This is a genomic window from Aeromonas sp. OTU364 (assembly GCF_038440395.1).
Lineage (GTDB): Bacteria > Pseudomonadota > Gammaproteobacteria > Enterobacterales > Aeromonadaceae > Aeromonas.
The window spans coordinates 57,672-288,357 of sequence record NZ_JASATR010000003.1; the positions used below are offsets into that span (position 1 = coordinate 57,672).

The following is a 230,686-nucleotide window of genomic DNA, read 5'->3' on the forward strand; positions in this document are numbered from 1 at the left end:
CCCTGGTGGCCCTGGTGCCCCTGATGCTCACCTCTGTGCTGTGCGAGGCGCTGATGGTAGCCATGGGCATAGGCGTCAAGGTGGCGACCCTGCCGGTGATTGCGCTGGGGGTCGGCATAGGGGTGGACTACGCCCTCTACCTGCTGAGCGTGCAGCTGCACCATCAGCGCCAGGGCATGTCGCTGGTGGACGCCTATCGTCAGGCCGTGGCCTTCACCGGCCGGGTGGTGGGGCTGGTGGGCATCACCCTGGCCGCTGGCGTGGTGGCCTGGGTCTGGTCCCCCATCAAGTTCCAGGCCGACATGGGCATACTGCTCACCTTCATGTTCCTGTGGAACATGCTGGGGGCCCTGATAGGGGTGCCGGCGCTCTCCTGCTTCCTGCTTTCCGGGACCAAGGCGGTGCCAGCCCAGGTGCGGCAGGAGGGGGATGCCAGGGAGGGGGCCAAGCCCTGCCGGACCCCGGTGGGGGCCGACGTCAGCTAACCAGCGCCGTGACACAGGAAAAAGAGAAGGGAGGCGCTATGCCTCCCTTCTCTCGTCTGGCGTCTGGCGGATGGCGCCGGCCCTCAGCCGTAGGCGAGGCCGGCGGGGGCGGGCTGGGCCACCTTGGGCAGGCCCTTGTGGCGGGAGCGCCAGGTGGCCGGCGGCATGCCGAACTGGGCGCTGAACCAGCGGGTGAAGGAGCTTGGCATGGAGTAGCCCAGCATGTCGGCGATGTGGCCCAGCGAATAGCCGGAGTTTTGCAGGTAGCGCATCACCAGATCCCGGCGAACGTCGTTGACCAGCTCGCTGAAGGTGGCGCCGCTCTCCTCCAGATGGCGCTGCAGGGTGCGCACGTTCATCCCCAGGGTGCGGGCTATCTGCTCTATGGTGGCGCGCCCCATGGGCAGCAGCAGGTAGATGGCCTTGCGCACGTCCGTCATCAGGGATTGCTGGGTCTCCACCAGCAGGGTATCGAGGTACTGGCGGGCATGACGGGCCATGGCCTGGTTGGCCAGGGGGTTCGGAATGTCCAGATCGGCGGCCTGGCAGACGATGCCGTTGAACTCGCTGCCAAACTCCAGCTTGCAGCCGAACAGCCGCTTGTGGATGGAGAGATCCGCCGGTGCATCATGGGTGAAGTTGACGCTGATGGGATGCCAGTTGGCGCCGACCCCGACCTGGGCCGCACAGAAGCGATACATGACGCCGACCGCGAGCTCGGTGGCCTGGCGCGACGGCATGGGGGCGTCGGTGATGATCTCCTCGCGAATGATCACCGCCTTGCCCGCCTCCTCGATGAAGATGGCCAGGGCATTATTGAACAGGTGTATGTACTGCACTATGACCTGCAAGGCCTCGCGCAGGTTGGGCTGGTAGCTCAGCAGCAGGCTGACCTCGCCAAAGTCCGACAGCTGGCGATGCTCCGCCATGCGCAGACCCAGGCTCTGGCAGTTCCCGGTGCGGGCGGACAGCTCGAGCAGGTTGACTATGGTGGCGACGGGGATGCGCTGATTGGGCACATCCAGAATGGAGGCGCTGAGGCCGGCCTGCGACAGCAGGTTGGGGGTATTGAGGCCCAGCTGGCGGGCGACATCGAGATAGTTGGTGAGGGTGGCGGCTCTGGCAAGGAGGGTCATGATGCAATTCCCATGGCGACAGCTCATCTGCTGGTTGCTTGTTGTTAACTGGTTTTTATCATTTCGTTTACAAGTTGGAAAGTGCTTATTAACTGATCTATTAGTCGCAGGTGCCATGTGATGACCCTGCGTGCCAGCCCAATTCATTACCTTTCGAGTCCGGTTCTATGCAGCCCGGTGGCGCTTACACCATCAGGCTCCTGTCATATAAAGACAACTCCATGGCATCCAAGGTAAAGCAGCCGGGGGGCTGGCACCTTACTGTGGTCCTGATGTCGTCCGGCCGTCGCCGGAGCGCCTGAACAGGGGAAGAGAGATGAAGACATTTCAGCCCGAGGCCACAGTACTGATGGTGCCCGGCCTGCGTGAGCACGTGGCGGATCACTGGCAGACCCTGCTCGCCGAGCGGCTTGAGAAGGTGGTGACAGTGCCACCGTTGACCTCGGACAAGCTGAGCTGCCAGGCCAGGGTCGAGGCCATAGCGCAGGCGCTGGCGCGCATCCAGGGCCCGGTGATCCTGGTGGCCCACAGCGCCGGGGTGCTGATGCTGGCTCACTGGGTGGCGCAGCAGGGCGCGGCCCTGCATCGTCACTCCATCCGGGGCGCCCTGCTGGTGACGCCGCCGGATCTGGACGCCAGCTGGCCATCCCATTACCCGAGCCCACAAGCCATGCAGGCCGGAGGCTGGCACCCACTGCCCCGCATGAAGATGCCGTTCCCGAGCCTGGTGGTGATGAGCCAAAACGATCCCCTGGCGAGCCCGGCGGCGGTGCGGGCCCTGGCCCAGGAGTGGGGGAGCGAGCTGGTGGATGCCGGGACCGTGGGACACCTCAACCCGGCGAGCGGATTTGGCCCCTGGCCCCATGCCGAGGCCTTGCTGCGGCGTCTCGATGCCCGCTAACCCAGATGGCGAGGGGAGAGAGGCTCCCCTGCGCCCAGACACGAATCGGAAGGAGTCCGTATGGTGAAGACAAGGATCATACCGCCAGCCCAGGGAGCCCATGCCTATCCCTTGCTGATCAAGAGCCTGCTGTTATCCGGGGTGCGTCAGCACCCGGGCCGGGAGATAGTCTATGCAGATCGGCTGCGCTATGACTATCGCACCCTCAACCAGCGCATCCACCGGCTCGCCAACCTGCTGACGGCCTCGGGCATAGGGCCGGGGGACACGGTCGCCCTGCTGGACTGGGACAGCCACCGCTCCCTCGAATGCTTCTTCGCCGTGCCCATGATAGGCGCCGTGCTGCACACGGTGAACGTGCGCCTCTCGCCGGAGCAGATCGCCTTCACCATGCACCACGCCGAGGATCATCTGGTGCTGGTTCATGACGACTTCCTGCCCATGATGGAGAGCATCCAGGAGAGGTTGCCCACGGTGCGCGGCTATATCCGGCTGACCGATGGGGAGCTGCCGTCTACCGCACTGCCCCTGCTCGGGGAGTACGAGACGCTTTTGGCCGGGGCGCAGAGTCACTTCGATTTTCCCGACTTTGACGAGCATTCGGTGGCGACCCTGTTCTACACCACGGGCACCACAGGGGATCCCAAGGGGGTCTATTTCAGCCACCGCCAGCTGGTGCTGCATACCCTCAACGAACTGGGCACCCTGGCGGCCCATGCGGGCCAGTCGCTGCTCTGCTCAGACGATGTCTACATGCCCATCACCCCCATGTTCCACGTCCATGCCTGGGGCGTCCCCTATGTGGCGACCATGCTGGGGGTGAAGCAGGTCTATCCGGGGCGCTACGAGCCGGACAAGCTGGTGCGGCTCTACCGCGACGAGGGGGTGAGCTTCTCCCACTGCGTGCCGACCATCTTGCAGATGATCCTCGACTGCGAGGAGGCAGCAAAGACCTCCCTTGCGGGCTGGAAGATGCTGCTGGGGGGCAGTGCGCTGCCGCTCGGGCTGGCGACCCAGGCCCACCGACAGGGGATACTGGTGCACGCCGGTTACGGCATGTCGGAGACCTGCCCGCTGTTGTGCGTGGTGCACCTCGCTCCCGAGGAGCTGGCGCTGCCCATGGCCCAGCAACTGCCGCTGCGGATCCGCACCGGCAAGCCCATCGGCCTGGTGGACTTGCGCATCATCGACGAGCAGGGCCGGGCGCTGGCCCATGATGGCCAGACCATGGGAGAGATAGTGGTGCGTGCTCCCTGGCTGGCCCAGGGCTACCTGAAAGAGCCGGGCAAGGGGGCCGAGCTCTGGGAGGGGGGCTGGCTGCACACGGGGGACATGGCCTCCATCACCCCGGACGGCACTGTGGAGATCAGGGATCGCATCAAGGATGTGATCAAGACAGGGGGCGAGTGGATAAGCTCGCTGGCGCTGGAGAGCCTCATCAGCGCCCACGCCGACGTTCATGCGGTGGCCGTGATAGGGGTGCCGGACGAGCAGTGGGGGGAGCGGCCCCTGGCCCTGGTGGTCGGCAAGGAGGGGTCGCATCTGGATGCACAGGCCATCAAGGCCCACCTGCAGGGGTTCGTCGACAGCGGTCGCATCAATCGCTGGGCCATTCCGCGCCAGATCCACATAGTGCAGGAGATCCCCAGGACCAGTGTCGGCAAGGTGAACAAGAAGCTGATCCGGGAACGTGAATGCCGTCCGGCGGCGGAAAACTGAGGGCGCCATCATGGATCCAGAGGACGGTCTCTCAGTCATCCCCACTGCCTGAGGGGCCGCGTTGGCCTGGCTGCCATGGCTTGACTACGCTAACTGAGTTATCAAACAAGAGGCGTGCGCCATGAACAGAACCCAGATTCATCTCGTTGATGAAGAGGTGGATTTTCCGTCCAGTGAACAGTTGGTCTCCACCACGGATCTTCAGGGGGTCATTACTTATGCCAATGACCACTTCTGCCGGGTGGCGGGATACAGCAGGGCAGAGATGATAGGCCAGCACCACAACATGGTGCGCCATCCTGACATGCCCAAGGCGGCCTTCGCCGATCTCTGGGGCAAGCTGAAGCAGGGCAAGCCCTGGCGCGGCATGGTGAAGAACCGCTGCAAGGATGGTCGCTACTACTGGGTGGATGCCTATGTCACCCCCATCTTCGAGCAGGGGCGGATAAGCGGCTACCAGTCAGTGCGCAGCCGCGCCGAGCCCGGGATGAAGGCCGTCGCCGCCCGCACCTACGCCAGGCTGAAGGCGGTGGAGCGGGGGGAGCGCAAGGGGGGCCTGCGTCTGCGCCCCGTGCGCCACGGGGTGGCCATCGCCGGGCTGCTGCTGATGCTGGCGGCGGGCGCCTATCTGACGGGGCCCCTGGGGGCCCTGTTCATGCTGCTGCCGCTCTTGTGGCTCGGCCTCCTCTATCGCCATACCCTCATCACCACCCCCCGTTACCTGAGCCAGCTGGCCGAAGAGTACGACAGCCTGACCCGGCTCATCTACTCGGGGGATGAACCCAGCGCCATCGCCGACTTCCACATCAAGCTGCTGCAGGCCAGGATCCGCACCGTGCTCGGGCGGGTGGACGACGCCACCCTCTCCCTGCAGGATCTGGCGGTCCATCTCAAGACCGCCTCCAGCGAGGCGAGCGCCGACATCGCCGAGCAGGACATCCAGACCCAGCAGGTGGCGACCGCCATCACAGAGATGGCGGCGACGGCCCACGAGATAGCCCGCAACATCCAGGAGACGGACAACCAGATTGCCCAGGCCAAGGTGCATTGCCAGCATACCGACCAGCAGCTGGAGGATACCCAGCACAGGGTCACCGAGCTGGCCACCCAGGCCGAGCATGCCTTCACGGCGGCGGTGGCGCTGGCGGAGGAGTCGGACCGCATCGGGATCCTGATGAGCGAGATCCAGGGGATAGCGGATCAGACCAATCTGCTGGCCCTCAACGCCGCCATAGAGGCGGCCCGGGCGGGAGAGCAGGGGCGCGGCTTCGCCGTGGTGGCGGACGAGGTGCGCACCCTCTCAACCCGGACCCACAAGGCGACCGAGCAGATCCAGGGCAGCATAGGGCAGATCCAGCGCACCCTGAATGGCTGGAAGGGGATGATGCAGCAGAACCTGGAGCAGACCCAGTCCTGCGTGACCCTGACCCGGCAGGGTTCACAGAGCCTGCACCAGGTGCTGGCCGAGATAGAGCGGGTGGTGGATCTGTCGACCCAGATCTCGGCGGCGGCGGAGGAGCAGCAGGCGGTGGTGGAGGACATCAGCCGAAACGTCAACGTCATCTCCCAGCACTCCCACGCCAACAGCAACAAGATGCACGACATGGATGCCTCGAGCGACATCCTGCTCACCAAGGCGCGCCAGCTCAAGTCCCTGGGGCAGACCTTCGGCTGACGGCTGCCTCGAGTAGGCACAGGATGACAAAAGGCCACCTTAGGGTGGCCTTCTTGCATGGGCGCTGCGGCGGAGTGGGTTAGGCCGCCGTCAGCTCGTCTGCTCCGCCAGCGCAATGAAGCCGCCGCTCTTGTCGCAATACATGGCCCTGTCCGCCTGGATCAGCCACTGCTCCGGGCTCCAGCCCCGCTGGTAGTGGCTGACCCCTATGCTAATCCCCACCTGCATGGCCTGGCCATTGACCACGAAGGGGGCCTGCATGGCGTGCCGGATCACCTCGGCCACATCCTGCGCCTGGGCGCTGCTGTAGCCGGGCAGCAGCAGGATGAATTCATCCCCCGCCAGCCGGGCAAAATAGCACTGGTGGCCGATGGCGTCATGGAGCCGGTTGGCCAGTTGGCAGAGGATGGCATCCCCCTGGCTGTGGCCGAAGTTGTCATTGATGCGCTTGAAGTCATCGAGATCGCAAAACAGCAGGCAGCCGGGATCCTCGAGTTGAACTTGCTCCTTCAGCTGCTCCATCAGGCTCAGGCGATTGGGCAGGCCGGTGAGGGGATCGAGACGGGCCAGCTGCAGTATCTCCTGCTCGCGCAACTTGCGCAGGGTCACCTCCCGATTGAGCCGCTTGTTGCTGACAAGCAGATAGAGGGAGAGCAGCAGGATGAGGGCACCGACCCCCAGGCTCAGCAAGAACCAGGGGCGCCAGAAGATCCACTGCGCGGAGGGGGCCTGATAGAGCAAGCGGGTCAGCGGCACGGCCCTCGGAACCAGGCCTATCTCGACCAGCTGCTGCATGATGTGGGCGAAGCGATCCGGATTCATATACCCGATCTCCACATAGAGTGGCTGTATCATCTCCTTGCTCATCTGCAGCTCGTACTCCATGTGGGCCTGACTGCGGTTGACGTCATACTCCTTGCGCAGCAGGTCGATGGCCTCCGCCGGATGGGCGAGGGCATAGCGCCACCCCTTGAGGCTGGCGGCCCTGAACTTTGCCACCCGCTCCGGGTTGACGCTCTCCTCGTTCTGGGTGGTGAACAGGATGTCGCTGTAAAAATCGATGCCGTAGTTGCGCGGATTGATGACGGAGACCGAGATGCCGCGCTCCTCCAGATAGAAGGGCTCGTTGCTGAGATAGGCGTTGAAGATGTCGATCTTGCCCGCGATCAGATCGTCTATGTTGACCGAGGTGGGCACAGGGATGAGCTGGCGTTCGTGCAGCCCCTGATAGTAGAGGGTGGCGAGCAGTTCGGCATCCTGATGGCCGGGGAACATCATGATCCGTTTGCCACGCATGTCCGCAACGGTGAGAATGCCGCTGTCGCGACGGGCCAGAAAGATGGAGGGGGAGTGCTGATAGACGCTGGCGAGGGCCAGCAGGGGTTCGCCATTGGCGTAGCTGGTGAGCACCTCTGTGTTGCCGACGCCAAAGTCGGCGCGCCCGCTGAGCACTTCCTGGACCGGGCTTATCCCCTTGCCGCCTGGCCTTATCTCGACATCCAGCCCGGCATCGGCATAGTACCCCTTCGCCTTGGCCATGTGATAGCCCACGAACTGGGGTTGATGCAGCCAGCGCAACTGCAAGACGACCCGATCCGGAGGCTCGTGGGGACGGTCACTTGCCAGGACAGGGGAAGCGTAACTGGCGCCAAGCAGTAGCAGCCAAAACAAGTATCTCTTCATCCGTGCGATTCTTGTGCTGAGGGTCCATGGGATGGCCAGCAGGCCCGCATTCAACTTGTTAACAAATCACATTCTAAAGGGTTATAGATGTACCGGATACAGTTGCAGCACAAAGATTTCATGGTGATCAACAAGGGCCCTGGCCTTGGCATGCACGACGAGGGCGGTGAGCCCGGGCTCGTCAATCGGGTCAAGATGGATACCGGCCTCGAACTCTATCCGGTCCATCGCCTCGACAAGATGACCTCGGGACTGGTGCTGCTGGCCCGCACCCCGGAGGCGAACCGCGCACTCAGCATGGCCTTCGCCGCCCGGGAGGTGGGCAAGCAGTATCTGGCCCTCTCCGATCGCAAGCCGAAGAAGAAGCAGGGGTGGATCAAGGGGGACATGGAGAAAGGGCGTGGCGGCAGCTGGATGCTGGCCCGCACCCAGGATAACCCTGCCATCAGCTGGTTCGATTCTGTCTCGGTGCGGGAGGGGCTGCGGCTCTATCGCATCAAGCCCCGGACCGGCAAGACCCACCAGATCCGGGTTGCCTTGAAAAGCGTGGGGGCCCCCATCCTCGGGGACGAGCGCTACGGTGGCACGGCCGCCGATCGCGGCTATCTGCACGCCTGGCGCCTGCAGTTTACCCTGGCAGGGGAGGAGTTCGACCTCGTCTGCCCGCCGGATGAGGGGGCGCTGTTCCTCCTGCCCGAGCTGCACACCGCCATCGCGGGATTGGGCGAATGACCCGCTCCCGCGCGGCGCCCGGCTCGGGCTGGATCTTGGCCGACTTTGACGACACCCTGGCGCCCGGGGACAGTCACGCCGGCCTGCTGCGCTTCATCCTGCGCCGGCGCCGCTGGCCACTGCTGCTGCTGCCGGTGATCGCACTGGGTGGCCTGGTGTATCTGGTGCCCAGCCTGCGGCGTCAGGGGATCTCGCTTATCTGGTGGGCCATCACCCTGGGGCTCTCGCCGCCGGGCTGGCGCCAGCTGGTGCGGGCCTATTGCCACACCCGGCCCGGGCTGTTTCGGGAGGCCCGCTCCCTGCTGATGGCCGAAAGGGCGCGCTGCTGGGTCATCTCCGCCAGCCCCCGGGCCCTGGTCCGAGCCCAGCTCCATCGACAGCTGCCAAGGCTTCCCCATCGCATCACAGGCTCGCGGATGGGCTATTGCCTTGGCGGCCTGGTGCCGCGTTTTTATTGCCACGGCCGGCACAAGATCCTGCCCGAGATCCGCGCCCTCAGGGTGACGCTGGCCTTGAGTGACAGCCTGCACGACTTGCCGCTGCTGGCGCTGGGGCAGCAGGCCTGGCTCATCAACCCCGACGTCCGCCGGCTGCAACAGGCCAGGGTCAGCCTGCCCCATCTCGAGGTGAAAAACTGGCGGCTGTAAGGCAAAGCTGACAGCCCGGCGGTGCGCCGTGGGGCTGTCTGCAAGGCCCAGACTGCAATGTCACAATCTATTTACATCTTTTGGCGCTGACCCTCGCCAAACTATCTGAAACCCGCCTCTTCTCTTCTGCTCCGCCCCTGCCTCTAATGAAACAAGTTGTTAACAACGCCGTCCGGGCTGCCTGTCGAGCCTTCCCGGCGTGACCCGTTTCGTTATCAGTCCATCGCAAGGAGCGCATCATGACGACCTCTTCTTCCCCTTCTCGCACCATCAATCCCCTCGGCACCGATGGATTCGAATTCGTCGAGTACACGGCCCCGGATCTCAAGGGCATTGCCGCCCTCAAGGCGCTGTTCGTCTCCCTGGGTTTTGCCGAGGTGGCCAGGCACAAGCACAAGCAGTGCTGGCTCTACCGCCAGGGGGACATCAATTTCGTGGTCAACGCCGAGCCTCACTCCCAGGCGGAGCAGTTCGCCAGCCTGCACGGGCCCAGCGTCTGCGGCATGGCATTTCGGGTGGCGGATGCGGGCCGTGCCCAGCAGTACGCCATCGCCAAGGGGGCCAAGCCCTTCGTCGGCAAGATAGGGCCCATGGAGCTCAACATCCCCGCCATCTACGGCATCGGCGAGAGCACCCTCTCCTTTGTCGACCGCTACGGCGAGCAGGGCTCCATCTACGACGTGGACTTCGTCTTCTACCCCGACTGGCAGGCGCGCATGGCCGAGGTGGATGCGGGGCTCTACGAGATCGATCACCTGACCCACAACGTCCATCGCGGCAACATGGACGTCTGGTCCAACTTCTACGAGCGGATCGGCAACTTCCGGGAAATTCGCTACTTCGACATCGAAGGCAAGCTGACCGGCCTGCATTCCCGCGCCATGACGGCCCCCTGCGGCAAAATTCGCATCCCCATCAACGAGTCCTCCGACGACAAGTCCCAGATAGAGGAGTACCTGCGCCAGTACAAGGGGGAGGGGATACAGCACATAGCCCTCGCTTCAAGCGACATCTACCAGACCATCCGCACCCTGCGTGGTCGCGGCACCGGCTTTATGCCGACTCCGGACACCTACTACGAGAAGGTGAACAGCCGGGTGGAGGGGCATCAGGAGGATCTGGAGGCGCTCAAGGCACTGCGCATCCTGATCGACGGCTCGCCGACGAAAGATGGGATCCTGCTGCAGATCTTCACCGACACCGTCATAGGCCCGGTGTTCTTCGAGATCATCCAGCGCAAGGGCAACGAGGGGTTCGGCGAGGGCAACTTCCAGGCACTGTTCGAATCCATTGAACTGGATCAGATCCGTCGTGGGGTGCTGAGCGGGGCCGAGCAGGGCGAGAGAAAGGGAGAGCCGAGCGATGCGTAACCATATGGGCGATCGCCCGCCGGTATCTATGTCATGGGAGGCACACAGCCATGCGTAACTGGATAAGTTTCCCCCACCGGGAGGGGACCCACTCCCGCCAGGCCCACGCCGACCTGCCCGAGCACGCCATCTACGAGCGCGAGCTCGGGCGCTCCGGCTTCTTCGGCCCCGCCACCCACATGCACCACAAGCATGCCCCCACCGACTGGAGCCACTGGGAGGGGCCGCTGCGGCCGCGGGCGTTCGACTTGAATGAGCTGCAGGAGGAGGTGAGTTCCCTCTCCCCCTGGGTGATGCCGGATATTCTGCACAATGCCCACTGCCGCTACCGGATGTGGCGCCTGACCGAGACAATGCCGTTTCTGGTGCGCAACGCCGACGGCGACGAGCTCTTGTTCATCCATGAGGGGGGCGGGGAGTTCTACTGCGACTACGGCCACCTGACCTTGCGGGATGGCGACTATGTGGTGATCCCCCGTGGCACCATGTGGCGCATCGAGCCCACGGCGCCCCTCTTCATCCTGATGATAGAGGCGACCGAGGACAGCTATCAGCTGCCGGACAAGGGGCTGGTGGGCAACCACGCCATCTTCGATCCGGCGGCCCTTGACGTGCCCGCCATCAACGAGCGCTTCCTGGCCCAGCAGGACGAGGATCCCTGGTCGCTGCAGGTCAAGCGCCACGATCAGGTCTCTGTCATCACCTGGCCCTTCAACCCTCTGGATGCCCAGGGCTGGCACGGGGACTTGTGCGTGGTGCGCCTCAACTGGCGGGACATCCGCCCCCTGATGAGCCACCGCTACCATCTGCCGCCCTCGGCCCACTCCACCTTCGTGGCGAGCCGCTTCGTCATCTGCACCTTCGTGCCGCGCCCCATAGAGAGCGATCCCGGGGCCTTGCGGGTGCCCTTCTATCACAGCAACGACGATTTTGACGAGGTGCTCTTCTACCACGCCGGGGACTTCTTCAGCCGGGACAACATAGAGCGGGGCATGGTCACCTTCCACCCCGCCGGCTTCACTCACGGTCCCCATCCCAAGGCCTTTGCGGCGGGGCAGGCCCACGCCAAGACCTTCACCGACGAGGTGGCCGTGATGCTCGACACCCGGGATGCCCTGGGAGTCGGCCAGATCTGCGAGGGGATAGAGAATCCCCACTATGTGTCCAGCTGGCAGCGGCCAGACGGCACCCCCGGCAAATAAGGAATTCGATATGAAATTGGCAACCTTGAACAATGGCAAGCGCGATGGCGCCCTAGTGGTGGTCAGCCGGGATCTGACCCGGGCGGTGGCCGTGGCCGACATAGCCCCCACCCTGCAAGGGGCGCTGGACGAGTGGAGCGATCTCGCCCCCCGGCTGACCGCCGTCTATCAGGCCCTCAACGACGGCGCCTGCCCCGATGCCTTCCCCTTCGATGAGACGGCCTGTCTCTCCCCGCTGCCCCGCGCCTACCAGTGGGCCGACGGCAGCGCCTACGTCAACCACGTGGAGCTGGTGCGCAAGGCGCGCGGCGCCGAGATGCCCGAGAGTTTCTGGCACGATCCCCTGATGTACCAGGGGGGCTCCGACAGCTTCCTCGCCCCCCGCGGCCCCATCGTCATGGGGTCGGAGGAGTGGGGCATCGACTTTGAATCTGAGGTGGCCGTCATCACCGACGACGTGCCCATGGGCACCTGCGCGCAGAAGGCCGAGGAGCACGTCAAGCTGCTGATGCTGGTCAACGATGTGAGTCTGCGCAACCTCATTCCCGGGGAACTCGCCAAGGGCTTTGGCTTCTTCCAGTCCAAACCCTCCAGCAGCTTCTCGCCGGTGGCCATCACCCCGGACGAGCTCGGCGGCGACTGGCGGCAGGGCAAGGTGCATCTGCCCCTGGTGACCCAGCTCAACGGCGCCCTGTTCGGGGAGCCGGATGCAGGGCTGGACATGACCTTCAACTTCTTCGAGCTGATCGCCCACGCGGCCAGGACCAGACCCCTTGGCGCTGGCTGCATCATAGGCTCGGGCACCGTCTCCAACTACGACAGAAGCCGGGGATCCTCCTGCCTCGCCGAGCGGCGGATGCTGGAAATTATCGAGTCAGGTCAAGCCACTACACCCTTTCTTCGCTTTGGTGATACAGTGTCCATCGCGATGCAGGATCGCAACGGGATGAGTCTGTTTGGCACCATTTTGCAACGGGTCACGCAAGGGGGCGCCAGTCAGACGAGCTAGCAAGGCTTGGGCCGGCCAAGGTCGGCCAGGCGACAGGGCAGGTGGCGCACACCTGCCACCATAGGGACATAATATGCTGCAGTTGTTTGGATATTGGCGTTCATCGGCCAGCTTTCGCGTACGTCTGGTGCTGCAACTCAAGGGACTTGGTTATGAGCAGCACCCGGTCAATCTGAGACAGGGTGAGCAGAAAGAGAAGGCCTATCGCCGGGTCAATCCCCAGGGGCTTGTGCCTTTTCTCATCGACGGGGATGTGCAGCTGGGTCAGTCGGTGGCCATCATGGAGTACCTCGACGAGACCTATCCGGCCTACCCCCTGATGCCCTCCGCTCCCGAGGAGCGGGCCAGGGTGCGCCAGATAGTCAACATGATCGCCTGCGACACTCACCCCCTCAACAACCTGAGGGTGCTGAACTACCTGGAGCAGGAGCTGGGGCAGGGCAAGACGGCGCGCGATGCCTGGTATCGCCACTGGATTGACGAGACCTTCACCGCCCTGGAGCAGTTGTTGATGACCACCGCCGGCGTCTATTGCGTGGGCAACGAGGTGACCCTGGCGGACTGCATGCTGGTGCCCCAGGTCTATAACGCCCGCCGCTTCAACATGACGCTGGATGACTACCCCACCATCGCGCGCATCGTCGCCAACTGCGAGCAGTTGCAGGCCTTTATCAAGGCGGCCCCCGCCAATCAGCCGGATGCGCAAGCCTGACTCTTCCCCGTGATAAACAACAAACACCCCGCACCGTCAGGCGACAGTGCGGGGTGTTTGCATCATGGCCTGGGCTTGTCAGCTGCGAGCATCCTGGCGCTCAAAGTAGCCGATAAACTTGCCAAACCTGGCCTCATCGTAACTCTTCCCCTTCTCCAGCAATCCGGTATTGAAGGATTCGAGCAGCTTGCCTTTGGCATCCAGCACGTAGAAGTGGGGCACCCCCAGATACTCGGGATAGGCCTTGAGGAAGGGGGCGTTCTTGTTCTGCTCGCTGACGTTCACCTTGACCACCACGAAGGTCCGGTTGAACTGCTGTGCAAGCTCGGGCTCCCGGTCCAGGAAGCGGTTCATCTCCTGGCACCAGCTGCACCACTCGCCCCCTATCAGCAGCAGGACCTGCTTGTCCTCTTGTTGCGCCTTGGCGGTGGCGGCCAGCAGATCCTTGGCGGGATCCCGTGTCTCGTCATAACCCTGGCTGTAATCGGGCAAGCCCCTGGCCCAGAAGTGGTCGCCCGCGCGGGCGGCGCCGTTGAACAGCAGGGTGCCCAGCACCAGGGGCAGTAACAGTCGTTTCATCATCTCTTCCTTGTATTGTCGTTGTTGCTTCCAAGCCGGAACAATGTGACACGAGCGAGCCCCTTCGCCAAGCGGCAAGCAGAGAAGGGGAAGGCAAAAAAGCGGGAATGAAATGGCAGAAAACAACAAAGCCCCTCGAGAGGGGCCTTGTTGTTTGGTCGGGCTCTGTCCGCTTGCGGATCAGTAGCTCTGCTGGTGGACGTCCATCACGGCGCGGCCTGAGGGGTCGGCCATCTCCTTGAACTTGGCATCCCACTCGAGCGCAGTCGGGGTAGAGCAGGCGACCGACTTGCCGTAGGGCACGGTGCGGGCGGCGGACTCCAGCGGGAAGTGCTCGTCGAAGATGGCGCGGTAGAAGTAGGCCTCCTTGGTGAGCGGGGTGTTGATGGGGAAGCGGAATGCGGCCGCCTCGAACATCTGATCCGTCACTTCGGTCTCGACCATGGCTTTGAGGCTGTCAATCCAGGAGTAGCCCACGCCGTCGGAGAACTGCTCCTTCTGACGCCAGGCCACCTCGTGGGGCAGCAGCTCCTCGAAGGCTTCCCGCAGGATGTGCTTCTCGATCTTGCCGTTGCCGCACATCTTGTCGGCGGGCTGCAGGCGCATCGCCACGTCCATGAACTCCTTGTCTAGGAAGGGCACGCGGCCCTCCACACCCCAGGCGGCCATGGACTTGTTGGCCCGCAGGCAGTCATACAGATGCAGGGAGGCCAGCTTGCGCACGTTCTCCTCGTGGAACTCCCGGGCGTTGGGGGCCTTGTGGAAGTAGAGGTAGCCGCCGAACAGTTCGTCGGAGCCTTCCCCGGAGAGCACCATCTTGATGCCCATCGCCTTGATGTAGCGGGCCATCAGGTACATGGGGGTGGAGGCACGTATGGTGGTGACGTCATAGGTCTCGAGGTGATAGATGACGTCCCGCAGGGCATCCAGCCCTTCCTGCACGGTGAAGTGGATCTGGTGGTGTATGGTGCCGAGGTGATCGGCCACCTTGCGGGCGGCTGCGAGATCCGGCGAGCCTTCCAGGCCGACGGCGAAGGAGTGCAGCTGGGGCCACCAGGCTTCGCTCTTGCCATCGTCCTCTACCCGGCGGGCGGCATAGAGCTTGGTGATGGCGGAGATGACGGAGGAGTCGAGACCGCCGGAGAGCAGAACGCCGTAGGGCACGTCACACATCAGCTGGCGCTTGACCGCCGCTTCCAGGGCCGCTTTGAGCTCGGCCTTGTCGCTGACGTTGTGCTCGACCGGGGCATATTCCATCCAGTCGCGCCTGTACCACTGCTTGAGCTCGCCATCCTTGCTCCAGAGGTAATGTCCCGGCGGGAAGGTCTCGACGCTCTTGCACACCGGCACCAGGGCCTTCATCTCGGAGGCGACATAGAAGTTGCCGTGCTCGTCGCGGCCGGTATAGAGGGGGATGATCCCCATGTGGTCGCGGCCAATCAGGTAGGCATCCTGCTCGGCGTCATAGAGGATGAAGGCGAAGATGCCGTTGAGATCGTCCAGGAAGGCGGGGCCCTTCTCCTTGTAGAGGGCGAGCAGCACCTCGCAGTCGGAGTGGGTCTGGAACTTGAAGTCGACCTTGAGGTGCTTCTCGAGTTCCTTGTGGTTGTAGATCTCGCCGTTGACGGCCAATACGTGAGTGCGCTCGGGGTTGTAGAGCGGCTGGGCGCCATTGCCCGGATCGACGATGGCCAGGCGCTCGTGCACCAGGATGGCCTTGTCGGAGCTGTAGACGCCGGACCAGTCAGGCCCGCGGTGACGCAGTCGCTTGGACATCTCCAGGGCCGATTTGCGCAAGGTGGCGGAGTCGGTCTTGATGTCCAGAATGCCGAAAATAGAACACATTGGCGGTAATCCTCTTGATTTTTATATGAGCCCCCCACGTTCGGGCTCGAAATTCCATTTACATTCCTCGCCAATCACAATGCCTAGCGCAAAAACCTTTTGCAAGCGGGAAAACCGCACAAAATCATGCCGCCAACGTCAAGTCGGCGGGTGAGAATGGTGTCGACAACCAGGGGCTTGCTTGACGTGCGCGTCAGGTCGCGGCGGGTTCGAAGATCACATAGAGCTTGCGGCAGGCCACCAGGGTCTCCCACTCGCCGACGAAGCCCGCCGGGATGACGAACTGATCCCCCGGCTTGAGGTGCAACTCGCCCCCCTGGCCGTCGTGGATCCGCGCCTCGCCCTCCAGCAACTGGCAGTATTCGTGCTCTGTGTAGTGCACGGCCCAGCGCCCCGGCTCGCAGGCCCAGAAGCCCACGTGAAACTGCTGGCTGGGGTCCGAATAGTGGTTCCAGAGGGTCTGGCTCGGGCTGCCGGCCCGGATCCGCTCGGGGGCGGGCATCAGCGGGGTGGGGGAGACGGGGTGCTGGTCCAGCAGGATCCAGTCGTTCAGGCTCTTCATGGTGCGTCCTTGGGGTGGCGAGGGGAGCGTCCTGCTCCCGTTTAGTTTGTTTAACAATGTTGCGCTTACGTTAAACGATGTGCGCCACCTTGCCAAGGGGGGCCAAGGAAGGGGATCAGACGATATCGATGTCCACCACGGAGTCGAAGATGTGATTCGGTCTAAACGGCATGCGGTCGATGTCCGCCACCTTGCTCACCCCGGAGAGCACCAGCACCGTCTCGAGGCCGGCCTGGAAGCCCGCCAGTATGTCGGTGCGCAGGTTGTCGCCGATGATGATGGTGTCATCGGAGTGGGCCTCCATCCGGTTCAGGGCCGCGCGAATGATCCAGGCGCTCGGCTTGCCCACGTAGAACGGCTTCTTGCCGGTCATCCGCTCTATGGGGGCGCAGAGGGCGCCGCAGGCCGGGTGCATCATGGGGCCGTGGGTATCGGGGTTGGTGGCGATGAAGCGGGCCCCCTGATCCACGAACTTGGCCCCCAGCTGCATCATGGTCCAGTTGTAGTTGCGGGTCTCCCCCACCACCACGAAGTCGGGGTCTATGTCGGTGATGGTGAAGCCGGCCTTGTAGAGCTCGTGGGTCAGGGCCCCTTCGCCAATCACATAGGCCTTCTTGCCATCCTGGCGCTTGAGAAAGTCGGCGGTGCCCATGGCGGAGGTATAGAAGCACTCCTCCGGCACCTCGATCCCGGCGGAGCGGAAGCGGTTTTGCAGATCTTTCTGGGTCTGGGCCGGGTAGTTGGTGAGGAACAAGAGCTTGCTGCCCTGCTCCAGCAGGCGATGAACGAAACGGTCGGCGCCGGGCACCAGATCGTTGTTGTGCAGGATGACGCCGTCGATATCACAGATGACGCTTTTCTTCATGGAAACTCCTTGTAGGGGGAGGTGGTTGCCAACCTCGAATGTCTTCAATCACTTATGGCTTTTTTGTGCCGCCATTATAAGGCGCTTTGATGACAAGTCTCCCCCGGCGCGCCAGATGGGTGCACAATGACTGCAGAGGGAGGGCGCCGTCGGCGCCTGGACTTGCCTTAACCATCAGGCGCTGACGATGGAGCCGTCATCATGGAGAACTTTATTGCCGGCTTGCCCAAGCTGGAGTTGCACCTGCATATCGAGGGCACCCTGGAGCCCGAGCTGCTGTTTGCCCTTGGCCAGCGCAACGGGGTGACCCTACCCTGGCCCGACGTCGAGAGCCTGCGGGCCGCTTATGAGTTCGACTGTCTGCAATCCTTTCTCGATCTCTACTACCTGGGGGCCAGCGTGCTGGTCACCGAGCAGGACTTCTTCGACCTCACCTGGGCCTATCTGGAACGCTGCGCCGCCGACAAGGTGGTGCACGTGGAGATCTTCTTCGATCCCCAGACCCACAGTGCCCGCGGCATTCCCTTCGAGACGGTGCTCGGCGGCATAGAGCGGGCATTGCAGCAGGGGGAGCGGCAGCTTGGCATCAGCTGGCGACTCATCATGAGCTTCTTGCGCCACCTGAGCGAAGAGGATGCCTTCGCCACCCTGCGCGAGGCCGAGCCTTATCTGGCCCGGTTGCACGGGGTCGGCCTGGATTCGAGCGAGCTCGGCAATCCCCCCGGCAAGTTTGCCCGTGTCTTCGCCCGGGCGAGGGAGCTGGGACTGCCTGTGGTAGCCCATGCCGGGGAGGAGGGACCGGCGGCCTACATCTGGCAGACCATCCAGGAGCTGCAGGTCAGACGCATCGATCACGGGGTGCACTGCGCCGAGGATCCCGAGCTGGTGCGCTACCTGGCCGATACCCGGCTGCCGCTCACCGTCTGCCCCCTCTCCAACGTACGGCTCAGGGTGTTTGACACCATGGCGGATCACAACGTGCTGACCCTGCTGGAACAGGGGCTCTGCGTCACCATCAACTCCGACGATCCCGCCTATTTTGGCGGCTACATGGGGGCCAATTTCAGGGCCCTGGCCGACGGGCTCGGCGCCACGCGGGAGCAGCTCTGCCGCCTCTCCCTCAATGGGGTGGAGGCGAGCTGGCTGAGCCTGGCCGACAAGGTGAGGCTGACCCAGGAGATCAGGGGCTATGGTGCCTGCCACGGGGTGGCGCTCTACTAGCGCCGGACGTTCAACAACAACGCGCCCGCCGATAAGGGCGGGCGCGTGGCACCGAGGCTAGGCTGGTTGCCAGTCTCAGGCAGGCTGTGACGCTGTCTCGGCCTGATAGACGGGGTAGTCGATGAGCCCCTGCTCGCCGCCGCCAAACAGGGTGGCGGGATCATGGGGGGCAAAGGGATAGCCGTGACGCAGCCGGTTCGGCAAGTCGGGGTTGGCCACGAAGGGGCGACCGAAGCCAATCAGGTCGGCCCAGCCCGCCTGCAGCGCGGCTCTGGCCCGCTCGCCGTCATATTTTCCCGCATAGATGAGGGTGTTGGGGAAGGCGTCCCGCAGCCCCTGTTTGAAACCCTTCGCCATCAGGGGGGCATCGTCCCAGTCCGCCTCGGCGATATGCAGGTAGACGATGCCTATTTCCCCCAGCAGCTTCGCTGCAGCCAGATAGGTCTCCTGCGGGTTCGCATCCACTGTGCCGTTGAGGGTGGTGAGTGGCGCGAGGCGCACCCCAACCCGGTCAGATCCGATCTCGTCACTGACCGCTTGTGTCACCTCTTTCAGGAAGCGCAGCCGGTTCTCCAGGGATCCGCCGTAGTTGTCGGTGCGGGCGTTGGACTCGGAGTCGAGGAACTGGTTGATGAGGTAGCCGTTGGCGGCGTGCAGCTCGATGCCGTCAAAGCCGGCCTCCATGGCATTGCGGGCGGCCTGGCGGAACTGGCTCACCACGGCGTCGATGTCGGCCTGGGTCATGGCGCGGGGAGTGACCGTCTCCACAAAGCCCGGGGCGTCGCTGCCGTTGTCGACAAACACTTTCACCCCTTCGGCCTTGATGGCGGACGAGGAGATCGGTTGGGCGCCGCCGATGTTGTCCGGGTGGGTGACCCGGCCCACGTGCCAGAGCTGGGCAAACATGATGCCTCCCTTGGCGTGCACCGCATCGGTCACCTGCTTCCAGCCGGCCACCTGCTCGGCGCTGTGGATCCCCGGGGTCCAGGCATAGCCCTTGCCCAGGGGATCTATCTGGGTGCCCTCGCCGATGATGAGACCGGCGCCCGCGCGCTGGGCGTAGTAGGTGGCCATCATGGCGTTGGCCACGTCACCGGGCTGGCTGGCGCGGGAACGGGTCATGGGCGGCATGACGATGCGGTTGGAGAGGTGCAACTGGCCGAGGCGAAGGGGGCAGAACAGGGGATCGTGGTGCATGGTGAATTCCTCGTGTTGAGATGGAGGAGACTCTAGAGGGGATTGTCATTGTGAAAAAGAGGGGTAATTGCAGAAGAGAATTGCCATTGGCACAGCAATGGGCCTGAGGCCATGAAAAAGAGGGCCTGTTGGCCCTCTTTTGATGTCGCGGCAGATCAGGCGGCGCTGGCGCCTATCGGGGTGACCCGCACCCGCTCTATCCGGCGCTCGCTCACCGCCAGCACCTCGAAGCAGAGCTGGCCGAGGCGCAGTTGCTGGCCGCTGGTGGGCAGGCTGCCGAAGTGGGAGAGCAGCATGCCTGCCAGCGTCACGTACTCATCGCTCTCGCTCACCAGGCCGTCATGGCCCAGGGTCTGCTCTATCTGGTGGATGTTGGTGCTGCCGTTGATGAGCCAGCTCTCCCCCTCCTGGACGATGTCCGGGGTCTCATCCTCGTCCGGCAGCTCGCCGACGATGGCCTCCAGCAGATCGTGGTTGGTGACCAGCCCCTGGATGATGCCGAACTCGTCTGCCACCAGAATGAGGCTGCCCCTGGCCTGGCGCAGCTCCGCCAGCAGCCGGATCACGTTGATGGTCTGGGGCACTATGATGGGGTCATTCTGCCTGGCGAGCTCGGCCAGGGACTGCCCCTCGTTGAGGGCAAACAGCAGATCCCGCGCCTTCACCACCCCGATGATCTCGTCCAGCTCCCCGTCGCAGACCGGGAACAGGCTGTGGGGGGCCCGCTGCAGCAGGGCCCGGATCTCGTCCGGGGAGTCATTGACGTCGATCCACTCCATCTCGGCTCGGGGGGTCATGATGGTGCGGATGGAGCGCTCGGCCAGCGACAGCACCCCGGTCACCATGTAGCGCTCTTCTTCTCCGAAGCTGATGGGGCGGGGGGCCTCCAGCTCCTCTTCCTCATCCTGCTGCGGGTGCTGGTTGGCCCGGCTGCCCCCCATCAGTTTGAAGATGGCGGCCGTGGTGCGCTCGCGCAGGGGCTGCCTGGATTCGTGGCGCTGGGCACTGCGCTGGGCGAGCTGGTTGAAGAACTCGATGAGCACAGAGAAGCCGATGGCCGCATAGAGATAGCCCTTGGGAATGTGGAAGCCGAAGCCCTCCGCCACCAGGCTGAAGCCTATCATCAGCAGGAAGCTCAGGCAGAGCACCACCACGGTGGGATGGGCGTTGACGAAGCGGGTCAGGGGCTTGGAGGCGATCACCATCACCACCATGGCGATGGTCACGGCCGCCATCATGACGCCCAGGTGTTCCACCATGCCGACCGCAGTGATGATGGAGTCCAGGGAGAAGACGGCATCCAGCACCAGGATCTGGGCGATCACCACCCCGAATCCGGCATAGACACCGGCCGGGCCCTGCTCCTCCGGCTTGGCCTCCAGCCGCTCGTGCAGCTCTGAGGTGGCCTTGAACAGCAGGAAGAGGCCGCCCCCCATCAGAATGAGATCCCGCCCCGAGAAGGGGTGATCCCAGATGTGCAGTATGGGGGTGGTGAGCGTCACGAGCCAGGACATCACGCTCAGCAGGGCGAGGCGCATGATCAGGGCCAGGGAGAGGCCGATGAGCCGGGCCTTGTCCCGCTGGGCGGGGGGCAGCTTCTTCACCAGGATGGCGATGAAGACCAGGTTGTCGATCCCGAGCACTATCTCGAGGATGATCAGGGTGAACAGACCGACCCAGATAGACGGGTCCAGCAAGAATTCCATTAGGATGACCTCAATAAAAACAGACGCAGTGGATGTCGCTCACGGCAGGGGCCGTGACAGGGCAAGGCTGTTTTCAGAGGCGTTGGTTGAGCAGGTACAGATAGGTTTTGATGGGGAAAAACGAAGGGCTACTTCGGGGATTGTCCATGATGGGCAATAAAACCTCGGGTCAAAATTGAGCTCTGATGATAACGGCTATCACCGATTTGGCAAGCGCCGGGCGCACATAGAGATGAGCGACTACCGGGCACGGGGTGCCTGCGCTGCCGGGTCGGCCCATGGAAAGCCGCTCGCCATATGGAGGAAAAAGGCATAAGACGCAGGGGCTGTATATATCCGCGACTGGACAATGTGTAACAACCTATTTCAGGTGCCTATCATTTGGTGCTTGTTTTAATAAATGTCAGCTCATTTGGTTATATAAGAAAGCGGTCGGCCCTGCGGCTGTTTATGGTGTCGATGACAGGGGAGGTTATTTGAAGGGAGGCTGACGCCTCAATATAAAACCTCGAAGATGAAGACAGGGAAGTTGGCGCTTCAATATAAGGCGTTGAACATGAAGACAGGGAGGCATTGCCTCCCTGTCGGTCAATCCCCTCATGTCATGGGGATCGGATGTCGAGCGCAATGGACCCCGTCACTGGCCCGTGTAGGCAGCGCCCTGAACATGGCCCTTCTTGTCACTGAGGCAGGACCAGGGGGCATCGGCACCCGGCACCTTGATGGTGACGCCGACCCCGGCTTCGGAGTCCATGACGTCAGTCACCTGAAGCTGGGCCTGGGGCACGTTCGTCTTCTCGGAGACCGCCTTCAGACAGGCTTTCTCCGCAGGGCTGGCAGGGCTTGCCGAGGCCGCAGGGGCTGCTGACGTGGCTGCCGGGTGGCAGACGCCCGAGCCTTGCTTGCTGTTGTAGGAGACATCGTACTGGCCCCCGGTGTTGCTGATGGAGAGGGTGACTCCCGAGCCCTTGGCCTCATAGAAGTCATCGCTGAACTTCTTGAGCTTGGCCTCCTTGCCATTGATATAGACGGGGCCCCCCTCATCGCTGTGCATCTGGATCTGTCCCGGGCACTCGTAATTAAGCTGGGGAAGGGCAGCACTGGCGGTGCCCGCCATGGTCAATGCCAATACTGTGATCAACACCTTTTTCATGGGACTTACCTTAACTGTTTAACAAAGTGGAATAAGTGTATTTGTTTTTATTGTCCGGTGGATAACAACATCACTGTATTTCGGCGCGCAGTCTGCCGTTTGTCCTTGGCGAAAACAAATAGCTGGCCGACTTAATTTTAGCAACGAAATTTTCGTAACTTTTTGTGCCGTTGAAAATGGTTATCGATTCAAGGGACTCGGCAAACGGTTTTCCCTGTCAATGGTTTAAAGATTAAAAAAAGCAGAGAAATTACGGGCAGGAGAGGGGCGGCGAGAGTGACAGCAAGAGTGATGCAGGGGGAGGTGGCAGGCGGGTTGCCGGGGCCTTGCCTGGGGCCCTTGTCACGCGGGGCGACGGGGCCCCGCGTTGCATCAGGATGGCAAGCGCCGGATCAGAGCCAGCGTTTCTCGCGGGTGAAGCAGACCGAGAGCCAGGCATCCCCCAGGGTATCGCCGAGGCGGGACCAGAGCTCCTGGCGCAGGGCATCCTGGCGCTCTATGGGCCACTCCTGATCCGGGGCCACCAATATGTTCAATTCCAGATCGAAGCGGCGGCCGCTCTTGGCCAGATGGCTGTAGCACTCGATGCCATGGCGCAGGCGCAGGGCCTCGACTTCGCTGGCCACCAGCTGGGAGACATCCCCCTTGGGGGCGATTTTCAACACTTCCCGCAGGTTGCGGCCGAGCACCTTGATGGGGATCAGGGTGGCGCACAGGGCGAGCAGGGTGACCAGTACCGGGTCTATGTAGCGGTTGTACTGGCCGTAGCCGAGGGCGTCGAGGCCGATGGCGACCACGAAGCCGATGAGCAGGGTGGCGCTGAGCAGGGTGTCGACCAGCCACTCCTTGGAGTCGACCCGCACCAGTTCGGAGTCGATCCGCTCGGCGACGCCCGCCTCGATCCGGTAGATGATGGCGCAGAAGAAGGTGCAGACGGCGGCGTAGATGAGGGCGTGACCGAGGTCTATCTCCCGTCCCCCTTCGAGCAGGGAGGTGATGCCGCTATGAAGGGCGCCGAGGCAGAGCAGCAGTATGATGGTGCCGTTGATGACGTTGGTGATGGGCTCGAAGTGGGCGTAGCCATACTGGAAGCGCGCATCCGAGGGGCGGGTAACGAGATAGGCGGTGATGAGTCCGAGGCCCGTCATGCCCATGCTGAACAGGGTGAAGATGCCATCGAGCATGATGGCGTTGGAACCGACGAAGAGGCCGTAGCCGATCCCGAAGATGGCGAAGCTGATGCAGCCGAACAGTGACAGGGTCAGGGCCTGTTTCTCGGTGCGAACCAGCGTACTGATAACATGGCTGTAATGAGCCATAAAAGTCCTCCTTTCAAATGGTGAAGATTGAACGCGCAAGCGGTTTTCTAGCTGATATACTGCCCGCTCACATGTGAGCGGACTGGTTCGGGCGCCCGCAAAGAGGCAGCCCCGAACGGTCGTTGTCGCCGGAATACCGGCATCAAGCAAAGGATGGGAACAAGGATTCATGATCCCGAGACTCGATTACCAGGACAGTTTGTCACCTACAACCCTGCAGTTTCTTGAGTTGCTGGCGCGATCAGCATTTCGTGGTGATATCGAAAAGTCTTATGCAAGCCGGTTGGCGATGGCGACGGATAACAGCGTCTATCAGGTAGTACCTCAGGCGGTTCTCTATCCGCGCAGCGCGGACGATATTGCAGTGATGCTCAGGCTGGCTCAGGGGCCGGAGTACGCCACCTTGAGTTTCTTCCCTCGCGGCGGCGGTACCGGCACCAATGGCCAGTCCCTGGGCGGCGGCATTATCGTCGATCTCTCGCGCCATATGAACCAGATCCTGGAAATTAATCTGGAGCAGGGCTGGGTGCGCGCCCAGGCCGGGGTGGTGAAGGATCAGCTCAACGCCTACCTCAAACCCCACGGCTACTTCTTCTCGCCGGATCTCTCCACCTCCAACCGCGCCACCCTGGGGGGCATGGTCAACACCGATGCCTCGGGGCAGGGGTCCCTGGTCTACGGCAAGACCTCGGATCACGTGCTGGGGCTCAAGGCCGTGCTGGAGAACGGCGACATCATGGCGACCGAGCCGGTGAACGGCCAGCGCCTGGCAGACAAGCTGGCCCTCGAGAGCCGCGAGGGGGAGATCTACCGCACCCTCTATCGCATCGGCAAGGAGAGGCGCGCCGACATCGAAGCCACCTTCCCCAAGCTCAACCGCTTTTTGACCGGTTACGATCTCAAGCACCTCTATCAGCCGGAGAGCGACACCCTGGATGTAAGCCGGGTGCTGTGCGGATCTGAAGGGTCGCTGGGCTTCATCACCGAGGCCCGCCTCAACATCACCCCCATTCCGCGCTACCGCACCCTGGTCAACGTCAAGTACGACAGCTTCCCCTCCGCCCTGCGCAATGCCCCCTTTATGGTGCAGGCCCATGCCCTGTCGGTGGAGACCGTGGACTCCCGAGTGCTGGGGCTGGCCCGCGCCGACATCATCTGGCACTCGGTGAAGGATCTCATCCAGGATGTGCCCGGCAAGGATCTGCAGGGGCTCAACATCGTCGAGTTTGCGGACACCGACGAAGCCGAGCACCAGGCCAAGGTGGCCGAGCTGTGCCGGCGTATCGACGGCCTGCTGGCCAGGGGGGAGGCGGGCATCATCGGCTATCAGGTGTGCGACCACCTGCCGAGCATCGAGACCATCTACGGCATGCGCAAGAAGTCGGTGGGGCTGCTCGGCAACGCCGCGGGGCGCAAGAAGCCGGTGGCCTTTACCGAAGACACCGCCGTGCCGCCTGAGTCACTCGCGGACTTTATCATGGAGTTTCGTGCCCTGCTGGATGGCCACGGCCTCGACTACGGCATGTTCGGCCACGTCGATGCCGGGGTGCTGCACGTGCGACCTGCATTGGATTTGTGCGATCCCGAGCAGGAGGTGCTGCTGCGGCGCATCTCGGATCAGGTGGTGGCCCTCACCGCCAAATATGGCGGCCTGATGTGGGGGGAGCATGGCAAGGGCTTTCGCTCCGAATACAGCCCCGCCTTCTTCGGCGAGCTGTGGGAGGAGCTGCAGCGGGTCAAGGGGGCCTTCGATCCGGCCAACCGCATCAACCCGGGCAAGATCTGCATCCCTTATGGCAGCGGTGCCGAACTGGTGTCGGTGGACGGGCCCAAGCGCGGCAAGTTTGACCGCCAGATCCCCATTGCGGTGCGCGAAAGCTACACCCGCGCCATGGATTGCAACGGCAACGGCCTCTGCTTCACCTTCGAGACCGACTCCCCCATGTGTCCCTCGGTCAAGATAAGCCGCGATCGCCGCCACTCCCCCAAGGGGCGGGCCGGGCTGATGCGCGAATGGCTGCGCCAGCTGGCGGAGCAGGGCTTCGATCCCCTGGCCGAAGAAGTTGCGCTGCAAAGCGGCGGTCTGCGCTTCAAGGCCATCGTCGACAAGTTTCGCAACACCCTGGCCCGCGCTCGCGGCCAGTACGACTTCTCCCACGAGGTGATGGAGGCGATGGAGGGGTGCCTGGCCTGCAAGGCGTGCACCAGCCAGTGCCCCATCAAGGTGGACGTGCCGAGCTTCCGTGCCCGCTTCATGCAGCTCTACCACAGCCGCTATCTGCGCGGCCCCAAGGATTACTTCGTCGGCACCGTCGAAGCTTACGCGCCCCTGCTTGCCAAGGCCCCCAAGCTGGTCAACTTCTTCCTGGAGAAAGAGTGGGCCCAGAAGGCGACCGAGAAGAGCATCGGCATGGTGGATGTGCCGCTTCTGAGCGTGCCCACCCTGGCCGAGGAGCTGCGCGATCACAAGGCCCGCTACTTCGATCTGCCGGGCCTCGAGGCCATGAGCCCCGAGCAGCGCCAAAAAGTGGTGCTCATCGTGCAGGATCCCTTCACCAGCTATTACGACGCCCCCGTGGTGCGCGACTTGGTGAGACTCGCCAGCGAGCTGGGCTATCAGCCCTATCTGCTGCCCTTCAAGCCCAACGGCAAGCCGCAACACGTGAAGGGCTTCCTGCGCGCCTTCGCCCGCACCGCGGCCAACAGTGCCCAGTTCCTCAACAAGATCGCGGCCTTGGGCATCCCCATGGTCGGGGTGGATCCCTCCCTGGTGCTCTGCTATCGCGACGAGTATGTGAAGGCGCTCGGCCCCGCCCGCGGCGACTTCCAGGTGCTGCTGCCCCAGGAGTGGCTGCTCTCTCTTCCGGCCCCGCAAGTCAGGGCCGCAGCGAAAGAGCCGGGAGAGGCGGAGCCCTGGTATCTGTTTGCCCACTGCACCGAGAAGACAGCAAAGCCCTCGACCCACGGCGACTGGGGTACCCTGTTTGGCCGCTTCGGCGCCAAGTTGCAGCCGGTGTCTGTGGGTTGCTGCGGCATGGCGGGCACCTATGGCCACGACGCCAAGCAGGTGGACAACTCCAAGGGGATCTACTCCTTAAGCTGGGCTGAGCCTCTGGCACGCCTGCCCAAGGATCGCTGTCTGGCTACCGGCTATTCGTGCCGCAGCCAGGTCAAGCGGATGGAGGGGGAGAAACTCAAGCATCCGCTGCAGGCGCTGCTGGAACTGCTCTGATGCTGCGCTTCCCCAAGCGGTTTCGGGTGCCACAAGCCTATCGGCACCCGAGCTTTCTGCTGCTGCCTGCCAGCCCGAGCCAGGCCGTGGTGGAGTTCGTCGCCATGCTGCGCGAGCGGGAGCAGCTCCATCAGCTGTTTCGCCCCGATGACGTCTGGCCCTCGGCCCAGTTCAGCCTGAGCCAGCACGAGGCCGATCTGGAGTGGCAGCGCTCGGAGTTTATCGCCAAGCGCTCCTTCGCCTATGGCCTCTGGAGCCCGGAGCGGGAGCCCGAGTTCTGGGGCGGGGTCTACCTCTACCCCTCGGTGCTGCCTGAGGTGGAGGTGGAGCTCTTCTTCTGGAAGGTGGCCGAGGCTCCTCTCGATGACGCCATGCTGGAGGCCGAGCTGCGCGCCTGGCTGGGCAAGGTGTGGCACTGGCATCACCCGCGCCTGCCGGGGCGTGAGCTGCCCTGGGCCGAATGGCCCGGGGTGACCTACCCCTGGTGACGCAAGGTACTTGTCAAGATGCCCCGGTTCGGGGCATCTTTTTTCTTCGTCTTTTTTGCCGGCACTGATCGTGTCCAACTCATTGATCACATAAGGAGTCTGCTCGCCATGAGTCAAGAGAACGCCCCCATCTGGCGCAAACCCATGAGCCTCGAAGGGCTCAACGCCAGCTCCCGCAACACCCTGATGGCCCACCTTGGCATCCTCTATACCGCCTTTGGGCCCGACTGGCTCGAGGCCAGCATGCCGGTGGATCACCGCACCCATCAGCCGCTCGGCATGCTGCACGGCGGCGCCTCCGTGGTGCTGGCGGAGACGCTGGGGTCGCTGGCGGCCAACATGGCGGTGGGGGCGGAGAGCTACTGCGTGGGACTGGAGGTCAATGCCAACCACCTGCGCGCCAAACGGGAAGGGGTGGTGACGGGGCGTTGCTCGCCACTGCATCTGGGGGCCACGACCCAGGTGTGGCAGATTGAAATTCGGGACGAACGTGAGCGTTTATTGTGCACCAGCAGACTGACCATGGCGGTGCTCAAACACAAGCGGGACAAGGACTCCGGCGAGGAGTGATCTGCAATAACGCACCATGGGTGCAAAATAAGCAAGCCATAGTCGCGAGATCCCTCTATAATTGCCAACGTCTTGAGAGGCTTATCACATTTTTCAAGACAGCAGAACAAAGTGGCGCTATAATCGCCGCCTTTTTGCTATTCCGCGGTGTTAGCCGCCTGCCTTAATCTGGAAGAATCTATGTCTGATACCGAACAACTGCCCCTTTTTAGTGAGCTTGGACTGGCCGCGCCTGTATTGAAAGCGCTGCAGGACGTGGGCTATGAGCGCCCGTCACCGATCCAGGCCGCAGCAATTCCCCACCTGATGGCGGGACACGATCTGCTGGGGCAGGCGCAAACCGGTACAGGGAAGACCGCTGCTTTTGCCTTGCCTCTGTTGTCTCGTCTGGAAGCTGGTAACCGTAACACTCAGATTTTGGTGCTGGCACCGACCCGTGAGCTGGCGCTGCAAGTTGCCGAGGCGTGCCAACGTTACGCCAAGCACATGCCTGACTTCCATGTCCTGCCCATCTACGGTGGCTCCTCTTACGAAACCCAGACCCGCGCCCTGCGCCGTGGTGCCCAGGTGGTCGTCGGTACCCCTGGTCGCGTGATGGATCTGATCCGTCGCAAGAACCTGGACCTATCCGGCCTGAAAGCCCTGGTACTGGACGAAGCCGATGAAATGCTGCGTATGGGCTTCATCGACGACGTGGACTGGATCATGGAACAGTGCCCGGCCACCCGTCAGGTTGCCCTGTTCTCTGCCACCATGCCGGACCAGATCCGTCGTGTTGCCCAGAAGCACCTGAAGCAGCCCAAAGAGATCAAGATCATCACCAAGACGTCCACTGCACCGACCATCCGCCAGCGCTACTGGCAGGTAACCGGTCTGCACAAGCTGGACGCCATGACCCGTCTGCTGGAAGTCGAACCGTACGAAGCCGTACTGGTCTTCGTGCGCACCAAGAACGCCGCCGAAGAGCTGGCCAGCAAACTGGCCGCCCGTGGTCACGCCTGTGAAGCCCTGCACGGTGACATCCCGCAGAAGCTGCGTGAGCGTACCGTCGACAAGCTGCGTCAAGGCCAGCTGGACATCCTGATCGCCACCGACGTCGTCGCCCGTGGTCTGGACGTCGAGCGCATCACCCACGTGGTGAACTACGACATTCCGTACGATACCGAATCCTATGTTCACCGTATCGGCCGTACCGGCCGTGCCGGTCGCAAGGGCGAGGCCATCCTGTTCGTGGCTCCCCGCGAGCGCCGCATGCTGCGCGCCATCGAGCACGCCACTCGTCAGGCCATCGAGCCGATGAAGATGCCGAGCACCGAGGACATCAACCAGCACCGCATGACCAAGTTCAAGGAGCGCATCCGGGAAACCATGATGGGCGAAGAGCTTGAGATCTACGTGAACCTGGTGAACGAGCTGATCGAAGAAGATTCTGCCGATCCGCTGGAGCTGGCTGCCGCCCTGGCCAAGCTGGTACAGGGTGACCAACCGCTGCTGCTGGATGACTCCATCCCTGAGCCGGCAAGCGATCGTGCTGGCCGTGAGTTCGAGCGCCGTGACTTCGGTGATCGTGCTCCCCGTGATTTCGGCGACCGTGGCGATCGTCCTGCCCGTCGCATGCCGTCCCTGGAGCCGCGCCCGCTGAAAGACAATCCTGACGTGGAGATGGAGCGTTACCGCGTAGACGTGGGTGCCCATCACGGCGTCAAGCCGGGCCAGATCGTGGGCGCCATCGCCAACGAAGCGAACATCGAGAGCCGTTTCATCGGCAACATCGACATCGCCGATGACTTCTCCACCGTCGACCTGCCGAAAGGCATGACAGCCGACGTGCTGGAAGTGATCAAGAAGGCCCGTGTCTGCCAGCGTCCGCTGCAGATCACCCGCTACACCGAGGTGCCGGCCGGCAGCAACACTGCCCCCCGTCCGCCCCGCAGCGATCGTCCCTTCAACAAGGATCGCCGCCCCAGCGGTGACCGTCCGTTCAACAAGAGCGGGGAGCGCCGTGAAGGTGGCTTCAACAAGGATCGTAAGTTCGGTGGCAACAAGCGCCGCGACAGCTGAGTCCAGATCTGATTGATGAAAGGCCGCTCCATGAGCGGCCTTTTTTTGTGCGCCTCGTTTGGACAAGAGTGCGGGCAAACGGATCCCGCAAGACACCGGACAGGATGGCAAGAGGCCATCCCTGGGCCATGTCGGACAGGGCAGGGGTGCGGCCGAGGGGGCGGGATGCTACCTTGTGCCACTGGATGCCGACGGTGCAAGGTGAGACGCCGCCGGCAGTGACGGGCAGGGGAGAGACGGATGGATAGATTGGGGGTGATGGAGGTCTTCGTGCTGGCGGTGGAGACCGGCTCCTTCTCGGCGGTGGGGCGTCGGCTGGGGCTGGGTCAACCCACTGTCTCCAAGCTGATTGCCCAGCTGGAGGAGCGTCTTGGCAGCCGCCTGCTGCTGCGCTCGACCCGTGGCCTGGCCCCCACCGAGGCGGGGGAGGCCTATTATCGGCGCGCCAGGGAGATATTGGCGCAGGTCAACGAGGCCGACGCCAGGGTGCAGCAGTGCCGGGCCGGCCTGAGCGGTCGCCTGCGGGTAAGCGCCCCCGTCACCTTCGCCCGCCTGCACATCATCCCGCACCTGTCGGATTTTCTCGGGGATCACCCTGGGCTGGATCTCGAGATCCTGCTGGATGATGGCAACGTCGATCTCATCTCGGCCGGCATCGATGTCGCCTTGCGGCTCGGGGAGCAGGCGGATTCGGCGCTGGTGGCACGCCGTCTCTCCCGCTGCGAGATGCGGGTGCTGGGCACTCCGGCCTACTTCGCGGCCAGGGGGATGCCCGCCTCCCCCCAGGGGTTGCAGGATCACGATCTGGTGCTCTACAGCCCCAAGCCCGGCATGGGGCAGCAGTGGCTGTTTTGCCGGGGAGACGAACGGATTGCGGTGCGAGGGCGGGGACGGCTGACGGTCTCGGCCGCCGAGGGGATGCGGGCCGCCGTGCTGGCGGGACTTGGGCTCGGCATCGCCTCCGAGTGGATGTTCGCCCCCGAGCTTGCCCGGGGGGAGGTGGTGGTGGCGCTGCCGGAGTGGCGATTGCCGACGCTGGAGCTCTGGACCCTGCTGCCGGCAGGTCGCGAACTCAGCGCCAAGGCGCGCACCTTCCTGACCTTCGTGGCCGGGCTGCCCGGCGTGAAGCAGGGGCCGGAGCATGCCGGGGTGGAATAGGTGTTATGGCGGTGTGCCTGCTAGTGCCGCCCCGTGTCCATGGGTAGTCTGTGCTCATCCAGCCCGTGGCTGCACGGGGTTCATTCATCTATGAGGATGGCATCATGAGTTCATCAGTCTCCACCGACCGGGCCGCCATGGCGAGCCGCACCCCAAGCCCCGCCCTTGTCTTTGCCATGGCCCTCTCCTGTGGACTGGCGGTCGCCAACATCTATTACAACCAGCCCATGCTGGCGGTGATGGCACAGGATTTTCCCGGTCAACCCGCCATCCCCCTGATCGCCATGCTGACCCAGCTCGGTTATGCGGCCGGCCTGTTGTTGCTGGTGCCGCTCGGGGATGTGGTCGAGCGTCGCTGGCTCGTCCTTGGGCAGTTCGTGCTGATTGCGCTGGCCTCCACGATGGCGGCCATGGCCACGGAGGCGACCATGTTGATGCTGGCCACCGTCCTGCTCGGGATAGGCGCCACGGCAGCCCAGCAGATAGTGCCGGTGGCGGCCACCCTGGCCGATCCCGCCAGGCGAGGGGCCGTGGTCGGCAGCGTGATGAGCGGCTTGCTCGGCGGCATCCTGCTCAGCCGTACGCTGGCAGGCCTGGTCACCGCCTATGGCAGCTGGCGGGCCATGTTCTGGTGCGGGGTGCCACTGGCCCTGCTGGGGGGGCTGCTGATGGCCAGGATGATCCCGCTGGGATTGCCCCGCTCCACCCTGAGCTATCCTCGCCTGCTGGCCTCTCTCATCGACTTGTGGCGCGAAGAGCCTGCCTTGCGCCGCGCCACCTTGACCCAGGCTTTGCTGTTTGCCTCCTTCAGTGCCTTCTGGACTGTGCTGGCCTTCTACCTCGCCGATCCCGCCTATGGGCTCGGTGCCGAGGTCGCCGGTCTGTTCGGGGTGATCGGCGTGGCGGGTGTGGTGGCTGCCCCGCTGGCGGGACGAATGGCCGACAGGCGGGGGGCGAGATCCGTGGTGCTGGTGAGTGCCCTGCTGGTGGTGCTGGCCTGGATCCTGTTCGAGACATGGCTCTCTCTGGTCGGGCTGGCGCTCGGGGTCATCTTGCTGGATCTGGGGGTACAGAGTGCGCTCGTCGCCCATCAGCAGCTCATCTATGGCCTGAGAGCCGAGGCGAGGGGACGGATCAATACCCTCTTCATGACGGGCATGTTCCTGGGAGGGACGCTCGGCTCAAGCCTGGCCATGCTGGCCTGGCAGCAGGGGGGCTGGGTCGATGTGGGCTGGGCGGGCCTCGCGCTGGCTCTGACGGCCTGCTTGGCCGCCCTCGCCGGGAAGCGGAGTCTGCAACCGGCCTCCTGAGACGAGTGCCAGAGACAAAAAAGGCGACCCTGGGGTCGCCTTTCGTCTGCCTGCGTGGCGCCTTGTCAGAGCACCATGGCGGCTATCCAGCCGAAGATAATGAGCGGGATGTTGTAGTGGATGAAGGTAGGCACCACGCTGTCCCAGATGTGGTCGTGCTGGCCATCGGCGTTGAGGCCAGAGGTGGGGCCCAGGGTCGAGTCGGAGGCGGGGGAGCCCGCATCCCCCAGCGCACCCGCGGTCCCCACCAGGGCGATGGTCGCCATGGGGGAGAAACCGAGGTGGATGCACAGGGGCACATAGATGGTGGCGATGATGGGCACGGTGGAGAAGGAGGAGCCTATCCCCATGGTGATGAGCAGGCCCACCAGCAGCATCAGGAAGGCGGCCAGCCCCTTGTGGCCAGCCATCATGCCGGAGACGGACTGCACCAGGCTCTCCACCCCGTGGGTCTCCTTCATCACGGCGGCGAAGCCGGCGGCGGAGATCATGATGAAGCCGATGAGGGACATCATGCGCACGCCCTGGGTGAAGGCGTCCTGGCTCTCGCGAAACTTGATGACGCCACCGCAGGTGAAGATGATGAAACCGGCGAGGGCCCCCAGCACTATGCTGTTGGTCATCAGCTGCAGGCCGAGTGCCACGGCGATGGCCAGCAGGGCGACCCAGATGTGGCTGAGGTTCAGTTCGACGGTTTCCGGCTCGGCGGCCAGGATCTTCTCCAGATCATACTGGCGCGGCTTGCGATAGCTGAAGAAGACAGCCACCAGCAGCCCGACGAACATGCCGAGCACCGGAATGGCCATCGCCAGCGGCAGCTGGCTGAACTCGACCGCCACCCCGTTGTCGATCAGGTTCTTGGCCAGGATGTTGTTAAGGAAGATGCCACCAAAGCCCACCGGCAGCAGCATGTAGGTCGCGGTCAGGCCGAAGGTGATGACGCAGGCCACCTGGCGGCGATCGATCTGCATCTGGGCCATGACGTGCAACAGCGGCGGGATCAGGATGGGAATGAAGGCGATGTGGACCGGGATCAGGTTCTGGGAGGAGATGGATACCCCCAGTACCGAGGTGAGCAGCAGGCTCTTGACCCAGAGGATGCGGGACGAACTGGCATCCTTGCCGAGCTGGCTGATCACCTTGCGGGCCAGCAGGTCGGTGATCCCGGAGCGGGAGATGGCCACCGCGAAGGCCCCCAGCATGGCGTAGGAGAGGGCGATTTCGGCGCCGCCACCCAGTCCGCCGGTGAAGGTGCTGAGGGTCTGTTCGAGGGAGAGGCCGCCGAGCAGGCCGCCGACGATGGCGCCGATGGCGAGAGAGACCACCACATTGATCCGCAGCAGGCTGAGCACCAGCATCAGCGCCACCGCGATAACAACAGGATTCATTTGATTTCCTTATAGATTGTGTTGCTGTCTGTCGGGGGAAAGTCAGCTAGTTTGCGAAAAACGTGACAAATGTCGAGAAAAAAAACGGCAAAATGGCCTCTTCACGGTATTCCAGCCGAGCTGAATCAGTTCTGTCGGGATGGCGTGCTGAAAACGGTGCTAGATGACCCTGTTTGTGCCGTTCTGGTCAAACCAGCTGCCTGGCGACGGCTCCGACCTCATAGAAAGAGGCTGCCAAGGCAGCCTCTTTCTCATTCCCCAATGGCACTGCCGGGGTTGTCATCGGCGGGCATCTCCTCCGGATTGGCCAGGGGCCAACCCCCCAGGCTCTTCCAGCGGTTGACGATATGACAGAACAGCTCTGTGGTGCGCTCGGTGTCATAGAGGGCGGAGTGGGCCTCTTTGTTGTCAAAGGGGATGTTCGCGCTCTGGCAGGCCTTGGCCAGCACCGTCTGCCCCAGGGCCAGGCCCGAGAGGGCTGCGGTGTCGAAGGTGGCGAAGGGGTGGAACGGATTGCGCTTGAGACCGGCCCGCTCGGCGGCAGCCATCACGAAGCCGTGATCGAAGGTGGCGTTGTGGGCCACTATGATGGCCCGGCCGCAGTCGCTCTCCTTCATACCCTTGCGCACCCCCTTGAAGATCTCGGTGAGCGCTTCCTTCTCGTCCACGGCGCCGCGCAGTGGATTGAAGGGGTCTATGCCGGTGAACTCCAGGGCGGCCTTCTCCAGATTGGCCCCTTCGAATGGCGCCACATGAAAATGGAAGATCTGATCGGGCATGAGCCAGCCCTGCTCATCCATCTTGAGGGTATAGGCGGCGATCTCCAGCAGGGCATCGGTCTTGGCATTGAATCCGGCGGTTTCAACATCGATGACGACGGGGTAAAAGCCACGAAAACGGCCCTTGAGGGTGTGAACGGCGTCGGTCATGGTATCTCGGTCGGCGTGAAAGGAGGCGGCATTATGGCAAAAAAGCCGGCCCTTGTCCCTCCTGGGCCGCCATGCGCAGGCCAACTGGTTCTATTAAAAGCAGTTGCGCTTATAATTGGCCACTTCAACCATGGAGGGGCGAGGCGATGAAGAAGCTGGGATTGGCGCACAAGATGTTGCTGGTGGTCTGTCTGCCACTGTTGGCCCTGCTGTTTTTTTCCGGTCGATACGTCTATGAGCGTTATCGGGCCGAGCAGGAGATGAGTCAGGCAGAGGCTGCGCTCGGGGTGGTGCGGGAGGCGGCGCAGCTCGCCCATGAGCTGCAAAGGGAGCGTGGCATGTCGGCCGGCTTCCTCGGTTCTGGCGGCAACAAGTTCCGTGATGCCCTGCCTGCCCAGCGCAAGGTGGTCGACACCCTGCTGGTGCGTTTTCATCAGGATCCTGCCTTGCTGGCATTGACAGAGGTGCAGCAGGCGTTGACCGGGCTCACCGCCATGCGTGAGCGGGTTGGTGCCCTGGGGGTCGAGGTGGCGGAGCAGGTCGGCTTTTACACCCGTCTCATCACCCAGTTGCTGGCGGTGGTGGATCAGGTCAGCATTCGCAGTCAGGATGCCACCATAGCGCTGCAGACCAGTGCCTACGCCGCCTTCTTGCAGAGCAAGGAACGCATGGGGCTGGAGCGGGCGACCCTGAGCAATGTGTTCGCGCGAGGCAGTTTCACCCCGGCGCTGTTGCAGCAGTACATCTCCCTCCTCGCCGCCCAGAATACCTATCTCGAGCGTTTCCAGGCGTTAGCCAGCCCCTCGCAACGTCAGCTGCTGGCCGACAGTCTGGCCTCTCCCGTGGTGGCCAAGGTAGCCGACATCGAAAAACTGGCGCTGGAGAAGGCGGCCAGCGGCGGCTTTGGGGTGGATGCCGAAGCCTGGTTTGCCTTGAGTACCGACAAGATAAGCCTGCTCAAGGAGAGCGAGGATCGCCTCTATCAACAGTTGTACGATCGGGTTGAGCAGATGCGGGCCAGGAGTGCCAGCGACTTCTGGTGGGCCGCCCTCGGCGTACTCTTGTGCGTGGCCCTGACCAGTGCCGTCTGCTGGCGGGTGGTGCGCGACCTGCATCAGGGCTTCATGGCGCTGCATCAGACCTTCAAACGGCTGGTGCAGGAGAACGACCTGACGGTGCGGGTCAACTGGCGATCCGGTGATGAACTGGGAGCATTGGCACAGGATCTGAACCGCTTCCTCGAACATCTGGAAGGCCTGTTGCTGGCGGTGCGCCGCTCCTGCGACGTGCTGGCGCGCAGCGCCGCCGCCTCGGCAGAGGTGATAGCACAGGTCAACGCCGGTGTGGTCAAGGGGGTTGGCCAGGTGGATCTGGTCGCCACCGCCGCGACCGAGATGGCCTCGACGGTGGCGGAGATTGCCCGCAACGCCACCCAGACTTCGCAGGCGACCCAGCAGGCCATCGGACGTGCCCATCAGGGGGACAGGGAGGTAGATCAGACTATAGACGCCATCCAGCTGGTGGCGGGCACCCTGGTCGATACCCAGCAGCTGGTGGACAACCTGCATCGTGAGACGGAGTCGGTCGGCGAGGCGCTCAGCCTCATCAAGCAGATCTCGGACAGAACCAATCTGCTGGCCCTCAACGCCGCCATCGAGGCGGCCCGCGCCGGCGAATCCGGTCGCGGTTTTGCGGTGGTGGCGGAGGAGGTGAGGGCGCTGGCCTCGCGCACCCAGCAGGCGGCGGATGACATTGCGGGTATGCTGGCCCGTCTGCGCCAGGGCGCCAGTCAGGCGGTGACGGCCATGCACCTGGGCACCGAACAGGCGGGGCTGAGTGTGACCGAAGCCAAACGGGCCGGCAGCGAGCTGACCGATATCGTCAAGGAGGTGCGCAAGGTGAACGACATGACCGCCCAGGTGGCGACCGCCACCGAGGAGCAACGTTATGTGACCGACGATATCCAGCACAACGTGCTGACCATTCGGGAGGTCTATGAGGCCCACCGCCTGCACTCGGAGACCCTGCAACAAAACAGTGTCGAGCTGGATCAGCTGGCCCAGGATCTGACGGCCCGCATCGCCAGCTTCAAACTGATGGAGCGCCCCGCTCCCCATTGAGGTTTTGCCCTAAAGCTTGGCTTGCCGCTGCCGATAGTTAATCCGAGATCGTGTGGAGGGCAAGCCGTTGAATGCTTGGGTGTTAGGGTTGATCAGCATATCCGTGAGTATGCAGTTGCAGGCGGGAGTGACCGAGTTCGGTGCCGGTCTGGATCAATCCGTCTGGCGGTTGACCTCGGATACTCAGGTGGAGTGCCGTCTCGAACACCCCATACCCCGCTGGGGCACGGGTGCCTTCGTCAGCCGGGCCGGTCGCAAGATCAACCTGGACTTCGAGCTGAAGGGGCAGCGGCCGCAGGCCAGGACCCAGACGGTGAGCCTCGGGATCATGCCCCCCAGCTGGCGTCCCGGTGTCTCCGGACGCCAGATAAGCCAGCTGCAGTTCTATCAGCAGTTCGACGGCCTGGTGGCGGGGCAAACCGCCTGGACCATGCTGGACGAGCTGGAGGGGGGGCGCATGCCCACCTTCCAGTACAGAGACTGGTATCGCCAGGACAGGCCGGTGCGGGTGTCGCTCTCCTCGGTCAACTTCAGGGTCAAATACCAGGCCTTCATGGATTGCCTGAGCGGCCTCTTGCCCTACAGCTTCAACGACATCGCCTTCAGCGTGCTCTCCTATGACAAGAACAGCGATCAGCTGTCGCCTGCCTCCAGGCGGCGACTGGCGCTGATCGGCGACTACGTGAAGGCGGACAAGAGCATAGACGTGGTGGTGATCGACGCCTACAGCGACAGCTACGGCGGTCGCTGGCCGAATCAGAAGCTCTCCGAGAAGCGGGCAGATGCCATCAAGCAGGTGTTTGTGGATCTCGGCATCGAGGAGGGCAAGATCTCGGTGGAGGGGCACGGCGAGAAACAGCACGTGGCCTCCAACGAGACGGACGCTGGCCGAGCCAAGAACCGGCGGGTCGTGATCAACATGGGGCGTAACGGCACCATCTAAAGTGAATAACCGTGCACCGCTAGCCTGCTCATCTGGAATGGGGCAGGGGCAGGTTCCACGCTGCAGCGGCTGACTTTCCGGATCATCGAGATAAAAAAATGCCAGTCGGCTGGGCCGACTGGCATTTTTTTCAAGGGTTTGCGACTTACCTGGCCAGCTTATTTAGCCAAAGAGTCCGGCAGGTTTTCGCGGATCTTGCCGAGCATCTCTTTCAGGACGCGCGGGTTGGCAACCACCATGTTGCCGGAGTTCTCGTAGTTGTGACCACCCACGAAGTCGGTAACGATGGCACCGGCTTCCTTGGCCAGCAGCTCACCGGCGGCCGTTTCCCAGGGCTTCAGGCCGATTTCCCAGAAACCATCGATGCGACCAGCGGCCACATAGGCCAGATCCAGGGCGGGGCAGCCGGCACGGCGGATATCGGCACATTCGATGAACATGCTCTGGAACATCTTCAGGTACGGCTCGATGTGGTGCTTCTGCTTGAACGGGAAACCGGTGGCCAGTACGGTGCCAGCCATCTCTTTGGCCTTGCCGACACGGATACGGTAGCCGTTCAGCTGGGCGCCGTTGCCACGGGTGCTGGTAAACAGCTCGTCACGAATGGGATCGTAAACGACGGCTTGTTCGGTCTTGCCCTTGACGCGCAGGGCGATGGAGACGGCAAAGTGCGGAATGCCCTTGACCAGGTTGGTCGTGCCATCCAGTGGGTCGATGATCCATTGGTAATCCGGATTGGTACCGGCAATCTCACCAGACTCTTCAGCCACGATGCTGTGTTCCGGGTAAGACTTCTTGATGGTGTGAATGATTGCCGCTTCGGCTTCACGGTCAACGTTGGTCACGAAGTCGTGGCTGCCTTTTTGGATAGCCTCGATGTTCTCGGGCTGGGAGAAGGCTTTTACTACAACTTGACCGGCGTTGCGCGCAGCGCGCACGGCGATATTCAGCATCGGATGCATAGGTTCACCACTGGATGTTAAAGAACGGGGGATAAAAGGACGCGGTATCTTACCAAGATATTCTGGAATAGCAACCATGGTACCCGCATTCGGTCATGGTGGGGGCTGGCAGATCTGACGGCTCCAATAAAGGCCTGTTATCGGCTAGTCTTATCGCGACAGCCGGCTAACAGGCTGTGGTGAGCATAGGGACATGAGCCATGAATCTGTCATTAGTCAGTCAAAAACCGTCGGCAGCGACGACATTGGGTGTGCTGGCCGCACTGCGTGCCGCCAGTGGAGAGGGGGATTACTTCACCGAGGTGAGGGTGGCACAACCGGATAGTTGGCAACCGTCGAAGGAGGAGGCGGCCATCTTGCTGCTGGAAGAGGATGATGCGGCATGGCCGGAGCCGGTCTGGCCCGCCAGCGGCGCTGCCCTGGGATTGCCCGTGCTGCCCTTGCTGGTTCACCGACAATATGACAGCCCTCCCCAGGGGCCGGATGTCAGGGACCCGCGCTTTTACTTCGTCTCCAATGGCATAGTGCTGGATGAAACTGAACTCGCGGATCCCGCCTGCAGCCTGGTACTGCAGAGCAAATTAGAGTCCTATTTCCCGCTTCTCTCCCGCCTCATCCTGCTGCGTCAGCGTCAACCCGTGGTGCTGTGCAGCTAACCGCTCCCCCCTCTATTCGGGCTGTTCAAGCGGCGCAATATTTGTCATAACAGACCGATATTGCGCCGTTTGGCTTTTGCTCCTCATGGGAATGGGAAGCGGCCCGCTGTGTTCCCGACAACGGAGGCGAGATGACGGTCTATGAGTTGAACCGTGCCCCCAACGCCCGCCGGGTCAGGATGTTTCTGGCGGAGAAGGGCACAGTGGGGGAGGAGTGCAAGCAGCAGGCCCTGGTCTGGTTTGCCAGGCTCGATGCCCGCCTTGCCGAGCTGCCCTATGTGGCAGGAGATCGCTTCACCATCGCCGACATCCTGGCGCTGTGCACCATCGGCTTTGGCAAGGTCGTCGCTCTTCGCATCGCCCCGCACCAGCATCACTTGCAGGCCTGGCATGAGCGGGTGAGTGCCCGTCCCAGCGCTCAGGCCTGATCATTATGTTTGAACGACCAAGGAGTCCAAGATGATAGAGTTGTACACTGCCGCCACGCCCAATGGGTTCAAGGTGTCGATCGCCCTCGAGGAGCTGGGGTTGCCTTACAGGGTGATCCCGCTGGATTTCTCGACCATGGAGCAGAAGAAGCCCGAGTTTCTGGCCATCAACCCCAATGGCCGCATTCCGGCCATCGTCGATCGGGATAACGGTGACTTCGCCGTGTTCGAATCTGGCGCCATCCTTATCTATCTGGCGGAAAGAACCGGCAAGCTGCTGCCGCAGGATCCCAAGCGCCGCTCCCAGGCCATCCAGTGGCTGATGTTCCAGATGGGTGGCGTCGGCCCCATGATGGGGCAGGCCAACGTCTTCTACCGCTACTTCCCCGAGAAGATCCCGGCGGCCATAGAGCGCTACCAGAAGGAGGGGCGCCGTCTGTTCGAGGTGCTCGACGGCCACCTGGCGCACCATGAGTACCTGGCCGACGAGTACAGCATCGCCGACATTGCCACCTGGCCCTGGGTGCGGATCCATGACTGGAGCGGCATCTCCATCGAGGGCCTGCCCCATCTGCAGGCCTGGATGGCGCGCATGGAGGCCAAACCCGCCTGCCAGAAGGGCATCACCATTCCGCCCCGCAACGAGAGCCCCGAGGATCAGGTCAAGCGGGCACAGCAGATGGTGACCCGCTAGGATGATGACGATGGCCCGATGACGGGCCATCGCTTTTTATGATTGCCGCCCCATTGTCCGCCTGCTGGGCCGCTCATCTGTTCCCCCTTTCCCGCTGTAAATAAGCCATCTATCAAAAATGAAAAGTCATTCATTCTGATTAATTGTTATGTTATAACGCCAGATCTTGGTTGGTAATCATTATCGTTTGGATGGAAAGGATGACAAAAATACACGCCCGTTGGGGATGGTGCGCCCTGGTGTTGATGGCCGGGATGAATGTTGCTCACGGCAAGCCGCTGGCCATGGTGGGGCCCTGGGAGATCCACAGTGTCGACCCTGCCAGCAACGGGGTTTTCTTTACCCGCATGCAGGTGGCGGAGACCCTGGTCGAGGTCGACAGCCAGGGCAATCTGCAGCCCGGGCTCGCGAGCCAGTGGTCTCACTCCGAGGATGGCCTGCAATGGCGATTCACCCTGCGCCCCGGGGCCCGCTTCCACGATGGCAGCGAGGTGAGCGCCGAGCAGGTCGCCTTTGCCCTGCAGCAGGCATGGCGCAAGCCCGGTGTCATGACCAGCGCCCCCATCGCGTCCATCGAGGCCCATGAGGGGGCCCTGCTGGTCACCCTCACCGGCCCCTTCGCGCCCCTGGCCGCCGTGCTGGCGCACCCCAGCACCCAGATCCTGGCGAAGGGGGCCTATGATGCCAAGGGGGAGGTGACCCAGGTCATCGGCTCAGGCCCCTATCGCATCACCCGGTTGCAGCAGCCCCAGCGAGTCGAGACCGAGCGCTTCGATGGCTGGCAGGGCCCCCAGCCTGCCATCTCGCAGGTGAGCTACCTGACGGTGGGCCGCGCCGAGAGCCGCACCCTGATGGCCGAGAGCGGTCAGGCCGACATCGCCTGGGGGCTGGATCCGGTCAGCATCCGCCGCTTGCAGCAGGCGCCCCGGGTCTCCATCGTCTCCGTTACCCTGCCGCGCACCATACAGCTCAAGCTCAATGGGGCCGATCCTCTTCTGAAGGATCCGGCGGTGCGCCGTGCCCTCAGCCTCGCCATCGATCGCCGTGGCATGGCGGCGGCCCTGCTGCGGGATCCCGAGATGGCGGCGACCCAGCTCTTCCCTCCCACCCTGGGGGAGTGGCATCAACCCGGGCTGACCCCGCTCGCCTATGACGTCAAGGCGGCTCAGGCGGCCTTGGCGGCGGCAGGCTGGCTGTTGGGGGCGGATGGCGTGCTGCACAAGGGGGAGGCGCGTTTCGCCCTGACCCTGCGCACCTTCCCGGATCGCCCGGAATTGCCCCTGCTGGCCACGGCACTGCAGGCGCAGTGGAAGGCGGTGGGGGTGGACCTCAAGGTGGCGGTGGGCAACTCGAGCGAGATCCCGGCCGGTCATCAGGATGGCTCGCTCCAGCTCGGCCTCTATGCCCGCAACTATGCCCTGGTGCCGGATCCCCTGGTCACCCTGCTGGGGGATCTGGCCCCCGCCGGTGCCGACTGGGGGGTGATGAACTGGCAATCCCAAGCCATGGAGCAAACACTGGCCCGCCTTGACAAGGAGACCCTGCCCGCGGGGGAGGCCGCGGCACTGCGCCGTGACATCGCCACCACCCTGCAGCAGGAGTTGCCCCTCCTGCCCATCGCCTGGTATCGCCAGAGCGCGGCGGTCAGCCGTGAGCTGAAGGGCTTTGAGCTGGATCCCCAGGAGCGCAGCTACCGTCTGGACAAGCTGACATGGAGTGCACAATGACAGCGGCGCCCTTCTCTGCCGTCATGGGAATACTGGGCCAGCGGCTGGTGCAGGCGCTGATGGTGGCCCTGCTGGTGGCCGGGCTCTGTTTTCTGATGGTGCAATCCCTGCCTGGGGACATCGCCTTTCGCATCGCCGCGGGCCGCTACGGCTATGACTATGTCACCGCCGAGGCCGCCAACGCGGTGCGAAGCGAGCTGGGGCTGGCCGGCTCGGCCCTCTCCCGCTTCGGTGACTGGCTGGGGGCCCTGCTGCAGGGGGATCTTGGCAGCTCCCTGGTGACGGGCGCACCTGTGGCCAGCGAGGTGGGCCACCACCTGGGGGCCACCCTGTCCCTGGCGGTGGCCGCCGTGGTCCTGGCTCTGTTGCTGGCGCTGCCGCTCGGCAGCCTGAGCGCCCTGCGTCCGGGGGGATGGTGCGATCGCCTGACCCTGGGCTGGAGCGTGCTGATGCGCGCGCTGCCTCCCTTCCTGCTCGGCCTGGTGCTCATGGTGCTGCTCTCGGTGGAGCTGGGCTGGGTCAGCGCCGCCGGTCACGGGGAGGGGAGCAACCTGCTGTTGCCCGCCCTCACCCTGGGGCTGGGGCTTTCGGGTGTGCTCTCCCGGGTGGTGCGCGAGAGCGTGCTCACCGTGGTGCAGTCCGGTTATTACTGCTTCGCCCTCACCAAGGGGCTCTCGCCTGCCCGGGTCTTCAGGCGTCACGGCCTGCGCAATACCGGGGTCAGCGTCATCGCCTACACAGGGGTTCAGCTGGTGCTGCTCATCGAAGGGGTCGTGGTGGTCGAGAGCCTGTTCGCCTGGCCCGGCATCGGCCATGCCCTGGTGCATGCCATCTTCTGGCGCGATATCCCCATGGTGCAGGGAACCGTGCTGGTGCTGGCGGCGCTCTTCGTGCTGCTCAATACCCTGACGGATCTGCTCTGCCTCGCCATCGATCCCCGCGGTCCCAAGGAGTCCTGATCATGTCTTTCTCTGTCAAGGCGGGAGCAAGCCTGCTCCTGCTGGTGGTGCTGTTCGCCCTGCTGGGCCCCGTGTTCTGGCCCGATCCCGCCGCCCAGGATCTGGTGCAGTTCCTGGCCGATCCCTCCTGGCAGGAGCCGCTCGGGCGGGATCAGATGGGCCGCAGCCTGATGGCGCGGCTCGCGGCGGCGACCCGGCTCTCCCTGCTGCTGGGGATGTTGTGCGTCCTGACGGCTGCCCTGCTGGGGTCGCTGCTGGGCTGGCTCTCAGCCTGGCGCGGCGGCTGGGTCGACGGCCTGCTGCGCAGCCTGGCCGACGGCGTGCTGGCCCTGCCGAGTCTGCTGCTGGTACTGCTCTTCTCCGCCATGGCCCAGGGGGGCTTCGCCATCCTCTATCTCGGGTTGGCCATGGCCCAGTGGGTGGAGTACTACCGGGTGGTGCGGGCCCGCAGCCGGGCGCTGCTCGCCTCGCCCCAGGTGGAGGCGTCCCGGCTGCTGGGCTTTGGCAACGCCCACATCCTGCGGCGCCACCTCTGGCCCGAGCTGGCCCCCCAGCTGTTGACCATGATGGCCTTTGGCCTCGCGGGGGCCGTCCTGACCCTCTCGACCCTGGGCTTCGTCGGGGTGGGCATCCAGCCACCCACCCCTGAGCTTGGCCTGATGATGACGGAGGCGCTGCCCCACTATCAGGAGGCGCCCCGCCTGCTGCTGGCCCCCATACTGGTGATGGGAGTGATGCTGCTGGCCCTGGTGCTGCTCAATCAGAAGGGCACACTTCATCCTGGATCCGCACAAGGAGTCACCCCATGACGACCATTCATATCAAGGGCCTGCAGGTGGATGACGGCCGACAGACCCTGCTGCAGGCGCTGGATCTCACCCTGCTCCCCGGCAGCGCCTTGACCCTGATAGGGGAGAGCGGCTCGGGCAAATCCCTGCTGGCCCATGCCCTGATGGGGACCCTGCCTGCCCCCCTTCGCGGCCGGGGTGAGATGGCGATGGGCGGCCTGTGCCACAGCCTGGCGGACCCCCAGGCCCTGCGCGCCCTCTGGGGGCGGGAGCTGGCCATGTTGCCCCAGGAGCCGGTGCTGGCGCTGGACCCCACCATGGGGCTGCTGCCCCAGGTGGAGGAGGGCTGGCTGGCGGGCGGCAAGGAGGCGCGCTCACGGGCGCGGGACGCCCTCGAGCGGCTCGGGCTTGCCGGGCGGGAGCGTCACTTTCCGCACCAGCTCTCCGGGGGCATGGCCCAACGCGCTGCCTTTGCCGCCGCCACCCTGGGGCAGGCGCGCCTGCTCATCGCCGACGAGCCCACCAAGGGGCTCGACAGCCGGGCCAGTGCCAGGCTGCAGACATTGCTGCAGGGCTATCTGACCGAGGGGCGCCACCTGCTGACCATCACCCATGATCTCTCCCTGGCCCGGGCGCTGGGGGGCTGGGTGCTGGTGGTCAAGGGGGGTGAGATAGTGGAGCAGGGGCCCGCCGAGCAGGTGCTGCAGGCGCCTTCCCATGCCTACACCCGCGCCCTGCTGGCGGCGGAGCCCTCGGCCTGGCCCGAGGCCGTGCATCCCCCGACCGGCGACTGGCTGCTCAGGGGGGAGGGGCTCGCCATGGGTTACGGGGATCAGACCCTGTTCGAGGGGCTCGACCTGCCACTGGCCCGGGGGGAGCGGCTCGCCATCATGGCGCCGAGCGGTGCGGGCAAGAGCACCCTCGGCAATGTGCTGCTGGGGTTGCAGCACCCGCTGCGAGGGCGGGTGCTGCGCCAGGGGGGCATAGCCCCCCACCGCTGGCAGAAGCTCTATCAGGATCCGGTGCAGGCCTTCGCCAGCCGGGTGCGTCTCGCCACCCAGTTTGACGATCTGCAGCGCCTGCACCGGCTGCCCCGCCAGCCTCTCACCGACTATCTGGCGAAGCTCGGCCTCGATGAGCGGCTGCTGAGCCGGCTGCCGAGCCAGGTCTCCGGGGGGGAGCTGCAACGGCTGTCCCTGATCCGGGCCCTGCTGCTGCGCCCGGTGCTGCTGTTTGCCGACGAGCCCAGTTCCCGGCTCGATCCCCTGAGCCAGCAGCAGACCGTCACCTGCCTGCTGGCGGAGCTGGCGGAGATAGGCTGCGCCCTGCTGCTGGTGACCCATGACGAGGCGCTGGCGGGCAAGGTGGCCGGGCGCTGCCTGCGACTGGGGGCGGCGGGCACCGCCGAGCACGGGCTGGCGCCCGCCGGGTTGGGGCGGGTGGGCTAAGGGGAGCGGGGCGCCTGGGCACAGGCGTCCCGCTCCCCTTCGATGTCAGTTCGACGGGGCCGCAGGCCCCGTCACATTAGAAAAACTTGGGAAAGAAGATTATAAAGATTCGTTCGTTTTTTGTGACATGAATCACTAAGATCACCGCAAGCCAAAGAGCGTCCTGCTCCTGGCGGGTGCGGGTCCTCCGCCTTGCGTTTCACCTTTGATTGACCCTGTTTATTGGATCCCCTCTGCGGTTCTCTGCCAGAGGCGGGCAGCTTTTCGATGATTTTTCGGGACTGAGATATGTATCGGCACAGTTTTTATCCGCTGTTTTTCCTGACCATTCTGATGGTCGCCGTGGGCCAGATGACCCAGACCCTCTATGTGCCCTCCATTCCCATGATGGCGGGGGACTTTCATGTGGCCTCCGGTCAGTTGCAGGCGGTGATGGCCTGCTACCTGATCCCGTACGGCCTCTCCCAGTTCGTCTACGGTCCGCTGTCTGATCGCATCGGCCGCCGCCCCGTGCTGCTCATCGGCATGATGGTGTTTCTGGTGGGTACCCTGACCATTCAGCTGATCCCGCACTTTGCCGCCCTGCTGGCCGGCAGCTTCATCCAGGGACTGGGCACGGGGGCCGGTGGCGCCATGAGCCGGACCGTGATGCGGGATCGCTACAGCGGCGCCGAGCTCAACCGCGCCAACAGCCTGGTGAGCATGGGGGTGATCTTCTCCCCCCTGCTGGCCCCCGTGCTGGGGGGCTGGCTGACCGAGCTGTTCAACTGGCGCGCCGGCTACTGGTTCCTGTTCGGCTTCGGTGCCCTGACCACCCTGGCCCTGCTGGCCTGGTTTGGCGAGACCCTGCCGGCGAGCGCCCGTGAGCAACCACTGCGGGTCGGCGCCGCCTACCGCCACGTGCTCGGCAACCCGCGCTTTCAGGGCAACCTGCTCTGCCTGATGGCGACCTTCGCGGGACTCGCGGTATTCGAAGCGGCGGCCGGGGTGCTGCTCGGCGACGTGCTCAAGCTGAGCGCCCGCACGGTGAGCGTGCTGTTCGTGCTGCCGCTGCCCGGCTACCTGTTCGGCGCCTGGCTCTCGGCCCGCCTGAGCTTTCGCCTGAGCCAGGGCAAGCTGATGCGCCTTGGCATCGCCTTCCTGGGGCTGGGGGCCCTCATCATTCTGGTGCCCGGCCTGTTCGGGGTGGTGAGTGCGGCCTCCCTGGTCGGGGGCGCGGCTGTCTACTTCATCGGCAGCGGCATCCTCTACCCGACCGCCACCTCCTGCGCCATCGAGCCCTTCCCGGGTCAGGCGGGCACCGCCGGGGCCATTCTGGGGGGCATGCAGAACCTGGGGGCCGGTGTGGTCACCCTGCTGGCCGCCAGCTTCCCGATGGAAGGGCAGGTGACCCTGGGGGCCATCATGGTGGTGATGGTGCTGATCGTGGCCCTGAGCTTCCTCTGGCTGCGCCACCATGGCTCCCCCCACGAGCAGATGGCCGTCTGAGGCAGCCAACTCAGGTGAAGAGCCCGCCCTCGTCGGCGGGCTTTTTGTTGTCCGGTGCCTGGGGAGGGCCGCCCGCGGCCTTGCGCCATGGCGGGTCAGGAGAGCGGCAGCCAGCGTCCGTCGGCGGCGTGGCTGGCCAGACTGGTCTCGATGAAGCGCATGCCCGCCACCCCGTCCTCCACCGTGGTGAGCGCCAGGCTCTCGGGGGGCGGGGCCTCCCCGGCCGCCAGGGCGTGGATCTGCAAGGCCGCGTCCGTGTAGAGCTGGGCGAAGGCCTCCAGATAACCCTCGGGATGACCGGCGGGTACCCGGCTGGCATGGGTCGCCGCCGGGCTTGCCACCCGGCCTCGGGTCAGCCGCTGGCTGGCCCCGCCAAGGGGGGTCAGCCAGAGTTCATTCGGTACCTCCTGGCGGAAGATCAGGCCGGCCTTGTCGCCATAGAGGCGGATCTGCAGCCGGTTCTCCTCGCCGCTGGCGACCTGGCTGGCATTGAGTGATCCACGCATCCCCTGGGGGTAGCGCAGCCAGACCTGAAGATGATCGTCCACCCGCCGCCCCGGCACGAAGCTGTGCAGCAGGGCGGCGAGCTCATTTGGCAACTGCCCGGTGATGAAGGCCGCCAGCTGGTAGGCATGGGTGCCGATGTCGCCGAGGCAGCCGGCCCGGCCGGCACGGGTCGGATCGGCCCGCCAGTCCGCCTGCTTGTTCTGACCCGGGGGGATGGGGTTGGCGAGCCAGTCCTGCAGGTATTCGACCTGCACATAGCGCAGCTCCCCCAGCTCGCCGGCGGCGACCAGCTCGCGGGCGTGGCGCACCATGGGGTAGCCGGAGTAGGTGTGGGTCAGGGCAAACAGCCGCCGCCGCTGGCGGGCGAGCCGGGCGAGTTCTTCCCCCTCGGCCAGGGTCAGTGCCAGCGGCTTGTCGCAGATAACGTGGATGCCGGCTTCGAGAAAGGCGCGCGCCACCGGGGCGTGCAGGTGGTTGGGGGTGGTGATGGCCACCACCTCTATGCCGTCGGGTCTGGCCGCCTCGGCCTGGGCCATCCTGGCGTAATCCTGGTAGGCGCGGGCCGGATCCAGCCCGAGGGCGAGGGCGCTTGAGCGGGCGTTGGCGGGGTCGGCGGAGAGGGCGGCGGCGAGCAGCTCATAGTGATCGTCCATGCGGGCCGCCAGTCGATGCACGGCGCCGATGAAGGCCCCCTGGCCGCCGCCGACCATGCCCAGACGCAGTCGTCTCTTCATTTTTTCTCTCCCATCTTGCCGCCCGGATGACCACTCAAGCTATCGCCGAGGCCTAGCAGGCTTCTGACCGTCTCCCGCGCCAGGCCGCTGCCCGCGAAGTCATCGAAGGGGCGCTCGGCGACCCGGATCAGGTGGCGGCGGATGAAGTCGGCCCCCTCGGCGGCGCCATCCTCCGGGTGCTTGAGGGCGCACTCCCACTCCAGCACGGCCCAGCCGGGGTAGTCGTACTGGGCGAGCTTGCTGAAGATGGCGCCAAAGTCTATCTGGCCATCTCCCAGGGAGCGAAAGCGCCCCGCCCGCCCGAGCCAGGGGGCGTAACCCCCATAGACTCCCTGGCGCCCCGAGGGCCTGAATTCCGCATCCTTCACGTGGAAGGCGCGCACCCGCTCGTGATAGAGGTCGAGGAAGGCGAGGTAATCGAGCTGCTGCAACAGCATGTGGCTGGGGTCGTAGAGCACGTTGACCCGAGGGTGGTCGCCGGTCGCCTCGAGGAAGCGCTCCAGCGTGGCGCCATCGAACAGATCCTCCCCCGGGTGCAGCTCGTAGCAGACGTCCACCCCGGCCTCGTCAAAGGCATCGAGCAGGGGGAGCCAGCGGCGGGCGAGTTCGGCGAAGGCCTCCTCGATGAGCCCGGCGGGCCGCTGGGGCCAGGGGTAGAGATAGGGCCAGGCGAGGGCGCCGGAGAAGGTGACGTGGGCGCTGAGGCCAAGCCTTCGAGAGGCGAGGGCGGCCGCCCTGAGCTGCTCGCCGGCCCACTGGGTGCGGGCGGCAGGCTTGCCGCGCAGCGCCGGGGGGGCGAAGCCGTCGAACAGGGCGTCATAGGCGGGATGGACCGCCAGCAGCTGACCCTGCAGATGGGTGGAGAGCTCTGTGATGACCAGCCCCCGCTCGGCCAGCAGGCCGCTTGTCTCGTCGCAATAGTCCTGGCTGGTCGCTGCCAGGGTCAGATCGAACAGGCGCGGATCCGTCGGCAACTGCAGGCCGCGAAAGCCGAGGCCGGCGGCCCAGTCCGCCAGGCCGGTGAGGGTATCAAATGGCGGCTTGTCCCCCATGAACTGGGCGAGGAAGATGGCCGGTCCCTTGATGGTCTTCATGGGCACTCCTGAATAAAGGCAGTTAACCCCCTCCCAGCCTCCTCCTTCACAAGGGGGAGGAGTAAAAACTCCCTCCCCTGCGAAGGGGAGGGTTGGGGTGGGGCCAGGGCTCCCGCGAAGGGGAGGCCGGGGTTCTCACATATGACAGCCTTAGAACGGTGAGTCGGGGAAGTAGAACTCCTTGGCCGTTTGGGGGGTGATCAGCACAGAGGGGATGATGGTGTTGGCCGGCAGGCGTTCACCCTTGAGGCGGGCCTCTGCGGTGAGCATGATGGCGTCGTACATGAACTTGGGGGAGTAGGAGACATTGGCCTGGATGCGGGGATCGCTGCCCTCCATCAGGGTCTTGATCGCCCCCTTGGCCCCGGCGCCACCAAACACCAGCTTGATGTCGGTACGCTTGGCCTGATCGATGGCCTTGATCACCCCCACCGCCATGTCGTCATCGGCGGCCCAGACGGCGTCGATATGCTTGAAGCGGGTCAGGAAGTCCTGCATCACCTTGAAGGCGTCATCCCGGTTCCAGTTGCCATATTTGGCGTCGAGGATCTTGATCTCCCCGTGCTGCTTCATCACGCCGCTGAAGGCGTCGAAGCGCTCGTTGTCCAGGGTGGTGGGAATACCGCGCAGGGCGACTATGTCTCCCTTGCCATTCAAGGTCTTGGCGATGAACTCGGCGGGCAGCTTGCCGAAGGCGGTGTTATCCCCGGCCACGTAGGCATCCTGGGCGCTGGTGTCCGTCAGCCCCCGGTCGACGACGGTGACATAGACCCCCTTCTGCTTGACCTGGGCCACCGGCTTGGTCAGGGAGGCTGACTCGAACGGGAAGATGACCAGCGTGTCTATCTTGTTGACCGTCAGCAGATCCTGCAGCTGGTTGGCCTGCTCCGGGGCATTGGCGGCGGTCTTGACGATCACCTTGAGATCGGGATGGGCCTTCTCCAGATCCTCCTTGGCCTTGTTGGCCCACCAGACGATGCCGGCGGTGAAGCTGTGGGTCGCGGTCGGGATGGAGACCCCCAGGGTCATCTTCTCGGCTGCCGAGGCGCTGCCGGCTGCGATCATCAGGGCGCAGGCGCCCAGGGCGTGTAGCATCTTGTTCATCTTGATAGCCTCTTGACTGTTGGGCTTGTGCCCGTTCCTTGTCTTTGGCGAGGGGAGACCCCGCCACTGGTGTCACTGCCGTTTCTTCGCTTTCGTCTTCCTGTCCACAACAGCCTCAACGCCTGTGTTGCATGAAGGCAACCATGATGATCACTATGCCCTGCACGGCGGCATTGAGGTAAACACTGATGATGCTGGTCAGATTGAGGATATTGCTGATGACCGACAGCAGGATGGCGCCCACAAGGGTGCCGAAGATGCGCCCCTCTCCCCCCCTGAGGGAGGTGCCCCCCACCACCACGGCGGCGATGGCCTCCAGCTCCCACAAGAGCCCAGTGGTGGGCGTGGCTGAGCCCAGGCGCGGCACATAGAGCAGGGTGGCGATGCCGACGCAGAGCCCGAGCAGCGCATAGGTGAGCAGCTTGACCCGATCGACCCGGATGGCGGCGTAGCGCGCCACCTGCTCGTTGGAGCCGATGGCCTGCACATGGCGGCCGAAGGCGGTGCGGTTGAGCAGCAGCCCTCCCGCCAGTGCCACCAGCAGCAGGACCCAGACCGGGATGGGCACCCCCAGCAGGCTGCCGTAATAGACGGGGCTGTAGCTATCGCCGAGGGCATCGTCCAGGGTCAGGGCGCCGCCGTCGGCCAGATAGGTCAGCACGGCCCGAAAGATGCCGAGGGTGCCCAGGGTGACGATGAAGGGTTCAATCCTGCCCCGGGTGATCAGCAGGCCGTGACAGGCGCCAAACAGCAGGCCGAGCAGCAGGGCCAGCCCGATGCCGAGCACGACCACCAGCAGGGGGGCATCCACCAGCACCCCGGCACCAAGCCGGTTCATGATGAGGATCATGGCCCCGGCGATCAGGGCGGCCATGGCGCCCACCGAGAGATCGATGCCGCCGGACATGATAACGAAGGTCATGCCCACCGCTATGATGCCGATGAAGGCGGTGCGGGTCAGCACGTTGAGCAGGTTGTCCAGGGTGGCGAAGTCGGGGTTGAGCAGGGCGCCGAGCAGGCACAGCAGGATCAGCCCGAGCAGCGGGCCACTCCCCGATAGCAGGGAGAGCAACCGCTCTTTGCGGCTGTCAGTGGGTACCGGTTGCATAGGCGATCAACTCCTCTTCGGTCAGATGATGGGCGGGCAGCACCGCCTGGAGGCGGCCGGCCCGCAGCACGGCGACTCTGTGGCACAGGCCGATCAGCTCGACCAGCTCGCTCGAGATGACGATGACGGCGCGCCCCTCGGCGGCCAGTCGCTGGATCAGGAAATAGATGTCACGCTTGGCGCCCACATCCACCCCCCGGGTGGGCTCGTCGAGGACGATGACCCTGGGGTCCGGGTGCAGGAACTTGGCGAGGGCCAGCTTTTGCTGATTGCCCCCCGACATCATGCGGGCCCGGGCCGAGTGGGCGCCGGCCTTGATGCCGAAATCATGGATGGCCCGGGTGAGGGCCGCCTGCTCGGCCCCCTTGTCCAGCCAGGGGTGGGCGTAGCGCGCCAGCGTCATCAGGGTGAGGTTCTCGGCCAGCCCGAGCTGCAGGTGCAGCCCCTTGCCCTTGCGATCCTCCGGCAGATAGGTGAGCCCCTGGCGCATGGCGGCGAGCGGACTGTCGATGCGCACGGCCTTGCCCGCCAGCTGGATGCGACCCCCCTTGCGCTCGCGCAAGCCGAGGATGGCCTCGAAGGCCTCGGTGCGACCGGCCCCCACCAGTCCGGCGAAGCCATAGATCTCGCCGCTGCGCACCTCGAAATCGAGGTCGGCCACCCAGCCGGGGACGCAGAGTCCGTTCACCGCGAGGGCTATCTCTGCGCCCTCCGGCGGTGGCAGCCTGGGGGGGAACATGTCCGACATCTCGCGTCCCACCATGAGGTTGGCCATCTGCTGGCGGGTGAAGGCCGCCGTCTCCCCCCGGCTGACGAAGCGACCATCGCGCATGACCACCACCTCGTCGGTGATCTGCTTGACCTCGTCCAGCTTGTGGGAGATGTAGATGATGGTGGTGCCCTGGGCCCTGAGCCTGGCGATGAGGGCGAACAGCCGCGCCGTCTCCCCCGGGGTCAGGGTGGCGGTCGGCTCATCCATGATCAGCAGGCGGGCCTGCCGTGACAGCGCCTTGGCGATCTCCACCAGCTGCTTCTCCGCCACGATAAGCTGCCGTACCTTGGTGGAAGGGGCGCGTTGCAGCCCGACCTGCTCCAGATAGTGCTGCGCCCGGGTCGCCATGGTGCGCTCGTCCAGCAGGCCGCCCCTGGTCAGTTCATGGCCGAGGAAGAGGTTCTGGGTCAGGGTCAGGTGCTCGGCCAGGTTGAGTTCTTGATGAATGAGCACGATCCCCGCCTGCTCCGCCTCGCGGGAGGAGTGCCAGCTGCGCGCCTCGCCATCGATGCGGATCACCCCGGCGCTGATGGGCTCGTACCCGGCGAGGATCTTCATCAGGGTGGACTTGCCCGCGCCATTCTCCCCCAGCAGGCCGTAGACCCGCCCCGGCGCCAGGCTGAAGTCGACCCCGTGCAGCACCCGGATGGGGCCGAAGTCCTTGCAGACGCCGCTAAATTCGACACCAAGACTCATCGTCTTCTCCTTTGTCTATCTCGCGCACTCTGCCGACGGGGGCTTGCATCAGGCGCTGGCTCTGCTGACGAGCCGATGGGGGAGCAGGCGCCCGATCAGCGGGGTGTCGGGGGCGTTCAGGCGCTGCAGCAGCAGTTGGGCGGCCTCGGCGCCGAGCTCCTCCATGGGTTGCGCCATGGTGGTGAGCGGTGGATTGAGCTGGGCGGCCATGGGTATGTCATCGAAGCCCATGATGGCGATGTCGTCCGGGATGCGCAGCCCCGCCTCCTGCAAGCGGTGCATCAGGCCGATGGCCAGCGCATCGGCGACGGCGAAGATGGCGGTGGGGCGCTGCGGGCAGTCGAGCAGCTGCTGCGCCGCCTCGGCCCCGGCCAGGAAGCTGAGGCTGGTGACCCGGATATTCCACTCATCCACCAGGGTTAGGCCGGCTTCTGCCAGGGCCTGGCGGACCCCGGCCTCTCGCTGGCGGGCGTAGAGGTAGGCGGGATCCGCGCCTATGAGCGCGATCTGGCGATGGCCCCGGCTCAGCAGATAGCGGATCGCCTCCGCCGCCGCCTCCTGATTATCTATGCCCACGTAGGGAACCGGCATGGCGGGGTCAAACTCGCAGCAGGCGACCCAGGGCAGCGCGTTGATCTCCTGGCTCAGTCCCTGCTGGATGGAGTCGGGATCCAGGCAGATGGCGCCGTCGGCTCTGTGGGTGCGCAGCAGCTCGAAGGCCGAGCGCTCCCGGCCCGGATCCGCGCCTGTGTCGCACAGCAGCATGAAGTAGCCGTGCTGGCGGGCCACCCTGTCGATGCCGCGCACTATCTCGATATAGAAGGGGTTGCCGAGGTCGGGCACCATGATGAGCAGCAGCCAGCTTCTGGCGGTGCGCAGGCTGTTGGCCAGCTGATTGACGCGATAGCCGAGCTCGTGGACGGCGCGGTTGACCTTGGCCTGGGTCTTGTCGGTGACCCCCTCCTGATGGTTCAGCACCCTGGATACGGTGGCGACCGACACCCCGGCCCGCGCCGCGACGGCGGCCATGGAGACGGGATTGACAGGGGCGGGGGCGCGGCTCATTCCAGGTTCCTGTGGTTGAAATGTAATCGATTACATTTTTAGGTGACGCAGGGACAGTTCGCAAGGTTGAAATAACAAAAAAATAACAAACGGCTATTGCATTGATATGGTAGGTATTTTTAATGGCGGTTTTGCTGGGGTGGGGGCAGGGCAGGGAGTGAGAATAAAAAAAGCCCGTCATATCAATGACGGGCTCTTGCACTAGGTACCCCGGAGATGCCGTTGCCGGTTTGGGCCCTTGAACCGTGAGTTCAAGGCGGAGTTCTAAACTGGCCGCAGGCTTCTCGGTCGGGCCGAGCATGCGCAATAGTCAGAAGATAGAACTCCTGTTGGGTATGATTATCGGCTCGGGGACTTGAACCGGCTGACGCACACCCCAGGGAATTTTAAAACGGGTCGCGATTAGGGCTTAAGGCCCTCATCGCTGGAATCACCATATTGTCCGTGCTCGATCAAGGCCGCTTCTATGGTGCGCTGCAGCATCTTGATCCGCTTGTCCATGGTCTCAGAGTATTGGTGGTTCTTCTCTTTTTCAAGGCAGAGCTCATGACAGAAATTGAGCGCCGCCATGATGGCAAGCTGTTCATTGCTGGAGACCTTGGAGCGTTGACGCAGCTCGATAAGCTTGTCACTCAGCTGGTCGGCGGCCTGGCGCAGGGCATCCTGTTGTCCCAAGGGACAGGATACCTTGTAGGGACGTCCCAAAATGACGATTTCTACGGCCTCTATGCTCATGCCTTCCTCAATACGGCGGGGCTGATTCCCGCCTTTATCCACGTGGACAACTGGGCGGGACTATATAGGGCAGATGCAGAAGTTTCAAGGCCTTGCTGGCTCTGGGAGGGGGAGAATGCTAGGATCTCGGCCATAATTTTTGCATATTTGCCTGAACTTTGAGCGGATCTTCGATGAGCAAAACGAACCCCCTGAAATACGCGGCCGTGGCCGACCTGATGGAGCAGCACGAGCTGATGGCGACGGCTGTCGAGGCCCATGGCGTGATCTGCGGCCTGGTGTGCGGTGGCGTGGTACTGGATGACAAGAGCTGGCTACCCCCTTTCAACGATCTGATCAACGATGGTTTCGGCCTGCCGGCGCCGGTGCGCCAGGTGATGACAGATCTCTATCAGGGTGTCATCGAGAGCCTGATGGCGCAAAAAGGGGTCGAGCTGCTGCTGCCAAGCGACGAGGCGCCGCTGGACGAGCGCATCGATGCCCTGGTGGACTGGTCCCAGGCCTTCCTGGCCGGTTTCGGCGTGGTGCAGCAGGAGCTCTCCAAGGCCTCCGAGGAGCTGCAGGAGATGATCCAGGACATCGCCAGCATCACCCAGGTCTCTGCGGAGTTCGATCAGGAGGATGACGAGAACGAAGCCTCCTTCCTGGTGCTCTACGAACACGTGCGCCTCGGGGTCATGATGGCGTTCGAGGAGTTTGGCAAGCGCCCGGATACCCCGAGCACCCCGCCGACCCTGCACTGAATCCCGCAAGAGTCCCCACTCGGACATAGAAAAGAGCGCCTGATGGCGCTCTTTTTACCTGACGGCTCCGGGCGGGGCAGGGGAGTGCCAGGCGCTCTCTTGCGGGCCAACTGACGGTGCCAAATCGGTTTTTTGCCCGTGGCCTCGCATCCCGCCCCCCGCCTTTGTGATAGCATTGGCCCACGTTTTTAGCCTATGCCCTCTTCTCATGTCTCATTCTGATCCGGTTCACGTCGACGTGGCTATCGTCGGCGGTGGTATGAGCGGCGCCGTGCTGGCCCTCTCCCTCGCCGCCCTGCAGGGGCCGAGCGGTACTCCCCTGAAGATCCTGCTGCTGGAGGCGAGCGCCCCCGAACTCAATGCCCATCCCGGCTTCGATGCCCGCGCCATCGCGCTGTCCGCCGGCACCTGCGAGGCGCTGGCCCGTCACGGGCTCTGGTCCCGTTTTGCTCCTCACTGCGCCCCCATCACCCATATCCATGTCTCGGATCGGGGCCACTGCGGCCAGACCCGGCTCACGGCGGCGCAGTTTGGTCTGCCCGCCCTCGGCCAGGTGATCGAACTCTCCGCCGCCGGCATAGCGCTGCAGCAGGGGATGGACGCCACCGCGAACATCAGGCTGTGCTGTCCGGCCCAGCTCTCCACCATAGCGCCGCAGGAGGAGGGGGTGACCCTGACCCTCGCCAGCGGCGAACGTTATCAGACCCGGCTGCTGGTGGCGGCCGATGGGGGCAACTCCTTCGTGCGCCAGCACTTCAAGCTGCCGGTCAGTCGCCATGACTATGAGCAGAGCGCCATCATCGCCACGGTCAAGACTGCCGAGGATCCCGCCGGTCGGGCCTTCGAGCGCTTCACCGAAGGGGGGCCGCTGGCGCTGCTGCCCATGCAGGAGGGGCTCTCCTCCCTGGTGTGGAGCGTCCCGCGGGACGAGGCGCAGGCCCTGATGGCGCTGGATGATGCCGCCTTCCTGGCCCGCCTGCAGCAGGCCTTTGGCTGGCGGCTCGGGCGCTTCGTGCGCACAGGGGCGCGCCACCTCTACCCCCTGGTACTGACGGTGGCCGACTATCCCCTGGCCCAGCGCACCGTGCTGGTGGGCAATGCCGCCCACCTGCTGCACCCCATCGCCGGCCAGGGCTTCAACCTCGGCATGCGCGACCTGGACCTGCTCACCCAGGCGGTGGCCCAGGCCCTCGCGGCCGGGGAGGACATCGGCAGTTTCGAGGTGCTGAGCGCTTACTGGCAGCGGCGCAAGGGGGATCAGGAGCAGACCATCTGGCTCACCTCCACCCTGGCCCAGCTCTTCTCCAACGGCCATGCCCCCCTGGTGGCTGGCCGCAATCTGGCACTCTCCCTGATGGAGCGACTGCCCTGGCTGCAGGCGCCGCTTGCCTCCCGTACCCTGGGGTTTGTCGCCGACCTGTGCCGTCAATGAGGTGTGCCCAGAAGAGGCCGCAGCGGACAACTTGATGCGGGGATGCCAGCGGGCGTCCCCCTGCTGATCCTGGCGATCAGCCACGAAAGGATAGAGATGATGCAGATGCAAAATGTGGATGTGGTGATTGTGGGGGGCGGCATGGTGGGCCTTGGGCTCGCCGCCGCCCTCAAGAGCAGCGCGCTCAAGGTCGCCATCGTCGAGGGGCAGTTGCCCGACCCCCAACTCGGGGAGGCACCGGACAACAGGGTCAGCGCCCTGAGCCTCGCCAGTCAGCGCATCCTGCAGGGGGTCGGCGCCTGGGACGGCATAGTGGCGCGCCGCCTGCAAGCCTACGACAGCATGGCGGTGTGGGAGCAGGACAGCTTCGGCCATATCGGCTTTGATGCCGCCAGCCTGCGCCAACCGGCACTCGGCCACATCGTCGAAAACCGGGTCATCCAGCTGGCGCTGCTCGATGCCATTGCGGGGGCGAGCAACATCAGCCTGCTCACCCCGGCCCGGGCCCAGAGCCTGCAAGTGAGCGAGGCGGGGGCCCTGTTGCTGCTGGAAGATGGCCGCGCCCTCTCGGCGCGTGTGGTGGTGGCCGCCGACGGTGCCCACTCCTGGGTGCGCCGTCAGGCGGACATCCCGCTCACCAGCTGGGACTACGGTCACCACGCCCTGGTGGCAACGGTGCGCTGTGCCGAGCCCCACGAGGCGGTGGCGCGCCAGATCTTCACCCCCGAAGGCCCGCTCGCCTTCCTGCCCCTGTGGGAGCCCAACCTCTGCTCCATCGTCTGGTCTGTGCCCGCCGCGCGGGCCGAGGCGCTGTGCGCCCTGGATGACGAAGGCTTCAGTCGCCAGCTCACCACCGCCTTCGATGGGCGCCTCGGGCTGTGCAAGGTGGAGGGGCCCCGCAGCGCCATCCCGCTCACCGCCCGCTACGCCCGGGACTTTGCCCGCGAGCGGCTGGTGCTGGTGGGGGATGCGGCCCACACCATACACCCACTGGCGGGGCAGGGGGTGAACCTCGGTCTGCTGGATGCGGCGGCCCTGGCCGAACAGATCCTCAAGAGCCAGAGCGCGGGGGCGGATATCGGCCTGTTGGCCAACCTGCGCGGCTATGAGCGCTGGCGCAAGAGCGAGGCCGCCCGCATGCTGGCGGCGATGGAAGGGCTCAAGCGGCTATTTGGTGGCAGCCACCCCCTCAAGAAGCTGGTGCGCGGGGTGGGATTGCGGGCCGTCGATGGCCTGGCGCCGCTCAAGCACAGCGTGATCCGGGCCGCCATGGGGTTGGAGGGTGAGCTGCCTGCCCTGGCCAAGGGTGAAAAAATCTAATCTTACTCCCGGGTTTTGACAATAAAACTAATCTGACAAGGCTGAATGCCCCTCCGGGGTGTCAGCCTTTAATGTTGGCGGGAAGCGAAACGTTTTTCTGTAAATTGTGACGTAACGGTAAAAATCAACATTAAATCTCGCGCATGCCGGGTTTGTACTGTTTTTATCACTGTTTTTGTCTTAGTGTCTGGTGTCAGTTTGTCGGTGCGGTATTAGTTTTTTTTGAGCGGCACCCAGGCGCTCTTGTCATATAATCCGCACCGTTCAAGGAATCACTCCTGCCCCACGGGTGGGAACGAGCACAGACCTTGTGGTCCGCCCTCCCGCTGTGCTGGGGAGCCGGAGCGGATTGCGAGCGTTGTCGCGAACGCTTAAGGAAACACAGCGATGATCCAGACTACTGTACTGCATCCCAAACACCTGGAAGCTGGCGCCAAGATGGTGGACTTCCACGGTTGGGAAATGCCCATCAACTACGGCTCCCAGCTGGAAGAGCACCACGCGGTGCGCAGCGATGCGGGCATGTTCGATGTCTCCCACATGACCATAGTCGACCTGACCGGCGAGCGGGTCAAAGCCTTCCTGCAACACCTGCTGGCCAACGACGTGGCCAAGCTCACCGTCCCCGGCAAGGCCCTCTACAGCGGCATGCTCAACACGGAAGGCGGCGTCATCGATGACCTCATCACCTATTATCTTGGCGATACGTTTTACCGCCTGGTGGTGAACTCCGCCACCCGCGAGAAGGATCTGGCCTGGATCCGCCACCACGCCATCGACTTTGCCGTGAGTGTGACCGAGCGCCCCGAGCTTGCCATGATCGCGGTGCAGGGCCCCCACGCCAAGGCCAAGGCGGCCAAGGTGTTTACCCCTGAGCAGAATGCGGCGGTCGAGGGCATGAAACCCTTCTTCGGCGTGCAGGCCGGGGATCTCTTCATCGCCACCACCGGCTACACAGGTGAAGACGGTTACGAGATAGTGGTGCCGCAAGAGAAGGCGTGCGATCTGTGGCAGGCCCTGCTGGACAACGGCGTGGCCCCTTGCGGCCTGGGTGCCCGTGATACCCTGCGCCTCGAAGCCGGCATGAATCTCTACGGCCAGGACATGGACGAGAGCATCAGTCCGCTCGCCGCCAACATGGCCTGGACCCTGGCTTTTGAGCCTGCCTCCCGCCAGTTTATCGGCCGCGCCGCCCTGGAGGCCCAGAAGGCCGCCGGCACTAGCCCTAAGCTGGTGGGTCTGGTGATGGAAGAGAAAGGGGTGCTGCGTGCCGGCATGCCGGTCACCTTCACCAGCGCGAGCGGTGAGCAGCGTGAAGGGGTGATCACCTCGGGCTCCTTCTCCCCCACCCTGGGTTACAGCATCGCCCTGGCGCGGGTGCCCCGCGACATCGGCCCTGAAGCCCAGGTCGAGATCCGCAAGAAGCTGGTCACAGTGAAGGTCACCAAGCCGGCCTTCGTGCGCAACGGCCAGCCCCTGGTGTAATGATTGATTGCGGCGAAGGGGTGTCCCTTCGCCGACCCATTTTTGTTGAAGCGATCCAAGAGCATAAAGGAAGCACAAATGAGCCATATCCCGAGCGAACTGAAATATGCCACCTCCCACGAGTGGGTTCGTGTTGAAGCCAACGGCGAAGCCGTGGTCGGTATCACCGAGCACGCCCAGGATCTGCTGGGAGACATGGTGTTCGTCGATCTGCCGGAAGTGGGCAAGCAGGTGAGTGCCGGCGAAGATTGCGCCGTGGCCGAGTCTGTCAAGGCCGCCTCCGACATCTACAGCCCGGTGAGCGGCGAGATCCTGGCCATCAACGAAGAGCTGGAAGGCAGCCCCGAGCTGGTCAACTCCGACCCCTACGGCGCTGGCTGGCTGTTCCGCATCAAGCTGGACGACGCGGGCGAGCTCGCCAACCTGCTGGATGCCGAAGGCTACCAGAACGTGGTGGACGAAGAGTAATGCCCCCGGGCCCTGCCAACACAGCAGGGCCCTCTTGTATGACTGCCATCCTGCGGCCATGGAGGTTGCAGGAAGGGCGCAGCCTTTGCGCCTTCGGGATGCCCTTGCCGCATTCCCCGTCTGCCTGCGGCGGACACAGAACATGAGTGGAGCCGGTTTCCGCCGGCTATCAGGAACATCAGGTCTTGGTTATCAGGACTTAATACCAGGAAATAGGGAAATGACCCAGTCACTGTTTGAACTCGAGCAAAAAACCGATTTCATCCGCCGTCACATCGGCCCGGGTGAGGAAGAAGTGCGGGCCCTGCTCGCCACCGTGGGGGCCGAGAGCCTGGACGATCTGATTGAGCAGACTGTCCCCGCCGCCATCCGTCGCCCGGGCCCGCTCGGCATCGGCGCTCCCATGACCGAAGTGGAGGCCCTGGCCAAGCTCAAGGGCTATGCCGCCAAGAACCAGATCGCCAAGAGCTACATCGGCATGGGCTATCACGACACCCACGTGCCCCACGTCATCTTGCGCAACGTCCTGGAAAACCCGGGCTGGTACACCGCCTACACCCCCTATCAGCCGGAGCTGGCCCAGGGCCGTCTCGAGGCGCTGCTGAACTTCCAGCAGCTCACCCTGGACTTGACCGGCATGGATCTGGCGAGTGCCTCCCTGCTCGATGAAGCCACCGCCGCCGCCGAAGCCATGGCGCTGGCCAAGCGCATGGCCAAGTCCAAGTCCAACCTCTTCTTCGTGGCCGACGACGTACACCCCCAGGTGATCGACGTGGTCAAGGAGCGCGCGGTGCACTTCGGTTTCGACGTGGCGGTGGGCCCCGCCTCTGACGCGGTGAGCGAAGAGGTGTTTGGTGCCATGTTCCAGTACCCGGGCACCACAGGCCAGGTGACCGATCTGCGTTCCCTGATCGCCGCCGTCCAGGCCCAGAAGGGGCTGGCCTGCGTCGGGACCGACATGCTCTCCCTGCTGCTGCTCAAATCCCCGGGTGAACTGGGTGCCGACGTGGTGTTCGGCTCTGCCCAGCGCTTCGGTGTGCCCATGGGTTACGGTGGCCCCCACGCGGCCTTCTTCGCCACCCGCGATGCCTACAAGCGCTCCATGCCGGGCCGCATCATAGGCGTCTCCAAGGATGCCCGTGGCAAGAACGCCCTGCGCATGGCGATGCAGACCCGCGAGCAGCATATCCGCCGCGAGAAGGCGAACTCCAACATCTGTACCGCCCAGGTGCTGCTGGCCAACATGGCGAGCTTCTACGCCGTCTACCACGGCCCGGTGGGGCTCAAGACCATCGCCTCCCGCGTCCATCGCCTGACCAGCATCCTGGCGCTCGGCCTCAAGGCCAAGGGCCTGGCCCTCAAGCACGACAGCTGGTTCGACACCCTCACCGTGCTGACCGCAGGCAAATCAGAGCTGATTGCCAAGGCCGAAGGGCTGGGCATCAACCTGCGCGCGGATCTGGACGGCGCCGTCGGTGTGTCCCTCTCCGAGACCACCACCCGTGGCGACGTGGCCGAGCTGTTTGATCTGTTCCTCGGCCAAGGCCACGGCCTGGATATCGAGGCCCTCGACAAGGCCACCCAGGGCCATCAGGCCATCCCGCAGGATCTGCTGCGCACCGACGCCGTGCTGACCCACGAGGTGTTCAACAAGTACCACTCCGAGACCGAGATGCTGCGCTACATCCACCGTCTCGAAGCGAAAGATCTGGCCCTGAACTACGCCATGATCTCCCTGGGCTCCTGCACCATGAAGCTCAACGCCACCGCCGAGATGATCCCGGTGACCTGGCCCGAGTTCGGCAAGCTGCACCCCTTCGCGCCGCTGGCCCAGACCCAGGGCTACCAGCTGCTGCTGGCAGACCTCGAAGACTGGCTGGTGAAGGTGACAGGTTATGACGCCGTCTGCATGCAGCCCAACTCCGGTGCCCAGGGCGAGTACGCGGGCCTGCTCGCCATCAAGAAGTACCACGAGTCCCGCGGCGAGGGGCATCGCGATGTCTGCCTGATCCCGGCCTCCGCTCACGGCACCAACCCGGCCTCCGCCCAGATGGCGGGCCTCAAGGTCATCGTCACCGCCTGCGACAAGGCCGGCAACGTGGATCTGGACGACCTGCGCGCCAAGGCTGCCGAGGTGGGGGACCAGCTCTCCTGCCTGATGGTGACCTACCCCTCCACCCACGGGGTGTACGAGGAGACCATCAAGGAGGTGTGCGACATCGTTCACCAGTATGGTGGTCAGGTCTATCTGGACGGTGCCAACATGAACGCCCAGGTCGGGCTGACAGCGCCAGGTTTTATCGGTGCTGACGTCTCTCACCTCAACCTGCACAAGACCTTCGCCATTCCCCACGGCGGTGGCGGCCCTGGCATGGGCCCCATCGGCGTGAAGCAGCACCTGGCACCCTTCGTGGCCGGCCACGCCGTGGTCAAGACAGATAAAGAGAGCCGTGACAACGGCGCCGTGTCTGCCGCCCCGTTCGGCTCGGCCAGCATTTTGCCCATCAGCTGGATGTACATTGCCATGCTGGGGGATGAGGGGCTCAAGAAATCCACCCAGGTCGCCATCCTCAACGCCAACTACCTGGCCAAGAAGCTCGGCGACTCCTTCCCCGTGCTCTACACCGGGCGCAACGGCCGGGTGGCCCACGAGTGCATTCTGGACATCCGCCCGCTCAAGGAGGCCTCCGGCATCAGCGAGATGGACGTGGCCAAGCGCCTGATGGACTACGGCTTCCACGCGCCGACCATGAGCTTCCCGGTGGCGGGTACCCTGATGGTCGAGCCGACCGAATCCGAATCCAAGCGCGAGCTGGATCGCTTCGTGGAAGCCATGACCGCCATCCGTGCCGAGATAGCCCGGGTGCAGGACGGCCACTGGAGCCTGACCGACAACCCCCTGGTCCATGCGCCGCACACCCAGGATGACGTCATGGACGAGCAGTGGAGTCGCGGTTACACCCGCGCCGAAGCTGTCTTCCCGTCTGACGCCGTGCGCGCCAGCAAGCTGTGGCCCTCGGTCAACCGCATCGACGACGTCTACGGCGATCGCAACCTGTTCTGCTCCTGCGTCCCGACCGAAGATTACGCCAAGTAATCGTCATGAAGGGGGCATTCGAGCCCAGGCAACAAAAGACCACCCCCAGGGGTGGTCTTTTTTTATCTTCAATCCGTGGTTCTCACCCCTTTCCCGGGCGTGCCTGTGACGCTCGTCCCTGGCCTCAGAAGCTGTGCTCTGGGCCGGGGAAGGCGCCCGCCCCGACATCGGCGGCGTAGTCGCGCGCCGCCTGGTGCAGCAGGGTGCGCATGTCGGCGTACTGCTTGACGAAGCGTGGCAGGTGCCCGGTTCGCAAGCCGGCCATGTCTTGCCAGACCAGCACCTGGGCATCGCAGTGGACTCCGGCGCCTATGCCTACTGTGGGGATGGCGACCGCCGCCGTGATCCTCTCGGCCAGCTCGGCTGGCACCATCTCGATGAGCAGGGCGAAGGCGCCAGCGGCTTCGAAGGCGAGGGCGGTGTCGACAAGCTGCTGGCCATCCTCGCCGCGTCCTTGCACGCGGTAGCCACCGAGTTGATGCTCCGCCTGCGGAGTGAAGCCGATGTGGGCCATCACCGGGATACCCGCGCTCACCAGTTTTTCCACCTGGGGCAGCATCTGCTTGCCCCCCTCGAGCTTCACGGCGTGGGCGCCGGCTTCCTTCATGAAGCGAACCGCAGTATGAAAACACTGCTCGGCCGAGCCCTGATAGGAACCAAAGGGGAGATCCGCTATCACCAGCGGGCGGCGGGTAGAACGGGTCACGGCCCGTACCAGCGGGAGCAGCTCGTCCACCGTGACCGGAAGCGAGGTCTCGTTGCCATAGACGTTGTTGGAGGCGGAGTCTCCCACCAGCAGCACCGGGATCCCCGCCTCTTCAAAAATGGCGGCGGTATACATGTCGTACGCGGTCAGCATGGCCCACTTCTGTCCCAGCGCCTTCATCTGCTGGAGGTGAGGGATCCGGATGCGGGAGACGGCCCGGGTGTTTTGACCGTATGGGGAGGCGTGTTCACTCATGTTGGGGTTCTCGCGGGGTTGGAATGACATTCAGGGGAAGACCTGATCGACGAACAGGAGCATGGCAATGACGATCATGGCCGCGCCGGAGAGCTGGCTCACTCTGCGCGCCGCCAGGGGGCGGGTGCTGAGTATGGCCTGGGCGCCGTACCCCACCAGCAGGTAGACGATGGCGCAGCTGGCGACATGGACCAGTCCGAGCGCGACTATCTGTCCCGGCACCGGCCAGGGGGCGGCGGGATCGGTGAACTGGGGCAGCAGTGCCAGGAACAGCAGGAAGACCTTGGGATTGAGGCCGCTCACGCAGATGCCCTTGAGGGTCCAGTGGTGCCAGGCCCCCGGGCTCTGATCCTTGTCCGCCGCTGGCATGGCGGGGTGCAGTAACAGGTTGATGCCGAGCCAGAGCAGGTAGGCCGCCCCCAGGAGGGTGAGCAGGCTGAGTGCCAGCGGGTTGCTTGCCACCAGGGCACCGACCCCGGCGGCCACGATCAGGATGGCCGTCAGGTGGCCGAGCAGCAGCCCGGTCACGGCGGGGATCACCACTCGTCCCCGCATGCCTGCCGAGATCGCATAGGCCCAGTCCACCCCCGGGGTGATGACGAACAGGATGGAGACCGCCCAGAAGGCGCCAAAGAGAGCGAGTGTCATGATGAGGAGACCTCCTGCAAGGGGGGCGTCGCCGTGCGTGCAAGCGGCCAACTTCTGATGGTCCTGGCCGGGTCAGTGGATGGGCGGATTCGTCCGTGGTGTTTGGCCTGCCGGCGCAGGGCAGGGGACTCCCTCATGGCCAGCGCAACGAAGCCACCGTCAAGGGGTTCGCGATTCATCTTCTCTCTCCTGTGTGGGTATGATACTGAGGTTGAAACTGCCAATCCTCTTCCAAGATTGAAAAGAATATCCCCCGATGATTAGAATGTGCTGTCTGATATTTGCCAATATTGCTCTATAAATGGGAAGATTTTCCAAATGGATAGAATTGATCGCAGGATCCTTGCCGAGCTGCAGTCTGACGGGCGCCTCTCCGTCACCGAGCTGGCCGAACGGATCGGGCTCAGCGTCTCCCCTTGTCACCGGCGGGTGCGTGCCCTCGAGGAGGCGGGGGTGATCAGGGGCTATCGCGCACAGCTCGATCCCGGCAACCTCGGCCTTAACTTCTCCGCCATCGTCTTTGTCACCCTGAGGGAGGGGGATCGCCAGGCCGTCGCCACTTTCGAACAAGCCCTGGTGGCGATCCCCCAGGTCATTCAGGCACAGCGTCTCTTCGGCGATCCCGATTACCTGCTGAACGTCATCACCCGGGATCTTCCCGCCTTCCAGCGCTTGTATGATGAGCAGCTCTCGGCGCTGCCGAGCGTCCAGCGACTCACCTCGACCCTCGTCATGAAGAGCGTGGTGCAGGAGCGGTCGCTGCCCCTTTGAACTGATGGCCAAGAACGGAAGAGGGGTCACCCGGTGCTGCGCGCTCGCCAAGACCCCCATGGACAACAGACCCCGCCTGTTGGCGGGGCCTGTTCGTTGGCATGGCGGTGGTGCTGAATGGGCGCTCAGCCCCGGCGCGCCGCCTCGATGGCGGCGATATCTATCTTGCCCATCTGCATCATGGCCTCGAAGGCGCGTCTCGCTGCCTCGGGGTCGGGATCGGTGATCGCCTCGGTGAGGGCCAGGGGGGTGATCTGCCAGGAGATGCCCCACTTGTCCTGGCACCAGCCGCACTCGCTCGCCTGACCGCCATGGTCGATGATGGCGTCCCAGTAGCGATCCGTCTCGGCCTGGGTCTGGGTGGCCACCTGGAACGAGAAGGCCCAGCTGTGGCTGACCCCGGGGCCGCCGTTGAGCCCGAGGCAGGGGATCCCCATCACCCTGAACTCGACCGTCAGCACGTCCCCTTTCTTGCCGGCGGGGTAGTCGGCAGGGGCGCGGTGCACGGCGTCGACCGCGGAGTCGGGGAAGAGGCTTGCGTAAAACCGTGCCGCCTCCTCGGCATCCCCGTCATACCAGAGGCAGATCCTGTTCTTTGCGGCTGTCATCATCTCGTGGCTCCTGTCCGTTGCTGTCATCCTGTGCCCCTCCCATTCTCTTGCCCCAGTGGTTGCTACCTGGCGCCCTCTGTTGCCAGCCGGGGAGTTGCATGATGTCGTCAAGTGTAGTGGCATAGGGATCCGGGCCGCCCGGTTTGGTGGGCAGAGCCACAGGCTGGGCGATCGGATGCCCCGCCAATGACAGGAGAGGTGTGTGCGATGGACAGTACCCAGCGATTCTCGACCCGGGTCGAGGCTTATGTGAAGTACCGCCCCGGTTATCCGGCGGCCATGCTGGACTTTCTGGCCCAGGAGCTTGCCATGGGGCCCAAGGCCCAGGTGGCCGACATAGGGGCGGGCACCGGCATCCTGACCGCCCTGCTCGCACCCCGGGTGGCGCGGGTCTGGGCGGTGGAGCCCAATGACGAGATGCGCGCCGCCGCCAGGCGGCTGCTGGCGGAGGTGGGCAACATCGGCTGGTCCCACGGCAGTGCGGAGGCCACCGGCCTGCCGACGGGCTCGGTGGATCTGGTGGCGGTCGCCCAGGCGTTTCACTGGTTCGATCGCACCGCCTTTCGGCAGGAGTGCCAGCGGCTGCTCAGACCCGGTGGCCGGGTCGCCCTCATCTGGAATGACAGGCTGACCGACACCCCGTTTCTCAAGGCCTATGAGGAGGGGTTGCACGCCTATTCGGGGGATTACGAGGAGGTCAATCATCGCAACCTAAGCGAGCACGACTTTAGTGCCTTCTTCGAGGGGGAGTACCGGCTCGATCGCTTTGAAAACCGCCAGCTGTTCGATCTGGACGGCGTGCTGGGGCGGCTCAACTCCTCCTCCTATGCCCCCGCCGTCGGCACCCCGGCCCATGAGCAGATGACGGCCCTCATCCGCCGCGAGTTTGCACGTCATGCCGTTCACGGCAAGATAGCCTTCAACTATTGCACCCTGGTCTACAGTGGCCGGGTTTAGCCCCGGCAAGCGCTAAAAACCCGCAGTGAAAAGGCCCCCGCCAGTGATGGCGAGGGCCTTGTTTCATCTGGACTGCCTGTCGCATCCGGGCGGTGCGAAGCAGACAGTCGCGCGGGGCATGGGCAGTGTCAGCCTTGATCGATGCCCAGGATGGCCATGGCCTTGGCCAGGGTATCGACGGATTCCTGATGCTTGCCCGCGTTATGCAGGGTCTCACCTTCGGCCCTGAGCTGCTTCACCTCGGCCAGTTTCTCGGCACTGAGGGCGGGGTTCGTGGCCAGGGCATCATCAATCTTCTTCATGTCCATGGGGCAGTGGAAGGCGATGGCGCTCCCGGCGAAGAGCAGGGCTGCCAACAACAGCATGAGTCTCATCTTGACGACCTCCTTGATGGGATCCCGTTAAGAATAGTCCGGGAGGGCCGGGACTATCGGGTTGAACCGGGCAAGAAACAGACGCTACCATGATCTTTTCGTCACGAGGAGGCGTCATGACACTCACAAGGTTGCTGTCACCCCTGACCAGTCTGGTGATCTTCATTCTGGGTCACGGCATGTTCAATACCCTGCTGACGGTGCGTCTCTCGGCCGAACAGGTGTCGGTGCAGGCCATCGGCCTGGTGTCGGCCGCCTACTTCGGTGGCCTGGTGCTGGGGGCCTTCATCAACGCCCGTCTCATCATACGAGTGGGTCATATCCGGGCCTATGCGGCCTATGCCTCCCTGCTCTGTTTCCTGTTCCTGCTGCACGGCATGGTGGTGGAGCCCGTCACCTGGGCGGCGCTGCGGCTGCTGGGGGGCTTTGCCACCGGCGGCCTGTTCGTGGTGCTGGAGTCCTGGATGCTGGTCTCAAGCACCCCGGCGAACCGGGGCCGGTTGATGTCCCTCTACATGATCCTGCTCTACGGTTCACTCGCCCTGGGCCAGTTGCTGCTCAAGTGGGTGGATCCCATGGTGCTGACGCCGTTTGCCCTGTGCGCCATGGCCGCCACCCTCTCCGTGGTGCCGCTCGCCCTCTCCCGGGTGGCCACCCCTGCCATGGTGGCGCCCCAGCCGGTGGGGGTGCTGGAGCTTGTCCGGCTCACCCCGGCGGGCATGGGCAGCAGCTTCACCTCGGGCCTCATCCTCGGGGCCATCTATGGCCTGCTGCCGCTCTACTTTACCGACAGCGGCGCCTCGCTCTCCCGGGTGGCGGACATGATGGCGCTGGTGATCCTGGGGGGCATGTGCCTGCAATACCCCATAGGGCGGATGTCCGACCGCTATGACAGGCGGCTGGTGATCCTGCTGCTGTGCGGGGCGCTGACCCTGCTCGCCCTGCTGATGGTGCTGCTGCCCGGGGCGTGGCGCGAGCCGATCGCGGGTGTCCTGGTGTTCCTGTTGGGGGGAATGGCGTTCTCCATCTACCCCTTGAGCCTCAGCCACGCCTGCGACGAGTTGCGCCCGGATCAGGTGCTGGGGGCCAATCAGGGGCTGCTGCTCGCCTACAGCCTGGGGGCCATGATAGGGCCGCTGCTGGCGCCCTTCGTCATGTTGCAGTTCGGGCCAGAGGGGCTGTTCGTCTACTTTGCCCTGTGCGGTGCCCTGCTGGCGGGCTATCTGGGCTGGCGCCGGCGGCAGCGGGCACCCATTCCCCTGGCCGAGCACCAGGTGTTCATGCCGGTGCCGCCCAATACCCCCATGACGGCGGAGCTGGAGCCGAGAACGGATCTGGAAGGGGAGGCGGTGCCCGCAAGCTATGCCACGCCCGAGTTGGAGGGAACGGAGGAGCCGCAGGTTCGCTGAGGCAGCCAGCCCGAAGACACGCATAAAAAAGCCGACTCCAGGGAGTCGGCTTTTTGTCGGGCGATGAGCACGTCAGGCGGTCACGGCCTCGCTCTTGGCCGCAGCGGCTTCCGGCGCCGCATTGCGGATGAGGTAATCGAAGGCCCCCAGGGCTGCGGTGGCACCGGCGCCCATGGAGATGATGATCTGCTTGAACGGCACCGTAGTGGCATCCCCTGCGGCATAGACGCCGGGCAGGGAAGTGGCCCCCTTGGTGTCGATCTCGATTTCGCCAAAGCGGGTCAGGGCGACTTCGCTCCCCTTGAGGAACTCGGTGTTCGGCACCAGGCCGATCTGCACGAAGATGCCGGCCACCGCCAGGTGCTTGATCTCGCCTGTGGTGCGATCCTCGTAGTCCATGCCCACCACCTTGCTGCCGTCACCGATGACTTCGGTGGTGCGGGCGCTCATGATGATGTCGATGTTGCCCATGGAACGAGCCTTCTTCTGCAGCACCTCGTCGGCGCGCAGGGTATCGGCGAACTCCACCACGGTGACGTGCTCGACGATACCGGCGAGATCGATGGCCGCCTCTATGCCGGAGTTACCGCCACCTATCACCGCCACCCGCTTGCCCTTGAAGAAGGGGCCGTCGCAGTGGGGGCAGTAGGCCACGCCCTTGGTGCGGTACTCGAGCTCCCCCGGCACGTTCAGATCGCGCCAGCGGGCGCCGGTCGCCAGGATCACGGCGCGGCTCTTCAAGGTGGCACCGGAGGCGAGATCCACGTTCACGTAGCCATCCTTGCTGATGGCGGCGGCACGCTGCTCGGTGATCACCTCCACGCCGTACTGCTTGACGTGCTGCTCCAGGCTCGCGGCCAGCTTGGGGCCCTCGGTGTAGGGCACGGAGATGAAGTTCTCGATGCCGACGGTGTCCATCACCTGACCGCCGAATCGCTCGGCGACGATGGCGGTGCGGATCCCCTTGCGGGCGGCATAGATGGCGGCTGCGGCGCCAGCCGGGCCACCGCCCACTACCAGCACGTCGTAGGGGGCCTTTTCGCTCAGCTCTTGCGCCTTGCGCTCTGCCGCGCCGGTATCGAGTTTGGCGACGATCTCTTCGAGCGAGGTACGGCCCTGGCTGAACGGCTGACCGTTCAGGTAGACGTTCGGGACCGCCATGATCTGGCGCTCGTTCACCTCGTCCTGGAACAGGGCACCGTCGATCATGGTGTGGGTGATGCCGGGGTTCAGGGTGGCCATCAGGTTCAGGGCCTGCACCACGTCCGGGCAGTTGTGGCAGGAGAGGGAGATATAGGTCTCGAAGTGGAACTCGCCCTTGAGGTTTTTCACCTGCTCCAGCACGGCCGGATCGGCCTTGGAGGGGTGGCCGCCGCTTTGCAGCAGGGCGAGCACCAGGGAGGTAAATTCATGACCCATGGGGATGCCGGCAAAATGCACGCGCGGTGCCTGGCCTTGTGGCGCCACGCTCATGGAAGGCTTGCGAGTAGCAGTGCCATCGGTCATGGAAATCTTGGGGGACATCTCTGCTATCTCGTTGGCCAATGCCAGGAGCTCTGCGGATTTGTCGCTGTCATTGCCGGACACGCTGATCTCGATGGGATTGACGATGTACTGCAAGTAACCGTTGAGTTGTTGTTTGAGGTTGGTATCTAACATGGTCGAATTCCTTCTTGTTATGGCGGTCGGCACTATTAATGAATACAGAAAGCACTGGATGCAAAAAACAGTGAATGCAGGAAGCGCTGGGCCAGAAAGCAGACCGGCCCTTGAGTGGGCCGGTCTTGGAGAGCAGGAGGCTTAGATTTTGCCTACCAGATCCAGGGACGGGGCCAGGGTGGCATCGCCTTCTTGCCATTTGGCCGGGCACACTTCACCCGGGTGAGCGGCAACGTACTGGGCAGCCTTGACCTTGCGCAGCAGCTCCAGAGCGTCACGGCCGATACCGCCGGCGTTGATTTCAACGATCTGGATGACACCGTTCGGGTCGATGACGAAGGTACCGCGGTCAGCCAGGCCAGCTTCTTCGATCATCACGCCGAAGTTGCGGGTGATGGTGCCGGTCGGGTCGCCGATCATCGGGTACTGGATCTTCTTGATGGTGTCAGAAGTGTCGTGCCAGGCCTTGTGAGTGAAGTGGGTGTCGGTGGAGACGGCGTAGATCTCGACGCCCAGCTTCTTGAAGGAAGCGTAGTTGTCAGCCAGATCGCCCAGCTCGGTCGGGCAAACGAAGGTGAAGTCAGCCGGGTAGAAGAAGACCACGGACCACTTGCCTTTCAGGTCAGCGTCAGACACCTGAACGAATTTGCCATTGTGGTAGGCGGTAGCGTTGAACGGCTTGATTTCGGTGTTGATATAGGTAGACATGTATTTGCTCCTTGGTGATGTACATATGCCCGTCTGGTCGTGAAGTGCTTGGCCAGGCGAGGCGCTTAACTTTCGATGGAGGCATCATAGGGCTTTTCTCTAATCGGTCAAAGCCACAATTTTGAATCACTTAAATCTACTTATTAGATAGCCCATCGCAACTGTACCTAATATGAATATCTCAGGCCTTCAGAGATAACTCATTGTCGAAGTTCAATTTCTGTCCTCCATGTCACATTTTCAAGTCCCGGATGGCAACTTGTTTTATGCCGGAGGTGATGAGAGGCGTACTGAAGGCGTGTCGGGACTGAGGGGGAGGGGGTGAGAGACGGGCAAAAAAATCCCGGCGCCGTCGCACAGACAGGGCCGGGTCATCAAACAAGGAATGGCGATATAAAAATGCTTTACAGCAAAGACTAACTACGGGGTGTGCAAACTTGCAGACATATGAAGAGAAGACATCGGGTGCACAATCCTCATCTCCTCTTCGGCAACCATTGCATGGACGGCATCATAGTGTGATGGAGATCACAAAGCAAGTTTGTGGTGTAATTTTTCAGTCAAACTGAAAGTGTTTCAGCTATTTAGCCGATTAATCAGGCTGAAAACGCTTTTATTGTAATTTTATTACAGTTTTTTGTGATCAGAAATCAGCGGGTGGCTCCTGCTCCTCCATCAGCTCCAGCAGATTGATGGCGACAGTGATGAAGTCCGATTCCGTGACTATGCCCACCAGCTTGCGTCCCCGCACCACCGGCAGACAGCCATATTTGTGGCGCTGCAGGTAGAGGGCCGCCTCCTTGATGCCGGCGTGGGGATCCACGCTCGCCACCTGGCGGGTCATGATCTCGTCGAGCTGGACGCTGTCGGTGAATTCCGCCTCCCGCTCCGGATTGATGAGCAGCAGCTTGGAGTCGCGGGTTGCCAGGATGTCGGAGAGGGTGACCAGTCCCAGCAGATGCAGGTGCTCGTCGACGATGGGGATGTGGCGGATCTGCTCCTGCTGCATCAGCTCCATCGCCTGCTTGACGCTGTTCTGCGGCCCCAGGGTGAAGGGGTGTTCGGTCATGATTTCAGTCAGGGTCATCATGGTGGGCCTCCTTGTGTCTCTGATCTCACCCTAGCTCAGCTCCTGGCCGTGGAACCTGATCAGGGTCAATACAGATCATTAAAGAATCATTAACCCAGGTTTGTTGGCACGGCGGGGTACAAATTGGCGTCCAAGTGCCCGTGTCGGCACGCCAAGGGCCCCCAAGGCTCGCAAAAAGAGCGCTATCCCTTGCCGGCCTTGGGTTTTTGGTCTTTTGGGTTGCCTTGGCAGAGGGGGATAACTAGACTAGCCGCCGATTCCCCCGAGGTGAAAGATGCAAGTATCCGATTTTCATTTTGATCTGCCAGACGAGCTGATTGCCCGCTATCCGATGGCAGAGCGTACCGCCAGCCGCCTGTTGCAGCTCGATGGTCAAAGCGGCGCCCTGCGCCACGGTCAATTTGTGGATGTGCTGGACCAGCTCAACCCGGGCGACCTGCTGGTGTTCAACAACACCCGGGTCATTCCGGCGCGCATGTTTGGCCAGAAGGCCAGCGGCGGCAAGCTGGAAGTGCTGGTGGAGCGCATCCTGGACGAGCACAGCGTGCTGGCCCATGTCCGCTCCTCCAAGTCTCCCAAGCCCGGCACCCGCCTCATCCTGGATGGCGGCCCCGATGGGGAGAAAGTGGAGGCCGAGATGCGCGCCCGCCACGATGCCCTGTTCGAGATCCACTTCCTGGACCCGCGCCCCGTGCTTGAGATCCTGGAGGCCATAGGCCACATGCCGCTGCCGCCCTATATCGACAGGCCCGACGAGGATGCCGACAAGGAGCGCTACCAGACCGTCTACAACCAGAAGCCGGGCGCCGTGGCGGCGCCGACCGCGGGGCTGCACTTCGATGAGCCCCTGCTGGCAAAAATCCGCGCCAAGGGGGTTGAAACGGCCTTCGTCACCCTGCATGTAGGGGCGGGGACCTTCCAGCCGGTGCGGGTGGACAGGATCGAAGATCACCACATGCACTCCGAGTATGCCGAAGTGCCCCAGGAGGTGGTGGACGCCATAGCCGCGACCCGCGCCCGGGGTGGCCGGGTGATTGCGGTGGGCACCACCTCGGTGCGCTCCCTGGAGAGCGCCGCCAAGGTAACCCTGGCCCAGGGCAAGCCGTTGGCACCCTTCTTCAGCGACACCGACATCTTCATCTTCCCGGGCTACGAGTTCCAGATTGTCGATGCCATGGTCACCAACTTCCACCTGCCCGAGTCGACCCTGATCATGCTGGTCAGCGCCTTTGCCGGCTACGACAACGTGATGGCGGCCTATCAGGCGGCGGTGGCGGAGCAGTACCGTTTCTTCAGCTACGGGGACGCCATGTTCGTCACCCGTCGCCAGGTTGAGGCATAAGCCTCAGCCTTCAGAAGCCGTTCAGGGACTCCTTGTCAGGATCCTGGCCGGTTTCTTGTATCGGGCCCATGGGGCCCTCCGTTGTCAGACTGTTTCTCTGACTGAATCGAGGTAGCAATGAAATTTGAACTGAAAACCACAGATGGTCGCGCCCGTCGCGGTCAGCTGGTATTCGAGCGCGGTGTGGTCCAGACCCCGGCCTTCATGCCGGTCGGTACTTACGGCACCGTCAAGGGGATGACCCCGGAAGAGGTGCGCGAGACCGGCGCCCAGATCCTGCTTGGCAACACTTTCCACCTCTGGCTGCGGCCGGGTCAGGCGGTGATGCGCGCCCACGGGGATCTGCACGACTTCATGAACTGGCAGGGCCCCATCCTCACCGATTCCGGTGGTTTCCAGGTGTTCAGCCTGGGTCACATTCGCAAGATCACCGAGGAGGGGGTGCATTTCCGTCATCCCATCAACGGCGAGAAGATCTTCCTCGACCCCGAAAAATCCATGGAGATCCAGTACGATCTGGGCTCCGACATCGTGATGATCTTCGACGAGTGCACGCCCTATCCGGCGACCTACGAAGAGGCGCGCAAGTCGATGGAGATGTCCCTGCGCTGGGCCAAGCGCTCCCGCGACAAGTTCGATGCCCTGGGCAACAAGAACGCCCTGTTCGGCATCATCCAGGGCTCCGTCTACGAGCCGCTGCGGGATGTCTCCCTGGACGGCCTGCTGGAGATCGGTTTTGACGGCTATGCGGTCGGCGGTCTGGCGGTGGGTGAGCCCAAGGAGGACATGCACCGCATCCTGGATCACGTCTGCCCGAAAATCCCGGCCGACAAGCCGCGCTACCTGATGGGGGTGGGCAAACCCGAAGATCTGGTGGAAGGGGTGCGCCGCGGCATCGACATGTTCGATTGCGTGATGCCGACCCGCAACGCTCGCAACGGTCATTTGTTCACCACCGATGGTGTGGTCAAGATCCGCAACGCCAAGTATCGCGAGGACACCAGCACCCTGGATGCGGACTGCGATTGCTACACCTGCAAGAACTACACCCGCAGCTATCTGTACCATCTGGACAAGTGCAACGAGATCCTCGGTGCCCGTCTGAATACCATTCATAACCTGCGTTATTACCAGCGTGTGATGCAGGGTTTGCGGGACGCGATCGAGCAGGGTAAATTAGACGACTTTGTAACTGAGTTTTACCGTCGGCAAGGGAAGCCCGTGCCTCCGTTAACTGAAAATGACGTGAAATAACAACGACATATAAGTTAGTTTTCAAATCTACATCAATAAGAGGTTGTTAAATGAGCATTATCTCCAAGGCGTATGCAGAAGGCGCAGCTCCGGGTGCACAGGGTGGTGGCATGGAAATGATCATCATGCTGGCCGTGTTTGGCCTCATCTTCTATTTCATGATCTACCGTCCCCAGGCCAAGCGCGCCAAGACTCATCGCGATCTGATGAGCTCCCTGGCCAAGGGTGACGAAGTGCTCACCTCCGGTGGCCTGGTCGGCAAGATCGCCAAGGTCTCCGCCGATAGCGACTACATAGTGCTGGCCCTGAACGATCAGACCCAGGTCACCATCAAGCGTGATTTCGTCTCTGCCGTTCTGCCCAAGGGTTCTATCCAGTCCCTTTAATCTCCCGAGGAGCACAGCGTGTTAAATCGCTATCCGCTGTGGAAATACCTGATGGTGATCGTCGTGATCGCCATCGGTTTTCTATATGCAGCCCCCAATCTTTACGGCGAAGACCCGGCCTTGCAGGTATCTGCCAGCCGTGGTGCCGAAGTCAAACTAGAGACGCTCGATCAGGTGAAGGAGACGCTCGAAGCGGCTCAGATCCCGGTCAAACATGCTGCGTTCGAACACGGTTTCATTCTGATCCGGTTCACCAATACCGAAGACCAGCTCAAGGCACGTGACATCGTCGCCAACAAGCTGGGCGACAACTTCATCACTGCCCTCAACTTGGCACCTTCCACGCCTGCCTGGCTCGAAGCCATAGGCGCCGCTCCCCTCAAGCTGGGTCTGGACCTGCGCGGTGGTGTGCACTTCCTGATGGAAGTGGACATGGCCGAGGCGCTGACCAAGCAGCAAGAGCAGATGGTGCAGGATTTCCGCTCCGAGTTGCGCACCCAGAAGATCCGCTACTCCGGTGTACGCCGGGTCGGTGATCAGGTGCAGGTGGTGTTCCGCGAGGAGGCCGATCAGGCCAAGGCGGCCTCTTTCCTGCGTCGGCAGAATCCGGATCTCACCTTCACCACAGAGCAGAAAGGGGATGACTTCATCCTGCTGGCTGGCCTGAGTGAAGCCAAGATCAAGGAAGTGAAGAAGTACGCCCTCGAGCAGAACATCACCATCATCCGTAACCGGGTGAACGAGCTGGGTGTGGCCGAGCCGCTGGTACAACAGCAGGGTGCCGAGCGCATCGTGGTGGAGTTGCCCGGTATCCAGGACACCGCCCGTGCCAAGGAGATCCTGGGGGCCACCGCCACCCTGGAGTTCCACATGGTCGATGAGGCCGCCGACATCCAGGCCGCTGCCGCGGGCCGGGTGCCGCCGAGCTCCAAGGTCTACAACGATCGCAACGGTCGTCCCGTGGTGCTGCAAAAGCGCGTGATCCTGACCGGTGACCACATCGTGGGTGCCCAGTCCGGTTTCGATGAATACAGCCGTCCCCAGGTCAACATCAAGCTCGATGGCCAGGGTGGCAACAAGATGGCCAACTTTACCAAGGACAACGTTGGTAAGGGCATGGCCACCGTCTTCATCGAGTACAAGCCGGTGGGTCAACCCGGTCCGGACGGCAAGCGCAAGTTCCGCAAGCAGGAGGAGGTGATCAACGTTGCCACCATCCAGTCGCGCCTTGGCAGCCAGTTCCGTATCACCGGTATCGACAACGCCAACGAAGCCCACAACCTGGCGCTGCTGCTGCGTGCCGGTGCCCTGATAGCCCCCATCCAGATTGTCGAAGAGCGCACCATAGGCCCGAGCCTGGGTCAGCAGAACATCGACAGCGGTATGGAAGCCATCGGCTGGGCCATGCTGGTGATAGTGCTGTTCATGGGGATCTACTACCGTGCGTTCGGTTGGGTGGCCAACCTGGCGCTGACCATGAACCTGGTGCTGATCGTCGGTATCATGTCGATGATCCCGGGGGCCACCATGACACTGCCGGGCATTGCCGGTATCGTGCTGACGCTGGGCATGGCGGTGGATGCGAACGTGCTGATCTACGAGCGTATTCGTGAAGAGATCCGCAACGGCCGCGGGGTGCAGCAAGCCATCCACATGGGCTTCGACCGCGCCTTCTCGACCATCGCCGACTCCAACGTCACCTCGCTCATCACCTGTGTGATCTTGTTTGGTATCGGCACCGGCGCCATCAAGGGCTTCGCCCTGACCCTGGGCATAGGTCTGACCGCCTCCATGTTTACGGCCATTACTGTATCCCGCGCCATCATCAACCTGGCCTGGGGCGGACGGCGCATCGACAAGCTGCCGATCTAAGGAAGAGACATGTTTCAGATTCTACATTTTGAAAAGCCCATCCCCTTCATGCGTTTCGCCAAGTCGGGAATGGTGTTCTCTGCCTTGCTGACGATGCTCGCCCTGTTCTGCCTGTTCGATCGCGGCCTGAACTGGGGGCTGGACTTTACCGGGGGCACCACCATAGAGGTGGGGTTCCAGCAATCGGTGAGCCTGGACAAGATGCACGAAGCGCTGGATCAGCAGAAGATTGAAGGGGCTACCCTGCAATTCTTCGGCTCCAGCCGCGACGTGCTGGTGCGCATGGCCCCGAAAGAGGGGGTCAAGGTCGAGCAGCAGGGCAACGAGGTGCTGGCAGCCGCCAATCTGATCGACGAGGGCGCCGTTCTCAAGCGCGTCGAGTTCGTCGGTCCTTCGGTGGGTGACGAGCTGGCGACAGACGGTGCCTTGGCCATGCTGGCCTCCATCCTCTGTATCCTGGCCTACGTGGCGGTGCGCTTCGAGTGGCGTCTGGCGATGGGGGGCATCCTCTCCCTGGCGCACGATGTGATCATCACCCTCGGCATCTTCGCCTACTTCCAGTACGAGTTCGATCTGACCGTGCTGGCGGCGCTGATGACCCTGGTGGGCTACTCCCTGAACGACACCATAGTGGTGTTCGACCGTCTGCGGGAGAACTTCCGCAAGGTGCGCAAGGGGGATACCGCCTTCATCATGGATCTCTCCATGACCGAGACCCTGAGCCGGACCATCATCACCTCGGGGTTGACCTTCGTGGTGGTGGTGGCGCTGCTGCTCAAGGGGGGCCCGCTGATCCACGGTTTTGCCATCGCCATGGTGATAGGGGTGGCCTTCGGGACCTACTCCTCCATCTATGTGGCGAGTGCCTCTGCCATGTTCTTCGGGGTCAAACGGGAGCACATGCTGCCGACCCAGGTGGAAAAAGAAGGGGCGGATCAGCAAGAGATCCTGCCGTAACAGACAAGGGCGCCACAAGGCGCCCTTTCTCTTGGGGAGCGCTTGAGTCATTATGCTCCCCAGCACCCATCCTCATGACCCATTGCAAGAATGCAAGGAGCAAGCCATGCAACACAATCCCCGTTTTCTGGCCCTGGTAGAGGCCATTCGCCCGCAGATACGGGAAACCGACGTGCACCAGATCAGGCGCTGGCAGGAAGAAGGCCGTGATTTTCACCTGATCGATGTGCGGGAAGATAACGAGTGGGCGAAAGGGCACCTGCCGGGGGCAGAGCACCTGGGCCGCGGCGTGATGGAGCGGGACATCGAGACCCGTTTTCCCGATCCCGACACCGAGCTCTACCTCTATTGTGGTGGGGGATTTCGCTCCATCCTGGCGGCGGACAACCTGCAAAAGATGGGGTATTCCCGGGTGGTCAGCGTCGATGGAGGCTTTCGTGGTTGGCGTGACGCCGGATACCCTGTCGAATCCTGATTTATTTGAGGGATAGGGGTTGCGCCACATGACAAAAGGCCGGTTGACCTTTACCATATGCGGGGTCAAGCGTAAGCGTCGGAGTGTTCATTGAACGTCAGGATAGGGATTGGATACCTCACCGGTATCCTGTTGTTGCTCCCCATGTGGGGATGCAGCAGTAGCAGTCAGGTTACAGCGCCTCAAGTTCCCAAGCCGCAACCCGCTTCATTGGTATTGGCGACCCCCTTGCAGGTCTCCTACCAGAGCGAGTTGGCCTTGGCGCGACTCGGGCAGATGCTCAGTGAAATGGAATTGACGACCGAACAGCGCGCCGAGTTGTTCTATGAGCGTGCCGTGGTGTTTGACCGGGTTGGCCTTCGTTCCCTCGCTCGGCTCGACTTCAACCGCGCCCTGCGGGAGAAGCCCGACTTTGCCGAGGCTTACAACTTCATCGGTGTCTATCTGGTTCAGCAACAGAACTATGACGAGGCCTATGAGGCATTCGATTCGGCACTCGAGCTCGCCCCGGATTACGATTACGCCTACCTCAACCGTGGCATAGCGCTCTATTACGGCAACAGGCCCGAGCTTGCCACCGCCGACATGAAGCGTTTCTACGAGGCGCAGCCGGAAGATCCCTACCGGGTGATCTGGCTCTATCTGGCCGAGCAGAAGCTCAACGGGCCGGCGGCCATGAGCCGGATGCGCGAGCGGCTGAACAAGTATGACGACGACGCCTGGAACTGGGACCTGGTCCGCCTCTATACCGGCGAGATCAATGCCACCCAGCTGATGGGCAACGTGGTGAAAGGGGTGAAGGATAACCGGGAGCTCGCCGAGCGCCTGTGCGAGACCTACTTCTACCTCGGCAAGTTCGAGCTGGCCAAGGGCAACCGCAAGGAAGCCATCAGCTACTTCAAGCTGGCGCTGGCCAACAACGTCTATGACTTCATCGAGCATCGCTATGCCCTGCTCGAGCTGGAGCTGATGGCGCGCAAACCCTTGCCGCCGGGTGCCCAGGGCAAAAACAGCAAAGCGTGAGAGGGCATCAGCCCTCCGTGAAAAAGGCCTCTTGATGAGGCCTTTTTGCTGTCTGTTGCTGGGGGATGCCGAGTGTTACTCCACCAGGCTCATGCCGGGGATCTGGCGCCAGTAACCGTTGCAGTCCCGCTCCTGTTGCAGGGGCAGCGGTGCCTGACCCTGCTGGTTGGCCTTGAAACGGGCCAGCATGTCGAGTGTGTCCATCCCTTCGGGGGAGAGGCGCACCACGTCCACCAGTCCCGCCATGCCTTCGAGCTCGTTGCCGAGGTTGTAGCAGTAGCCAGACTGGGTCTGGATGCCGTTGAGATTGAACACCTTCTGCCCCTCGCGGCTGCTGGCGAGTCGCCCCGTGGGGTAGTGGATGCAGGCGAGCTCGCAGTTGTCCTTGGGCTTGTCGAGGGAGCGGGCGGTGAAACAGCGCGCCGAATAGGCGAGCGGCAGGTGGCCGTAAGCGAACACCTCCACCTCGAACTGCTGGCGGGCCGGCCCCAGATCCTGGCTGAGCTGCACCAGCCAGTCGCGGGAGAGTTCCACCGGCATCACCCAGCGCCGCATCCCCTGCTTGAGCAGCATGCGCAGCACCTCGGCATTGTAGGCATTGATGGCCGGGCCGCACACGAAGGGCAGCCCCGCCTCCCAGGCGAGCTGTACGGCGCCGAGATCGTTGGCCTCGACCATGAGATCGCCGTTGTCGACCAGCCGCTTGACCTCCTTGAGCTCCGACGGCGCCGAGATCAGCGCCAGGGTGGAGAGCACGGCCTGCTTGCCCGAGCTCGCCACCTGGCGGGCCAGGGCAATCCAGTCATCCCCTTTCAGTTCGCGGCGCTTGCTGCACACCGTCTCGCCCAGATAGATGATGTCGGCCTGGCTCTGCGCCGCCGCCTCATAGAAGGCCTGGGTATCGGCCTTGGGCCAGTAGAAGAGCAGGGGCCCGAGAGAGAATTGCATGATGTGATCCTTTTATTGCCACTGGCGATGATAGGCGCCGAGGGTAGTCTGGCTTCCCTCGGAGACGCGGGCAAGCTGGGCATCCCACTCGCTCTTGACGCTGTAGGCGTCGGGGTTGGCCTGATAGGCGTCGATGGCGGCGCGCCAGACCCGGGTCACCTGTTCGACATAGGCGGGGCTGCGCTGGCGGCCCTCGATCTTGACCGACTGGATCCCGGTCTGGAACAGCTCGGGCAAGAGGCCGAGGGTGTTGAGGCTGGTAGGCTCCTCCAGGGCGTGGTAGGTCTGGCCATCCACCTCGAAACGCCCCTTGCACAGGGTCGGGTAACCGGCGTTTTCCCCCGGGCCGTAGCGATCGATCAGCACCTCGTTGAGACGGGATTCGAGACCGCGGGGGGTCTCTTCCCAGCGCACGAACTTGGCGGGGGAGCAGGCGCCCACGGTATTGGGGCTTTCGCCCGTCATGTAGGAGGAGAGATAGCAGCGCCCCTCCGCCATGATGCAGAGGCTGCCGAAGGCGAACACCTCGAGGCCGACATCGGTCTCGCGGGCCAGCTGCCTGACCTGGTGCATGGAGAGCACCCGTGGCAGCACCACCCGGCCGACGTTGAAGTGCTGCTGGTAGAAGCGGATGGCGGCAGCGTTGGTGGCGCTGGCCTGGACCGAGACATGGAGCTCCATGTCGGGATGATGGCGGCTGGCGTAATCCAGCACGGCGAGATCGGCGATGATGAGGGCATCGGCACCGAGCGCCACCCCTCTGTCCACCGCCTGTTTCCATCTGGCATCCGAGCCCGGGTGGGCGAAGGTGTTGATGGCGATGTGCAGCTTGCGGCCATGTCGGTGCACATAGTCCACCGCTCTTTCCAGCTTGCTGTCCGTGAAGTTGAGCCCGGCGAAGTGGCGGGCATTGGTGTCATCCTTGAAGCCGATGTAGACGGCATCGGCCCCGTTATCCACGGCTGTCTTCAGTGCCGGCAGGCTGCCTGCCGGGCAGAGTAATTCCATCGGGTACGCTCCGAGAGGGCAAAAATGCAAAAAGTGGCCCGATTGTATGCAGGCTTGGACCCCCGCTTTTTGACCTGAGGCAGCTTTAGGTGGCTTTACCCTTCTTGAGGTAAGTGGGCACAAGTTTGATTTTCAACAGGATCCTGAAAATTGCACTGTGTTTGAATGGGCAAAAAACTGGGAGTTTATCGTGTTTCAACAACTGCAACGCCGCCTGATCGAACAGGCCCCTCGTCTCTTGCGTCATCCCCTCAAGCTGGTGCCCTTCACCCTGCAGCAAAACCTGATGGAGGCCTTGCTGGCGCAGGCGTTCAAGGAAGCCATCCAAGACGGGGATTTCGCCTTCCTGGCGGGCAAGTGGCTCAAAGTCGAGGTATCGGATCTCGAGCTCTGCTGGTTCGTCAGCGAGCGAGAGGGAAAACTGGTGGTGGCCCGTGAATGCGAGCGAGCCGATGTCTGCTTCAGCGGCAGCAGCCAGGATCTCATCCTGATTGCTGGTCGCAAGGAGGATCCGGACTCCCTCTTCTTCCAGCGCAGGCTGAAGATAGAAGGGGATACCGAGCTGGGCCTCGAGGTGAAGAACCTGATGGACAGCCTGGATCTCGATGGACTGCCCGGGCTGATGAAATATCCCCTGATGGATCTGGCCACCCTGATAGCGCGGGTGCGATCAGCGCAGGATCCGCTGCCCGCGTCTATGGCCTGAGCCGCGTCTCAGCTGCAGGGCCAGCCCCCGGGCATGATGGCGGTGACGCCGCCGGGCCCACAGGCAGCGACCGGCCCAGAGGCAGGGGAGCAGGGCGAGCAGGGCCGTGGTGTCAGGCAGGCGCAGCAGCACCAGCCCGAGTGCCAGCCACAGGAAGGGCAGGGCCTCGTAGTACCACTCCGGTTGCAACCAGCGCTTGGCAGGATAGATGATCAGATCGGTGCGCCTGTAGTTGGAGCGCATCATCCAGAGGAGAGCACCCACGGCAAACAGCAGAGTTGCCGCGAGCCAGAGCAGCGGGGAGTGGGCAAAGGACCACAGCGCCGCGGAGAGCAGCAGGTAAAGCAGCGGCAGTTGTTCATAGATCCAGGGGGGAAGCATGAGAGGGTGACTCCGGGTAATGCAGCTCGACCCTCTAAGGTTAGCCCTCCCTTTTCCCGCCTTCAGGCCGGTTGGTTATACGAACCATCACTTTTGTTCTGAAATGCGGGGTCAGAAGCGGTGCCAAAATAGCGATTGGTTATGTTACAATTGCGCGCCATTTTTGACTGAAGATTGACTGGGCATGTTGGATCAGATTCGTATCGTGTTGGTAAACACCTCTCACACCGGCAACATGGGGTCTGCGGCGAGAGCCATGAAGACCATGGGGCTGACGCAGCTGGTGTTGGTTGATCCGCAAGCCTTGCCAGATGACAATGCCATCGCCCTGGCGGCAGGGGCCGGCGATGTGCTGGCCAATGCCCGCATAGTCCCGACGTTGGACGACGCCATCGCCGATTGTGGCCTGGTCATCGGCACCAGTGCCCGATCCCGCACCCTGAGCTGGCCCATGCTGGATCCCCGTGAAGCGGGCGAGAAGCTGGTGAAGGAAGGGGTAACGCACCCGGTCGCCCTGGTGTTTGGCCGTGAACGCACCGGTCTCACCAACGACGAGCTGCAGAAGTGCCACTACCACGTGGCCATCCCGGCCAATCCCGACTACAGCTCCCTCAATCTGGCCATGGCGGTGCAGACCCTCTGCTACGAGGTGCGCATGCACTGGCTGGAGACTCAGGGGAGTGACACGGCGGGCGCAGAGGCGGAGCGGGCCGATTATCCCAGCGCGCAGCAGCTGGAAGGTTTCTATCTGCACCTGGAGCAGACCCTGCAGAAGACAGGTTTCATTGCCGATGATCACCCCGGTCATGTGATGAGCAAGTTGCGTCGTCTGTTCAATCGCGCCCGGCCGGAAGTGGTTGAATTGAATATACTGCGGGGCATTCTCACCTCGGTGCAGAAAGCCCGGCCACAGGATTAATCCCGACTGATTTACTCAAGCATATACTTGACTGTTTTAGTCGGGTATGTGACCATGTGCCCATATTGATTTGTTCGCAAGACGGTAAGGCATATGAGACTGACCTCAAAAGGACGTTACGCTGTGACAGCCATGCTAGACGTGGCGTTGCATGCAGAGCAGGGGCCCGTTCCCCTGGCTGATATTTCAGAGCGCCAGGGCATCTCCTTGTCCTATCTGGAACAACTGTTTGCCCGTCTGCGCAAGCATGGACTGGTGAGCAGCGTGCGCGGCCCGGGCGGTGGTTATCGCCTCGGTCTGGCCCCTGGCGAGATCTCGGTAGGTCAGGTGATCACCGCAGTCGATGAGTCGGTCGATGCGACCAAGTGTCTCGGCAAGGGTGGCTGCCACGGCGGTACCCAGTGTCTGACCCACTCCCTGTGGCGTGACTTGAGCGAGCGCATTTCCAGTTTCCTGGGGGACATCACCCTGGCTGAGCTGGTCGGTCAGGCCGATGTGCGCCGCATCGCCGGCAAGCAAGATGAACAAATGAAGACCGTGTTGTCCCTGGTTGACCGGGCAGAACGCGGTGATGTGAGCTTGAAAGTCCAACTATAAACGTGCTTTCCACGACGAGTCGCTGTGTGACCCCGTCGTAACGGAGAAAAACATGAAACTGCCTATTTACCTTGATTATTCGGCAACCTGTCCGGTGGACCCGCGTGTCGCAGAAAAAATGATGCAGTGCCTCACCATGGACGGCCTGTTTGGCAATCCTGCCTCCCGCTCTCACCGTTTCGGCTGGCAGGCCGAAGAGGCGGTGGACCTGGCCCGTAATCAAGTGGCAGAGCTGATTGGTGCAGATCCTCGCGAGATCGTCTTCACCTCCGGCGCGACCGAATCCAACAACCTGGCCATCAAGGGCATAGCCCACTTCTATGCTGGCAAGGGCAAGCACATCATCACCTCCAAGACTGAACACAAGGCGGTGCTCGACACCTGCCGTCAGCTGGAGCGTGAAGGCTACGAGGTGACCTACCTCGAACCGATGCCTAACGGCCTGTTCACCCTGGCGCAGATCGAAGGCGCCCTGCGCGATGACACCATCCTGGTCAGCATCATGCACGTCAACAACGAGATCGGCGTGGTGCAAGACATCAACGCCATCGGCGAGCTGTGCCGCTCCCGCAAGATCCTGCTGCACGTGGACGCGGTCCAGAGTGTGGGCAAGATCCCGGTCGATGTGGAAGCGCTGAAAGTGGACTTGCTCTCCATGTCCGCCCACAAGGTATACGGCCCGAAGGGCATAGGTGCCCTGTACGTGCGCCGCAAGCCGCGGGTGCGTCTGGAAGCCCAGATGCACGGTGGCGGTCATGAGCGCGGCATGCGCTCAGGCACCCTGGCGACTCACCAGATCGTCGGCATGGGCGAGGCCTTCCGCATCGCCAAGGAAGAGATGGCGAGCGAGAGCCAGCACATCATGGCCCTGCGTCAGCGTCTGTGGGACGGCATCAAGAACATCGAAGAAGTCTATATCAACGGCGATCTGGACCAGCGTGTCCCGGGTAACCTGAATGTCAGCTTCGCCTATGTGGAAGGGGAATCCCTCATCATGGCGCTGAAGGATCTGGCTGTCTCTTCCGGTTCGGCCTGTACCTCGGCCAGCCTGGAGCCTTCCTACGTGCTGCGCGCCCTGGGCCTGAACGACGAGCTGGCACACAGCTCCATCCGCTTCAGCATCGGTCGCTTCACCACAGAGGAAGAGATCGACTACGCAATCAAGCTCATCTGCGACTCCATCGGTCGTCTGCGCGAGATGTCCCCCCTGTGGGAGATGTTCAAGGACGGCGTCGATCTGAACACGGTCGAATGGGCACATCACTGATCCTTGCCAGCGTGGCAAGTGTTTGGTGAACAACGGAATTAGCAGGAGTTAGATATGGCTTACAGTGAAAAAGTAATCGACCACTACGAGAATCCCCGCAACGTCGGTGGTTTTGACAAGAACGACCCCAGCATCGCGACCGGCATGGTCGGCGCCCCGGCCTGTGGCGACGTGATGAAGCTGCAACTGAAGATCAGCGACGACGGCATCATCGAAGACGCCAAGTTCAAGACCTACGGCTGTGGCTCCGCCATCGCCTCCAGCTCCCTGGTGACCGAGTGGGTCAAGGGCAAGACCCTGGACGAAGCCGCTGGCATCAAGAACACCGACATCGCCGAAGAGCTGGCCCTGCCACCGGTGAAGATCCACTGCTCCATTCTGGCGGAGGATGCTATCAAGGCTGCCATCGCCGATTACAAGCAGAAGAAAGGTCTCTAAGGTCCGGAGAGCAGTATGGCCATTACCATGACAGATGCCGCAGCGGCACGGGTTTCCTCTTTCATAACCAACCGGGGCAAGGGCATAGGCCTGCGCCTCGGCGTTAAGACCACCGGCTGTTCTGGCCTTGCCTATGTGCTCGAGTTTGTGGATGAGCTGGCCGCTGAGGATCAGGTGTTCGAGCAGAACGGTGTCAAGATCATCGTCGATGCCAAGAGCCTGATCCATCTGGATGGCACCGAGCTGGACTTCGTCAAGGAGGGCCTCAATGAGGGCTTCCAGTTCAACAACCCGAACGCCAAGGGCGAGTGCGGTTGTGGCGAGAGCTTCAGCGTCTAATCGATGAAGCCGGCAGCCTGCTGCCGGCTTTGCCGTTCAAGATGGATGGTGAGCAAGGCACTAGCCTTCGAGTCTGAGGACACAGAATGAATCATTTCGAGCTGTTCGGGCTGGCAGAGGGCTTCGAGCTCGATACCCGCCAGCTGGCAGACACCTACCGCCAGTTGCAAACCCGGTTTCACCCCGATCGTTTTGCCACCGCCCCCGAGCGGGAGCAGTTGGCCGCGGTGCAGCGTGCCGCCCAGATCAACGATGCCTTCACCACCCTCAAGTCCCCCCTGCGCCGAGCCGAATACCTGCTCTCCCTGCGCGGCACCGACATTCGAGGCGAGCAACAGACCCTGCAAGACACCTCTTTCCTGATGCAACAGCTGGAGTGGCGCGAGCGCCTGGCCGAGTTGAAAGGAGAAGCGGATCCTGAGGGGGCCATCGAAGATTTTCGTCGCGAGATCAGGCATGATCACCAGTCTCTGATGCAACGGCTGACCGATGCCCTCACCGCGGGTGAAGATCTGGCGGCAGCCGATTGCGTGCGCAAACTCAAGTTTGTCGACAAGCTCCTCGAGGAGCTGGAACGATTCGAAGACTCGCTGTTCGAGTCTTGACCCTCTAACGCTGGAATTGTGATTACCCATGGCATTACTGCAAATCGCCGAGCCCGGCCAGAGCGCCGCACCTCATCAGCACAAACGTGCCGTAGGCATCGATCTCGGCACCACCAACTCCCTGGTTGCCGCCGTACGCAGCGGCCAGGCCGACACCCTGTGTGACGAGCAGGGGCGCGATCTGCTGCCCTCTGTGGTGCACTATCAAGCTGGCCAGGACGCCGCCATCAGGGTGGGTTTTGACGCCAAGCGCGAAGCCGCCCTCGATCCCCACAACACCATCGTCTCGGTCAAACGGATGATGGGCAAGGCGCTGGCCGACATGGATACCCGTCAGCAGCCTTACGAGTTCGTGGCCGCCGACAACGGCATGCCCCAGATCCAGACCCGCCAGGGGCTGGTCAATCCGGTGCAGGTCTCGGCGGAGATCCTGAAAAAACTGGCCGAGCGCGGCGCCGCCTCCCTGGGGGGCGACCTCGACGGCGTGGTCATCACAGTGCCCGCCTATTTCGACGACGCCCAGCGCCAGGGCACCAAGGATGCGGCCCGTCTGGCCGGCCTGCACGTGCTGCGCCTGCTCAACGAGCCCACCGCCGCCGCCATCGCCTACGGCCTCGACTCCGGTCAGGAAGGGGTGATTGCCGTCTATGACCTCGGCGGCGGCACCTTCGACATCTCCATCCTGCGTCTGCATCGCGGGGTGTTCGAGGTGATGGCCACCGGCGGCGACTCGGCGCTGGGGGGCGATGACTTCGATCACCTGCTGGCGGACTGGATCAAGGCGCAAGCCGGCCTGAGCGGCCAGCTCGATGCCCGCACCCAGCGCGAGCTGCTGGACGTGGCGGCGGCGGTCAAGCACGGCCTGACGGATGCCGACCGCGTTGCCTGCACCTTTGCCGGCTGGCAGGGGGAGGTGAGCCGCAGCCAGTTCGACGAGCTCATCCTGCCGCTGGTCAAGCGCACCCTGCTGGCCTGCCGCCGCGCCTTGCGCGATGCGGGTCTGGAGCAGGTGGAGGTGCTGGAAGTGGTGATGGTGGGGGGCTCCACCCGGGTGCCGCTGGTGCGCGAGCTGGTGGGGGAGTTCTTCCAGCGTACGCCGCTGACCAGCATAGATCCGGACAAGGTGGTCGCCATCGGCGCCGCCATCCAGGCCGACATCCTGGTGGGCAACAAGCCCGATGCCGAGATGCTGCTGCTGGACGTGATCCCGCTCTCCCTCGGTCTTGAGACCATGGGGGGGCTTGCCGAGAAGGTGATCCCGCGCAACACCACCATACCGGTGGCCCGCGCCCAGGAGTTCACCACCTTCAAGGATGGCCAGACTGCCATGGCCATCCACGTGGTGCAGGGAGAACGCGAGCTGGTGGCGGATTGCCGCTCCCTGGCCCGCTTCACCCTGACCGGTATTCCGCCCATGGCGGCCGGCGCCGCCCACATTCGCGTCACCTTCCAGGTGGATGCGGACGGGCTGCTGTCGGTCAGTGCTATGGAGAAATCCTCCGGCGTGCAGGCGGAGATCCAGGTCAAGCCCTCCTATGGCTTGGCGGAAGAGGACATCCTCAGCATGCTGAGCGCCTCCATCGCCAATGCCCAGCAGGACATGGATGCCCGCATGCTGGCGGAGCAGCAGGTCGAAGCCGATCGGGTGGTGGAGAGCCTCAATGCGGCGCTGGCCGCCGATGGCGAGGCGCTGCTCAATGCCGCTGAGCGTCGCGATATCGATGCCGCGATCACTCATCTGCTGGCCATGCGTGCCACCGGCACAACCAATCAAATCAAAGATGCCATCGAGGCGGCGGATGCCGTCAGTGGCGAGTTTGCGGCCCGTCGCATGGATGCGTCCATTCGCAAGGTGCTGACCGGCCAAAACGTCAACAAGGTGTAATATGCCCAAACTGATCATTCTGCCTCACCCCGAACTCTGTCCGGACGGCGCCGCCCTCGAGGGCGCGACCGGTGAGACCATACTGGACATCGCCCTGCGCAACGGCATCGAGATCGAGCATGCCTGCGAGAAGTCCTGTGCCTGTACCACCTGCCACTGCGTGGTGCGGGAGGGATTTGACTCCCTCGAGCCGAGCGATGAGCTGGAAGACGACATGCTGGACAAGGCATGGGGACTGGAGCCGGAATCCCGCCTGAGTTGCCAGGCCCGTCTGGCGGACGAGGATCTGGTGGTGGAGCTGCCCAAGTACACCATCAACCTCGCCTCCGAGCGTCATTGATTGACCCGCTAATTACACATGAGTGAATTGCGCGTGCAGCATCCCATGGTGCAGTGATGATATGGTGAAGGCCGTACCCCTCGGGGGAACGGCCTTTTTTGTCTCCGTTACCCCGCGTTGTTAATGAATCGTGCCAAGAAAAAAGGAAGCAAGAGAAGATGGCTGACATGATGAAGGTACTGTTATCCGCCCAGGCCGCTGCCGCCCACTGGGGTGAAGGCGCCCTGCTCAGTTTCAGCGGTGAGGAGACCCTGATCCACCTGGGTTCCACCGTCCAGCAGCAGGATATCCTGCGCACAGTTCAGCGTGCGGCCCGCCGACTCGAATCGAGCGGCATCAAGGGGGTGAGCCTGGTCGGTGAGGGTTGGGATCTGGAGCGCCGTTACGCCTTCGCCCAGGGCTTCTATGCCGCCAAGGGGCAGCGTGAACTGGACTTCGGCGAGCAGAGCGCAGCGGATGCCCGCGAGCTGGAGGCCCTGGTCAAGGCGACCCGCTGGGTGCGCGAGGTGACCAACGGTTGCCCGGAAGAGATCTACCCCATGAGCCTGGCGGAGTCCGCCCTGCTGCTGATCCGCGGCCTGGGTGGCGATCAGGTCACCGCCCGCATCACCGCAGGGGAAGCCCTGCGGGAGGCCGGCCATATCGGGATCTGGTCGGTGGGCCGCGGCAGCGAGCGCGAGCCCGTGCTGCTGGAGCTGGACTACAACCCGACCGGGAATCGCAACGCCCCCGTGGTGGCGGCCCTGGTGGGCAAGGGCATCACCTTCGACTCCGGCGGCTACTCCATGAAGTCCTCTGACAACATGCTGCCGATGAAGTCCGACATGGGCGGGGCCGCCATGGTGACCGGCGCCCTGGCGCTCGCCATCAGCCGCGGCCTCGACAAGCGGGTGAAACTCATCCTCTGCTGCGCCGAGAACCTGGTCTCAGGCCACGCCTTCAAGCTCGGCGACATCCTCACCTACAAGAACGGCATCTCGGTGGAGATCCAGAACACCGACGCCGAAGGGCGCCTGGTGCTGGCCGATGGCCTGCTGGCGGCCTCCGACAGCGGCGCCGCCCACATTCTCGATGCCGCCACCCTGACTGGCGCCGCCAAGACGGCGCTGGGCCGCGACTACAACGCCGTGTTTGCCTTAGACGAGCGGGAGCAAGCGCGCGCCCTGGCCGCCGCGAAAGCCGAGAACGAGAAGGCCTGGCCCCTGCCGCTGGAACCCTGGCATGTGGGGCAGCTCACCTCGGCCTTCGCCGAGCTGGGCAACGTGGCCTCCGCCGAAGGCACCGCCGGTGCCACCACGGCCGCCGCGTTCTTGTCGCGCTTCGTCCGTGACGAGGGCAAGGGCTGGGTGCACCTGGATCTCGCCGCCTCCTATCAGAAATCCGGCAACGAGCTGTGGGCGACCGGCGCCAAGGGGCACGGTCTGCGCACCATAGCGCGCTGGTTGCAGGAGGTTGCTGAATGAACATCTGCTTGAATCACGAGTGGCGCCGTAAAGTGCACCAGATGCCGGCAGGCCAGGCCTGCGCATCCATGATTGCGCGCTGGTTGCAGGAGATTGCTGAATGAACATCTGCTTGAATCACGAGTGGCGCCGTGAAGTGCGCCAGATGCCGGCAGGCCAGGCCTGCGCATCCATGATTGCGCGCTGGTTGCAGGAGGTTGCTGCATGAACATCTGTTTGAATCACGAGTGGCGCCGTGAAGTGCGCCAGATGCCGGCAGGCCAGGCCTGCGCATCCATGATTGCCCGCTGGTTGCAGGAGGTGACGGCATGAATATCTGGCTGAGCCGTGAATTTGCCGCCCCCGAGTGGGGCGAGGGGGCGCTGCTCTCCCACCGTGCCGATGGCATGGTGATCCACCTGGTGACGGCGTCCCCCTTGCTGGACATCCAGCAGGCGGCCCGCCGTCTCTGTGGTCAGGGGATCCAGAAGGTCGCCCTGTGTGGTCACTGGGAGCGCGAGCAGCAGTGGGCCTTCGCCCAGGGACTGCAGACCCCCAAGGCCGAGGTGGAGCTGCAGTGGGCGACCTCGTCCGAAGAGGACAGGGAGGAGCTGGAGGCGCGCTGGCTGTGCGGGCGCTGGGTGCGCGAGATGACCAATGCGACCCCGGAGCAGCTGGGACCGCTGGAGCTGGCGGTGGAGGCGGCGGCCTTCATCACCGAGCTGGCGCCGGACAGGATCAGCCATCGCATCCTCAAGGGTGAAGCCTTGCAGCAGGCGGGCTGGGTCGGTCTCTATCAGGTCGGCCGCGGCAGCGATCGCGAACCCGTGATGCTGGAGCTGGACTACAACCCCACCGGGGATCGCAACGCCCCCGTGGCGGCGGCCCTGGTGGGCAAGGGCATCACCTTCGACTCCGGCGGCTACTCCATGAAAACCTCCCAGGGCATGCTCACCATGAAGCATGATATGGGAGGGGCGGCCATCGTCACCGGCGCCCTGGCGCTGGCCATACTGCGCGGCCTCGACAAGCGGGTGAAGCTCATCCTCTGCTGCGCCGAGAACCTGGTCTCTGGCCATGCCTACAAGCTGGGCGACATCCTCACCTACAAGAACGGCACCACGGTCGAGATCGTCAACACCGACGCCGAGGGGCGCCTGGTGCTGGCCGACGGCCTGCAGCTCGCCGGTGAATCCGGCGCGCCCCTCATCATAGACGCTGCCACCCTGACGGGCGCCGCCGTGATGGCCCTGGGGGGACGCTACAACGCCTTGTTCGGCCTCGACAAGGGGCTGGTGAGCCGCGCCATGGCCTATTCGGATGCGGAGCAGGAGCCGGCCTGGCCGCTGCCGCTCGAGCCCTGGCACCGCCAGCAGTGCCCGTCCCACTATGCCGATACGGCCAACAGCCGTCCGGTGCCGGGCGGTGGCCCGGGCGGCGCCTCCAACGCGGCGGGTTTCCTCTCCCGCTTCGTCGGCAATGAAGGGCGGGGCTGGCTGCACGTGGATCTGGCCGCCTGTTTCAGCGAGAACGGTGACAACCTCTGGGCCCCCGGGGCCAACACCCTGGGGATGCGCACCATAGCCCATGCCTTGCTGGCGGAGACGCGCCGAGGGGCATGACAAGGCGAAAGGGCACCTCGGGGTGCCCTTTTCAACGGTGCTGGGAATATGAGCAATAGATAGGGTTTTAGCGGGTTAGCGTGACGATCGTGCACAAGCTCACGTTTTTTCTCAGTGCCATGGCACAAGATGAGTCACCATGTTGTTTCAAGGAATTTTTTGTTTAATAAAAAGTTGCTTTTTTGTGTGTTATTTCGTTTTTTGTTTACGTATAATCGCCGCCGAACATGGATTCCTACAATAAAACTCTGTAGTTAAGGAAAGAACTCAATGGCTATCGAACGTACCTTCTCTATCGTCAAGCCGGACGCGGTCAGCAAGAACCTGATCGGTGCCATCTACAGCCGCTTCGAGAGCGCCGGCCTGAAAGTGGTCGCCGCCAAGATGCTGCACCTGAGCAGCGAGCAGGCCGCCGGTTTCTACGCCGAACACCAGGGCAAGCCTTTCTATGATGGCCTGGTCGCTTTCATGACCTCGGGTCCCGTCATGGTACAGGTGCTGGAAGGGGAAGACGCCATTCGCCGTCATCGCGAAATCATGGGTGCCACCAACCCGAAAGAGGCCTTGGCCGGCACCCTGCGCTCCTGCTACGCCGAGAGCATCGATCGCAACGCGGTGCACGGCTCCGATGCCCCGGCCTCTGCCGCCCGTGAAATCGCCTACTTCTTCTCCGACGCCGAGATCTGCCCGCGCGGCTGATTTTCGTCAGGAGATCATCAAGGGAGCCTCGGCTCCCTTTTGTTTTTTGGTCATTCGGTCAATATCCACTTATTCTCCAGGTGGAAAGGCAGACCCATTATTTGTACAATGCCGCCCCCTGACGTAGGTCAGCCGATAATTTATGAAGTGTGTGAGCTGAGGCCCTTGATGAGCGAAACAAAAACCAACCTGCTGGATCTCGATCGGGATGCCATGCGTGCCTTCTTCGTCGAGCTGGGCGAGAAGCCGTTCCGGGCAGATCAGATAATGAAGTGGATCTACCACTCCGGTTGTGATGACTTCGATCAGATGAGCAACGTCAACAAGGCGTTGCGTGAGCGTCTCAAGGCCATTGCCGAGATCCGGGCCCCCGAGATCAGCCGTGAACAACGCTCCGCGGATGGCACCATAAAGTGGGCCCTGCAGGTCGGGGATCAGGAAGTCGAGACCGTCTACATCCCGGAGGCGGATCGCGCGACCCTCTGCGTCTCCTCCCAGGTCGGCTGCGCCCTGGCGTGCACCTTCTGCTCCACCGCCCAGCAAGGTTTCAACCGCAACCTGAAGGTCTCCGAGATCATCGGCCAGGTCTGGCGTGCCGCCAAGGTAGTGGGTGGCAAGCGCCCCATCACCAACGTGGTGATGATGGGCATGGGCGAGCCGCTGCTGAACCTCGCCAACGTGGTGCCTGCCATGAGCCTGATGATGGATGACTTCGGTTTTGGCATCTCCAAGCGCCGCGTCACCCTCTCCACCTCCGGTGTGGTGCCGGCACTGGACATGCTGGGGGACCAGATCGACGTGGCCCTGGCCATCTCCCTGCATGCGCCGAACGACAAGCTGCGCTCCGAGATCATGCCGATCAACGACAAGTACAACATCGAGGCCTTCCTCGCGGGGGTGCGCCGCTATCTGGCCAAATCCAACGCCAATGGCGGCCGGGTGACGGTGGAGTATGTGCTGCTCGATCATATCAATGACGACATGCAGCATGCCCACGAGCTGGCGCAGGTCCTCAAAGAGACCCCTTGCAAGATCAACCTGATCCCCTTCAACCCCTTCCCGGGTAACCCTTTCGGCAAGCCGAGCAACAGCCGCATAGACCGTTTCTCCAAGGTACTGATGGAATACGGCCTGACCGTCATCGTCCGCAAGACCCGCGGAGATGACATTGACGCGGCATGTGGCCAGCTGGTGGGGGAGGTGATCGACCGCACCAAGCGCACCATGAAAAATCGGATGCAACAGGATGGGATTTCCGTCAAAATGGTTTAACTTGCTAAGCCATTGTATAGACAGGAAATGGATATCCGTACATTGATCGTAGTGGCAGCGCTCTGCGCGCTGCCTGGCTGTGTCACCGAGACCACTTATGCTGGCCAGAATTCGACCCAGCGTGAAGTGGGTCCCGACTTCAAGGCGGCTGCCCAGACCCGTCTCGATCTGGGTATTCAATACCTGCGTCAGGGCAATGCCGAACAGGCCAAGTTCAACCTTGACCGGGCCCTCCAGTACGATCCCAGCAATCCTCAGGTCTACATCGGCTTCGCCTATTTCTACCAGCAGGTATCCGATTTCAAGGCGGCCGAGGAGAACTACAAGAAGGCGCTCTCCATGGATCCGACCAATGCTGACGCGATGAACAACTACGGTGCCTTCCTGTGCAACCGTGGCCGTTTCGAGGAGGCGGAGAAGGCATTCCTGCAGGCGGTCAGCCAGCCAGATTACGTCAAGATCGCCGATACCTACGAGAATGCGGCGCTCTGCTCGATGCAAAATAACAGAAATGACAAGGCCAACGAGTACTATCGTCTGGCCTTGGGGTATAATCCCCGCAATCCAAGGTTATTGCTGGACATGGCAGAGCTTTCCATGAAAGATGGCAAGCTGCCTGATGTGCAGTCTTATCTCGTGCGTTTTGCCGAAGTGGCAGATGAAAACGAGGAGAGCCTCTGGCTCCGGCTAAGGCTGGCTCAGGCCATGGACAAACCGGCATTACTTCACCAATTCGGGACTGAGCTGGTAAGGCAATATCCCACTTCGCAACAAGCCAAGCGTTACTTAGCCAATGACTACTGAACAGCCACACGATTTTCAAGACGACTCCCAGGCAGTGGGCCCAGGCCAGCTGCTGCGCAACGCCCGTGAACAGCTTGGCTGGACACGAGAGCAGGTTGCGTCCCGCATTCACCTTCGTCTGACCCTGATCGCCGCCATCGAGGCGGATACCTATGACAAGCATACGTCCCACACCTTCATTCGCGGCTATCTGCGCGCCTATGCCAAGCTGGTCGGCATTCCCGAGGAGACTATACTCGCGGCCTACGACAAGCTGGGGCTGACGCCGCCCGATAACATCGACATGCAGAGCTTCTCCCGCCGCTCCCGCCAGCAAGCCAACGACAGTCGGCTCAAGGTGGTGACCTGGCTGGTGATCCTGGTGCTGATCGCCCTCTCCATCGCCTGGTGGTGGCAGAGCACGGCACGTCGTTCCGCCGGGGATGAAGCCCTGGCGGCGAGTGAAATGGGCACGGCGCAGACAGTCTCGGTCGCCAATGTGACGCCCACGGTGGACGTGGCCGACCCCGTATTGCCAGTGGCCTCCGACGCCGTGGCAACTGACGTTGTTGTGAGTGACGCCGCCGCCACCGCGCCGGACGTCGTTGCCGCGACCAGTGCGGCCCTGTCTACCGAGGCTTCATCTGCTGAGGCGACCCTGGTGCCGGCAGAGACGGTCGCCACCGAACCTGGCAAGGCACCCCAGCTCAAGATGAGCTTCACCGCCGACTGCTGGCTGGATGTCAAGGATGCCAACGGCAAGACCCTGTTCAGCGGTCTGAAGAAGGCGAACGACGAGCTTGTGCTGGAAGGACCCGAGCCACTCAAATTCATCATTGGCGCGCCCATGGCGGTCAATCTCGAATATCAGGGCAAGTCCTTCGACATGAGCCGTTACAACAACGGCCGGACTGCTCGCTTCTCACTGCCGCAGGAGTAATCTGTCCGCCATGTCCGCTCACGAATCCCCCATTATTCGTCGTCAATCCAGGCAGATCATGGTCGGCAATGTGCCGGTTGGGGGCAACGCCCCCATCACGGTGCAAACCATGACCAACACCAAGACCACGGATGTCGCCGCCACCGTCGAGCAGATCCAGCGGATCGAGCGGGTCGGTGCCGACATAGTCCGGGTCTCGGTACCCACCATGGAAGCGGCGGAAGCCTTCCGGCTCATCAAGCAGCAGACCCGCATTCCCATCGTCGCCGACATCCACTTCGACTACCGCATCGCCCTGAAAGTGGCCGAGTACGGTGCCGACTGCCTGCGCATCAACCCGGGCAACATCGGCAACGAAGAGCGGGTGCGCGCCGTGGTTGACTGTGCCCGTCATTACAACATTCCGATCCGCATCGGCGTCAACGGCGGCTCCCTGGAGCGTGACATCCAGGAAAAGTATGGCGAGCCGACCCCGGAAGCTCTGCTCGAGTCGGCCATGCGCCACGTGGATTACCTGGATCGCCTCAACTTCGAGAACTTCAAGGTGAGCGTCAAGGCCTCCGACGTCTTCCTGGCGGTCGGTGCCTACCGCCTGCTGGCCAAGCAGATCGACCAGCCGCTGCACCTGGGGATCACCGAGGCGGGCGGCTTCCGCGCCGGCGCGGTGAAATCCGCCATCGGGCTCGGCATGCTGCTGGCCGATGGCATCGGTGACACCATCCGCATCTCCCTGGCGGCCGATCCGGTGGAAGAGGTGAAGGTGGGCTTCGACATTCTCAAGTCCCTGCGCATCCGCTCCCGCGGCATCAACTTCATCGCCTGTCCCTCCTGCTCCCGTCAGGAGTTCGACGTGATAGGGACGGTGAACGCCCTGGAAGAGCGGCTCGAGGACATCATCACCCCGATGGACGTATCCATCATCGGTTGCGTGGTGAACGGCCCGGGCGAGGCCCTGGTCTCGGATCTCGGCCTTGCCGGTGCCGCCAACAAGAGCGCCTTCTACGAGGGGGGCCAGCGGGTCGACAGGCTCGACAACAAGGATCTCATCCCGACCCTGGAGCGCCGTATCCGCGCCCGGGCGGCCATGCTGGATCCGGCCAACCAGATCCAGGTGGACAAAGGTTGAACCATTGAGGGGCCACCTGGGGTGGCCCCGGCTTTAGGTTGTTGATTTTACATCCCGCATCCGGGCACCCTGATTTTACCTCGGGGCCGAAAATCCCTATAATGCGGCCAAATTTTACCTCTTTTTCTCGAGTATCAACGTGGCAAAACAGATCCAAGCTATTCGCGGTATGAATGATTGCCTGCCGGAGCAGAGCCCGGTATGGCAGAAAGTGGAACAGATCCTGCGCCAGGTCGTCGCCAGCTACGGCTACAGCGAAGTGCGCATGCCCATCGTCGAGCAGACCCATCTGTTCAAGCGCGCCATCGGTGAAGTGACCGACGTGGTCGAAAAAGAGATGTACACGTTTGAAGACCGCAACGGCGACAGCCTGAGCCTGCGCCCGGAAGGGACAGCCAGCTGTGTTCGTGCCGGCATCGAGCACGGCCTGCTCTACAACCAGGAACGCCGGATGTGGTACATGGGCCCCATGTTCCGTCACGAGCGTCCCCAGAAGGGCCGTTATCGCCAGTTCCACCAGTTCGGGGTCGAGCTGTTCGGCATCAACGGGCCTGACATCGACGCCGAACTCATCATGCTGACCCACCGTCTGTGGCGTCTGTTCGGCATCCAGGATCACGTCACCCTGCAGCTCAATACCCTGGGTCAGAGCAGCGAACGTGCTGCCTATCGCGATGCCCTGGTGGCCTACCTGGAGCAGTACAAGAGCGAGCTGGACGAAGAGAGCCAGCGCCGCATGTACAGCAACCCGCTGCGAGTGCTCGACTCTAAGGACGAGAAGGTTCAGGCCATCCTGGTCGGTGCGCCCCGTCTGTTCGATCACCTGGGCGAAGAGAGCCTGGCCCACTTCGAGGGGCTCAAGCGCCTGCTCGAGTCCGCCGGCATCCAATACGAGGTGAACGAGCGTCTGGTGCGCGGTCTCGACTACTACAACCTCACCGTGTTCGAGTGGGTGACGAGCAGCCTGGGGGCCCAGGGCACCGTCCTGGCCGGTGGCCGTTACGACGGTCTGGTGGAGCAGCTCGGCGGTCAGGCGACCCCGGCCGTGGGCTTTGCCATGGGCATGGAGCGTCTGGTGCTGATGCTCGAAACTCTCGAGCTCAACGCCGATATCCGCCCGGCGGTGGATGTCTATCTCTGCATGGTGGGCGAGGGGACTGAAAAGGCTGGTTTCCAGCTTGCCGAGCGGCTGCGCGACGCCCTGCCGGACCTGCGTCTGATGAGCCACTGCGGTGGCGGCAACTTCAAGAAACAACTCAAGCGTGCCGACAAGAGCGGCGCGGCCATTGCCCTGATCCTCGGCGAGACCGAGGTGCAAAGCGGGGAGATCACCATCAAATATCTGCGTGGCCAGGCCGAGCAACAGACCGTCTCGGTCGATGCCGCCATCGCCCTGCTGGCAGCTAAAGGAGAGTAAGCTGTGGAAGTGTATACCACTGAAGAACAACAGGTTGAGGTCATCAAGAGCTGGTGGAAAGAGAACGGCACCTCGGTACTCGCCGGGACCGTGATCGGTCTGGTCGGCCTCTTTGGCTGGCGTTACTACAACGAGCTGCAGCAGACCAACCAGGAAGCCGCCTCTCAGGCTTACAACGCCATGACAGCCCAGCTCGCCAAGGGGGACGATGCCGCCCTTGAGCAGGCCAAGAGCTTCATCAGCGCCCATCAGGGCGACGCCTATGCCGAGCTGGCCGCCCTGCAACTGGCCGCGGCTGCGGTCAAGGCGGGCAAACTGGATCTGGCTGCCGAGCAACTGACCCAGGTGGCTGCGAACGGCGACGAGAGCATCAAGCCCATCGCCGCCCTGCGCCTGGCCCGGGTGCTCAAGGATCAGGGCAAGGCCGACGAGGCCCTGGCCCAGCTTGGCAAGATCAACAACGACGCCTTCAAGGCCCAGGTGGCGGAAGTGCGTGGTGATGTCCTGCTGGGGCAGGGCAAGCCCGAAGAGGCGCGCGACGCCTATCAGGTGGCGGCCGATGCCGGCGGCCTGCAGAGCAGCGCCGAACTCAAGCTGAAGATGGACGATCTGGCGCTGCCAGCGGTCACTGCGGGTGAGGCTCCGGATGCGTAATCTGTACAAGAAAATGGCGCTGGGGATGGCAGTCTCCCTGGCCCTGCAGGGCTGCTCCCTGTTCAGCTCCGAGGAAGACCTGACCCCGATGGCGCCTCTGCCCGTGGTGGAGTCCGCCTTCAGTGCCGATACCAAGTGGTCCTCCTCCGTCGGGGATGGCATAGGCGATTTTTACTCCCAGCTGCAACCCGTGGTGGAAGAGGATCACATCTATGCCGCCGCCCGTGATGGGGATGTGACCGCCTTCGATCGCAACAGTGGCGAGACCCTGTGGAGCGTGGATCTGGCAGACCTGCCGATCAACGCCGACAAGCGCAGCGCCCGCCTCTCCGGCGGTCTGGTCTCCCGCTACGGCAAGCTGTTCCTCGGCTCCGAGAACGGGGTGGTCTACGCCCTGAACGAAGCGAACGGGGAAGTGCTGTGGCAGACCACTGTACCCGGTGAAGTGGTGGCGAGCCCCGCCGTCGAGGATGGTCGCGTGGTGGTGCTGACCACCTCTGGCCGTCTGATGGCGCTCGACACCGATGAGGGCAAGCTGCAGTGGACCCTGTCCGAAGAGCAGCCGCCCCTGACCCTGCGCAGTGCCAGCACCCCGGTCATCACCAACGGCGCCGTGCTCTATGGCCGTGCCGATGGCAAGGTGGGCATCGCCCTCTTGAGCAACGGCCAGCCGGTGCGCCAGTCCAAGGTCGCCGACCCGCGCGGCGCCACCGAGCTGGATCGCATGGTCGACGTGGACGCCAGCCCGCTGATTGCCGGTGATGAGCTCTATGCCATCGCCTACAATGGCCAGCTGATGGCCCGTAAGCTGATGACGGGTGACGAGGTATGGAAGCGCAAGTATTCCGGCTACCGCGACATGGCGGTCACCGGCAATGCCATCGTGCTGACCGACAGCCGCAGCCATCTGTTTGCGGTCGACCGTCGCAATGGTCTTGAGCTGTGGTCCAACACCCAGCTGGAAAACCGCACCGTGACCGCTCCCGTTGTCCTGGGTGACTACGTGGTGGTCGGCGATGTGGAAGGTTACCTGTATTGGCTGGATCGGACCGACGGGTCCATCAAGGCCATGCAGCAGCTCGACAGCAGTGGTCTCTATGCCTCGCCCCTGGTGGACGGTGACACCCTGTATGTGCAGAGCCGTGGCGGCAAGTTGTACGCTATCAAGCGTCCCTGATCGCCCGTCAATCTGAATATCCGGCTCCTGGTCTTCGGACCCGGAGCCTTTGTCGTCTTGAGAATGAGGCTTTTATGACTCCTGTAGTAGCCCTGGTGGGCCGCCCCAACGTGGGGAAATCCACCCTGTTTAACCGCCTGACCCGTACCCGGGATGCCCTGGTTGCCGATTTCCCCGGCCTGACCCGGGACCGTAAATACGGCCAGGCGAAGTTGGGCGAGCTGGAATTTATCGTGGTCGATACCGGCGGTATCGATGGCACCGAGGAGGGGATCGAGCTGAAGATGGCCGAGCAGTCCCTGCTGGCCATCGAGGAAGCCGATGTGGTGCTCTTCATGGTGGATGCCCGTGCCGGTTTGACCGCCGCGGATCAGGCCATCGCCGAGCACCTGCGCAAGACCCACAAGAAGGTGTTCCTGGTCGCCAACAAGACCGACGGCATCGACGGTGACTCCGCTGTCTCCGAGTTCTACGGCCTGGCGCTGGGGGAGGTCTACCAGATCGCCGCCGCCCACGGTCGTGGGGTGCTGAGCCTGCTGGAGCTGGCGCTGGCCCCCCACCTTGAGACCCTGGTCGAGGCCGCCGCCGAAGAAGAGGCGCAGGAAGAGGAGGACTTCGACGAAGAAGCCCTGCTGCGCATGGTGGCCGCTGGTGACCTGGATACCCGGGAAGATACCAAGGAGACCCCGTTCGCCGACTTGCCCATCAAGTTCGCCATCGTCGGTCGCCCCAACGTCGGCAAGTCCACCCTGACCAACCGCATGCTGGGTGAAGACCGCGTCATCGTCTATGACATGCCGGGCACCACCCGCGACTCCGTCTACATCCCCATGGAGCGTGACGAGCAGAAGTACGTGGTCATCGACACCGCCGGCGTGCGTCGCCGCGGCAAGGTGCACGAGACGGTGGAGAAGTTCTCCGTCATCAAGACCCTCAAGGCCATCGAGGACGCCAACGTCTGCCTGCTGGTGATAGACGCCCGCGAGACCATCACGGATCAGGACTTGAGCATCCTCGGCTTCGTGCTGAGCAGCGGCCGCTCCGTGGTGCTGGTGGTGAACAAGTGGGACGGTCTGGATCAGAAGGTGAAGGAAGACGTCAAGAACGAGCTGGACCGTCGTCTGGGCTTTATCGATTTCGCCCGTGTCCACTTCATCTCCGCCTTGCACGGCAGCGGTGTCGGCCACCTGTTCGAGTCCATCAACGAGGCTTACCAGTCCGCCACCCGTCGTACCAGCACCGCCATGCTGACCCGCATCATGCAGATGGCGCAGGAAGATCACCAGCCGCCCATGGTCAACGGTCGCCGCGTCAAGCTCAAGTATGCCCACGCCGGTGGCTACAACCCGCCGCGCATCGTGATCCACGGCAACCAGCTGAACGATCTGCCGGACTCCTACAAGCGGTATCTCATCAACTACTTCCGCAAGTCCCTGAAGATCATGGGTACCCCGATCCGGGTCGAGTTCCAGGAGTCGGTCAACCCCTTCGAGGGCAAGAAGAACACCCTGACCCTGAGCCAGGAGCGGCAACGGGATCGCCTGCTCAAGGCCAAGAACAAGAGCAAGAAATAAGCCTGACGGCTGCCCTGGTGGCAGCCGTTTTTTTATCTGCAAGATGAGGGGCGAGCCCCGCGCGCCTGCCCTGGAGAGGAGATGACCATGAGTCTCTTGACATGCCCGGCCTGCCAGGCCGAGCTGGACAGCCGCAGCCCAGAGGCGAGCTGCGGCCAGTGCCATGCCCGCTACCGGATCCGGGCCCTGTGCTCGAGCTGCCTGCATGAGCTTGAGCGGCTTCGGGCCTGCGGGGCGGTGGATTACTTCTGCAACCACTGCAACAGCCTGGTCTCAAAACGTAGTGTCCAGTTTGAGCTGACGCCAGTCGAGGCATAAAAAAGACATTAAAAAACCCGGCCTTGGCCGGGTTTATGCTGTGTGCTCCGCAATCAGCAAGGTATAGGAGCGGTTGCGGTGCCATATCTTGCGTTTCATGTCGGCCAGTTTCAGCTTGCGTCTGGGGCTCCAGGTGCATCTGGTTTTTCTGGTCAACGTGGCTCTTCTGCGTGTTCGCATCTGGTTTTCCTCCCTGGTCATCCCGGCGACGCTGACGGCTCCCTGACATGGGTTGCCATCGGTATCGCAAGTTGATGAATGTATTGCAATAAGCCTCTCTCAGACAGGCTTGGGTCTGGGGGAATGGTAACAGAGAATTCCCCCAGACGACACACCCCGCAGGGCTCAGGGGGTGATGATCTGGCTGACCACCTCGGCGATGATGGCGGGGCGCTGTGCCGGGGGGGCCTGCTCGCTGCCGTCGTCCTCGTCCAGGGCCTCGCGGCGATGGGCCTTCTGCTGTTCGTTGTCGAGCCAGAGCAGGCTCTGGTAGTACTGGCGCACGTTGTTGACGTAGTTGCGCGCCTCGCCACCCCGGGCATAGCCGTAGCGCACCTTGCGATGCCAGCGTGACTGCTGCAGCAGGGGCAACACCTCTTTCACGTCGCTCCAGGCGTCCGGGTTCTTGCCAAGCTGCTTGGTCAGGCGGCGGGCATCCATCATGTGGCCATAGCCGATGTTGTAGGCGGTGAGGGCAAACCACACCTTCTCGTCCGCCGGCACCGAGTCCGGCACCTTCTTCATCATCTCCTGCAGGTAGCGGGCGCCCCCCTTGATGCTCTCTTCAGGGTGGGTTCTATCGTTCACCCCCATCGCCTTGGCGGTGGGCTCGGTCAGCATCATCATGCCGCGTACCCCGGTGTAGGAGCGGGCCTGGGGGTCCCAGTGGGACTCCTGATAGCTGATGGCGGCCAGCAGGCGCCAGTCTATCTCCTTGGCGTGGGTCTGGAACAGCGCCTGGTACTTGGGCAGCAGGCTCTTGGCCCGCTTGAGGAAGGTGCGGGTGTCGACGAAATCGAAGTTCTGCACGTGACCGAAGTACTTCTCGTCGAGCTTGGCGATGGAGCCATCCATGAAGCGCTGGCCGAAGAAGTCGATGATGCTGGCGTAGAGGCTGTCATCGGGCAGCTTGGTCATGGCCCAGGCCACTGTCTGCTTGCTGGCGAGGGTCAGCCCCTCGGTGAGCTCGGGGTAGTAGCGCTGGGTGCGGGCCAGTACGGTGTCCTGCACCACCGTGTAGTCCACCTCGCCGTCGGCGACCTGCTTGAGCAGCTCCTCCACGTCGGCGTCCCGGTTGATGCGCCAGCTCAGATTGGGGTACTGGCTGGCCATCTCCTTCATCAGATCCTCGCCGGTGGAGCCGGCAGGCACCACTATGGTGCCCTTGATGTCGCCGAGATCCTTGGGCCTGGGGGAGCCGTTGCGATAGACCAGCTTGGGGGAGACCTGGTAGAAGCCGGGGCCGAAGCGAAACAGCTTGCGCCGCTCCGGGGTCACGACGATGGCGGCGGCGGCGAGATCCAGCTTGCCCTTTTGCAGCTGTTCGACCAGCTCGGCGGTGGAGTAGGCCGGGACTATGGTCAGCTTGACCCCCAACCAGTCGGCATAGTGCTGCGCCAGCTCGTAATCGAACCCCTGGGCGGTGTCGTCACGCTGGTAATAGGAAGTGGGACCATAGAGGGTGCCAACACGGATCTCGCCCCGTTGGCGGATCTGCTCCAGCTGGCTGGAGGGGGAATAGAAGTCACAGCCGGCCAGGGCCAGTGTCAGCAACATCCCGATAAACAGTCGAAAAATGCAGCGCAAGTAGGTGAGTACCCTTGTTGAAAAAATCGGCATTTGTCAAAAGAGAGGCACCTTTATACCAGAGAGTGTGGAGGGAGTCACATCGTGGGAGATGAGAAAAACGTTTGTTCGCGGTGAGCCTGATCCCTATAATACGCGCGTCTCAAATCCCCCCACACTCTAAAACTTGGTGAGAAAGGTATATGGAAATCTTGCGTGGTGCCCCAGCACTGTCTGAGTTTCGTGTCCACAAGCTGCTGCAGAGCTGCGCACAGAGAGGAGTAGAGATAGCAGACGTCTATGCCGAATACGTGCACTTTGCCGAGCTTTCGAGCCCGCTCTCGCCCCCGGAGCGAGCGACCTTGGGCCAGCTTCTGCGCTACGGCCCGACCATCCCTGAACACACCCCCAGCGGTCAGCTGTTTCTCGTTACCCCCCGCCCCGGCACTATCTCCCCCTGGTCTTCCAAAGCAACCGACATCGCCCACAACTGCGGCCTGAACCAGGTCAAGCGGCTGGAGCGCGGCATTGCCTATTACGTGCAGGCCAAGGGCGAGCTGACCGCAGCCCAGCGTGGCGAGGTCGCGGCCCTGCTGCACGATCGCATGATGGAGGTGGTGTTCGATGAGCCGAGCCAGGCAGCCGCCCTGTTTGCCCATCACGAACCGCGCCCCTTCACCCAGGTGGATGTGCTGGGCGGTGGCCGCAGCGCCCTGGCCTCGGCCAACATCGAGCTGGGCCTGGCGCTGGCCGATGACGAAATAGACTACCTGGTGGAGAACTTCACCCGGCTTGGTCGCAATCCCAACGACATCGAGCTCTACATGTTCGCCCAGGCGAACTCCGAGCACTGCCGTCACAAGATCTTCAACGCCGACTGGACCATAGACGGTGAGCAGCAGCCCAAGTCGCTGTTCAAGATGATCAAGAACACCTTCGAGCAGACGCCGGATCATGTCCTGTCTGCCTATAAAGACAACGCCGCCGTGATGGAAGGCAGCCAGGGTGGCCGCTTCTTCCCGAGCCCCGCCAGCGGTGAATACCAGTATCACCAGGAGCGCGTCGACATCCTGATGAAGGTGGAGACCCATAACCACCCGACCGCCATCTCCCCCTTCCCGGGGGCGGCCACCGGCTCCGGCGGCGAAATTCGCGACGAGGGTGCGACCGGCCGTGGCGCCAAGCCCAAGGCGGGCCTGGTGGGCTTCTCCGTCTCCAACCTGCGCATCCCAGGTTTCGAGCAGCCCTGGGAGCAGGATTTCGGCAAGCCGAGCCGCATCGTCAGCGCCTTTGACATCATGCAGGAGGGGCCCCTCGGTGGCGCCGCCTTCAACAACGAATTCGGTCGTCCGGCCATCCTCGGCTATTTCCGTACCTTCGAAGAGCAGGTGCCGAGCCACAACGGCGTCGAAGTGCGCGGTTACCACAAGCCCATCATGCTGGCGGGCGGCATAGGCAACATCCGCAGCGAACACGTCCAGAAAGGGGAGATCCCGGTGGGGGCAGCCCTGATCGTGCTGGGCGGCCCGGCCATGAACATCGGTCTGGGGGGCGGCGCCGCCTCCTCCATGGCCTCCGGCCAGTCTGCCGAAGACCTCGATTTCGCCTCTGTGCAGCGGGACAACCCCGAGATGGAGCGCCGTTGCCAGGAGGTGATCGATCGCTGCTGGCAGCTCGGCGATGACAACCCCATCGTCTTCATCCACGACGTGGGGGCCGGTGGCCTCTCCAACGCCATGCCGGAGCTGGTGAACGACGGCGATCGGGGCGGTCGCTTCGACTTGCGCGCCATCGCCAGCGACGAGCCGGGCATGAGCCCGCTGGAGATCTGGTGCAACGAATCCCAGGAGCGTTACGTGCTGGCGGTCGCCCAGGAGAAGCTGCCCCTGTTCAAGGCCCTGTGCGAGCGCGAGCGCGCTCCCTATGCCGTGATCGGCACCGCCACCGAAGAGAAACACCTCACTCTCTCCGACAGCCATTTTGACAACCAGCCCATCGACCTGCCGCTGGACGTGCTGCTCGGCAAGGCGCCCAAGATGCACCGCGACGTGCAGACTCTGCCCGCCCAGGGTAAGGCGCTGCAACTGGACGGCATCACCCTCAGCGACGCCGCCGATCGGGTGCTGCGTCTGCCGACCGTGGCGGAGAAGTCCTTCCTCATCACCATCGGCGATCGCACCGTGACCGGTCTGGTCAACCGCGACCAGATGGTCGGCCCCTGGCAGATCCCGGTGGCCGATTGCGCCGTCACCGCCGCCACCTACGACAGCTATCACGGCGAAGCCATGTCCATGGGGGAGCGCACCCCGGTGGCGCTGCTGTCTCACGCTGCATCGGCCCGTATGGCGGTGGCCGAGGCCCTGACCAACCTGGCACCGGCTCATATCGGCTCCCTCAAGCGGGTCAAGCTCTCCGCCAACTGGATGTCCGCCGCCGGTCACCCGGGGGAAGATGCGGGCCTCTATGAAGCCGTGAAAGCGGTGGGCGAGGAGCTCTGCCCGGCCCTTGGCATCACCATCCCGGTGGGCAAGGACTCCATGTCCATGAAGACCCGCTGGCAGCAGGACGGCGAAGAGCGCAGCGTCACTTCGCCGCTCTCCCTGCTCATCTCCGCCTTTGCGCGGGTCGAGGACGTGCGCAATACCGTGACCCCACAACTGCGGACCGATCTCGGGGAGACCGACCTTATCCTGATTGACCTTGGCAACGGCAAACAGCGCCTCGGCGCCTCCGCCCTGGCCCAGGTCTATCGCCAGCTTGGGCAAAGCGCCCCGGATCTGGACAACCCGGTCCAGCTCAAGGGCTTCTTCAACGCCATCCAGGCGCTGGTGGCGGATCGCAAGCTGATTGCCTACCACGACCGCTCCGACGGCGGCCTCTTCGTCACCCTGACCGAGATGGCGTTTGCCGGTCACTGCGGCCTCGACATCCAGCTCGATCGCATCGGCGGCGACCTGCTGCCGGCCCTGTTCAACGAGGAGCTGGGGGCGGTCATCCAGGTGCGCCGCGACGACAAGGAAGCGGTGCTGACCCTGCTGGCCGGTCACGGTCTGGCGGCCTGCTCCCACGTGCTGGGCACGGTGCGTGAAGATGACCTCATCCTGTTCCAGCGCGCCGGCACCGAAGTGTACCGCTCCAGCCGCACTGCGCTTCGCACCCTCTGGGGCGAGACCAGCTGGCAGATGCAGCGCCTGCGGGACAACCCGGAGTGCGCGGATCAGGAGCATGCCGCCCGTCAGGACGCCACCGATCCGGGTCTGCAGGCCAGGTTGACCTACAACCCGTCCGAGGATGTGGCCGCCCCCTATATCGCCCGCGGGGTCTCCCCCCGTCTGGCGGTGCTGCGCGAGCAGGGGGTCAACTCCCACGTGGAGATGGCGGCAGCGTTCGATCGCGCCGGGTTCGCGGCGGTGGATGTGCATATGAGCGACATCCTGTCCGGTCGCATCAAGCTGGAGGAGTTCCAGACCCTGGTGGCCTGCGGCGGCTTCTCCTACGGTGACGTGCTGGGGGCGGGGGAAGGCTGGGCCAAGTCCATCCTGTTCAACGACGGGGCCCGTGAGCAGTTCCAGCGCTTCTTCGAGCGTGGCGATACCTTGTCGCTGGGCGTGTGCAACGGTTGCCAGATGATGTCCAACCTGCGCGACCTCATCCCGGGGGCCGATCTCTGGCCGCGCTTCGTGCGCAACCGCTCCGAGCGCTTCGAGGCGCGCTTCAGCCTGGTGGAAGTGCAGGAGTCTCCCTCCGCCTTCTTCGCCGGCATGGCGGGCTCGGTGATGCCCATCGCCGTCTCCCACGGGGAAGGGCGGGTGGAGGTGCGCGACGCCGCTCACCTTGCCGCGCTGCAACAGAGCGGCCTGGTGGGGCTGCGCTTCGTGGACAACCGCGGTCAGGTCACCGAGCAGTACCCGGCCAACCCGAACGGGGCTCCGGCGGGCATCACTGCGGTCACCACCACGGACGGCCGTGCCACCATCATGATGCCGCACCCGGAGCGGGTGTTCCGCACAGTGGCGAACTCCTGGCACCCGGACAACTGGGGCGAGGACGGCGCCTGGATGCGAATGTTCCGTAACGCTCGCGTGCGTCTGGGTTAATCCCGCGCTGACGTGGTAGAGAATCAGAAACCGGCCCCTGTGGCCGGTTTTTTTATGGGCGTTGATCTGACGATGGGGAGGGCAGGCAGAGACGAGCGCGATGGGAGGCGAGCGGGCCATCCCCGTACTCGCAGCTCCGTCAGCAGTCAGCTGGAGGATGAGGTGCCCCGGACCTGCATTGATTGAGGGACGCCGCTCTGGCGCCGCTTCTCAGACGGGCAAGCCGGTTTGGGGCTTGGTGGACATAAAAAAACCGGCCACGGGGGCCGGTTGTGTTGTGTGGAGTGAAGCTGAGGTTAGCGCAGCACCACGTGCTGGAAGCCCTGCACCAGGCTGATGACCGGTTGGGGATAGATGCCGAGCAGCACCACCAGGATGGCGGAGAGCAGCACCACAAGCCCGCCGGAGGAGAAGGCCCAGTCGGCCCTGGCATCGCGCAGCTGCATGCCGGGTTCGCGCAGGTAGAGGGTGACCATGACGCGCAGGTAGTAGTAGAGCCCCAGGGCACTGCCGAGCACTATGGCGCCGGAGAGCCACCACAGCTGCGCCTCGACGGTGACGCCGATGAGGTAGAACTTGCCGATGAAGCCCAGCGTCATGGGGATGCCCGCCAAGGAGAGCATCATCACCGTCATCACCGCCGTGAGATAAGGGCGCTTCCAGAACAGGCCGCGATAGCTGTGCAGGGAGTCCGCATCCTTGCCGCGATAGGGGCTGGACATCATGCTGATGACGCCGAAGGCCCCCAGGCTGGTGAAGAGGTACATCAGCAGGTAGACACCGGCCGCTTCCACCGGCATCTGGCCGAGGCGGCTCGCCACCACCACTGCCAGCAGATAGCCGAAGTGGGAGATGGAGGAGTAACCCATCATCCGCTTGATGTTGGTCTGGATCAGCGCCAGGAGGTTGCCGACCACGATGGAGATGACCGCCATGGCCGCCAGCAGCCAGTGGATCATGGGATCCGAGGTGGCCGGTACCGCCAGGTAGAAGCGCAGCAGCACGCAGAACACGGCTATCTTGCTCACGGTGGCGAGGAAGGTGGCCACAGGTGCAGGTGCCCCTTCGTAGACATCCGGGGTCCAGAGATGGAAGGGGGCCAAGGAGAGCTTGAAGGCGAAGCCCACCAGCATCAGGCCGAAGCCCCCCATCAGCAGCGGGTGGTGAGCCGGGCTCTGGGCCAGGGTCAGGCCGAGATCGCTGAAGCTCAGGCTGCCCGCCTGGGCATAGAGCAGTGCCATGCCGAACAGCAGGAAGGCGGTGGCGGCGGCGGAGAGCACCATGTACTTGATGCTGGCCTCCAGGGAGTGGCGCTCGCGGTAGGCATACCCCACCAGGCCGAACATGGGCAGGGTCAGCATCTCGATCCCGATGAACAGCGACGCGAGGTGACGGGAGCCCGCCAGCACCAGGCCGCCTGCGGTGGCGATGAGCAGCAGCAGGTAGAACTCTTCCCGGTTGTCTGGGTAGCCCTTGAGCCAGGAGCGACCGAAGGTACAGGTGGCCAGGGCACCGATGAGCACCAACCCCATGTAGAAGACCGCGTAGCTGTCCACTTGCAGCAGGGGAGTGACCCCCTGATCTCCCTGGGCCATGACGATGGGCAGGGAGAATAGCGCCAGGTTGAGACCTGTGATGGTCACCACGAAGGCGGTGTCATCGCAGCGCTTCCAGGCGATGGCGAGCATCAGGGCGACCATGGCCCCCGTGGTCAGCAACAGGGGCAGCAGGGCCAATAGTTGGGCGGCGGTAAACGTCATGACAAGGCTCCCGGCGTGGACAAGGAAAGGGAGAGAGAAGGAGAGGGCATCATTGCAGTGCTCCTGTGGCTGGCAGCGCGTACCAGTGCAGCACGCTCAGCAGGCTGCTGCTGGCGGTGTCGAGCACGGGTTGCGGGTAGAGACCGAGCAGCACCAGCAGGCCGGCTATGGTCAGCATCATGGCCAGCTCCCGTCTGTCCAGGCCCTTGAGGACGCTTTCGTCCTTGGGGGCACCGAAGCAGGCGCGCTGCAGCATGATGAGGGAGTAGACCGAGGCCAGCACCAGGCCGAAGGTGGCGATGATGGTGATGATGGGGGCCACCTGGAAGCTGCCGATGAGGATCAGGAACTCGCCGACGAAGTTGCCTGTCCCCGGCATGCCAAGGGAGGCCACCGAGAAGAACAGCATCACGCCGGGCAGGTAGCGCAGCCGACCCCAGAGGCCGCCCATCAGGCGCAGATCCCGGGTGTGCAGCCGCTCGTAGAGCTGGCCGCACAGGATGAAGAGACCGGCGGCGGAGAGGCCGTGGGCGATCATCTGCACCACGGCACCCTGCAGGGCCAGCTCGCTGCCCGAATAGATGGCGATCATCACGAAGCCCATGTGGGAGATGCTGGTGTAGGCCACCAGGCGCTTGATGTCGGTCTGGGCGAAGGCCAGCAGGGCGCCGTAGACGATGCCGAACAGGCCAAGGAGCATGGCGTAAGGGGCGAACTCGGCGGAGGCCTCCGGAAAGAGCGGCAGGGTGAAGCGCAGCAGGCCGTAGGCGGCGGTTTTGAGCAGGATCCCTGCCAAGTCCACTGAGCCCGCGGTCGGCGCCTGGCTGTGGGCGTCCGGCAACCAGCCGTGCAGGGGCACCAGGGGCATCTTGACCGCGAAGGCGATGAAGAAGCCCAGCATCAGCAGCCACTGTACGCCCTTGCTCATCGGAGTGTTGAGCAGGTCGAGGTAGTTGAAGGTGAAGACACCTGTGCTGGCGTGATGGGTCAGCACCAGCCCCAGGATGGCCACCAGCATGATGAGGCCGCTCGCCTGGGTGTAGATGAAGAACTTGGTGGCCGCGTTGATCCGGGATTTGCCGTCGGTAACCGAGTGGCCCCAGAGCGCGATCAGGAAGTACATGGGGACCAGCATCATCTCCCAGAAGAAGAAGAAGAGGAACAGGTCCACCGCCATGAAGACGCCGAGCACGCCCCCCAGGATCCACAGCAGGTTGAGGTGGAAGAAGCCGATGCGCTGCACGATTTCTTTCCAGGAGCAGAGGATGGCCAGCACGCCGATGAAGCTGGTGAGCATCACCATCAGGAGTGACAGGCCGTCTACCGCCAGGTGCAATGAGATGCCGAAGCGGGGGATCCAGGGTTGCTGCCACTCGGCCGCCCAGACGGGGAGGCCGGGGCTCGCGAGGGAGAAGTCACCCCCCAGCCAGATGGCACCGGAGAGCACCAGACAGGCGCTCATGGAGAGCAGGGCTACCCAGCGAACGAATTGTCCGCCGAGCCGCTCCATCTGCCAGCAGAGCAAGCCGCCGATAAAAGGAATTAACAAGATCCAGAGTAAGGTCACGATATCAGCTCTCGTCTAGGTTCTAGTCGGGCAGGCCCCGGGCCTGCCACACATATTGGGCTCATGGATCAGCCGAGCAGCAGCAGGGCCAGGATCAGGGCGGCGCCCATCCCCATGGAGGCGGCGTACCAGCGCAGCTTGCCGGAGACGGTCCAGGCCAGCAGCTGGTGACCCCCCTGGGCCAGCACGGCGGGCAGGTTCATCATCCGATCCAGCGGGTCCTTGCCGAGCAAGCGGGTCGTCAGCAGGTAGGGCTTGACCCAGATCCAGTCATAGAGCCAGTCAAAGCCCCAGGCATTGAACCAGAGGGTGCTGAGCGCGCGGCCGGCGGCACTCTCGGCGATCCCCTTCGCCAGGCGACGTTCGCCGAGGAAGAGGAAGGCGGCGAGCGCAATGCCTGCCACAGCGATGACGCCGGAGAGGATCTCGAGGCTGTGGCGTCCCTCTTCAATATGATCCCCCGGGCCTGCCGGCAGTACCCCGGCGAGCGGCGGCACTATCAATGCGCCAACCCCGGTGGAGAGCACCAGCAGCACCAGCAGCGGCAGCTGGTGGGCCAGGCCGTGGCCTGCGTGGGCCTCGGTCTGCGCCTTGCCGTGGAAGGCGATGAAGATGAGGCGGAAGGTGTAGAGGGAGGTCAGGAAGGCCCCACCCAGACCGGCCCACAGCAGGGCGCTCTGGCCACTGGCCTGCACCTGCCAGAGGATGGCGTCCTTGCTGTAGAAGCCGGCGGTGACCAGCGGCAGCGCGGCCAGGGCCGAGCCCCCCACCAGGAAGCAGGCATAGACCAGCGGCAGGCTCTTGCGCAGGCCCCCCATCTTGAAGATGTTCTGCTCGTGGTGGGTCGCGACTATCACGGCACCGGCGGAGAGGAACAAGAGCGCCTTGAAGAAGGCGTGGGTCATCAGGTGGAAGATGGCCCCTTCCCAGGCGCCGACCCCCAGGGCCAGGAACATGTAGCCAATCTGGCTCATGGTGGAGTAGGCCAAAATCCGCTTGATGTCGGTCTGGACCAGGGCGGCAAAGCCTGCCAGCACCAGGGTGATGGCACCGACCAGGGCCACCAGATGGAGGATCTCCGGGGCCAGCAGGAACAGACCGTGGGTGCGGGCGATGAGGTAGACACCGGCGGTCACCATGGTGGCCGCGTGGATCAGCGCCGAGACCGGGGTCGGGCCCGCCATGGCGTCTGCCAGCCAGGTCTGCAGCGGCAGCTGGGCGGACTTGCCGACCGCGCCGCCGAGCAGCATCAGGCAGGCGAACGACAGGGCAGGGGAGCCCTCGGCAAACATCGCGGGGGCGCGCACCAGCAGCTCGTGGATGTTGAGGGTGCCGAGCTCGCGGTAGAGCACGAAGAGCCCGATGGCGAGGAAGACGTCGCCGACCCGGGTCACCACGAAGGCCTTGAGGGCGGCTGCGCCGTTGGCCGGGTTGCGGTAGTAGAAGCCGATCAGCAGGTAGCTGCACAGCCCCACCCCTTCCCAGCCGAGGTAGACGAACAGCAGATCATCGGCCAGCACCAGGAACACCATGCTGGCGATGAAGAGGTTGGTGTAGGTGAAGAAGCGGGAGTAGCCCTCTTCCCCGCGCATGTACCAGGAGGCGAACAGGTGGATGAAGAAACCCACCCCGGTCACCACCCCGAGCATGGTCAGCGACAGCCCATCCAGCGCCAGACGGAAAGTGGGGGTGAAGCTGCCCACCGACATCCACTGCCACAGGGTCTGGGTATAGACGCCGCCCTCAGGGGGGTGATTGAGGAAGTCGAACCCGACCCAGAGGGTGGTCAGGGCCGACAGGCCTATGCTGCCGACACCGATGAGTGCCGCGCTGCGCTCGCCGAGACGGCCGATGGAGAAGGCCAGCAGCAGCCACCCCAGCAGGGGGAACAGGAAAGTCAGGTATAGGAGGCTCATCCGCGCATCTCGCTCACAGTGTCCACGTTCAGGGTGTGGTAACGACGATAGAGCAGCAGTAACAGGGCGAGGCCGATACTGGCCTCCGCTGCCGCCAGAGAAATCACCAGTATGTACATGATCTGGCCGTCGGCCTGGGCCCAGCGGCTACCCGCCACCACGAACGCCAGCGCGGACGCATTCATCATGATCTCGATACTCATGAGGATAAACAGCAGGTTGCGGCGGATCAGCAGACCGCACAAACCGATGCAGAACAGGATGGCGGCCAGCAGCAGACCGTGTTCCATTGGGATTCCATTCATGACTGACCTCCTTCCTGGGATGGGCGAGCTGTGGGTTTGGGGACGGAAAGCACCTCCCCGCTCTTGTCTTCACGACCAAGGTGATAGGCGGTGACCAGACCCGCCAGCAGCAGGATGGAGGCGAGCTCCACCGCCAGCACATAGGGGCCGAACAGGGCGATGCCGACCTCCTTGGCGCTGACGTCGGTCAGTCCGAGTTCACCGCCGGTGACCCCGAGAATGCCATGGGCCAGGAAGCCGAGCAGGATGAGGGAGAGCAGGGCAGGCCCACCCCAGGTCATGGGGGTGAGCCAGTTGCGCTCCTGATCCTGGGCGGACCCCAGGTTCAGCATCATCACCACAAACACGAACAGCACCATGATGGCGCCGGCGTAGACGATCACCTGCAGGGCGCCTGCGAAGGAGGCCCCCAGGCAGAAGAAGATCATGGCCACGGCGATGAGGGAGATGATGAGATTGAGCAGCGCATGCATGGGGTTGCTGGTGCTGATGACCCGCAGCGTGCTGTAAACGGCGACCAGGGCCGCGGCATAAAATGCCAGTTCCATGATTGACTCCTAGGGCAGCAGGCTCTTGACATCGATGGGCTTGGCTTCGTTCTCGGCATCCCCTTTGGGCTTGCCGTCGATGGCCATCCCGCTCATGCGGTAGAAGTTGTAGTCCGGGTATTTGCCGGGGCCGCTGATCAGCAGATCTTCCTTCTCGTACACCAGATCCTGGCGGCGATACTCCCCCATCTCGAAATCCGGCGTCAGCTGGATGGCGGTGGTGGGGCAGGCCTCTTCACACAGGCCGCAGAAGATGCAGCGGGAGAAGTTGATGCGGAAGAACTCCGGGTACCAGCGACCGTCGTCCCGCTCCGCTTTTTGCAGCGAGATGCAGCCGACCGGGCAGGCCACTGCGCACAGGTTGCACGCCACGCAGCGCTCGTCACCGTCCGGATCCCGGGTCAGTACGATGCGGCCACGGAAACGGGGGGCGGCATAGACCTGCTGCTCCGGGTAGTTCAGGGTCTCGCGGGGGCGCCAGGCATGGGAGAAAACCATCCCCAGACTGCGCAGTTGGGTGCCAACACCCTTGATAATGCTCGTAATTTTCATTGGTGCCTCACTGCACGTTCATAAGCACGACGGCGCCGGTTACCAGCATGTTGAGCAAGGTAAGCGGTAAGCAGACTTTCCAGCCAAAGGACATCACCTGGTCAAAGCGCGGGCGGGGCAGGGAGGCCCGCAGCAGGATGAAGAACACCATGAAACAGGCGGTCTTCAGGGCAAACCAGATGAAGGGCGGCAGCCAGGGGCCGTGCCAGCCACCGAAGAAGAGGGTCACGATGAGGGAGGAGATCAGCACTATGCCGATGTACTCGCCCACGAAGAACAGACCCCACTTCATGCCCGCGTACTCGATGTGATAGCCGTCGGCGAGCTCCTGCTCGGCCTCCGGCTGGTCAAACGGGTGGCGGTGGGTGACGGCAACCCCGGCAAACAGGAAGGTGATGAAGCCCAGGAACTGGGGGATCACGTTCCACAAACCGGCTTGCGCTTCCACTATATCCCGCAGGTTGAAGCTGCCGGTCTGGATGACGATGCCCATGAGCGACAGGCCGAGGAACACCTCGTAGGAGAGGGTCTGGGCCGAGGCGCGCAGGCTGCCGAGCAGGGAGTACTTGTTGTTGCTCGACCAGCCGGCGAACAGCACGGCATAGACAGCGAGCCCTGCGATGGCCAGGATGTAGAGCAGCCCCACGTTGAGATCCGCCACGCCCCAGGTGGGGGTGATGGGCACCACCGCAAACGCCAGGATGAAGGCGGTAAAGGCGATGATGGGGGCCAGCACGAAGATCCGGCGATCCGCGAACGGCGGTATCCAGTCCTCCTTGAAGAACATCTTGACCATGTCGGCCGCCAGTTGCAGCAGGCCGAATGGGCCCACCCGGTTGGGGCCGTACCTGTCTTGCCAGAGCGCCAGCAGACGGCGCTCGATGAAGCTCATGAAGGCGCCAGCCCCCACGATCCCCACCAGCACGATCAAGGCTTTGCCTACCTCCAGCAACAGATCGATCAGCTCATTGCTCATGCGATGGCCTCCTGCAAGTCAGTCACATAGGCCTGGTGCAGCGCAGTCGGCAGACCATGGGCCCCCAGGGGCAGGCCGAGCAGGCCTGGTGCCAGCCGCTCGCTGATCCGAAGGCGCAGCCGCCAGTGGTGACCCCCCCAGGAGAAGGCCACCAGATTGCCAGCATGAAGGGCCAAACGGGCGGCGTCGGCCGGGTTCAGCACCAGCTCGTGGTCCCCCATGCGGGCCTGGATGACGGGGCTGCGCGCAGAGAGCTCGTCGCCACCGAACAGCTGGTCATAACTGACTACTTGCAGGGCTGCCTCTGCCCTGAAGGGGGCGGGAATGGTGTCGAACCAGCCAAGGGACTCGCTGCCCGGCTCCAGCAGGCGACGACCGGGATCGCCGGCCCGCAGGTTGCCACCCACCTCGTCCTGGAACTTGTTCCAGGCTGAGGGGGAGTTCCAGCCCGGTGCCCAGGCGAACGGCACCTGTTGCAGGGGCTGGCGGGCGCCGGCATAGCCTTCCATGGAGAAGGCGAACGGGGAGTCGGGATCTTGCGCCACACGGGGCTCGCTCACGTTCTGATCCGCCAGCATGGAGGTGCGGCCGCTGTAGCGGTGCGGCTCGCGAGCGAGCTTCATGCCGCGGATGCGCAGCCCCGCGTTGGGGGCGGCTTCGCGCATGGTGACCAGCAGCGGGGCCGAGGCGGCGCAGGCTGCACTCACCTCGTCGAAGGTGCTCCAGCGCGGGGACTTGCCGTCCAGCATGCCTTGCAGCGCGGCCAGCCAGCGCCAGCCTTCGCGCACCTGGATGTCGGCGTCGTAGAAGGCGGGGGCATAGACCTGGAAGAAGCGTTGGGCGCGGCCTTCCATGTTCACCACAGTGCCATCGGCCTCCGCGAAGCTGGCGGCAGGCAGCACCAGGTGGGCCTGCCGGGCGGTGCCGGTGTCCTGATGATCCACCACCAGCAGATGCTGCAGGCGCTTGATGGCGCCATCGACCCGGTTGCGGGGGGCGCGGCGATAGAGATCGTTCTCCAGGGTGATCAGCGCAAGGGACTCGCTCCCTTCGATGCGCTCGAGGGCGGCTTCCAGCGGGGCGGCGTTGCCGGCCAGCATGGCCAGCCCCAGGCTGTTGGCCTCCTGGGCCACCAGCGCCAGCTCCACGGCCTGGCCGCGACCCTTGAGGGCGTGGGCTATGTTGCTGGCCGCCTCGATCAGCGCCTGGTTGCGGGCACCATTGCCTGCGATGATGAGGGGCTTCTTGGCATTGCCGAGCAGCTCGGCCCAGCGGCTGGCTTGGGCCAGCTGATCGGCGCCCAGATCCTGCGGGGCAGGGGCCAAGCCGTCGAGCAGGTGGGCGATGGCAAAGCCGAGGCGGGCCTGATCGGCGTGGGGGGCGTGCAGTGTATCGGCGGCCACGTCGTCGAGACGGGTCTGATCCAGGCTGGTGATGAGCAAGGGGTAGCGCTCATTCTGAGCCAGCGTCTGCACCGCGGCGACCTGCCAGAGATCCACCTTCAGCTTGCGGGCTATTTCGCGTCCCTTGCCCTTGACCGCCTGGCGCAGGGCCAGGGCGATGCGGGCGGCGGTCTGGGTGACATCTTCACCCAGCACCAGGACGGCGTCTGCCTCTTCCATGTCCCTAAGGCTGGGGGTACGTACCCCGCCCTGATGCAGCACATGCAGCATCTTCTGCAGGCAGGCCCATTCGCTCTGCTCGACGCCTGCGTAGAAGTTGGCGGCGCCCACCAGCTCGCGCAGGGCGAAGTTGCTCTCGAGCGAGGCGCGCGGCGAGCCGATGCCGATGATGCCGCTTGCGGTGCGCAGGGCATCGGCGGCGCGGTTGAGGGCGCCATCCACCGTGATGGCCAGCTTGTCATTGCCATCCTGCAGCAGGGGTTGGCGCGGGCGGTCGGCCTGGTTGACATAGCCGTAACCGAAGCGGCCACGATCACAGAGGAAGTAGTGGTTCAGGGCGCCGTGGAAGCGGTTCTCGATGCGGCGCAGCTCGCCGTAGCGCTCCCCCGGGCTGATGTTGCAGCCGACCGAGCACTGCTGGCAGATGCTGGGGGCGAACTGCATGTCCCACTTGCGGTTGTAGCGCTCGGAGTGGGTCTTGTCGGTGAAGACGCCGGTGGGGCAGACCTCCACCAGGTTGCCGGAGAACTCGCTCTCCAGGGTGCCATCCTCGACCCGGCCGAAGTAGACGTTGTCGTGGGCGCCGTAGACCCCCAGATCCTCGCCGCCGGCGTAATCCTTGTAGTAGCGCACGCAGCGATAGCAGGCGATGCAGCGGTTCATCTCGTGGTTGATGAAGGGGCCGAGATCCTGATTCTGGTGGGTGCGCTTGGTGAAGCGGTAGCGGCGGCTGTTGTGGCCCGTCATCACCGTCATGTCCTGCAGGTGGCAGGCGCCACCCTCTTCGCACACCGGGCAGTCGTGGGGGTGGTTGGTCATCTGCCACTCCACTACCGTCTTGCGAAACTCCTTCGCCTCTTCGTCCTCGATGGAGATATAGGTGCCATCGGTGGAGGGGGTCATGCAGGACATGACCAGGCGGCCGCGCTTGTCGTCGGCATTCTGGTACTGTTTGACCGCGCACTGGCGGCAGGCGCCGACGCTGCCGAGCGCCGGGTGCCAGCAAAAATAGGGGACGTCCAGACCCAGCGACAGACAGGCTTGCAGCAGGTTGTCTGCCCCGTCTACCTCGAACTCTTTACCGTCTACATGAATGGTTGCCATACAACTTCCCTGAAACCTGTTTTGTGAAATCGGCTATTGCCCGATGCGTCCTGGCGTATTACCAGCGCTCGCCCAGCAGATTGGGCTGGATGCCCTTGAACAGCTTGTGATTGTCATGGGGGGCCTTGACCCCGGCCTCGAACTCGGACCGGAAGTACTTCATGGCACTGCCAAGGGGCTCGACGGCGCCGGGGGCATGGGCACAGAAGGTCTTGCCTGGCCCCAGGAAGCTGACCAGCTGCTCCAGGGTGGCGAGATCCTCGGGTTGGCCTTCGCCTCGCTCCAGGGCCCGCAGGATCTTGACGCTCCAGGGCAGGCCGTCGCGGCAGGGGGTGCACCAGCCGCAGGATTCGCGGGCGAAGAACTCCTCCATGTTGCGCAAGAGTCCGACCATGTTGATGCTGTCATCCACCGCCATGGCGAGGCCGGTACCCATGCGGGTGCCCACCTTGCCGATGCCGCCTGCATACATCTGGGCATCCAGGTGCTCGGGCAGCAGGAAGCCGGTTCCGGCGCCGCCAGGTTGCCACGCCTTGAGGCGATAACCGCTCTTCATGCCGCCTGCGTACTCTTCGAACAGCTCGCGGGCGGTGATGCCGAACGGCAGCTCCCAGAGACCGGGGTTGTTCACCTTGCCGGAGAAGCCCATCAGCTTGGTGCCGTGATCTTCCGACCCCGGCAGCGCCAGTCCCTGATACCAGGGGACGCCGTTGCCGATGATGGCGGGCACGTTGCACAGGGTCTCGACGTTGTTGACGCAGGTGGGCTTGCCCCAGACGCCGGAAACGGCGGGGAAGGGGGGTTTGGCCCGCGGGTTGGCGCGCCGTCCTTCCAGGGAGTTGATGAGCGCCGTCTCTTCGCCACAGATGTAGCGGCCGGCGCCGGTGTGGACGAACAGCTCGAAGTCAAAACCCGAGCCCAGGATGTTCTTGCCAAGCAGCCCCGCGGCCTTGGCCTCTTCCACCGCGCGGCGCAAGTGAATGGCGGCATCCACGTACTCGCCGCGCAGGAAGATGTAGCCGCGATAGGCCTTGAGGGCCCGGGCACTGATGATCATCCCCTCGATCAGCAGGTGGGGCAGCTGCTCCATCAGCAGCCGATCCTTGTAGGTGTTCGGCTCCATCTCGTCGGCGTTGCAGAGCAGGTAACGGATGTTCATGCTCTCGTCCTTGGGCATCAGGCCCCACTTCACCCCGGTGGAGAAGCCGGCGCCGCCGCGCCCCTTGAGGCCGGCGTCCTTGACGGTGCTGACGATCTCATCCGGGCTCATCTGGCCCAGTGCCTTGCGGGCGGCCTCATAGCCTTGCTTGGCCTGATACTCCTCGAGCCACACCGGCTGGCCGTCATCCCGCAGCCGCCAGGTGAGGGGATGGGTCTCGGGGGCGCGGGCAATGCGGTTGGCGGTGCCGAGGGAGGCGAGTGTCTTGCCTGGCTGAATGCTCATGGGTAAGCCTCCAGGGTTTTCAGCAACGTCACAGGATCGAGTCCGCCATAGGTGTCGTCATCGATCATGATGGCCGGCCCCTTGTCGCAGTTGCCGAGGCAGCAGACCGGCAGCAGGGTGAAGCGGCCATCCGGGGAGGTCTGGCCGGGGGCCAGATTGACGACCTCTTTCAGACCGGCCAGCAGTTGCTCGTGGCCGTTGATGTAGCAGACCATGCTGTCGCAGACGCGGATGATGTGGCGACCCACCGGCTGGCGGAAGATCTGGCTGTAGAAGGTGGCGACCCCCTCCACGTCGCTGGCGGGGATGCCGAGTTCGGCGCCGATGGCGTGAATGGCGCCGTCGGGCACCCAGCCGCGGGCCTGCTGCACTATCTTGAGCGCTTCTATGCTGGCGGCACGGGGATCTTCGTAGTGGTGTTTCTCATGTTCGATGGCATCGCGCTCAGCCTGGCTCAGGACGAAATCGCCCTGTTTGCTGCTGCATGCCCCTTGCCCTTGGGGGATCTGGTTATTGTGACACTGACATTGGCTCATGACTTGACCTTTTGTGGCTTTTCCCTTTACTGCGCGTCTTGCCCTTCGCCCCGTCTGCCGGGGCGAGAGGACTCAACGATCCACATCTGACATAACGAAATCGATACTGCCCAGGTAGACGATGAGGTCCGACACCATCTGGCCGCGGATCACCGAGGGGATCTGCTGTAGGTGGGCAAAGCTCGGGGTCCGGATCCGGGTCCGGTAGCTCATGGTGGAGCCGTCGCTGGTCAGGTAGTAGCTGTTGATGCCCTTGGTCGCCTCTATCATCTGGAAGGACTCGGCGGCCGGCATCACCGGGCCCCATGACACTTGCAGGAAGTGGGTGATCAGGGTCTCGATGTCCTGCAGGGTGCGCTCTTTGGGGGGCGGCGTGGTGAGCGGGTGATCCGCCTTGAAGGGCCCCTCCGGCATGTTCTTCATGCACTGCTCTATGATGCGCATGCTCTGGCGGATCTCCTCGATGCGCACGGTGGCGCGGTCGTAGGCATCCCCGTTGCTGCCCACCGGCACCTCGAACTCGAACTGATCGTAGCCGGAATAAGGGCGCCATTTGCGCACGTCGAAGTTGAGGCCGGTGGCCCGCAGACCGCCCCCCGTGGTGCCCCAGGCGAGCGCCTGCGCCGTGTTGTAGGCGGCGACGCCAATGGTGCGGCCGCGCAGTATGCTGTTGCGCATGGCGGCCTTCTCATACTCCATCAAGCGTTTGGGCAGCCAGCTCAGCAGGTTGTCCTGGATGAGGCGGGCCCAGCCGGTGGGCAGATCGTGGGCCACGCCACCGATGCGGAACCAGGCCGGGTGCATGCGTGCGCCCGTGATGGCCTCGATGATGGTGTAGATCTTCTGCCGGTCGGTGAAGGTGAAGAAGACCGGCGTCATGGCCCCCACGTCCTGGATGTAGGTGCCAAGGAACAGCAGGTGGCTCTGGATGCGGAACAGCTCCGCCATCATCACCCGGATCATGTCGACCCGGTTGGGTACCTTGATCCCCGCCAGCTTCTCGACCGCTAGCACATAGGGCAGGTTGTTCATCACTCCCCCCAGGTACTCGACCCGGTCGGTGTAGGGGATGTAGCTGTGCCAGGACTGGCGCTCGCCCATCTTCTCGGCACCGCGGTGGTGATAGCCGATGTCGGGCACGCAGTCGCGGATCTCCTCCCCGTCGAGCTGCAGCACCAGACGGAAGGCGCCGTGGGCCGAGGGGTGGTTCGGGCCGAGGTTCAGGAACATGTAGTCCTCGTTCTCGTTGCCACGGGCCATGCCCCACTCTTCGGGCTTGAACAGCAGGTTGTCCTGCTCCTGATCCTGCTTGACCGCATCGAGCATGAAGGGATCGAACTCGGTGGCGCGGGCCGGGTAGTCCTTGCGCAGCGGGTGTCCCTGCCAGCTCTTGGGCATCATGATGCGGGTGAGATGGGGGTGACCGTCAAAGGTGATGCCCATCAGATCCCAGACTTCCCGCTCGTACCAGTTGGCGTTGGGGAAGTGGCGGCTGACGGTGGGCAGGTGCAGATCGCTCTCCATCAGCGGCACCTTCAGCATCACGTCGGCGTTACGGTCGATGGAGATGAGGTGATAGAAGACGGTGAAGTCGCTGCCCGGCAGGCCGTGACGGTGGCTGCGCATCCGCTCGTCGGTGGCGCTGAGATCAAACAGCATCACGAAGGGGGAGGGGAGCTTTTGCAAAAAGCCCATCACATCCAGCAGCAGATCGCGGGAGAGCCAGATCACCGGCACCCCGGTGCGGGTGCTCTGCACCGTGAAGCGCTCGGCACCGAAGTGGGCGAACAGCTCGCCGACCACCTGGGCATCGACGTGATCCGCCATCTGCCCCTGGGCCATGGTGTAGTTGCTTGGGAATTCTCGAGTCAGTTTCATGATCAGATCTCATCCGGCGTGCGCAGGTTGGTGACTTGGATGCGCTCTTCCCGCTTGCGATCCTTTTCGGCCTGCATCTGGGGACGGTAGATCCCCTGATCACCCACCACCCAGGAGAGGGGGCGGCGCTCCTTGCCGATGGAGTCCTGCAGCAGCATCAGGGCCTGCAGGAAGGCTTCGGGACGGGGCGGGCAGCCCGGGATGTAGACGTCGACCGGCAGGAACTTGTCCACCCCCTGCACCACGGAATAGATGTCATACATGCCGCCCGAGTTGGCACAGGCGCCCATGGAGATGACCCACTTGGGTTCGAGCAGCTGTTCATAGAGGCGCTGGATGACGGGGGCCATCTTGATGAAGGGGGTCCCGGCGATCACCATGAAATCCGCCTGACGGGGCGAAGCCCGGATGACTTCGGCGCCGAAGCGGGCCACGTCATGGGGGGAGGTGAAGGCGGTACACATCTCCACATAGCAGCAGGAGATGCCGAAGTTGTAGGGCCAGAGGGAGTTCTTGCGGCCCCAGTTGACGGTGTCTTGCAGCACCTCTTCGAGGCGCCCGATCATGATGCCGCGGGTCGCCTGCTGCGCCAGCGGGTCATCGACGGTCTGGCGCTGTTCCTGGGGGTAGCGCTCAACGGGCGCATCCGGGTCAATCCGGGTCAGGGTGTACTTCATGGTGCAACCTCAAAGGGATAATCGGTAAATCAGTCTGGCTTCTTGTCAGTCAGGACGCGTTTCTTCGGGGCCCAGTCGAGGGCACCGATGCGCCACAGGTAGATGAGGCCTACCAGCAGCAGGGTGATGAAGATGGTGGCTTCGATGAAACCGACCCAGCCGCTCTCCCGAACGGAGACGGACCAGGCGAAGAGATAGAGCGCCTCGACGTCGAAGATGACGAAGAACATGGCGACCAGGTAGAACTTGGCGGAGAAACGCAGACGGGCATTGCCGACGGAATCGATACCCGATTCGAAGGGCCTGTTCTTGGCACGGCCATAGGCTCGTCCCCCCAGCAAGGCCGCGACGCCTATCATGGTCAGGCAGATGCAGATGGCCCCAATGACGTAGACAGCAAAGGCCCAATGCTGGACAGCAATATCAGCAAACATAGGTGTTTTCCCTAACCGAATTAATCATGTGACTTAACAAGGATGCTACGTATTATGCCAGTTCCATACTGATTTACATGTCATTTCAAAGGATTAATTATTAATCAACGGGAGGAAAATCGCGTTTTGCTAGCGGGGTCAATTTTCTCATTTGAGAATCATTTTCAATTGCCTTTACCCGGCAGGGAAAACAGCCAATCTGCTTGAGAAATAAACTAATCGGCAAAACGAAAGACCCCGCATGGCGGGGTCTTTTCATCAGGGGGGGAGGAGGGGGAGGGCTTGTTCAGCCGCCTTGCCCTGGGAGAGCACTATCTCCACCCGACGGTTGGCCTGGCGATGGGCCGGGGTGTCGTTGGCAAAGCGGGGCTGGGTGTCCGCCACGCCCTGGGCGATGACGCGCCGCGAATCCAGCTTGGGGTTGGTGAGCAGGGTATGGACTATGGTGGCCGCCCGCAGCACCGACAGTTCCCAGTTGTTGCGATAGAGCTCCACCGGCGCCTGGGAGTTGTCGGTGTGGCCGGTGACCACCACCATGCCCGGAATATCGGCCAGCACGTCGGAGACCTTGTTGACCAGGGGAATGAACTGGGGCTGCAGGAAGGCCGAATCGGCCGGGAACAGGGTCTTCTCGCCGATGCGGATCACCAGCTGGCTGCCGAGCTGCTCCACCTCGATCTCCTTGGATTCAATCTGGCTCTTGAGCTGCTGATCCAGCTTTTGCTTGGTGACAGTGGCCCAATCCTGCTCCTTGGTCTTGTGGGGCCATGACTCGGTGGCGCTGGGTTTCTCCGAGGCGCCTATGGTCTCGTTGAAGGGATCGGCCGCGGCGGCCGGCGCCTGGGTGTCCAGTACCTCCTCCTTCTGGGAGGTGCCCGGCGTGGTCTTGGACTCCGGCTCCAGGATGCCGGTCCCCCCCTGCATCACGGGAGAGCCGGCGGGCAGAGAGATGAGGCCTATCTTGCCAAGAGACTCGATAAAGCCCTGGATCAGCACCCGGGTCTCCGATTGCTTGGCCATGGCGAAGGAGTAGAGCACCACGAACAGGGCAAACAGCAGGGTCATGAAGTCGGCATAGGAGACCAGCCAGCGCTCATGGTTCTCCGGTGCTTCAGCCTTTTTCTTTTTCGCCACCATGGCCTCCGAGGTAGGGTTCAAGGGTCACTTGCAGCCGCTGTTGTGACTCGCCGTCCACTATGCAGAGGATGCCGGTCAGGGTCATCTCCTTGTAGTGGCGGATCTGGTGGGCGAAGCCCTTGTAGCGGTTGCCAAAGGGCAGGAAGATCAGGTTGGCGGCGCCGACCCCGTAGATGGTGGCGATGAAGGCCACCGCGATGGCGCCACCGAGCTTGTCCGGCGCATCCAGCAACCCCATGGCGTGAATAAGGCCGAACACGGCACCGACTATCCCCATGGTCGGGCAGTAGCCCCCCATGGCTTCGTAGAATTTGACGGTCTGCTCGAGATCTTCCTGCTCGAACTCGATCTCGTTTTCCAGCACCTCGTGGATCTTGGTCTTCTCGTAGCCATCCACCATCATCTGTACCCCTTTTTTCAGGAAGGGATCCTTGATGTCATCGATCATCCCCTCCAGTGCCAGCATGCCGCTGCGCCGGGCGTTGCCTGCCAGGGTCTCCAGCAGCTGGGCCTGCTCCAGCATGTCGAGGCGCAGGGGAGAGATGAGCCACTTGAATCGCTTGAAGGTCTTGCCGACCACGGAGAAGGGGAATTGGGTCAGGGCGGCACCCACTGTGCCCCCGATCACGATGAGAAAGGCGGGGAGATCGAGCAGGGCGCTGGGGTGTCCCCCCTCGATGATGTTGCCACCCAGGATGGCAGCCAGGGCCAGCAGCAAACCAATAAGACTCATCTATCCATATCCCTATGCGTTGTGTGTGGCTAGTGTAGTCATTTAACTATCAGTTTTTCAAAATGAAATCCAATCGATGAGCAATATCGGACGGCTCGGAATCATGAACTTGTCCCTCCTGTTTCGGCCAGGATGGCGGGATCATGAGGACCTTGATGGGGCGAGCGGTAGTGTGCGTTTGATACCAGTCATTGAGGAAGAGGCCCTGATGGGAGATCGGGCCAAGGGGGAGAGGTTGAAATCCGGCGAGCGACCCGGTCAGCCTGGGAAGCCTGTCCGTGCCAGTGGATCCCCGAGGCCCCTTACGGCGCCGCGGGGATGACGCTGATCTCCTTCAATCAGCCTGGCTGGCCGCCTCCGCGATGAGGGAGGCTATCTCGTCCGCTCGCGAGGCGAGGGAGGCGTGGCTGGCCGCCAGCGTCACCGTCTTGCGCGGTGCGATGCGTGACGCCATTTTCTGCTGATTGTCCGGGTGGATCATGCGGTCTTCGCTGGATATCTGATACCAGCTTGGTTTTTTCTTCCAGGCCGGCGCCGTGATGTTGTTGCCAAAGGTGCCCCCCAGCGGCGCCTTCTGGGTCACCGCCATCACCAGGGCCTCCTCCGGGGTCAAGTCCTGGCAGAAACTCTCGTGAAACTTGTCCGCCACTATCCAAAGATAGCCGTCGCTGTCGGGCGCTATGTTGGCCATGGCTGCGGGCGGCAGGCTCTGGGTGAGGGCGCCCGGACTTTCACCGGCATCCGGGGCGAAGGCGGCGACATAGACCAGGCCGATCACGTTGGGCAGGTTGCCCGCCTCGGTGATGACGGCTCCACCGTAGGAGTGGCCGACGAGCAGCACGGGGCCGCTCTGCTGGGCCACCATCTTGCGGGTTCGCTCGGCGTCGTCGGCCAGGGAGGTGAGGGGCAGCTCAACCGCCTTCAGTTTGGTGAAGCCCCGCCGTGATAACGCCACTATGACCTTGCCCCAGTGCGCCGCGCCGCCCCAGAAGCCGTGCACCAGGACTATGGTGGGTTGCTCGCTCATCGCTTTATCTCCTGTTGAATAAAGATGTGATTGCCAGGAGCCAGCCGGGCTGATGCCGAAGGCTTCCCTCCATGGGCGACCAAAAGCATAGCTCCTGGACGAACCCCCATCGGCTTGCCTAAGGGGATCCACCACGGATGGCGTATTGGGAAGGCGGTTGGCTAAGGCAGAGAGAAGTAGAGAGCGGGCAGGGAAGAGGAGGGGAATACGAGCCGGGGAAGGTGTCGATGTCAGCGAACAGCCGGAAAGCAAAAAACCGACCCTGAGGTCGATTTTTTATAATTTGGCGGTGAGGGAGGGATTGACTCGCGCCATCCCTGGCGCTCACCCTGCGGGCAGCCTTCGGCTGTCCAAGCGGGCTGTCCTGCCCTCTTGTCGAACCAGGGTCCGAACCGAGCCGCCCATCACCGGATAAAGTAAAAGGGCCTGTCTTGCGACAGGCCCTTTTACTTTATTTGGCGGTGAGGGAGGGATTCGAACCCTCGATACGTTGCCGTATACACACTTTCCAGGCGTGCTCCTTCAGCCACTCGGACACCTCACCAAATTTTTACTTCTTTGAAGTTGCTTTCGGAGCACGCTGCGCGTGCTTACTTACCGACTTCGTCGGTGGGCAGCCTCTCGGACACCTCACCAAATTTTCGACTGCTGTTTAACGTGTTCAATCACCACGTCGTTCGCTGCGCCGTTGCGCTGGAACGGGGCGTAATTTAGGGGAAAGCTGACTCGGGGTCAAACACTTTTCCCCTTATTTTTCAGAATCTTTATCGAATGCCTATCCCTTGCACAGAATGCCGGTTTTTTAAGCCGGCTCAGGGTTTGTCCAAAATGATCAGGCTGTCGGGCAACTCGTTTTGATCCCGGGTCGCCGGAAACGCATCGGTCAGGATGGCGCTGGTACGCTCCACGCACTCGAGGAAACCCTGTTCCACCTCCTTGTTACGCACCCGCACCACGAAGTCGTCGATGATCTGCTGCCACAGCGCGTTGTCTATGTGCTGGGCGATGCCGTCATCCACCAGGATCTCCACATAGTGCTCCGCCACAGAGACGAAGATCAGCACCCCGAGCCGGTCGCGGGTACGGTGCAGTCCCTGCTCGACAAACTGCAGGCGGGCCATCAGTGCCGCCCTGTGCTGACACACTTTTTTCGGGATCAGCCGCATCTTGATGGGGGTCCAGTGGAACAGCAGGCTCAGCAGCAGCCAGACCGACCACTGCACCAGCAGGATCTCGTACCAGCCGAGCCAGAAGCCGAGCTGGAACACCAGTAGGGGAGTGAGCATGGCCAGCAGCGCGGCCCAGAGGGTCGGGATGTAGCGATAGCCATCACTGGCGGGGGCCAGCACTGTGACCAGCTCGGCGTCCGTGGCCTGCTCGGCTTGTCGTACCCTGGCCTGCAAGGTGTGATAGAACTGTTTTGAAATCATTGTCTTGTCTCTTGCTCCCTGATTACCAACCACCGGAGGCACCACCGCCCCCAAAACTGCCACCACCGCCACTGAAACCGCCGCCGCCCCCAAAGCCACCGCCGGAGCGTCCGGCGCCGAAACCGCCGGCCATGTAAGCGGCGCGGCGCCGGCCGCGACCACCGCCGCCACCGCCTCCCCGCAGGTGGTGCAGCACTAGCATCACGACCACCACCAGGATGAACAGCCAGGGGCCGCCGAGCTTGTCTTCCTTGCTGGCGTTGTCCACCGGTTGGTATTCCCCGGCCAGGGCCTGCATGATGCCCTGGCTGCCAGCCACCACGCCGGCCACCATGTCGCCGCGCTTGAAGGCGGGCAGGATCCGGGTCTGGATGATGTTGGCGGCGATGGCATCGGGCAGGGCGCCCTCCAGGCCATAGCCCACCTCGATGCGCACCTTGCGCTCATCCTGGGCGATCAGCAGCAGCACGCCGTTGTTCTTGTTCTTCTGGCCTATGCCCCAGTGGCGGCCGAGCTGGTAGCCGTACTCCTCTATGGTCTCCCCATCCAGGCTGTCGATGGAGACCACCACCAGCTGGATGCCGCTGCGTTTCTCGAAGGCGGCCAGTTGCTGGGTCAGCTGGTGGGCCTGCTTGCGTGACATCAGGGCCGCCTCATCCACCACACGTCCGCTCAGCGGCGGAAAAGCGGGGGCGGCGTGCAGCGCCGCCGTCCAGAGCAGCAGCAAGGGGAGCAGCGCGCGCAACATCATCGTCATTGGAAGCTGACCTTGGGCGCCTCATCGGCACCGGGCTTGGCGCTGAAGCTGGGTTTGGCCTCGAGATCCGAATAGAGCAGCTTGGACCAGATGACCCCCGGGAAGGTGCGGATCTCGGTATTGAACTGGCGTACCGCCTCTATGTAGTCGCGCCGCGCCACCGCGATGCGGTTCTCTGTGCCTTCCAGCTGGGCCTGCAGGGTCAGGAACTGCTGATCCGCCTTCAGATCCGGGTAGCGTTCCACCACCACCATCAGGCGGGAGAGGGCGCTGGAGAGCTGATCCTGGGCCGTTTCAAAGGCCTTGAGCTGGGAGGGATCGCTCACCTGCACGCTGCCGACCCGGGCGCGGGCATCGGTGACCGCTTTCAGGGTCTCCTGCTCGTGGCTGGCGTACCCCTTGACGGTGGCCACCAGGTTGGGAATGAGGTCGGCCCGGCGCTGGTACTGGTTCTCGACCTGCCCCCAGCTCGCCTTGACCTGCTCATCCAGGGTGGGAATGTTGTTCATGCCGCACCCGGTCAATCCCAGCAGCAGGGTGAAAGTCAGCAGGCACTGGGTGGCCCTGTGCCGGAGTGAAGTGGCCATCTTGTTGTTCTCCATTGAAATTTCTGACGGATATCGGCTCACCATAGCAGCTTGTGGTCAGCCCTCACAACGCTTCGGCAAGACGGGGGCTCGGTAGCTCATGGAGACCTTGGGCAACTGGGGCTTGTCCTTGAGCCAGGAGGCCAGCTCGGCATCGCAGCCATTGCCGGGGGGGATGGGGGCCTGGGGCTGGCAATCCGGGTTGTTCGCCGGGCAGCGCAACCTGACGTGGAAGTGGCTGAAGTGGCCGACCCAGGGGCGCAGCTTGGCGACCCAGGGTTCAGCGGCTGCCCGTTTGCACACCTCGGCCTTGATGACGGGGTTGACGAAGATGCGCGCCACCTCGGGCTTGTTGGCGGCGAGGCGCAGCAGATTGAGCTGCCGGGGGCCGAAGCGGCCGGGCAGCATACGGTAACTGGGCTCGTCGATCAGCGCCCACTCCTTGGGGGCATCCTGCTCCCACTTGCTGATGGGCCTGTCGGCCATCCGGAACCAGATGTCGGCATCGAGGCCGGTCTGGTGGCTGCGATGGCCAGAGGTGAAGGGGCCGCCCCGTGCCATGGCGAGATCGGCGATATAGAGATCCGGCATGCCGGCCAGCCTGGTCTGGTTGGCCAGGCCCTGCAGGTAGTGAATGAGATCGGGGTGACCGTAATAGCGCAGCCGCTTGCTGCGGATCACCTGATAGCCGGGCCCGGTCAGCGGCAGGGCCACGGCATTATTAAGGCAACCGGCCGCGTAGCCGCCGATGGCTTCTGCATAGAGGGCGCTGGTGGTGAGCAGCAGGGCAGTGGCAAACATGGGACTCCTGAAGATGGCGGGCTCAGACAGCCCCAAGCATATCAAGAGTGGCGGCCAGTCGTCATCCGCGCCGCCGCGCCGGTTGCAACCCATGGGCGGGCTCGCGCACAATGCGGGCCAACGCCGATGCGGCAGGGCCGTTTCCATCATGTGAGGAGGATGAAATGAGAGTCAGTGAACTGGCATCGCAGGGGGGAGTGAACTGGCTGATGCCCCCGGCGCGGCGCTTCTACGGGGTCATGATCTGCCTGTTGCTGGCGAGCCTGGGGACTGTGGTGGCCGCGCTCTTGCTGGGTTATCCCGAGATGGGGCTGCTGCCCTGGGTCGGTCTGGTGTTTGGCGGCATAGTGCTGGTGATGATGGTGTTGCCGCGCAACTGGCAGCGCTGGCGGTTGGCGGAGCTCGCCTGGGACGACCATCACCTCTATCTGCTCAACGGTGGCGAAGACAGGGCCCTGGCCCTGCCGAGGGCGGCACTGGTGGGCATTGAGCGGGATCGCAAGGTGGGACACGACGGTCAGTGGCTCGACTTCAGCCTGGATCTGGGGCTGGATGGGGAGGCCCTGGCCGACGCCACCGCCTTGCTGGGTCTGACCCGGGAAGGCACCCATGAGGTGGCCCCCGGGGTCTATCGCTTCGGTTTTAAACGGGCCTGGCACAGTCGCCGCGCCCTGAGCCGGTTGTTGGCCGCGCTGCAGCCAACCTGACTATTTTCTCGACAATCTATCACAAAGCTCAGATACTCCCTCTGATTCGAATTGATCTTTCCTGCTCCGATAGTCCAAGAGATCAACGACTTGGGCCTCGAGGCAGGGAGTGCCACGGCATGATGCCATGGCTGGTCCGGCAGGGGGGTTGTGCCCTTACTCCAGGTCGGTGGATGCATAGAGAAGGCACCTTGAATCGAGAGTGGATGGCATGAAGATTTACGTAGGTAATCTGTCGTACCGGATGACGGCCGACGAACTGACAACCGTGTTCAGCCAATTTGGGCAGGTAGACAAGGTCGATATCATCATCGATCGCGATACCGGTCAGTCCAAGGGGTTTGGCTTCATTGAAATGCCTGTCAACGGGGATGCCGAGAAGGCCATCGCCGAGTTGCATGGCACCGAAATAGGTGGCCGGACCATCACAGTCAACCAGGCCAAACCGAAGACAGATGCACCTCGTGGTCGCCCCCAGCGCCATCGTTGAATCGTCTCGATAACGAAAAACGGCATGGAGCAATCCATGCCGTTTTTGTTTGCCTCCCGCTCAGTGGCGGGCGGGATCAGGGCACATCGTAACCCAGGGCGGCCTTGCGGATGCGGAACCACTGCTGGCGGTTGAGCACGATGGACTCCGCCGCCACGGCGGCGGCGATCCGCTCCCGCTTGCCCGTGCCGATGAGCGGCAGCGGCTGGCTCGGCAGCATCATCACCCAGGCGTAGACCACCTGCTCCAGGTGCTGGGCCCCCAGCTCCTGGCGGATCTGCTCGAGCTCGGCCCGCAGCGGGGCATAGGCGGGATCGTTGAACAGCCGTCCGCCACCGAGGCAGGACCAGGCCATGGGCTTGATGCCCAGTTGCTGGCACTGATCCAGGGCGCCATCCAGCGTCCCTTCCTGATGCAGCGGCGAGATCTCCAGCTGGTTGGTGACCAGGGGGAAGGGCAGGCGCGATTGCAGCAGATTGAACTGGTGGGGAGTGAAGTTGGAGACGCCGGCGTGCTTGATCTTGCCCGCCTGCTTGAGGCTGATGAAGGCCTCGGCCACCTCGTCGGCATTCATCAGAGGGTCGGGGCGGTGGATCAGCAGCAGATCCAGGTGATCGGTGCCGAGCTTTTGCAAGGAGGCCTCGGCGCTGGCGACGATGTGGCCCTTGCTGGTGTTGTAGTGATTGAGGGCGTGTTCCGGCTTGGCGGTGAGGGCGATGCCGCACTTGCTGACAATCTCCATCCGGCTGCGCAGGGAGGGCTCCAGACGCAGGGCCTGGCCGAAGGCCTCCTCGCACTGGTAGCCGCCGTAGATGTCGGCGTGATCTATGGTGGTGACCCCGAGATCCAGGTGGTATTTCATCAGATCCAGCAGGGCGGCCGGGGAGAGTTGCCACTCCATCAGGCGCCAGTAGCCCATGATGAGGCGGGAGAAGGTGGGGCCTTGATGGTGCAGGGCAAGACGGGATACGGACATGGTGACTCCTCTACGGATAAAGAGACGGACAAAAAAAGGCAGAATCAATGCTGCCAGCATCTTGGTCTCTTCTGGCGGACAAGGCAATAATGCCCCCCTCGCGAATTCGAACTATGGTTCTGACCGACACAGGGGCCCGGGCGCAGAGGCGGGCCAGAAAGACGATGGAGAGGTGGTGATGGAAGGATTTGCCGCCAGGCTGCAGAGCCTGATCGGGGAGGGCAGCGTCAGCGCCTTCGCCCGCAAGGTGGGGCTGAGTGAGGCCCTGATCCGCAAGTATCTGAAAGGGGCCGAGCCCGGCCTTGGCAAGGCGAACCAGATCGCCATGGGGGCCAACTGCTCCCTGGAGTGGCTCGCCACCGGCTGCGGTTATCTCTACCGCCAGGCCGAGGTGGTGGACAGGGACGCGCTGGCGGCGGCGGGGGCGTTGGTGCAGGAGACGCTCCCCGGCCAGCCGCTGCCGGACGAGCCGCATCTGGTGACCCTGCTCGCCTACTACCAGTTCCTGCGCAGCCACAAGCAGGCGGACGGTTTCCTGGATCTGGCGCGGGCGCGGGAGTTCGGCCGTCATCTGGCAGAGGCCTGAGGCCGCAGGCCCCGGCAGGGCGCCATTCTTCTGATACCCTCTAAGCAATGGACAAATCCAAGGACACACAGATGAGTTATCTGATCCTGGGCAGTGGCGGGTTGGGGGGGGCCCTGGCCCATGAACTCGCCAGCCGTGGCGAAGAGTGGTTGCTGGCGGGCAGACAGTTGCCCAAAGGGCTGGATCCCGCCTGCTATTTCCCGTTGCAGGAGGTGGACCCGCTCTCCTTCGAGGCCCTGTTCACCCTCTATGACGCCACCACGCTGCCGACTGTGGTGATCAACACCATAGGCCTGCTGCACGATCTCAATCACATGCCGGAACGGCGGGTGGAGGAGGTAAGCCCCCAGTGGCTGGGGGAAAGCCTGCAGGCCAATGCCTGGCCCCACCTGGCCCTGGGGGCCAGCCTGAGCCGGCTCATGACCCCCGAGAGCGGGCTGTGGCTCTGCTCTCTCTCGGATCTGGCGGGCAGCCTGGGGACCGGCAATCTGGAAGCCGTCGGGCGCTACAGCTACCGGATGAGCAAGGCGGCCCTCAACATGGGGGCCAGGATCCTGGCCGCCGAGTGGGCCGAGCGCTTCCCCGGCGCCGGCGTCATCACGGTTCACCCCGGGCTCATGGACACCCCCATGCAGCAACCCTTCCGGCAGGGGCTTGACCCCGCCCTGTTGCAGGATCCCGCCCTGGTGGCGCCGCAGTTGCTGGATCTCCTGGCCTCGCTGACCCTGGCGCACTCCGGCCGCTTCGTGGACCTGCGCGGTCAGCCGCTGCCCTGGTGAGCCGCCGGGCTCACATTCCCGCCCCCCATCCCTTGCCAGCATGGTGCTGGCTGGTTAATGTCATGCTCCTGCATCAGGAGGATGACATGCGCTATATCGATTTACGAAGTGATACCGTGACCCAACCCACGGAAGCCATGCGCCAGAGCATGCTGCACGCCGAGGTGGGCGATGATGTCTACGGGGAAGATCCCAGCATCAATGCGCTGGAGCGTCGGGGTGCCGAGCTGCTGGGCAAAGAGGCGGCTCTGTTCGTGCCATCCGGCACCATGTCCAACCTGCTGGCGATGATGAGCCACTGCCAGCGCGGGGAGGGGGCCGTGCTGGGCTCCGCCTCCCACATCTATCGCTACGAGGCGCAGGGCTCTGCCGTGCTGGGCTCTGTGGCCCTGCAGTCTGTTCCCATGCAGGCCGACGGTACCCTGGCGCTGAGGGACGTGCGGGCCGCCATCGCCCCCGATGACGCCCACTTCGTCCAGACCCGGCTGGTGTGCCTTGAAAATACCCACAACGGTAAGGTGCTGCCGCTGTCCTACCTGCGCGAGATGCGCGATTTTGTGAATGAGCACGGCTTGCTGCTGCACCTGGACGGGGCCCGTCTGTTCAATGCGGTGGTGGCGAGCGGCGAGCCGGTCGCGGCCATAGCGGCCCCCTTCGACAGCATCTCCGTCTGTCTCTCCAAGGGGCTGGGGGCGCCGGTCGGTTCACTGCTGGTGGGCTCCCATGGCTTCATCGCGCGGGCCAGACGGCTGCGCAAGATGCTGGGGGGCGGCATGCGTCAGGGGGGGATCCTGGCCCAGGCCGCGCTGTTCGCCCTGGATCAGCACGTCACCCGGCTGGCGGACGATCATCGCCGTGCCAGGCGCCTGGCTGAGGGGCTGGCCTCCTTGCCCGGCATCGAGCTGGCGGTGGCCGAGGTGCAGACCAACATGGTGTTCCTGCGCTTGACCCAGGGGGATCCCGCCACCCTGCTCGGCTTCATGAAGGAGCGCGGCATCCTCTTCTCCGGCTACGGGGAGCTGAGGCTGGTGACCCATCTGCAAATCACCGATGACGACATCGACGAGGTGATAGATGCGTTCACCGAATTCCTGAACGGCTGAGGGTGATCGGCAAGCATAAAAAGAAGGGCGCCTGATGGCGCCCTTTTTGCGTCTCTGTGCCGAGGGATCATCCCTGACGCTGGCCCGTGATGAGCATGGCCTCGTCGGTGGCGTCGTAGATCATGATGGCCAGATGGGTGACCTCGCCGCCGAAATCGGCCAGGGGCACCAGGGTCAGGTTCTGGTACATGTGGGGGGCCGAGCCCGTGATGGGGCGATAGTTGGAGAAGCGCAGCAGATAGGGGCGCTGCTCCCAGGTGCTGAAGGCGCGGTTGTTGAGCTTGAACACCATGTTTGCCTTGCGCTCCAGCCAGGCGCGGTCCACGTCGGGGAAGAGGTCGAACAGCACCTGATCGCGCACCTCGCCGGCCAGCCGGCCGCTGTGGCTCTCCATGAAGCCGTTCCATACCTGTACCCGGTAGCCCTTGTCGAGCACGACCAGCCCCACGTCCAGGTTCTGGACTATGTTCATCAGCCAATGAAATTCCCGGATTTCCATGGTCACTCCTGGTGCCTGAGTCTGTGTTGTTGATGCTGGCGATGGGATCACACCACTAGCGCTAGAGCATATGCATGATCTTGTTGTTCATGGTGGCGATGGAGTCTTCGGTAAACAGCAGCAGCAGGTCGCACTGCACCGCATAGCCCTGCACCCGGTAGTTGATCTCGATGGCCAGGGTGCGGCGCCAGCGGCTCTGGTTGGTGCGAATGAGATCTCTAATGGGCCTGTGCTGACCGAGCACCACGGGATGGCCCTGGCTGAAGGGGGTGTCGAGCTGGTTGGCGTAGCCACGCAGGAAGGCCCCGATCAAGACGTTGGCGGTATCCATCAAGAGCTCCAGCTCGGCGTTGTGATCCAGCACCCCCTGATGGTTCATCAGGCGTGCCAGATCCTGGAAGCTGGCATCGTGAAACAGCAGCAGCGCCTCGCCGGCGATGCCGGCCCCGATGAAGCCCTGGCAGACGGCGGAGAGGGTGTCCGACTCGGCGGCGGCCGAGAGGGCCATGTGCAGCTCTGAGACCTCCAGCACGTTGACGTTGGGGATGGGCAGCACCACGAAGGCATCCAGCAGGCGAGCCAGCAGGTCGGCCCCCTGGCCCATGGCGACGTTGGCGAGCTCCTGATAGACATCCCTGAGCTCAGGGGTGAACTGAATGGTGCTCTCGAGGGGGGCGTGATCGGCGGTGGCAAGGGCGGGGGCGGCGGCCGGGTGGGGCGCCGCTTGCCACAAGCCGTGGCGGACTAGCAGGGCGAGCAGGCTCTCGGGCGAGGCCGGCTTCTTGATGAAATCGAGGGCCCCGAGGGCCATGACGCGGGCGTGGGCTTCCGGCTGGATGTCGCCGGAGACCACGATCACCTTGCTGCGCAGCCCCTCGCGCTTGAGGGTCTCCAGCACGCCATAGCCGTCCATTTGTGGCATGGTCAGATCGAGAAAGATCAGATCGCCGTGGCCCATCAGGATCTGCTCGACCCCTTCCAGGCCGTCTGCGGCCTGGTGCAGGGTGACATTCCAGCCGGCAGGCAGGGCGCGCATCAACTGCTTGCGAGCGAACCCCGAGTCATCACATATCAATACATTCATAGTGTTAGCCGACCTGTGCAACGAGGATTGCGCTAAGTGTGGGCGATCAACCGTCAGATGCAACGGGCAGCGGCATGGCCGGCAAAAATTGAACGTCCCGCTGATGATGGCGATAGCGTGCGGAGTATTTCTCGACGAAATCGGCAAACATCTTAACACGCAACGGCGTGAACTGGGGCTGGCATTGGAGCATGTAGAAGGGGCGCTTGCCCGACTGCCAGTCCGGCAGCACGGCGACCAGCTGCTCGTCCTGCAGGAAGGGATGCACATAGTGCAGGGGGGCATTGACGATGCCGAGGTGGCGCCGGGCCGCCCGCACCGCGGCCTGGGTCTGGTTGACGTTCAGGCGCGGTGTCCGCTTGATCTGCACCGTCTGCTGATCCCGCCCGCTCAGCTGCCAGTGCTGGTGGGGCCAGCAGTAGATGAGGTCGTGCTCTTCCAGCTGGGCCGGGTGGGAGGGGATGCCCATCTTCTCCAGATAGAGGGGGGAGGCAAACAGGCCGTACTCGATGTGGCCGAGGCAGAGGGCATTGGGCAGGGTCTGGGAGAGCTCGCCGTTGAAAAACACCAGATCCCTGTCCTGATCGCAGAGGGGGGCGTGGTCATTGGTCTGGCTGATGTCGAACTGCACCCCGGGATAGCGCAGACCGAAGTCCGCCAGCATGTCGACCAGGATGGTATTGGAGAGGGCGATGGGTGCGGCGAGGCGGATGAGGCCGCTGATGTCCCTCTCCTGGCCCTGGATCTCGCCGGTCGCCTGCTCGATTTCGGCTAGCGGCGTGCACAGGCGCTCGTAATAGCGCAGCCCCTCGTCGGTGAGGCGCAGCTTGCGGGTGGAGCGGTGCAGCAAGGCGCACCCGAGCTGTTCTTCCAGTTGTGAGATGCGTCGACTGATGGTGCCGGTCGGCATGCCCAGCGCGGCGGCGGCGTGGGAGAAACCGCCCTCTTGCACCACCTTGACGAACAGATAGAACTCTTCGATGTACTTCATAAGCGGCTTAGGGGGTGTTTGTAACAAGCCAGTGACCTTATGAAGAGTCGCCAGGCTTGGCAAGCGCAATCCGGCGTTTAATTGATCTGGATTAGATTCGACTCGCGCTGGTACTGATTGAGCAGATGGACGAAGTCGGCGGGGGGGCGATCCAGGCTGTTGTCCGGCACCAGCAGATCATAACCCAGCAGATCCCGCAGCCTGGCCATGCGGTTGCCCAGCATGGCGATCACCCCATCGTACTGCTGGCCAGAGGGGGAGCGAAAGCGGCTCTCCTCCAGCAGCCCCTCGCCCAGCAGACCGCTGCCGCAGCCTCCGGTGAGACAGTCGGGGCGCTCGCTGTTCATGGCCTGCAACAGCACGGCGCGCTGCTCGGTCAGCAGGCGAACGGCCAGCCTGGGTGTGATCAGCGTCAAGAAATCGTCGTAATCCTTAATCTTCAAACCAATGTAGGGCAGGGGCACCAGATCCCACCCTAAATGGATACGTGGCTGGTCAATTCGCTGAATATTTCTCCATTTCAGGATCCAGCCACCGTACTTATGGTGATATTGCAGACAATCCTGACACAGAGAGAGACTAAAATGAGGCTCAGCCAGTTTCAGCGCCCCGACAAGAATTGTCATCAGACCCGTCAGCAGGAGGAAGATGACCGGCATTAGTAGTTGTTCAGGAAAGAAAAAAAGTATAAAAATCATAGTAATGGTTATGACCATGCCCAACAGTACCAGTGTGAGCCCATTTCTTCTGACCATGGGGATCACATGTAGCGTTTTCATATGATTTCGGCCCTTTTTCACCTGCCTGTTTCCAGATTATGGGTCGGAACGGATTTTGTACCAGCACGGACGCGTTTGCCAAAGACGGATCCAGGCTGGTTCTGCCATGAGCTTTCAGCATGAATCATCACGCAACATGAATACGCTAGACGAACGCCTGCTTACCGCAATGGACGTGCTCCATACGCCCATCTGGGTCTATGACATCCAGCGTCACCACATTTACTGGGCCAATGGCTCCGCCCTGGGATTGTGGGAGGCGAGCTCCCTGGCCGAGCTGCAATCCCGCGACTTCTCGGCCGACATGGCCGCCGCCATCGATCTGCTGTTGCAGCGTTATCTCGGTGATTTTCAACAGGATCGCAGTTACAACGAGTGGTGGACCCTCTCCCCCAAGGGGGTCAAGAAGCAGGTCTATCTGCGCCTCTCCGGCATCCAGCTCGCCGGGCGCCAGATGATGATGACGGAGGCGGTCATCGATGCCGATACCCTCTATCAGGAGTCCTCCCTCGCCACCGGCGACACCCTGGCCTGCCTGTTTGACAACGAGGGGGGCCTCGAGAGCGGCAACCACCACTTCGACATGTGCTTTGGCACTGGCATCACCCGGCTTGCCCAGGTCTTCTCCGGTGACGACGAGGCCTTCTACACCCGGCTCTCCCGGGTGGGGGAGGTGGTAGCCGAGGGGGAGTGCCGGACCCGGAAGGGGATGCGCTGGTTCCAGTATCAGTTCCGCCACATCCAGCAGGGGGCCCGGATCCTGCTGACCATGCGGGACATCACGGATCGCAAGCTCGAGGAGCTGGAACACCGTCACCTGGCCTGGCACGACTCCCTCACCGGCCTGCTCAATCGCTACGGCCTGATGAAGTCCCTCGAGGCCTACTGCGGCCTTGGGGGGCGCTTCGCCCTGGTGTTCATGGATCTGGACAACTTCAAGCTGGTCAATGACAACTATGGCCACAAGGCGGGGGATCGCCTGCTGGAGCGGGTGGCCGGCCGGCTCAAGCAGATCTGCCCGCGGGACGTGGAGCTGGCGCGCCTCGGCGGGGACGAGTTCACCGCCCTGGTGCCCCTCGGTCAGGCCAGCGAGCGGGCGCAGGAGGTGGCGGATCTCATGCTCTCCCAGATGAGCAAGCCGCTGCAGCTGAGCGGGGTGCCCGAGGTCACCATAGGCGGCAGCATCGGCATCGCCATCTATCCGGACGATGCGGACGACGGGGACAACCTTATCACCCGCGCCGACATGGCCATGTACCAGGCCAAGCAGATGGGGCGCCTGCGCTGGCAGCGCTTCACCCCCAGCATGCAGCAGAGCCTGCACCGCAAGCTGACCCTGAAGCAGTTTCTGGCCAAGGCCGTCGGCCGGGGGGAGCTGAGCCTGCGCTATCAACCCCAGGTGGACGTGGCCCAGGGGAAGCTCATCGGTCTGGAGGCCCTGCTGCGCTGGTACAACCCCGTGCTCGGGCACGTCTCGCCGGCGGAGTTCATCCCGCTGGCCGAAGAGATGGGGCTTATCCGTGAAATCGGGAGCTGGGTGCTCGCCACCGCCTTGGCCCAGATGGGGGAGTGGCAGCGTCAATGGCAGGTGCGGGTGCCGGTCTCGGTCAACCTCTCCGGCTTCCAGCTCTCCGCCTCCCTGCCGGGGCAGGTGGCGCAGCAGCTCAGGGAGTCCAATGTCGAGGCGGGCCTGCTGACCCTGGAGCTGACCGAAACCGTGCTGATGCTGGACATGAAGGGCTGCATCGAGATCCTCGACGCCCTGAGCGAGCAGGGGATCAAGATCGCCATCGACGACTTCGGCACCGGCTACTCGTCGCTCGCCTACCTCAACCGTCTGCCCATCGACACCATCAAGCTGGACCGCTCCTTCGTGGTGGGGCTGAACCTGCCGGTGATCCGTGCCACCGTGGCCATGGCCACCAGCCTGGGGCTCGGGATCCTGGCGGAAGGAGTGGAGGACGAGCACGAGCTGGCGGCCCTGCGGGCCCAGGGCTGCCATGTCTTCCAGGGGTTCCTGTTCAGCACGCCCATGACCCCGGAGGAGGTGGCGGCGGCAGGCTTCGGGATCCGCTGCAAGCTTGGCCACTATCCGCTGATCGGCGCCTGATACCACAGCTGACAATGTGCGGCATGTCCCATTTCAGGAGCGTGGCATGCCAAATTAAACATAATTAATCGAATTTTTGTCTCATATCATGGGATTCATTAGACGTTATCGCTAGTATGCGCGCTCATTCCTTGGTAATGGAGTATCACCATAATGAGTCAAGCCGCAGTGAACGAGCGTCCGGCCAGTCCCAATGGCTGGTTGAACCGCTTCCTGAACGGGGTCGAGAAGGCGGGCAACAAGCTGCCGGATCCCGCCATGTTGTTCCTCTATGCCTTGCTGATCGTCTGGGTCGGCTCCTGGATAGGCTCCCAGTTCTCCTTCGATCTGGTCAATCCCCGCACCGGAGAGGCGGTGGTGGTCAACAATCTGTTGACCGGGGCAGGGCTGGCCGAGTTTCTCGCCAGCATGGTCACCACCTTCACCGGCTTTGCGCCCCTTGGCATAGTGCTGGTGGCCATGCTGGGGGTCGGGGTGGCCGAGCAGTCCGGCTTCATCAACACCGGCCTGAAGAAGTTGCTCAAGGTCACCCCGGCGCGCTTCCTGACCCCCATGCTGATCCTGGTGGCCATCGTCAGCCATACGGCGGCAGATGCGGGCTATGTGCTGGTGATCCCCATCGGTGGCATCATCTTCCATGCGGCGGGTCGTCACCCGCTGGCGGGCATAGCCGCGGCCTTTGCCGGGGTCTCCGGCGGCTTCGCCGCCAACTTCCTCCCCTCCGGCGGGGATGCCCTGCTCCAGGGGTTCACCCAGTCGGCGGCCCAGCTGCTCGATCCCGACTACATGGTCAACACCCTGTGCAACATCATCTTCACCGGCGCCTCCTCCCTGCTGATCATCTGCGTGGGCTGGTTTGTCACCGAGAAGATAGTGGAGCCGCGCCTCAAGCTGGTGCCCCTCAACAAGGATCTGGAGAGTGCCGACGAGATGGGGCGCTACAGCGCGCAGGAGAGCCGGGCCTTCAACTGGGCCGGGTTTGCCATGCTGGCGGCCGTGGTGCTGCTGGGGCTGGCCCTGTCCCCGGACGACTCGCCGATGCGGGCACCGGATGGATCGCTCACCACCTTCGCGGCACCCGTGATGAAGTCCATCGTGCCCCTCATCTTCCTGCTCTTCATCCTGCCCGGCATCGTCTACGGCTTCGTGGCGGGGAGCTTCAAGAGCGGCAAGGATGTGATCGATGCCATGTCGGCCACCATGAACAAGATGGGCTCCTACATGGTGATGGCCTTCTTCTGCGCCCTCTTCATCAAGGCGTTCGGTGACTCCAACCTGGGGACCCTGCTGGCCCTCTCCGGCGCCGAGGTGCTCCACGCCCTGGCGCTGCCGGGGGAGGTGACCATAGTCGGCATGATACTGCTCACCGCCAGCGTCAACCTGGTGGTGGGGTCGGCCTCGGCCAAGTGGGCGCTCATCAGCCCCATCCTGGTGCCCATGCTGATGGCGGTGGGGATCTCCCCCGAGCTGACCCAGGCCGCCTATCGGGTAGGGGATTCCGCCTCCAACATCATCACCCCGCTGATGGTCTTCTTCCCCCTGGTGGTGGTCTACTGCCAGCAGTATGTGAAGAGTACCGGCATCGGCACCCTGGTCTCCATGATGCTGCCCTACTCCCTGGCCTTCCTGGTGAGCTGGACCTGCTTCCTGCTGCTCTACTGGGCGCTGGGCTTCCCGCTCGGGCTGCAGGCCCCCTATGTCTATCCTGCCCCCTGAGGGTGACGAGGGGCCTTGGGCCCCTCGCTTTTTTTGGGTACAGTGTGGCCTTCATTTTGGAGGCACCATGAACCCGACCATAGATCTCATCCTTTCCCATCGCTCCATTCGTCAGTTCACCCCTGAGCCCATCAGCGCCTCGCAACTCGATCAGATACTGAGCGCCGCCCAGAGCGCCTCCAGCTCCAGCTTCCTGCAGGCAAACAGCCTCATCCGGGTGACCGACAAGGGGCTGCGTGCCACCCTGGCCGAGCTGGCCGGGCACCAGGCCTACGTGGCCGAGGCGGCGGAGTTCCTGCTGTTTTGCGCCGACTATCAGCGCCACAGCCAGATAGTGCCGGAGGCCCAGACCGGCTTCGTGGAGCAGCTCATGATAGGGGCCATCGACGGGGCCCTGATGGCCCAGAATGCCCTGCTGGCGGCCCAGTCCCTGGGCCTGGGGGGCGTCTACATCGGCGGCATTCGCAACAACCCGGCGGCGGTGAGCGAGCTGCTGGGGCTGCCCCATCAGGTGATCCCGCTGTTCGGTCTCTGTCTGGGTCATCCCGCCCAGCAGCCGGAGCAGAAGCCGCGGCTGCCCCGCGCGCTGGTGGTGCACGAGAACCGCTATCCAGAGACGCTCGATCGCGCCCTGCTGGCGCAATACGACAGTCAAATCCAAGACTACTACCTGGCCCGCAGCAGCAACAACAAGGTGCAGACCTGGAGCGGACAGATCAAGGCCATCCTCGGCAAGGAGGCGCGTCCCTTCATGCTGGGATTCCTCCAGTCGAAGGGGTTTTGCCTCAAGTAATGGGGGCGGCGGGCGATATGGAGCATGAGGCCCCGGGCATCGCCCTTGCCGCGGCTCCCTTGCGTTGTTGTGAGGCAAGGTGCGATCTGGGCGCTACCCTATGCGGGTAAGCTGTTGTAGGATCACGCAATTGGATTGGGACAGGAGTGTGAATACCCTATGATTTTAACCTTGATATTGCTGTCGATTGGCGCACTCCTGTTTCTGGTCATCGCCTATAACGTGGTGCAGCAATACAAACAGAAGGCGGAAGCCGACAAGCGCCAGGCCATCGCCCGCCACAAGGCGGTGGCGGACGAGACCGAAGAGGTGCTGCTGAACGTCAACCTGGTGCCCTTCTCCAAGAACATGGTGCTGCTGCTGCAACACCGGATCCTGGATGCCTACCGCGCCATAGTGCAGGTGATGCCGAACCCCCAGGTCAAGCAGCGCATCATCGACGTCCAGACCCAGATCAAGAACGTGCAGGAGAATTACAGCAGTCAGGATGAGGGGCACTTCAAGACCCCGGAGTCCGACCGTCAGGCGATCCAGATGCTGCAACTGGCCAAGAAGATGCGGGCCGTGCTGCGGGTCGAGCACAACAAGGGCAAGATAGATCCCCAGGGGTTCGCCCAGGAGGATCGCCGCCTCGAGCTGATGCAGCTCAAGATCAACATCGCCAACCTGATCAAGCGGGCCATGGATGCCCAGATCCAGGGGCAGTACGGCACCTGCCGCCAGCTCTATACCAAGGGGCTCGGCGCCCTGGCCAATGTCTCCGACAAGGACCCCTACCTGCTGGCACGGGAAGAGGACATGCGCCAGGGGATGCGCCAGCTGGAAGAGCATCTGCAGCAGCACAGCGAGAAGGAGCTGCAAAACATCAAGGACAAAGAAGCGGACGAGCTCGATGTCCTGTTCCAACCCAAGAAGAAATGGTGATCATGTCTCATCCACTGGATACCACGCTGGGGCCCATGGCCCCATTCGTTTGCCAACTGCTCACTGAAATGCACGCCCTCATGGGGGAGTGCGAAGCCCCCCAGGTGGATCATCTCTGCTACCGCGCCGCCACCCTGCCGGAATACCTCGCCCTGAAAGAGACGCTGGCGCGCCATGGGGTGCTGCTGGTGGAGGGGATGATAGGGGGCCGCCCCATCGCCACCTATCGCCTGCATCAACCCGTCTGCTGGCAGCAGGTCACGGTTCCCTGCATCGAGCTGGCCGCCCCCAAGGCGGGCCGCGCCCATCAGGCGGGGCTGGAGCACATAGAGCTGGTGGTGCCCTCGCTCACGGCTCTGGTGGCCGCCCATCCCGGGCTTGCGTTCAAGACGGCCAACATGGACGACGGGCGCAACCCGGATGTGGGGCTGATGTTGCCGTCGGGGCAGATCAAGTTTCATCTGCGCCCCTTGAGCGAGGTGATCGACGAGGAGCTGCACACAGGCGCCGTGGTGCCGGTGCCGGCGGACTATTACGACGGCCTGTGAGCTGCGGGCCCCGTCACTGGCGTGACGAGGCGTGACAGGAGAGGGGCGGCGCCGCGCGCCCCTTGAGATGACCGAGCCAGAGGCTCAAGGCGGCGGTGACGCACAAGACCAGCTCGATGCCGAGCACCAATCCCCAGAGCCCCCCCCGCTCCCAGAAGGGATGCAAGTAAAGCCCCCCCAGACTGGCCCCCAGATAATATCCCACCAGATAGAGCGACGAGGCGAGCGCCCTGTTGTGCTCCACATGCTGACCGACCCAGGCGCTGGCGCAGGCGTGGGCGAGGAAGAAGCCGAAGCTCGAGACCAGCAGACCCCCTATGATGGCGGCAAGAGTCCCCTGCAGCAGGGCGAGGCTGCCGAGCGCCATCAGAGTGATCCCCGCCAGCAGCAGGCGCTGCGCCCCAAAGCGATGGGCACAGCGGCCGCTCAGGGAGGAGGCGAGGGTGCCAGTGAGGTAGGTCAGAAACAGCATGCCGAGCCACTGGGTCGGCAGGGAGAAGGGGGCCTTGGCCAGCAGGAAGGTGAGGTAGCTGTACTGGTTCAGGAAGACCATGAAGTTGAGCCCGCCGATGAGATAGGCCCCCAGCAGCAAGGGATTGCCGAGGTGGCTCTGGATGGCGCGGCGCAGTTGCCCCGGGGCGGCCTCCACGGCCACGAAGCGGGTCTGGGCAGGCAGCAGCCAGATGACCAGCGGCAACAGGGCGAGACTGATGAGTCCGATGCCGAGGAAGGTATGCTGCCAGTCCCCGAACCAGCCAGCCAGCAGGCCGCCGACTACGCGACCCGCTATCCCACCGAGGGAGTTGGCGGCGATATAGACCCCCACCGCCGAGAGCAGGGCGCGCTTGCTGAACTCTTCTCCCATGTAGGCGATGGCGGTGGCAGGCAGCCCGGCCAGGAGCGCCCCCTGCAGCACGCGCAGGCACACCAGCAGATCGAAGCGGGTCACCCAGGGAATGCACAGGGAGAGCAGGATGGCGCAGGTCAGGGTCCACAGCATGATCCGCCGTCGTCCGAACCTGTCCGCCAGGCGGGCGCAGATGAGCAGGGATCCCGCGAGCCCCGCGGTGCAGCCCGCCAGGGTCCATCCTGCAGACAGGGAGCTGACGGAGAACACCTCCGCCAGCAGGGGCAGCAGGGGGTGGGTCTGATAGAGATTGAGAAATACCAGGAAGGATCCCAGGCTGAGGGCCAGGGTGGCGCGTATCCATTCGCGACTGCCGACTTCGATCATTTGGAGTTGTCCCGACGACTTTTGTGCAGAGTAGTGGGTCGCCTTATATAAATATAATATATTTAAGTTATCAGTCTGATAAATGGAATTGATATGGATCTGAAACAGCTCGGTTACCTGCTGGCGGTGCGGGACGCGGGCTCCTTTACCAAGGCCGCCCAGGGCCTGCACGTGGCGCAACCGGCCGTCAGCATGGCCATCGCCAAGCTGGAGCAACAACTCGATCTGCGCCTGTTCGACAGGCAGGATCGCAGCGTGCGGCTCACCCCGGAGGGAGAGGTGCTCTGCCGCCATGCCGAGCGGCTGCTGCTGCAGATGCACCAGGCAGAGGCGGAGATGGCCGAGCTCAAGGGACTGGAGCGAGGGGAGGTGCGCATCGGCATCCCCTACATGATGGGCTCCTATTACTTCCCGCCGATCCTGATGGCGTTCAAGCATCGCTACCCCGGTTTGAAGATCCGGGTGGAGGAGGCGGGCACCCGGGAACTGCTCAGTCGCATGGTGGACGGCAGCCTGGATCTGGCCATCCTCATCACCAGCGACTTGCCGCCTGCTCTCGAGGGGGCCCAGCTGCTGCGGGAAGAGATGCTGATGGTGGTGGGGGAGGAGCATCCCCTGCGGGGGGCCGGCGCTGTCTCGCTGCCCCAGTTCTTCAACCAGGAGCTCGCCATGTTCCGGCGGGGCTTCTACCACAGAGAGCACATGGAGGCGCTGGCACAAGGCCTGGGAATCGAGCCCAACATCGGCTTCGAGAGCAACCTCATCCCCCTGCTCAAGGCGGTGGTGAGACAAGGGTTCGCCGTGACCACCTTCCTGCGCATGGCGCTGGAGGAGGAGACGACTCTCAGCGGGATCCCCTTTGCTCCGCCCATCTTCCTCGATCTCTGCGTGGCCTGGCGGCGGGGGGATCCCCTCTCCATGGCCAACCGGGCGCTGCGGGATTTCCTGCTGGCACAGGCCAAGCCAGAGTCAACCCCGGATGGTGCCGTGGGGGACAACAACTTGGGGGACAACAGATAGGGCCGCAAGATCGCCAACAAAAACGCCTCCCGATGGAGGCGTTTTTCATGCCGGTGCCAGGCTGCGAGCCATCACTTCTTGAACAGGTGATCCAGCTTGTTGGCCTTGGTGGAGAGATAGAACTCGTTGTGGGGATTGCGACCCTCCTGCAGGGGGACGCGCTCGGCCACCGGAATGCCAAAGGATTCCATCGCCTTCAGCTTGCGCGGGTTGTTGGTCATCAGGCGCAGGCTCTTGACCTCCAAGGCCTTCAGCATGTCGGCACAGATGGTGTAATCGCGCATGTCGGCGGCAAAGCCCAGTGCCACGTTGGCTTCGACGGTGTCGGCGCCCTGATCCTGCAGATGATAGGCGCGGATCTTGTTGAGCAGGCCGATGCCACGGCCTTCCTGACGGACATACAGCAAGACGCCGCGACCGGCCTTGGCGATCTTCTCCATGGCGGCCTGCAGCTGGAAGCCGCAGTCGCAGCGAAGGCTGAACAGGGCATCCCCGGTCAGACACTCGGAATGAATTCGGCCCAGCACGGGCTCACCGTCCGCGATATCGCCCATCACCAGCGCGGCGTGATCCTTGCCTGTGCCGGTTTCCTGAAAGCCTACCAGCGTGAAGATACCCCAAGGGGTCGGCAACTTGGATTTGGCTACGAGAGTAATGCTGCTCATAGGGTTGCTCCTGACTACAGCTGCTTGAAAAAGGCGGCTAGTTTAACGTGCCTCACCCCTAACAACCATAAGAACAAAAGCTTGTATTCAGGAATGATCCACTCGATTGGTCATAATAGGCGCAATCGCGACGACTTTTGCGCAATTGTGCGCCTCGACAACTGCCAGCGCCGGTGCATTCGGGTATAATCGGCGCCCATTACCCCTCCCGACAGGGATGCGGGCAACCAGTCAACATGCCGAGTGCGCAGGAGAAAAGTTATGCCTCAGATGGCCCCCGTGATGACAATTGATGGCCCGAGTGGAGCCGGTAAAGGCACCCTGTGCCAGCTGTTGGCAGAGAAACTGGGTTGGCACCTGCTCGACTCCGGTGCCATCTACCGGGTACTGGCGCTGGCGGCCTTGCACCACGATGTGGAGCTCGACGCCGAAGCCGCGCTGGTGCCCCTGGCCGCCAATCTGGACGTGCAGTTCCAGGTTGACGGCGGACAGGTCAAGGTGGTGCTGGAAGGGGAGGATGTGTCCCGTACCATTCGCTCCCAGGAAGTGAGCGATGCCGCCAGCAAGGTCGCCGTCTTCCCCCGCGTGCGCGAGGCACTGCTGCGCCGCCAGCGAGCCTTCCGCCAGTTGCCGGGTCTCATTGCCGATGGCCGTGACATGGGCACAGTGGTTTTCCCCGAGGCCGAGGTGAAGATTTTCCTCGATGCCAGCGCGGAGGAGCGGGCGCAGCGCCGCTATAAGCAGTTGCAAGATAAGGGCTTTGATGTTAACTTTGAGCGTCTTTTAACCGAGATTCGGGAGCGTGACGACCGCGACAGAAATCGCGCCGTTGCCCCCCTGAAACCCGCGGAAGATGCTCTTGTGGTAGACTCAACGTCTATGACCATAGATGACGTACTGGCAACGGTGCTCGCCTATGCGGAGCAACAACTTGGTGATGTCAGCACCAGCTGATGTCAGTCGTCTGCACCATGGATGGCGCAGATAATTTAAAACAACCCCGCTTGTGCCGGATTGCGAGTGGATGTTTCATTTGTGACACAAACAATGATCGAATCTTTTGCTCAACTCTTTGAAGAGTCCCTGAACGCCGTTGAAACCCGTCAAGGTTCCATCGTCAAGGGCACCGTCGTTGCTATCGAGAACGGTTTCGTACTGGTTGACGCCGGTCTGAAATCCGAGTCTGCCATTCCTGCTGAAGAGTTCAAGAACGCCCTGGGCGAGCTGGAAATCAACGTAGGCGACACCGTTGACGTGGCTCTGGACTCTATCGAAGATGGTTTCGGCGAAACCAAGCTGTCCCGCGAAAAAGCCAAGCGCCACGAAGCCTGGCTGCAGCTTGAGAAGGCATACGAAGAGCAAGCTACCGTTATCGGTATCATCAACGGCAAGGTCAAGGGTGGTTTCACCGTTGAGCTGAACGGCATCCGTGCCTTCCTGCCGGGTTCTCTGGTTGACGTGCGTCCGATCCGTGACACCGCTCACCTGGAAAACAAAGAACTCGAGTTCAAGGTCATCAAGCTGGACCAGAAGCGCAACAACGTTGTCGTTTCCCGTCGTGCCGTGATCGAAACCGAGAATACCTCCGAGCGCGAAAGCCTGCTGGCCAACCTGCAAGAAGGTCAAGAAGTTAAGGGTATCGTCAAGAACCTGACCGACTACGGTGCATTCGTAGATCTGGGTGGCGTTGACGGCCTGCTGCACATCACCGACATGGCGTGGAAGCGCGTTAAGCATCCTTCCGAAATCGTCAACGTTGGCGACGAGATCGCAGTCAAGGTTCTGAAGTTCGACCGCGAGCGTACCCGTGTATCCCTGGGTCTGAAGCAGCTGGGCGAAGATCCCTGGGTTGCTATCGCCAAGCGTTACCCGGAGACCACCCGTCTGTCTGGCCGCGTGACCAACCTGACCGACTACGGCTGCTTCGTTGAAATCGAAGAAGGCGTTGAAGGCCTGGTACACGTATCCGAGATGGATTGGACCAACAAGAACATCCACCCGTCCAAGGTTGTCAACGTTGGCGACGTGGTTGACGTGATGGTTCTGGACATCGACGAAGAGCGTCGTCGTATCTCCCTGGGTCTGAAGCAGTGCAAATCCAACCCGTGGCAGCTGTTTGCCGAAACTCACGCCAAGGGCGACCGTGTTTCCGGCAAGATCAAGTCCATCACTGACTTCGGTATCTTCATCGGTCTGGACGGCGGCATCGACGGCCTGGTTCACCTGTCTGACATCTCCTGGAACAACCAGGGCGAAGAAGCAGTTCGTGAATTCAAGAAGGGCGACGAAATCGAAGCCGTTGTTCTGCAAGTGGACCCGGAGCGCGAGCGCATCTCCCTGGGCGTCAAGCAGATCGAAGAAGACCCGTTCAACAAGTACCTGTCTGACAACAAGAAAGGTGCTATCGTGAAGGGTAAGGTTACCGAGGTTGATGCCAAGGGTGCCGTGATCGAACTGGCTGACGGCGTGGAAGGCTACCTGCGTGCCTCCGACGCTGCTCGTGACCGTGTAGAAGACGCCACTCTGGTGCTGTCTGTTGGTGACGAAGTTGAAGCCAAATTCATGGGTGTTGATCGCAAGAACCGTACCGTAAGCCTGTCTGTCCGTGCCAAGGACGAGGCTGACGAGCGTGTTGCCATCGACAGCCTGAACCAACAAGAAGAAGTTGTGTTCAGCAATGCCATGATGGAAGCGTTCAAAGCCGCCAAGGGTGAGTAATCCTTGATGCAAGAAAAGGGCGGCTTCACGTCGCCCTTTTTTATCTTGGCATAATGAAAATTGCATGTGATCGGGGAAGGAGATTTAACCTTATGACCAAATCAGATCTCATCGAACAATTGGCTGCCAGCCGCATGCATATGCCGGCCAAAGATGTCGAAGCCGCCATCAAGGAGATCCTTGAGCAGATGGCATCGACCTTGCAAAACGGCGACCGGATTGAAATCCGCGGATTTGGAAGTTTCTCACTGCACTATCGTGCGCCCCGCGTGGGTCGCAACCCCAAGACTGGGGACAAGGTTGAACTGACCGGGAAATATGTCCCGCATTTCAAGCCTGGTAAAGAGTTACGCGAACGCGTGAACATCATCGAATAATGCAGAAAATGGCATACCTGGGTATGCCTTTTTTATTTTTACGTCTTTAGATATGTGATTTGTCAGGTTTCTCGCAGTCTTTTCCCATTCGCTCTAGAGTCTGCCTGTGATTTTAAGGATAATCAGTCTCTCATTAGCTACAGACAGGGAGATCTTATGAAGCGTATCTTGGCCCTCATCCCATTGGTGCTGGTGTTTGTACTGACCCTCGCCATCGGTTCGCAAAATGGCCAGCTGGTGCAGTTCAACTATCTCATCGCCCAGGGGGAGTTCTCTCTCTCCATGCTGCTGGGGTTCTTCTTTGCCGGTGGCTTCCTGTTGGGCTGGCTGGTGTTCGGTCTGCTTTTCCTGCGCTTGAAACTGCAAAACCGTACCCTCAGTCGCACCATGCGTCGTCAATCCCGTGAGTTGGAGCTAGCCCGGTCGCCAGCCAAGGAATAATGTCCCTCGATGCTTGAACTGCTTTTCCTGCTGTTGCCGATTGCCGCTGGTTATGGCTGGTACATGGGACGCAGGAGTGTTCGCCAGGACACCCAGCAACAGAGTAACCAGTTTTCCCGCCAGTACGTGGCGGGCCTCAACTATTTGCTGTCTGACGAGTCGGACAAGGCGGTGGATCTCTTTATCCAACTGCTGGAAGTCGACAGCGAAACCATCGAAACCCATCTCTCCCTCGGCAACCTGTTTCGTCAGCGGGGGGAGGTCGATCGTGCCATCAAGATCCACCAGAACCTGGTCGCCCGCCAGCTGACCCGGGAGCAGCGTCAGCTCGCGCTGCAGGAGCTGGCCCGGGATTTCCTGGCTGCCGGCCTGCTGGACCGGGCAGAAGCGCTCTGGAAGGAGCTGTGCGAAGACAGCGACTTTGAAGAGACGGCCCTGGCGCAGTTGCTCATCATCCATCAACAGCTGCGTGACTGGGACAAGGCCATCGAGGTCGCCATTCGCCTGCAGAAATTCCAGGGCAAGAAGCTGGCGGAGCCCATCTCCCATTTCTATTGCGAGCAGGCTGAGAACGCCTTGCGCGACGGTGACAAGGGGGCGGGGATCGCCAAGTTCAAGCGGGCGCTCGCAGCCCACCCAGCCTGTGCTCGGGCCAGCCTGCGACTGGCCGATCTGTCGATGGAGGAGGGCAAGTTCGAGGAGGCCAGCAAGGATCTGCTGCGGGTGTTCGAGCAGGACATGGATTTTGCCTCCGAGGCCATGCCCAGGCTGCTCGATTGCTATCAGCAGCTTGGCCGCACCCAGGAGCTGATCCCGCTGCTGGAGAAGGCGGTGGAGGACCATGCCGGTGTCAGCGTGACCCTGGCCCTGGCCAATCTGGTGGAGGCGCGCGACGGCCTGAGCCAGGCCCGCGCCCTGGTGCTGCGCCAGCTGCGGCGCCACCCCTCCATGAAGGGGTTTTACCAGCTGGTGGGCTTCCAGCTGGCGAGCGCCGAGGAGGGGCCCGCCAAGGAGAGTCTGGAGCTGCTGCAGCAGCTGGTCGGCGAGCAGATCAAGATAAAATCGACCCACAAGTGCCGCCAGTGCGGCTTTGCCACCCATTCGCTGTTCTGGCAGTGTCCCTCCTGCCGGCAGTGGGGCTCCATCAAGCCTATCCGTGGCCTGGATGGTGAATAGCCCTTAGTGACAAAAGGTTCGTCCCCGCGCGTCTCGAGCGGGGGCGGCAAGCCGAACCTGGCGCAAACCCGAGTGAGCAAGATGCCAGACTGCGACCGGCTCGCCGGCCGTGTCGAGTCTGGATGTGGCATAACAACCCATAGGAAGTGACATGCAAGACCCCAAAGTACTGGTCGCGCTGGATTATCAGCACGAAGCCGATGCCTTCGCCTTCATTGAACAGATCTCTCCGGCCGAGTGCCGCCTCAAGGTGGGCAAGGAGATGTTTACCCTGTTTGGCCCCCAGTTCGTGCGCCAGCTGGTGGCCAAGGGCTTCGAGGTGTTCCTGGATCTGAAGTTTCACGACATTCCCAATACGGTTGCCAAGGCCGTGGCGGCGAGTGCCGAGCTCGGGGTCTGGATGGTGAACGTCCATGCCAGCGGGGGAGAGCGCATGATGCGCGCCGCCAGGGAGGCGCTGCTGCCCTATGGCGACAAGGCGCCTTTGCTGATTGGTGTGACCGTGCTGACCAGCATGGAGCAGTCCGACATGGCGCCCCTGGGTCTGGATGTGAGTCCGGCCGAGCAGGTGATCCGGCTGGCCACCCTCGCCAAGACGGCAGGGCTGGACGGCGTGGTCTGCTCCGCCGAGGAGGCTCGCGAGTTGAAAGCCTTGCTCGGCTCTGACTTCAAGCTGGTGACCCCGGGCATTCGCCCGAGCGGATCGGCGGCCGGGGATCAACGCCGGGTCATGACGCCGCTGGCGGCGGTGGAGGCGGGGGCCGACTACCTGGTGATAGGCCGCCCCATTACCCAGGCGGCGGATCCGGCTGCCGTGCTGGGGGCGATCAACGCCGAGCTCTGCCGATAAGGGGCCGACCCCTTGATGACAACAGGCCGGATTGCAGATCCGGCCTGTTGCATTTTGGTGGGTGAGAACTGTTGCGAGCGGGTGGCCGCGCTTATCCGCAGGGGATCAGGACTTGACGGTCTGTACACCCAGGCCGATGGGGAAGAGGCCGAGCAGCAGGCCGGCGGCCGAGCCGATGAGGTGCGACTCTATGTGCACCCTGGCGCCAATGAGGGCAGAGACAGGGCTCTCTCCCGCACTGTAAAAATCCAGCCCGAGCTTGATGACGATGCCAAGCAGCATGAGCCAGCCCGAGTAGCGACGATAGCGGATATCCTGCATGGCCCCCCACACGAACAAGCCGTGCAGCAGGCCGGAGAGCCCCATGTACCATTGGGTCTGCGGGCACCACCACCAGATCCCGAGCCCGACGGCCGTCCCCAGCAGCAGGAGCAGCACGGGCAGGCGCCAGCCCGTCAGGTATTCGCGAAACAGGCTGTAGAGCACCGCAAGCCCGCTCAGGTTGAGCAGCAGGTGCCATCCGTTGGTGTGGGCCAGATTGCCTGTTATGATGCGCCACCCTTCGCCCTGGGCGATCAGGTCGCGATCGAAGGAGAGCAGGTGGTTAGGTACGGTGAAGAAGAGCAAGGCAGTGACGAGCGAAAGCGTGATGACCCAGAGCAGACCCGATTTTTCTGACAACATGAAACAACCCAACGACAGAGAGAGCCGATACTGTACACTCTGTGCCCGAGCCCTCAAAGCCTGCCTGTGTGAATATATCCGGCAGGTGCCCCACCTCGCACCGCTCCATATCCTGCAGCACCCCAAGGAGGTCGCCCACCCCAAGGGAACGGCCGCCCTGCTGGCCGCCTCCCTCAGCCATGCCCGCATTCACGTGGGGGAGCACTTCGCCGATGCCGACTGGCTCAATGCCCTGCTCGCCGACCCCAAGGTGCAGTGCTATCTGCTGTGGCCCGATGATGAGGCCCTGACCCTGGCGCAGGTGCGAGCGCACAGTGAGCAAGCCAGAGAGGTGCACTTCATCCTGCTCGATGGCACCTGGCGCAAGGCCTATCGCATGTTGCACAACAACCCGACCCTGCTGGGGTTGCCGAGGATCACCCTCGGTGCCATGGCGGGGCAATATTCCATTCGCAAGAAGCCGTTTCCCGAGGCGCTGTCGACCCTGGAGGCGGGCTACCATCTGTTATCCCAGTGGGAAGGGGAGCCCGAGCGCTTCGCCCCGCTGATGAACCTCTTTACCGAGTTGAACCGGCAGTGGCATGACTTTGCCCAAGGTCGCCGCGCCTGAATCTGAATTGCAAACAGGAGTGATGAACGTGAAAAAAGCCGTCGTGGTATTCAGTGGTGGTCAGGACAGTACCACCTGTCTGGTGCAGGCCCTGGCCCTCTATGATGAAGTGCACGCCATCACCTTCGACTATGGCCAGCGTCATCGGGAGGAGATCGAGACCGCTCGCCGTCTGGCCGGGCAGCTCGGGATTGCCGCCCACAAGGTGATGGATGTGACCATGCTGGGTGAGCTGGCCGTCTCGGCCCTGACCCGTGACGACATCCCGGTCAGCGGTGAGTTGCAGGACAACGGCCTGCCCAACACCTTCGTGCCGGGTCGCAACATACTGTTTCTGACCCTGGCGGCCATCTATGCCTACCAGGTCGGCGCCGACACCCTGATCACCGGGGTGTGCGAGACCGACTTCTCCGGTTATCCCGATTGCCGCGACGACTTCGTCAAGGCCCTCAATCAGGCGGTGTCGCTGGGGCTGGATCGCGCCATTCGCTTCGAGACCCCCCTGATGTGGCTCGACAAGGCGGAAACCTGGGCCCTGGCGGATCACTATGGCCACCTCGAGACGGTGCGCCAGCAGACGCTCACCTGCTACAACGGCATCCAGGGGGATGGCTGTGGCACTTGCCCTGCCTGCGAGCTGCGCAGCCGCGGCCTGCAGCGCTATCTGGACGACAAGGCGGGCATCATGGCCAGCTTGCGCGAGAAAACCGGATTGTGATCCTGCCTCTTTCGCCGGTTTGGGGTATAATCCGCGCCTTTTGCAGCAAGCCGTGACCGAGATGCACTACCCAATCAACGAGATCTTCCAGACCATCCAGGGGGAGGGCGTCTTTACCGGCGTGCCCGCCATCTTCGTTCGCCTGCAAGGCTGCCCTGTGGGCTGCCCCTGGTGCGATACCCGCCATACCTGGGTGGTGGATCCTGCCCGTGAGGTGGGCAGCCGCGAGGTGCTCGACCGATCCAACGAGTCCGACGGCTGGAGCAAGATGAGCACGGGCGAGATCCTGGGAAGCTTCGAGACCCTGGGTTACCGGGCGCGTCATGTGGTGCTGACCGGTGGCGAGCCCTGTCTCTACGATCTGCACGAACTCTCGTCGGCCCTGCTGGCGGCGGGATATCAGGTGCAGATCGAAACCAGTGGTACCAGCGAGATCCTGACCCACGCGCAGACCTGGGTCACCGTCTCCCCCAAGATCGGCATGAAGGGGGGCTTGCCTGTGCTGGTATCGGCTCTGGAGCGGGCCAACGAGATCAAGCATCCGGTGGCCACCGAGCGTCACATCGAGGAGCTCGATGCCCTGCTGGCCACGGCCAGCCTGCGTCCCGACGTGGTGATCGCATTGCAGCCCATCAGCCAGAAGCCCAGGGCCACCGAGCTGGCCATGGCGACCTGCATCGCCCGTAATTGGCGGCTCTCCATCCAGACCCATAAATATCTGAATATCGATTGATATGGACAGACTCTCCGATGAGCGGGTATTGCTTACCCTGGCGGGCAAGATGCCCTACGGTAAATATCAGGGGCGACGCATCATAGATATTCCAGAGCCCTATCTGGTATGGATGGCGCGCAGCGGTTTTCCGGCTGGTGCGCTGGGCCAAACCCTGGCACTGGCGTACGAGATAAAACTCAATGGACTGGAGTCCATGATTATTCCCATTATTAACAGGATGTCAGAATGAGAATATATACCCGGCAAGGGGACAAGGGCCTCACGCGGCTGGCTGATGGCTCCTCCCTGGCAAAAGATGACCGGCGGGTCGAGACCTATGGCGCCATTGACGAGCTCAATTCCCAGATAGGTCTGCTGATGGCCGAAATACCCGAGAATGAGCCGGCATTATTGGCTCAACTCATATTGCTGCAGCAGGAGCTGTTTGATTTGGGTGGGGAGCTGGCGTTTTCCAGCGAGGCGCAAAATGCCTCCCTGTGGCAGGTCAATGAGACCTGGACGGCGCGGCTGGAGCAACAGATTGACGCCTACAGCGCCCAGTTGCCGGTATTGCGCAATTTCATTCTGCCGAGCGGTTCGCGGGCGGCAGCGCAGGCCCATGTGGTGCGCACCCTGACCCGTCGCTGCGAGCGGCTGCTGCTCGGCCTGAGCCGGGAAGAGCAGGTGAACCCGGCGATCCTGCCCTATCTGAATCGGCTAAGTGACTGGTTTTTCACGGTGGCCAGATACTTGCTGGTCTCTGCCGGTACCCCGGAAGTGCTCTGGGTCAAGGCGGCAGACAGGCGCTGAGGCGCCCGGCATGGAAACAATAAAAAACCTCGCATGGCGAGGTTTTTTATTGGGCGGTACCCTGCTCTTGATCAGATGGCAAAGTCTTCCACGGATTTGCCTTCGGCCACGGCCTTGGCAATGGCGGAGGGCATGCGGCCCTGGCCGGTCCAGGTTTTTTCCACGCCATTGTCCAGATAACGATATTTGGCGGGGCGGGGGGCACGTTTGCCTTTGCTGGCCTTGGTGCTTTCGGTGGCAACTGTGCCCACCAATTCAGCAGGATCTATCCCTGCAGCTTTCAACATTTCGGCGTATTCGGCAATTTTCTTCTGATGTTCTTCACGGGCCTGGCGTTCGGCAGATTCATCCTGCTGGCGCTCGGCGACCACCTCGGACAATTTCTGCAGTCCCTCTTCCAGTTGCTCCAGGGACAAATCGCGGCAGGCTGCGCGCAGACTACGGATATTCAGCAGAATTTTCAGAAATTCGTTCATATTGGCTACCACGCGAGCAGAAATATTAATGGGAAGGGCTGGTTTTTCGATAATTTATAGGGGGGGTTGGCACCAAGTCAAGTCTGCCAAAATAATTAATTAGGCAGATAAATAAAGTCCGGCAATTATTTACACTGCCTGCTTTATTCTCTTTGCAGGAGTTTCATTTCCGAATGAGTGCTGAGTAGATGAAAATATCGACCATGTCGTATTTTATGAACCATTTGACTACCATTTTTCCGCTTTTCGCCACACAAGCCTTGAAATTTAATCAAAAAACTTGCTATCACCCGGTGGCTCGATAAAATGTGCCGCGAATACCTTTAAGTAGAGGCGCGCTGCCTATGAGTAACCGAGCGGAGGGTGATGCCTGCGATGCTCGATGAAAGGAGTCGGCGCCGAAGTGACCAGGCCATCATACCGGGTTGCTGGTTCTGCATCGAACAGGTGCAGGACTGCCATAGTCATCCACTATGGAGCGCTACCTGAAGGGGCTGAGGAGTATGCCCGCCCTGGGTTTTGTTTCTTTGATCCTCTCGGTAGATCTCCACCTGTTGTCTTTAGGTGCAAAGAGATCATGGACATCGTTCATTACGCCGACTCCGGTTGGTCCGTCGTTCCCCCCCTGTTGGCCGTCGCCCTTGCGATCATCACCCGCCGCGTCCTGGTGTCGCTGGGGGTGGGCATAGTCGCAGGCAGTCTGCTGCTCAACCAGTTCTCCCCCCTCGAATCCCTGCATTACATGCTGAACACCGTGCTCAAGATCTTCTGGGTCGACGGTGCGCTCAACCGGGACAACGTCAACATGATCCTGTTCATGTTGCTGTTGGGGGGCCTCATCAGCCTGATGAGCGTATCCGGGGCGACCCGGGCCTTCGCCGAGTGGGCCGCGCGCCGCGCCAAGACCCGCAAGGGGGCCAAGGCCCTTACCGGCATGATGGTGTTCGCCTTCTTCATCGATGACTTCTTCCACAGCCTGTCGGTGGGGGCCATCTGCCGCCCGGTTACCGATCGCTTCCAGATCTCCCGCGCCAAGCTGGCCTATCTGCTGGACTCCACCGCGGCGCCGGTCTGCGTGCTGATGCCCATCTCCTCCTGGGGCGCCTACATCATCGCCCTGGTGGGCGGCATAATGGCGGCCCATGGTCTGACCGATCAGAGCCCCATCTCCGCCTTCGTCGAGATGATCCCGATGAACCTCTATGCGGTCTTCACCCTGATCATGGTGCTGGTGGTGATCGCCTTCCAGCTCGACATCGGCGCCATGCGTCAACACGAGCAGTGGGCGCTTGAGGGCAAGCTGTGGGATGAGTCCAAGGGCCGTCCCATCGGCCTGGACATGGAGTCTCCCGAGGAGAGCAATGGCGGCATGATCGACATGGTGCTGCCGATCCTGACCCTGACTCTGGCGACCGTCTATTTCATGATAGATTCCGGCGCCGCCGTGCTGGCCGACAAAGGCCTGCCGTTCAGCGTGCTCGGCTCGTTCGAGAACACCAACGTCGGCTCCTCCCTGGTCTATGGCGCCCTGTGCAGCCTGGTGGTCTCCATCGGTCTGGCCATGCGTCTCAAGCTGGGTGCCAGCAACTGGATGAAGGCGGCCCCCCAGGGGATCATGGCCATGCTGCCCGCCATCAACATCCTGCTGTTTGCCTGGACCATAGGCGCCGTGGTGCGCGACGTGGAGACCGGCAAGTACCTGGCTTCCATGGCCAATGGCAACCTGCCGATCGAAGTGCTGCCGGCTGTGGTCTTCGTGCTCTCCTGCGCCATGGCCTTTGCCACCGGTACCAGCTGGGGCACCTTCGGCATCATGCTGCCGCTGGCCGGCGACATGGCGGCCGCCAGCGACATCAGCCTGATGCTGCCGATGCTGGCTGCCGTATTGGCGGGCTCCGTGTTCGGTGATCACAGCTCCCCCATCTCCAGCACCAGCATACTGTCTGCCACCGGCGCCGGCTGCCATCACATCGATCACGTGATGACCCAGCTGCCCTATGCGCTGGCCATCGCCTTCGGTGCCGCGCTCGGTTACCTGGTGATGGGGCTGATGCACTCGGTGCTGGCTGGCTTCACGGTCAGCGCGCTCTGGTTCCTGATCTTCTCCGGTTACCATTTGCGCAAGGCTCGGATGCACCGCGCCCTGGCCGTCGCATAAAGAGAACAAGGGGCCCACGGGCCCCTTGGTTTTGGCAGGGGCTTTGGTTAGCATGCCCCCCATCAATCCCGTTTCGGAACCCCATCATGGCTTCATTGCACTACAAATTCGCCACCATGAACTCGGGCAAGTCGACCCAGCTCATCCAGGCCCACTTCAACTATCTGGAGCGTGGCATGGTTCCGCTGGCCATGACCCCCGCCATCGATGACCGCTTCGGTGCCGGGATCATCAGCGCCAGGGTCGGGCTGGAGCTGAAGGTGGAGGTCTTCAGTGACAGCTGCGATCTGTTCGAGATGGTCAAGGCGCGCCATGCAAATCGCCATATCGATGTGTTCATCGTCGACGAGGCGCAGTTCCTGACCCGGGAGCAGGTGTATCAGCTCGCCCGCATCGTCGATGAGCAGGACATACCGGTGATCGCCTACGGCCTCAAGACCGATTTTCGCGGCGAGCTGTTTCCCGGCTCCTACCACCTGCTCTGTCTGGCGGACAAGTTCGAGGAGCTCAAAAGCATCTGCTGGTGCGGCAACAAGGCGCACATGAACTCTCGCGTCAACGAGGCGGGGCAGGTGATGCGCGACGGCGAACAGGTGGAGATAGGGGGGAACGATCGCTATGTGTCGCTCTGCCGCAAGCACTATCTGGAAGGACGGGCTTACAGGTAAGCCACAGAATGAAAAAGGGCGCCTCGGGGGCGCCCTTTTTTGTCGACGAGCGGTTCAGTCTATCTCTATGTCCACCGGCGCTATGATGGGGTCGGCCACCGGCAGGCGGTGGAACAGTTGGCGAAAATGCTGCTGTACCCGGCCTATGTCCACCAGGGACATGCCGGAGGCGAAGCCGAACCAGACATAGAGGCCGGTGAGATCGCGAAACATGGGGGGCAGGTAGCGGGGGGCATCGATGAGCCCCTCCAGATAGTGCTGATAGAGCACAGGGATGTCATCCAGGGTCACCTTGCCGACGAACAGCATGGGCAGGATCTCCGGCACCCCTTCCAGCACGGCGCTGCGGATGAAGTTGACCGTCTCCACATAGCCCTTCACATAGGAGAGATCCTTGGTGAAGCAGGCGCCTCCCTCGACCATGCCGCCCCTAAACACCCGCTGGGTGATCTTGTAGGCATCGTGCTCGCTGGCCCCCTTCTCGAAGAAGTGGCGGAACACCTCGATGAAGTCGGCGCCGCGCTCCGCCATGTCGATGGCCATCACCCGATCCGAGATGCGCTTGGCCCTGTCCGGGAAGGAGCTGAAGGTGAGGGTCTCGATGAGCACGGCCAGCCCCTCCTGGCAGGCGGTGATGCGCGGCGAGCCGGCCCCCAGCCAGGTGGCATAGGATTGCTGGCGGCCGTTGAGGGTGGTGCCCACGTGCACCCAGCCCTCGTGCACCTCCAATACCTGCAAGTCCAGCTCGGAGAAGCGGGCGTGGGAGCTCAGCTTGATGTAATCCCCCCCGGCGGCTGCATCGGAGACGATGCCATCGCTCAGCTTGACCTGCACTGTGCCGTCGCTGAAGTAGTTCGACAGCTTGCCCTGCAACCTGGCCACCGCCGCTTCCCCCTCGAACTCCTTGGGGTAGGGGCGCACCAGGTGGCGGGCGCCTGGCAGGGAGAAGATGTCGCACAGGCGGGCTCCCAGCTCCTTTAACGTCTTGCGATCCCCGCGCAGATGATCGCTCGCCGAGCCGTACAGCAACTGGCTGTAGCGCTGGAAGTCCGGCTGTCCGCGCTGGCGCAGCATCTCTATCACCACCATGTACTGATCCACCGTCTCTTGCAGGATCCGGCCGAGATCATCCTGCGGCCCCAATTTTCTGCGGATCCTGTCCCTCAGCTCCTTGAGCTCCAGGTATTTGTTGCGGGGATCGAAATCGAGGGGGAGGGCCTGATAGAAGTCGGCATCGATGGCGGGCAGCACTCGTCCGCCCTTGGCGAGAAACTCGGTCTGCAGGTGGCGGGGCCACTTGATGGCATCCAGGATGCGAATGGGTTTTTGCAGGGCGAGCAGTTCATCCGAGAGGGATTTGAGGTGCAGGCGATACTTTTCTTGGATGGTCATCGGGCCTTCTGTGGAGGCGAGTGCGGTACGAGAATGGCTGAGTATATGCATAGCGCTTGCCAAAAAGAAGCGAGAGCGGGGGTGATCCCGCCTGTGCGCTTTTGGTTGTCGGAAAATTGGTTTAGACTGCGCCCCTTGATCCTTATTGTGTTCGTGAAAATGATGAATATCCCCAGCTCTGAAATGATAATGCGTTGGCTGCAGCAGGCCCGGATCGAGCACTATGTGTGCGATCAGTGCCACGGCATCCACATGGTCTCCCTGCAGTCCGTCGAGGGCATCCAGGAGAGCCGGATCTTCGTGGAAGAGGAAGGGTTGCTGTTTTCATCCGAACTGGAAGTGCGCCCCTCATCCCTGCTGCCCCTGGTGGCCGAGCTGGGTCGTCTCAACATGCAATACCCGTCCCTCAAGGTGTTCCTCGACATCATAGATGACAACCTGCCGCGCCTCGTCGTGGGTCACACCGTCTTCACCAAGGCGGGTCTCTCCGTCGAGCAGTTCCTGCTGTTTGTCGAAAGCACCACGGCGGCGACCCATGAAGTGGTGTCCGAATGTGAACGCCTCGGCTTCCTCAATCTGCCGGAGATCCAGGTCGCACCGGAATCTGTGCACTGAGTTGCGCGTTTAATGTGCGAACGGTTCGCGGCAGCCAAAAAGCCGTTGACGCCGGCGGGGATTTCCCCTAAATTACGCCCCGTTCCGGCGCAACAGTGCAGAACATCACGTGGAGATTGAACACGTTAAACGACAGTCGAAAATTTGGTGAGGTGTCCGAGTGGCTGAAGGAGCACGCCTGGAAAGTGTGTATACGGCAACGTATCGAGGGTTCGAATCCCTCCCTCACCGCCAAATTATAAAAAACCGACCTCAGGGTCGGTTTTTTGCATCTGGTGGCATAAGAACGCCTGATGCCGATGGCGCTCGGTTTGAACCCCGGTTCGACAAGGGGCAGGGCAGTCCGGGTCAATCCAGACCCGCCGCCAATATAAAAACCCGACCTTATGGTCGGGTTTTTATATTGTGGTGCCCGGTCATCTCTCATGCATGTCCCTTGATACAGGCCCGGTGGCATGCAGAGAGTGCGGGTCAGGCGAGATCGAAGCGATCCAGGTTCATCACCTTGGTCCAGGCCGCCACGAAGTCCTTCACGAACTTCTCCTTCCCGTCCGCACTGGCATAGACCTCGGCCAGGGCCCGCAACTGGGAGTTCGAGCCGAACACCAGATCGACGCGGGTGCCGGTCCACTTCACCTTGCCTGTCTTGCGATCATTCCCCTCGTAGATGCCCTTGGCTCCTGCTGCCGGTTTCCACTCCGTGCCCATGTCGAGCAGGTTGACGAAGAAGTCGTTGGAGAGGGTGCCGGGGGCAGAGGTAAAGACCCCGTGGCAGTTGCCGGCGTTGGTGCCGAGCACCCGCATGCCGCCCACCAGTACCGTCATCTCGGGGGCACTCAGGGTGAGCAACTGCGCCTTGTCGATCAGCATGGTCTCCGCGAAGGCGGCGCACTCGCCCCCGTAGTTGCGGAACCCGTCGGCGAGGGGCTCGAGCACGGCAAAGGAGTCCACATCGGTCTGGGCCTGGGAGGCATCCATGCGACCCGGCGTGAAGGGCACTGTCACTGTGACTCCCCCCAGCTTGGCCGCCTGTTCGACACCGACGCCGCCGGCCAGCACGATGAGATCGGCGAGGGATACCCGTTTGCCACCGGTGGCCGAGGCGTTGAACCCCTGCTGGATGCCTTCGAGGGTCTTGAGCACCTTGGCCAGCTGTGCCGGTTGGTTGACTGCCCAATCCTTTTGCGGGGCCAGGCGGATGCGGGCACCGTTGGCACCGCCGCGTTTGTCAGAGCCGCGGAAGGTGGCTGCCGAGGCCCAGGCGGTGGATGCCAGCTCGGCGACGGTCAGGGAGGCCGCCAGGATCTTCTCCTTGAGGGCGGCCACGTCCTTCTCATCGACCAGGGGGTGATTGACGGCGGGGATGGGGTCCTGCCAGATCAGCTCCTCCTTGGGCACTTCCGGCCCCAGATAGCGTGCGATGGGGCCCATGTCCCTGTGGGTCAGCTTGTACCAGGCGCGGGCAAAGGCATCGGCGAAGGCCTGGGGATCCTCGTAGAAGTGGCGGGAGATCTTGCCAAACTCGGGGTCAAAGCGCAGGGTCAGGTCGGTGGTCAGCATGGTCGGCTTGTGGAACTTGCCCGGGATATGCGCATCGGGAATGATCTCCGGCGCATCCTTGGCCACCCACTGCTTGGCGCCTGCCGGCGACTTGGTCAGCTCCCACTCGAAGTTGAACAGGTTCTCGAAGAAGTTGTTGCTCCACAGGGCCGGGGTCTTGGTCCAGGTCACCTCGAGGCCGCTCGAGACGGTATCCTTGCCATGGCCGCTGCCGTAGTCGCTCATCCAGCCCAGGCCCTGGGCTTCCAGGGGGGCGGCTTCCGGCTCGGGCCCCTTGTGGGATTCGGGGGCGGCGCCGTGGGCCTTGCCGAAGGTGTGGCCACCGGCAATGAGGGCGACTGTCTCTTCGTCATTCATGGCCATGCGGCCGAAGGTGGAGCGGATGTCCTTGGCCGCCTCCATGTAGTCACCGCTGGCATTGGGGCCTTCGGGGTTGACGTAGATGAGGCCCATGTGGGTGGCGCCAAAGGGGGCCGTGAGCTCGCGGTCACCCTTGACCCGGTCGGGGTCGACCCCGAGCCAGGCGATCTCGTCACCCCAGTTGACGTCCTGATCCGGCTCCCACACATCGGGGCGGCCGCCACCAAATCCGAAGGTTCTAAAGCCCATGGTCTCCAGCGCGACGTTGCCGGCGAGGATCAGCAGATCGGCCCAGGAGATCTTGTTGCCGTACTTCTGCTTGATTGGCCAGAGCAGGCGGCGGGACTTGTCGATGTTGACGTTGTCGGGCCAGCTGTTGAGGGGAGCGAAGCGTTGCTGGCCGCGGCCACCGCCGCCACGGCCATCCGTGATGCGATAGGTGCCTGCGGCGTGCCAGGTCATGCGGATGAACTGGGGACCATAGTGGCCGAAGTCCGCCGGCCACCACTCCTGGGAATCTGTCATCAGCTTGACCAGGTCTTTCTTGAGTGCCTTGTAGTCGAGGCTGTTGAATGCCTCGGCATAGTTGAAATCGTTGTCCATGGGATCGGAGCTGGGGGAATGCTGGTGCAGCAGATCCAGCCGCAACTGATTCGGCCACCAATCACGGTTGGTTCTGCCGACGCCGGCGGTGTGGTTGAAGGGGCATTTGCTTTCTTCACTCATCTCAGTCTCTCCTTGGAGGGCATCTACATTGCTGACACTTAGTATGGGAAGATTTCCACTGCGCTGTGTGGGGTCATGGCAGGGGATCTGTCTGTTGTTGTGCGGCTAGCTTTCAATTACTCCTTTTTTTTCAATATATTGCGTTATTGTGCAGTGAATGGATTACGAAAAGATGAATCACGACCATCTAGTTTAACAATCTATTTACGTTCTGCCCGTCTTCCCCTCGCATCAGGCGCGGCGGCAACCTGTGATGCGCTGCCTGGGCGCAAGTGGTGGCTCGCCCTTATGAGGGAAGCAGACAAGGCATTTGCCTGGTTTTTATCCATATCACTGTCATCGGCATGGAAGCTTGCGCTGCGTCATGGGAAGCAGGGATAACCCGGGGCCGTCATGACTCCGATCATGGCTGTGATCCGGCCTGGCGAGGGGCAGCACCAGGCGGTGACATTGACCGACCAGCACAGGGACAAGCGTGAGAGAGCAAGGGGGAGGGGCAAAGCGCATAAAGAGGGAGCGGAGCGCTCGGGACAGGCGGCGAGGCTGGGGCGCAGGCACAAAAAAACCGGCGCAAGGCCGGTTTTGATGAGGGCATCAGATGCCCGGTTCATGGCAAGTCAGGCTTGCCTCTGTCGGCTTGATTCAGCACGAACAGCTAATAATGGGGTGGCTGATGGGGCTCGAACCCACGACAACCGGAATCACAATCCGGGACTCTACCAACTGAGCTACAGCCACCACTGAAATCTGCCTTCGATGTCGCTCTTCGAGGGAAGAGTCACATCAATGGCGCGCCCTGCAGGATTCGAACCTGCGACCCACGGCTTAGAAGGCCGTTGCTCTATCCGACTGAGCTAAGGGCGCGTTGTATCAAGAAATCCGAAGGACTTCCCGATGAACCTGGTCGGTGATAAAGGATTCGAACCTTTGACCCTCTGGTCCCAAACCAGATGCGCTACCGGGCTGCGCTAATCACCGAAATCTCATCGTCCAGCATACCGGGGGCGGTACGACTGGGCAACGGGCGGGCATCATACCCAAGCGTCAAAGTCAGCGTCAACGACTTTTTCCGCCAGTAAATTCAAATGCCTACTTATTGCCCGCCAGGCGAGAGCCGCTAACACCCGCGCCAAAAAAATGCGACAATGCGCGGCAGTTGAACACATGGTGAGTGAAGAACGATGTCTGCCAAAATCATTGATGGAAAACAGGTTGCGCAAACGATTCGCAATCAGGTCGCCGAACAAGTCCAACAGCGGTTGGCTCTGGGCAAGCGGGCACCGGGTCTGGCGGTGATCCTGGTGGGGCTGGATCCGGCGTCCCAGGTCTATGTGGGCAGCAAGCGTCGTGCCTGTGAAGAGGTGGGGTTTGTCTCCCGCTCCTATGATCTCAGCGCCAATGCGACCCAGGAAGAGTTGCTGGCCCTGATCGACCGGCTCAATGAGGATGCGGAGGTGGACGGCATCCTGGTGCAGCTGCCCCTGCCGGCTCATTGCGACACCACCCAGGTGCTGGAGCGCATTCGTCCCGACAAGGACGTGGATGGTTTCCACCCCTACAACGTGGGCCGTCTGGCCCAGCGCATCCCGGCGCTGCGTCCCTGCACCCCCAAGGGGATCATGACCCTGATCGAGGCGACCGGTGTCAAGACCCACGGTCTGCATGCGGTAGTGGTCGGTGCCTCCAACATCGTCGGTCGCCCGATGACGCTGGAGCTGCTGCTGGCGGGTTGCACCACCACCACCTGTCACCGCTTCACCCAGGATCTGGAGGCCCAGGTGCGCCGTGCCGATCTGCTGGTGGTGGCGGTGGGCAAGCCGAACTTCATCCCGGGGGAGTGGGTCAAGCCGGGGGCTCTGGTGATCGACGTGGGGATCAACCGCCTGGCCGACGGCTCCCTGGTGGGGGACGTGGAGTTTGAAACGGCGCGCAATCACGCCGCCTTCATCACCCCTGTACCCGGTGGCGTGGGGCCCATGACGGTGGCCAGCCTGATGGAGAACACCCTGAGCGCCTGCCAGGATTATCACGACGCCTGAGCAGGGCTCCTTCCCGCACTAGGGAAGGGATGAGAGAAAGGGAAGGCCTGGCCTTCCCTTTTTTATTGCGCGTGGCGCCGGTCGTGCATGGCGGCTTAGGGTCAGATCAGGGCCAGCGCCGCCGCCAGATCGGCAATGAGATCGTCGGCGTCTTCCACCCCGATGCTGAAGCGAATGAGATCGTCATTGACCCCGGCGGCGAGACGGCTCGCCTCGTCCATGGCGGCGTGGGTGGTGCTGGCCGGATGGCAGGCCAGGCTCTCGAGATCGCCGAGGCTCACCGCCTGCACGAACAGCTGCAGGTTGTCGAGCAGGGTGGCGCAGCGCGCAAAGCCTCCCTCCAGCTCTATGCTCACCATGCCGCCAAAGCCGCTGGCGAAGGCGCCGAGGGCGTCGTGGCCCGGGTGGCTGGCAAGGCCCGGGTAGATCACCTTCTTCACCGCAGGGTGGGCGGCGAGGAAGTCGGCCACCTTCTGGGCATTGTGCAGGTGGGCATCCATGCGCAGGGGCAGGGTCTTGACCCCGCGCTGCAGCAGGTAGGCCTCCTGCGGGCCTATGGGGGAGCCGATGTGCTTGAGGGCCACGGTGCGGATCGACTTCATCAGCGCGTGGGAGCCTGCCACCACCCCGGCGATGATATCGCCGTGACCGCCCAGGTACTTGGTGCCGCTGTGCATCACCACGTCGATGCCGAGCTCCAGCGGGCGCAGCAGGTAGGGGGTGAGGAAGGTGTTGTCACACACGCTGATGGCGCCCACCTTGCGGGCCGCTTCCACCACCACCCGGGGATCCACCACCTTGAGGGTGGGGTTGGTCAGGGTCTCGAACAGGATCACCCTGGTGGCGGGGCTGATGTTGGCCAGCAGATCCTGATCGCTGTCGTAACCCGTGATGGTGATGCCGGCCCGGCTGAAGGTCTGTTTCAAGAACGCCTCGGTGCCGCCGTAGAGGGGGCCGACATAGGCCACTTCATCCCCGCTGCTGGCCAGGGCATAGAGGATGGCGCTCACCGCCGCCATGCCGCTCGCCACCACCAGCGCTTCGTCGGCGCCCTCGAGGGCCGCCAGTTTCAGCTCCAGCTCGGCTGTGGTGGGGTTGCCGAAGCGGCTGTAGATAAAGCCCGGGGCCTGGCCTGCGAAGCGCTCCTTGCCCGCCTGGGCGTTGACGTAGCTGAAGGTGCTGCTCTGGTAGAGCGGGGTGGTGAGGGCGCCGGTCTGGGGATCGATCCGCTGGCCGCTGTGCACGCTCATGGTCTTGAATTTCATCGTTTTGCTCCGTGGTTGCCAGGCTATGGCGTTGTTGTTCTGGTGTGAGAATCGGTGGACGGGGCCACACTGGCGACCCTCTCCTGTGGTCGGGATGGCGGTCTGTCGCCCCCCTCTTGATGGCGTCAGGCCGGTATCGGCTCCTGCGCTACCCTGTGTTGCCGAGCATAGTGGCGCGCCGCCACATCCGGGTGGGAGCGCAGCCTCCCCTTGAGCACGTTCTCCCCCACCTGATAGAAGAGGGGGTTGGCCGGGTCGCTCTCTGGCCCTTGTGCCTGCGCCGCGAGCTCAGGGGAGAGGGTGAGCAGCGGCACTGTGGCATCGAGTCTCGCCGCCATGAAGAAGGCGCAGGAGAGACGGGAGACCCCGGGGGGCGGGCTCTGCACCCGGTGCAGGGTCGCCTTGAGGTAGCCGTTGGAGGCGAGCTCCAGCAACTCGCCGATATTGACCACCAGGGCGCCGGGCAGGGGGGGCGCGGAAATCCAGCCGTGCGCCGTCTCCACCTCGAGGCCGGAGTGATCGTCCTGCATCACCAGGGTCAGGTAGCCGGGATCCTTGTGGGCGCCGACCCCCTGGCCGCTGCCCCCCGCTTCCCGTCCCGGGTAGTGAATGAGCTTCATGTGCTGATAGGGGGCGCCCTGGATGCTCTCATCGAACACCCCGGCCGGTTGCTCCAGTACCTCGGCAAAGGCGGCAAGCAGGGTGAGGGTGATGTCGCTCAGCCGCGCCTGCCACGCCAGCAGTTGTGTCTTCATCCCGGGCAGGGCTGCGGGCCACTGGTTGGGGCCTGTGAGCCGCTGCCAGGGGTGGCTGGCCTGCGCCAGGGGGAGGGCCTGCTCCTCGTTCATGATGTCGAACTGCTCCCGCCGGTCCGGCCGCTCCCGGGTGAGCTCGGCCCCCACCAGGTTGTAGCCACGAAAGTGGGGGGAGTGCACCATCTGCACCGCCAGCTTCTCCTGCAGGGGCAGGGCGAAGAAGCGGGCCGCCAGCGCCAGGGTTTCCCGTTGCTGCGTTTCGCTCAGACCATGGCCTGTCAGATAGAAGAAGCCGATGTCGCGGGCCGCCCGGCCAAGCTTGGCCAGCATCTGGCGGCGCTCCTCGGGGGCACCAGTGATCGCGGCATAGTCGATGATGGGCAGTGATGAATGTTCCATGTGCATCTCCTCAGGTGTCGGATGTCGGGTGCAGTCCCGAGGATCCGCGACAAAGACGGCGGTGTGGCGAGTGGCAGGACGCGGGTCCGTGGCTCACGATGGCACCGTTTGGGTTTAAGGGGATGCTACTGTTCGGAGTTATAAGGTGGAAGCAACAAAATATTCTTAGTTATATACAAAAGTCGAAATAGGATTCGATCCCTTTGGGGAAATTTGTCGATTGCACGGAGAAAATGCGACCCAGCCGATCGCCTTGCCCATGAATCTGCCTGGGGCCAGGGAAGGCGCTGTGCCAGTGGGAGGCGAATGAACAAAGGGGAGGCATCAGCCCCCCCTTGGGTAGTGTGGCGCAGAGGTTAGAGGGTGAGCGCCCGCCTAGCGCGCCTAGATCACTCTCTTTAGTAACCCAGGGTGAAGCGCTGGCGCAGGTGGGCCGGTTGTTCCGCTTCGTTAAGCACGGCATCCGCCAGATCCCCGACTGTGATCCCGGCAGGCTTGTCGCCGTCAAAGAGCACCTGATCGCCCCCGAGACGGTAGCCGCCGCGCTTCTCGCCGGGTTCGAGGAACACCGGCGGGGAGACGAAGCGCCAGTCGAGGGTCGTTTCGCGGCGAAGGGCCGTGAGACCGTCGCGGGCCGCCAGGGCACCCTGCTTCCACTCGGCCGGGAAGTCCGGGGTATCCACCAGTTGCACGCCGGGGGCTATCTCCAGACTGCCGGCACCGCCGACCACCAGCAGCCAGCTGTGGGCGGCGTTGGCTGCCTCGACGATGGCGCTGGCGCCCTTGAGGTACTGATCATGGATATCCGGGGCACTCCAGCCCGGGTTGTAGGCGCTGATCACCCTATCGTGCCCCTTGAGCACCTCGGCCAGCGCCTGTGGGTTCTGGGCATCTACCGCCACGGCGGTGACCTGCGGGTGGGCAGCGACCTTGCTCACGTCACGGACGATGGCGGTGACGCTGTGGCCACGGCTGACGGCCTCATTGAGGATGGCTGAACCGACAAAACCGCTGGCACCTATGAGGGCAATTTTCATGGATATCTCTCCTTCACTGTGGGAATGAGGCTATCCTACGCCCCCGAATGTGATTTAATAATCCTCTGTAAATTGCATTCACTTGTAAGCTGGATTTAATAATGGATCAGCTCAGACGTTACGCCATCTTCGCCGCCGTGGTGGAGGCGGGCACCATGACGGGGGCCGCCAAGGCCCTCGGCATGACCCCCTCCGCCGTCAGCCAGCACATCGGCCAGCTGGAGAGCCTGCTCGGCCTGCCTCTGCTCCATCGCTCCACCCGTCGCCTCAGCCTGACGGAGGCGGGGGAGGTGGTGTGGCAGGGGTGCCAGGCCCTGCAACAGACCCTCAACCAGACCGAGCTGCGCCTCTCGGAAGTGCGCGACAGCCTGCTCGGGGAGGTGCGGATCACCGCCCCCGTGGGCATGGCGGGCCAGCCGCTGGCGCTGGCCTTGTCGCCCCTGTTGCAGGCCCACCCGGGCCTGTGCATCCAGATCATCGCCGACGACGAGAAGCGGGATCTCATTGCCGAGCGCATCGACGTGGCGCTGCGGGTCGGCTCCCTGCCGGACTCCACCCTGGTGGCCCGCAAGCTGGGCCAGACCCGGATGCTGCTGTGCGCCGCCCCCGCCTACCTGGCGCGCAAGGGGACGCCGCGCACCCCGGCAGATCTGGCCGCGCACGACTGGCTCTGCGGCGACATGCTGGGGAGCGGCTTGCTGCTCCTTGACGAGCGGGGGGGCGAGCACAGGGTGAGGTGCAAACCCAGGGTGCAATGCAACAACGTGCTGCCCCTGCGCCAGTTTGCCCTGGCGGGGCAGGGGATCTCCCTGCAACCCGAGGGGGAAGTTGCTGAGGATCTCGCCCAGGGCCGCCTGCTCGCCTTGCTGCCAGGCTTTCGGGTGCCGCCCATGGAGATCCACGCCATCACCCCCCAGCGGGAGATCCCGGAGAAGGTGCGCCGGGTGATCACCGCCCTGCGCAGCCATTTCGCCGAACCCGGGGGGACGGCGCGCCCCTTGTAGCGCCGACCAAAAGCAGAGGGCAGCCCGTTGGCTGCCCCCTGTGGATCCCGCTTGCCCCGGTGCTACTTCATATAGAGGCCGCCGTTGATGGCCAGGGTCTCCCCCGTGATATAGGCCCCTGCTTCGCTGGCGAGGAAGGCCACGGCGGCGGCTATCTCCTCCGGCTTGGCGAGGCGGCGCATGGGAATGTCGGCCTTGATGCTGTCGAGGATGTCGGTGCGGATCGCCGCCACCATGGGGGTGGCGGTGTAGCCGGGGGCGATGGCGTTGACCGTGACCCCGAAGCGGGCCCCCTCCGCCGCCAGCGCCTTGGTGAAGCCCAGCATGCCCGCCTTGGCCGCCGAGTAGTTGACCTGACCGAACTGCCCCTTCTGGCCGTTGACCGAGGAGATGTTGATGATGCGGGCATCGCGTTGCTCGCACATGGCATCGAACAGCGGCTGGGTCACGTTGTAGAGGCTGCACAGGTTGGTGTGGATCACCTCGAACCACTGATCCGGCGCCATCCGCTTGAAGGCCCCATCCCGGGTGATGCCGGCGTTGTTGACCAGCACGTCCACCCGGCCCTCCTCCTGCAGCAGGCGGCCCAGGGTCTCGCGGCACATGGCGGTGTCGGCCACATCCAGCGCCAGCAGCCGCACCCGATCCGGCTGATACCCCTGCTCCTGGTACCACTCCCGTGCAGCGACGGCATTGACGCTGGAGTGGGTGGCGATGATGCGATACCCCTGGGCCAGCAAGGCGGTGGTGATGGCGGACCCTATGCCGCCCCGGGCTCCGGTGATCAAGGCAATCTTCTTCATCTTGGCTCTCCCTGCATGTCACGAGTTGAATGGTGCCCCTGGGGCAATTGACAACCTTGTCTGCAAACAATGTGGCAGGGAAAGGCGTCATTTTTGTGACAGAGGAGCGTCTGGGGGAGGGGGCATGCTTGCGAGGGGGCGCCTGGGCCGCACAAGGCTTGCCCCCGGCACGGCGGCCATGTTTAATGTGGCCACTTGGGCGAATGCGCCCCTTCGCCGGCACAGAGCCCGACCACAGCATGACAAGCTTCCCCGCTTTCCCAGACCCGGCGCCACAGACGCGCCCCCATTTCACCCGCATCGAGCGGGTGCTCGACTACATTCACACCCACCTGGATCAGCCCCTGTCGCTGGAGCAACTGGCCGAGCAGAGCTGCTGGTCGCGCTGGCAGTTGCAGCGGGTCTTCCTGCACGAGACCGGCCAGACGGTGGCCCACTATGTGCGCGAGCTGAAGCTGAGCCAGGCGGCGGAGGCGCTGCTCTCGAGCCGTCAGCGGGTGCTGGATCTGGCGCTGAACCACGGTTTTGGCTCGGAAGTCAGCTTCAGCCGGGCCTTCAAACAGCACTTTGGCTGCTCCCCCCTGGCCTATCGCAAGCGGGGCCTGCGGCTGGGGCTGCGTACTCCCCTGGTGCGGGCCCCCATGCCCCTGGCCAGCCCTCCCAGGCTGGTGCAGGTGCGGGTGGAGAGCCGGCCGGGGTTCACCCTGCACGGCGTCAGGGGGGAGATCCGGGGCCTCTTTGCGAAGGCGCCGGACTTTCAGCAGACGGTGCCCGCCATCTGGGGTGCCTGGCGCGAGGCGGGAGGGCGCCTGTCGTCCAGCGAGCTGCTGGGGGTGGTGGACGTCTCGGGGGCGGGGGAGCGGCTGCCTTACTGGGCCGGGGTGGCGGCAGAGGAGGGGAGTGAGCCCGGCCCCGGGCTGGCGCGCCTTCGGGTTCCCTCCCAGGAGTATGCGGTGCTGGGCCACCTGGGCCCCATCAGCCAGCTGGGGCAGAGCCTCAACTGGTTTATCCTGCACTGGCTGCCCTCCTCCGGCTATCGCGGGCTGGATGGCTTCGAGCTGGAGCGCTATGCCCCGGGCTTTGACGGCCAGCAGCCCGATGCCTCCATGGAGTACTGGCTGCCCATAGCGCCCCGCTAGGCTCGGCAACGGGGCCCTTCATACCGCCCGTATGACGCCAGATAACCAGCCCCGTCAGTCTGCCGGGTGAACCCGGTTCTTGCCCGCCTCCTTGGCCTGATAGAGTGCCCGATCGACCCTTGCTATCAGGTGCGCGGCCGATTCATGGCGCCACTGCCCCAGCCCCGCCGAGAAGGTCACCACCAGCCCGGCCTCTCGCCATTGACGTTGCAGGACCCGTTGGCGCCAGCGCTCCAGCAGGGCCAGTGTCTGGGCTTCGTCCTCCCCGGGGATCAGGATGGCCAGCTCCTCCCCGCCGTAGCGGTAGAGCCTGGCCAGGCCGTCGGCCACCGTCACCCCTTCCTGCGCCACGGCCTGGAGGACGCGGTCGCCCACCAGGTGTCCCAGCTGATCGTTGATGGCCTTGAAGTTGTCCAGATCTATCATGCCGAGGGAGAAGGGGCGGCCGTCGGCCAGATGGCTGGCCAGATCCTGATCGAAGCTGCGGCGATTGAAGAGGCCGGTCAGGGCATCCGTGTTGGAGGCGGCGACCGCCTCCTGCATCTGGTGATGGGCGCTCTGGATCTCCTGGCGCAGCAGCTCTCCGGGCTTGCTCATGTCGATGCGGCCGACGCGCATCAGGGCGATGATCTCGACGATCATCTTGTTGATGGCATGGCGCAGGGATCCCCAGCAGAGCAGGCAGATCAGCAGGCAACCCGCCACGGCGATCTGCAACTGATAGGATTCGCTGTGGCTGGCCTCCTTGAATTCGGCGTCGCTGACGGTGTAGATGGCGAACCAGTCCGGGTTGGAGAAGGCGTAGTAGTAGACATGGGTCTGGTGCTCGGCGTCATAGAGATGGTCGGCCCCGTTGGTCATCTGCGCGATGAGCTGCGGCGCCAGCTGGCGGCGAAACAGGTTGCCCACGTTGGCGTGCAGCAGGGTGTCGCCGCTGCGGGAGATAAGATAGAACTCCCCCTTGAGGGGGCTCTTGAGCAGGCGCAGGGGATGGCTCATCTGCTCGAGATCGAGCTCCATGGCCAGGGTGCCGAGGGGAAAGCCCTCCTTGTCGACGATGGGCCGGGAGACGGAGACGGTCCGCTGCTGGTCGATTCTGCTGGCGTAGTGGTCCGTGTAGCTGACGAAGAGGGTGCGGGAGGCGGCGGACTTGAACCAGGGCCGCTCCCTGGCATCAAAGCCCGCCTCGACCGGCAGGTGGGGGACAGAGTTGAAGCGCCCCTGCTGATCGGAGACCAGGATGCTTTTCACATAGGGGGTGAGGGACAACGTTTGCATCAGGGTCATGCGAAGGGGGGCGTGCCCGTCGCCGAGGAAGGCCTGCAGGGCGGGCTTGTCGATGAAGCTGCCGGTCTCGTTGAGGACATGCTCCAGCGGCTTGAATTGCAACGCGATGAACTGGGTCGCCATGTTGTGCACGAACATGGCGGCCACCTTGTGATACTTCACTTCGGCCGCCCGCTGGATGCTGCAGCTGACCCCCACCAGGGCGGTGAGCAGGGTCAGCACTATCACCGCGAAGGAGACGTGGAGCTGGGTGTGGCAGTGCAGATCTTTATTGATGGTGTCATTCATTGGGGTGATCGTATGGCCTCGTATCGTCTCAAACAGGACAGATAAAAGGGGCCGCATACTATCGCCATCCCTGTCAGCAGGGCTTGACCCGGATCAAGGGTGTGGATGAAAAAGGAGCAACTGCTCTAAAGCGAAGGCCGGATACGGGCGCTGATCAGGCCCGGTTCGGCCGGCAGGGCCTTGAGGCCACCCCGGCGAAAGCGCGTCTCGACCAGCCCCAGGCCGCAGCCCCTCCATTTGGCTTCCCCTGCACTCTGTTTCACTCGTCACGCAGTCAGATGGCGCTCTTCTTCCCCCCTTTCTTTGTCACTGACCCGCCAACATGCCCCAAATTGTTAATTCCGCGGCAAATTAGAACAATAAAATGCAAATGATATTTGTTACTATTCACATGCAGTAGGCAGTCGAGGATCAGATGCAACTTGTTCACCCCCCATTGACCGTGGTCGCCGCGACCATCTCCACCCTGTTGGCAGGCTCTGTGCTGGCCGCCGCGCCCGGCAGCCAGGACGCGGCGCTGGCCGACGAGACCCTGACCGTGCTGGGTCAGACCTATCGCAACACGGCGACCAAGACCCGGCTTGACCCCATAGAGACGCCCCAGGCGATCTCGGTCGTGGAGAGCGAGACTCTGGAACAGCGCGGCGTCAGCTCGGTGAGCGAGGCGCTGCGTTACGTGCCCGGGGTCAATACCGAGCTGCGGGGCGGGGCGGTCAACCGGCTGGATCTGTTCAACATCCGCGGCTTTGACAACTACCAGAACTTCTATGACGGCCTCTTGCTGCAATACAACGAGTGGAACCTGCAACCCCAGATAGATCCTGTGGCCATCGAGCAACTGGAGGTGTTCAAGGGGCCGACCTCGGTGCTCTATGGCAGCATGCCCCCCGGCGGCATGGTCAACCTCATTGCCAAGCGCCCCCAGCGGGAAGCCAAGCATAACGTCAGCGTGGCGACGGGGACGGGCACCCTCAAGGAGATGACCCTCGACAGCACAGGTGCCATCAACGAGCAGCTCGCCTATCGGGTGGTGGGGCTGGCCCGCCAGAAAGAGGGCCAGGCGGTGACCTCCGAAGAGGAGCGCTACGTCTTTGCGCCCTCCCTGGACTGGCAGTTGAGCGACCGCACCCTGCTGAACCTCAACCTCTACTACCAGAAGGATCCGCAAGCCGGCATCTACACCACTGTGCCCGCCAGCGGCTCGGTCAAGTCCAACCCCCTGGGGCAGCTTGGCAGCGACACCTTCCTCGGCGACGAGAACTGGAACGAGTACAACCGGGATGTGACCCTGCTCGGCTACAAGCTGAGCCACGACTTCAACGCCAACTGGCAGGTGCTGCAGAATGCCCGCTACATGGATGCCTCCGCCTATCAGCGCAACACCTACAACGCGGCCCTGGCGGCGGACAACCGCACCCTGGCCCGCAACGCCTATCTCACCGATGAGGCGTCCCGCGGTTTTGTCATCGACAATCAGCTGGCGGGCAAGGTGCAGACCGGCGGTGCCCAGCACAACCTGCTGCTCGGGGTCGATTATCAATATCTGGACGCGCGCATCCTCTATCAGGACACCCTCGACTACTCGGCGCCCAGCATCGACATCTTCAACCCGGACCACAACCAGATCCGGCCGGATGCCCTGACCTTCTCCTATGAGGATCGCAAGACCATTCGCCAGTCCCAGACCGGCGTCTATCTGCAGGATCAGGTGCGCCTCGACCGGCTGGTGGCCATAGGCGGCGCCCGCTACGACAGCTACCGGATGGACACCGACAGCCGCGGCCTCTACCTGGGAGCCGCCAACCAGTCCCTGGCCCAGATCGATCAGGACAATCTCTCCTTCCGCCTCGGCGCCCTCTATGAGCTGGACTATGGCTTGTCCCCCTATGTGAGCTATGCCGAGAGTTTCGAGCCGGTGCCGGGGGCGGACAAGAGCGGCAAGGCGTTCGATCCCGCTACCGGCCACCAGTGGGAGGGGGGGCTCAAGTTCCTCTCCGAGGACATGAGCAAGACGGCCACGATCTCGGCGTTCCACATCACCAAGGAGAACGCCCTGGTGACGGATCCGGACAACGTCTACGGGCCCAAGCTGCAGACCGGCGAAATCGTCTCCAGGGGGATAGAGCTGGAGGGGCGCGCGGATCTCACCAGCCGGCTGGATCTGGCGCTGAGCTATACCCTTCAGGACATGGAGATCACCAAGGACACCACCGACTTGCAGGGCAAGACCCCGGTCTGGGTGCCCAGGCAGATGGCCTCCTTGTGGAGCAACTACCTGCCGGGCGGCAGCCTGGAGGGAATGCGGGTCGGCGCCGGCCTGCGCTACGTGGGGGAGGCCGAGATGGATGCCGCCAACACCGACACAGTGCCGGATTATCTGCTGATGGACATGTCCGCCTCCTATGATCTCGCCGCCCTCAGCGCGAGCATGAAGGGGATGGGGGTATCGCTTAGCGCCAGCAACCTGCTGAACAAGACCTACTACTCCTGCTACGACCAGAACAACTGCTGGTTCGGGGCTGAGCGCAATGTGGAGGCTCGACTCAAATACGCATTCTGACCTTGCGCCCCGGACCTGCGCCGGGGCACGCCCTGCCTCGCGGCCCAGGCGCCCTGGCGGTGAACACCGAACATGTCCTGCCTCGTGGACTCGGCGCTCTGGCGGTGCACAGCCAGCATAGCCTGCTGGCGGATCACGACGCCCTGTTTGCGGCGGCGGCCGGGCTTATCCCCTCTCTCAAGGGGCGGCTGGCGGGGGAGAGCCCCGCTCTGCTGACGGCCCCCCCTCATGGTGCCCCGAACGAGGTGGCGGCTGCCCTGCATGGCCACTGGCAGCAGGCGCACCCGGAGGCGGGGGCGGCCTACTGGCTGACCCGCAGCTGGGGCATGCTCTGCTGGCAGTCCATCTACCTCGCCATGGTGGCCGTCTATCGGGTGGGTGCCGTACCCGCCCTGGATCGCATGGGGCAGGGCTATCAGGAGGGGCTGGTGTCCGGCTTCAGCCTGCCGGCGGAGCCCATGATCAAGGGGGAGGTGAAGACCCTGATCAAGGCGGCGGGGGAACGGCTCCAGGCCCACTGGCAGGCATTGTTCGCGCTGCTTGGGGAGGTGCAGCGGCTGCGCCCCGGTTTCGTGCGCCCGCTCCTGGCGGACGATCTGCTGGCGGCCCTGGTGCGGGTGCCGGATTTCTTCGACGAGGTGAGCCCGGCGGTGGTCGAAGCCCATGCGCCGCTCTGGCTCGCCGCCTGCGGCCTGCCCGCCGGGCATCTGGCGGGCTGGCGCCCGGCCTCGCTCCCCCGGGATGAGGCCTTCCCTGGCTATGTGCGCCAGCGCTGCTGCCTGCACTACAGGCGAGGGGATGGGGAGCTTTGCGGCAACTGCCCGAGACGGCAGGGGGCCGCCAGCTGCGGCGAGGGATCCTGAGGCGTCAGAGAGCAGGTCCATGGAAAAGAGAGCGTGAACGCCGCCCCTGGGGCGGCGTTTTCATACCCTCTCATTGCTCGGCCATCTGGGTGCGAATGCGCTCGAACAGGCTCTGCAGGCAGGGCTGATCCCGATCCGCAGCCCGCACGGCCCCGTACATATGGCGGCGGATCCCGGTGCCCAGGGGACGCGCCTCGAGCAGGCCCTGGCGCACGAACTCCTCGCTGGCCCAGCGCGGCAGGGCGGCGACACCGAGCCCGGCGGCGGCCATCTGCAGCATGACCGAGGTGTTGTCCACCGGCTTGCAGCGGGCGGGCTCCACCCCGGCGGGTTGCAGGAAGCGGCTGAACACGTCCATGCGGGCCCGCTCCACCGGGTAGACCAGCAGTACCTCGGGTCGCAGATCGTCCGGGGCTATCCGGCCCTGCTGACAGAGGGGGTGATCCGGCGCCATCACCAGGGTGAGATCGAAGGCGAACAGGGGCTCGAAGTGGAGATCCCCGCGCGCCTGCACGTCCGAGGTGAGCAGCAGATCGAGCTGGCCGCCGAGCAGGGCGCTGATGGCATCGAAGCCGGGCACGGACTCCACCTCAAGGGCCACGCCGGGCCACTGGCGGCGAAAGCCCGGCAACAGCGGCAGCAGCCACTGGATGCAGCTGTGGCAATCCAGCGCCAGATGCAGCCTGCCCGCATCCCCGCTGTGCAGGGCCAGCAGCTGGCGCTCGGTCTGGGCCAGGGCGGGCAGCACCTGACGAGCCAGGGCCAGCAGATGCTGGCCGGCCGCCGTCAGCACCAGGGGGCGGCTCTTGCGAAGAAACAGCTCCAGATTGAGGCGGGTCTCCAGCTCTTTGAGCTGGTGGGAGAGGGCGGACTGGGTGAGGTTGAGGCTGAGGGCCGCCCCCGCCAGGGAACCCTGTTCGGCCAGGGCACTGATGGTCTTCAGGTGCTTGAGATCGATGCCCGCGTTGGTGTTCTGATGGCTGGTCGACTGGTTGGGCACACCCATGGCACTGCTCCTTTGTGCGTCAGTTGAGGATTTCTTGAGAGCCAGTTGAAGAGGATTCAATAGCCAAGGTCACCTTATCTCGTCACTCTAGATGTGTAAACATCTGGATGGCTAAATCATCCAGTTTCCCATCAGATGAATGAGCATAAGGAATTGGACCTATGACACGAGCACACACCCTGGGCTTCCCCCGCATCGGCGCCAAGCGCGAGTTGAAATTTGCCCTGGAATCCTACTGGCGTGGCGAGACCACCCAGGCCGAGCTGGTCGCCGTGGGCAAGAGCCTGCGTGAGCGCCACTGGCAGGCCCAGCGCACCGCCGGGGTCAACCTGCTGCCGGTGGGCGACTTCGCCTGGTACGATCAGGTGCTCGGCACCAGCCTGCTGGTGGACGCCGTGCCTGCCCGTCACCGCCACGGCGACACCGATCTCGACACCCTGTTCCGGGTGGCCCGTGGCCGTGCGCCGACCGGCCCGGCTGCCGCCGCCGCCGAGATGACCAAGTGGTTCAACACCAACTATCACTACCTGGTGCCCGAGTTCAGCCGCGACCAGCGCTTCAAGCTGGGCTGGAGCCAACTGTTTGACGAGGTGGAAGAGGCCAAGGCGCTGGGGCTGCCGGTCAAGGCGGTGCTGCTGGGTCCTGTTTCCTACCTCTGGCTCGGCAAGGAGAAAGAGAGCGGTTTCTCTCGTCTCGAACTGCTCGACCGCCTGCTCATCGTCTACCAGGAGATCCTGGCGAAGCTGGCCGCGCAAGGGGTGGAGTGGGTACAGATAGACGAGCCTGCCCTGGCGCTTGACCTGCCGGACGAGTGGCGTCTGGCCTATCTCAACGCTTACGAGCGTCTGGCCGGTCCCTGCAAGCTGCTGCTCACCACCTATTTCGGCTCGGTCGCCCATCAGCGCGACATCATCACCAGCCTCAAGGTGGATGGCCTGCACCTGGATCTGGTGGCCGCCCCCGAGCAGTTGGAGACGCTCGTGCCGCACCTGCCGGCTCAGTGGGTCCTCTCGGCTGGGGTCATCAACGGCCGCAACGTCTGGCGTGCCAACCTGGGCAAGCTGGCACCGACCCTCAAGGCATTGAAAGAGAAGCTTGGCGAGCGCCTCTGGGTCGCCTCCTCCTGCTCATTGCTGCACAGCCCGGTGGATTTGACCCTGGAACACGAGCTGGATCCCCAGACCCGCAGCTGGTTCGCCTTCGCCCTGCAAAAGTGCTACGAGCTGGGGCTGCTGGCGGACTATCTCGACGGGGGCGATCTGGGCAAGATCGAGGCCTACAGCCAGCCCATCGTGGATCGGGAGTCCGACAGCCGGGTCCACAAGAAAGCGGTGCAGTCGCGGCTCGCCAGCCTCACCAACAGCGACTTCGATCGCCAGAGCGCCTACCCGGTACGGGCGCAGGCGCAGCGCTCGGATCTCAAGCTGCCGCTGCTGCCCACCACCACCATAGGCTCCTTCCCGCAGACCTCCGACATCCGGGTGCTGCGCCAGGAGTGGCGTGCCGGTCGCATCGACGATAGCGCCTACGAGGCGGGCATCCAGGCCCAGATCAAGGATGCAATTGAGCGCCAGGAGGCCATCGGGCTGGACGTGCTGGTGCACGGCGAAGCCGAGCGCAACGACATGGTGGAGTATTTCGGGGAGCTGCTGGACGGCTTTGCCATCACCCGCTTTGGCTGGGTGCAGAGCTATGGCTCCCGCTGCGTCAAGCCGCCGGTGATCACCCGCGACATCGACAGACCCACCCCCATGACGCTCGAATGGACGAAGTTTGCCCAGAGCCTGACCGACAAGCCGGTGAAGGGGATGCTGACCGGGCCCGTGACCATACTCTGCTGGTCCTTCCCCCGGGAAGACGTGAGCCGCGAGCAGTCCGCCCTGCAGATTGGTCTCGCCATTCGCGACGAGGTGGCTGACTTGGAAGCCGCTGGCATCAAGATCATCCAGATCGACGAACCGGCGATCCGCGAAGGGCTGCCCCTGCGCAAGCAGGATCACCAGGCTTATCTCGACTGGGCGGTGCGCGCCTTCCGTCTGAGCGCCAGCCCAGTGGTGGACAGCACCCAGATCCACACCCACATGTGCTACAGCGACTTCAACCTCATCATAGAGGCGGTGGCGGCGCTGGATGCGGACGTGATTACCATAGAGACGAGCCGCAGCCAGATGCAGCTGCTCGAAGCGTTCGAGCGCTTCAACTACCCCAACGAGATCGGCCCTGGGGTCTACGACATCCACTCCCCGAACGTGCCGAGCCAGGGCTGGATTGAGGACCTCATCCGCAAGGCGGCCAAGCAGATCCCGGCCGACAGGCTCTGGGTCAACCCGGACTGCGGCCTCAAGACCCGCGGCTGGGAAGAGACCGAGGCTGCCCTCAAGGTGATGGTCGATGCCACCAAGGCGCTGCGGGCCGAACTGGCCTGAGCTGCCCATCCAGCTAGCTCGGCAGACAAGGCAAGAGCACTGAGATAACGAGAGAGGGAAGGCGAAAGCCTTCCCTCTTTTTTGCATGATGATCTTAAGCCCCTCAGAGCCGCAGGGGAGGGCCGGTTGGCGAGCAGGGTGCCGGGCTTTGCGCCCGCTGCCAATCCCGCGTCGACGCCTCAGCCAGCCTGCACAGGTCGAGGGGGATGGCATTGCGATCCCCGATCACCGGATTGAGGTGAGCCGCGCCCGGGATCCAGAGGCCGCGATGACACTCGTGTTGGTACTGGACGGGGGAACTGGCTAGAATTGCGCATTTGAAATAAATGTTATCGTCTTCGGGAGCAGGATGCAGTTCAGGGATTTTTTGCCGGTATCGACCAATACCAGCCTCAAAGAGAGTTGTTACGGCGCCCTCGGCGCCTTCGTCGGCTTGCTGGGCACCGCCCTGCTCTGCCAGTGGGGGCTGGGGCTCGAGGTACACTGGCTGATCGCCCCCATGGGGGCCTCCGCCGTGCTGCTGTTTGCCGCCCCGGCGAGCCCCCTGGCCCAGCCCTGGTCCATCCTGGTGGGCAACGGGGTCTCGGCCCTGATGGGGGTGCTGAGTGCCAGCCTGGTGCCGGACATGGCCCTTGCCTCGGCGCTGGCGGTGATGCTGGCCATCGCCGCCATGTTCCTCACCCGCAGCCTGCACCCGCCCGGCGGCGCCGTGGCCCTGACCGCCGTCATCGGCGGCGAGGGGATCCGGGCGCTGGGGGTCGGCTATGTGCTGCTGCCGGTGCTGCTCAACTCCCTGCTGTTGCTGAGCCTGGGGCTGCTCTACAACCGCGCCCTGGGGCGCCGTTATCCCAATGGCGGCAAGGTGGCGCCCAATCGTCACCAGACGGCGGATCCCCAGCCGAGCGCGCGGCTCGCCACCCAGGACATCGACTTTGCCCTGGACAAGCACGGGGAGCTGCTCGACATCAGCCGCCAGGATCTGCAGGAGCTGCTGCAGGAGGCCCAGTTGCACGCCCTGCGGGGGCGAGTGGGCACGGTGCGCTGCCAGGAGGTGATGTCGCGGGATCTGGTGGTCAGCTTCCCAGAGGCGTCCGCCATGACGGCCTGGGAGCTGCTCTCTCGCCATCAGATCAAGGCGCTACCGGTGGCGGACGAGGGGGGCCGATTGGCGGGCATCATCACCCTGCATGATCTGATGATCGACAGGGAGAGCCGCCTGCCCAGGGGGCGGGAGGCGCTCGAGCAATTGCGGGTGGCGGATCTGATGACCCGGGAGGTGCAGACGGCGCGACGCTACCAGCCCCTCTACGATCTGGTGGAAGCCTTCTCCGACGGGGGCCTGCACCACATGCCAGTGGTGGAAGGGGAGCAACTGGTGGGCATCATCACTCAGTCCGACATGGTGGCGGCGCTCTTCACCCTGGCCCTGCAACCCGGGCAGGCGGAGGAGTCGCCCGTCTGTGAGCCATAAGAATGAGCCATAAGAGTGAGCCATAAGAAGCGGGCCCCTTGTGGGGCCCGTGTCGTTCAGGGTTTGCGGTAGACGGTCTCCCCCATGAAGACCGTCTGCTCGACCCGGGTCTGGGCGATCTGCTCCGGCGTGCCGGCCTTGACCAGGGCGAACAGGTCCCGGTCCAGCACGATGAAGTCCGCCGACTTGCCCGCCTCGATGGAGCCGGTGATGTCGCCCTGACGCACCGCCCTGGCGCCATTGATGGTATAGGCGGCCAGCATCTCGGCCAGGGAAGTGCGCTGACTGGCCCTGAAGTCGTCGCCGCTGCCGGCCGCCTTCACTATGCCGGCGGCCATGTTCTCGAACGGGCGCGGATCCCGGCTGTCCACCGGGGCGTCGCTGCCCGCCACCAGCACGGCGCCGGCCTGGCGCGAACTCTCGACCGGGTAGAGAGCGTCATGGAGATAGCCCATGGGGTCGTAGATGGCCTCGCTCAGGGACTGTCCCACCCTGGTTGGCTGGATGAAGGGGCTGACCAGCATGTCGTAGGCAAGCTGGGGCGTGGTCCAGGCATAGGTGAAGGTGAGGTAGAGGCCAAGCTCGCCGAGGCGTTTCTGATCGTCCGGGTGCACCACCTGCAGGTGGGCCAGGGTGTGGGGGATGCCGCTGTTCCCGTTGCTGGCGCGGGCCGCCTCCAGGGCATCGAGGGCCACCCGGGTGCTGCGATCGCCGATGCTGTGCATGTGGATGCCAAATCCGGCCCCATCCAGCGCCGTGACGTAACGCGCCAGATCCGCCTCCTTGTAGTTGACTATGCCGTTGCTGCCCGCATCCTCGCTGTCTGCAGTGATGCTCACCTCGCCGCTGTCGGGATCCAGGGCCAGATGGGGATGATGGTAGTTCCCCAGCATGCCGGCATTGGGCAGGAAGGGGGGACTGGTGAAGGGATCCCCCTCCAGCACGCCGTCGAGGAAGATCTTGACCGCATCGGCCTTGATGAGGGGGTTGCCGGCGAAGGCGTCGCGCACCTGGTTCGCCTTGGCCAGGTGCCCGTCGATGTCCAGCTTGCCGCTGTAGTCATCCTGGTTGAAGCAGGTGGCGGCGGTGACGCGCATGTGCAGCAGATCCTGATCCTGCATCTTGAGCAGCTGCCCCCGGATAAAGTCGTTGGCGCAGGCATCCTGCACCCCGGTGATGCCGCGGGAGGCCATCAGTGTCGAGATGGCGGGGAGAATTTTGTCATACTGCGCCTGTGCCTGTTCACCCTCCGCGCTCAGCACCCCGGTGTCGGGGACCGCAATGGCGCTGCGGGCCGCGTCCCGGACCACGCCGGTTGCGAGATCCACATAGGGGATGAAGGCCTCGAACACGCCGCCCGGTGCCAGGGTGGTGGCATTGAAGCCGACCACATTGCCGTCTTCGTCCTGTGCCTGCGCCAGCGCCTGGGAGTTGTAGCCGCCCGCATGGCCGTCGACCCCGGCCAGCATCACGGGGTTGTTCGGCGCCGCCGCATCCAGGGCCGCCAGCAGGGTGGCATGGGTGGCGGTGGGGGTGTTGCCGTCATAAGGTGACCACTGGTTGACCACTAGCCACTCCCCGGGGGCCGGGGCGTAGCGGGGCAGGCACTCGCCGATCTTGGCCGCGAGCTGATCCAGGTTGACGCTCTGGCCGTCCAGATCGCACATGTCGAGCGCCACAGTGCCGAGCAGGTGGATGTGGTTGTCGTGCAGCCCAGGCAGCACCATTCTCCCTTGCAGATCCACCACCTGGGTCGCACTGTTTTGCAAGGCCTCGGCCCCAGCGCGGGAGCCCACGTAGGTGAACTTGCCCCCTTGCACCACCATGGCCTCGGCCTGGCTGCGTTGCCCATCCTGGGTGTGGATCTTGCCGTTGAGATAGAGGGTGTTGCCGGGGGGCGGTTCACTGCTGTCTTGCTGGCAGCCGAGCAGGCCGCTCACCAGCAGGGCGATGGCGCCCAGCCTGAGACGGGGGTGTTTGCTATCCATAGCGCGCTCTCCTTGGGTTAATTGCAGTTTTTACTGCAGATATGAGCACTTATGGTTATCGCAGCTATTCTGAAAAATGCCAGTGATTGCTGCACTTTTTTTGACTTGTGTTTACCTTGTCTCATCATGTAGTTATGACAACCAGTCGCCCCCTGGGGCGGATACTGCATCGGGGGAAGAGAATGTCACAACACGTGCTGCCAGCCGAACTTTGCATGCGGCGCCAACCCAGGCAGCTGCGCAGCCAGGAGGTGGCGAGCCGCATCGAGCAGGCCACCCTGGCCCTGTTGCAGGAGCAGGGGTTTGCGGCCCTCAACACCAATGCCATCGCCGCCCGCGCCGGGGTGGGCATCAAATCGCTCTACCATCTGTTTCCCAACAAGGAGGCCATCATCTGCCGGTTGGCCCTGGCCTGGCTTTCGGCGGTGTGCGAGGCGCAGGAGATCATCCGCGAGCAGGCCGACAGCTGGCCACAGACCCTGCTGATGCTGGACGAGGCGCTGGAGGCGCTGGATGAGCGCTTCGTCGGGTACGGGGCGCTGTGGCAGGCGATGGATCTCATTCCCGCCCTGCACGGGGTCGAGCAGGAGCACGAGGAGCGACAGGTCACCTTCTGGTCCGAGCGGCTGCGCCACTTTGGCTGCCGCTGGCCCGAGCCCGAGCTCACCACCCTGGTGCGCTATTTCTACCGGACCGCGGACGTGGCCAAGCAGTGCACCAAGGGGCAGGGGGAGGCGGGGGCGCAGCTGTGGCTGCTGCACAGACGCTGGAGCGAGCAGCTGATGATGGCGGCCATCGAAGAGCCGGATCCCGCCCGGGTCTGGCAGTCGATGCCGGGGCTGGCGCCGGGTGGCCCAGTCCCTGCGAAGGGGGACGAATAAAGAGAGGGAGTGCCAGGCACTCCCTCTGTTGCATCTGGCATTGCGCCCTGAGGGCTAGCCGTAGCGGGCCAGGGTGAGCCCCTCGTCGCTGATGGCGGGGGCGCTGCCCGAGATGAGATCGGCCAGCAAGCGGCCCGAGCCTGCCGCCATGGTCCAGCCCAGGGTGCCGTGGCCGGTGTTGAGCCAGAGCCCGGGGATGGGGCTGGGGCCCACCAGGGGCGTGCCGTCCGGGGTCATGGGGCGCAGCCCGGTCCAGAACTCGGCCCGGGGGAGATCTCCCCCCTCGGGGAAGAGATCCCTCACCACCATGGCCAGGGTGTCGTGGCGTCTGGGGTTGAGCGCCAGATTGAAGCCGCTGAGCTCGGCCATGCCGCCGACCCTGATCCGCTCGTCGAAGCGGGTGATGGCCACCTTGTAGGTTTCGTCGAGCACAGTGCTGCGCGGCGCCCCGGCGGCGTCCGTCATCGGCAGGGTGAGGGAGTAGCCCTTGACCGGGTAGACGGGGAGCTCTATCCCGAGTGGGCGCAGGAAGCCGGTGCCATAGCTGCCCAGGGCGCAGACGATGGCATCGGCCTGCCAGCGCCGCTCACCGGCACGGACCGCCACGGCGCGTCCCTGGGCGAGTTCTACCTCGTCGATGGGGCAGTCGAAGACGAACTCCACCCCGAGGCGCGCCGCCTCCGCCGCCAGGGCCTGGGTGAAGCGGAAGCAGTCCCCCGTCTCGTCCCCCGGCAGGCGCAGGCCCCCCACTATCTTGCCGCGTACCCGGGCCAGGGCGGGCTCCACCTCTTCACAGCCGCTGGCATCCAGCGCCTCATAGGGCACGCCGTACTCTTCCAGCACCTCGATATCCCGCTTGCTGGCCTCACACTGGGCCGTGCTTCGAAACAGCTGCAGGGTGCCAAGCTGGCGGCCTTCGTAATCCAGTGCCAGCTCGTCGCGCAGCAACTTCATGCAGTCCCGGCTGTATTCGGCCAGACGCACCATGCGCCCCTTGTTGGTGGCATAGGCCGCCGGGGTGCAGTTGGCGAACATCTTCAGCATCCAGCGCAGCTGGAAGGGATCCGAGGTGGGGCGTACCGTGAAGGGGGCGTGCTTTTGCAGCAGCCATTTGGCCGCCTTGAGCGGGATGCCCGGGGCCGCCCAGGGGGAGGCATAGCCGGGGGAGATCTGACCCGCATTGGCATGGCTGGTCTCCAGTGCCACCCCGCCGCGTCGCTCCAGCAGGGTCACCTGATGGCCCGCCTTGGCCAGATACCAGGCGCTGGCCACCCCTATCACCCCCCCCCCCAATACGACTATCTTCATCACGTCATCCTTGCCATTTAACATACCAGATTGAATCCTTCGGCAACCCGGGTCCAGCCGACCGGGGTTGCGGGCTGGGCATCACGTTATCATCGGCAGCGGGATCAGCAAATCCGCTTGCTTGAAAATGTGATTTATCACTGCGTTAACATTTATCGCCAGTGTTTCATCATCGTTTTTCATGCCTTGCTGATGTTTGCTGCTGGGAATGGAAGGGGCGATCCTTGCCATTGGCGCAAGGGCCAGGGGAGGGGCAGGAGCCAGGAGGTCGGCCACAAAAAAACCGCAGGCGAGCGGCCTGCGGTCCGGGGAGATCCGCTTATTGCGCCGAGAAGAGCTTGGGGCGCGGGGTGGACTGGGCGGTCAGGGTCATGCGGCCCGAGGTTTCCAGCCAGGTTCTGATCTTCTTGGCGTCGGCCACCCGCTCATCCGTGGTATTGGCGTGAAGCAGCACCATGACCACAGGTTCATTGTTGACCCGGGTGTCCATCACCAGGCAGCGACCCGCCTCGCGGATGTAGCCGGTCTTGGAGACCATGATGGGCCAGCTCCCTTCCCGCACCAGGCGGTTGGAGTTGTGGTACTGCATCTGGCGTTTGCCGTTGCGCACCAGTCTGTGCTCTGTGGTGGAGTACTGGCGGATCAGCGGGTAGCTGGAGGCGCTGGCCACCAGCTTGGCGAGATCGTGGGCGCTGGAGACATTGCGGGGGTTGAGCCCGGTACTGTCGGCGAAATGGGTGCTCCACATGCCGAGCATGCGGGCCTTGGCGTTCATCGCCTCGATGAAGGCGCGGCGGCCGCCGGGGTAGTGTCTCGCCAGGGCCGAGGCGGCCCGGTTTTCCGACGACATCAGGGCGATGTGCAGCATGTCGGCGCGACTGAGGCGGGAGCCTATGGCCAGGCGGGAGCCGGTGCCCTTGATCCTGTCCACATCGTCCATGGTGACGGTGAGCATCTCGTTGAGGCGCTGGTTGCCATCCAGCACCACCAGCGCCGTCATCAGCTTGGTGATAGAGGCGATCGCCATCACCCGGTTGGCGTTGCGTTCAGCCAGGATCTCCCCGGTTCTGGGATTGGCAACCACGAAGGCATCGGATCCCAGGGCGAGATTGGTGCGTGGTGCTATCAGGCTGTTGGTGGAGGAGGAGGTCGCAGAAAACGGGTTGGCATGGGCGCTTTCCATGCTGGCGGGAAGGAGGAAGGCGCCGAGCAGCAGGGGAAGAAAAGGACGAAGGTTCATGGTTTGGCTCTACTACGACTGACAGGGACATTTGGCTAAGTTATATGACGGTAATTGACGCTTCACAACGTCTGACGGCCCGATATTTCCATTTTATGGGATGGCTCACCTTGAAATAGCCGAATTCACGGCTATGGCGCCCTCTCACGGGATTCATAATGAGCCACACCTGGCGCGTACATTGGCCGGGTTCTGCCCGTCATGGGGCGCACTATATGCCCTTTCTGGCCCATCATTGCTACTCTTTTTGCGCCTTCCGGGGCGGCATCGGGTCGAACGCACCATTAATCCTCTTTGTGAAGGTGAAGAGGGGCGCCGGCAGGAGCTGCGAGGGAGCGGTCAGCCGACCCGGATCAGCGCAGCGCCACCCTCATCAGCGGCGAGGGGCGGCGCGCCACAAAATGGTGCCAGACATGGTCATAGAGCGCCTGCTGCCCGGGAAAGCTCACCAGCGCCTTGGCCTCGGTGAGCGAACACCAGCGATACTCGGTGTGCTCGTCGTTGAGAGTGACCGCTTGATTGGGCGGGCAATAGACCACAAATACCGGCACTACCTCCACCGTATTTGAAGCGCTTTCGTAAAATTGTTCCAGATAATGGGCTGTGTATAACTCGCAAACCGTGATACCCGTCTCCTCGCTAAACTCGCGCACTATGGTCTGCCAGCCGGTTTCACCCGCCTCGACCGTGCCCGCCACATGACACCAGAAGCTGCCCTTGACCCGTTTCATCACCAGCAGTTTTGTTTCGCCATCGACAGTGGAAAGGGCAACGCCGGAGACGGCCTTGCAACGAATGGGGATCATGGGAGAGGCTCCAGAAATAGGTTCAATAGACACCTATTGTTCTGCTGTCTACGGGAGGTTGGCAAGTGATTTCCTCGTCGGCGGCGCCTGTGCGGGCCAAACGTGACAGGGGCGGTCAGCCCTCATCATGAGTGCTGTCAGCCCCCCATTATTCTTGCCGTCTGGATCGCCTCAATCAGCGCGGCCCGGTTGATGCGGGGGCGCTCGCTGTCGAGCAGCTGCTGCCACAGGGCTATCGCCTGGGAGTAGCGGCCGTGCAGGAAGTGATCGGAGGCGAGCAGCATCAGGGCGCTCACTTCCCCCTTGTCCTGCTTGAGGGCGCTGCCCAGCAGGCGCTTGGCCTCGGGGGTGAGCCGCTGACCCGCCTGGTAGTAGAGCACTGTGGCTTGCGCGGCCTGGGTCGCCGCGCTGGCGCCCCCCTCCAGCAGGGCCAGACGCTGGTAGGCGAGCAGGGCGTTGTCGTACTCGTCCCGATAGAGATAGAGCTGGCCGAGCTCGGCCCAGCCGTCGAGATCGGCGGGGTTGGCTTGCAGGCGCTGGTGCAGGGCGCCGAGCGCCTTGTCCTGCAGATCCCGCGGGCTCAATCCTGCCAGCGGATCGGGGCGGGATTGATAGGCCTGCCACGCCTGGTAGCGGCCGCTGGCGGCATAAATGCCAGCCACAACGCCTAGCGCCACTATCCCGAGCAGCAACAGGGCGCGCGCGTGCCGCCCGCTGCGGCCGGGGGCCTGGGTCAGCCGCTCGCGCAGGGCCAGCTCGGCGACAGGCGTGGCATGGACAAGGTGGGCGGCGGCCAGCTCCCGATAGAGGGGATCATGGGGAGGGAGGCCAGCCTGCTCCCTTGCCATGATGAGGCGATTCAATGCGCTGCGGGGGTCTCTCTCACTCAGACTGACCCTGCCATCGGGCGGAGCGGCCTGCTCCCCTCTGGCCTTCAGGCGGCGACGAAGGAGTCTCAGCGCCAGCCCCAGCAGCAGCAGGGGCCCTCCCCACAGCAGTACCGTGCTGCCCTTGAAGGGGGGATCGTAGCGCACGAAATCGCCGAAGCGCTCCGTCATGCGGGCGATCACCTGCTCATCGCTCTGCCCTTCGTCCACCCAGCGGTAGACCTCGAGGCGCAGATCCCGGGCTATGGGGGAGTTGGACTCCACCAGGTTCTGGTTCTGGCACTGGGGGCAGCGCAGGGCGCGGGCGAGATCCTGGGCCCGGGCTTGCAACTCGGGGTGCTGGAACTGATAGGTGTCGACTCCGCTGGCAAAGGCCCCGAGGCTCAATGCCAGCAAGAGCGGCGCGATCAGGGCGTGGCCGAGACGGCTCATGGTTTACTCTCCCGTACTTGCTCCAGGCTAGGGGTTTTGCTGCGAGCCTCTGCAAGCAGGGGCGCAAACTGGCGCTGCCAGACCTCCTTGGTGAGCTCCCCCGTGTGGCGGCTGAGCAGGGTGCCATCGGCGGCAAAGAGATAGGTCTCCGGCGTGCCGTAGACGCCGAGCTCCATCGCCAGCTTGCCGTCGGGGTCGGCCAGCACGGCGCGATAAGGGTTGCCCGCCTGCGTGAGCCAGGCGCGGGCGGCATCCCCCTTGTCTCTGTAGTTGAGGCCGTAGAGGGGCACGGAGCTTGCCAGCTCACTGAGCAGCGGGTGCTCGGCGCGGCAGCTCGGGCACCAGCTGGCCCAGATGTTAAGCACGAAGGGCTCCCCCTTGAGGCTGGCGGTATGGATAAGGCCCCCATCCAGCAGGTTGTCGCTCTGCCAGGTGGGCAGGGTGCGCCCCAGGGTCGCCTCGTCCTGGCGGTAAGGATCCTTGCCAAGGCCGAGCCAGAGCAGAGCGCCGAGGCCCAGGGTGACTATCAGGGGGAGGAAGAGACGCAGGCGCGGGCTCATGGTGCCTCCTGTTGGCGCAGGGACTGCGGGATCCTGGCTGGACGGGATGCCAGCAACGGCTTGCGCCCCAGCAAACGCAGGGCGCCGCCCGCCATCATCAGCAGGCCACCGAGCCAGATCCAGCGCACCAGCGGTTTATGGTGCAGCCGCATGGCATAGGCCTCCGGCCCCATCTTCTCGCCAAGCACCACGTAGAGATCGCCAAAGAGCCCCCAGGCAATGCCGGGCTCGTTCATGTTCATGGTGCGCACGCTGTAGTGGCGTCGCTCGGGGGCCAGCCTCGCGACTTCTTTTCCCTCCTTGTACACGCTGAGAGTGATGCGCTCGGCGGTGTAGTTGGGGCCGAGCAGGGGCTCGCTCCCCTCGTAACGAAATTCATAGGCACCGAGGCGATAGGGGCGCTCAGCAGAGAGCACAGTACCTCCCTCCTGGCTGTGGTGGCTCACCTGCGCGATGCCGAGGGCGCAGACCGCCACCCCGAGGTGGGCCAGCAGGCTCCCTAGCCGGCAGGCGCTCAGGTCGCGAGTCTTGAATGAGAAATTGAGCAACAGGCTGGCAATCAGCCAGAGGCTCGCCATATTGGCGAGGATGCCGCTCCAGCCCATGGATCCCTGTTCGCGATAGCCGAGGCTGAGCAGGCCGCCCCCCAGCAGGCCGAGCAGGGGCGGGAGCAGTGTCCCAAGGGGGGAGACCCTGGCAAGGCGCTGCCAGCGCAGGCGCGGGATCTGGGTCATCAGCCCCATCAGACAGAGCGCCAGCGGCACGAAAACAGCATTGAAGTAGGGGGCACCCACCGAGAGCGACCCCAGATGGAGTGACTGGAACACCATGGGGTAGAAAGTGCCGAGCAGCACGCAGGCGCAGGCCACGCTGAGCAGCAGGATGGCAGCGCCGAGCAGCCCCTCCTTTGACCAGAAACCGAAGCGGGCATAGGGGGCGCGAATGTCCGCCCGCAGGGCAAACAGGGTGAGTGCCGTGGTCAATAGCAAACCGAGCAGCAACAAGAGGGTGAGGCCGCGGTTGGGATCCACCGCAAAGGCGTGCACCGAGGTGAGCACCCCGGAGCGCACCACGAAGGTGCCGAGCAGGCTCAGCGAAAAGGTAAAGATGGAGAGCAGCAGCACGGCGTGGCCGTAGGCGCCGCGCTTCTCGCACACCACCAGGGCGTGCAGCAGGGCGGTGCCGAGCAGCCAGGGCAGCAGGGAGGCATTCTCCACCGGATCCCAGAACCACCAGCCGCCCCAGCCCAGTTCGTAATAGGCCCACCAGGAGCCCAGCACGATACCTGCGGTGAGAAAGACCCAGGAGCCGAGCGCCCAGGGGCGGCTCCAGTGGGCCACGGCGCCATCGAGCCGGCCCGAGTGCAGCGCCGCCATGGCGAAGGCGAAGTTGACCGCAAAGCCGACATAACCGAGATAGAGCAGGGGTGGGTGGATGATGAGGCCGATGTCCTGCAGCATGGGGTTGAGATCGCGCCCCTCCAGCGGCCCCGGGAACTGGCGGTCAAAGGGGCTGGAGAAGATCAGGGTATAGAGGCCGAACAGCCCGACGATCAGCCCCATGATGGCCAATACCCGGGTGCGGATCAGCGGATCGACCCGCTTGGAGCAAAGGGCCACCAGGGCGCCCCACAGCCCCAGCGCAAAGACGAAGAAGAGCATGGAGCCCTCGTGGCCGCCCCACACGGCCGCCAGCTTGAAGCCCGTGGGCAGGGCGCTGTTGGCGTGCTGGGCCACATAGACCAGGGTGAAGTCATCGAGGCCAAAACAGCTGGCGAGCAGCAGCAGGGCGGCCCCGAGCAGGAGCGCGACCAGGAGGGCCAGCGGCTTTGCGCAGCCGAGCAGCGGGCGTGAGGCGAGCCGCAATCCCAGCCAGGGCAGCAGCCCTTGCAGCAGGGCGAGCCCGGTCGCCAGCAACAGTGAGAGATAGCCGAGCTCCGCCAGCACACAACCTCCGGTTCAATCTTTGATCTCATTCATGTCATGCCACACAGGCCGCATCGTCTCCCTTTGGCGGAGAACATTGCCAAGCAACGGGTGTGGCATCACCAGAAATTCATTGGGCCAGCAACAAGCCAGCGCCAGTCACCCGAGGGCGGCTGGCGCTGGTGTTCATACCTTTAAACCACCGTCATCTGGCCGGCATACGAGGATGACGCAGCATCAGACAGCAGCATATCCATCAGGGTCATGCTGCAAGCCGACATCGTATGGTCGCTTTTGTTACAAATCATGCACTTCCCCTCATACCACTGTCATCTGGCCGGCATAGAGCACGAAGTAGCGCAGCAGCAGTATCCCCACCAGGGTCAGGCTGCAGACCAGCACCAGATAGCCGTTTTTGGCCCGCAGCGGCGCCGGGGCCAGCAGGGCCAGCAGCTGGGGCAGCAGCATGCCGATCCCCACCACCCCGAGCCAGAACACCTGGGCCCAGAAGCCGCCGCCGATGGCGGCCCACATGGCCATCTCCTTCTGGCCGCCACCGAAGTAGAGGCCGGTAAAGAAGCAGACCAGCAGCAGCACCTCCACCGCCAGCACCGGCCGCTCGAAGCGGTGGACAAAGCTCACCCCCTGGCTGTGATGGTTCTCCTTGAACAGGGTCACCGCCAGCAAGATGGTGGAGGCGATGCCGGAGCTGACGCCGGAGACGAGGAACAGCACCGGCAGTACAGGGTTGTTCAAGAGCGGATAGGTCTTGAGCGCCGAGAGCAGAAAGCCGGTGTAGGCCCCCAGCAGCACGGCGAGCAGCAGCAGGAGCGGCGCCAGCAGGCGCTCGAAACGAGCCAGCAGGCCTATCAGCCCATCCACAAAGGCGAACTTCTCTTTCAGCAACCGGCTACGCAGGGTCTCGATCTCGGCCCGAAATACCACCCCTAGCCAGGCGAACAGCACCGCCATATAGACCTGGAACAGCATGACCCCCATGGACATCACGGAGTCGAACTGGTAGTGGAACATCAGCTTCCAGAAGGTCCAGGGGCGGGCCAGATGGAAGATGAGGATGAGTAACCCCAGGATCACGCTCGCGGGCGCCAGCAGGGCTGTCGCCTTGATAATGCCGCTCTCGCTGCCGGCCCCCTGGCGGCGCAACAGCACCGAGAGGGTGGTGGCCCCGGCGGAGATGCCGAGCAGGAACAGGTAGATGGCGATGGGCCAGTCCCACACCAGCGAGGGAAAGTGAAATGCGTCATACCACATGATCCATTCCTCCTTCTGTTACTGCAGTAGATGGCGATGGGGCAAATCCCCAGACAAGGGAGGGGAAGTGAAATGCCGCTTGCATGGTCATGACGTTATCTCCCCTTTGGGCACGCGGTACATCTTGGGCGAGGTGCCGAGCGCCTGCTTGTAGCGATAGGTGGTCTCCTTCACCAGCCGTTTGGCGATGGGGCTGTCCGGGTCATCCAGATTGCCGAACACCAGCGCTTTGGTGGGGCAGGAGGCCACGCAGGCCGGCTCCTTGCCCGCCGCCAGGTTGGTCTTGCGGCAAAAGTCGCACTTGTCGGCAACCTTGGTCACAGGGTTGATAAAGCGCACCTGATAGGGGCAGGCGGCCAGACAATACATGCAGCCGACGCAGAGATCCGGGTTGACGTCGACGATGCCATCCTCCTTGCGGATATGGGAGGCACCGGTCGGGCAGACGTGCACGCAGGGGGCGTTGTCGCAGTGCTGGCAGGACTTGCGAAAGAAGCGGTAGTCGGCATCGGGAAATTCTCCGATGGGGCCGGAGCGGATGATTTCGAGGCGCGAGACCCCTTCCGGCACCTTGTTCACCTCCCGGCAGGCATCCATGCAGGCGGTGCAGCCGATGCAGGCCGTCTCGTCATGGAGCATGCCGTAGCGCACCCCGTCTATGGTCTGGCTGTGGGCGAGGCTGGCAGCGCCGGCGCGCACCGGGCCCGTCATCATGATGAGGGCCCCCGCGCCCATCCCCGCCATGAAGTCACGACGAGAGCAGCTCATGGTGCCTCCTTGCCCGCATTGACCTGCAGGCCGACCGCCTTGGCTTGATGCTGCTTGCTGTGGCAGTCGACGCAGAGCTTGATGCGGGACTTCTCCGGAATCGCCACCATGGGTTCCCTGGCCGGGTGTAGCTGGTGGCAGCTGGTGCAGCTGAGTTTGGTGGCGTGCACGTCGTGGGCCCAGAGCGCCTCGCGCAGGGGCCCCGGCTCGTGACAGCTCATGCAGACCCCGTTCTGCTCGGCGATGGGGTAGCTCTCGGTGCTCTGCTTGTTGTTGAAGCTGTCGCTAAAGCGCATCACGTCCTTGACCCCTTCCCGGTGCTGGGGGGAGGGCTGGCCATGGCAGTTGGTGCAGGTCACCGGTGCCAGGTTGTTGGGATTGGTCGCCTGGCCATGCTTGCCGTGCATCCCCTCGCTCTGCTCCTTGTGGCAGTCGGTACAGGCCTTGTCGGGGCTGCGCAAGAACGCCACGTCATGTGTCGCGGGCAGGGCCGCAGGGGCGCTCGTCGCCTCGGCGGCCTGGCCCTGCAGGCTGGTGAGCAGCATGGCTGCCATCAGCATCAGTCGTAAGAAATCCATCGTTAAATCACCCATAGGAAGCCTCCATCCATTGCGAGCCCGGCTAGGCCGGGCTCGCAGGCGCCATTACTGTGCCAGCCGTCCGGCCGCTTTGGCCTCGGCATCCCAGGCGGGGACTGTGGTCTTGAGGAACTGGGCCTTGTCGCTGTTCATCTGTTTCATGTCCATGCCAAGGGCGGCCTGGGCCTTCTCCTTGCTGGAGATGTCAGGAATGGCGATCTCGTGGCTGATCCCTTTGGCCGCCAGCAGGCGAGCCAGCCTGGTGCGGGCGTCGGCGGCCTTGTCCAGGGCGGTACCCAGCATGCGCAGCGCCACTTCCGGTGCGTGCATCTGCACCCCGTGGGAGGCGATGGAGAAGTCCCAGCGCCATTGGGCGTGGCGGATGTCCTGCTGAATGTCCTTCATCTCGGCTTCGGTGGCGCCGGCATCCCAGGCCGCCTTGGCTTCAAAGTGGGCGTGCACCAGCTGCTTCTCGACTCTGAGCTTGAGATCGTGAACCGCATCCTTGCGCTGCTGGACTATGCCTTGCAGCATCTCCTTGCTCTGGGTGTGGCAGTTGCGGCAGGTCTGATCGAAGCGATCGAAGGGGTTGCCCACCTTGTGATCCGTGTAGACCTTGCCCTGCTCGTTCTGCACCTTGGGCATGTGGCAGTCGACGCAGGCGACGTTGTTCTGGCCGTGGATGCCGGCGCGCCAGGTCTCATATTCCGGATGCTGGGCTTTGAGCATGGGGGTCTTGGAGAGGGCGTGGGTCCAGTCGGCGAAACCGATCTCGTCGTAGTACTCTTCCATCTGCTCAACAGTCGTGCCCTTGTCCCAGGGGAATTTCACCGCCTTGGTGGGGCCGCTGAAGTAGTACTCCACGTGGCACTGGCCGCACACCTGGGACTGCTGATCGAAACGCCCCTGCTCCTTGAACGGCTTGCCGATGGCGGTCATGGCGCGGTCGGCATAGGGACGGGAGAGGTGCAGGGCAGGTTTCCCTTCCTTGAATTCTTTCGAGGCGGTGTCGTGGCAGTCGGCGCAGCCTATGGTGTTGACTATCTCGGGTCCGCCTTTTGCCCACATCCCCTTGAAGTAGCCATCCTCGCCTTTTTCATTGATGACGCGGGCCACGTCCGGGCCCTTGCAGCTCCAGCAGGCCATGGGTAGGGGGCCATCCTCGGCGCTCTTGGGAGCGCCGGTGCGCAGGGTTTCCCGCACGTCGGTCAGCGCATAGAAGTGACCGCGCGGCTTGTTGTAATCCTTGGAGAAGGGGTAGCCGGCCCAGAGCACCACCATCTGCGGATCGTCCGCCAGGGCGTCGGTGCGCTCCTTGCTCTCGCTGGTGCCTTTCCAGCTGCTGAACTGATCGGCGTGATCCTTGGCGAACAGCTCGCTGCGCGCCTCTATCTTGCCCTCGGGGGCGGCCTCGTCTGCCTGCGCCAGCATGCTGGTGCCGAGCAGGGCCGTCAGCAGCAGGGTGGCCAGACCCGGCCGAAATGGCTTGTTATGTGAACCCACGGTCATCACTCCCAGATAAAATGTCCATGCCGAGCCTGACCGTTCCATCTTGGTGCGTGGACATCTGTGCCCATGGTTATGGGCATGGCAGGCCGATTAATTGTTATGACTGCATATAAAATGTTTTTTATGCATTTGCTCGTGGGGATAATACCAAATGGGTAAAATGGATAATCATTTATCCCTGTGGGAGTTGCGCTAGATCAATTGGCATGGGTGGCTAATGCAAAAAGTGAGATCCAGGTTGAATTATTAAGCCCAATCTGGTGGTTATCCCCGTCACCTCTCCATGGTGATCTGCTGCGGCTGGCCGGCGCCTCGGGGAAGCAGGGGCGTGCCAGAGGGTGTAAGGGCGGGGGAATGGCCTCTTTTGCCTGAGCTGCCGCCAAGCTATATTGAATATTTATTCATCACTCCTGCAGGGGATGGAGGACTCGCCTTCCCCTGGTGAAATAGTGGGAAAGCCTGGCCGGGGGCGGGCAGGTCAGGAGTTGTCGTATGGATGGGTACCAGGAGAGCCATGTTTTTCATCTGGGGCGTGAAAAAGGGTGTCTATCCCGAGATATCCCGTGAATGGCAGCACTTTATTGAATTTAATAGGAAGGTTTACGGCATTTACTTTCGATATTTTCGAAAATGGCGAAGGGATCTGGGTCGGCAGAGGCGGTAAAATAGCCGCCTGTCACGGTGACGTCCTGTACCCTTGTGGGTCTGGGCTGTCTGTGTTTACCCGTTGGAGGATGTATGGCTGAGCTGCGAATAGAGAAACCGACTCTTGTTACCCAGGTGGAGGGCACCGTGCTGGTGATGGATGCCGATGGCTCCTTGCACCGCGCCACTCTGGGGATGCAGCTGCTGCCGGGCATGCGCCTGCTCACCGAAGGGGACGGGCGCTTCGAGCTGGCCGATCCCGCGAAGACCCCGGACGCCGACCAGTCTCTGGCGCAGGCAGAACCGAACGTGGCCATGGATCCCGAGCTGGCCAGCCTGCAGGAGGCCATCCGTCAGGGGGCCGACCCGACCGAGCTGTTTGAGGAGACCGCGGCCGGTAACGCAGCAGCCGCCACGGGTGGCGGTGTGGTCGGCTCCAGTGCCGGCGGCTTCGTGGTGGTGGATCTCAACAGCGAATATACCCTGGCGGAGTCCGGCTTTGACACCGACCATCAGGGTGCCCAGCCAGGGGACGAGCTGCTCTATTCGGAAGATCAGGATCTCCTGGCGGCCATCACCATCACCGAGCCCCAGACCGACGACAACATCATCAACGCCGACGAGGCGGCCGGCGTCATCATTCGCGGCTTTGTCGAGGACGTCGAGGTGGGTCAGACGGTGACCGTCACCCTGATCGATCAGGATGGCAATCGCCTGACCACCACCACAGTGGTGCTGCCGGGCTTCGTCTGGGAGGCAAACTTCGGCGACGTCACCGGCAAGCTGGTGGACGGCCCGCTCACCATAGTGGCCGATACCCAGGATGCGGCCGGCAACCGTGCCAGCGACACCGGTCAGACCCTGCTCGACACCATCACCACCATCACGCTGGATCTCACCGACGAGAGCGACACCGGCGCCAGCCAGGTGGACGATCTGACCCGCGACACCACGCCGCTGCTGCAAGGGAAGGGAGAGCCCGGTGCCACCGTCACCCTGAGCCTCGGCGGCAATGTGCTGACCGTGCTCACCGTGGATGGCAATGGCAACTGGCAATACCAGATCCCCACTACCCTGGCCGATGGTGCCTATGATTTTCGCGTCGATTCTGTGGACATCGCCGGCAACCGGGCCAGCGACACCCTGACCGTCACCGTCGACACCCGTGCCGGCATCGACATCGACGATCTCGACACCCAGAGCCTGCTGGGCCAGGGCAATGTCACCCTGAGCGGCAGCACCACAGAGGTGGAAGCTGGCCAGCGCGTCACCATCACCCTCATCGGCCAGAACGGCCAGACCCTCTATAGCGGCAGCGCCCTGGTGGAGAGCGACGGCCGCTGGCAGCTCAATGGCCTGGATCTCTCCGGCATTCAAGGCCCCTTCGAGGTACGCGCCGAGGTGACGGATCTGGCGGGGAACCGGGTGATCGACGGTGCCCCCCTCATCGGCCAGAGCGATACCCTGACCCTGTCCGAGGCGGATCTGGCCAAGGGCCCGGTGAGCGCCACCGGCTCCCTGCACACGGGGGCGGGTCTGGATGGCAACCTGCAGGTGAGTTTCGGCGCCGATCAGAGCGCCCTCGAGCAGCTCGGCCTCACCAGCCAGGGCGCGGCCCTCGGCTACCAGATCAGCGGCCAGACCCTGACCGCGAGCGCGGGGGGCGTCACCGTCTTCACCCTGACCCTGGCTAATGACGGCAGCTATCGCATCGTCTGGAACCAGAGTCTGGATCACGGCCAGGACAGCCAGAGCCTGCCGTTCTCCCTCGAATACCGCGACAGCGACGGGGATCTGGTGAGTGCCAATCTCACCGTCAAGCTGGTGGACAGCACGCCGCCGGACTTCACCATAGCCCCCATCTCGCTCACGGAAGACGGCTTCACCCAGCAGGCCGCCGTGGTGGGTCAGAGCGAGTTCGTGGTGGGCCATCAGGCCGATCCCCTGCTGGCGGACTCCCTTGCCTTTGCCGATCAGGCCGCGACGCTCACTCGTCTGAACGGCAGCGGGCTTAGCAGCGACGGCCATGTGCTCAGCTTCGAGTTCGGCAGCGATCGCCTGCTCACCGGCTTTTACATCGATGATCAGGGCAGTCGCATTGACGTGATCAAGGCCGAGCTGAGTGCCAGCCAGTCTGGCAGCGACATCGACGGCAAGGTGACCGTTTCCCTCAATGGGCCTCTGGATCACCAGGGCAGCGACAACCTGTCCCTGGGGCTCACCGTCTCGGCCAAGGAGATCGACGGTGACGAGACCCGTGCCGATCTGGTGGTCTCCATCAACGACGGCGTGGACCCGAGCCTTGGCATCGACAGCGGCATCAGCCTGCAAGAAGGGGGCGCCAGCCACTCCCTGGATGGTCAGCTGCCGGTCAATGTGGGGAGCGATCGCCTGGTGTCCCTCAATTTCGAGGGGAACCAGCCTGCCCTGGATGGTCTCACCAGCGGCGGCAAGCCGACCAGCTATCAGGTCAATGGCAATGTCATCACCCTGCTGGATGCGAGTGGCAAGACGGTGCTGACCGTGACCCTGGATCTGGACGGCAAGTACCATGTGAAGCTCGATGGCGTGCTGGATCAACCTGTGGGCACCAACAGCGTCAACCTGGGACTGCAGGTGCAGGGCAGCGACTTTGACGGCGACAAGAGCAACCTCGGCACCCTCAATATCCAGATCACCGACGGCGCCTTGCCCCAGGTCGATCCCGTTTCTCTCACCCTGGTGGAAGACAGCGACTGGACGGCTGGTCAGACCCTGACCGGGGATCTCGATATCACCGCCGGCAGCGATCCCCTTGCCAGCATCAGCTTCGATGCCAGCCAGCCGGGCCTGCAGGGGCTCACCAGCGGCGGCCAACCCGTTGTCATCACCATCGGCGGCAACAGCATCAGCGGCGCGGTCAACGGCCAGAATGTGTTCACTCTGACGCTAGATCAGCAAGGTCACTACGTCTTCACCCTGAACCAGCCGCTGGATCAGGGCAGTGCGGACAGCCTGCTGAAGGCGGGCTACACCCTCACCGATAGCGATGGGGACAGAGTCTCCTCCACCCTGAGCGTCACCATTGGAGATGGGGCCAATCCGGTGATCAGCGCCGTGACCGGCACCGCTATGACGGAGGCCAACCAAGGGGCCAAGGATGTGGTCAGCCACATGAGCTTCACCGTGAGCCACGGCTCCGATGCCCTGGCCCCCGACAGCCTCAAGTTCGATATCAACGCCATCCAGCAGAGCCTGGACGGCAAATACAGCAGCCACGGCAGCCCGGTGACCTTCACCCTGGATGCCAATGGAGATCTGGTGGGCACCAGCGCGGATGGCCGCGAGGTGCTGCGCGCCGAGATTGATCTGGTGGACAACAACGGCAACTGGAGCGTCAGCGCCAAGGTTGTCCTGAGCGCCGAGCTGGATCACCAGAGTAGCGAGTCTCTGGAGCTGCCGCTCACCGTGACCCTGACCGACAAGGACGGGGACAGGGTCTCCACCGACTTGCCGCTCACCATCAAGGATGGCAATGCGCCCGGCTTTGTGGCTGGCCCTGGCGTCAATCTGGATGAGCGTGGGCTCGATGGCAGCAATACCCTGACCGGCACAGGCCATTTCACCGTGGACGCTGGCTCGGATCGGGTGAGCGAGGTCTCCTTTGCGAATGTGAACGAGCAGCCGGCCCTGACCGCCCTGGGCCAGAGCGTGAAATACGAACTGGTGGACGGCGATGCCGGCATCCCGGGCAACCAGATCCTCAAGGGCTATGTGGAAGTGAACGGGGTGCGGGTCGAGGTGCTGCAGGTGGAGATCAGCGGCAAGCTCGACAACGCCGCCAGCAATGGCTTCGACTACAAGGTGACCCTGTTCGAGGGGGTACACCAGGCCAATGGCAGCAGCACCGAGCTGCCGTTCAAGATCAATGTCGTCGACAGCGACAAAGGGGCGGGCAACAACGACACCACCTCGGGTACCCTCAACATCAGCGTTGCGGAAGGGGACAAGCCGACCCTCAGCCTCACCGGCGTCACCCTGACCGAGGGGCGCTTCGATGGCGCCGCGAACAACCAGACGGCGGACGACCAGCAGGCCACCGGCACCCTCACCATCAAGGCGGATTCGGATCCCGTGGTGGACGTGCGCTTGACCCTCTCCGGTCAGGTTGTGGACGCCAGCGGCAAGGCCATCACCCACAACGGCGAGACCCTGACCTGGCAGGAGGTGCCGGGCAGCAACGGCCACAGCTTCCAGGGGGTGACCGCGAGCGGCACCCTGGTGTTGACTGTCACCCTGCCAAGCGTGCCGGGCAGCATAGCGGCCCACAGCTCGGCGACCCTGGATTACCAGATCACAGTGCACACCAACCTGGATCACGGCGCCGACGACAGGCTCAACCTGACCCTGCCGGTGCAGGTGACCGACAGCGACGGCTCGGTGATCACCGGCAACACCACGGCAGTGATCACAGATGCGGTCAATCCGAACCTCGGCATCGACAGCGGCATCAGCCTGCAGGAAGGGGGCGCCAGCCACTCCCTGGATGGCCAGCTGCCGGTCAATGTGGGCAGCGATCGCCTGGTGTCCCTGAACTTTGAGGCAAACCAGCCCGCCCTCGATAGCCTCACCAGCGGCGGCAAGCCGACCAGCTATCAGGTCAATGGCAACCAGATCACCCTGCTGGATGCGGGCGGCAAGACGGTGCTGACCGTGACCCTGGATCTGGACGGCAAGTACCATGTGAAGCTCGATGGCGTGCTGGATCAACCTGTGGGCACCAACAGCGTCAACCTGGGACTGCAGGTACAGGGCACCGATTTTGACGGCGACAAGAGCAATCTCGGCACCCTCAATATCCAGATCACCGACGGCGCCTTGCCCCAGGTTGACCCTGTTTCCCTGACTCTCACCGAAGACAGCGACTGGCAGCTGGGCCAGACCCTGACCGGGGATCTCGATATCACCGCCGGCAGCGATCCCCTTGCCAGCATCAGCTTCGATGCCAGCCAGCCGGGCCTGCAGGGGCTCACCAGCGGTGGCCAACCCGTTGTCATCAGCATCAGCGGCAACAGCATCAGCGGCAGCGTCAACGGCCAGAATGTGTTCACCCTGACGCTGGATCAGAAAGGGCACTACGTCTTTACCCTGAACCAGCCGCTGGATCAGGGCAGTGCGGAGAGCCTGCTGAAGGCGGGCTTTACCCTCACCGACAGCGATGGGGATACCGTGTCCTCTTCCCTGAGCGTCGCCATCGGCGATGGCGCCAACCCGGTGATCAGCGCCGTGACCGGCACCGCCATGACCGAGGCCAACCAAGGGGCGAAGGATGTGGTCAGCCACATGAGCTTCACCGTGAGTCACGGCTCCGATGCCCTGGCCCCCGACAGCCTCAAGTTCGATATCAACGCTATCCAGCAGAGCCTGGATGGCAAATACAGCAGCCACGGCAGCCCGGTGACCTTCACCCTGGATGCCAATGGGGATCTGGTGGGCACCAGCGCGGATGGCCGCGAGGTGCTGAGGGCCGAGCTGGATCTGGTGGACAACAAGGGCAACTGGAGCGTCACGGCCAAGGTTGTCTTGAGCGCCGAGCTGGATCACCAGGGTAGCGAGTCTCTGGAGCTGCCGCTCACCGTGACCCTGACCGACAAGGACGGAGACAGGGTCTCCACCGACTTGCCGCTCACCATCAAGGATGGCAATGCGCCCGGCTTTGTGGCTGGCCCCGGCGTCAATCTGGATGAGCGTGGGCTCGATGGCAGCAATACCCTGACCGGCACCGGTCACTTTACCGTGGACGTGGGCTCGGATCGGGTGAGCGAGGTCTCCTTTGCGAATGTGAACGAGCAGCCGGCCCTGACCGCCCTGGGCCAGAGCGTGAAATACGAACTGGTGGATGGCGATGCCGGCATCCCGGGCAACCAGATCCTCAAGGGCTATGTGGAAGTGAACGGGGTGCGGGTCGAGGTGCTGCAGGTGGAGATCAGCGGCAAGCTGGACAACGCCGCCAGCAACGGCTTTGACTACAAGGTGACCCTGTTCGAGGGGGTACACCAGGCCAATGGCAGCAGCACCGAGCTGCCGTTCAAGATCAATGTCGTCGACAGCGACAAGGGGGCGGGCAACAACGACAGTACCTCTGGCATCCTCAACATCAGCATCGCGGAAGGGGACAAGCCGACCCTCAGCCTCACCGGCGTGACCCTGACCGAGGGGCGCTTTGATGGGGCCGCGAACAACCAGACCGCGGACGACCAGCAGGCCACCGGCACCCTCACCATCAAGGCGGATTCGGATCCCGTGGTGGACGTGCGCCTGACCCTCTCCGGTCAGGTCGTGGATGCGAGCGGCAAGGCCATCACCCATAACGGCGAGACCCTGATCTGGCAGGAGGTGCCGGGCAGCAACGGCCACAGCTTCCAGGGGGTCACAGCGAGTGGCACCCTGGTGCTGAGCGTCACCCTGCCGAGTGTGCCGGGCAGCATAGCGGCCCACAGCTCGGCGACCCTGGATTACCAGATCACAGTGCACACCAACCTGGATCACGGCGCCGACGACAAGCTGAACCTGACCCTGCCGGTGCAGGTGACCGACAGCGACGGCTCTGTGATCACCGGCAACACCACGGCAGTGATCACCGATGCGGTCGATCCGAGCCTCGGCATCGACACGGGTGTAACTCTGCAGGAGGGGGGCGCCAGCCACTCCCTGGATGGCCAGCTGCCGGTCAATGTGGGGAGCGATCGCCTGGTGTCCCTGAACTTTGAGGCAAGCCAGCCCGCCCTGGATGGTCTCACCAGCGGCGGCAAGCCGACCAGCTATCAGGTCAATGGCAACCAGATCACCCTGCTGGATGCAGGCGGAAAGACGGTGCTGACCGTGACCCTGGATCTGGACGGCAAGTACCATGTGAAGCTCGATGGCGTGCTGGATCAACCTGTGGGCACCAACAGCGTCAACCTGGGGCTGCAGGTGCAGGGCACCGATTTTGACGGCGACAAGAGCAACCTCGGTACCCTCAATATCCAGATCACCGACGGCGCCTTGCCCCAGGTCGACCCCGTTTCCCTCACCCTGACGGAGGACAGCGACTGGAGCGCCGGTCAGACCCTGACCGGGGATCTCGATATCACCGCCGGCAGCGATCCTCTGGTTAATATCAGCTTCGATGCCAGCCAGCCGGGCCTGCAGGGGCTCACCAGCGGCGGCCAACCCGTTGTCATCAGCATCAGCGGCAACAGCATCAGCGGCAGCGTCAACGGCCAGAATGTGTTCACTCTGACGCTGGATCAGAAAGGGCACTACGTCTTCACCCTGAACCAGCCGCTGGATCAAGGCAGTGCGGACAGCCTGCTGAAGGCGGGCTTTACCCTGACCGATTCCGATGGAGACAAAGTCTCCTCCACCCTGAGCGTCACCATCGGCGACGGCGCCAATCCGGTGATCAGCGCCGTGACCGGCACCGCCATGACCGAGGCCAACCAGGGGGCCAAGGATGTGGTCAGCCACATGAGCTTCACCGTGAGCCACGGCTCCGATGCGCTCGATGCAAACAGCCTGAAATTCGACATTTCGGCCATCCAGCAGAGCCTGGATGGCAAATACAGCAGCCACGGCAGCCCGGTGACCTTCACCCTGGATGCCAATGGGGATCTGGTGGGCACCAGTGCGGACGGCCGCGAGGTACTGCGCGCCGAGCTGGATCTGGTGGACAACAACGGCAACTGGAGCGTCACGGCCAAGGTTGTCTTGAGCGCCGAGCTGGATCACCAGGGCAGCGAGTCTCTGGATCTGCCGCTCACCGTGACCCTGACCGACAAGGACGGGGACAGGGTCTCTACCGACTTGCCGCTCACCATCAAGGATGGCAATGCGCCCGGCTTTGTGGCGGGCAGCGGGGTGAACCTGGATGAGGGCAACCTCAATGGCAGCAATACCCTGACGGGCACCGGCCACTTCACCGTGGACGCGGGCTCGGATCGGGTGAGCGAGGTCTCCTTTGCGGATGTGAACGAGCAGCCGGCCCTGACTGCCCTGGGCCAGAGCGTCAAATACGAACTGGTGGACGGCGATGCCGGCATTCCGGGCAACCAGATCCTCAAGGGCTATGTGGAAGTGAACGGGGTGCGGGTCGAGGTGCTGCAGGTGGAGATCAGCGGCAAGCTCGACAACGCCGCCAGCAACGGCTTCGACTACAAGGTGACCCTGTTCGAGGGGGTACATCAGGCCAATGGCAGCAGCACCGAGCTGCCGTTCAAAGTCAATGTCGTCGACAGCGACAAGGGGGCGGGCAACAACGACAGCACCTCGGGCACCCTCAATATCAGCGTTGCGGAAGGGGACAAGCCGACCCTCAGCCTCACTGGGGTGACCCTGACCGAGGGGCGCTTCGATGGCGCCACGAGCAACCAGACCGCGGACGATCAGCAGGCCACCGGCACCCTGACCATCAAGGCGGATTCGGATCCCGTGGTGGACGTGCGCCTGACCCTCTCCGGCCAGGTCGTGGATGGGAGTGGCAAGGCCATCACCCACAACGGCGAGACCCTGATCTGGCAGGAGGTGCCGGGCAGCAACGGCCACAGCTTCCAGGGGGTGACCGCGAGCGGCACCCTGGTGCTGAGCGTCACCCTGCCGAGCGTGCCGGGCAGCATAGCGGCCCACAGCTCGGCGACCCTGGATTACCAGATCACCGTACACACCAACCTGGATCACGGCGCCGACGACAAGCTCAGCCTGACCCTGCCGGTGCAGGTGACCGACAGCGACGGCTCGGTGATCACCGGCAATACCACGGCAGTGATCACCGATGCGGCCGATCCGGTGATCACCTCCATCGGGAGCGTCACCGTCAAGGAGTCGGATCTCAATGGTGGCAGTGGTCAGCACGTCGGCACCAGCCCGTCCGGGACGGGGGAGATCGCCGTCGGCCAGGTGACGATCGCCGCCGGGAGCGACCGGGTTGCCGCCCTGCAACTGGATGTGGCCCGCTTCAATGCCTTGAACACGCTCAGCTCTGGGGGCAAGGCAGTGACCCTCAGCGCCGACAGCCAGCAGGGTGTCTATCTCGGCAAGGACAGCGGGGGCAAGCTCATCTTCAAGCTGACCCTGGATGTCTCCGGCCGCTATGCCTTCGAGCTGACCGGCAACCTGGATCACAGTGTCCAGGGCAAGGATCTGCTGGATATCCAGCTGCCGTTGCAGGCCCTGGACAGCGATGGGGATCTCAGCGCCGAGGTGATAGGGCACGTGAGCGTGCAGGACGATGTGCCGGTGGCCGTCGATGCCAGCAAGTCCCTGGATCAGGGGGCGAAAGTGAGCGGCGATCTGCTGGCCACCGCCAATGAAGGTGCTGACGATGCCGTGGTCAGGTCGGTCACCATCAATGGCACCCCGCACCCCATCGCCGCCAAGGGCGACACCACCATTACGGTCACAGACCGCACTGGGCAGACCATAGGCACCCTGGTGATCAACGCCGAGGGGAAATACAGCTTCACCGCCCGGGCGGATATAGATCACAGCAACAACACCCTGGTGCAGAAGGTCGACTTCCACCTGTTGGATGGGGATGGGGATACCGATGACGGGGTGCTGACCCTGACCATCAGGGACGAGGCGGGCAAGCTCAGCGTCAGCGCCGTCACCGGTGCCGAGGATGCGGGGGCCAGTGACCCCACTCATGGCATTCCCATCACCATGAATCTGGACATAGGCGACTACGATCGGGGCGAGTTCGTCGAGAAATTGCTTATCCAGGCGCCGGCCAATGCCCAGGGCACCTTCTACTACAACGGTGTTGCGCTCACGACGGTGACTCAGGGTGGCAAGACCTGGTACCAGGTGCCGCCAGCGGCGATGCAAGCCGTTGTCGGTACCAACGACAAGTTCGAACTCAAGGGCGTGACCTTTGTGCCCGATCACGACTACTCGAGCTACAACGATGGCGGCAACCCGCTGCGCTTCCCGGTGCAGCTGCAGGTCGGTGTCACCGAGGGGAGCAAACCCCCGGTGCTGACCGGCAACCTGGATATCACTGTGCAGGGCATTGCCGACAAGCCGCTCTGGGATGGGGCAAGCACCCACCAGCACTACAGCATCAACGAGGATGGCAGTGGTGTTGCCCTCAATGTGCAGGCCAACCTGACGGACACCGATGGCTCCGAGACGTTGAGCTACCAGATCAAGTGGGCGTCCGGCGAGGGCAGCCTGACCCTTAACGGCAAGGTGCTCACACCCGATGCAAACGGCCTGGTGACCGTCTCTGCGGGGGAGATCAACAAGGTCACCGTGGTGCCCGGCAAGGACTACAGCGGTGACATCAAGCTCGTTGTGACCCCGGTCAGCACGGAGAAAACCCCCGTGGTCACCGGCCAGGAGACGGCCCTCGGCGATCCGCTGGAGGTGGTGATCAACGTCAACCCGCAGGCGGATGACGCCAAGCTGACGGTGCGCGACATCCAGGGCAAGGAAGACAACCTGCTGGATCTGGGCAGCAAGATAGTGCTCGCCCATCTGGGGGATACCGCAGATGGCTCCGAGCAGATGTTCGTGCGCATTAGCGGCCTGCCCGCCGGTGCCACCCTCTGGCTCGGCGGCGTGGCGGTCACCCCGGATGCGAACGGTTATTACGAGGTGCCCTATGCCCGTATCGGCGAGCTCAAGCTGGAGCCGCCGAAGGACAGCAACGTCGACTTCGATCTCGGCATCCAGGGGGTGGTGAAAGACACCGCCACCCTGACCGATGCCAACGGCCAGACCCACACAGTGGTCAACGAGAAGGTGACCGGCAGCCAGAACCTGCATGTGGATCTGGTGGGGGTGGTGGATGAGCCTCACTTCAATCTGGACAGCACCGGCTGGAGCCAGGATGGCAATGGCTATGTCACCACCATAGGGGAAGATGGCAAGGCGCCGCTGGACTTCAAACTGGCGTCGGGAGAGACGACGGGCGATGGTTCCGAAACCCTCAACCTGGTGCTGGAAGGCTTGCCGGAAGGAGCCAAGGTGTTCGATGGTAACGGCAATGAGCTGACCCTGACCTTCGCCGGGCTCGACGGCCAGGGCAAGCCGACCTATCAGGTCGACGTCTCGAGTCTGGGCAACCTGCAGATCCAGCCGCCCCCCAACAGCACCGCCGACATCCACCTCATCGGCCACGTGGTGGTGACCGAAAACGACGGGGATCACAAGAGCTTCGATGTGCCGCTCACCATCAAGGTGGAGCCGGTGATCGACGCCGGTGACTATGCCAAGAGCAGCCAGGGTCTGGAGGATCAGTTCACCGTCCTCGACTGGCAGCCGGACCTCACCGACGGCGCCGAAAAGGTGACTCACCTCAGCCTCTCCGGCATAGAGCCCGGTTACGAGATCTGGATCCGCGCAGGTGGGGTTGAGACCCAGCTCACCGTGAACGGCGGTGCGGTGGCGTTGAGTGACGCGGATCTGAAGAGCCTGCTCGGCGGCGGTCAGCTGCTGGTGAAGGGGCCGGAGGACAGCGACAGGGACACCACTATCCAGAGCCATGTCACCGTGACTCAGAAGGATGTGGATTCCAATGTTGTAGTCAGCAAAGAGGTCAATGGTCAGCTGCATGTGGATATCCAGGCCGTGGTCGAGCCCGATGGCAATCTGGTACAGATTGGCGGCGTGCTGGAGAGCCCGGACGGGCACGATATTCCGCTCAATGGTGTCTTCGTGTTCGAGGATCTGGATCCCAGCAGCATCGAGACCATCGACTATCTGGTGATCAGCGATCTGCCGCCTGGCTTAGTGGTGGTGGGGGGGATCAACGATGGCCAGGGCAACTGGACAGTGCCGAACAGCGCCCTTGGGAGCTTCTCCCTGCGCTCGCCGGATGACTACAAGGGCACAGTCACCTTCAAGGTCAGCGCCAGGGTGATCGATCTTGGCGACAACAACGAGGGGGATGTGAGCGCCCCGGCTTATCGGGAGCTCACCGCCAGCGCCGAGTTCAAAGACGCGACCCACTCGGGCCAGGTGGCCGCCGATGTCGATTTTGACAACAGCGCCCCCATCACAGGGGTGGAGGATCACGGTGTCAACTTCGGCACCCAGCTCAAGAGCATGGTGACCCTGGGTACGGCGGACATCGGGGATGACGAACTCAGCATCGTCATCACGGGTCTGCCGTCGGGCGTCAACGTGCAGGGGCTCACCTTCGACTTCGTCAACGGCGAGTACTTGATCAAGCTGCCAAATGGTCTCGGCGATCTCGACCGTCTGACCCTGACCCTGCCGGAAGACTATGCCGGTGACGGCCTGCGCTTCAACGTGCGTCTGGTCAATACCGACACGGTGAGCGGTGATATCAAGCAGGTGGAGAAGGAAGTCACCCTCTCCATCACCCCCGAGGTGGACATCAAGGGCGGCGCCGATGGTCTGCCCGAGCTGCACCTGCAGGTGAAGGATGTGAACGGCGACGGCCAGCCGGACAACCTGGAAGACACCGAGATCCACCTCGATCTCTCGGTTAGGCTCGCGGACATCAGCCCCTCGGTGGCCAATGGCGGCCTGGAGACGGTGGAGAAGGTCACCCTGACCGTCGATGCCCAGTATGGCCATTTCCTCGATGGCAACGGCCAGCCGGTCAACACCCTGGTGGTGGATGCCAACGGCCTCAAGGATCTGGTGTTCGTGCCCAAGCAGCACTTCAGCGGTCAGGTCCCCCTGGGGATCAAGGTGGACATTCTGGACACCGCCACCACGGGGACGGATCACGACAGCTGGAGCGGCAATGCGAGCTTCGAGGTGCTGCCGGTCAACGATCCGGCCCAGCTCACGGTGAAGGATGTGAACGGCAACGAGGATGGCAGCGTCAACCTCGGCGGGCTAGGCGCGACCCTGATCGACAATGATGGCTCCGAGCAGATAGTGGCGCTGCAGATCAAGGGCGTGCCGGACGGCTTCACCCTGTCTGCCCCGGCGGTCAACAATGGCGGCGGCGTCTGGCAGGTGCCTGTGGGCACAGATTTCTCCAAGCTGACCCTGATCCCGCCAGCAGACTTCAGCGGCAGCGTGGAGCTCACCCTGAGCGCCTTCACCCTGGACAAGGGGCTGACTCTGCCTCTCGAGACCAAGGGCAGCTTCACCGTCACCGTCAACCCGGTGGGGGATCCCATCATCGCCGACATTCAAGACAAGGCGAGCGGCACCGAGGGGGATGTGATCACCCTGAACCTGGGGCTGGAAACCAAGGACACCCAGGCCACCGGCGGCAGCGCCAGCAATGTCCATGAGAATGGCCCCGAGCAGGTGCGAGTCACCATCGAGGGGGTACCCGATGGCGCCGAAATTCGCCTGCCGAGCGGGGTCAATGGTACTGTGGTGGATCTTGGCAATGGTCGCTGGCAGGTCACCACGGAGGGCACCAAGCTGGGTGCCGTGGAGCTGGTGACCAAGGATGCCAATGGCACCCTGGATCTCAAGGTGACGGCCCAGAGCCTGGACAACGGCGCCCTCGGCCCAGAGGTCAACGGCACCATCCAGGTGGAGGTGAGCCCGGTCAACGACGCCCCCATCAACGTGCTGCCAGCGGATCCCCAGGTGGCCCAGGAGGACAAGCCCTTCGTCATCCAGGGTCTGCAGGTGAAGGATGTGGACGCGGGCAGCGGCACCATGGAGGTGCGTCTGTCGGTGGAACACGGCACCCTCAACCTGCCGGCAGGGAGCGGCGTGACCGTGACCGGCAACAGCACCGGATCTCTGGTGCTGACCGGCACCCTGGCGGATCTCAACGCTCTGCTCTCCGGTGGTGTGACCTATCAGGGCAACACCGACTATCACGGCAGCGACAATCTGACCATGGTCACCAATGACAATGGCAACACCGGCAGCGGCGGTGCCCTGAGTGACACCGACGTGCTCCCCATAGAGGTGCAGCCGGTCAACGACGCCCCCGTCAACGTGCTGCCGGACACCCCTCAGGTGGCGCAGGAGGATACTCCCTTCGTCATCAAGGGCCTGCAGGTACAAGACGTGGATGCGGGCAGCAGCCCCATGGAAGTGCGTCTGTCGGTCCTGCACGGCACCCTGGTGCTGGCGGACGGCAGCGGGGTGACAGTGGTCGGCAGCGGCAGCGATACCCTGGTGCTGAGCGGATCGCAAGATGCCATCAATGCCCTGCTGGCGGGGGGCGTGACCTATCAGGGCGAGCAGGACTTCAATGGTCAGGATGCCCTGACCATGGTGACCAATGATCAGGGCAACACCGGCAGCGGTGGCGCCCTGGCCGATACCGACGTGCTGCCCATCGAGGTGGAGGCGGTCAACGATGCCCCTGTGACCCAGGTGCCGGGGGCCATGCAGGTGAAGGAGGATGGTTCACTGTCCCTCTCCGGGATCAGCGTGAAGGATGTGGATGCGGGCACGGCCCCCATGTCCATGGTGCTGCGGGTCGAGCACGGCGTGCTGACCCTGCTCGGGGCGGCGGGCGCCGTCTCGGTGCAGGGGGCGGGTACCAGCGAGATCACCCTGGTGGGCTCCCTTGATGATCTTAACAACCTCATCAATGGCAACCTGCATTACGAGCCGGCCAAGGACTTCTGGGGACAGGACAACCTGACCATCACCACCTCGGATCAGGGCAATACCGGGTCGGGCGGTGTCCTGACCGACAGCGCCCAGATTGGCATCCAGGTGACCGCAGAGGCAGACGATCCCCAGCTCAGCCTGGGTACCCACGACATCCATACCCTGCAAGGAGCCTGGGTGCCGCTCAACCTGAGCGCCAGCGTGGTCAACCCGGCGCCGGGCGAACTCTCCATCCGCATCCAGAATCTGGGGGGGGCCCAGGTGGTGGACGAGCACGGCCAGAGCGTGGGCCATGCGGACAGCAACGGCGACTGGCTGCTGCCGGGGGATCAGTCCGTGCCCCTCTACCTCAGCGGTCTGACGGCGGGGGATCATGCCCTGACTCTGAGTGCGGAATCCAGCGCGGGTGGCAGCACCCTGAGATCGGCCGAGGAGACCCTCAACATCCACAGCCAGAGCGGCCATGATCTGCTGGGCTCGGATCAGAGTGACTGGCTGTTCGGCTCCACCGGTGACGATCGCATTCTGGGCGGCCTGGGGGATGACATGCTCAGGGGCGGTCAGGGCAACGACATCCTGACCGGTGGCGCGGGCAGCGATCTCTTCGTGTGGGGCAGCGGCGATGAGGGGACGGCGGCCTTGCCGGCCATCGACACCGTCACCGACTTCCACCCGGAGGAGGGGGACAAGATAGATCTGGCGGATCTGCTCAAGGGGGTGACCGACAACAGCGTGGATGGCTTGCTGGGCCACCTCTCTGCGTCTGTGACCACGGGCAGCGCGGGCCTGAGCGACGTGAATCTCTCGGTCTCTCCGGCGGGGGATGGTCAGGTGACCCAGCAGATCACCCTGAAGGACGTGGATCTGAGCGGCTGGAACCTGAGCGGCTCCTCCTCTCACGACATACTGCAGTCCATGCTGGATCAGCACAGCCTGATCATCCAGCACCCCTGAGTCTGAGGGAGACAGCACCATAGAAAAGAGCCGGCGATTGCCGGCTCTTCTTTTGCCAGGTTTTTACCCGTCGGCCCCTTTGCTAAACGGGCCGTCCGGCCGGATGTTGGAAGAAGATCAGGCCAGCGCCTGGGCCAGCAGATGGATCGGATGCTCGCAGCGGCAGGTCGGAGTGCTCATCTCGACAAGTCTCTGCCTATGCCCCTGTCTGCCGCCCGCTATACCAGCGCCTGGGCCAGAAGGTGGCTAGGGTGCTCGCAGCGAGATAGGGACGTGCTCATCTCAAGCCAAGGCTTGGGCCAGCAGGTGGATGGGGTGCTCGCAGCGAAACGCCGTGCTCATCTCGATCTGCCACTTGCAGGTCTCGCAGTCGGTGATCACCAGATCGGGCGCCAGCCGGTTTATCTGATCGAACAGCCCTTCACCTATGGTCTGGCTGGTTTCGTAGTTCTCCGACTTGAAGCCATAGGTGCCGGCGATGCCGCAGCACTGGGACTCCAGCACGGTTACCTTGACCCCGGGGATGGCACGCAAGAGTTCCAGGGTGTAGATGACGCCTCCCATCTTCTCCATGTGGCAGGGAGTGTGGTAGGCGATGTGCAGATTGAGCGGTTTCATCGCCGGTTTGTTGCCCTGGTAGAACTCGTTCCAGATAAAGCGCGTCACCAGCGAGATGCGATCCCGCACCTTGTGGTTGTCCTGCTCCAGCAGGTGGGGGTATTCGTCGCGCAGGGTAAAGCCGCAGGTGGAGGAGGTGGCCAGCAGCGGCATCTCGTTGCCGAGCAGGGAGTTCTCCATCTGCTGGATGTTGAAGGCCGCCTGGCGCTTGGCCTTGTCCATGAAGCCGTTGGCAATCAGCGGCACGCCGCAGCACTTCTCCCGATCGAGCAACTGGACGCCGATGTTCATGGCGTTGAGCACCTGCACCAGCTCCTTGCCAAGCTGCGGGTGGTTGTAGTTGACGTAGCAGCCGTGGAAGTAGGCTATCTGGCGCGCATAGCTGGCCTGGGTGGCCTTCTGCTTCTTGTACCAGCCGCGGAAGGTGCCCAGGGAGTACTTGGGCAGGTCGCGGTGGGAGGAGACCCCCAGCGCCTTGTCCAGCACCAGCTTCATCGGCTTGAGGCTTGTGGTGAAGTTGACCACCGGGGCCATCAGGGTGGACATGCTGCCCATGAGATCGGTGTGGGAGAGCACGAACTCGCGTACTCCCGGTTTGAAGCCGCTGTACTGGTGCTTGGCCCGGGCGATGATGTCGCCGATACGCACTCCGCTTGGGCAGGCCACTTCGCAGCGCTTGCAGTTGGTGCAGTGCTTGAGGGCGCTGTCAAAGAGCTCCGGGCTCTTGATCCGCAGCCGCTCCCCATCCGGGCCCGCCTGTTTGGGGCCGGGATAGGCGGGGTTGGCCTTGGCCACCGGGCAGTAGGCGGTACAGACGGTGCATTTGATGCACTGATCGAAGGTTTGGTTAGCATGATCCAGTAGCATGATTTACTCCTCCCGGGCCGGATAAAAAGCGCAAGGGACGCGGCAATGGGATTGTCGAACGGGCAGTTGGCTGCCCGCAGTCAGTAAGTGAAGGGGAGGCATCTCAGCCCTCCGCCAGAATATGGCCGGCGGCCTGCCAGCCGGTGGCGACGGCGACCCCGGAGCCCGAGCCTTCTTTGACTGGGTCATAGTGGGCCAGCACGCTGCCGGCGCCATAGAGGTTGGCAAGGGGCTTGCCGCCGCGCAGCACCCGCAGCTGGTCGTCGGTCTTGACCCCGAAGCCCATGAAGGGGTGGTGGTCGAACAGTCGGCGACCGGCCCAGGCGTCGCGCTCGGGGAGGCTCAGGACGTCGGCGTCGAAGATGGGCTCGCGAATGCCCCCGAGGCGGGACTCCAGCCCGCGGCTGAAGAAGCTGCCGGAGGCGAGCACGAAGTGGTCCGCCTCGAACAGCTGATCGTCGCCATTCTGACTGTGTACGCCTACCACCCTGTCGCTCTCGTAGCGGGCGCCCAGCACCCGCTCGCTGGTGAGGAAGGTGCCGCCGAGGGCCAGGAAGCGGCGCTTGAGGGCCTCCTGCATCCGCATCCCGATGAGGGACGGCGGCATGGTGGCCACCTCCTTGATGGTGCAGCCGGTGCGCTGCTCCAGCTCTGCCAGACGGGGGCCGACCAGCCCCAGGGACAGGCAGGCGGGCAGCACTATATGGCGGCAGCCCGGCTCGCCGCACTCCTGCACCATGCGGTCTATCTCGCGGGCCAGATCCGTCAGCAGGTCCTGCTTGTCGTGCTGCTGTTTGTCAAACAGTCGAGCGATGTCGGCGGAGCGAAACTCGTGGGGATTGCGGCTGAACGCGGCGAGCTGGGGCAGGCGAATTTCACCAGTCAGGATGCGGCTGTGGGCGAAGCGCGAGTGGGTGGCCAGATTGGCCGCCGCCAGCGCCGGGTGGAAGTCGCGAAAGCCCTCGAGGGTGGCCAGCAGCAGGACGTCCGGTGCGGGCGCCTCCGTGACGCAGGCGCAGGTCTCGGGGGAGAGCCAGGTCGATTTCAGGGTGCCTATGGGGGTCAGGCGCTGGTGGTTGCGCTCCTGGCGAAACAGTGGCAAGCCCTGCAGGGCGCAGTGGCGCTGCAGATCCGCGAGGCTCGCCTCTATGCTGGCAAGGCCCACCTTGCTGTAGGGGTGATCCGGATGGGCGGCCATAAAGGCGGGCAGGGCGGCGCGGGGATCTCCCTCGCTCTCCAGCAGATCCACCGAGCCGGAGGAGAAGTGCAGGGCGCTCTGGCCCGAGGCCATCAGCAGCGCCTTCTGGCCCGCCTCGGCCAGGCGCAGGGCCGCCGACAGGCCTGCCATGCCGCCGCCTATCACGATAGTGTCAAATTTCATGGCTGCACTCCTTGGCTGGATGGGCTGGACGGGGTCCGGGCGAGGGGGAAGGGGGGCTCCGCCACCAGGTGGGGCGTCGTCCACTCCCCCAGACCAAAGAGCCCTTCGTAGATCCAGTAGGTAAACTCGGCTTCGCGCAGGGCATCGCCCCAGAGCACGGGGCGGGTGCCCTTGTAGCGCTCCTCCAGGAACTGGCGCAGCATGACGCAGGCCTCACGGCCATCGGCCTTGCCGTACTCCTGCATCAGGCCGGCGGCGCGGTAGGCGCACAGCTCCCCCTGACAGGGACCCATGCCGAGGCGAGTGCGGCGGCGCAGATCCACCAGGTTGTCCACGTCGAGCTCCCGCAGGGCGTATTCGATTTCGCCAGCGGTGACCATCTCGCACTCGCAGATGAGGGCGTTGGCCTTGGGGTTGTCGCGGAAGAAGGCGATGACCCGCTCGCCGTGGCGGTACTGGGCCGAGCCTTCGACCGGCACCGAGAGACCGGGGGCGGAGACTTTCTCCGGATCTCGCGAGCCGGGCAGATTGAGTTCGGCGGTGCGGCAGGGCCTGTTGTTGCCGAGCTTGCTGGCGACGAGATCCGTGGCCCACTCCGCCATCAGGCGGTAGGTCATCAGCTTGCCGCCGGTGATGGTGTTGAAGCCCTTGAGGCCATCACGCTCGGCATGATCCAGCAGCACTATGCCGCGACTGATGTTGCGGCCCGACTCGTCCCCGTCCACTGCCACCAGGGGGCGCACCCCGGCGTAGGCGCGCAGCAAGCGGGTGCGGGCCATGATGGGGGCGAGCTTGATCCCCTCGCGCAGCAGCACCTCTACCTCGTCGGGCTCGACGGTGAGCTGGTCAATCTTGTGGTAATCGATGCGGCTGGAGGTGGTGCCGATGAGGGAGATGGTGTCGCCCGGCACCAGGATGTCCGCGTCCGCCGGCTTGCGGGCGCGGTTGAGCACCAGCTGGTTGATGCGGTAATCCATGATGAGCAGGGAGCCCTTGGCCGGGAACATGCGGATGCCGAGGTCGGCGTATTCGCAGATCTGCTGGCCCCAGATGCCGGCGGCGTTGATCACCTCCTGGCACTCCACCTCGAACGCCTCGCCGGTGCGGGTGTTGATGGCCTTGACCCCGTGCACCCGATCCTGAGTGCGGAGCAGCCCCAGCACCTTGCTGTGGGTGAAGATGCGGGCGCCGTGTTCCTTGGCGTCCAAGACGTTTGCGGCGGCCAGGCGGAAGGGATCGACGGTGCCGTCCGGCACATGGATGGCGCCTATCATCGCCGGGTTGGCGTTGGGTTCGAGCCGCAGCGCCTCGCGGGGATCCAGCTGGCGGGTGTCGATACCGGCCAGGGCGCAGGCCTCCATGAAGGTGCTTTGGAAATTGATGTCATCTTCCGGCAGGGTGAGGAAGAGGCCGCCGGTCGCCTCCACGCAGTGGCTGGCGATCCGCTTGAGGATGCGGTTCTCCTGAATGCACTCGCGGGCGGACTCCGGATCCGTCACCGCGTAGCGGGCCCCCGAATGCAGCAGGCCGTGGTTGCGCCCCGTGGTGCCTGCGGCGATGTCGTCCCGCTCCAGCAGGATGCAGTCGATGCCGCGCAGCGCGCAGTCGCGCATGATGCCGGCCCCGGTGGCGCCACCCCCTATGATGACGACTTCTGTGGTGATTCTTTTCATTCTTGCCCGTCTCATCTCTTCCAGATGAGGCCAGTGTGGCGCCTGTCTGGCTGAAAATGTTTGATATGGGCCAAATTAATGTTCGTAAACGCTCATTATCTGTGGGGTGATGAGCGAAATGTGATGAGGGTCACGTCACCGCCGAGGCGGGCAGGGGGCTGCGCGAGAAGAGGGTGGGAAGGCCAGCCCGCGGGCTGGCCGGATGGCGGCGTGTAGGGAGGGTCAGCCGCAGCACTTCTTGAACTTCTTGCCGCTGCCACAGGGGCAGGGATCGTTGCGACCCGCTTTGGGCTGCACCGGATCCTGCTCGCCGTCGGTGTAGACCCAGCGCCCCTGATGGCGCACGAAGCGGGAGCGCTCGTGCAGACAGTGGCGCTCATCCCCCTCCCAAAACCAGGCCTTGAACTCCACCATGCCGGTCTCATCCGCAGGGCCGCCCTGGCTGGCGAGGATCTCGAGGCCATCCCAGCGGGTGTCGGTCGATGAGAGGTCGGCCGCAGTCAGCCCGTTCAGATAGTCCGGGTGCCAGCTGTGGACCAGGTACTCTCCCAAGCCCAGCACGAAGGCGCTGTAGCGGGAGCGCATCAGCTGCTCGGTGGTGGTGGCGGCCTGGCCGGCGTGAAGCGCGCCGCAGCATTGGGCGAGGGAAAGAGGGGAACCGCAAGGACATTGGCTCATGGGTCAGTTCATCGGGTCGATAATAGAAGGTGGCGGGATTGTAGCGAAGGCACTCCCCCTTCGGCCAGCACTCCATGGCTGAGCGAGCAGGAACGAAGCACCCACAATAAATGGCTAAAGGAAGTACAAGATGACGCTAAAGCAGAAAATTCTGTTGCTGGGGGCCATCCCCGTGCTGCTGATGGCCCTGGTGGTCAACCTCAGCAACTACCTGGTGGCCAGGAGCGACCTGGAGTCCGAGCTGGTGGTGGCGAGGGACAAGGCGGTCAAGGAGCGCAAGGCCCTGCTCAGCAGCTACCTGATGCTCGCCAAGACGGCCATCGAGAAAGAGTATGCCGCGCCGGACAGCCCGGAGGCCCGTGCCCGGGTGAAGGAGTTGCTGCGCCCCTTGCGTTATGGCAGTGACGGTTACTTCTTCGTCTACGACTTCCAGGGCAATACCCTGCTGCTGCCCACTCGCCCCGAGGTGGAGGGCAAGAACCGCTGGCAGGACAAGGATACCAAGGGCACCTTCCTCATTCAGGAGATCGTCAAGGCGGCCCGTGAGGGGGATGGCTACTCGGAGTACTGGACCAACAAGCCCTCCATCGGGCGGGATGCGCCCAAGCTCTCCTTCAACCTGGTGCTCGACAAGTACCAGTGGGTGGTGGGGACCGGCTTCTACATAGATGACATCGACACCGAGCTGGCGGCCCTGCGCAGCGAGCGCGAGGAGAACATGCACGGCTCACTGCAGAGCAGCGTGCTGCTCATTCTGGTGATCCTGGGGGTGACCCTGGCGGTGACAGTGGTGCTCGGCAACCGGGTCACCCGGCCGCTGGCGGATGCGGTCGCAGCCCTCAATGATATCGCCGACGGGGAGGGGGATCTGACCCGGCGCCTCAAGGTGCAGAGTCATGACGAGGTGGGCCAGTTGGCCAGCGCCTTCAACCGCTTCGTGGAGCGGATCCAGTCGGTGGTGAGCCAGGTCGGGGAGACCAGCCATCAGCTGCTGGGGGCCGTGGACAGGCTGCACAGCTTGAGCGAGCACGCCGACCGGCAGATGCAAGGCCACGGCAAGGAGACGGATCAGGTGGTCACCGCGGTGACCGAGATGAGCTCCACCGCCCAGGAAGTGGCGGCCAGCGCCTCCAACGCGGCCACGGCCACCAGCGACGCGGCGCGGGAATCCGATGCCGCCCGCGAGGTGGTGGGCAGCGCCATCGGCAGCATCAACCGCCTGGTGGAGGAGGTGCACACCGCCTCCGGTGTCATCGAGCAGCTGGCCCAGGAGACCGGCAAGATAGGATCCGTGGTGGAGGTGATCCGCGGCATCGCCGATCAGACCAACCTGCTGGCGCTCAATGCGGCCATCGAGGCGGCCCGGGCCGGTGAGCAGGGGCGCGGCTTTGCGGTGGTGGCGGACGAGGTGCGATCGCTCGCCGGTCGCACCCAGCAGAGCACCAAGGAGATCAACGAGATGCTTCAGCGGCTGCAGGGCGGCGTGCGTCAGGCGGTGGAGGTGATGCAGGCCAGCGAATCGCGCAGCCAGGAGACGGTGCAGGAGGCGAGCCACATCGCCAGCTCCCTCGACAGCATGGTGACGGCGGTCAGCACCATCAACGACATGAACATCCAGATAGCGACCGCCGCCGAGGAGCAGCATGCGGTCTCCGAGGAGATCAACAAGAACCTGGTGGCCATACAGCAGATCGTCAGCGAGCTGACCGAGGCCGCCGGGGAGTCCAACACCACCACCCGGGCCCTGGCCGGCACGGGTGACAAATTGCGTCAACTCGTCTCCCGCTTCCGTTACTAGTCACATTTTTGCCGTCTGGACGTCATTTCCAGACGGCAAATTTGGGGATCGGCGCAGAATGTGGGAAAATCGCGCCATTCGTTCCTTTCGTTAGCCCCTACCCTATGAATGAGATCGTGAAAGGCAGTATCGATTTGATCCGTCAGCTCAACTACGGTCTGGTCTACGCCAGCCTGGAAGAGCACAAGGAACTGTCCCGTACCGATCTGTCCCGTTTGACCGGCCTCTCACCGGCCAGCATCACCAAGATCACCCGCGAACTGCTCGATGGCGGTCTGGTAGTCACCTGTGGCGAGAGCTCGGTGGGCCGTGGCCGTCGTCAGACCTTGCTGCGCATCAACGAGCGCCGCTTCCAGTTTCTCTCCATGCGTCTTGGCCGCGGTTACGTGGACATGGCCCTGTTCGATCTCGCCGGCCACTCCCTGGCGCGTCATCGCCACCTGTTCAGCGAGTCGGAACGCGACGATCTGCTGGCCAGCCTGGTGCGGGCCATCGAGGTTTTCCTGCCGAAGAAGGCCCTGCGGCTGGCCTGTATCGCCCTCTGCCTGCCCGGGCAGGTGGAGCGCCACTCCGGCATGGTCAAGCACTTCCCCTTCTATGATCTGCGCAACTGGCCGCTCGGGCCCAGCCTGCAAGAGGCCTTCGAGGTGCCCGTGCTGGTGAGCGGCGACGTGCGCACCTGGATCCAGGCCGAGCGGGAGTGGGGCGCCGCCAGGAACTGCGCCGATGCGGTGCTGGTGTTCGTCCACAACGACATAGGGGTGGGCATGGTGGTCAACGGCCAGCTCATCGAGAGCGAGTCGGCCCTGCTCGGCGATCTCAGCCACCTGCAACTGGAACCCTATGGCCAGCGCTGCTACTGCGGTGGCTTCGGCTGCGCCTGTACGCTCGTGACCAACCAGGCCCTGGAGGCCCAGTACCGGGACCTGCGCGAGCGGATGCAGGAGCACGATCTGCCGGCGAGCGTCAACATCCGCGAGCTGTGCGAGCTGGCGCTGGCGGGCAACAGCCTGTGCCAGGACATACTGCATCAGGCGGCGGGCCGGCTCTCCCGGGTGCTGGCCAACCTCATCTGCCTGCTCAACCCGGGCAAGCTGCTGCTGGGGGGGGAGATCACCCGGGCCGATCGGCTGCTGTTCCCCATGCTGCACCAGTCCCTGGCGAGTCAGCTGCCGGCGGAATACCTGGTGCGGCTGCAGATAGAGTCCACCCATTTTTACGAAGATCCCACCAAGCCTACCTCGGTGCAGGTGCACAAGGCCCTGCGCGATGGCAGCCTGCTGCTCGATCTGTTGCGAGGTGACAGGGAGGCATGAAGCTGGGGTTGCAAGGACGCATCCTGCTCATGCTCTGCCTGGTCAGCCTGCTGCAACTGGTGCTGCTGAGCGGGGCCAGCTACTACTATGTCGCCGAGCAGCGCTACCGGGAGGTGGGGGATCAGGCCCTGGACGTGGCGCGGCTGGTGGCCCGTGAGCCCGGCGTCATCGCCGGGGTGAAGCGGGTCGATCGGGCGCGGCTCAATGTGCTGGTGGAGCGGATGCGGGCCGAAGTCGGTGCCAGCTACATCGTCATCGGCGATGAAGAGGCGCGCCGCCTGGTGCACCCCAATGCGGACAGGATAGGCAAACCCATGATGGGGGACGATCCTGCCCGTGCTCTGCAGGGGGAGTTCTACATCTCCCGCGCCCAGGGCTCTCTCGGGGTCTCGGTGCGCGGCAAGGGGCCCATCCGGGATGAGATGGGCAGGGTCATCGGCGTGGTCTCGGTCGGTTATCTGGTGCGGGACATAGAGGCGGACCTGCAGGGTTTCCTGCGTTTCGGCCTCGCCATGACCCTCCTCATCGTGCTGCTCAACAGCGCCGCCGCGGCCTGGCTGGCCAAGCGCTACAAGCGGGCCCTGCTGGGGTTTGAGCCCGAGCAGATAGGGCGCCTCTATGCGGAGCTCGACTGCACCCTGCGCACGGTGCGCGAGGGGATACTCACCATAGACGAGCAAGGCAGGCTCACCTCCCTCAATCCCAACGGCATCCGGCTGCTGCGCCTCGATGAGCGGGCCGCGCAGGCCGCCATAGGCCAGCCCGTCACCCGCTTGCTGCCCGGCAGCCGCATGCTCTCCCTCATTCAGGATCCCCGGCCCCAGTATGACGAGGAGATAGTGCTCAACGGCCAGTCCCTCATCGTCAACCGGCTGCCCCTGGTGCAGGAGGGCAGACTGATTGGCGCCGTCTCGAGCTTTCGGCGCAAGGACGAGCTGGCCGAGCTCAGTGCCCAGCTCTCCCAGGTGCAGGCCTACAGCGATCTGCTGCGGGTGCAGACCCACGAACACAATAACCAGCTCGGCACCATAGCCGGTCTCATCGAGCTGGGTGCCACCCGGGAGGCGCTCGCTTTCATCGGCCGGGAGGCGGCCACCGAGCAGACCCTGCTGAGCTTTTTGATGGGGGCCATCGCCAAGCCCAAGGTGGCGGGTCTGCTGCTTGGCAAGTATCACAGGGCCCACGAGCTGGGACTGGTGCTGGAGGTGGACCCGGATTCCCGCCTGCACGACATCCCCGCCCGGGTCAGCGGCTCCCAGCTGGTGACCCTGCTTGGCAACCTCATCGACAACGCCTTCGAGGCGACCCGCCGCCATGGCGCCCCCTATCAGCCGATCCGGGTCTCTTTGAGCGATCTCGGCCAGGATCTCATCCTGGAGGTGGAGGACGGGGCCGGTGGGGTGGATCCCGCCCTGGCGGACACCCTGTTTGAGCGCGGTGTGAGCAGCAAGGCGGAGCCCGGCCACGGCATAGGCCTCGCCCTGGTGCGCAGGACCCTGGATGCCCTGCAGGGGACCATCACCATCGAAGCCACGGCGCAGGGAAGTTGCGTCGTCTGTTACATTCCCAAGGAGGTGTGAGTGATCAAGATCCTGATCGTCGAGGATGATCCGGCCATTGCCGAGATCCACCGTCGCTTCGTGCAGCGGCTGGCGGGGTTCGAGGTGCTGGGGGTGGCGCTCACCCTGTTCGATGCGAGAGAGCAGATAGCCATCCTCAAGCCGGATCTGGTGTTGCTGGACGTGTGGCTGCCGGACGGGGAGGGCTTCTCCCTGCTGCGGGAGCTGCGCCAGTGCGGGGCCCACCTCGACGTCATCCTGCTCACCGCCGCCCGTGAGGCCGCAGCCCTGCAGGAGGCGATGCGCCTCGGGGTGGTGGATTTCATCTTGAAACCCGTGGTGTTCGAGCGACTGCGCGACACCCTCGATAAATATTGCCAGAGCCGCGCCGCCCTGGCCGCCCTGGCGGACATCGATCAGCAGGCGGTGGATGCGCTCTTTGGCACCCCGCTGCAACAGGTGGCGGCGGGCGGCCTGCCCAAGGGAATAGACGCCCTCACCCTGCAAAGGGTGCTGGCGGCTCTCGATCAGCAGGGGGCCAGCGCCGAGGAGATAGGCAACCGGGTCGGGGTGAGCCGCACCACGGCGCGCCGCTACCTGGAGTTTCTGGTGGGTCAGCAGCTCGCGAGCCCCGAGCTCGAATACGGCACCGTCGGGCGGCCGGAGCGGCGCTATCGCCAGCGGTGAGTGGCCGGTTCCAACCCAAAAAAAAGAGCGCCTGTTGGCGCTCTTTTTGTGATGACTCGGATCAGGTCGGGTCGGATTGCAGGGTCGCCACCGGCGTGCGACGGGCCTGCCACCACTGCCAGAGCGGCAGCAACAGCATCACCAGGGTGACCAGGGTGAAGCCCAGGGTGATGGGGCGCTCCCACAGGAAGCTCAGGGAGCCGTCGTTGATCACCAGGGCCCGGCGCAGGTTGTCCTCCAGCATGCCCCCCAGGATGAAGCCGAGCAGCATGGGGGCCATGGGGAAGTCCAGCAGGCGCAGGCCGATGGCCACCAGGGCCACCAGCACCATCACATAGATGTCCATGGTGTTGAAGGAGACCAGATAGACCCCGATGAGCGAGAACAGCAGCACCATGGGGATGAGCACGGGGCGCGGCACCTGCAGTACCTTGGCCAGGTAGGGAATGAGCGGCAGGTTGAGGATCAAGAGCACCACGTTGCCCAGATACATGGAGATGATCACCGACCAGAACACGTCCGGGTGCTCCATGAAGAGGCGCGGGCCAGGCTGGATACCGTAGGCGATGAGGGCCCCCAGCATCAGGGCCGTGGTGCCGGAGCCCGGGATCCCCAGAGTCAGCAGCGGCACGAAGGCCCCGCTGGAGGCGGCGTTGTTGGCCGCTTCCGGCGCGGCTATGCCGGTCAGGCTGCCCTTGCCAAACTCGTCCCGCTTGCCTTTGCGGGCGAAGTTGCGCTCGGCGCCATAGGCCATGAAGGAGGCGATGGTGGCGCCGGCCCCCGGCAGCACGCCGATGAGGAACCCCAGCACAGAGGAGCGGGCTATGGGGGGGGCTATCTCCTTGACCTCGTCCTTGCTGAGTTTGAGGGAGCCTAGCTGCTGCAGCTTGCTCGCCTCCTCCTTGCTGGTGTCCTTGCCCGGGCGCAGCACCGTCATCAGGATCTCCGCCAGGGCGAAGGTGGCCATGGCCAGCAGCAGGAAGGAGAAGCCATCCCGCAGGTCCGGCAGGCCGAAGGTGAATCTGTCCACCCCGACGCTGCGGTCGATGCCGACGGTGGAGATCATGATGCCAAACAGCGCCATGATCAGCGCCTTGAGCACCTGGCCCTTGCCGGCAAAGGCCGCCACTGCGGAGAGCCCGAGCACCATGAGGGCGAAGTAGTCCGCCGACTGGAAGGCGAGGGAGACCTTGGCGAGCAGGGGGGCCGCCACCATCAGGAAGATGGCCGACAGGGTGCCGCCGACGAAGGAGGCGTAGGCGGCGATGGCCAGCGCCTTGCCTGCGAACCCCTTGCAGGCCAGCGGATAGCCGTCGATGGCGGTGATCATGCTGGCGGAGCAGCCGGGGGTGTTGATCAGGATGGAGGCGGTGGAGCCGCCAAACATGGAGCCGTAATAGACCCCGGCCATCAGTATGATGCCGGAGGCCGGGTCCAGCCCGTAGGTGATGGGGATCATCAGGGCGATGGCGGTGACGGGCCCGAGGCCCGGCAGCATGCCGATGAAGGTGCCGACGAAGCAGCCGACCACCACCATGAAGAGGTTGATGGGCATCATGGCGGTGCCGAGCCCTTGCAGGATTCCGTCTAACATGGGTTCTCCTTATCCCAGCAACTGGGTGAACAGCCGACCCGGCTCGAGATAGACATTGAGCCCCTTGGTCAGCAGGGCCCAGAAAATGAGGGTGAAGGGGATGCTCACCTTGCAGGCGAAGGCGAGGCTCTGCTCGCCCATCAGCAGGATGCCGCCGATGAGGAACAGGATGGTGGCGATGAGGAAGCCGAGCCAGCCGAGGGCCAGGCCATAGACCAGCATCAGCCCCAGCAGGGCGAACACCAGCCGCCAGTTGCCGGACTCCTTGCCCAGTCGCTCCCCTCCCGGGGAACAGATCAGGATCAGGGAGAGCAGGACCCCGACACCCGCCAGGGCATAGGGCAGGGTGCTGGCGGTAAAGGGTTCATATTCGTCCCCCGGGTAACCGGGGATCTGGGTGGCGTGATAGCCATAGGCGAGGGAGAGCAGCAAAAACAGCAGCCCCCCGAACCTTTCCTTGGTCAGTCGCATGATGACTCCGATGGGCGGGCCTGGCCCGCCACGGGCTGAGGGTTACTTGATGAAGCCGAGCTCGCGCATCAGGCCGCCAATTTGCTGCTCCTGGCTGTTGAGGAAGGCAGTGAACTCGGGACCGGCCTGATACTGGTTGATCCAGCTGTTGCGCGCGCGCACCACTTCCCACTCCGGCTTGTCGTACATCTGCTTGAGCAGGGCGGCGAACTCGGCGGACTGCTCGGGGCTGACGTCGGGGGAGGCGAAGTAGCCGCGCCAGTTGGCAAAGACGGTGGGGTTGCCCTGTTCGCTGAAGGTGGGCACCTGGCTCGCATCCGGCATCCGCTCGGGGGCGGTGACGCCGAGGATCCGCATCTGGCCGGACTTGACTGCCTCCATCGCCTCGCCAAAGCCGGTGGAGAGCACCTGGGTTTCCCCCGCCAGTACCGCCGCCATGGCGCTGCCACCGGCGTCATAGGCCACGTAGCGCAGCTTGCCGGCATCGGCCCCCGCATTCTTGAAGGTCATGGCGGCCACCAGGTGATCCAGGCTGCCGCGGGCTGAGCCGCCGGCGATCTTCACCTTGGCGGGATTGGCTTCATAGGCGGCCAGCAACTGGGCCCAGTTCTGATAGGGGGAGTCCAGGGGGACCGCCAGCGCCTGATAGTCGGCGATGATGGAGGCAACCGGGGTGAGATCCCGGAAGGATTGCGGCAGCTCCTTGGAGAGGGACTTGACGATGATGGGGGTGGAGTTGACCAGCAGCGTCTTGTCGGACTGGGCCGAGGTCTCGATCAGGTGGGCGATGGCCTTGGCGCCGCCGCCGGCCGAGATGTTCTGGTAGGAGGCGGTGGTGATGAGGCCGGACTTGGTCAAGGCCTCGCCGGTGCCACGGGCCGTGTTGTCCCAGCCGCCGCCGGCGCCGCCCGGGATCAGGAAGTGGACTTCGTCTATCTTGGCCTGGACGCCGAGGCTGGCCCCCAGCAGGCAGCAGAGCAGGGTGCGCTTGAAGGTTCCTTGCAACATGGTGTTCTCCTTGTGATTGTTGCGAGGAGGTTAATTAATCATGTCTGATTGGAAAACAATCTGACCGTAATGGCTATTAAGGCTGTTCTGCCCATTCTGTTCATTCTGGTCATGGGGGGAAGGCTCTTTCTGCCTAAGAAGAGGCGGGGCTCGCCTCTGCTGAAGAGGGAGCCCCGCCTGCAACTGGCATTGGTCCTGGCTGCCTATGATTTCTCTGCCGCCGAGACTTTCTCGCCCATCTTCTCCTGCTGCTTGAGAGTCTCTGTGGCCTGCTCCTTGAGCTGCAACTGCTCCATCACCAGCTTGTAGGCGATGTAGTACTTGTAGATGTTGCCCACATAGGTGACCGTCTCCGGGCCTATCTTCTCCGCCGCCACATACTCGACGTTGTGGAACCAGACATTGGGATCCAGCCCCCGCTTCTTGGCCTCGGCCCGCAGCCGCGCCACCCGGGCGGGACCGGCGTTGTAGGAGGCAAACGAGAACAGAGCCTTATCGAGGGCCGTCATGGGCTCGTCGGCGTAGTAGTGATCTATCATCCAGCGCATGTATTTGACGCCGCCGTGGATGTTGGGCTCGAGCTGGCGTATGTCCCCCACCTTGAGCCCTTTCCCGGTGGCGGGCATGATCTGCATGATGCCGATGGCGCCGACATGACTGCGCGCCTTGTGGTTGAGGGCCGACTCCTGATAGCCCTGGGCCGCGATCAGCAGCCAGTCCACGTCGTATTTGTTGCCGTATTCACGAAACAGCTCCACCACCTGCAGGAACTTCTTGCGCTCGGCCTCGGCGGCCGCACTCTTGATGAACTTGTTCTGCTTGAGGTAGCGGGCCAGGATGGCCTCGCCGGTGGCCTTGCCCCGCAGCGCCTTGATCTGCTCGTTGAGCATGGCGAGCAGCTGGGTGCTCTCCTTGCGTACCGCCCAGGCGATGATGCCGCCGTCGCGGAACACGGGCTCTTCGTGGATCCGGATAGCCGGGAAGATCTTCTGCCAGAAGCGGGCCTTGTGCTCATCCATGACGATGAAGGGGAGCAGGCCCGCATTGACCATCTCCACCAGATCTTCATCCTCCAGCACCTCGGAGGCGGGCTGGATGTCGATGAGGGGTTCCCCCGCCTCCTTGCGTGCCTGGTTGTAGGCCATCAGGCTCTCGAAGTAGCTGGAGGAGGGCCTGACATAGATGCTCTTGCCCCCGAGATCGGCGGCGCTCTCCACCTTGGGGGAGTCCGGCCCCGAGATGAGCAGCTCGCGCACGTTCTCGATGAGGGGGGCGCTGAACTCTACCCCCTGCTGCCTGCGCTTGTCCGTGATGGTGAGGTTGGCGGCGGCGATGTCCCCCTTGCCGTCGATGAGGGCCTTCAGCAGGTTTTCCCGGGCGACCGGAATGAAGACGAAGTTCAGCTTGAGGTGGCGCTTGATGGCCTTGTCCTTGCGCAGCTGCTCGTTGAGCCGTTTTTCAACCTGCATGAAGGCGTCGTAGGTGACCCCCCGTTGCACCCCCTTGTGGATGAAGTAGCCGGTCTTGTTGTAGGTGGTCAGCACCCTGATGGTGCGCCGTTCCATCATGGCGTCGAGGTCCCCCAACATGGGTTTGGCGAGATCCTCGCTGGCGAAGCTGAGGGCGCTGCGCGCCTCTTCTTCGACTGCCGCCTTGTCCGCTTCGGCGCTCCAGGCCAGTGGCAGGGAACCCAGCACCCAAACAAGGAAAATCCATAAGCGTTTCATGACGATCACCTCACTCGTTTTACTGAGTGTAAGTGCCGCGCAGGGGGGGCTTTAGCTCTTTGAGTTTCATCGCCGCCAGCCAATAGCACGATTCCAGCTATCTGGCCTGCTGCCCCTCTCTGGTCGTTGAAAGCCCTCAGCCCCGACAACAAAAGAGGGAGCCCATGGGCTCCCTCTTTGCGGATAGTGTCGGGTCAAGGGGATCTGGGCTAGAACCAGAAACCGATGATGAAGGAGCCCGCCAGGGTCAGCATCACGTTGGCCACCGCATAGGTGCCGGCGTAGCCGAGCGCCGGGATCGAGCTGTTGGCGGCCTCGTTGACCACGTCCATGGCCGGGGCGCAGGTACGGGCCCCCGTGATGGCCCCGAGCAGCAGGGCCGGGTTCATCTTCAGCACCCAGACCCCGAACAGATAGCCCACCAGCACCGGCAAGGTGGTCACCAGCATGCCGGAGAAGAGCACCACCACCCCCACCTCGCTGAGGTGATCCAGGATGCCGCCCCCCGCTTTCAGACCCGTGCTCACCATGAAGACGGCGAGGCCGAGATCCTTGGCAAGGCGCAAGGCACCGGGCGGCACATAACCGACCGTCGGGTGGTTGGCCCTCAGGTAACCCATCAGAATGCCCGCCAGCAGCAGGCCGACGGCGTTGCCGAGGCCGAACTCTATCTGGCCGAACACCAGGGAGACGGAGCCAATGAGCAGGCCGAGCACGAAGAAGGTGGTGAAGGCCACCAGATCCGTGGTCTGGCTGTGGATGCTGATGAAGCCGATCTTGTTGGCCAGCAGCTTGACCCGCTGCTTCTCGCCGCTGATCTGCAGCACGTCGCCTTTTTGCAGCATGATGTTGCGATCGAACGGCATCTCGATCTGGGAGCGCACCACCCGGTTGAGGAAGCAGCCCTTCTCGGTCAGGTTGAGCTCCACCAGATGGCGGCCCACCACGGCGTCGTTCTTCACCACTATCTCTTCGGTGACGATCTGCAGGTCGAGCAGGTTGCGGTCAAACACCTCCTTGCCGTTGCGGTAGTTGACGTCCAGCTTCTCGTGGCTCTCGGGATAGCCCACCAGGGCGATCTCGTCCCCCTCCTGGATCACCGCGTCTCCATCCGGGCTTGCCAGTATGCCATTGCGGCGGATCCGCTCCACATAGCAGCCGGTGTGGGGGTAGATGCCGGTTTCGCGCAGGGTGCGGCCACCTATCCAGGCGGCGAGCTCAGGGCCGACTCTGTAGGCGCGGATGATGGGCAGGTAGGTCTTGCGGCTCTCGCTGTCGGAGAGCCCCCGCTCGCGGGCGATCTTCTGGGCCTCGGTATTGAGGTCGAGTCGTGCCAGGGAGGGGAGGTAGCGCACCACCAGCATCAGCCCCACCAGACCCACCAGGTAGGTCAGGGCGTAGCCGATGCCCATGTTGTCGAGCACGGGCTGCATGTCGGTACCGTGGGGCAGGTTGAGCAGGCCGCTGCGCAGGGCATCCTGGGCCCCCACCAGCGCCGGGGTCGAGGTGAGCGACCCCGCCAGTATCCCCGCCGCCATGCCGGGCCCCAGATTGAAGAACTTGGCCAGTCCCACCGTGAGCAGCAAGGCGGTCAGCAGGATCACCAGGGTCAGGGTGATGTAGTGGATGCCGTCGCGCAGGAAGACGCTGAAGAAGTGCGGGCCCGCCTCGATCCCCACACAGAAGATGAACAGCATGAAGCCGACGTTCTCGGTGGAGGTGGAGAACTGGAACCCCATCTGGCCAAACAGCAGGGCGGTGAACAGCACCCCTATGGTGTTGCCAATCTGGAAGTTGCCGATGCGCACCTTGCCCAGCAGCAGGCCGAAGGCCAGCACCACGAACAGCAGCAGGGAGTCGCTTTGATGTAGCAGTGTCACGAAATCTATGGTCATGCCCGGAAAAACCGAGGAAAAAAGTGGGGCCGATATTGTGCCGGATCCCTCATCAAGAAAGAAGCGCGAAAGCGGATTAACGGCCAGTTAAGTGCTGGTCTCCCCGGGGAGGGGAGGGATGCGCGGGCAACTTGGGGAAAATACCTCTATTTTCCGCTGCCGTTCTCGCTGTCAATGAGTGATTTCTGCTGTCGACCAGGGAAGGGGTGACAGCCCTGTGGACAATTTATTACCTGCTGCGCAGGGGGCGATTGAGCATGGTTTTCAGCATTTTTGACTGGTGGGGAGCGAGGGATGCAAAGGAACCCTTTTTACCGTTCGGTGGAGGCTGACCCATGGCACGGGGCATGGCGAAAAAAAAGTGGCCGGAAGAGGAGGGGTCACCCCCGTCCGACCCATTTAGGGGGGAGGGCAAAAACAGGAGAAAATGGGGGGCGAGATGTTTCGCCTCGCCAAAGCGGAGACAATCGCTGCCAACCTAGGCCTGCATTGGGTTTGGCACACTTACCCACAGAAACTGTGGATAACCCTGTTCATGAAACTTGGCGATCAGCCTGCAAGCCGCGCCAATACTGGGGTGCAAGGACTGTTCAAAAAATACCGGCAAAAAAATGTTTCTATAAAAATCAAATGGTTATACGCAGCAGAACAAAACGCTGCTGGCCAGGAACC

192 protein-coding genes, 5 tRNA genes, 1 other RNA gene and 1 riboswitch (2 of these 199 only partly in view) are annotated in these 230,686 nt (G+C 63.4%); of the genes, 105 read left to right on the forward strand and 93 right to left on the reverse strand.

Translation table 11 applies throughout. The features are described from left to right. Positions 1-485, forward strand: the final stretch of a protein-coding gene (locus AAHB08_RS04705; RefSeq protein ID WP_342058264.1) for an efflux RND transporter permease subunit. It extends 2,026 nt beyond the left edge of the window; only the last 485 of its 2,511 coding nucleotides appear in the window; its start codon lies beyond the left edge, outside the window; it ends in the stop codon at positions 483-485. Between the two features lie 83 nt (positions 486-568). On the opposite strand, the gene AAHB08_RS04710 is transcribed toward AAHB08_RS04705, so the two are convergent. Beyond that, entirely contained in the window at positions 569-1,621 is a 1,053-nt protein-coding gene (locus tag AAHB08_RS04710; RefSeq protein ID WP_342058265.1) for an AraC family transcriptional regulator, read from the reverse strand. A gap of 316 nt (positions 1,622-1,937) precedes the next feature. On the opposite strand from AAHB08_RS04710, the gene AAHB08_RS04715 reads away from it, so the two are divergent. The 3 genes from AAHB08_RS04715 (at position 1,938) to AAHB08_RS04725 (ending at position 5,916) form a co-directional block, all read left to right on the forward strand. Further along, on the forward strand, positions 1,938-2,522 hold the full coding sequence (locus tag AAHB08_RS04715; protein ID WP_342058266.1) for an RBBP9/YdeN family alpha/beta hydrolase: 585 nt from the start codon (positions 1,938-1,940) through the stop codon (positions 2,520-2,522). 60 nt (positions 2,523-2,582) lie between these two features. Next, positions 2,583-4,241 (forward strand): fatty acid--CoA ligase, encoded by a 1,659-nt coding sequence (locus tag AAHB08_RS04720; RefSeq protein WP_342058267.1) that lies wholly within the window; start codon positions 2,583-2,585, stop codon positions 4,239-4,241. A gap of 121 nt (positions 4,242-4,362) precedes the next feature. Further along, a complete protein-coding gene (locus AAHB08_RS04725) occupies positions 4,363-5,916 on the forward strand; it encodes a methyl-accepting chemotaxis protein (RefSeq protein WP_342058268.1) in 1,554 nt (517 codons plus the stop codon). A 90-nt stretch (positions 5,917-6,006) separates the two neighbouring features. On the opposite strand, the gene AAHB08_RS04730 is transcribed toward AAHB08_RS04725, so the two are convergent. Further along, a complete protein-coding gene (locus AAHB08_RS04730) occupies positions 6,007-7,599 on the reverse strand; it encodes an ABC transporter substrate-binding protein (protein WP_342058269.1) in 1,593 nt (530 codons plus the stop codon). An 87-nt stretch (positions 7,600-7,686) separates the two neighbouring features. Between AAHB08_RS04730 and AAHB08_RS04735 the strand changes: the two genes are divergently transcribed. The 6 genes from AAHB08_RS04735 to maiA all read left to right on the forward strand — a co-directional run bounded on the left by AAHB08_RS04735 (position 7,687) and on the right by maiA (position 13,271). Beyond that, positions 7,687-8,331 (forward strand): TIGR01621 family pseudouridine synthase, encoded by a 645-nt coding sequence (locus AAHB08_RS04735; protein ID WP_342058270.1) that lies wholly within the window; start codon positions 7,687-7,689, stop codon positions 8,329-8,331. Then, positions 8,328-8,978 carry an HAD family hydrolase gene (locus AAHB08_RS04740; RefSeq protein ID WP_342058271.1) on the forward strand — a complete coding sequence of 217 codons (651 nt, stop codon included), beginning with the start codon at positions 8,328-8,330 and terminating at the stop codon, positions 8,976-8,978. Before AAHB08_RS04735 ends, AAHB08_RS04740 begins: the two co-directional genes overlap by 4 nt. A 236-nt stretch (positions 8,979-9,214) precedes the next feature. Continuing rightward, positions 9,215-10,348, forward strand: a complete 1,134-nt coding sequence (gene hppD, locus AAHB08_RS04745) for a 4-hydroxyphenylpyruvate dioxygenase (protein WP_446699511.1) — start codon at positions 9,215-9,217, stop codon at positions 10,346-10,348. Positions 10,349-10,398: 50 nt separating this feature from the next. Then, positions 10,399-11,550 (forward strand): homogentisate 1,2-dioxygenase, encoded by a 1,152-nt coding sequence (locus AAHB08_RS04750; protein ID WP_342058273.1) that lies wholly within the window; start codon positions 10,399-10,401, stop codon positions 11,548-11,550. Between the two features lie 10 nt (positions 11,551-11,560). Further along, positions 11,561-12,559 (forward strand): fumarylacetoacetate hydrolase family protein, encoded by a 999-nt coding sequence (locus AAHB08_RS04755; protein ID WP_342058274.1) that lies wholly within the window; start codon positions 11,561-11,563, stop codon positions 12,557-12,559. A gap of 73 nt (positions 12,560-12,632) precedes the next feature. Continuing rightward, positions 12,633-13,271 carry a maleylacetoacetate isomerase gene (maiA, locus tag AAHB08_RS04760; protein WP_202045994.1) on the forward strand — a complete coding sequence of 213 codons (639 nt, stop codon included), beginning with the start codon at positions 12,633-12,635 and terminating at the stop codon, positions 13,269-13,271. A 78-nt stretch (positions 13,272-13,349) separates the two neighbouring features. On the opposite strand, the gene AAHB08_RS04765 is transcribed toward maiA, so the two are convergent. The 4 genes from AAHB08_RS04765 to AAHB08_RS04780 all read right to left on the reverse strand — a co-directional run bounded on the left by AAHB08_RS04765 (position 13,350) and on the right by AAHB08_RS04780 (position 17,122). Beyond that, positions 13,350-13,850: a thioredoxin family protein gene (locus tag AAHB08_RS04765; RefSeq protein ID WP_342058275.1), complete on the reverse strand. Its 501-nt coding sequence runs from the start codon at positions 13,848-13,850 to the stop codon at positions 13,350-13,352. Positions 13,851-14,030: 180 nt separating this feature from the next. After that, a complete protein-coding gene (gene asnB, locus AAHB08_RS04770; RefSeq protein WP_247626440.1) occupies positions 14,031-15,695 on the reverse strand; it encodes an asparagine synthase B in 1,665 nt (554 codons plus the stop codon). A 193-nt stretch (positions 15,696-15,888) separates the two neighbouring features. Further along, positions 15,889-16,257, reverse strand: a complete 369-nt coding sequence (locus AAHB08_RS04775) for a cupin domain-containing protein (RefSeq protein WP_342058276.1) — start codon at positions 16,255-16,257, stop codon at positions 15,889-15,891. Positions 16,258-16,372: 115 nt separating this feature from the next. Then, the gene (locus AAHB08_RS04780; RefSeq protein ID WP_005302324.1) at positions 16,373-17,122 is read right to left on the reverse strand and encodes an HAD-IIA family hydrolase; all 750 of its coding nucleotides are present in this window, start codon (positions 17,120-17,122) and stop codon (positions 16,373-16,375) included. A 201-nt stretch (positions 17,123-17,323) separates the two neighbouring features. Here AAHB08_RS04780 and AAHB08_RS04785 point away from each other — a divergent pair, with 201 nt between their 5' ends. After that, positions 17,324-18,343, forward strand: coding sequence for an adenosine deaminase (locus AAHB08_RS04785; protein ID WP_342058277.1), 1,020 nt, complete (start codon positions 17,324-17,326; stop codon positions 18,341-18,343). A gap of 75 nt (positions 18,344-18,418) precedes the next feature. Here the strand turns inward: AAHB08_RS04785 and AAHB08_RS04790 are convergent, their stop codons facing one another. The 4 genes from AAHB08_RS04790 to AAHB08_RS04805 form a co-directional block, all read right to left on the reverse strand. After that, positions 18,419-19,540: an alkene reductase gene (locus AAHB08_RS04790; protein WP_342058278.1), complete on the reverse strand. Its 1,122-nt coding sequence runs from the start codon at positions 19,538-19,540 to the stop codon at positions 18,419-18,421. Between the two features lie 155 nt (positions 19,541-19,695). Beyond that, the gene (locus AAHB08_RS04795; RefSeq protein ID WP_342058279.1) at positions 19,696-21,246 is read right to left on the reverse strand and encodes a TerC family protein; all 1,551 of its coding nucleotides are present in this window, start codon (positions 21,244-21,246) and stop codon (positions 19,696-19,698) included. A 637-nt stretch (positions 21,247-21,883) separates the two neighbouring features. Next, positions 21,884-22,399, reverse strand: a complete 516-nt coding sequence (locus AAHB08_RS04800) for a hypothetical protein (protein ID WP_342058280.1) — start codon at positions 22,397-22,399, stop codon at positions 21,884-21,886. A gap of 392 nt (positions 22,400-22,791) precedes the next feature. Then, positions 22,792-23,718 carry a cation diffusion facilitator family transporter gene (locus tag AAHB08_RS04805; protein ID WP_342058281.1) on the reverse strand — a complete coding sequence of 309 codons (927 nt, stop codon included), beginning with the start codon at positions 23,716-23,718 and terminating at the stop codon, positions 22,792-22,794. Positions 23,719-23,887: 169 nt separating this feature from the next. Here AAHB08_RS04805 and ydiJ point away from each other — a divergent pair, with 169 nt between their 5' ends. The 6 genes from ydiJ to AAHB08_RS04835 all read left to right on the forward strand — a co-directional run bounded on the left by ydiJ (position 23,888) and on the right by AAHB08_RS04835 (position 32,537). Next, positions 23,888-26,950, forward strand: coding sequence for a D-2-hydroxyglutarate dehydrogenase YdiJ (gene ydiJ, locus AAHB08_RS04810; RefSeq protein ID WP_342058282.1), 3,063 nt, complete (start codon positions 23,888-23,890; stop codon positions 26,948-26,950). Then, positions 26,950-27,438, forward strand: a complete 489-nt coding sequence (locus tag AAHB08_RS04815) for a hypothetical protein (RefSeq protein ID WP_342058283.1) — start codon at positions 26,950-26,952, stop codon at positions 27,436-27,438. The genes ydiJ and AAHB08_RS04815 overlap by 1 nt, the downstream gene beginning before the upstream one ends. Before the next feature lie 108 nt (positions 27,439-27,546). Next, positions 27,547-28,008, forward strand: coding sequence for a hotdog fold thioesterase (locus AAHB08_RS04820; protein ID WP_202045984.1), 462 nt, complete (start codon positions 27,547-27,549; stop codon positions 28,006-28,008). Between the two features lie 180 nt (positions 28,009-28,188). After that, a complete protein-coding gene (locus AAHB08_RS04825) occupies positions 28,189-30,069 on the forward strand; it encodes a DEAD/DEAH box helicase (RefSeq protein WP_162519317.1) in 1,881 nt (626 codons plus the stop codon). Positions 30,070-30,309: 240 nt separating this feature from the next. Further along, positions 30,310-31,227, forward strand: a complete 918-nt coding sequence (locus AAHB08_RS04830) for a LysR family transcriptional regulator (protein WP_342058284.1) — start codon at positions 30,310-30,312, stop codon at positions 31,225-31,227. 104 nt (positions 31,228-31,331) lie between these two features. Further along, entirely contained in the window at positions 31,332-32,537 is a 1,206-nt protein-coding gene (locus AAHB08_RS04835; protein WP_342058285.1) for an MFS transporter, read from the forward strand. Positions 32,538-32,602: 65 nt separating this feature from the next. Here the strand turns inward: AAHB08_RS04835 and AAHB08_RS04840 are convergent, their stop codons facing one another. Beyond that, entirely contained in the window at positions 32,603-33,925 is a 1,323-nt protein-coding gene (locus AAHB08_RS04840; RefSeq protein ID WP_139439473.1) for a Na+/H+ antiporter family protein, read from the reverse strand. Positions 33,926-34,176: 251 nt separating this feature from the next. Next, a complete protein-coding gene (gene rnt / locus AAHB08_RS04845) occupies positions 34,177-34,854 on the reverse strand; it encodes a ribonuclease T (RefSeq protein ID WP_202045981.1) in 678 nt (225 codons plus the stop codon). Between the two features lie 146 nt (positions 34,855-35,000). On the opposite strand from rnt, the gene AAHB08_RS04850 reads away from it, so the two are divergent. Then, on the forward strand, positions 35,001-36,974 hold the full coding sequence (locus AAHB08_RS04850; protein WP_342058286.1) for a methyl-accepting chemotaxis protein: 1,974 nt from the start codon (positions 35,001-35,003) through the stop codon (positions 36,972-36,974). Between the two features lie 67 nt (positions 36,975-37,041). Then, entirely contained in the window at positions 37,042-37,917 is an 876-nt protein-coding gene (locus AAHB08_RS04855) for a flagellar protein MotY (protein ID WP_193558756.1), read from the forward strand. A gap of 158 nt (positions 37,918-38,075) precedes the next feature. On the opposite strand, the gene suhB is transcribed toward AAHB08_RS04855, so the two are convergent. After that, a complete protein-coding gene (suhB, locus tag AAHB08_RS04860) occupies positions 38,076-38,879 on the reverse strand; it encodes an inositol-1-monophosphatase (RefSeq protein WP_139439477.1) in 804 nt (267 codons plus the stop codon). A 200-nt stretch (positions 38,880-39,079) separates the two neighbouring features. On the opposite strand from suhB, the gene AAHB08_RS04865 reads away from it, so the two are divergent. The 8 genes from AAHB08_RS04865 (at position 39,080) to emrD (ending at position 47,067) form a co-directional block, all read left to right on the forward strand. Further along, on the forward strand, positions 39,080-39,535 hold the full coding sequence (locus tag AAHB08_RS04865) for a hypothetical protein (protein ID WP_139439478.1): 456 nt from the start codon (positions 39,080-39,082) through the stop codon (positions 39,533-39,535). 131 nt (positions 39,536-39,666) lie between these two features. After that, complete coding sequence (locus AAHB08_RS04870; protein ID WP_342058287.1) at positions 39,667-39,963, forward strand: glutathione binding-like protein; 297 nt, start codon at positions 39,667-39,669, stop codon at positions 39,961-39,963. Between the two features lie 31 nt (positions 39,964-39,994). Further along, positions 39,995-40,657: a glutathione S-transferase family protein gene (locus tag AAHB08_RS04875; protein WP_342058288.1), complete on the forward strand. Its 663-nt coding sequence runs from the start codon at positions 39,995-39,997 to the stop codon at positions 40,655-40,657. Positions 40,658-40,857: 200 nt separating this feature from the next. After that, positions 40,858-42,384, forward strand: coding sequence for an ABC transporter substrate-binding protein (locus AAHB08_RS04880; RefSeq protein ID WP_342058289.1), 1,527 nt, complete (start codon positions 40,858-40,860; stop codon positions 42,382-42,384). After that, complete coding sequence (locus AAHB08_RS04885) at positions 42,381-43,343, forward strand: ABC transporter permease (RefSeq protein WP_342058290.1); 963 nt, start codon at positions 42,381-42,383, stop codon at positions 43,341-43,343. The genes AAHB08_RS04880 and AAHB08_RS04885 overlap by 4 nt, the downstream gene beginning before the upstream one ends. A 2-nt stretch (positions 43,344-43,345) precedes the next feature. After that, entirely contained in the window at positions 43,346-44,152 is an 807-nt protein-coding gene (locus AAHB08_RS04890) for an ABC transporter permease (protein ID WP_342058291.1), read from the forward strand. Next, positions 44,149-45,579: an ABC transporter ATP-binding protein gene (locus tag AAHB08_RS04895; protein ID WP_342058292.1), complete on the forward strand. Its 1,431-nt coding sequence runs from the start codon at positions 44,149-44,151 to the stop codon at positions 45,577-45,579. Before AAHB08_RS04890 ends, AAHB08_RS04895 begins: the two co-directional genes overlap by 4 nt. A 288-nt stretch (positions 45,580-45,867) precedes the next feature. Beyond that, the gene (emrD, locus tag AAHB08_RS04900; RefSeq protein ID WP_342058293.1) at positions 45,868-47,067 is read left to right on the forward strand and encodes a multidrug efflux MFS transporter EmrD; all 1,200 of its coding nucleotides are present in this window, start codon (positions 45,868-45,870) and stop codon (positions 47,065-47,067) included. 95 nt (positions 47,068-47,162) lie between these two features. Here emrD and AAHB08_RS04905 read toward each other — a convergent pair whose 3' ends face one another. From AAHB08_RS04905 to zapA, 8 genes are all read right to left on the reverse strand, one after another. Continuing rightward, complete coding sequence (locus tag AAHB08_RS04905; RefSeq protein WP_342058294.1) at positions 47,163-48,308, reverse strand: Gfo/Idh/MocA family protein; 1,146 nt, start codon at positions 48,306-48,308, stop codon at positions 47,163-47,165. Continuing rightward, positions 48,305-49,402 (reverse strand): sugar phosphate isomerase/epimerase family protein, encoded by a 1,098-nt coding sequence (locus tag AAHB08_RS04910; RefSeq protein ID WP_342058295.1) that lies wholly within the window; start codon positions 49,400-49,402, stop codon positions 48,305-48,307. The genes AAHB08_RS04905 and AAHB08_RS04910 overlap by 4 nt, the downstream gene beginning before the upstream one ends. A gap of 150 nt (positions 49,403-49,552) precedes the next feature. Continuing rightward, positions 49,553-50,506 carry a substrate-binding domain-containing protein gene (locus AAHB08_RS04915; protein WP_342058296.1) on the reverse strand — a complete coding sequence of 318 codons (954 nt, stop codon included), beginning with the start codon at positions 50,504-50,506 and terminating at the stop codon, positions 49,553-49,555. A 115-nt stretch (positions 50,507-50,621) separates the two neighbouring features. Next, the gene (locus tag AAHB08_RS04920) at positions 50,622-51,614 is read right to left on the reverse strand and encodes an ABC transporter permease (protein WP_139434228.1); all 993 of its coding nucleotides are present in this window, start codon (positions 51,612-51,614) and stop codon (positions 50,622-50,624) included. Further along, positions 51,595-53,082 (reverse strand): sugar ABC transporter ATP-binding protein, encoded by a 1,488-nt coding sequence (locus AAHB08_RS04925; protein WP_342058297.1) that lies wholly within the window; start codon positions 53,080-53,082, stop codon positions 51,595-51,597. The genes AAHB08_RS04920 and AAHB08_RS04925 overlap by 20 nt, the downstream gene beginning before the upstream one ends. Before the next feature lie 48 nt (positions 53,083-53,130). After that, positions 53,131-54,147 carry a LacI family DNA-binding transcriptional regulator gene (locus AAHB08_RS04930; protein WP_342058298.1) on the reverse strand — a complete coding sequence of 339 codons (1,017 nt, stop codon included), beginning with the start codon at positions 54,145-54,147 and terminating at the stop codon, positions 53,131-53,133. Between the two features lie 203 nt (positions 54,148-54,350). Further along, a non-coding RNA gene (gene ssrS / locus AAHB08_RS04935) (6S RNA) lies at positions 54,351-54,533 on the reverse strand. A 16-nt stretch (positions 54,534-54,549) separates the two neighbouring features. Then, positions 54,550-54,882 carry a cell division protein ZapA gene (zapA, locus tag AAHB08_RS04940; RefSeq protein ID WP_139434231.1) on the reverse strand — a complete coding sequence of 111 codons (333 nt, stop codon included), beginning with the start codon at positions 54,880-54,882 and terminating at the stop codon, positions 54,550-54,552. A 173-nt stretch (positions 54,883-55,055) separates the two neighbouring features. On the opposite strand from zapA, the gene AAHB08_RS04945 reads away from it, so the two are divergent. The 6 genes from AAHB08_RS04945 to gcvP all read left to right on the forward strand — a co-directional run bounded on the left by AAHB08_RS04945 (position 55,056) and on the right by gcvP (position 63,427). After that, positions 55,056-55,625, forward strand: a complete 570-nt coding sequence (locus tag AAHB08_RS04945) for a UPF0149 family protein (protein ID WP_139434232.1) — start codon at positions 55,056-55,058, stop codon at positions 55,623-55,625. Positions 55,626-55,833: 208 nt separating this feature from the next. Next, positions 55,834-57,057: a 2-octaprenyl-6-methoxyphenyl hydroxylase gene (ubiH, locus tag AAHB08_RS04950; protein ID WP_342058299.1), complete on the forward strand. Its 1,224-nt coding sequence runs from the start codon at positions 55,834-55,836 to the stop codon at positions 57,055-57,057. Positions 57,058-57,156: 99 nt separating this feature from the next. Then, on the forward strand, positions 57,157-58,377 hold the full coding sequence (locus AAHB08_RS04955) for an FAD-dependent 2-octaprenylphenol hydroxylase (protein WP_342058300.1): 1,221 nt from the start codon (positions 57,157-57,159) through the stop codon (positions 58,375-58,377). 387 nt (positions 58,378-58,764) lie between these two features. After that, on the forward strand, positions 58,765-59,862 hold the full coding sequence (gcvT, locus tag AAHB08_RS04960; RefSeq protein WP_342058301.1) for a glycine cleavage system aminomethyltransferase GcvT: 1,098 nt from the start codon (positions 58,765-58,767) through the stop codon (positions 59,860-59,862). A gap of 78 nt (positions 59,863-59,940) precedes the next feature. Continuing rightward, positions 59,941-60,330, forward strand: coding sequence for a glycine cleavage system protein GcvH (gene gcvH / locus AAHB08_RS04965; protein WP_005329287.1), 390 nt, complete (start codon positions 59,941-59,943; stop codon positions 60,328-60,330). Between the two features lie 220 nt (positions 60,331-60,550). Next, a complete protein-coding gene (gene gcvP, locus AAHB08_RS04970; RefSeq protein WP_342058302.1) occupies positions 60,551-63,427 on the forward strand; it encodes an aminomethyl-transferring glycine dehydrogenase in 2,877 nt (958 codons plus the stop codon). A 124-nt stretch (positions 63,428-63,551) separates the two neighbouring features. Here the strand turns inward: gcvP and panB are convergent, their stop codons facing one another. Together panB and AAHB08_RS04980 are read right to left on the reverse strand one after the other, a co-directional pair. Then, positions 63,552-64,418, reverse strand: a complete 867-nt coding sequence (panB, locus tag AAHB08_RS04975; protein WP_342058303.1) for a 3-methyl-2-oxobutanoate hydroxymethyltransferase — start codon at positions 64,416-64,418, stop codon at positions 63,552-63,554. Further along, positions 64,419-65,036, reverse strand: coding sequence for a LysE family translocator (locus AAHB08_RS04980; protein WP_342058304.1), 618 nt, complete (start codon positions 65,034-65,036; stop codon positions 64,419-64,421). Between the two features lie 318 nt (positions 65,037-65,354). Here AAHB08_RS04980 and AAHB08_RS04985 point away from each other — a divergent pair, with 318 nt between their 5' ends. Continuing rightward, on the forward strand, positions 65,355-65,807 hold the full coding sequence (locus AAHB08_RS04985) for an Lrp/AsnC family transcriptional regulator (protein ID WP_025327261.1): 453 nt from the start codon (positions 65,355-65,357) through the stop codon (positions 65,805-65,807). A 125-nt stretch (positions 65,808-65,932) separates the two neighbouring features. Here the strand turns inward: AAHB08_RS04985 and AAHB08_RS04990 are convergent, their stop codons facing one another. Beyond that, positions 65,933-66,418 carry a VOC family protein gene (locus AAHB08_RS04990; RefSeq protein WP_342058305.1) on the reverse strand — a complete coding sequence of 162 codons (486 nt, stop codon included), beginning with the start codon at positions 66,416-66,418 and terminating at the stop codon, positions 65,933-65,935. Between the two features lie 207 nt (positions 66,419-66,625). On the opposite strand from AAHB08_RS04990, the gene AAHB08_RS04995 reads away from it, so the two are divergent. After that, the gene (locus AAHB08_RS04995; protein ID WP_342058306.1) at positions 66,626-67,375 is read left to right on the forward strand and encodes a class I SAM-dependent methyltransferase; all 750 of its coding nucleotides are present in this window, start codon (positions 66,626-66,628) and stop codon (positions 67,373-67,375) included. A gap of 128 nt (positions 67,376-67,503) precedes the next feature. On the opposite strand, the gene AAHB08_RS05000 is transcribed toward AAHB08_RS04995, so the two are convergent. Beyond that, positions 67,504-67,749: a hypothetical protein gene (locus AAHB08_RS05000; protein ID WP_025327258.1), complete on the reverse strand. Its 246-nt coding sequence runs from the start codon at positions 67,747-67,749 to the stop codon at positions 67,504-67,506. A gap of 116 nt (positions 67,750-67,865) precedes the next feature. On the opposite strand from AAHB08_RS05000, the gene AAHB08_RS05005 reads away from it, so the two are divergent. Beyond that, complete coding sequence (locus AAHB08_RS05005; RefSeq protein WP_342058307.1) at positions 67,866-69,158, forward strand: MFS transporter; 1,293 nt, start codon at positions 67,866-67,868, stop codon at positions 69,156-69,158. 72 nt (positions 69,159-69,230) lie between these two features. On the opposite strand, the gene ahpF is transcribed toward AAHB08_RS05005, so the two are convergent. From ahpF to AAHB08_RS05020, 3 genes are all read right to left on the reverse strand, one after another. Continuing rightward, positions 69,231-70,817: an alkyl hydroperoxide reductase subunit F gene (gene ahpF, locus AAHB08_RS05010; protein ID WP_202045958.1), complete on the reverse strand. Its 1,587-nt coding sequence runs from the start codon at positions 70,815-70,817 to the stop codon at positions 69,231-69,233. Between the two features lie 141 nt (positions 70,818-70,958). Next, a complete protein-coding gene (gene ahpC, locus AAHB08_RS05015) occupies positions 70,959-71,525 on the reverse strand; it encodes an alkyl hydroperoxide reductase subunit C (RefSeq protein WP_025327255.1) in 567 nt (188 codons plus the stop codon). A 643-nt stretch (positions 71,526-72,168) separates the two neighbouring features. Continuing rightward, positions 72,169-72,615, reverse strand: a complete 447-nt coding sequence (locus AAHB08_RS05020) for a CBS domain-containing protein (protein WP_025327254.1) — start codon at positions 72,613-72,615, stop codon at positions 72,169-72,171. Positions 72,616-72,889: 274 nt separating this feature from the next. Between AAHB08_RS05020 and queA the strand changes: the two genes are divergently transcribed. From queA to nlpI, 7 genes are all read left to right on the forward strand, one after another. Next, a complete protein-coding gene (queA, locus tag AAHB08_RS05025) occupies positions 72,890-73,957 on the forward strand; it encodes a tRNA preQ1(34) S-adenosylmethionine ribosyltransferase-isomerase QueA (protein ID WP_342058308.1) in 1,068 nt (355 codons plus the stop codon). Between the two features lie 117 nt (positions 73,958-74,074). Beyond that, positions 74,075-75,211, forward strand: coding sequence for a tRNA guanosine(34) transglycosylase Tgt (tgt, locus tag AAHB08_RS05030; protein WP_025327252.1), 1,137 nt, complete (start codon positions 74,075-74,077; stop codon positions 75,209-75,211). 50 nt (positions 75,212-75,261) lie between these two features. Further along, positions 75,262-75,597 (forward strand): preprotein translocase subunit YajC, encoded by a 336-nt coding sequence (gene yajC / locus AAHB08_RS05035; protein WP_041205953.1) that lies wholly within the window; start codon positions 75,262-75,264, stop codon positions 75,595-75,597. A gap of 18 nt (positions 75,598-75,615) precedes the next feature. Further along, positions 75,616-77,469, forward strand: a complete 1,854-nt coding sequence (gene secD, locus AAHB08_RS05040) for a protein translocase subunit SecD (protein ID WP_139745031.1) — start codon at positions 75,616-75,618, stop codon at positions 77,467-77,469. A 9-nt stretch (positions 77,470-77,478) separates the two neighbouring features. Continuing rightward, positions 77,479-78,426, forward strand: coding sequence for a protein translocase subunit SecF (gene secF, locus AAHB08_RS05045; RefSeq protein ID WP_342058309.1), 948 nt, complete (start codon positions 77,479-77,481; stop codon positions 78,424-78,426). 106 nt (positions 78,427-78,532) lie between these two features. Beyond that, the gene (locus AAHB08_RS05050; protein WP_025327248.1) at positions 78,533-78,901 is read left to right on the forward strand and encodes a rhodanese-like domain-containing protein; all 369 of its coding nucleotides are present in this window, start codon (positions 78,533-78,535) and stop codon (positions 78,899-78,901) included. A 90-nt stretch (positions 78,902-78,991) separates the two neighbouring features. Next, entirely contained in the window at positions 78,992-79,924 is a 933-nt protein-coding gene (gene nlpI / locus AAHB08_RS05055; RefSeq protein ID WP_307764782.1) for a lipoprotein NlpI, read from the forward strand. 75 nt (positions 79,925-79,999) lie between these two features. Here the strand turns inward: nlpI and AAHB08_RS05060 are convergent, their stop codons facing one another. After that, positions 80,000-80,872, reverse strand: a complete 873-nt coding sequence (locus AAHB08_RS05060; protein WP_342058310.1) for a U32 family peptidase — start codon at positions 80,870-80,872, stop codon at positions 80,000-80,002. Between the two features lie 12 nt (positions 80,873-80,884). Continuing rightward, positions 80,885-81,880 (reverse strand): ubiquinone anaerobic biosynthesis protein UbiU, encoded by a 996-nt coding sequence (gene ubiU, locus AAHB08_RS05065; RefSeq protein WP_139434245.1) that lies wholly within the window; start codon positions 81,878-81,880, stop codon positions 80,885-80,887. 190 nt (positions 81,881-82,070) lie between these two features. Here ubiU and ubiT point away from each other — a divergent pair, with 190 nt between their 5' ends. Continuing rightward, positions 82,071-82,586 carry a ubiquinone anaerobic biosynthesis accessory factor UbiT gene (ubiT, locus tag AAHB08_RS05070; protein WP_342058311.1) on the forward strand — a complete coding sequence of 172 codons (516 nt, stop codon included), beginning with the start codon at positions 82,071-82,073 and terminating at the stop codon, positions 82,584-82,586. Here ubiT and AAHB08_RS05075 read toward each other — a convergent pair. Beyond that, positions 82,551-82,967: a hypothetical protein gene (locus AAHB08_RS05075; protein WP_342058312.1), complete on the reverse strand. Its 417-nt coding sequence runs from the start codon at positions 82,965-82,967 to the stop codon at positions 82,551-82,553. The genes ubiT and AAHB08_RS05075 overlap by 36 nt on opposite strands. Positions 82,968-83,151: 184 nt before the next feature. On the opposite strand from AAHB08_RS05075, the gene trmJ reads away from it, so the two are divergent. From trmJ to AAHB08_RS05175, 20 genes are all read left to right on the forward strand, one after another. Continuing rightward, entirely contained in the window at positions 83,152-83,886 is a 735-nt protein-coding gene (trmJ, locus tag AAHB08_RS05080) for a tRNA (cytosine(32)/uridine(32)-2'-O)-methyltransferase TrmJ (RefSeq protein ID WP_342058313.1), read from the forward strand. 93 nt (positions 83,887-83,979) lie between these two features. Next, entirely contained in the window at positions 83,980-84,483 is a 504-nt protein-coding gene (gene iscR / locus AAHB08_RS05085; RefSeq protein ID WP_025327241.1) for a Fe-S cluster assembly transcriptional regulator IscR, read from the forward strand. 52 nt (positions 84,484-84,535) lie between these two features. Further along, on the forward strand, positions 84,536-85,750 hold the full coding sequence (locus tag AAHB08_RS05090; RefSeq protein WP_342058314.1) for an IscS subfamily cysteine desulfurase: 1,215 nt from the start codon (positions 84,536-84,538) through the stop codon (positions 85,748-85,750). Positions 85,751-85,804: 54 nt separating this feature from the next. Next, positions 85,805-86,188, forward strand: a complete 384-nt coding sequence (gene iscU / locus AAHB08_RS05095; RefSeq protein ID WP_005299770.1) for a Fe-S cluster assembly scaffold IscU — start codon at positions 85,805-85,807, stop codon at positions 86,186-86,188. Between the two features lie 15 nt (positions 86,189-86,203). Then, positions 86,204-86,527, forward strand: a complete 324-nt coding sequence (iscA, locus tag AAHB08_RS05100) for an iron-sulfur cluster assembly protein IscA (RefSeq protein WP_005324290.1) — start codon at positions 86,204-86,206, stop codon at positions 86,525-86,527. A gap of 86 nt (positions 86,528-86,613) precedes the next feature. Next, positions 86,614-87,132 carry a co-chaperone HscB gene (hscB, locus tag AAHB08_RS05105; RefSeq protein ID WP_043131709.1) on the forward strand — a complete coding sequence of 173 codons (519 nt, stop codon included), beginning with the start codon at positions 86,614-86,616 and terminating at the stop codon, positions 87,130-87,132. A gap of 28 nt (positions 87,133-87,160) precedes the next feature. Next, positions 87,161-89,017 (forward strand): Fe-S protein assembly chaperone HscA, encoded by a 1,857-nt coding sequence (gene hscA, locus AAHB08_RS05110; protein ID WP_342058315.1) that lies wholly within the window; start codon positions 87,161-87,163, stop codon positions 89,015-89,017. Position 89,018: 1 nt separating this feature from the next. Further along, on the forward strand, positions 89,019-89,357 hold the full coding sequence (gene fdx / locus AAHB08_RS05115; protein ID WP_005324284.1) for an ISC system 2Fe-2S type ferredoxin: 339 nt from the start codon (positions 89,019-89,021) through the stop codon (positions 89,355-89,357). A 158-nt stretch (positions 89,358-89,515) separates the two neighbouring features. Continuing rightward, entirely contained in the window at positions 89,516-90,820 is a 1,305-nt protein-coding gene (gene pepB, locus AAHB08_RS05120) for an aminopeptidase PepB (protein WP_342058316.1), read from the forward strand. Positions 90,821-91,128: 308 nt separating this feature from the next. After that, the gene (pepB, locus tag AAHB08_RS05125) at positions 91,129-92,421 is read left to right on the forward strand and encodes an aminopeptidase PepB (protein WP_342058317.1); all 1,293 of its coding nucleotides are present in this window, start codon (positions 91,129-91,131) and stop codon (positions 92,419-92,421) included. Positions 92,422-92,691: 270 nt separating this feature from the next. Further along, entirely contained in the window at positions 92,692-93,120 is a 429-nt protein-coding gene (ndk, locus tag AAHB08_RS05130) for a nucleoside-diphosphate kinase (RefSeq protein ID WP_005324280.1), read from the forward strand. Positions 93,121-93,288: 168 nt separating this feature from the next. Continuing rightward, positions 93,289-94,392, forward strand: a complete 1,104-nt coding sequence (locus tag AAHB08_RS05135) for a bifunctional tRNA (adenosine(37)-C2)-methyltransferase TrmG/ribosomal RNA large subunit methyltransferase RlmN (RefSeq protein WP_202045940.1) — start codon at positions 93,289-93,291, stop codon at positions 94,390-94,392. A 12-nt stretch (positions 94,393-94,404) separates the two neighbouring features. Beyond that, on the forward strand, positions 94,405-95,196 hold the full coding sequence (tapF, locus tag AAHB08_RS05140) for a PilW family type IVa pilus biogenesis/stability lipoprotein TapF (RefSeq protein WP_025327234.1): 792 nt from the start codon (positions 94,405-94,407) through the stop codon (positions 95,194-95,196). Further along, entirely contained in the window at positions 95,186-96,115 is a 930-nt protein-coding gene (locus AAHB08_RS05145; protein WP_342058318.1) for a RodZ domain-containing protein, read from the forward strand. Before tapF ends, AAHB08_RS05145 begins: the two co-directional genes overlap by 11 nt. Positions 96,116-96,125: 10 nt before the next feature. Further along, a complete protein-coding gene (gene ispG, locus AAHB08_RS05150) occupies positions 96,126-97,241 on the forward strand; it encodes a flavodoxin-dependent (E)-4-hydroxy-3-methylbut-2-enyl-diphosphate synthase (RefSeq protein WP_005324272.1) in 1,116 nt (371 codons plus the stop codon). 139 nt (positions 97,242-97,380) lie between these two features. Further along, positions 97,381-98,658 (forward strand): histidine--tRNA ligase, encoded by a 1,278-nt coding sequence (gene hisS, locus AAHB08_RS05155; protein ID WP_342058319.1) that lies wholly within the window; start codon positions 97,381-97,383, stop codon positions 98,656-98,658. Between the two features lie 3 nt (positions 98,659-98,661). Next, positions 98,662-99,312 (forward strand): YfgM family protein, encoded by a 651-nt coding sequence (locus tag AAHB08_RS05160; RefSeq protein ID WP_041205942.1) that lies wholly within the window; start codon positions 98,662-98,664, stop codon positions 99,310-99,312. Further along, positions 99,305-100,489 carry an outer membrane protein assembly factor BamB gene (gene bamB, locus AAHB08_RS05165; protein ID WP_342058320.1) on the forward strand — a complete coding sequence of 395 codons (1,185 nt, stop codon included), beginning with the start codon at positions 99,305-99,307 and terminating at the stop codon, positions 100,487-100,489. Before AAHB08_RS05160 ends, bamB begins: the two co-directional genes overlap by 8 nt. A gap of 74 nt (positions 100,490-100,563) precedes the next feature. Then, positions 100,564-102,063, forward strand: coding sequence for a ribosome biogenesis GTPase Der (gene der / locus AAHB08_RS05170; RefSeq protein ID WP_025327228.1), 1,500 nt, complete (start codon positions 100,564-100,566; stop codon positions 102,061-102,063). Positions 102,064-102,150: 87 nt separating this feature from the next. Further along, on the forward strand, positions 102,151-102,381 hold the full coding sequence (locus tag AAHB08_RS05175) for a zinc ribbon domain-containing protein (RefSeq protein ID WP_342058321.1): 231 nt from the start codon (positions 102,151-102,153) through the stop codon (positions 102,379-102,381). Positions 102,382-102,726: 345 nt separating this feature from the next. On the opposite strand, the gene mltF is transcribed toward AAHB08_RS05175, so the two are convergent. Next, positions 102,727-104,220: a membrane-bound lytic murein transglycosylase MltF gene (gene mltF, locus AAHB08_RS05180; protein WP_342058322.1), complete on the reverse strand. Its 1,494-nt coding sequence runs from the start codon at positions 104,218-104,220 to the stop codon at positions 102,727-102,729. Positions 104,221-104,369: 149 nt separating this feature from the next. Between mltF and purL the strand changes: the two genes are divergently transcribed. Further along, positions 104,370-108,263: a phosphoribosylformylglycinamidine synthase gene (purL, locus tag AAHB08_RS05185; RefSeq protein ID WP_342058323.1), complete on the forward strand. Its 3,894-nt coding sequence runs from the start codon at positions 104,370-104,372 to the stop codon at positions 108,261-108,263. Positions 108,264-108,559: 296 nt separating this feature from the next. Here the strand turns inward: purL and nuoN are convergent, their stop codons facing one another. The 21 genes from nuoN to mepA form a co-directional block, all read right to left on the reverse strand. After that, positions 108,560-110,023 (reverse strand): NADH-quinone oxidoreductase subunit NuoN, encoded by a 1,464-nt coding sequence (gene nuoN / locus AAHB08_RS05190; protein WP_025327224.1) that lies wholly within the window; start codon positions 110,021-110,023, stop codon positions 108,560-108,562. A gap of 49 nt (positions 110,024-110,072) precedes the next feature. Continuing rightward, positions 110,073-111,590 carry an NADH-quinone oxidoreductase subunit M gene (nuoM, locus tag AAHB08_RS05195; protein WP_041205928.1) on the reverse strand — a complete coding sequence of 506 codons (1,518 nt, stop codon included), beginning with the start codon at positions 111,588-111,590 and terminating at the stop codon, positions 110,073-110,075. Positions 111,591-111,658: 68 nt separating this feature from the next. Next, on the reverse strand, positions 111,659-113,506 hold the full coding sequence (gene nuoL / locus AAHB08_RS05200; protein ID WP_342058324.1) for an NADH-quinone oxidoreductase subunit L: 1,848 nt from the start codon (positions 113,504-113,506) through the stop codon (positions 111,659-111,661). Continuing rightward, positions 113,503-113,811 carry an NADH-quinone oxidoreductase subunit NuoK gene (gene nuoK / locus AAHB08_RS05205; protein WP_005314891.1) on the reverse strand — a complete coding sequence of 103 codons (309 nt, stop codon included), beginning with the start codon at positions 113,809-113,811 and terminating at the stop codon, positions 113,503-113,505. Before nuoK ends, nuoL begins: the two co-directional genes overlap by 4 nt. After that, positions 113,808-114,359 (reverse strand): NADH-quinone oxidoreductase subunit J, encoded by a 552-nt coding sequence (nuoJ, locus tag AAHB08_RS05210; RefSeq protein ID WP_139434264.1) that lies wholly within the window; start codon positions 114,357-114,359, stop codon positions 113,808-113,810. Before nuoJ ends, nuoK begins: the two co-directional genes overlap by 4 nt. A gap of 9 nt (positions 114,360-114,368) precedes the next feature. Then, positions 114,369-114,911, reverse strand: a complete 543-nt coding sequence (nuoI, locus tag AAHB08_RS05215) for an NADH-quinone oxidoreductase subunit NuoI (protein WP_025327221.1) — start codon at positions 114,909-114,911, stop codon at positions 114,369-114,371. Positions 114,912-114,918: 7 nt separating this feature from the next. Continuing rightward, on the reverse strand, positions 114,919-115,887 hold the full coding sequence (gene nuoH, locus AAHB08_RS05220) for an NADH-quinone oxidoreductase subunit NuoH (RefSeq protein ID WP_025327220.1): 969 nt from the start codon (positions 115,885-115,887) through the stop codon (positions 114,919-114,921). Beyond that, on the reverse strand, positions 115,884-118,613 hold the full coding sequence (nuoG, locus tag AAHB08_RS05225; RefSeq protein ID WP_342058325.1) for an NADH-quinone oxidoreductase subunit NuoG: 2,730 nt from the start codon (positions 118,611-118,613) through the stop codon (positions 115,884-115,886). Before nuoG ends, nuoH begins: the two co-directional genes overlap by 4 nt. 58 nt (positions 118,614-118,671) lie before the next feature. After that, on the reverse strand, positions 118,672-120,057 hold the full coding sequence (gene nuoF, locus AAHB08_RS05230) for an NADH-quinone oxidoreductase subunit NuoF (RefSeq protein WP_342058326.1): 1,386 nt from the start codon (positions 120,055-120,057) through the stop codon (positions 118,672-118,674). Then, positions 120,054-120,593, reverse strand: a complete 540-nt coding sequence (gene nuoE, locus AAHB08_RS05235) for an NADH-quinone oxidoreductase subunit NuoE (RefSeq protein ID WP_342058327.1) — start codon at positions 120,591-120,593, stop codon at positions 120,054-120,056. The genes nuoF and nuoE overlap by 4 nt, the downstream gene beginning before the upstream one ends. Positions 120,594-120,665: 72 nt before the next feature. Then, the gene (nuoC, locus tag AAHB08_RS05240; protein ID WP_429159896.1) at positions 120,666-122,471 is read right to left on the reverse strand and encodes an NADH-quinone oxidoreductase subunit C/D; all 1,806 of its coding nucleotides are present in this window, start codon (positions 122,469-122,471) and stop codon (positions 120,666-120,668) included. Positions 122,472-122,473: 2 nt separating this feature from the next. After that, positions 122,474-123,148, reverse strand: coding sequence for a NuoB/complex I 20 kDa subunit family protein (locus AAHB08_RS05245; protein ID WP_025327215.1), 675 nt, complete (start codon positions 123,146-123,148; stop codon positions 122,474-122,476). Positions 123,149-123,177: 29 nt separating this feature from the next. Beyond that, positions 123,178-123,582: an NADH-quinone oxidoreductase subunit A gene (locus AAHB08_RS05250; protein ID WP_025327214.1), complete on the reverse strand. Its 405-nt coding sequence runs from the start codon at positions 123,580-123,582 to the stop codon at positions 123,178-123,180. A 258-nt stretch (positions 123,583-123,840) separates the two neighbouring features. Continuing rightward, entirely contained in the window at positions 123,841-124,719 is an 879-nt protein-coding gene (locus tag AAHB08_RS05255) for a flagellar motor protein MotB (protein WP_342058400.1), read from the reverse strand. Further along, positions 124,694-125,452, reverse strand: a complete 759-nt coding sequence (locus AAHB08_RS05260) for a flagellar motor protein (RefSeq protein ID WP_025327212.1) — start codon at positions 125,450-125,452, stop codon at positions 124,694-124,696. The genes AAHB08_RS05255 and AAHB08_RS05260 overlap by 26 nt, the downstream gene beginning before the upstream one ends. Before the next feature lie 334 nt (positions 125,453-125,786). Next, on the reverse strand, positions 125,787-126,479 hold the full coding sequence (locus AAHB08_RS05265; RefSeq protein ID WP_342058328.1) for an alpha/beta hydrolase: 693 nt from the start codon (positions 126,477-126,479) through the stop codon (positions 125,787-125,789). A 456-nt stretch (positions 126,480-126,935) separates the two neighbouring features. Further along, positions 126,936-127,023, reverse strand: a tRNA-Ser gene (locus tag AAHB08_RS05270). A 268-nt stretch (positions 127,024-127,291) separates the two neighbouring features. Further along, positions 127,292-127,909 carry a TPM domain-containing protein gene (locus AAHB08_RS05275; RefSeq protein WP_342058329.1) on the reverse strand — a complete coding sequence of 206 codons (618 nt, stop codon included), beginning with the start codon at positions 127,907-127,909 and terminating at the stop codon, positions 127,292-127,294. A 22-nt stretch (positions 127,910-127,931) separates the two neighbouring features. Beyond that, on the reverse strand, positions 127,932-128,666 hold the full coding sequence (locus AAHB08_RS05280; RefSeq protein WP_342058330.1) for a TPM domain-containing protein: 735 nt from the start codon (positions 128,664-128,666) through the stop codon (positions 127,932-127,934). Further along, positions 128,663-129,268 (reverse strand): LemA family protein, encoded by a 606-nt coding sequence (locus AAHB08_RS05285; RefSeq protein WP_342058331.1) that lies wholly within the window; start codon positions 129,266-129,268, stop codon positions 128,663-128,665. The genes AAHB08_RS05280 and AAHB08_RS05285 overlap by 4 nt, the downstream gene beginning before the upstream one ends. 42 nt (positions 129,269-129,310) lie before the next feature. Then, positions 129,311-130,054 (reverse strand): penicillin-insensitive murein endopeptidase, encoded by a 744-nt coding sequence (gene mepA, locus AAHB08_RS05290; protein WP_202045920.1) that lies wholly within the window; start codon positions 130,052-130,054, stop codon positions 129,311-129,313. 164 nt (positions 130,055-130,218) lie between these two features. On the opposite strand from mepA, the gene AAHB08_RS05295 reads away from it, so the two are divergent. Then, positions 130,219-130,761 (forward strand): hypothetical protein, encoded by a 543-nt coding sequence (locus tag AAHB08_RS05295; RefSeq protein WP_139439332.1) that lies wholly within the window; start codon positions 130,219-130,221, stop codon positions 130,759-130,761. Positions 130,762-130,972: 211 nt separating this feature from the next. Further along, positions 130,973-131,251 (forward strand): RNA recognition motif domain-containing protein, encoded by a 279-nt coding sequence (locus AAHB08_RS05300; protein ID WP_162519307.1) that lies wholly within the window; start codon positions 130,973-130,975, stop codon positions 131,249-131,251. A gap of 76 nt (positions 131,252-131,327) precedes the next feature. Here AAHB08_RS05300 and AAHB08_RS05305 read toward each other — a convergent pair whose 3' ends face one another. After that, positions 131,328-132,227: an aldo/keto reductase gene (locus tag AAHB08_RS05305; protein WP_342058332.1), complete on the reverse strand. Its 900-nt coding sequence runs from the start codon at positions 132,225-132,227 to the stop codon at positions 131,328-131,330. A 178-nt stretch (positions 132,228-132,405) separates the two neighbouring features. Between AAHB08_RS05305 and AAHB08_RS05310 the strand changes: the two genes are divergently transcribed. From AAHB08_RS05310 to ltaE, 3 genes are all read left to right on the forward strand, one after another. After that, the gene (locus tag AAHB08_RS05310) at positions 132,406-132,813 is read left to right on the forward strand and encodes an XRE family transcriptional regulator (protein ID WP_139439330.1); all 408 of its coding nucleotides are present in this window, start codon (positions 132,406-132,408) and stop codon (positions 132,811-132,813) included. A 71-nt stretch (positions 132,814-132,884) separates the two neighbouring features. Next, positions 132,885-133,592 carry a short-chain dehydrogenase gene (locus AAHB08_RS05315; RefSeq protein WP_342058333.1) on the forward strand — a complete coding sequence of 236 codons (708 nt, stop codon included), beginning with the start codon at positions 132,885-132,887 and terminating at the stop codon, positions 133,590-133,592. Positions 133,593-133,678: 86 nt separating this feature from the next. After that, complete coding sequence (ltaE, locus tag AAHB08_RS05320; RefSeq protein WP_342058334.1) at positions 133,679-134,695, forward strand: low-specificity L-threonine aldolase; 1,017 nt, start codon at positions 133,679-133,681, stop codon at positions 134,693-134,695. Between the two features lie 67 nt (positions 134,696-134,762). Here ltaE and AAHB08_RS05325 read toward each other — a convergent pair whose 3' ends face one another. The 4 genes from AAHB08_RS05325 to AAHB08_RS05340 all read right to left on the reverse strand — a co-directional run bounded on the left by AAHB08_RS05325 (position 134,763) and on the right by AAHB08_RS05340 (position 138,048). Next, positions 134,763-135,194: a PAS domain-containing protein gene (locus tag AAHB08_RS05325; RefSeq protein WP_042650276.1), complete on the reverse strand. Its 432-nt coding sequence runs from the start codon at positions 135,192-135,194 to the stop codon at positions 134,763-134,765. Positions 135,195-135,255: 61 nt separating this feature from the next. Continuing rightward, positions 135,256-136,278: a response regulator gene (locus AAHB08_RS05330; RefSeq protein ID WP_342058335.1), complete on the reverse strand. Its 1,023-nt coding sequence runs from the start codon at positions 136,276-136,278 to the stop codon at positions 135,256-135,258. Between the two features lie 46 nt (positions 136,279-136,324). Continuing rightward, on the reverse strand, positions 136,325-137,269 hold the full coding sequence (locus AAHB08_RS05335) for a LysR family transcriptional regulator (protein ID WP_342058336.1): 945 nt from the start codon (positions 137,267-137,269) through the stop codon (positions 136,325-136,327). 77 nt (positions 137,270-137,346) lie between these two features. Further along, entirely contained in the window at positions 137,347-138,048 is a 702-nt protein-coding gene (locus tag AAHB08_RS05340) for a DUF2982 domain-containing protein (protein ID WP_139439587.1), read from the reverse strand. Between the two features lie 169 nt (positions 138,049-138,217). Here AAHB08_RS05340 and AAHB08_RS05345 point away from each other — a divergent pair, with 169 nt between their 5' ends. The 5 genes from AAHB08_RS05345 (at position 138,218) to AAHB08_RS05365 (ending at position 144,139) form a co-directional block, all read left to right on the forward strand. Next, positions 138,218-140,158 carry a putative bifunctional diguanylate cyclase/phosphodiesterase gene (locus AAHB08_RS05345; RefSeq protein WP_342058401.1) on the forward strand — a complete coding sequence of 647 codons (1,941 nt, stop codon included), beginning with the start codon at positions 138,218-138,220 and terminating at the stop codon, positions 140,156-140,158. Positions 140,159-140,311: 153 nt separating this feature from the next. Then, positions 140,312-141,874 (forward strand): AbgT family transporter, encoded by a 1,563-nt coding sequence (locus AAHB08_RS05350; RefSeq protein WP_342058337.1) that lies wholly within the window; start codon positions 140,312-140,314, stop codon positions 141,872-141,874. Between the two features lie 67 nt (positions 141,875-141,941). Beyond that, the gene (gene nfsA, locus AAHB08_RS05355; RefSeq protein WP_342058338.1) at positions 141,942-142,667 is read left to right on the forward strand and encodes an oxygen-insensitive NADPH nitroreductase; all 726 of its coding nucleotides are present in this window, start codon (positions 141,942-141,944) and stop codon (positions 142,665-142,667) included. 159 nt (positions 142,668-142,826) lie between these two features. Next, a complete protein-coding gene (locus AAHB08_RS05360; RefSeq protein WP_042650272.1) occupies positions 142,827-143,591 on the forward strand; it encodes a hypothetical protein in 765 nt (254 codons plus the stop codon). Beyond that, the gene (locus AAHB08_RS05365; RefSeq protein WP_265436952.1) at positions 143,585-144,139 is read left to right on the forward strand and encodes a VOC family protein; all 555 of its coding nucleotides are present in this window, start codon (positions 143,585-143,587) and stop codon (positions 144,137-144,139) included. Before AAHB08_RS05360 ends, AAHB08_RS05365 begins: the two co-directional genes overlap by 7 nt. Positions 144,140-144,152: 13 nt before the next feature. Here the strand turns inward: AAHB08_RS05365 and AAHB08_RS05370 are convergent, their stop codons facing one another. Further along, complete coding sequence (locus tag AAHB08_RS05370; RefSeq protein ID WP_265436951.1) at positions 144,153-145,373, reverse strand: MFS transporter; 1,221 nt, start codon at positions 145,371-145,373, stop codon at positions 144,153-144,155. A gap of 93 nt (positions 145,374-145,466) precedes the next feature. Between AAHB08_RS05370 and AAHB08_RS05375 the strand changes: the two genes are divergently transcribed. Next, positions 145,467-146,393, forward strand: a complete 927-nt coding sequence (locus AAHB08_RS05375) for a LysR family transcriptional regulator (protein ID WP_342058339.1) — start codon at positions 145,467-145,469, stop codon at positions 146,391-146,393. Between the two features lie 71 nt (positions 146,394-146,464). On the opposite strand, the gene ribA is transcribed toward AAHB08_RS05375, so the two are convergent. Then, entirely contained in the window at positions 146,465-147,058 is a 594-nt protein-coding gene (gene ribA, locus AAHB08_RS05380; RefSeq protein WP_005327814.1) for a GTP cyclohydrolase II, read from the reverse strand. 261 nt (positions 147,059-147,319) lie between these two features. On the opposite strand from ribA, the gene cmk reads away from it, so the two are divergent. From cmk to pyrF, 6 genes are all read left to right on the forward strand, one after another. Further along, the gene (cmk, locus tag AAHB08_RS05385) at positions 147,320-148,012 is read left to right on the forward strand and encodes a (d)CMP kinase (protein ID WP_042649706.1); all 693 of its coding nucleotides are present in this window, start codon (positions 147,320-147,322) and stop codon (positions 148,010-148,012) included. Between the two features lie 93 nt (positions 148,013-148,105). Continuing rightward, positions 148,106-149,776, forward strand: coding sequence for a 30S ribosomal protein S1 (rpsA, locus tag AAHB08_RS05390; protein WP_005327816.1), 1,671 nt, complete (start codon positions 148,106-148,108; stop codon positions 149,774-149,776). 92 nt (positions 149,777-149,868) lie between these two features. Continuing rightward, positions 149,869-150,153, forward strand: a complete 285-nt coding sequence (gene ihfB, locus AAHB08_RS05395) for an integration host factor subunit beta (protein WP_005299934.1) — start codon at positions 149,869-149,871, stop codon at positions 150,151-150,153. A 156-nt stretch (positions 150,154-150,309) separates the two neighbouring features. After that, positions 150,310-150,594 (forward strand): LapA family protein, encoded by a 285-nt coding sequence (locus AAHB08_RS05400; RefSeq protein WP_005327818.1) that lies wholly within the window; start codon positions 150,310-150,312, stop codon positions 150,592-150,594. Positions 150,595-150,603: 9 nt separating this feature from the next. Further along, on the forward strand, positions 150,604-151,770 hold the full coding sequence (gene lapB, locus AAHB08_RS05405) for a lipopolysaccharide assembly protein LapB (protein ID WP_139439580.1): 1,167 nt from the start codon (positions 150,604-150,606) through the stop codon (positions 151,768-151,770). 151 nt (positions 151,771-151,921) lie between these two features. After that, a complete protein-coding gene (gene pyrF, locus AAHB08_RS05410; RefSeq protein WP_319916120.1) occupies positions 151,922-152,620 on the forward strand; it encodes an orotidine-5'-phosphate decarboxylase in 699 nt (232 codons plus the stop codon). A 105-nt stretch (positions 152,621-152,725) separates the two neighbouring features. On the opposite strand, the gene rrtA is transcribed toward pyrF, so the two are convergent. Next, a complete protein-coding gene (gene rrtA, locus AAHB08_RS05415; protein ID WP_232534664.1) occupies positions 152,726-153,304 on the reverse strand; it encodes a rhombosortase in 579 nt (192 codons plus the stop codon). On the opposite strand from rrtA, the gene AAHB08_RS05420 reads away from it, so the two are divergent. From AAHB08_RS05420 to AAHB08_RS05440, 5 genes are all read left to right on the forward strand, one after another. After that, positions 153,270-153,914, forward strand: a complete 645-nt coding sequence (locus AAHB08_RS05420) for a tRNA-uridine aminocarboxypropyltransferase (RefSeq protein WP_342058340.1) — start codon at positions 153,270-153,272, stop codon at positions 153,912-153,914. The two genes, rrtA and AAHB08_RS05420, sit on opposite strands and share 35 nt — an antisense overlap. Positions 153,915-153,942: 28 nt before the next feature. Continuing rightward, positions 153,943-154,632 (forward strand): 7-cyano-7-deazaguanine synthase QueC, encoded by a 690-nt coding sequence (gene queC / locus AAHB08_RS05425; RefSeq protein WP_319912415.1) that lies wholly within the window; start codon positions 153,943-153,945, stop codon positions 154,630-154,632. A 61-nt stretch (positions 154,633-154,693) separates the two neighbouring features. Further along, entirely contained in the window at positions 154,694-155,365 is a 672-nt protein-coding gene (queE, locus tag AAHB08_RS05430) for a 7-carboxy-7-deazaguanine synthase QueE (RefSeq protein ID WP_162520167.1), read from the forward strand. Position 155,366: 1 nt separating this feature from the next. Beyond that, positions 155,367-155,597 carry a DUF3820 family protein gene (locus tag AAHB08_RS05435; RefSeq protein WP_005327834.1) on the forward strand — a complete coding sequence of 77 codons (231 nt, stop codon included), beginning with the start codon at positions 155,367-155,369 and terminating at the stop codon, positions 155,595-155,597. Further along, entirely contained in the window at positions 155,594-156,157 is a 564-nt protein-coding gene (locus tag AAHB08_RS05440) for a cob(I)yrinic acid a,c-diamide adenosyltransferase (RefSeq protein WP_342058341.1), read from the forward strand. The genes AAHB08_RS05435 and AAHB08_RS05440 overlap by 4 nt, the downstream gene beginning before the upstream one ends. Before the next feature lie 71 nt (positions 156,158-156,228). Here the strand turns inward: AAHB08_RS05440 and AAHB08_RS05445 are convergent, their stop codons facing one another. Beyond that, positions 156,229-156,633 carry an H-NS family histone-like protein gene (locus AAHB08_RS05445; protein ID WP_025327182.1) on the reverse strand — a complete coding sequence of 135 codons (405 nt, stop codon included), beginning with the start codon at positions 156,631-156,633 and terminating at the stop codon, positions 156,229-156,231. 320 nt (positions 156,634-156,953) lie between these two features. Then, positions 156,954-157,125: riboswitch (Lysine riboswitch) on the forward strand. Between the two features lie 85 nt (positions 157,126-157,210). On the opposite strand from AAHB08_RS05445, the gene AAHB08_RS05450 reads away from it, so the two are divergent. Together AAHB08_RS05450 and AAHB08_RS05455 are read left to right on the forward strand one after the other, a co-directional pair. Next, entirely contained in the window at positions 157,211-158,791 is a 1,581-nt protein-coding gene (locus tag AAHB08_RS05450; RefSeq protein WP_139439574.1) for a Na+/H+ antiporter NhaC family protein, read from the forward strand. A gap of 86 nt (positions 158,792-158,877) precedes the next feature. Continuing rightward, a complete protein-coding gene (locus tag AAHB08_RS05455) occupies positions 158,878-159,459 on the forward strand; it encodes a thymidine kinase (protein WP_139439573.1) in 582 nt (193 codons plus the stop codon). Positions 159,460-159,513: 54 nt separating this feature from the next. On the opposite strand, the gene AAHB08_RS05460 is transcribed toward AAHB08_RS05455, so the two are convergent. Beyond that, a complete protein-coding gene (locus AAHB08_RS05460) occupies positions 159,514-160,851 on the reverse strand; it encodes a flavohemoglobin expression-modulating QEGLA motif protein (RefSeq protein WP_342058342.1) in 1,338 nt (445 codons plus the stop codon). A 159-nt stretch (positions 160,852-161,010) separates the two neighbouring features. On the opposite strand from AAHB08_RS05460, the gene AAHB08_RS05465 reads away from it, so the two are divergent. Together AAHB08_RS05465 and AAHB08_RS05470 are read left to right on the forward strand one after the other, a co-directional pair. Further along, a complete protein-coding gene (locus tag AAHB08_RS05465) occupies positions 161,011-161,466 on the forward strand; it encodes a YbjN domain-containing protein (RefSeq protein ID WP_161507131.1) in 456 nt (151 codons plus the stop codon). 146 nt (positions 161,467-161,612) lie between these two features. Continuing rightward, positions 161,613-161,700, forward strand: a tRNA-Ser gene (locus AAHB08_RS05470). Between the two features lie 237 nt (positions 161,701-161,937). On the opposite strand, the gene katG is transcribed toward AAHB08_RS05470, so the two are convergent. From katG to AAHB08_RS05490, 4 genes are all read right to left on the reverse strand, one after another. Next, entirely contained in the window at positions 161,938-164,112 is a 2,175-nt protein-coding gene (katG, locus tag AAHB08_RS05475; RefSeq protein WP_342058343.1) for a catalase/peroxidase HPI, read from the reverse strand. Positions 164,113-164,774: 662 nt separating this feature from the next. Continuing rightward, positions 164,775-164,850, reverse strand: a tRNA-His gene (locus AAHB08_RS05480). 49 nt (positions 164,851-164,899) lie between these two features. Then, positions 164,900-164,976, reverse strand: a tRNA-Arg gene (locus AAHB08_RS05485). Between the two features lie 37 nt (positions 164,977-165,013). Further along, positions 165,014-165,090 (reverse strand) — tRNA-Pro (locus AAHB08_RS05490). 203 nt (positions 165,091-165,293) lie between these two features. Here AAHB08_RS05490 and folD point away from each other — a divergent pair. Further along, entirely contained in the window at positions 165,294-166,151 is an 858-nt protein-coding gene (gene folD, locus AAHB08_RS05495; RefSeq protein ID WP_005326697.1) for a bifunctional methylenetetrahydrofolate dehydrogenase/methenyltetrahydrofolate cyclohydrolase FolD, read from the forward strand. Positions 166,152-166,252: 101 nt separating this feature from the next. Here folD and AAHB08_RS05500 read toward each other — a convergent pair whose 3' ends face one another. The 3 genes from AAHB08_RS05500 to AAHB08_RS05510 form a co-directional block, all read right to left on the reverse strand. Beyond that, the gene (locus tag AAHB08_RS05500) at positions 166,253-167,416 is read right to left on the reverse strand and encodes a trans-sulfuration enzyme family protein (RefSeq protein WP_205641877.1); all 1,164 of its coding nucleotides are present in this window, start codon (positions 167,414-167,416) and stop codon (positions 166,253-166,255) included. A gap of 125 nt (positions 167,417-167,541) precedes the next feature. Beyond that, complete coding sequence (locus AAHB08_RS05505; RefSeq protein WP_342058344.1) at positions 167,542-168,570, reverse strand: isopenicillin N synthase family dioxygenase; 1,029 nt, start codon at positions 168,568-168,570, stop codon at positions 167,542-167,544. 398 nt (positions 168,571-168,968) lie between these two features. Then, on the reverse strand, positions 168,969-169,607 hold the full coding sequence (locus tag AAHB08_RS05510) for an NAD(P)-dependent oxidoreductase (protein ID WP_342058345.1): 639 nt from the start codon (positions 169,605-169,607) through the stop codon (positions 168,969-168,971). A 101-nt stretch (positions 169,608-169,708) separates the two neighbouring features. Between AAHB08_RS05510 and AAHB08_RS05515 the strand changes: the two genes are divergently transcribed. Further along, positions 169,709-170,611, forward strand: coding sequence for a LysR family transcriptional regulator (locus AAHB08_RS05515; protein ID WP_342058346.1), 903 nt, complete (start codon positions 169,709-169,711; stop codon positions 170,609-170,611). A 62-nt stretch (positions 170,612-170,673) separates the two neighbouring features. On the opposite strand, the gene AAHB08_RS05520 is transcribed toward AAHB08_RS05515, so the two are convergent. Next, complete coding sequence (locus AAHB08_RS05520) at positions 170,674-171,414, reverse strand: SDR family oxidoreductase (protein WP_342058347.1); 741 nt, start codon at positions 171,412-171,414, stop codon at positions 170,674-170,676. 158 nt (positions 171,415-171,572) lie between these two features. On the opposite strand from AAHB08_RS05520, the gene AAHB08_RS05525 reads away from it, so the two are divergent. Next, positions 171,573-172,553, forward strand: a complete 981-nt coding sequence (locus AAHB08_RS05525) for a helix-turn-helix domain-containing protein (protein WP_446699512.1) — start codon at positions 171,573-171,575, stop codon at positions 172,551-172,553. A 54-nt stretch (positions 172,554-172,607) separates the two neighbouring features. Here the strand turns inward: AAHB08_RS05525 and AAHB08_RS05530 are convergent, their stop codons facing one another. Beyond that, a complete protein-coding gene (locus AAHB08_RS05530) occupies positions 172,608-174,128 on the reverse strand; it encodes a sensor domain-containing diguanylate cyclase (RefSeq protein WP_342058349.1) in 1,521 nt (506 codons plus the stop codon). 415 nt (positions 174,129-174,543) lie between these two features. Between AAHB08_RS05530 and AAHB08_RS05535 the strand changes: the two genes are divergently transcribed. Further along, positions 174,544-176,688 (forward strand): TonB-dependent siderophore receptor, encoded by a 2,145-nt coding sequence (locus AAHB08_RS05535; RefSeq protein WP_342058350.1) that lies wholly within the window; start codon positions 174,544-174,546, stop codon positions 176,686-176,688. 77 nt (positions 176,689-176,765) lie between these two features. Next, the gene (locus AAHB08_RS05540; protein WP_409241605.1) at positions 176,766-177,551 is read left to right on the forward strand and encodes a siderophore ferric iron reductase; all 786 of its coding nucleotides are present in this window, start codon (positions 176,766-176,768) and stop codon (positions 177,549-177,551) included. 70 nt (positions 177,552-177,621) lie between these two features. On the opposite strand, the gene AAHB08_RS05545 is transcribed toward AAHB08_RS05540, so the two are convergent. After that, positions 177,622-178,557, reverse strand: a complete 936-nt coding sequence (locus AAHB08_RS05545; protein ID WP_139434704.1) for a LysR substrate-binding domain-containing protein — start codon at positions 178,555-178,557, stop codon at positions 177,622-177,624. A 161-nt stretch (positions 178,558-178,718) separates the two neighbouring features. Between AAHB08_RS05545 and metE the strand changes: the two genes are divergently transcribed. Continuing rightward, positions 178,719-180,983: a 5-methyltetrahydropteroyltriglutamate--homocysteine S-methyltransferase gene (metE, locus tag AAHB08_RS05550; RefSeq protein ID WP_342058351.1), complete on the forward strand. Its 2,265-nt coding sequence runs from the start codon at positions 178,719-178,721 to the stop codon at positions 180,981-180,983. Between the two features lie 349 nt (positions 180,984-181,332). Continuing rightward, positions 181,333-182,454: an HPP family protein gene (locus tag AAHB08_RS05555; RefSeq protein WP_342058352.1), complete on the forward strand. Its 1,122-nt coding sequence runs from the start codon at positions 181,333-181,335 to the stop codon at positions 182,452-182,454. A gap of 56 nt (positions 182,455-182,510) precedes the next feature. On the opposite strand, the gene AAHB08_RS05560 is transcribed toward AAHB08_RS05555, so the two are convergent. Further along, the gene (locus AAHB08_RS05560; RefSeq protein WP_342058353.1) at positions 182,511-184,442 is read right to left on the reverse strand and encodes an amidohydrolase; all 1,932 of its coding nucleotides are present in this window, start codon (positions 184,440-184,442) and stop codon (positions 182,511-182,513) included. Between the two features lie 182 nt (positions 184,443-184,624). On the opposite strand from AAHB08_RS05560, the gene AAHB08_RS05565 reads away from it, so the two are divergent. Then, entirely contained in the window at positions 184,625-185,323 is a 699-nt protein-coding gene (locus AAHB08_RS05565; protein ID WP_342058354.1) for a TetR/AcrR family transcriptional regulator, read from the forward strand. Positions 185,324-185,377: 54 nt separating this feature from the next. Here AAHB08_RS05565 and AAHB08_RS05570 read toward each other — a convergent pair whose 3' ends face one another. The 10 genes from AAHB08_RS05570 to nrfA all read right to left on the reverse strand — a co-directional run bounded on the left by AAHB08_RS05570 (position 185,378) and on the right by nrfA (position 196,608). Further along, complete coding sequence (locus AAHB08_RS05570; RefSeq protein WP_342058355.1) at positions 185,378-186,655, reverse strand: D-amino acid dehydrogenase; 1,278 nt, start codon at positions 186,653-186,655, stop codon at positions 185,378-185,380. Positions 186,656-186,950: 295 nt separating this feature from the next. Continuing rightward, positions 186,951-187,871, reverse strand: a complete 921-nt coding sequence (gene pbpG / locus AAHB08_RS05575) for a D-alanyl-D-alanine endopeptidase (protein ID WP_247625982.1) — start codon at positions 187,869-187,871, stop codon at positions 186,951-186,953. 353 nt (positions 187,872-188,224) lie between these two features. Further along, a complete protein-coding gene (locus AAHB08_RS05580; protein ID WP_342058356.1) occupies positions 188,225-188,677 on the reverse strand; it encodes an NUDIX hydrolase in 453 nt (150 codons plus the stop codon). Positions 188,678-188,814: 137 nt separating this feature from the next. Next, on the reverse strand, positions 188,815-189,996 hold the full coding sequence (gene nrfF, locus AAHB08_RS05585; protein ID WP_342058357.1) for a heme lyase NrfEFG subunit NrfF: 1,182 nt from the start codon (positions 189,994-189,996) through the stop codon (positions 188,815-188,817). Beyond that, positions 189,993-190,556 carry a DsbE family thiol:disulfide interchange protein gene (locus AAHB08_RS05590; protein ID WP_342058358.1) on the reverse strand — a complete coding sequence of 188 codons (564 nt, stop codon included), beginning with the start codon at positions 190,554-190,556 and terminating at the stop codon, positions 189,993-189,995. Before AAHB08_RS05590 ends, nrfF begins: the two co-directional genes overlap by 4 nt. Continuing rightward, positions 190,553-192,502: a heme lyase NrfEFG subunit NrfE gene (gene nrfE / locus AAHB08_RS05595; protein WP_342058359.1), complete on the reverse strand. Its 1,950-nt coding sequence runs from the start codon at positions 192,500-192,502 to the stop codon at positions 190,553-190,555. The genes AAHB08_RS05590 and nrfE overlap by 4 nt, the downstream gene beginning before the upstream one ends. A gap of 297 nt (positions 192,503-192,799) precedes the next feature. Then, complete coding sequence (gene nrfD, locus AAHB08_RS05600) at positions 192,800-193,753, reverse strand: cytochrome c nitrite reductase subunit NrfD (protein ID WP_342058360.1); 954 nt, start codon at positions 193,751-193,753, stop codon at positions 192,800-192,802. A gap of 87 nt (positions 193,754-193,840) precedes the next feature. Continuing rightward, positions 193,841-194,521 (reverse strand): cytochrome c nitrite reductase Fe-S protein, encoded by a 681-nt coding sequence (gene nrfC / locus AAHB08_RS05605; protein ID WP_342058361.1) that lies wholly within the window; start codon positions 194,519-194,521, stop codon positions 193,841-193,843. Beyond that, positions 194,518-195,114 carry a cytochrome c nitrite reductase pentaheme subunit gene (gene nrfB, locus AAHB08_RS05610; RefSeq protein WP_342058362.1) on the reverse strand — a complete coding sequence of 199 codons (597 nt, stop codon included), beginning with the start codon at positions 195,112-195,114 and terminating at the stop codon, positions 194,518-194,520. Before nrfB ends, nrfC begins: the two co-directional genes overlap by 4 nt. A gap of 51 nt (positions 195,115-195,165) precedes the next feature. Then, complete coding sequence (nrfA, locus tag AAHB08_RS05615) at positions 195,166-196,608, reverse strand: ammonia-forming nitrite reductase cytochrome c552 subunit (protein ID WP_342058363.1); 1,443 nt, start codon at positions 196,606-196,608, stop codon at positions 195,166-195,168. Between the two features lie 738 nt (positions 196,609-197,346). Between nrfA and AAHB08_RS05620 the strand changes: the two genes are divergently transcribed. After that, positions 197,347-212,742 carry a retention module-containing protein gene (locus tag AAHB08_RS05620; RefSeq protein WP_342058364.1) on the forward strand — a complete coding sequence of 5,132 codons (15,396 nt, stop codon included), beginning with the start codon at positions 197,347-197,349 and terminating at the stop codon, positions 212,740-212,742. Between the two features lie 282 nt (positions 212,743-213,024). On the opposite strand, the gene glpC is transcribed toward AAHB08_RS05620, so the two are convergent. The 4 genes from glpC to AAHB08_RS05640 all read right to left on the reverse strand — a co-directional run bounded on the left by glpC (position 213,025) and on the right by AAHB08_RS05640 (position 217,959). Beyond that, on the reverse strand, positions 213,025-214,227 hold the full coding sequence (gene glpC / locus AAHB08_RS05625) for an anaerobic glycerol-3-phosphate dehydrogenase subunit GlpC (RefSeq protein WP_342058365.1): 1,203 nt from the start codon (positions 214,225-214,227) through the stop codon (positions 213,025-213,027). A 103-nt stretch (positions 214,228-214,330) separates the two neighbouring features. Further along, a complete protein-coding gene (gene glpB / locus AAHB08_RS05630) occupies positions 214,331-215,608 on the reverse strand; it encodes a glycerol-3-phosphate dehydrogenase subunit GlpB (RefSeq protein WP_342058366.1) in 1,278 nt (425 codons plus the stop codon). Continuing rightward, positions 215,605-217,281, reverse strand: a complete 1,677-nt coding sequence (gene glpA, locus AAHB08_RS05635; protein WP_342058367.1) for an anaerobic glycerol-3-phosphate dehydrogenase subunit A — start codon at positions 217,279-217,281, stop codon at positions 215,605-215,607. The genes glpB and glpA overlap by 4 nt, the downstream gene beginning before the upstream one ends. A gap of 222 nt (positions 217,282-217,503) precedes the next feature. After that, positions 217,504-217,959 carry a YchJ family protein gene (locus tag AAHB08_RS05640; protein ID WP_342058368.1) on the reverse strand — a complete coding sequence of 152 codons (456 nt, stop codon included), beginning with the start codon at positions 217,957-217,959 and terminating at the stop codon, positions 217,504-217,506. Between the two features lie 130 nt (positions 217,960-218,089). Between AAHB08_RS05640 and AAHB08_RS05645 the strand changes: the two genes are divergently transcribed. The 4 genes from AAHB08_RS05645 to AAHB08_RS05660 all read left to right on the forward strand — a co-directional run bounded on the left by AAHB08_RS05645 (position 218,090) and on the right by AAHB08_RS05660 (position 223,319). Next, complete coding sequence (locus AAHB08_RS05645; RefSeq protein ID WP_139434279.1) at positions 218,090-219,757, forward strand: methyl-accepting chemotaxis protein; 1,668 nt, start codon at positions 218,090-218,092, stop codon at positions 219,755-219,757. Positions 219,758-219,861: 104 nt separating this feature from the next. After that, a complete protein-coding gene (locus AAHB08_RS05650) occupies positions 219,862-221,073 on the forward strand; it encodes an ROK family protein (protein WP_139434280.1) in 1,212 nt (403 codons plus the stop codon). After that, positions 221,070-222,653, forward strand: coding sequence for an ATP-binding protein (locus AAHB08_RS05655; protein ID WP_202045869.1), 1,584 nt, complete (start codon positions 221,070-221,072; stop codon positions 222,651-222,653). The genes AAHB08_RS05650 and AAHB08_RS05655 overlap by 4 nt, the downstream gene beginning before the upstream one ends. Beyond that, positions 222,654-223,319, forward strand: coding sequence for a response regulator (locus AAHB08_RS05660; protein WP_202045868.1), 666 nt, complete (start codon positions 222,654-222,656; stop codon positions 223,317-223,319). Between the two features lie 61 nt (positions 223,320-223,380). Here AAHB08_RS05660 and AAHB08_RS05665 read toward each other — a convergent pair whose 3' ends face one another. The 5 genes from AAHB08_RS05665 to AAHB08_RS05685 all read right to left on the reverse strand — a co-directional run bounded on the left by AAHB08_RS05665 (position 223,381) and on the right by AAHB08_RS05685 (position 230,014). Beyond that, positions 223,381-224,913, reverse strand: coding sequence for a tripartite tricarboxylate transporter permease (locus AAHB08_RS05665; protein WP_202045867.1), 1,533 nt, complete (start codon positions 224,911-224,913; stop codon positions 223,381-223,383). A gap of 9 nt (positions 224,914-224,922) precedes the next feature. Continuing rightward, positions 224,923-225,384, reverse strand: a complete 462-nt coding sequence (locus AAHB08_RS05670; RefSeq protein ID WP_139434284.1) for a tripartite tricarboxylate transporter TctB family protein — start codon at positions 225,382-225,384, stop codon at positions 224,923-224,925. 42 nt (positions 225,385-225,426) lie between these two features. After that, a complete protein-coding gene (locus AAHB08_RS05675; protein WP_342058369.1) occupies positions 225,427-226,392 on the reverse strand; it encodes a tripartite tricarboxylate transporter substrate binding protein in 966 nt (321 codons plus the stop codon). A 203-nt stretch (positions 226,393-226,595) separates the two neighbouring features. Continuing rightward, positions 226,596-228,119, reverse strand: coding sequence for a transglycosylase SLT domain-containing protein (locus AAHB08_RS05680; RefSeq protein ID WP_139434286.1), 1,524 nt, complete (start codon positions 228,117-228,119; stop codon positions 226,596-226,598). Positions 228,120-228,328: 209 nt separating this feature from the next. Then, entirely contained in the window at positions 228,329-230,014 is a 1,686-nt protein-coding gene (locus AAHB08_RS05685) for an aspartate:alanine antiporter (RefSeq protein ID WP_139434287.1), read from the reverse strand. Between the two features lie 439 nt (positions 230,015-230,453). On the opposite strand from AAHB08_RS05685, the gene AAHB08_RS05690 reads away from it, so the two are divergent. Continuing rightward, a protein-coding gene (locus AAHB08_RS05690; RefSeq protein WP_342058370.1) for a hypothetical protein crosses the window boundary here: on the forward strand, positions 230,454-230,686 show its 5' portion. It continues 46 nt past the right edge of the window; the window shows 233 of its 279 coding nt (coding positions 1-233); it begins with the start codon at positions 230,454-230,456; the stop codon falls past the right edge of the window.

Coding starts and splice junctions, on each gene's coding strand:
- AAHB08_RS04710 (WP_342058265.1), bottom strand. CDS start 1,621: ATGACCCTCCTTGCCAGAGCCGCCACCCTCACCAACTATCTCGATGTC.
- AAHB08_RS04715 (WP_342058266.1), top strand. CDS start 1,938: ATGAAGACATTTCAGCCCGAGGCCACAGTACTGATGGTGCCCGGCCTG.
- AAHB08_RS04720 (WP_342058267.1), top strand. CDS start 2,583: ATGGTGAAGACAAGGATCATACCGCCAGCCCAGGGAGCCCATGCCTAT.
- AAHB08_RS04725 (WP_342058268.1), top strand. CDS start 4,363: ATGAACAGAACCCAGATTCATCTCGTTGATGAAGAGGTGGATTTTCCG.
- AAHB08_RS04730 (WP_342058269.1), bottom strand. CDS start 7,599: ATGAAGAGATACTTGTTTTGGCTGCTACTGCTTGGCGCCAGTTACGCT.
- AAHB08_RS04735 (WP_342058270.1), top strand. CDS start 7,687: ATGTACCGGATACAGTTGCAGCACAAAGATTTCATGGTGATCAACAAG.
- AAHB08_RS04740 (WP_342058271.1), top strand. CDS start 8,328: ATGACCCGCTCCCGCGCGGCGCCCGGCTCGGGCTGGATCTTGGCCGAC.
- AAHB08_RS04750 (WP_342058273.1), top strand. CDS start 10,399: ATGCGTAACTGGATAAGTTTCCCCCACCGGGAGGGGACCCACTCCCGC.
- AAHB08_RS04755 (WP_342058274.1), top strand. CDS start 11,561: ATGAAATTGGCAACCTTGAACAATGGCAAGCGCGATGGCGCCCTAGTG.
- maiA (WP_202045994.1), top strand. CDS start 12,633: ATGCTGCAGTTGTTTGGATATTGGCGTTCATCGGCCAGCTTTCGCGTA.
- AAHB08_RS04765 (WP_342058275.1), bottom strand. CDS start 13,850: ATGAAACGACTGTTACTGCCCCTGGTGCTGGGCACCCTGCTGTTCAAC.
- asnB (WP_247626440.1), bottom strand. CDS start 15,695: ATGTGTTCTATTTTCGGCATTCTGGACATCAAGACCGACTCCGCCACC.
- AAHB08_RS04775 (WP_342058276.1), bottom strand. CDS start 16,257: ATGAAGAGCCTGAACGACTGGATCCTGCTGGACCAGCACCCCGTCTCC.
- AAHB08_RS04780 (WP_005302324.1), bottom strand. CDS start 17,122: ATGAAGAAAAGCGTCATCTGTGATATCGACGGCGTCATCCTGCACAAC.
- AAHB08_RS04785 (WP_342058277.1), top strand. CDS start 17,324: ATGGAGAACTTTATTGCCGGCTTGCCCAAGCTGGAGTTGCACCTGCAT.
- AAHB08_RS04790 (WP_342058278.1), bottom strand. CDS start 19,540: ATGCACCACGATCCCCTGTTCTGCCCCCTTCGCCTCGGCCAGTTGCAC.
- AAHB08_RS04795 (WP_342058279.1), bottom strand. CDS start 21,246: ATGGAATTCTTGCTGGACCCGTCTATCTGGGTCGGTCTGTTCACCCTG.
- AAHB08_RS04800 (WP_342058280.1), bottom strand. CDS start 22,399: ATGAAAAAGGTGTTGATCACAGTATTGGCATTGACCATGGCGGGCACC.
- AAHB08_RS04805 (WP_342058281.1), bottom strand. CDS start 23,718: ATGGCTCATTACAGCCATGTTATCAGTACGCTGGTTCGCACCGAGAAA.
- ydiJ (WP_342058282.1), top strand. CDS start 23,888: ATGATCCCGAGACTCGATTACCAGGACAGTTTGTCACCTACAACCCTG.
- AAHB08_RS04815 (WP_342058283.1), top strand. CDS start 26,950: ATGCTGCGCTTCCCCAAGCGGTTTCGGGTGCCACAAGCCTATCGGCAC.
- AAHB08_RS04820 (WP_202045984.1), top strand. CDS start 27,547: ATGAGTCAAGAGAACGCCCCCATCTGGCGCAAACCCATGAGCCTCGAA.
- AAHB08_RS04825 (WP_162519317.1), top strand. CDS start 28,189: ATGTCTGATACCGAACAACTGCCCCTTTTTAGTGAGCTTGGACTGGCC.
- AAHB08_RS04830 (WP_342058284.1), top strand. CDS start 30,310: ATGGATAGATTGGGGGTGATGGAGGTCTTCGTGCTGGCGGTGGAGACC.
- AAHB08_RS04835 (WP_342058285.1), top strand. CDS start 31,332: ATGAGTTCATCAGTCTCCACCGACCGGGCCGCCATGGCGAGCCGCACC.
- AAHB08_RS04840 (WP_139439473.1), bottom strand. CDS start 33,925: ATGAATCCTGTTGTTATCGCGGTGGCGCTGATGCTGGTGCTCAGCCTG.
- rnt (WP_202045981.1), bottom strand. CDS start 34,854: ATGACCGACGCCGTTCACACCCTCAAGGGCCGTTTTCGTGGCTTTTAC.
- AAHB08_RS04850 (WP_342058286.1), top strand. CDS start 35,001: ATGAAGAAGCTGGGATTGGCGCACAAGATGTTGCTGGTGGTCTGTCTG.
- suhB (WP_139439477.1), bottom strand. CDS start 38,879: ATGCATCCGATGCTGAATATCGCCGTGCGCGCTGCGCGCAACGCCGGT.
- AAHB08_RS04865 (WP_139439478.1), top strand. CDS start 39,080: ATGAATCTGTCATTAGTCAGTCAAAAACCGTCGGCAGCGACGACATTG.
- AAHB08_RS04870 (WP_342058287.1), top strand. CDS start 39,667: ATGACGGTCTATGAGTTGAACCGTGCCCCCAACGCCCGCCGGGTCAGG.
- AAHB08_RS04875 (WP_342058288.1), top strand. CDS start 39,995: ATGATAGAGTTGTACACTGCCGCCACGCCCAATGGGTTCAAGGTGTCG.
- AAHB08_RS04880 (WP_342058289.1), top strand. CDS start 40,858: ATGACAAAAATACACGCCCGTTGGGGATGGTGCGCCCTGGTGTTGATG.
- AAHB08_RS04885 (WP_342058290.1), top strand. CDS start 42,381: ATGACAGCGGCGCCCTTCTCTGCCGTCATGGGAATACTGGGCCAGCGG.
- AAHB08_RS04890 (WP_342058291.1), top strand. CDS start 43,346: ATGTCTTTCTCTGTCAAGGCGGGAGCAAGCCTGCTCCTGCTGGTGGTG.
- AAHB08_RS04895 (WP_342058292.1), top strand. CDS start 44,149: ATGACGACCATTCATATCAAGGGCCTGCAGGTGGATGACGGCCGACAG.
- emrD (WP_342058293.1), top strand. CDS start 45,868: ATGTATCGGCACAGTTTTTATCCGCTGTTTTTCCTGACCATTCTGATG.
- AAHB08_RS04905 (WP_342058294.1), bottom strand. CDS start 48,308: ATGAAGAGACGACTGCGTCTGGGCATGGTCGGCGGCGGCCAGGGGGCC.
- AAHB08_RS04910 (WP_342058295.1), bottom strand. CDS start 49,402: ATGAAGACCATCAAGGGACCGGCCATCTTCCTCGCCCAGTTCATGGGG.
- AAHB08_RS04915 (WP_342058296.1), bottom strand. CDS start 50,506: ATGAACAAGATGCTACACGCCCTGGGCGCCTGCGCCCTGATGATCGCA.
- AAHB08_RS04920 (WP_139434228.1), bottom strand. CDS start 51,614: ATGCAACCGGTACCCACTGACAGCCGCAAAGAGCGGTTGCTCTCCCTG.
- AAHB08_RS04925 (WP_342058297.1), bottom strand. CDS start 53,082: ATGAGTCTTGGTGTCGAATTTAGCGGCGTCTGCAAGGACTTCGGCCCC.
- AAHB08_RS04930 (WP_342058298.1), bottom strand. CDS start 54,147: ATGAGCCGCGCCCCCGCCCCTGTCAATCCCGTCTCCATGGCCGCCGTC.
- zapA (WP_139434231.1), bottom strand. CDS start 54,882: ATGAGCATAGAGGCCGTAGAAATCGTCATTTTGGGACGTCCCTACAAG.
- AAHB08_RS04945 (WP_139434232.1), top strand. CDS start 55,056: ATGAGCAAAACGAACCCCCTGAAATACGCGGCCGTGGCCGACCTGATG.
- ubiH (WP_342058299.1), top strand. CDS start 55,834: ATGTCTCATTCTGATCCGGTTCACGTCGACGTGGCTATCGTCGGCGGT.
- AAHB08_RS04955 (WP_342058300.1), top strand. CDS start 57,157: ATGCAGATGCAAAATGTGGATGTGGTGATTGTGGGGGGCGGCATGGTG.
- gcvT (WP_342058301.1), top strand. CDS start 58,765: ATGATCCAGACTACTGTACTGCATCCCAAACACCTGGAAGCTGGCGCC.
- gcvH (WP_005329287.1), top strand. CDS start 59,941: ATGAGCCATATCCCGAGCGAACTGAAATATGCCACCTCCCACGAGTGG.
- gcvP (WP_342058302.1), top strand. CDS start 60,551: ATGACCCAGTCACTGTTTGAACTCGAGCAAAAAACCGATTTCATCCGC.
- panB (WP_342058303.1), bottom strand. CDS start 64,418: ATGTCATTCCAACCCCGCGAGAACCCCAACATGAGTGAACACGCCTCC.
- AAHB08_RS04980 (WP_342058304.1), bottom strand. CDS start 65,036: ATGACACTCGCTCTCTTTGGCGCCTTCTGGGCGGTCTCCATCCTGTTC.
- AAHB08_RS04985 (WP_025327261.1), top strand. CDS start 65,355: ATGGATAGAATTGATCGCAGGATCCTTGCCGAGCTGCAGTCTGACGGG.
- AAHB08_RS04990 (WP_342058305.1), bottom strand. CDS start 66,418: ATGATGACAGCCGCAAAGAACAGGATCTGCCTCTGGTATGACGGGGAT.
- AAHB08_RS04995 (WP_342058306.1), top strand. CDS start 66,626: ATGGACAGTACCCAGCGATTCTCGACCCGGGTCGAGGCTTATGTGAAG.
- AAHB08_RS05000 (WP_025327258.1), bottom strand. CDS start 67,749: ATGAGACTCATGCTGTTGTTGGCAGCCCTGCTCTTCGCCGGGAGCGCC.
- AAHB08_RS05005 (WP_342058307.1), top strand. CDS start 67,866: ATGACACTCACAAGGTTGCTGTCACCCCTGACCAGTCTGGTGATCTTC.
- ahpF (WP_202045958.1), bottom strand. CDS start 70,817: ATGTTAGATACCAACCTCAAACAACAACTCAACGGTTACTTGCAGTAC.
- ahpC (WP_025327255.1), bottom strand. CDS start 71,525: ATGTCTACCTATATCAACACCGAAATCAAGCCGTTCAACGCTACCGCC.
- AAHB08_RS05020 (WP_025327254.1), bottom strand. CDS start 72,615: ATGATGACCCTGACTGAAATCATGACCGAACACCCCTTCACCCTGGGG.
- queA (WP_342058308.1), top strand. CDS start 72,890: ATGCAAGTATCCGATTTTCATTTTGATCTGCCAGACGAGCTGATTGCC.
- tgt (WP_025327252.1), top strand. CDS start 74,075: ATGAAATTTGAACTGAAAACCACAGATGGTCGCGCCCGTCGCGGTCAG.
- yajC (WP_041205953.1), top strand. CDS start 75,262: ATGAGCATTATCTCCAAGGCGTATGCAGAAGGCGCAGCTCCGGGTGCA.
- secF (WP_342058309.1), top strand. CDS start 77,479: ATGTTTCAGATTCTACATTTTGAAAAGCCCATCCCCTTCATGCGTTTC.
- AAHB08_RS05050 (WP_025327248.1), top strand. CDS start 78,533: ATGCAACACAATCCCCGTTTTCTGGCCCTGGTAGAGGCCATTCGCCCG.
- AAHB08_RS05060 (WP_342058310.1), bottom strand. CDS start 80,872: ATGCAATTCTCTCTCGGGCCCCTGCTCTTCTACTGGCCCAAGGCCGAT.
- ubiU (WP_139434245.1), bottom strand. CDS start 81,880: ATGGAATTACTCTGCCCGGCAGGCAGCCTGCCGGCACTGAAGACAGCC.
- AAHB08_RS05075 (WP_342058312.1), bottom strand. CDS start 82,967: ATGCTTCCCCCCTGGATCTATGAACAACTGCCGCTGCTTTACCTGCTG.
- trmJ (WP_342058313.1), top strand. CDS start 83,152: ATGTTGGATCAGATTCGTATCGTGTTGGTAAACACCTCTCACACCGGC.
- iscR (WP_025327241.1), top strand. CDS start 83,980: ATGAGACTGACCTCAAAAGGACGTTACGCTGTGACAGCCATGCTAGAC.
- AAHB08_RS05090 (WP_342058314.1), top strand. CDS start 84,536: ATGAAACTGCCTATTTACCTTGATTATTCGGCAACCTGTCCGGTGGAC.
- iscU (WP_005299770.1), top strand. CDS start 85,805: ATGGCTTACAGTGAAAAAGTAATCGACCACTACGAGAATCCCCGCAAC.
- iscA (WP_005324290.1), top strand. CDS start 86,204: ATGGCCATTACCATGACAGATGCCGCAGCGGCACGGGTTTCCTCTTTC.
- hscB (WP_043131709.1), top strand. CDS start 86,614: ATGAATCATTTCGAGCTGTTCGGGCTGGCAGAGGGCTTCGAGCTCGAT.
- hscA (WP_342058315.1), top strand. CDS start 87,161: ATGGCATTACTGCAAATCGCCGAGCCCGGCCAGAGCGCCGCACCTCAT.
- fdx (WP_005324284.1), top strand. CDS start 89,019: ATGCCCAAACTGATCATTCTGCCTCACCCCGAACTCTGTCCGGACGGC.
- pepB (WP_342058316.1), top strand. CDS start 89,516: ATGGCTGACATGATGAAGGTACTGTTATCCGCCCAGGCCGCTGCCGCC.
- pepB (WP_342058317.1), top strand. CDS start 91,129: ATGAATATCTGGCTGAGCCGTGAATTTGCCGCCCCCGAGTGGGGCGAG.
- ndk (WP_005324280.1), top strand. CDS start 92,692: ATGGCTATCGAACGTACCTTCTCTATCGTCAAGCCGGACGCGGTCAGC.
- AAHB08_RS05135 (WP_202045940.1), top strand. CDS start 93,289: ATGAGCGAAACAAAAACCAACCTGCTGGATCTCGATCGGGATGCCATG.
- AAHB08_RS05145 (WP_342058318.1), top strand. CDS start 95,186: ATGACTACTGAACAGCCACACGATTTTCAAGACGACTCCCAGGCAGTG.
- ispG (WP_005324272.1), top strand. CDS start 96,126: ATGTCCGCTCACGAATCCCCCATTATTCGTCGTCAATCCAGGCAGATC.
- bamB (WP_342058320.1), top strand. CDS start 99,305: ATGCGTAATCTGTACAAGAAAATGGCGCTGGGGATGGCAGTCTCCCTG.
- der (WP_025327228.1), top strand. CDS start 100,564: ATGACTCCTGTAGTAGCCCTGGTGGGCCGCCCCAACGTGGGGAAATCC.
- AAHB08_RS05175 (WP_342058321.1), top strand. CDS start 102,151: ATGAGTCTCTTGACATGCCCGGCCTGCCAGGCCGAGCTGGACAGCCGC.
- mltF (WP_342058322.1), bottom strand. CDS start 104,220: ATGCCGATTTTTTCAACAAGGGTACTCACCTACTTGCGCTGCATTTTT.
- purL (WP_342058323.1), top strand. CDS start 104,370: ATGGAAATCTTGCGTGGTGCCCCAGCACTGTCTGAGTTTCGTGTCCAC.
- nuoN (WP_025327224.1), bottom strand. CDS start 110,023: ATGACGTTTACCGCCGCCCAACTATTGGCCCTGCTGCCCCTGTTGCTG.
- nuoL (WP_342058324.1), bottom strand. CDS start 113,506: ATGAGCCTCCTATACCTGACTTTCCTGTTCCCCCTGCTGGGGTGGCTG.
- nuoK (WP_005314891.1), bottom strand. CDS start 113,811: ATGAATGGAATCCCAATGGAACACGGTCTGCTGCTGGCCGCCATCCTG.
- nuoJ (WP_139434264.1), bottom strand. CDS start 114,359: ATGGAACTGGCATTTTATGCCGCGGCCCTGGTCGCCGTTTACAGCACG.
- nuoI (WP_025327221.1), bottom strand. CDS start 114,911: ATGAAAATTACGAGCATTATCAAGGGTGTTGGCACCCAACTGCGCAGT.
- nuoH (WP_025327220.1), bottom strand. CDS start 115,887: ATGAGCAATGAGCTGATCGATCTGTTGCTGGAGGTAGGCAAAGCCTTG.
- nuoG (WP_342058325.1), bottom strand. CDS start 118,613: ATGGCAACCATTCATGTAGACGGTAAAGAGTTCGAGGTAGACGGGGCA.
- nuoF (WP_342058326.1), bottom strand. CDS start 120,057: ATGAGCATTCAGCCAGGCAAGACACTCGCCTCCCTCGGCACCGCCAAC.
- nuoE (WP_342058327.1), bottom strand. CDS start 120,593: ATGAGCCAATGTCAGTGTCACAATAACCAGATCCCCCAAGGGCAAGGG.
- nuoC (WP_429159896.1), bottom strand. CDS start 122,471: ATGAAACTGACTCGAGAATTCCCAAGCAACTACACCATGGCCCAGGGG.
- AAHB08_RS05245 (WP_025327215.1), bottom strand. CDS start 123,148: ATGAAGTACACCCTGACCCGGATTGACCCGGATGCGCCCGTTGAGCGC.
- AAHB08_RS05250 (WP_025327214.1), bottom strand. CDS start 123,582: ATGTTTGCTGATATTGCTGTCCAGCATTGGGCCTTTGCTGTCTACGTC.
- AAHB08_RS05255 (WP_342058400.1), bottom strand. CDS start 124,719: ATGGTGGCGAAAAAGAAAAAGGCTGAAGCACCGGAGAACCATGAGCGC.
- AAHB08_RS05260 (WP_025327212.1), bottom strand. CDS start 125,452: ATGAGTCTTATTGGTTTGCTGCTGGCCCTGGCTGCCATCCTGGGTGGC.
- AAHB08_RS05265 (WP_342058328.1), bottom strand. CDS start 126,479: ATGAGCGAGCAACCCACCATAGTCCTGGTGCACGGCTTCTGGGGCGGC.
- AAHB08_RS05275 (WP_342058329.1), bottom strand. CDS start 127,909: ATGATTTCAAAACAGTTCTATCACACCTTGCAGGCCAGGGTACGACAA.
- AAHB08_RS05280 (WP_342058330.1), bottom strand. CDS start 128,666: ATGACGATGATGTTGCGCGCGCTGCTCCCCTTGCTGCTGCTCTGGACG.
- AAHB08_RS05285 (WP_342058331.1), bottom strand. CDS start 129,268: ATGGAGAACAACAAGATGGCCACTTCACTCCGGCACAGGGCCACCCAG.
- mepA (WP_202045920.1), bottom strand. CDS start 130,054: ATGTTTGCCACTGCCCTGCTGCTCACCACCAGCGCCCTCTATGCAGAA.
- AAHB08_RS05295 (WP_139439332.1), top strand. CDS start 130,219: ATGAGAGTCAGTGAACTGGCATCGCAGGGGGGAGTGAACTGGCTGATG.
- AAHB08_RS05300 (WP_162519307.1), top strand. CDS start 130,973: ATGAAGATTTACGTAGGTAATCTGTCGTACCGGATGACGGCCGACGAA.
- AAHB08_RS05305 (WP_342058332.1), bottom strand. CDS start 132,227: ATGTCCGTATCCCGTCTTGCCCTGCACCATCAAGGCCCCACCTTCTCC.
- AAHB08_RS05310 (WP_139439330.1), top strand. CDS start 132,406: ATGGAAGGATTTGCCGCCAGGCTGCAGAGCCTGATCGGGGAGGGCAGC.
- AAHB08_RS05315 (WP_342058333.1), top strand. CDS start 132,885: ATGAGTTATCTGATCCTGGGCAGTGGCGGGTTGGGGGGGGCCCTGGCC.
- ltaE (WP_342058334.1), top strand. CDS start 133,679: ATGCGCTATATCGATTTACGAAGTGATACCGTGACCCAACCCACGGAA.
- AAHB08_RS05325 (WP_042650276.1), bottom strand. CDS start 135,194: ATGGAAATCCGGGAATTTCATTGGCTGATGAACATAGTCCAGAACCTG.
- AAHB08_RS05330 (WP_342058335.1), bottom strand. CDS start 136,278: ATGAATGTATTGATATGTGATGACTCGGGGTTCGCTCGCAAGCAGTTG.
- AAHB08_RS05335 (WP_342058336.1), bottom strand. CDS start 137,269: ATGAAGTACATCGAAGAGTTCTATCTGTTCGTCAAGGTGGTGCAAGAG.
- AAHB08_RS05340 (WP_139439587.1), bottom strand. CDS start 138,048: ATGAAAACGCTACATGTGATCCCCATGGTCAGAAGAAATGGGCTCACA.
- AAHB08_RS05345 (WP_342058401.1), top strand. CDS start 138,218: ATGGACGTGCTCCATACGCCCATCTGGGTCTATGACATCCAGCGTCAC.
- AAHB08_RS05350 (WP_342058337.1), top strand. CDS start 140,312: ATGAGTCAAGCCGCAGTGAACGAGCGTCCGGCCAGTCCCAATGGCTGG.
- nfsA (WP_342058338.1), top strand. CDS start 141,942: ATGAACCCGACCATAGATCTCATCCTTTCCCATCGCTCCATTCGTCAG.
- AAHB08_RS05360 (WP_042650272.1), top strand. CDS start 142,827: ATGATTTTAACCTTGATATTGCTGTCGATTGGCGCACTCCTGTTTCTG.
- AAHB08_RS05365 (WP_265436952.1), top strand. CDS start 143,585: ATGGTGATCATGTCTCATCCACTGGATACCACGCTGGGGCCCATGGCC.
- AAHB08_RS05370 (WP_265436951.1), bottom strand. CDS start 145,373: ATGATCGAAGTCGGCAGTCGCGAATGGATACGCGCCACCCTGGCCCTC.
- AAHB08_RS05375 (WP_342058339.1), top strand. CDS start 145,467: ATGGATCTGAAACAGCTCGGTTACCTGCTGGCGGTGCGGGACGCGGGC.
- ribA (WP_005327814.1), bottom strand. CDS start 147,058: ATGAGCAGCATTACTCTCGTAGCCAAATCCAAGTTGCCGACCCCTTGG.
- cmk (WP_042649706.1), top strand. CDS start 147,320: ATGCCTCAGATGGCCCCCGTGATGACAATTGATGGCCCGAGTGGAGCC.
- rpsA (WP_005327816.1), top strand. CDS start 148,106: ATGATCGAATCTTTTGCTCAACTCTTTGAAGAGTCCCTGAACGCCGTT.
- ihfB (WP_005299934.1), top strand. CDS start 149,869: ATGACCAAATCAGATCTCATCGAACAATTGGCTGCCAGCCGCATGCAT.
- AAHB08_RS05400 (WP_005327818.1), top strand. CDS start 150,310: ATGAAGCGTATCTTGGCCCTCATCCCATTGGTGCTGGTGTTTGTACTG.
- lapB (WP_139439580.1), top strand. CDS start 150,604: ATGCTTGAACTGCTTTTCCTGCTGTTGCCGATTGCCGCTGGTTATGGC.
- pyrF (WP_319916120.1), top strand. CDS start 151,922: ATGCAAGACCCCAAAGTACTGGTCGCGCTGGATTATCAGCACGAAGCC.
- AAHB08_RS05420 (WP_342058340.1), top strand. CDS start 153,270: ATGACCCAGAGCAGACCCGATTTTTCTGACAACATGAAACAACCCAAC.
- rrtA (WP_232534664.1), bottom strand. CDS start 153,304: ATGTTGTCAGAAAAATCGGGTCTGCTCTGGGTCATCACGCTTTCGCTC.
- queE (WP_162520167.1), top strand. CDS start 154,694: ATGCACTACCCAATCAACGAGATCTTCCAGACCATCCAGGGGGAGGGC.
- AAHB08_RS05435 (WP_005327834.1), top strand. CDS start 155,367: ATGGACAGACTCTCCGATGAGCGGGTATTGCTTACCCTGGCGGGCAAG.
- AAHB08_RS05440 (WP_342058341.1), top strand. CDS start 155,594: ATGAGAATATATACCCGGCAAGGGGACAAGGGCCTCACGCGGCTGGCT.
- AAHB08_RS05445 (WP_025327182.1), bottom strand. CDS start 156,633: ATGAACGAATTTCTGAAAATTCTGCTGAATATCCGTAGTCTGCGCGCA.
- AAHB08_RS05450 (WP_139439574.1), top strand. CDS start 157,211: ATGGACATCGTTCATTACGCCGACTCCGGTTGGTCCGTCGTTCCCCCC.
- AAHB08_RS05455 (WP_139439573.1), top strand. CDS start 158,878: ATGGCTTCATTGCACTACAAATTCGCCACCATGAACTCGGGCAAGTCG.
- AAHB08_RS05460 (WP_342058342.1), bottom strand. CDS start 160,851: ATGACCATCCAAGAAAAGTATCGCCTGCACCTCAAATCCCTCTCGGAT.
- AAHB08_RS05465 (WP_161507131.1), top strand. CDS start 161,011: ATGATGAATATCCCCAGCTCTGAAATGATAATGCGTTGGCTGCAGCAG.
- katG (WP_342058343.1), bottom strand. CDS start 164,112: ATGAGTGAAGAAAGCAAATGCCCCTTCAACCACACCGCCGGCGTCGGC.
- folD (WP_005326697.1), top strand. CDS start 165,294: ATGTCTGCCAAAATCATTGATGGAAAACAGGTTGCGCAAACGATTCGC.
- AAHB08_RS05500 (WP_205641877.1), bottom strand. CDS start 167,416: ATGAAATTCAAGACCATGAGCGTGCACAGCGGCCAGCGGATCGATCCC.
- AAHB08_RS05505 (WP_342058344.1), bottom strand. CDS start 168,570: ATGGAACATTCATCACTGCCCATCATCGACTATGCCGCGATCACTGGT.
- AAHB08_RS05510 (WP_342058345.1), bottom strand. CDS start 169,607: ATGAAAATTGCCCTCATAGGTGCCAGCGGTTTTGTCGGTTCAGCCATC.
- AAHB08_RS05515 (WP_342058346.1), top strand. CDS start 169,709: ATGGATCAGCTCAGACGTTACGCCATCTTCGCCGCCGTGGTGGAGGCG.
- AAHB08_RS05520 (WP_342058347.1), bottom strand. CDS start 171,414: ATGAAGAAGATTGCCTTGATCACCGGAGCCCGGGGCGGCATAGGGTCC.
- AAHB08_RS05530 (WP_342058349.1), bottom strand. CDS start 174,128: ATGAATGACACCATCAATAAAGATCTGCACTGCCACACCCAGCTCCAC.
- AAHB08_RS05535 (WP_342058350.1), top strand. CDS start 174,544: ATGCAACTTGTTCACCCCCCATTGACCGTGGTCGCCGCGACCATCTCC.
- AAHB08_RS05545 (WP_139434704.1), bottom strand. CDS start 178,557: ATGGGTGTGCCCAACCAGTCGACCAGCCATCAGAACACCAACGCGGGC.
- metE (WP_342058351.1), top strand. CDS start 178,719: ATGACACGAGCACACACCCTGGGCTTCCCCCGCATCGGCGCCAAGCGC.
- AAHB08_RS05555 (WP_342058352.1), top strand. CDS start 181,333: ATGCAGTTCAGGGATTTTTTGCCGGTATCGACCAATACCAGCCTCAAA.
- AAHB08_RS05560 (WP_342058353.1), bottom strand. CDS start 184,442: ATGGATAGCAAACACCCCCGTCTCAGGCTGGGCGCCATCGCCCTGCTG.
- AAHB08_RS05565 (WP_342058354.1), top strand. CDS start 184,625: ATGTCACAACACGTGCTGCCAGCCGAACTTTGCATGCGGCGCCAACCC.
- AAHB08_RS05570 (WP_342058355.1), bottom strand. CDS start 186,655: ATGTTAAATGGCAAGGATGACGTGATGAAGATAGTCGTATTGGGGGGG.
- pbpG (WP_247625982.1), bottom strand. CDS start 187,871: ATGAACCTTCGTCCTTTTCTTCCCCTGCTGCTCGGCGCCTTCCTCCTT.
- AAHB08_RS05580 (WP_342058356.1), bottom strand. CDS start 188,677: ATGATCCCCATTCGTTGCAAGGCCGTCTCCGGCGTTGCCCTTTCCACT.
- nrfF (WP_342058357.1), bottom strand. CDS start 189,996: ATGAGCCGTCTCGGCCACGCCCTGATCGCGCCGCTCTTGCTGGCATTG.
- AAHB08_RS05590 (WP_342058358.1), bottom strand. CDS start 190,556: ATGAGCCCGCGCCTGCGTCTCTTCCTCCCCCTGATAGTCACCCTGGGC.
- nrfD (WP_342058360.1), bottom strand. CDS start 193,753: ATGTGGTATGACGCATTTCACTTTCCCTCGCTGGTGTGGGACTGGCCC.
- nrfC (WP_342058361.1), bottom strand. CDS start 194,521: ATGAGCTGCTCTCGTCGTGACTTCATGGCGGGGATGGGCGCGGGGGCC.
- nrfB (WP_342058362.1), bottom strand. CDS start 195,114: ATGGGTGATTTAACGATGGATTTCTTACGACTGATGCTGATGGCAGCC.
- nrfA (WP_342058363.1), bottom strand. CDS start 196,608: ATGACCGTGGGTTCACATAACAAGCCATTTCGGCCGGGTCTGGCCACC.
- AAHB08_RS05620 (WP_342058364.1), top strand. CDS start 197,347: ATGGCTGAGCTGCGAATAGAGAAACCGACTCTTGTTACCCAGGTGGAG.
- glpC (WP_342058365.1), bottom strand. CDS start 214,227: ATGCTACTGGATCATGCTAACCAAACCTTCGATCAGTGCATCAAATGC.
- glpB (WP_342058366.1), bottom strand. CDS start 215,608: ATGAAATTTGACACTATCGTGATAGGCGGCGGCATGGCAGGCCTGTCG.
- glpA (WP_342058367.1), bottom strand. CDS start 217,281: ATGAAAAGAATCACCACAGAAGTCGTCATCATAGGGGGTGGCGCCACC.
- AAHB08_RS05640 (WP_342058368.1), bottom strand. CDS start 217,959: ATGAGCCAATGTCCTTGCGGTTCCCCTCTTTCCCTCGCCCAATGCTGC.
- AAHB08_RS05645 (WP_139434279.1), top strand. CDS start 218,090: ATGACGCTAAAGCAGAAAATTCTGTTGCTGGGGGCCATCCCCGTGCTG.
- AAHB08_RS05650 (WP_139434280.1), top strand. CDS start 219,862: ATGAATGAGATCGTGAAAGGCAGTATCGATTTGATCCGTCAGCTCAAC.
- AAHB08_RS05655 (WP_202045869.1), top strand. CDS start 221,070: ATGAAGCTGGGGTTGCAAGGACGCATCCTGCTCATGCTCTGCCTGGTC.
- AAHB08_RS05665 (WP_202045867.1), bottom strand. CDS start 224,913: ATGTTAGACGGAATCCTGCAAGGGCTCGGCACCGCCATGATGCCCATC.
- AAHB08_RS05670 (WP_139434284.1), bottom strand. CDS start 225,384: ATGCGACTGACCAAGGAAAGGTTCGGGGGGCTGCTGTTTTTGCTGCTC.
- AAHB08_RS05675 (WP_342058369.1), bottom strand. CDS start 226,392: ATGTTGCAAGGAACCTTCAAGCGCACCCTGCTCTGCTGCCTGCTGGGG.
- AAHB08_RS05680 (WP_139434286.1), bottom strand. CDS start 228,119: ATGAAACGCTTATGGATTTTCCTTGTTTGGGTGCTGGGTTCCCTGCCA.
- AAHB08_RS05685 (WP_139434287.1), bottom strand. CDS start 230,014: ATGACCATAGATTTCGTGACACTGCTACATCAAAGCGACTCCCTGCTG.